This window comes from Pseudomonas sp. St316 (assembly GCF_018325905.1).
Taxonomy (GTDB): domain Bacteria; phylum Pseudomonadota; class Gammaproteobacteria; order Pseudomonadales; family Pseudomonadaceae; genus Aquipseudomonas.
On sequence record NZ_AP021901.1, the window covers coordinates 4,800,221 to 5,030,906 of the forward strand.

At 60.5% G+C, this 230,686-nt stretch carries 205 protein-coding genes and 4 pseudogenes (2 of these 209 cut by a window edge); 51 read left to right on the forward strand and 158 right to left on the reverse strand.

Features of this window, described 5'->3' with window-relative positions; all coding sequences use genetic code 11:
* Positions 1-558: the 5' portion of a spermidine synthase gene (locus KI237_RS21325; protein WP_212796937.1), read on the reverse strand. The gene continues 198 nt to the left of window position 1, outside the view; 558 of the gene's 756 nt are visible here — the first part of the coding sequence; the start codon lies at positions 556-558; the stop codon falls past the left edge of the window.
* Between the two features lie 142 nt (positions 559-700).
* Here KI237_RS21325 and KI237_RS21330 point away from each other — a divergent pair, with 142 nt between their 5' ends.
* Positions 701-2,047 carry a class II 3-deoxy-7-phosphoheptulonate synthase gene (locus KI237_RS21330; RefSeq protein ID WP_212796938.1) on the forward strand — a complete coding sequence of 449 codons (1,347 nt, stop codon included), beginning with the start codon at positions 701-703 and terminating at the stop codon, positions 2,045-2,047.
* Between the two features lie 133 nt (positions 2,048-2,180).
* Here the strand turns inward: KI237_RS21330 and KI237_RS21335 are convergent, their stop codons facing one another.
* Both KI237_RS21335 and KI237_RS21340 read right to left on the reverse strand, forming a co-directional pair.
* Complete coding sequence (locus tag KI237_RS21335) at positions 2,181-3,410, reverse strand: winged helix-turn-helix domain-containing protein (protein WP_212796939.1); 1,230 nt, start codon at positions 3,408-3,410, stop codon at positions 2,181-2,183.
* Positions 3,411-3,474: 64 nt separating this feature from the next.
* Positions 3,475-3,693 carry a DUF1127 domain-containing protein gene (locus KI237_RS21340; protein ID WP_003199394.1) on the reverse strand — a complete coding sequence of 73 codons (219 nt, stop codon included), beginning with the start codon at positions 3,691-3,693 and terminating at the stop codon, positions 3,475-3,477.
* A 97-nt stretch (positions 3,694-3,790) separates the two neighbouring features.
* Here KI237_RS21340 and KI237_RS21345 point away from each other — a divergent pair, with 97 nt between their 5' ends.
* Positions 3,791-4,645: a LysR substrate-binding domain-containing protein gene (locus tag KI237_RS21345; RefSeq protein WP_018603125.1), complete on the forward strand. Its 855-nt coding sequence runs from the start codon at positions 3,791-3,793 to the stop codon at positions 4,643-4,645.
* Here the strand turns inward: KI237_RS21345 and KI237_RS21350 are convergent.
* A complete protein-coding gene (locus KI237_RS21350; RefSeq protein ID WP_212796940.1) occupies positions 4,635-5,384 on the reverse strand; it encodes a sulfite exporter TauE/SafE family protein in 750 nt (249 codons plus the stop codon). The genes KI237_RS21345 and KI237_RS21350 overlap by 11 nt on opposite strands.
* Positions 5,385-5,530: 146 nt before the next feature.
* On the opposite strand from KI237_RS21350, the gene KI237_RS21355 reads away from it, so the two are divergent.
* From KI237_RS21355 to KI237_RS21365, 3 genes are all read left to right on the forward strand, one after another.
* Positions 5,531-5,992 (forward strand): MarR family winged helix-turn-helix transcriptional regulator, encoded by a 462-nt coding sequence (locus tag KI237_RS21355; RefSeq protein WP_212796941.1) that lies wholly within the window; start codon positions 5,531-5,533, stop codon positions 5,990-5,992.
* A gap of 511 nt (positions 5,993-6,503) precedes the next feature.
* On the forward strand, positions 6,504-6,923 hold the full coding sequence (locus tag KI237_RS21360; protein ID WP_212796942.1) for an organic hydroperoxide resistance protein: 420 nt from the start codon (positions 6,504-6,506) through the stop codon (positions 6,921-6,923).
* A 35-nt stretch (positions 6,924-6,958) separates the two neighbouring features.
* Entirely contained in the window at positions 6,959-7,972 is a 1,014-nt protein-coding gene (locus KI237_RS21365; RefSeq protein WP_212796943.1) for an alpha/beta hydrolase, read from the forward strand.
* 207 nt (positions 7,973-8,179) lie between these two features.
* On the opposite strand, the gene KI237_RS21370 is transcribed toward KI237_RS21365, so the two are convergent.
* Together KI237_RS21370 and earP are read right to left on the reverse strand one after the other, a co-directional pair.
* Positions 8,180-8,749 carry an elongation factor P gene (locus KI237_RS21370; protein ID WP_003199385.1) on the reverse strand — a complete coding sequence of 190 codons (570 nt, stop codon included), beginning with the start codon at positions 8,747-8,749 and terminating at the stop codon, positions 8,180-8,182.
* A gap of 48 nt (positions 8,750-8,797) precedes the next feature.
* Positions 8,798-9,931 carry an elongation factor P maturation arginine rhamnosyltransferase EarP gene (earP, locus tag KI237_RS21375; protein WP_212796944.1) on the reverse strand — a complete coding sequence of 378 codons (1,134 nt, stop codon included), beginning with the start codon at positions 9,929-9,931 and terminating at the stop codon, positions 8,798-8,800.
* Positions 9,932-10,052: 121 nt separating this feature from the next.
* On the opposite strand from earP, the gene KI237_RS21380 reads away from it, so the two are divergent.
* Together KI237_RS21380 and KI237_RS21385 are read left to right on the forward strand one after the other, a co-directional pair.
* Entirely contained in the window at positions 10,053-10,439 is a 387-nt protein-coding gene (locus KI237_RS21380) for a hypothetical protein (RefSeq protein ID WP_212796945.1), read from the forward strand.
* Positions 10,440-10,441: 2 nt separating this feature from the next.
* Positions 10,442-10,924: a GreA/GreB family elongation factor gene (locus KI237_RS21385; RefSeq protein WP_212796946.1), complete on the forward strand. Its 483-nt coding sequence runs from the start codon at positions 10,442-10,444 to the stop codon at positions 10,922-10,924.
* A 53-nt stretch (positions 10,925-10,977) separates the two neighbouring features.
* Here KI237_RS21385 and cysB read toward each other — a convergent pair whose 3' ends face one another.
* From cysB to KI237_RS21405, 4 genes are all read right to left on the reverse strand, one after another.
* A complete protein-coding gene (cysB, locus tag KI237_RS21390) occupies positions 10,978-11,952 on the reverse strand; it encodes an HTH-type transcriptional regulator CysB (protein ID WP_003199376.1) in 975 nt (324 codons plus the stop codon).
* Between the two features lie 110 nt (positions 11,953-12,062).
* Entirely contained in the window at positions 12,063-12,563 is a 501-nt protein-coding gene (locus KI237_RS21395) for a universal stress protein (RefSeq protein WP_212796947.1), read from the reverse strand.
* Positions 12,564-12,659: 96 nt separating this feature from the next.
* On the reverse strand, positions 12,660-13,565 hold the full coding sequence (locus tag KI237_RS21400; RefSeq protein ID WP_212796948.1) for a 5'-nucleotidase: 906 nt from the start codon (positions 13,563-13,565) through the stop codon (positions 12,660-12,662).
* A gap of 21 nt (positions 13,566-13,586) precedes the next feature.
* Entirely contained in the window at positions 13,587-14,540 is a 954-nt protein-coding gene (locus KI237_RS21405; protein ID WP_212796949.1) for a putative 2-dehydropantoate 2-reductase, read from the reverse strand.
* Between the two features lie 267 nt (positions 14,541-14,807).
* Between KI237_RS21405 and KI237_RS21410 the strand changes: the two genes are divergently transcribed.
* Complete coding sequence (locus KI237_RS21410; RefSeq protein ID WP_003183777.1) at positions 14,808-15,884, forward strand: 3-deoxy-7-phosphoheptulonate synthase; 1,077 nt, start codon at positions 14,808-14,810, stop codon at positions 15,882-15,884.
* 86 nt (positions 15,885-15,970) lie between these two features.
* Here KI237_RS21410 and KI237_RS21415 read toward each other — a convergent pair whose 3' ends face one another.
* Positions 15,971-16,252, reverse strand: a complete 282-nt coding sequence (locus KI237_RS21415; RefSeq protein WP_053120470.1) for a GNAT family N-acetyltransferase — start codon at positions 16,250-16,252, stop codon at positions 15,971-15,973.
* Between the two features lie 635 nt (positions 16,253-16,887).
* Here KI237_RS21415 and oprI point away from each other — a divergent pair.
* Positions 16,888-17,139 carry an outer membrane lipoprotei OprI gene (oprI, locus tag KI237_RS21420; RefSeq protein WP_003183784.1) on the forward strand — a complete coding sequence of 84 codons (252 nt, stop codon included), beginning with the start codon at positions 16,888-16,890 and terminating at the stop codon, positions 17,137-17,139.
* A 143-nt stretch (positions 17,140-17,282) separates the two neighbouring features.
* Here the strand turns inward: oprI and KI237_RS21425 are convergent, their stop codons facing one another.
* The 3 genes from KI237_RS21425 to KI237_RS21435 all read right to left on the reverse strand — a co-directional run bounded on the left by KI237_RS21425 (position 17,283) and on the right by KI237_RS21435 (position 19,440).
* Positions 17,283-18,254, reverse strand: a complete 972-nt coding sequence (locus KI237_RS21425) for a L,D-transpeptidase family protein (protein ID WP_212796950.1) — start codon at positions 18,252-18,254, stop codon at positions 17,283-17,285.
* Positions 18,255-18,484: 230 nt separating this feature from the next.
* On the reverse strand, positions 18,485-18,778 hold the full coding sequence (locus KI237_RS21430) for a hypothetical protein (protein WP_003199347.1): 294 nt from the start codon (positions 18,776-18,778) through the stop codon (positions 18,485-18,487).
* Positions 18,779-18,834: 56 nt separating this feature from the next.
* Positions 18,835-19,440: an arylesterase gene (locus KI237_RS21435; RefSeq protein ID WP_212796951.1), complete on the reverse strand. Its 606-nt coding sequence runs from the start codon at positions 19,438-19,440 to the stop codon at positions 18,835-18,837.
* A gap of 10 nt (positions 19,441-19,450) precedes the next feature.
* Here KI237_RS21435 and KI237_RS21440 point away from each other — a divergent pair, with 10 nt between their 5' ends.
* The 3 genes from KI237_RS21440 to greB are packed head-to-tail and all read left to right on the forward strand — an operon-like array spanning position 19,451 to position 23,170.
* Positions 19,451-20,134, forward strand: a complete 684-nt coding sequence (locus tag KI237_RS21440) for an ABC transporter ATP-binding protein (RefSeq protein WP_063322323.1) — start codon at positions 19,451-19,453, stop codon at positions 20,132-20,134.
* Positions 20,134-22,638 (forward strand): ABC transporter permease, encoded by a 2,505-nt coding sequence (locus KI237_RS21445; protein WP_212796952.1) that lies wholly within the window; start codon positions 20,134-20,136, stop codon positions 22,636-22,638. Before KI237_RS21440 ends, KI237_RS21445 begins: the two co-directional genes overlap by 1 nt.
* Positions 22,639-22,672: 34 nt before the next feature.
* The gene (greB, locus tag KI237_RS21450; protein WP_212796953.1) at positions 22,673-23,170 is read left to right on the forward strand and encodes a transcription elongation factor GreB; all 498 of its coding nucleotides are present in this window, start codon (positions 22,673-22,675) and stop codon (positions 23,168-23,170) included.
* An 8-nt stretch (positions 23,171-23,178) separates the two neighbouring features.
* Here greB and KI237_RS21455 read toward each other — a convergent pair whose 3' ends face one another.
* The 3 genes from KI237_RS21455 to KI237_RS21465 all read right to left on the reverse strand — a co-directional run bounded on the left by KI237_RS21455 (position 23,179) and on the right by KI237_RS21465 (position 26,563).
* Positions 23,179-23,487 (reverse strand): class I SAM-dependent methyltransferase, encoded by a 309-nt coding sequence (locus tag KI237_RS21455; RefSeq protein ID WP_212796954.1) that lies wholly within the window; start codon positions 23,485-23,487, stop codon positions 23,179-23,181.
* Positions 23,488-24,606: 1,119 nt separating this feature from the next.
* Positions 24,607-25,041 (reverse strand): DoxX family protein, encoded by a 435-nt coding sequence (locus tag KI237_RS21460; RefSeq protein WP_212796955.1) that lies wholly within the window; start codon positions 25,039-25,041, stop codon positions 24,607-24,609.
* A gap of 100 nt (positions 25,042-25,141) precedes the next feature.
* A complete protein-coding gene (locus tag KI237_RS21465) occupies positions 25,142-26,563 on the reverse strand; it encodes an MltF family protein (RefSeq protein WP_212796956.1) in 1,422 nt (473 codons plus the stop codon).
* A gap of 236 nt (positions 26,564-26,799) precedes the next feature.
* Here KI237_RS21465 and KI237_RS21470 point away from each other — a divergent pair, with 236 nt between their 5' ends.
* From KI237_RS21470 to KI237_RS21480, 3 genes are all read left to right on the forward strand, one after another.
* Positions 26,800-27,606 (forward strand): TatD family hydrolase, encoded by an 807-nt coding sequence (locus KI237_RS21470; protein WP_212796957.1) that lies wholly within the window; start codon positions 26,800-26,802, stop codon positions 27,604-27,606.
* A gap of 158 nt (positions 27,607-27,764) precedes the next feature.
* Entirely contained in the window at positions 27,765-29,246 is a 1,482-nt protein-coding gene (locus tag KI237_RS21475; RefSeq protein ID WP_212796958.1) for a methyl-accepting chemotaxis protein, read from the forward strand.
* Between the two features lie 193 nt (positions 29,247-29,439).
* A complete protein-coding gene (locus tag KI237_RS21480) occupies positions 29,440-29,814 on the forward strand; it encodes a DUF962 domain-containing protein (RefSeq protein ID WP_212796959.1) in 375 nt (124 codons plus the stop codon).
* An 11-nt stretch (positions 29,815-29,825) separates the two neighbouring features.
* Here KI237_RS21480 and KI237_RS21485 read toward each other — a convergent pair whose 3' ends face one another.
* The 3 genes from KI237_RS21485 to KI237_RS21495 all read right to left on the reverse strand — a co-directional run bounded on the left by KI237_RS21485 (position 29,826) and on the right by KI237_RS21495 (position 31,996).
* Positions 29,826-30,623: an acyl-CoA thioesterase gene (locus tag KI237_RS21485; RefSeq protein ID WP_212796960.1), complete on the reverse strand. Its 798-nt coding sequence runs from the start codon at positions 30,621-30,623 to the stop codon at positions 29,826-29,828.
* A gap of 229 nt (positions 30,624-30,852) precedes the next feature.
* Positions 30,853-31,614 (reverse strand): CHAD domain-containing protein, encoded by a 762-nt coding sequence (locus tag KI237_RS21490; RefSeq protein ID WP_212796961.1) that lies wholly within the window; start codon positions 31,612-31,614, stop codon positions 30,853-30,855.
* Positions 31,615-31,705: 91 nt separating this feature from the next.
* A complete protein-coding gene (locus KI237_RS21495; RefSeq protein WP_134923365.1) occupies positions 31,706-31,996 on the reverse strand; it encodes a hypothetical protein in 291 nt (96 codons plus the stop codon).
* A 208-nt stretch (positions 31,997-32,204) separates the two neighbouring features.
* Between KI237_RS21495 and KI237_RS21500 the strand changes: the two genes are divergently transcribed.
* Positions 32,205-33,242, forward strand: coding sequence for a patatin-like phospholipase family protein (locus tag KI237_RS21500; protein WP_212796962.1), 1,038 nt, complete (start codon positions 32,205-32,207; stop codon positions 33,240-33,242).
* Positions 33,243-33,359: 117 nt separating this feature from the next.
* On the opposite strand, the gene KI237_RS21505 is transcribed toward KI237_RS21500, so the two are convergent.
* The 6 genes from KI237_RS21505 to kdpF all read right to left on the reverse strand — a co-directional run bounded on the left by KI237_RS21505 (position 33,360) and on the right by kdpF (position 41,595).
* On the reverse strand, positions 33,360-34,058 hold the full coding sequence (locus KI237_RS21505) for a response regulator (RefSeq protein WP_212796963.1): 699 nt from the start codon (positions 34,056-34,058) through the stop codon (positions 33,360-33,362).
* Positions 34,059-34,122: 64 nt separating this feature from the next.
* Complete coding sequence (locus tag KI237_RS21510; protein ID WP_212796964.1) at positions 34,123-36,774, reverse strand: DUF4118 domain-containing protein; 2,652 nt, start codon at positions 36,772-36,774, stop codon at positions 34,123-34,125.
* Between the two features lie 178 nt (positions 36,775-36,952).
* Positions 36,953-37,498, reverse strand: a complete 546-nt coding sequence (gene kdpC, locus KI237_RS21515) for a potassium-transporting ATPase subunit KdpC (RefSeq protein ID WP_212796965.1) — start codon at positions 37,496-37,498, stop codon at positions 36,953-36,955.
* A gap of 239 nt (positions 37,499-37,737) precedes the next feature.
* Positions 37,738-39,792: a potassium-transporting ATPase subunit KdpB gene (gene kdpB, locus KI237_RS21520; RefSeq protein ID WP_212796966.1), complete on the reverse strand. Its 2,055-nt coding sequence runs from the start codon at positions 39,790-39,792 to the stop codon at positions 37,738-37,740.
* A gap of 10 nt (positions 39,793-39,802) precedes the next feature.
* Positions 39,803-41,497 carry a potassium-transporting ATPase subunit KdpA gene (gene kdpA, locus KI237_RS21525; protein WP_212796967.1) on the reverse strand — a complete coding sequence of 565 codons (1,695 nt, stop codon included), beginning with the start codon at positions 41,495-41,497 and terminating at the stop codon, positions 39,803-39,805.
* Between the two features lie 8 nt (positions 41,498-41,505).
* A complete protein-coding gene (gene kdpF / locus KI237_RS21530; RefSeq protein WP_032833236.1) occupies positions 41,506-41,595 on the reverse strand; it encodes a K(+)-transporting ATPase subunit F in 90 nt (29 codons plus the stop codon).
* 395 nt (positions 41,596-41,990) lie between these two features.
* Here kdpF and eat point away from each other — a divergent pair, with 395 nt between their 5' ends.
* Both eat and KI237_RS21540 read left to right on the forward strand, forming a co-directional pair.
* Positions 41,991-43,355, forward strand: a complete 1,365-nt coding sequence (eat, locus tag KI237_RS21535; RefSeq protein ID WP_212796968.1) for an ethanolamine permease — start codon at positions 41,991-41,993, stop codon at positions 43,353-43,355.
* Positions 43,356-43,474: 119 nt separating this feature from the next.
* On the forward strand, positions 43,475-43,642 hold the full coding sequence (locus KI237_RS21540) for a DUF2897 family protein (RefSeq protein ID WP_003183831.1): 168 nt from the start codon (positions 43,475-43,477) through the stop codon (positions 43,640-43,642).
* Positions 43,643-43,814: 172 nt separating this feature from the next.
* On the opposite strand, the gene KI237_RS21545 is transcribed toward KI237_RS21540, so the two are convergent.
* The 39 genes from KI237_RS21545 to mtnA form a co-directional block, all read right to left on the reverse strand.
* On the reverse strand, positions 43,815-44,654 hold the full coding sequence (locus tag KI237_RS21545) for an urea carboxylase-associated family protein (protein ID WP_212796969.1): 840 nt from the start codon (positions 44,652-44,654) through the stop codon (positions 43,815-43,817).
* Positions 44,655-44,669: 15 nt separating this feature from the next.
* Entirely contained in the window at positions 44,670-45,323 is a 654-nt protein-coding gene (locus KI237_RS21550; protein ID WP_212796970.1) for a GntR family transcriptional regulator, read from the reverse strand.
* A 155-nt stretch (positions 45,324-45,478) separates the two neighbouring features.
* Positions 45,479-45,814 carry a ComEA family DNA-binding protein gene (locus KI237_RS21555; protein WP_212796971.1) on the reverse strand — a complete coding sequence of 112 codons (336 nt, stop codon included), beginning with the start codon at positions 45,812-45,814 and terminating at the stop codon, positions 45,479-45,481.
* Positions 45,815-45,928: 114 nt separating this feature from the next.
* Positions 45,929-47,923 carry a polysaccharide biosynthesis protein gene (locus tag KI237_RS21560; protein ID WP_212796972.1) on the reverse strand — a complete coding sequence of 665 codons (1,995 nt, stop codon included), beginning with the start codon at positions 47,921-47,923 and terminating at the stop codon, positions 45,929-45,931.
* A gap of 145 nt (positions 47,924-48,068) precedes the next feature.
* The gene (locus tag KI237_RS21565; protein WP_212796973.1) at positions 48,069-50,078 is read right to left on the reverse strand and encodes a polysaccharide biosynthesis protein; all 2,010 of its coding nucleotides are present in this window, start codon (positions 50,076-50,078) and stop codon (positions 48,069-48,071) included.
* A 96-nt stretch (positions 50,079-50,174) separates the two neighbouring features.
* A complete protein-coding gene (locus tag KI237_RS21570) occupies positions 50,175-51,191 on the reverse strand; it encodes an MraY family glycosyltransferase (protein ID WP_212796974.1) in 1,017 nt (338 codons plus the stop codon).
* The gene (locus KI237_RS21575) at positions 51,188-52,153 is read right to left on the reverse strand and encodes a UDP-glucose 4-epimerase family protein (protein WP_212796975.1); all 966 of its coding nucleotides are present in this window, start codon (positions 52,151-52,153) and stop codon (positions 51,188-51,190) included. Before KI237_RS21575 ends, KI237_RS21570 begins: the two co-directional genes overlap by 4 nt.
* Positions 52,153-53,406, reverse strand: coding sequence for a glycosyltransferase family 4 protein (locus KI237_RS21580; protein ID WP_212796976.1), 1,254 nt, complete (start codon positions 53,404-53,406; stop codon positions 52,153-52,155). Before KI237_RS21580 ends, KI237_RS21575 begins: the two co-directional genes overlap by 1 nt.
* 14 nt (positions 53,407-53,420) lie before the next feature.
* Positions 53,421-54,551, reverse strand: coding sequence for a non-hydrolyzing UDP-N-acetylglucosamine 2-epimerase (gene wecB, locus KI237_RS21585; RefSeq protein WP_212800672.1), 1,131 nt, complete (start codon positions 54,549-54,551; stop codon positions 53,421-53,423).
* A gap of 22 nt (positions 54,552-54,573) precedes the next feature.
* Positions 54,574-55,692 (reverse strand): UDP-2-acetamido-2,6-beta-L-arabino-hexul-4-ose reductase, encoded by a 1,119-nt coding sequence (gene wbjC, locus KI237_RS21590; RefSeq protein WP_212796977.1) that lies wholly within the window; start codon positions 55,690-55,692, stop codon positions 54,574-54,576.
* Positions 55,693-55,697: 5 nt separating this feature from the next.
* Entirely contained in the window at positions 55,698-56,732 is a 1,035-nt protein-coding gene (locus tag KI237_RS21595; protein ID WP_212796978.1) for a polysaccharide biosynthesis protein, read from the reverse strand.
* Between the two features lie 31 nt (positions 56,733-56,763).
* Positions 56,764-57,546: an AglZ/HisF2 family acetamidino modification protein gene (locus tag KI237_RS21600; protein WP_212796979.1), complete on the reverse strand. Its 783-nt coding sequence runs from the start codon at positions 57,544-57,546 to the stop codon at positions 56,764-56,766.
* Position 57,547: 1 nt separating this feature from the next.
* The gene (gene hisH, locus KI237_RS21605; RefSeq protein WP_212796980.1) at positions 57,548-58,162 is read right to left on the reverse strand and encodes an imidazole glycerol phosphate synthase subunit HisH; all 615 of its coding nucleotides are present in this window, start codon (positions 58,160-58,162) and stop codon (positions 57,548-57,550) included.
* A complete protein-coding gene (locus KI237_RS30605) occupies positions 58,159-58,731 on the reverse strand; it encodes an adenine nucleotide alpha hydrolase family protein (protein ID WP_249410655.1) in 573 nt (190 codons plus the stop codon). The genes hisH and KI237_RS30605 overlap by 4 nt, the downstream gene beginning before the upstream one ends.
* The gene (locus KI237_RS30610) at positions 58,698-59,261 is read right to left on the reverse strand and encodes an adenine nucleotide alpha hydrolase family protein (RefSeq protein ID WP_249410656.1); all 564 of its coding nucleotides are present in this window, start codon (positions 59,259-59,261) and stop codon (positions 58,698-58,700) included. Before KI237_RS30610 ends, KI237_RS30605 begins: the two co-directional genes overlap by 34 nt.
* 63 nt (positions 59,262-59,324) lie before the next feature.
* Positions 59,325-60,587, reverse strand: coding sequence for a hypothetical protein (locus tag KI237_RS21615; protein ID WP_212796981.1), 1,263 nt, complete (start codon positions 60,585-60,587; stop codon positions 59,325-59,327).
* Complete coding sequence (locus KI237_RS21620) at positions 60,580-61,275, reverse strand: O-antigen ligase family protein (protein ID WP_212796982.1); 696 nt, start codon at positions 61,273-61,275, stop codon at positions 60,580-60,582. The genes KI237_RS21615 and KI237_RS21620 overlap by 8 nt, the downstream gene beginning before the upstream one ends.
* Complete coding sequence (locus tag KI237_RS21625) at positions 61,262-62,533, reverse strand: MATE family efflux transporter (RefSeq protein WP_212796983.1); 1,272 nt, start codon at positions 62,531-62,533, stop codon at positions 61,262-61,264. The genes KI237_RS21620 and KI237_RS21625 overlap by 14 nt, the downstream gene beginning before the upstream one ends.
* 127 nt (positions 62,534-62,660) lie before the next feature.
* Complete coding sequence (locus KI237_RS21630) at positions 62,661-63,362, reverse strand: acylneuraminate cytidylyltransferase family protein (protein ID WP_212796984.1); 702 nt, start codon at positions 63,360-63,362, stop codon at positions 62,661-62,663.
* 52 nt (positions 63,363-63,414) lie between these two features.
* On the reverse strand, positions 63,415-64,461 hold the full coding sequence (locus tag KI237_RS21635; RefSeq protein WP_212796985.1) for a nucleotidyltransferase family protein: 1,047 nt from the start codon (positions 64,459-64,461) through the stop codon (positions 63,415-63,417).
* 9 nt (positions 64,462-64,470) lie between these two features.
* Positions 64,471-65,136: an acetyltransferase gene (locus tag KI237_RS21640; RefSeq protein WP_212796986.1), complete on the reverse strand. Its 666-nt coding sequence runs from the start codon at positions 65,134-65,136 to the stop codon at positions 64,471-64,473.
* Positions 65,133-66,218, reverse strand: a complete 1,086-nt coding sequence (gene neuB, locus KI237_RS21645; RefSeq protein ID WP_212796987.1) for an N-acetylneuraminate synthase — start codon at positions 66,216-66,218, stop codon at positions 65,133-65,135. Before neuB ends, KI237_RS21640 begins: the two co-directional genes overlap by 4 nt.
* A complete protein-coding gene (neuC, locus tag KI237_RS21650) occupies positions 66,215-67,375 on the reverse strand; it encodes a UDP-N-acetylglucosamine 2-epimerase (protein ID WP_212796988.1) in 1,161 nt (386 codons plus the stop codon). The genes neuB and neuC overlap by 4 nt, the downstream gene beginning before the upstream one ends.
* On the reverse strand, positions 67,365-68,522 hold the full coding sequence (locus KI237_RS21655; protein ID WP_212796989.1) for a LegC family aminotransferase: 1,158 nt from the start codon (positions 68,520-68,522) through the stop codon (positions 67,365-67,367). Before KI237_RS21655 ends, neuC begins: the two co-directional genes overlap by 11 nt.
* A gap of 9 nt (positions 68,523-68,531) precedes the next feature.
* Positions 68,532-69,512: an NAD-dependent 4,6-dehydratase LegB gene (locus KI237_RS21660; RefSeq protein ID WP_212796990.1), complete on the reverse strand. Its 981-nt coding sequence runs from the start codon at positions 69,510-69,512 to the stop codon at positions 68,532-68,534.
* Between the two features lie 83 nt (positions 69,513-69,595).
* Complete coding sequence (locus tag KI237_RS21665; protein WP_212796991.1) at positions 69,596-69,778, reverse strand: hypothetical protein; 183 nt, start codon at positions 69,776-69,778, stop codon at positions 69,596-69,598.
* 549 nt (positions 69,779-70,327) lie between these two features.
* On the reverse strand, positions 70,328-70,525 hold the full coding sequence (locus tag KI237_RS30830) for a GNVR domain-containing protein (protein ID WP_349305804.1): 198 nt from the start codon (positions 70,523-70,525) through the stop codon (positions 70,328-70,330).
* Positions 70,526-71,171: 646 nt separating this feature from the next.
* Positions 71,172-71,360 (reverse strand): Wzz/FepE/Etk N-terminal domain-containing protein, encoded by a 189-nt coding sequence (locus KI237_RS30615; protein ID WP_249410657.1) that lies wholly within the window; start codon positions 71,358-71,360, stop codon positions 71,172-71,174.
* A 186-nt stretch (positions 71,361-71,546) separates the two neighbouring features.
* The gene (locus KI237_RS21675; protein ID WP_212796992.1) at positions 71,547-71,771 is read right to left on the reverse strand and encodes a lipopolysaccharide assembly protein LapA domain-containing protein; all 225 of its coding nucleotides are present in this window, start codon (positions 71,769-71,771) and stop codon (positions 71,547-71,549) included.
* Between the two features lie 20 nt (positions 71,772-71,791).
* Positions 71,792-72,088 (reverse strand): integration host factor subunit beta, encoded by a 297-nt coding sequence (gene ihfB, locus KI237_RS21680; RefSeq protein WP_011335356.1) that lies wholly within the window; start codon positions 72,086-72,088, stop codon positions 71,792-71,794.
* Positions 72,089-72,233: 145 nt separating this feature from the next.
* On the reverse strand, positions 72,234-72,512 hold the full coding sequence (locus tag KI237_RS21685; RefSeq protein WP_212796993.1) for a hypothetical protein: 279 nt from the start codon (positions 72,510-72,512) through the stop codon (positions 72,234-72,236).
* Positions 72,513-72,711: 199 nt separating this feature from the next.
* The gene (gene rpsA, locus KI237_RS21690; protein ID WP_058543229.1) at positions 72,712-74,403 is read right to left on the reverse strand and encodes a 30S ribosomal protein S1; all 1,692 of its coding nucleotides are present in this window, start codon (positions 74,401-74,403) and stop codon (positions 72,712-72,714) included.
* Between the two features lie 119 nt (positions 74,404-74,522).
* The gene (gene cmk / locus KI237_RS21695; RefSeq protein WP_003183882.1) at positions 74,523-75,212 is read right to left on the reverse strand and encodes a (d)CMP kinase; all 690 of its coding nucleotides are present in this window, start codon (positions 75,210-75,212) and stop codon (positions 74,523-74,525) included.
* On the reverse strand, positions 75,209-77,416 hold the full coding sequence (locus KI237_RS21700) for a bifunctional prephenate dehydrogenase/3-phosphoshikimate 1-carboxyvinyltransferase (protein ID WP_212800673.1): 2,208 nt from the start codon (positions 77,414-77,416) through the stop codon (positions 75,209-75,211). The genes cmk and KI237_RS21700 overlap by 4 nt, the downstream gene beginning before the upstream one ends.
* Before the next feature lie 28 nt (positions 77,417-77,444).
* Positions 77,445-78,557, reverse strand: a complete 1,113-nt coding sequence (gene hisC / locus KI237_RS21705; RefSeq protein WP_212796994.1) for a histidinol-phosphate transaminase — start codon at positions 78,555-78,557, stop codon at positions 77,445-77,447.
* A gap of 13 nt (positions 78,558-78,570) precedes the next feature.
* Positions 78,571-79,665: a prephenate dehydratase gene (gene pheA / locus KI237_RS21710; RefSeq protein WP_003199233.1), complete on the reverse strand. Its 1,095-nt coding sequence runs from the start codon at positions 79,663-79,665 to the stop codon at positions 78,571-78,573.
* Complete coding sequence (serC, locus tag KI237_RS21715; RefSeq protein WP_212796995.1) at positions 79,665-80,750, reverse strand: 3-phosphoserine/phosphohydroxythreonine transaminase; 1,086 nt, start codon at positions 80,748-80,750, stop codon at positions 79,665-79,667. The genes pheA and serC overlap by 1 nt, the downstream gene beginning before the upstream one ends.
* Positions 80,751-80,929: 179 nt before the next feature.
* A complete protein-coding gene (gene gyrA, locus KI237_RS21720; protein WP_212796996.1) occupies positions 80,930-83,596 on the reverse strand; it encodes a DNA gyrase subunit A in 2,667 nt (888 codons plus the stop codon).
* A gap of 446 nt (positions 83,597-84,042) precedes the next feature.
* Complete coding sequence (mtnA, locus tag KI237_RS21725) at positions 84,043-85,119, reverse strand: S-methyl-5-thioribose-1-phosphate isomerase (protein ID WP_212796997.1); 1,077 nt, start codon at positions 85,117-85,119, stop codon at positions 84,043-84,045.
* 106 nt (positions 85,120-85,225) lie between these two features.
* On the opposite strand from mtnA, the gene KI237_RS21730 reads away from it, so the two are divergent.
* The 5 genes and pseudogenes from KI237_RS21730 (at position 85,226) to KI237_RS21750 (ending at position 90,205) form a co-directional block, all read left to right on the forward strand.
* Positions 85,226-86,557, forward strand: a complete 1,332-nt coding sequence (locus KI237_RS21730; RefSeq protein WP_212796998.1) for a TRZ/ATZ family hydrolase — start codon at positions 85,226-85,228, stop codon at positions 86,555-86,557.
* A gap of 61 nt (positions 86,558-86,618) precedes the next feature.
* Complete coding sequence (ubiG, locus tag KI237_RS21735; RefSeq protein ID WP_212796999.1) at positions 86,619-87,317, forward strand: bifunctional 2-polyprenyl-6-hydroxyphenol methylase/3-demethylubiquinol 3-O-methyltransferase UbiG; 699 nt, start codon at positions 86,619-86,621, stop codon at positions 87,315-87,317.
* Positions 87,318-87,321: 4 nt separating this feature from the next.
* Positions 87,322-87,992, forward strand: a pseudogene (gene mupP, locus KI237_RS21740) (N-acetylmuramic acid 6-phosphate phosphatase MupP).
* Positions 87,993-88,183: 191 nt separating this feature from the next.
* The gene (locus KI237_RS21745) at positions 88,184-88,924 is read left to right on the forward strand and encodes a YciK family oxidoreductase (RefSeq protein ID WP_212797000.1); all 741 of its coding nucleotides are present in this window, start codon (positions 88,184-88,186) and stop codon (positions 88,922-88,924) included.
* A gap of 354 nt (positions 88,925-89,278) precedes the next feature.
* Positions 89,279-90,205 carry a GGDEF domain-containing protein gene (locus KI237_RS21750; protein ID WP_212797001.1) on the forward strand — a complete coding sequence of 309 codons (927 nt, stop codon included), beginning with the start codon at positions 89,279-89,281 and terminating at the stop codon, positions 90,203-90,205.
* Between the two features lie 655 nt (positions 90,206-90,860).
* Here the strand turns inward: KI237_RS21750 and KI237_RS21755 are convergent.
* The 7 genes from KI237_RS21755 to KI237_RS21785 form a co-directional block, all read right to left on the reverse strand.
* A complete protein-coding gene (locus KI237_RS21755) occupies positions 90,861-91,631 on the reverse strand; it encodes an iron-containing redox enzyme family protein (RefSeq protein WP_502937135.1) in 771 nt (256 codons plus the stop codon).
* Between the two features lie 78 nt (positions 91,632-91,709).
* A complete protein-coding gene (locus KI237_RS21760; protein WP_212797003.1) occupies positions 91,710-94,169 on the reverse strand; it encodes an EAL domain-containing protein in 2,460 nt (819 codons plus the stop codon).
* 189 nt (positions 94,170-94,358) lie between these two features.
* Positions 94,359-96,185, reverse strand: a complete 1,827-nt coding sequence (locus KI237_RS21765; protein WP_212797004.1) for an ABC transporter ATP-binding protein — start codon at positions 96,183-96,185, stop codon at positions 94,359-94,361.
* Complete coding sequence (locus tag KI237_RS21770; protein ID WP_212800674.1) at positions 96,178-96,780, reverse strand: DsbA family protein; 603 nt, start codon at positions 96,778-96,780, stop codon at positions 96,178-96,180. Before KI237_RS21770 ends, KI237_RS21765 begins: the two co-directional genes overlap by 8 nt.
* Before the next feature lie 36 nt (positions 96,781-96,816).
* Complete coding sequence (trhO, locus tag KI237_RS21775) at positions 96,817-97,758, reverse strand: oxygen-dependent tRNA uridine(34) hydroxylase TrhO (RefSeq protein ID WP_212797005.1); 942 nt, start codon at positions 97,756-97,758, stop codon at positions 96,817-96,819.
* A gap of 245 nt (positions 97,759-98,003) precedes the next feature.
* Positions 98,004-98,303, reverse strand: coding sequence for a BolA family protein (locus tag KI237_RS21780; RefSeq protein WP_212797006.1), 300 nt, complete (start codon positions 98,301-98,303; stop codon positions 98,004-98,006).
* Positions 98,304-98,315: 12 nt separating this feature from the next.
* The gene (locus KI237_RS21785) at positions 98,316-98,837 is read right to left on the reverse strand and encodes a DUF2059 domain-containing protein (RefSeq protein WP_212797007.1); all 522 of its coding nucleotides are present in this window, start codon (positions 98,835-98,837) and stop codon (positions 98,316-98,318) included.
* A 202-nt stretch (positions 98,838-99,039) separates the two neighbouring features.
* Between KI237_RS21785 and KI237_RS21790 the strand changes: the two genes are divergently transcribed.
* Positions 99,040-100,434: a class II fumarate hydratase gene (locus KI237_RS21790; RefSeq protein ID WP_212797008.1), complete on the forward strand. Its 1,395-nt coding sequence runs from the start codon at positions 99,040-99,042 to the stop codon at positions 100,432-100,434.
* A gap of 132 nt (positions 100,435-100,566) precedes the next feature.
* On the opposite strand, the gene KI237_RS21795 is transcribed toward KI237_RS21790, so the two are convergent.
* Positions 100,567-101,532, reverse strand: coding sequence for a DMT family transporter (locus KI237_RS21795; RefSeq protein ID WP_212797009.1), 966 nt, complete (start codon positions 101,530-101,532; stop codon positions 100,567-100,569).
* Between the two features lie 187 nt (positions 101,533-101,719).
* Between KI237_RS21795 and KI237_RS21800 the strand changes: the two genes are divergently transcribed.
* A complete protein-coding gene (locus tag KI237_RS21800; protein ID WP_212797010.1) occupies positions 101,720-101,920 on the forward strand; it encodes a DUF6316 family protein in 201 nt (66 codons plus the stop codon).
* Positions 101,921-102,080: 160 nt separating this feature from the next.
* Here the strand turns inward: KI237_RS21800 and KI237_RS21805 are convergent.
* A pseudogene (locus KI237_RS21805) lies at positions 102,081-103,264 on the reverse strand (thiolase family protein).
* A 103-nt stretch (positions 103,265-103,367) separates the two neighbouring features.
* On the reverse strand, positions 103,368-104,882 hold the full coding sequence (pap, locus tag KI237_RS21810) for a polyphosphate:AMP phosphotransferase (RefSeq protein WP_212797011.1): 1,515 nt from the start codon (positions 104,880-104,882) through the stop codon (positions 103,368-103,370).
* A gap of 119 nt (positions 104,883-105,001) precedes the next feature.
* Here pap and mnmC point away from each other — a divergent pair, with 119 nt between their 5' ends.
* From mnmC to KI237_RS21835, 5 genes and pseudogenes are all read left to right on the forward strand, one after another.
* Positions 105,002-106,984, forward strand: coding sequence for a bifunctional tRNA (5-methylaminomethyl-2-thiouridine)(34)-methyltransferase MnmC2/FAD-dependent 5-carboxymethylaminomethyl-2-thiouridine(34) oxidoreductase MnmC1 (gene mnmC, locus KI237_RS21815; protein ID WP_212797012.1), 1,983 nt, complete (start codon positions 105,002-105,004; stop codon positions 106,982-106,984).
* Positions 106,985-107,260: 276 nt separating this feature from the next.
* The gene (locus KI237_RS21820) at positions 107,261-109,033 is read left to right on the forward strand and encodes an N-acetylglutaminylglutamine amidotransferase (protein ID WP_212797013.1); all 1,773 of its coding nucleotides are present in this window, start codon (positions 107,261-107,263) and stop codon (positions 109,031-109,033) included.
* A 3-nt stretch (positions 109,034-109,036) separates the two neighbouring features.
* Positions 109,037-110,785, forward strand: a complete 1,749-nt coding sequence (gene ngg, locus KI237_RS21825) for an N-acetylglutaminylglutamine synthetase (protein WP_212797014.1) — start codon at positions 109,037-109,039, stop codon at positions 110,783-110,785.
* A 198-nt stretch (positions 110,786-110,983) separates the two neighbouring features.
* Positions 110,984-112,173, forward strand: a pseudogene (locus KI237_RS21830) (osmoprotectant NAGGN system M42 family peptidase).
* Positions 112,174-112,364: 191 nt separating this feature from the next.
* Positions 112,365-112,592, forward strand: a complete 228-nt coding sequence (locus KI237_RS21835; protein WP_003199186.1) for a YheU family protein — start codon at positions 112,365-112,367, stop codon at positions 112,590-112,592.
* Here the strand turns inward: KI237_RS21835 and csrA are convergent.
* The 3 genes from csrA to KI237_RS21850 all read right to left on the reverse strand — a co-directional run bounded on the left by csrA (position 112,581) and on the right by KI237_RS21850 (position 114,137).
* Positions 112,581-112,781: a carbon storage regulator CsrA gene (csrA, locus tag KI237_RS21840; RefSeq protein ID WP_212797015.1), complete on the reverse strand. Its 201-nt coding sequence runs from the start codon at positions 112,779-112,781 to the stop codon at positions 112,581-112,583. The genes KI237_RS21835 and csrA overlap by 12 nt on opposite strands.
* Before the next feature lie 150 nt (positions 112,782-112,931).
* Positions 112,932-113,264, reverse strand: a complete 333-nt coding sequence (locus KI237_RS21845; RefSeq protein ID WP_058545031.1) for a YnfA family protein — start codon at positions 113,262-113,264, stop codon at positions 112,932-112,934.
* A 57-nt stretch (positions 113,265-113,321) separates the two neighbouring features.
* Positions 113,322-114,137 (reverse strand): SDR family oxidoreductase, encoded by an 816-nt coding sequence (locus KI237_RS21850; protein ID WP_212797016.1) that lies wholly within the window; start codon positions 114,135-114,137, stop codon positions 113,322-113,324.
* A 229-nt stretch (positions 114,138-114,366) separates the two neighbouring features.
* Here KI237_RS21850 and KI237_RS21855 point away from each other — a divergent pair, with 229 nt between their 5' ends.
* Positions 114,367-114,519 (forward strand): DUF3309 family protein, encoded by a 153-nt coding sequence (locus KI237_RS21855; protein ID WP_003183939.1) that lies wholly within the window; start codon positions 114,367-114,369, stop codon positions 114,517-114,519.
* Between the two features lie 63 nt (positions 114,520-114,582).
* Here KI237_RS21855 and KI237_RS21860 read toward each other — a convergent pair whose 3' ends face one another.
* The 11 genes from KI237_RS21860 to ccmA form a co-directional block, all read right to left on the reverse strand.
* Complete coding sequence (locus KI237_RS21860) at positions 114,583-116,676, reverse strand: LTA synthase family protein (protein ID WP_212797017.1); 2,094 nt, start codon at positions 116,674-116,676, stop codon at positions 114,583-114,585.
* A 277-nt stretch (positions 116,677-116,953) separates the two neighbouring features.
* On the reverse strand, positions 116,954-117,361 hold the full coding sequence (locus KI237_RS21865; protein ID WP_212797018.1) for a hypothetical protein: 408 nt from the start codon (positions 117,359-117,361) through the stop codon (positions 116,954-116,956).
* 14 nt (positions 117,362-117,375) lie between these two features.
* On the reverse strand, positions 117,376-118,578 hold the full coding sequence (gene ccmI / locus KI237_RS21870) for a c-type cytochrome biogenesis protein CcmI (protein WP_212797019.1): 1,203 nt from the start codon (positions 118,576-118,578) through the stop codon (positions 117,376-117,378).
* Entirely contained in the window at positions 118,571-119,044 is a 474-nt protein-coding gene (locus KI237_RS21875; protein WP_212797020.1) for a cytochrome c-type biogenesis protein, read from the reverse strand. Before KI237_RS21875 ends, ccmI begins: the two co-directional genes overlap by 8 nt.
* Positions 119,041-119,577 carry a DsbE family thiol:disulfide interchange protein gene (locus KI237_RS21880; protein WP_212797021.1) on the reverse strand — a complete coding sequence of 179 codons (537 nt, stop codon included), beginning with the start codon at positions 119,575-119,577 and terminating at the stop codon, positions 119,041-119,043. Before KI237_RS21880 ends, KI237_RS21875 begins: the two co-directional genes overlap by 4 nt.
* Positions 119,574-121,562, reverse strand: a complete 1,989-nt coding sequence (locus tag KI237_RS21885; protein ID WP_212797022.1) for a heme lyase CcmF/NrfE family subunit — start codon at positions 121,560-121,562, stop codon at positions 119,574-119,576. Before KI237_RS21885 ends, KI237_RS21880 begins: the two co-directional genes overlap by 4 nt.
* 3 nt (positions 121,563-121,565) lie before the next feature.
* Positions 121,566-122,021 carry a cytochrome c maturation protein CcmE gene (gene ccmE, locus KI237_RS21890; RefSeq protein ID WP_212797023.1) on the reverse strand — a complete coding sequence of 152 codons (456 nt, stop codon included), beginning with the start codon at positions 122,019-122,021 and terminating at the stop codon, positions 121,566-121,568.
* The gene (ccmD, locus tag KI237_RS21895) at positions 122,018-122,194 is read right to left on the reverse strand and encodes a heme exporter protein CcmD (protein ID WP_003199159.1); all 177 of its coding nucleotides are present in this window, start codon (positions 122,192-122,194) and stop codon (positions 122,018-122,020) included. The genes ccmE and ccmD overlap by 4 nt, the downstream gene beginning before the upstream one ends.
* Positions 122,191-122,946, reverse strand: coding sequence for a heme ABC transporter permease (locus tag KI237_RS21900; protein WP_003199153.1), 756 nt, complete (start codon positions 122,944-122,946; stop codon positions 122,191-122,193). Before KI237_RS21900 ends, ccmD begins: the two co-directional genes overlap by 4 nt.
* A gap of 94 nt (positions 122,947-123,040) precedes the next feature.
* On the reverse strand, positions 123,041-123,709 hold the full coding sequence (gene ccmB, locus KI237_RS21905) for a heme exporter protein CcmB (protein ID WP_003199151.1): 669 nt from the start codon (positions 123,707-123,709) through the stop codon (positions 123,041-123,043).
* Entirely contained in the window at positions 123,706-124,341 is a 636-nt protein-coding gene (gene ccmA, locus KI237_RS21910; RefSeq protein ID WP_109751365.1) for a cytochrome c biogenesis heme-transporting ATPase CcmA, read from the reverse strand. The genes ccmB and ccmA overlap by 4 nt, the downstream gene beginning before the upstream one ends.
* Before the next feature lie 198 nt (positions 124,342-124,539).
* Between ccmA and fliK the strand changes: the two genes are divergently transcribed.
* Positions 124,540-126,111 carry a flagellar hook-length control protein FliK gene (fliK, locus tag KI237_RS21915; RefSeq protein WP_212797024.1) on the forward strand — a complete coding sequence of 524 codons (1,572 nt, stop codon included), beginning with the start codon at positions 124,540-124,542 and terminating at the stop codon, positions 126,109-126,111.
* Positions 126,108-126,437, forward strand: a complete 330-nt coding sequence (locus tag KI237_RS21920) for an EscU/YscU/HrcU family type III secretion system export apparatus switch protein (protein WP_212797025.1) — start codon at positions 126,108-126,110, stop codon at positions 126,435-126,437. The genes fliK and KI237_RS21920 overlap by 4 nt, the downstream gene beginning before the upstream one ends.
* A gap of 165 nt (positions 126,438-126,602) precedes the next feature.
* Here the strand turns inward: KI237_RS21920 and KI237_RS21925 are convergent, their stop codons facing one another.
* From KI237_RS21925 to KI237_RS22210, 58 genes are all read right to left on the reverse strand, one after another.
* Positions 126,603-126,998: a DUF2802 domain-containing protein gene (locus tag KI237_RS21925; RefSeq protein WP_212797026.1), complete on the reverse strand. Its 396-nt coding sequence runs from the start codon at positions 126,996-126,998 to the stop codon at positions 126,603-126,605.
* Positions 126,999-127,484: a chemotaxis protein CheW gene (locus KI237_RS21930; RefSeq protein WP_003199144.1), complete on the reverse strand. Its 486-nt coding sequence runs from the start codon at positions 127,482-127,484 to the stop codon at positions 126,999-127,001.
* A 72-nt stretch (positions 127,485-127,556) separates the two neighbouring features.
* Positions 127,557-128,432: a CheW domain-containing protein gene (locus KI237_RS21935; protein WP_212797027.1), complete on the reverse strand. Its 876-nt coding sequence runs from the start codon at positions 128,430-128,432 to the stop codon at positions 127,557-127,559.
* Positions 128,433-128,528: 96 nt separating this feature from the next.
* On the reverse strand, positions 128,529-129,320 hold the full coding sequence (locus tag KI237_RS21940; protein ID WP_212797028.1) for a ParA family protein: 792 nt from the start codon (positions 129,318-129,320) through the stop codon (positions 128,529-128,531).
* 49 nt (positions 129,321-129,369) lie between these two features.
* Complete coding sequence (gene motD, locus KI237_RS21945; RefSeq protein WP_212797029.1) at positions 129,370-130,254, reverse strand: flagellar motor protein MotD; 885 nt, start codon at positions 130,252-130,254, stop codon at positions 129,370-129,372.
* A 15-nt stretch (positions 130,255-130,269) separates the two neighbouring features.
* Positions 130,270-131,010 (reverse strand): flagellar motor protein, encoded by a 741-nt coding sequence (locus KI237_RS21950; protein ID WP_063322393.1) that lies wholly within the window; start codon positions 131,008-131,010, stop codon positions 130,270-130,272.
* A complete protein-coding gene (locus tag KI237_RS21955) occupies positions 131,010-132,146 on the reverse strand; it encodes a protein-glutamate methylesterase/protein-glutamine glutaminase (protein WP_212797030.1) in 1,137 nt (378 codons plus the stop codon). The genes KI237_RS21950 and KI237_RS21955 overlap by 1 nt, the downstream gene beginning before the upstream one ends.
* 48 nt (positions 132,147-132,194) lie before the next feature.
* Positions 132,195-134,453 carry a chemotaxis protein CheA gene (locus KI237_RS21960; RefSeq protein WP_212797031.1) on the reverse strand — a complete coding sequence of 753 codons (2,259 nt, stop codon included), beginning with the start codon at positions 134,451-134,453 and terminating at the stop codon, positions 132,195-132,197.
* A 31-nt stretch (positions 134,454-134,484) separates the two neighbouring features.
* Positions 134,485-135,270, reverse strand: coding sequence for a protein phosphatase CheZ (locus tag KI237_RS21965; protein ID WP_212797032.1), 786 nt, complete (start codon positions 135,268-135,270; stop codon positions 134,485-134,487).
* Between the two features lie 18 nt (positions 135,271-135,288).
* Positions 135,289-135,660 carry a chemotaxis response regulator CheY gene (locus KI237_RS21970; protein ID WP_003199125.1) on the reverse strand — a complete coding sequence of 124 codons (372 nt, stop codon included), beginning with the start codon at positions 135,658-135,660 and terminating at the stop codon, positions 135,289-135,291.
* A 167-nt stretch (positions 135,661-135,827) separates the two neighbouring features.
* Positions 135,828-136,571, reverse strand: coding sequence for an RNA polymerase sigma factor FliA (gene fliA, locus KI237_RS21975; RefSeq protein WP_014337177.1), 744 nt, complete (start codon positions 136,569-136,571; stop codon positions 135,828-135,830).
* The gene (gene fleN, locus KI237_RS21980; RefSeq protein ID WP_003184001.1) at positions 136,568-137,398 is read right to left on the reverse strand and encodes a flagellar synthesis regulator FleN; all 831 of its coding nucleotides are present in this window, start codon (positions 137,396-137,398) and stop codon (positions 136,568-136,570) included. Before fleN ends, fliA begins: the two co-directional genes overlap by 4 nt.
* Positions 137,399-137,514: 116 nt before the next feature.
* Positions 137,515-138,864 carry a flagellar biosynthesis GTPase FlhF gene (flhF, locus tag KI237_RS21985; protein WP_212797033.1) on the reverse strand — a complete coding sequence of 450 codons (1,350 nt, stop codon included), beginning with the start codon at positions 138,862-138,864 and terminating at the stop codon, positions 137,515-137,517.
* An 11-nt stretch (positions 138,865-138,875) separates the two neighbouring features.
* On the reverse strand, positions 138,876-141,005 hold the full coding sequence (gene flhA, locus KI237_RS21990) for a flagellar biosynthesis protein FlhA (protein WP_212797034.1): 2,130 nt from the start codon (positions 141,003-141,005) through the stop codon (positions 138,876-138,878).
* A 263-nt stretch (positions 141,006-141,268) separates the two neighbouring features.
* Entirely contained in the window at positions 141,269-142,405 is a 1,137-nt protein-coding gene (gene flhB / locus KI237_RS21995; RefSeq protein WP_212797035.1) for a flagellar biosynthesis protein FlhB, read from the reverse strand.
* A gap of 3 nt (positions 142,406-142,408) precedes the next feature.
* Positions 142,409-143,191, reverse strand: a complete 783-nt coding sequence (gene fliR, locus KI237_RS22000; protein ID WP_212797036.1) for a flagellar biosynthetic protein FliR — start codon at positions 143,189-143,191, stop codon at positions 142,409-142,411.
* Between the two features lie 4 nt (positions 143,192-143,195).
* A complete protein-coding gene (fliQ, locus tag KI237_RS22005; protein ID WP_212797037.1) occupies positions 143,196-143,465 on the reverse strand; it encodes a flagellar biosynthesis protein FliQ in 270 nt (89 codons plus the stop codon).
* A 23-nt stretch (positions 143,466-143,488) separates the two neighbouring features.
* A complete protein-coding gene (gene fliP / locus KI237_RS22010; protein WP_212797038.1) occupies positions 143,489-144,238 on the reverse strand; it encodes a flagellar type III secretion system pore protein FliP in 750 nt (249 codons plus the stop codon).
* Positions 144,238-144,648, reverse strand: a complete 411-nt coding sequence (gene fliO, locus KI237_RS22015; RefSeq protein WP_072341704.1) for a flagellar biosynthetic protein FliO — start codon at positions 144,646-144,648, stop codon at positions 144,238-144,240. The genes fliP and fliO overlap by 1 nt, the downstream gene beginning before the upstream one ends.
* A 27-nt stretch (positions 144,649-144,675) precedes the next feature.
* Positions 144,676-145,134, reverse strand: coding sequence for a flagellar motor switch protein FliN (gene fliN / locus KI237_RS22020; RefSeq protein WP_003199107.1), 459 nt, complete (start codon positions 145,132-145,134; stop codon positions 144,676-144,678).
* A 72-nt stretch (positions 145,135-145,206) separates the two neighbouring features.
* On the reverse strand, positions 145,207-146,175 hold the full coding sequence (gene fliM / locus KI237_RS22025) for a flagellar motor switch protein FliM (RefSeq protein WP_212797039.1): 969 nt from the start codon (positions 146,173-146,175) through the stop codon (positions 145,207-145,209).
* A gap of 9 nt (positions 146,176-146,184) precedes the next feature.
* The gene (fliL, locus tag KI237_RS22030; protein WP_212797040.1) at positions 146,185-146,688 is read right to left on the reverse strand and encodes a flagellar basal body-associated protein FliL; all 504 of its coding nucleotides are present in this window, start codon (positions 146,686-146,688) and stop codon (positions 146,185-146,187) included.
* Between the two features lie 228 nt (positions 146,689-146,916).
* Positions 146,917-148,290, reverse strand: coding sequence for a flagellar hook-length control protein FliK (locus KI237_RS22035; RefSeq protein ID WP_212797041.1), 1,374 nt, complete (start codon positions 148,288-148,290; stop codon positions 146,917-146,919).
* An 88-nt stretch (positions 148,291-148,378) separates the two neighbouring features.
* Positions 148,379-148,723 (reverse strand): Hpt domain-containing protein, encoded by a 345-nt coding sequence (locus KI237_RS22040; protein ID WP_212797042.1) that lies wholly within the window; start codon positions 148,721-148,723, stop codon positions 148,379-148,381.
* Positions 148,724-148,754: 31 nt separating this feature from the next.
* Positions 148,755-150,461, reverse strand: a complete 1,707-nt coding sequence (locus tag KI237_RS22045; RefSeq protein ID WP_212797043.1) for an ATP-binding SpoIIE family protein phosphatase — start codon at positions 150,459-150,461, stop codon at positions 148,755-148,757.
* Positions 150,462-150,466: 5 nt separating this feature from the next.
* Positions 150,467-150,772: an STAS domain-containing protein gene (locus tag KI237_RS22050; protein WP_212797044.1), complete on the reverse strand. Its 306-nt coding sequence runs from the start codon at positions 150,770-150,772 to the stop codon at positions 150,467-150,469.
* A 102-nt stretch (positions 150,773-150,874) separates the two neighbouring features.
* Positions 150,875-151,324, reverse strand: a complete 450-nt coding sequence (gene fliJ / locus KI237_RS22055) for a flagellar export protein FliJ (protein WP_003199091.1) — start codon at positions 151,322-151,324, stop codon at positions 150,875-150,877.
* A 6-nt stretch (positions 151,325-151,330) separates the two neighbouring features.
* Complete coding sequence (fliI, locus tag KI237_RS22060; protein WP_212797045.1) at positions 151,331-152,689, reverse strand: flagellar protein export ATPase FliI; 1,359 nt, start codon at positions 152,687-152,689, stop codon at positions 151,331-151,333.
* Positions 152,679-153,524, reverse strand: coding sequence for a flagellar assembly protein FliH (gene fliH / locus KI237_RS22065; RefSeq protein WP_212797046.1), 846 nt, complete (start codon positions 153,522-153,524; stop codon positions 152,679-152,681). The genes fliI and fliH overlap by 11 nt, the downstream gene beginning before the upstream one ends.
* Positions 153,525-153,531: 7 nt before the next feature.
* A complete protein-coding gene (gene fliG, locus KI237_RS22070) occupies positions 153,532-154,551 on the reverse strand; it encodes a flagellar motor switch protein FliG (protein WP_003199086.1) in 1,020 nt (339 codons plus the stop codon).
* Complete coding sequence (gene fliF, locus KI237_RS22075) at positions 154,544-156,328, reverse strand: flagellar basal-body MS-ring/collar protein FliF (protein WP_212797047.1); 1,785 nt, start codon at positions 156,326-156,328, stop codon at positions 154,544-154,546. Before fliF ends, fliG begins: the two co-directional genes overlap by 8 nt.
* Positions 156,329-156,343: 15 nt before the next feature.
* Positions 156,344-156,670 (reverse strand): flagellar hook-basal body complex protein FliE, encoded by a 327-nt coding sequence (gene fliE, locus KI237_RS22080; RefSeq protein WP_003184044.1) that lies wholly within the window; start codon positions 156,668-156,670, stop codon positions 156,344-156,346.
* 223 nt (positions 156,671-156,893) lie between these two features.
* The gene (gene fleR, locus KI237_RS22085) at positions 156,894-158,288 is read right to left on the reverse strand and encodes a sigma-54-dependent response regulator transcription factor FleR (protein ID WP_212797048.1); all 1,395 of its coding nucleotides are present in this window, start codon (positions 158,286-158,288) and stop codon (positions 156,894-156,896) included.
* A gap of 5 nt (positions 158,289-158,293) precedes the next feature.
* Entirely contained in the window at positions 158,294-159,502 is a 1,209-nt protein-coding gene (locus KI237_RS22090; RefSeq protein WP_502937069.1) for a sensor histidine kinase, read from the reverse strand.
* 110 nt (positions 159,503-159,612) lie between these two features.
* Positions 159,613-161,088 (reverse strand): sigma-54 dependent transcriptional regulator, encoded by a 1,476-nt coding sequence (locus tag KI237_RS22095; protein ID WP_212797049.1) that lies wholly within the window; start codon positions 161,086-161,088, stop codon positions 159,613-159,615.
* Positions 161,089-161,257: 169 nt separating this feature from the next.
* Positions 161,258-161,554, reverse strand: a complete 297-nt coding sequence (fliT, locus tag KI237_RS22100; protein WP_212797050.1) for a flagellar protein FliT — start codon at positions 161,552-161,554, stop codon at positions 161,258-161,260.
* A gap of 11 nt (positions 161,555-161,565) precedes the next feature.
* Positions 161,566-161,961 carry a flagellar export chaperone FliS gene (gene fliS / locus KI237_RS22105; protein WP_212797051.1) on the reverse strand — a complete coding sequence of 132 codons (396 nt, stop codon included), beginning with the start codon at positions 161,959-161,961 and terminating at the stop codon, positions 161,566-161,568.
* Positions 161,962-162,092: 131 nt separating this feature from the next.
* Positions 162,093-163,523, reverse strand: a complete 1,431-nt coding sequence (gene fliD / locus KI237_RS22110; RefSeq protein ID WP_212797052.1) for a flagellar filament capping protein FliD — start codon at positions 163,521-163,523, stop codon at positions 162,093-162,095.
* 82 nt (positions 163,524-163,605) lie between these two features.
* Positions 163,606-163,971: a flagellar protein FlaG gene (locus KI237_RS22115; RefSeq protein ID WP_212797053.1), complete on the reverse strand. Its 366-nt coding sequence runs from the start codon at positions 163,969-163,971 to the stop codon at positions 163,606-163,608.
* Positions 163,972-164,043: 72 nt separating this feature from the next.
* Positions 164,044-164,892: a flagellin domain-containing protein gene (locus KI237_RS22120; protein WP_212797054.1), complete on the reverse strand. Its 849-nt coding sequence runs from the start codon at positions 164,890-164,892 to the stop codon at positions 164,044-164,046.
* A 277-nt stretch (positions 164,893-165,169) separates the two neighbouring features.
* Entirely contained in the window at positions 165,170-166,096 is a 927-nt protein-coding gene (locus KI237_RS22125; RefSeq protein WP_212800676.1) for a ketoacyl-ACP synthase III, read from the reverse strand.
* A gap of 330 nt (positions 166,097-166,426) precedes the next feature.
* Positions 166,427-169,321: a glycosyltransferase family 2 protein gene (locus tag KI237_RS22130; protein WP_212797055.1), complete on the reverse strand. Its 2,895-nt coding sequence runs from the start codon at positions 169,319-169,321 to the stop codon at positions 166,427-166,429.
* Positions 169,322-169,384: 63 nt separating this feature from the next.
* Positions 169,385-172,966 (reverse strand): glycosyltransferase, encoded by a 3,582-nt coding sequence (locus tag KI237_RS22135; protein WP_212797056.1) that lies wholly within the window; start codon positions 172,964-172,966, stop codon positions 169,385-169,387.
* Positions 172,967-173,076: 110 nt separating this feature from the next.
* On the reverse strand, positions 173,077-174,642 hold the full coding sequence (locus tag KI237_RS22140) for a flagellar hook-associated protein 3 (RefSeq protein ID WP_212797057.1): 1,566 nt from the start codon (positions 174,640-174,642) through the stop codon (positions 173,077-173,079).
* A 13-nt stretch (positions 174,643-174,655) separates the two neighbouring features.
* Positions 174,656-176,722, reverse strand: a complete 2,067-nt coding sequence (gene flgK, locus KI237_RS22145; protein ID WP_212797058.1) for a flagellar hook-associated protein FlgK — start codon at positions 176,720-176,722, stop codon at positions 174,656-174,658.
* A 10-nt stretch (positions 176,723-176,732) separates the two neighbouring features.
* Complete coding sequence (gene flgJ / locus KI237_RS22150) at positions 176,733-178,037, reverse strand: flagellar assembly peptidoglycan hydrolase FlgJ (protein ID WP_212797059.1); 1,305 nt, start codon at positions 178,035-178,037, stop codon at positions 176,733-176,735.
* A gap of 10 nt (positions 178,038-178,047) precedes the next feature.
* Entirely contained in the window at positions 178,048-179,118 is a 1,071-nt protein-coding gene (locus tag KI237_RS22155; RefSeq protein WP_212800677.1) for a flagellar basal body P-ring protein FlgI, read from the reverse strand.
* A gap of 45 nt (positions 179,119-179,163) precedes the next feature.
* Positions 179,164-179,859: a flagellar basal body L-ring protein FlgH gene (gene flgH, locus KI237_RS22160; RefSeq protein ID WP_212797060.1), complete on the reverse strand. Its 696-nt coding sequence runs from the start codon at positions 179,857-179,859 to the stop codon at positions 179,164-179,166.
* Between the two features lie 52 nt (positions 179,860-179,911).
* On the reverse strand, positions 179,912-180,697 hold the full coding sequence (flgG, locus tag KI237_RS22165; RefSeq protein WP_212797061.1) for a flagellar basal-body rod protein FlgG: 786 nt from the start codon (positions 180,695-180,697) through the stop codon (positions 179,912-179,914).
* 49 nt (positions 180,698-180,746) lie between these two features.
* Positions 180,747-181,484, reverse strand: coding sequence for a flagellar basal body rod protein FlgF (locus KI237_RS22170; RefSeq protein WP_060738660.1), 738 nt, complete (start codon positions 181,482-181,484; stop codon positions 180,747-180,749).
* Between the two features lie 175 nt (positions 181,485-181,659).
* Positions 181,660-182,811, reverse strand: a complete 1,152-nt coding sequence (rffA, locus tag KI237_RS22175; RefSeq protein ID WP_212797062.1) for a dTDP-4-amino-4,6-dideoxygalactose transaminase — start codon at positions 182,809-182,811, stop codon at positions 181,660-181,662.
* Positions 182,812-182,862: 51 nt separating this feature from the next.
* Positions 182,863-183,540: a metallophosphoesterase family protein gene (locus tag KI237_RS22180; protein ID WP_212797063.1), complete on the reverse strand. Its 678-nt coding sequence runs from the start codon at positions 183,538-183,540 to the stop codon at positions 182,863-182,865.
* Positions 183,521-184,222 carry an ATP-grasp domain-containing protein gene (locus KI237_RS22185; RefSeq protein ID WP_249410659.1) on the reverse strand — a complete coding sequence of 234 codons (702 nt, stop codon included), beginning with the start codon at positions 184,220-184,222 and terminating at the stop codon, positions 183,521-183,523. The genes KI237_RS22180 and KI237_RS22185 overlap by 20 nt, the downstream gene beginning before the upstream one ends.
* Positions 184,223-184,493: 271 nt before the next feature.
* A complete protein-coding gene (locus KI237_RS22190; protein WP_212797064.1) occupies positions 184,494-185,342 on the reverse strand; it encodes an NAD-dependent epimerase/dehydratase family protein in 849 nt (282 codons plus the stop codon).
* Positions 185,227-186,066: a class I SAM-dependent methyltransferase gene (locus KI237_RS22195; RefSeq protein WP_212797065.1), complete on the reverse strand. Its 840-nt coding sequence runs from the start codon at positions 186,064-186,066 to the stop codon at positions 185,227-185,229. The genes KI237_RS22190 and KI237_RS22195 overlap by 116 nt, the downstream gene beginning before the upstream one ends.
* A 45-nt stretch (positions 186,067-186,111) precedes the next feature.
* On the reverse strand, positions 186,112-189,654 hold the full coding sequence (locus KI237_RS22200) for a glycosyltransferase (protein WP_212797066.1): 3,543 nt from the start codon (positions 189,652-189,654) through the stop codon (positions 186,112-186,114).
* Positions 189,655-189,705: 51 nt separating this feature from the next.
* Positions 189,706-190,407 carry a WbqC family protein gene (locus KI237_RS22205; protein WP_212797067.1) on the reverse strand — a complete coding sequence of 234 codons (702 nt, stop codon included), beginning with the start codon at positions 190,405-190,407 and terminating at the stop codon, positions 189,706-189,708.
* Between the two features lie 125 nt (positions 190,408-190,532).
* Positions 190,533-192,092 carry a sigma-54-dependent transcriptional regulator gene (locus KI237_RS22210; RefSeq protein WP_212797068.1) on the reverse strand — a complete coding sequence of 520 codons (1,560 nt, stop codon included), beginning with the start codon at positions 192,090-192,092 and terminating at the stop codon, positions 190,533-190,535.
* A gap of 300 nt (positions 192,093-192,392) precedes the next feature.
* On the opposite strand from KI237_RS22210, the gene phhA reads away from it, so the two are divergent.
* The 3 genes from phhA to KI237_RS22225 all read left to right on the forward strand — a co-directional run bounded on the left by phhA (position 192,393) and on the right by KI237_RS22225 (position 194,826).
* The gene (phhA, locus tag KI237_RS22215; protein WP_212797069.1) at positions 192,393-193,178 is read left to right on the forward strand and encodes a phenylalanine 4-monooxygenase; all 786 of its coding nucleotides are present in this window, start codon (positions 192,393-192,395) and stop codon (positions 193,176-193,178) included.
* Positions 193,179-193,276: 98 nt separating this feature from the next.
* The gene (locus tag KI237_RS22220; RefSeq protein WP_212797070.1) at positions 193,277-193,633 is read left to right on the forward strand and encodes a 4a-hydroxytetrahydrobiopterin dehydratase; all 357 of its coding nucleotides are present in this window, start codon (positions 193,277-193,279) and stop codon (positions 193,631-193,633) included.
* Positions 193,633-194,826 carry an amino acid aminotransferase gene (locus KI237_RS22225; protein ID WP_212797071.1) on the forward strand — a complete coding sequence of 398 codons (1,194 nt, stop codon included), beginning with the start codon at positions 193,633-193,635 and terminating at the stop codon, positions 194,824-194,826. The genes KI237_RS22220 and KI237_RS22225 overlap by 1 nt, the downstream gene beginning before the upstream one ends.
* 109 nt (positions 194,827-194,935) lie before the next feature.
* Here KI237_RS22225 and KI237_RS22230 read toward each other — a convergent pair whose 3' ends face one another.
* Positions 194,936-195,499 (reverse strand): NAD(P)H nitroreductase, encoded by a 564-nt coding sequence (locus tag KI237_RS22230; RefSeq protein ID WP_212797072.1) that lies wholly within the window; start codon positions 195,497-195,499, stop codon positions 194,936-194,938.
* Positions 195,500-195,659: 160 nt separating this feature from the next.
* Between KI237_RS22230 and KI237_RS22235 the strand changes: the two genes are divergently transcribed.
* Positions 195,660-197,114 (forward strand): TrkH family potassium uptake protein, encoded by a 1,455-nt coding sequence (locus KI237_RS22235; RefSeq protein ID WP_212797073.1) that lies wholly within the window; start codon positions 195,660-195,662, stop codon positions 197,112-197,114.
* Here KI237_RS22235 and KI237_RS22240 read toward each other — a convergent pair.
* Positions 197,071-198,131 (reverse strand): annotated as a pseudogene (locus KI237_RS22240) (AraC family transcriptional regulator). The gene KI237_RS22235 and the pseudogene KI237_RS22240 overlap by 44 nt on opposite strands.
* Positions 198,132-198,290: 159 nt before the next feature.
* On the opposite strand from KI237_RS22240, the gene KI237_RS22245 reads away from it, so the two are divergent.
* The gene (locus KI237_RS22245; RefSeq protein WP_212797074.1) at positions 198,291-198,602 is read left to right on the forward strand and encodes an Mpo1-like protein; all 312 of its coding nucleotides are present in this window, start codon (positions 198,291-198,293) and stop codon (positions 198,600-198,602) included.
* 14 nt (positions 198,603-198,616) lie between these two features.
* Entirely contained in the window at positions 198,617-199,207 is a 591-nt protein-coding gene (locus KI237_RS22250) for an HD domain-containing protein (protein ID WP_212797075.1), read from the forward strand.
* A 57-nt stretch (positions 199,208-199,264) separates the two neighbouring features.
* On the opposite strand, the gene KI237_RS22255 is transcribed toward KI237_RS22250, so the two are convergent.
* Both KI237_RS22255 and KI237_RS22260 read right to left on the reverse strand, forming a co-directional pair.
* Positions 199,265-199,531: a hypothetical protein gene (locus KI237_RS22255; RefSeq protein ID WP_212797076.1), complete on the reverse strand. Its 267-nt coding sequence runs from the start codon at positions 199,529-199,531 to the stop codon at positions 199,265-199,267.
* 85 nt (positions 199,532-199,616) lie between these two features.
* Positions 199,617-200,435 (reverse strand): UDP-2,3-diacylglucosamine diphosphatase, encoded by an 819-nt coding sequence (locus tag KI237_RS22260; protein WP_212797077.1) that lies wholly within the window; start codon positions 200,433-200,435, stop codon positions 199,617-199,619.
* A 135-nt stretch (positions 200,436-200,570) separates the two neighbouring features.
* Here KI237_RS22260 and KI237_RS22265 point away from each other — a divergent pair, with 135 nt between their 5' ends.
* On the forward strand, positions 200,571-201,320 hold the full coding sequence (locus KI237_RS22265; RefSeq protein ID WP_212797078.1) for a helix-turn-helix transcriptional regulator: 750 nt from the start codon (positions 200,571-200,573) through the stop codon (positions 201,318-201,320).
* A gap of 92 nt (positions 201,321-201,412) precedes the next feature.
* Positions 201,413-202,303, forward strand: coding sequence for a DMT family transporter (locus KI237_RS22270; RefSeq protein WP_212797079.1), 891 nt, complete (start codon positions 201,413-201,415; stop codon positions 202,301-202,303).
* On the opposite strand, the gene KI237_RS22275 is transcribed toward KI237_RS22270, so the two are convergent.
* A complete protein-coding gene (locus KI237_RS22275; protein ID WP_212797080.1) occupies positions 202,297-202,584 on the reverse strand; it encodes an Rdx family protein in 288 nt (95 codons plus the stop codon). The two genes, KI237_RS22270 and KI237_RS22275, sit on opposite strands and share 7 nt — an antisense overlap.
* 71 nt (positions 202,585-202,655) lie before the next feature.
* On the opposite strand from KI237_RS22275, the gene KI237_RS22280 reads away from it, so the two are divergent.
* Positions 202,656-204,857, forward strand: coding sequence for a patatin-like phospholipase family protein (locus tag KI237_RS22280; RefSeq protein WP_212797081.1), 2,202 nt, complete (start codon positions 202,656-202,658; stop codon positions 204,855-204,857).
* Between the two features lie 168 nt (positions 204,858-205,025).
* On the opposite strand, the gene KI237_RS22285 is transcribed toward KI237_RS22280, so the two are convergent.
* The 3 genes from KI237_RS22285 to recQ form a co-directional block, all read right to left on the reverse strand.
* Positions 205,026-206,996, reverse strand: coding sequence for a FimV/HubP family polar landmark protein (locus tag KI237_RS22285; protein ID WP_212797082.1), 1,971 nt, complete (start codon positions 206,994-206,996; stop codon positions 205,026-205,028).
* 113 nt (positions 206,997-207,109) lie between these two features.
* Positions 207,110-207,544, reverse strand: coding sequence for a MarR family transcriptional regulator (locus KI237_RS22290; protein ID WP_212797083.1), 435 nt, complete (start codon positions 207,542-207,544; stop codon positions 207,110-207,112).
* 117 nt (positions 207,545-207,661) lie between these two features.
* Complete coding sequence (gene recQ / locus KI237_RS22295) at positions 207,662-209,788, reverse strand: DNA helicase RecQ (protein WP_212797084.1); 2,127 nt, start codon at positions 209,786-209,788, stop codon at positions 207,662-207,664.
* Between the two features lie 433 nt (positions 209,789-210,221).
* Here recQ and KI237_RS22300 point away from each other — a divergent pair, with 433 nt between their 5' ends.
* A complete protein-coding gene (locus KI237_RS22300; protein WP_212797085.1) occupies positions 210,222-210,809 on the forward strand; it encodes a UPF0149 family protein in 588 nt (195 codons plus the stop codon).
* 8 nt (positions 210,810-210,817) lie between these two features.
* Entirely contained in the window at positions 210,818-211,213 is a 396-nt protein-coding gene (locus KI237_RS22305; RefSeq protein ID WP_212797086.1) for a YbaN family protein, read from the forward strand.
* A 278-nt stretch (positions 211,214-211,491) separates the two neighbouring features.
* Here the strand turns inward: KI237_RS22305 and KI237_RS22310 are convergent, their stop codons facing one another.
* Positions 211,492-219,336: a retention module-containing protein gene (locus KI237_RS22310; RefSeq protein WP_212797087.1), complete on the reverse strand. Its 7,845-nt coding sequence runs from the start codon at positions 219,334-219,336 to the stop codon at positions 211,492-211,494.
* 454 nt (positions 219,337-219,790) lie between these two features.
* On the opposite strand from KI237_RS22310, the gene KI237_RS22315 reads away from it, so the two are divergent.
* From KI237_RS22315 to KI237_RS22325, 3 genes are all read left to right on the forward strand, one after another.
* Positions 219,791-221,149 carry a TolC family outer membrane protein gene (locus KI237_RS22315; protein ID WP_212797088.1) on the forward strand — a complete coding sequence of 453 codons (1,359 nt, stop codon included), beginning with the start codon at positions 219,791-219,793 and terminating at the stop codon, positions 221,147-221,149.
* A gap of 31 nt (positions 221,150-221,180) precedes the next feature.
* Positions 221,181-223,340: a type I secretion system permease/ATPase gene (locus tag KI237_RS22320; protein WP_212797089.1), complete on the forward strand. Its 2,160-nt coding sequence runs from the start codon at positions 221,181-221,183 to the stop codon at positions 223,338-223,340.
* 177 nt (positions 223,341-223,517) lie between these two features.
* The gene (locus tag KI237_RS22325; RefSeq protein ID WP_212797090.1) at positions 223,518-224,882 is read left to right on the forward strand and encodes an HlyD family type I secretion periplasmic adaptor subunit; all 1,365 of its coding nucleotides are present in this window, start codon (positions 223,518-223,520) and stop codon (positions 224,880-224,882) included.
* Between the two features lie 145 nt (positions 224,883-225,027).
* On the opposite strand, the gene KI237_RS22330 is transcribed toward KI237_RS22325, so the two are convergent.
* The gene (locus KI237_RS22330; protein WP_212797091.1) at positions 225,028-225,624 is read right to left on the reverse strand and encodes a tRNA-uridine aminocarboxypropyltransferase; all 597 of its coding nucleotides are present in this window, start codon (positions 225,622-225,624) and stop codon (positions 225,028-225,030) included.
* A 2-nt stretch (positions 225,625-225,626) separates the two neighbouring features.
* Positions 225,627-226,520 carry a LysR family transcriptional regulator gene (locus tag KI237_RS22335; RefSeq protein WP_212797092.1) on the reverse strand — a complete coding sequence of 298 codons (894 nt, stop codon included), beginning with the start codon at positions 226,518-226,520 and terminating at the stop codon, positions 225,627-225,629.
* Positions 226,521-226,844: 324 nt separating this feature from the next.
* Between KI237_RS22335 and speB the strand changes: the two genes are divergently transcribed.
* The 4 genes from speB to KI237_RS22355 form a co-directional block, all read left to right on the forward strand.
* Positions 226,845-227,795, forward strand: a complete 951-nt coding sequence (speB, locus tag KI237_RS22340; protein WP_212797093.1) for an agmatinase — start codon at positions 226,845-226,847, stop codon at positions 227,793-227,795.
* A gap of 9 nt (positions 227,796-227,804) precedes the next feature.
* Complete coding sequence (locus KI237_RS22345; RefSeq protein WP_212797094.1) at positions 227,805-228,212, forward strand: YybH family protein; 408 nt, start codon at positions 227,805-227,807, stop codon at positions 228,210-228,212.
* A 49-nt stretch (positions 228,213-228,261) separates the two neighbouring features.
* Positions 228,262-229,776: a purine-cytosine permease family protein gene (locus KI237_RS22350; RefSeq protein WP_249410763.1), complete on the forward strand. Its 1,515-nt coding sequence runs from the start codon at positions 228,262-228,264 to the stop codon at positions 229,774-229,776.
* Positions 229,777-229,973: 197 nt separating this feature from the next.
* A protein-coding gene (locus tag KI237_RS22355; protein WP_212797096.1) for a sodium:solute symporter family protein crosses the window boundary here: on the forward strand, positions 229,974-230,686 show its 5' portion. It continues 676 nt past the right edge of the window; the window shows 713 of its 1,389 coding nt (coding positions 1-713); the start codon lies at positions 229,974-229,976; the stop codon falls past the right edge of the window.

A 230,686-nucleotide genomic window follows, 5' to 3' on the forward strand; every position in this document is an offset into this window, starting at 1 on the left:
CCCCAGTGGCTTGCCGTCATCCGTGGCCCACTGGTTGATCACCAGCCAGCCGCCCGGGTTGAGGCGTTTCTGGCAGTTTTCCAGGAAGCCCCAGGCCAGGTGCCCGACGCCAGGACCGACATCGGTATAAAGGTCGACGAAAATCAGATCCGCCGACTCTGCGCTTTCAAGCAGTTCCAGTGCATCGCCGACGCGGATGTACAGTCGCGGATCGTCATCCAGCCCCAGGTATTCGATGGCCAGGCGCGGCACATCGGGGCGCAATTCGATGGCCTCGACATCTTCCAAGGGCAGGAACTTGAGGCAGGCCTGGGTCAACGTACCAGCGCCCAGGCCCAGGAACAGCGCACTTTCCGGCTGCTCGTGACACAACGCGCCGATAAGCATGGCGCGGGTATAGTCATATTCGAGCCAGCTCGGATCGGCTGTGAACACGCAACTCTGCTCGATGGCATCGCCAAACTCGAGAAACCGGTAATCGGCCACCTCGAATACGCGAATCATGCCGAACTCGTCGTGCACCTCGGCGAGCAAATGCTCGACGCGCTCCTCTGTCATTTCATCTCCTGATGGTGACCGTGCCGGCTTGAGCCTGCGTATACGGGACAAAGGCGCAATTGTCCGCGAAGCAACCGGAGCAGGTCACGCACTAATTTGCTGATAACATGGCCGCCCGAGCGTAAATCACCTAGAGATCATGATGAGCCAACCCTGGAGCCCTGACAGCTGGCGCGCCCTGCCGATCCAGCAACAACCCCGCTACCCCGACGCCGCGCACCTGTTGCAGGTGGAGCAGACCCTGGCCAGCTATCCGCCCCTGGTGTTTGCCGGCGAAGCCCGGGAGTTGCGCCGTCAGTTCGCCGAGGTGACCCAGGGCCGGGCATTCCTGCTGCAAGGCGGCGACTGCGCCGAAAGCTTTGCCGAGTTTTCGGCGGCGAAGATCCGCGACACCTTCAAGGTGCTCCTGCAGATGGCGATCGTCATGACCTTTGCCGCCGGCTGCCCGGTGGTCAAGGTTGGGCGCATGGCCGGGCAGTTCGCCAAGCCGCGCTCGGCCAACGATGAAACCATCAATGGCGTGACCCTGCCGGCCTACCGGGGCGATATCGTCAACGGCATCGGCTTCGACGAAAAAAGCCGCGTACCGGACCCGGAGCGGCTGTTGCAGTCCTACCACCAGTCCACCGCCACCTTGAACCTGCTGCGGGCCTTCGCCCAAGGCGGATTCGCCGACCTGCACCAGGTGCACAAGTGGAACCTGGACTTCATCGCCAATTCGGCCCTGGCGGAAAAGTACAGCCACCTGGCCGACCGCATCGACGAAACCCTGGCGTTCATGCGCGCTTGCGGCATGGACAGTTCGCCGCAACTGCGCGAAACCAGTTTCTTCACGGCCCACGAAGCGTTGCTGCTCAATTACGAAGAAGCCTTCGTGCGCCGTGACAGCCTGACCAACGACTATTACGACTGCTCGGCCCACATGCTATGGATCGGCGACCGCACCCGTCAGTTGGACGGCGCCCATGTCGAATTCCTGCGCGGGGTGAACAACCCGATCGGGGTCAAGGTCGGCCCGAGCATGGACCCGGACGATCTGATACGCCTGATCGACGTGCTCAACCCGCAGAACGACCCCGGCCGACTGAACCTGATCGCCCGAATGGGTGCGAACAAGGTCGGTGAACACTTACCGCCGCTGTTGCGCGCCGTGCAGCGTGAAGGCAAGCAAGTGCTGTGGAGCTCAGACCCGATGCACGGCAACACCATCAAGGCCAGCAGCGGCTACAAGACCCGGGACTTTGCGCAGATCCTCGGTGAAGTGAAGCAGTTCTTCCAGGTCCACGAAGCCGAAGGCACCTATGCCGGCGGGATTCACATCGAAATGACCGGGCAAAACGTCACCGAATGCATCGGCGGCGCACGCCCGATTACCGAGGACGGGCTGTCGGACCGCTACCACACCCACTGCGACCCGCGGATGAATGCCGATCAGTCGCTGGAGCTGGCGTTTTTGATTGCCGAGACGTTGAAGCAGGTTCGGCGGTGAGTCAGTAGGTTCTTCATCGCCAGTTAAATTGTCATCGCGAGCAGGCTCGCTCCCACATTGATTGAGTCGTTCACAAATATTGTGTTCACCAGAGATCAACTGTGGGAGCGAGCTTGCTCGCGATGGCGATGCCTCAATCACCATCGATCTGGGCCAATGCCACCGCCAACCGAACCCCACCCACCCGCTGGCAATTGAGCTGGACCCGCTCCAACCCCAGCCACCGGGCCATGCGCCTCAGGTTCAGCGCCAGGGCGTGCATGCCCTCCTCGTCCAGGCCCGACGCATCCTCGTGCACGGCATGCACGGCCAACTGCCCCAAGGCCCGCTCTGCCCGCAGGTCCACCCGCGCCGCGATGCGCTCGTGGTGCAGGAACGGCAACACGTAATAGCCGTACACCCGCTTGTGGACAGGCGTGTAGATCTCCAACCGGTAGCGAAAGTCGAACAAACGCTCGGTACGACCGCGCTCCCAGATCAGCGAGTCGAACGGCGACAGCAAGGCACTGGTGGCGACTTTGCGAGGAATTTTCGCCGCGGGTCGGCACCAGGCCGGTTGTTTCCAGCCCTGCACCTGACAGCGCAGCAGCTCTCCAGCCTCCTCCAACTCAGCCAGCCGCCCGCGGCTGTCGGCCGGAGCGAGGCGAAAGTAGTCGCGCAGGTCTTTCTCGGTCGCAATGCCCAAGGCGTCGGCGGCATGTAGCAGCAAGGCGCGTTGGGCCTGGGCCTCGTCCGGCAACGGTTGTTGCAGGATCGAGGCCGGCAGCACCCGTTCGGGCAAGTCGTAGAGCCGCTCGAACCCGCGCCGCCCCGCCACCGTGACTTCGCCCGCCGCGAACAGCCACTCCAGTGCATGTTTCTCCGCACTCCAGTCCCACCAAGGCCCGGCCTTCTCCTGACGCGTAGACAAGCTGCCAGCCCCCAGGGCGCCCTGTTCCTGGACCGACGCCAGGACGCGGCGGATGACATCCTGGCGTTCTTGGCCGAAACGCGCCAACTGCTGATAAATCCCTTCGCCACCCGACGCCCGATTCATGCGCCAGCGCATCAGCGGATACATCGACATCGGCAGCAGCGACGCTTCATGCCCCCAGTATTCGAACAGCGTACGACGTCGGCCCTGGCTCCAGGCTGCTTGATCAAGCAAATCGCGATTGTAGTGACCGAGGCGGGAGAACAGCGGGAGGTAATGCGAGCGCACCAGCGCATTGACTGAGTCGATCTGCAGGACGCCGAGGCGTTCGATCAGGCGGTTGAGGTGTGAGGGTTGCACCGAAGCTGGCGGTGAACGCCCATCGAATCCTTGGGCGGCCAACGCCAGACGCCGGGCCTGTTTGAGGGTAAAGGACAGAGTCGCGGGCATGGAGATCTCCTTCTCTGCTCGCAACCTACCTCACCAATAAGGAGTTTGTGTAGGTAAGGATGGATCATTTGTGCATTGGGTCGTCCCAGAATGGCCGAACCACTTCCTGCTCCACGTCGGCACGACTCACACCAATATCCTTGAGCGCCTCGTCGCTCATTCCGGCCAGCAGTTCGCGCTCGTGGTGCAATTCGTACCAGCGGCTAAACTTGTGCAGCAGGGCGCTGACGGAAAAGCCGTGGGAGAGTTTGTCTATCAGTAGATAACCTTTTTGACCTTTCATCGTGATGTCCTCCGTTGGGGATGGATCAAGTCTCGCGCTAACGATAAGATCAATCCAACGAATGTTTCTTATGCAATACATCTCGGAGATTGATCAATTGTCGAGTTACCCGAGCATCGATACGGAAGTGCTGCGTACCTTTGTCGCCATCGCCGACCAAGGCGGTTTCACCCGGGCCGGGGAATTGGTCAATCGCACCCAGTCTGCCGTCAGCATGCAGATGAAGCGGCTGGAAGAAGACGTATTGCAAAGGCGGTTGTTCGAGCGTGACGGACGCCAGGTCAAGCTCACCGCTGAAGGCCAGGTACTGCTGGGTTACGCGCGGCGGATCCTCAAGCTGCACAGCGAGGTGTTCAATACCCTGCGTGAACCGCACATGGTCGGCACGGTGCGCATCGGCACGCCGGACGATTACGTGATGCGCTTCCTGCCAGGCATCCTGCAACGCTTCGCCCAGTTCTACCCGCTGATCGAAATTGAAGTGCACTGCGAATCGTCCAAGCAGTTGCTGCTGCGCCAGGACCTGGACCTGTCCATCGTCACCCGCAAACCGGGGGACGAAATCGGCCAGCTGCTGCGCAAGGAACGCTTTGTCTGGGCCGAAGCCGCCTGCTTCAACGTCCACGAACAAACACCGCTGCCGCTGGCGATGTTCAACAGTGACTGTTTCTGCCGGCAATGGGCCTGCAATGCGCTGGATGCCATGGGCCGCGATTATCGCGTGGCGTACAACAGCTCGAGCCTGTCGGCGCTCATGGCGGTGGTGGGCGCCGGCCTGGCAATCACGGCGCAACTGGAAAGCCTGCTGACCCCGGACATGCGCGTACTGGGCGAGGCTGAGGACCTGCCGGAACTGCCCGAGGCCAGCATCATGCTGATCCGCAACCTGCATAACCCATCGCCGATCACCGAGTGCCTGGCCGAGCACATCATCGAAGGCTTCAAACTTTAAAGGCGAGCAGCACCGCGCAGAGCACCAGGAAACCGCAGAACAGCCCGCGCAACAGCCGCTCCGGCAAGGCGTGGGCGACTTTCACCCCCCAACTGATGCTCAGCAGACCACCGACGGCCAGCGGCAGGCCGATTCTCCAGTCCACCTCGTGGTGAAACGCATAAGTGGCGAGCGTCACGCCGGTACTGGGCAAGGCCAGCGCCAGGGATAACCCTTGGGCGACCACCTGGCTGGTGCCAAAAATGCTGGTCAGGATCGGCGTCGCGACCACGGCCCCGCCGACGCCGAACAGACCGCCCATGGTGCCGGATGCCGCCCCCAGCACGCCGAGCCATGGCCAGCCATAACGCATCTGCGCCGAAGCCGGTGCGTTGGCGGCGAACATGCGGGCCAGATTGTAGAGGGTCAGCGCGATCAGGAACGCGACGAAGCCGATCCGCATGCTGTTCGCGTCGATCCCCACGGCCCAGATCGAACCAAGCCAGGCAAAGCAGAAACCCATGGAAGCCAACGGCAGGACATGGCGCAATTCGAGACGATTGCGCTGGTGATAGCGCCACAATGCGAGCATCACGTTGGGCACTACCATGACCAGTGCGGTGCCTTGGGCCAACTGCTGGTCGAGGCCGAACCAGACGCCCAGCACCGGAATGGCAATCAGGCCGCCACCGATCCCGAACAATCCCCCCAGGGTGCCCAATGCGGCACCGAACACCAAAAACAACACAAATTCGAACAAGACGATTCCCCTTTCCTCAAGGCCCTTATCCTACGCAGTCGGCGCTAGCTGGGGAACGTAACATCTGATCAGAACGTCAAAATTATCTGGCGCATTAAAGGTTCGCCCGCTAGATTTATCACGATCATTGATTGAAGGTTTTTGCCATGAGCACCCCGCGCGACACCCCCGAAGCCTGCGAAGCCCTGTTGCTCGACAACCAGGTCTGTTTCGCCCTGCACTCCACGTCGCTGCTGATGACCAAAGTCTATAAGCCGCTGCTGCAGGCCCTGGGCCTGACGTATCCGCAATACCTGGCGATGATGGTGCTGTGGGAAAAAGACGGCTTGACCGTCGGTGAAATCAGCACCCGCCTGCTCACCGATCCCGGTTCGCTGACCCCACTGCTCAAGCGCCTGGAAGCTGAAGGCCTGTTGAGCCGCACCCGCAGCCGGGAAGACGAACGCGTGGTGATTGTCGAACTCACCGCGCAAGGACGAGCCCTGCAGCAAAAGGCCCTCGACATCCCCCAATGCATCCTCGCCGCCAGCGGCCAGACCCTGGAGCAGTTGAAGAAGCTGCAACTTGACCTGCAGGCACTGCGCGGGCATTTGCAAGACAGCCTTTGACTTACCTGCAACTGACCCACCGCTATCGCGAGCAAGCTCGCTCCCACACTTGATGCTCAGCGGCTATAAATCTGCGTTCGATGCGAATCCAGTGTGGGAGCGAGCTTGCTCGCGATGGCGGCACTTCCCCACACTTGATGCTCAGCGGCTATAAATCCGCGTTCGATGCGAATCCAATGTGGGAGCGAGCTTGCTCGCGATGGCGGCACTTCCCCACACTTGATGCTCAGCGGCTATAAATCTGCGTTCGATGCGAATCCAATGTGGGAGCGAGCTTGCTCGCGATGGCGGCTTCCTTCCGCTCCCTGATCTGTACTTGCCCATCTAAAATTTTTTTGCTGCGCTAAAACGCTCTAGATCAAGGGTTACACGCCCTTTCAGTGGCGCAAATTCAGCTCGTCTCGAAAATTTATCTTGCGCGCAAAATATTAGCGCTATACATTCATCTCGCACCTACTTAGCGCGCAAACATTTAGCGCAACAAAACCAACCCAGGAACGAGGCTCTCATCATGCAAACTCTCTACACCGCAATCGCAACCTCCACCGGCGGCCGTGATGGTCGTGCGATCTCCAGTGACAACATCCTCGACGTCAAACTCGCCACACCCAAGGAACTCGGCGGTGCAGGTGGTGCGGCGACCAACCCTGAGCAACTGTTCGCCGCCGGCTATTCGGCCTGCTTCATCGGCGCACTGAAATTCGTGGCCAGCCAGAGCAAACGCAAGATCCCGGACGACGCCTCGATTACCGCCCATGTCGGCATCGGCCAGATCCCCGGCGGTTTCGGCCTCGACATCGACCTGCACATCAGCCTGCCAGGGCTGGAACAGGCCGACGCGCAAAGCCTGGTGGACGCGGCTCACCAAGTCTGCCCGTACTCCAACGCCACCCGCGGCAACGTTGATGTGCGCCTGCACGTCACCGTCTGACCACCGACCCTGGACCCGAACCTAAGGAGATGCACATGAACACGCTCAGCAAAGCCCTGACCGGCACCCTTCTCGCGCTCAGCGTCAGCAGCGCCTTCGCCGACGGCATCGTCGAACACAACACCCAGGCGTTTCTCGACGCGCTGAATGCCGGCACCGGCAAGCCATTGGAGCAGCTGTCGCCCAAGGACGCCCGCGCCATCCTGGTCGGCGCCCAGGCAGGTGTGAAACTGACCTTGCCCAAGGCTGACGTCAGCGAGAAAACCATCCAGGTCGATGGCCAGCCGATCAGCCTGACCATCGTCCGGCCGGCCGGAATCAAGGGTGAGCTGCCCGTGTTCATGTTTTTCCACGGCGGCGGTTGGGTCCTGGGAGACTTCCCGACCCATGAACGGCTGGTTCGGGATCTGGTGGCGGGTTCGGGCGCCGTCGCGGTGTTCGTCAACTACACGCCCTCACCCGAGGCGCACTATCCGGTGGCGATCAACCAGGCTTATGCGGCGACGAAATGGGTGGCCGAACACGGCAAGCAAATCAACGTCGATGGCAAACGCCTGGCCGTGGTGGGCAACAGCGTCGGCGGCAACATGGCGGCCGTCGTGGCGCTGATGGCCAAGGACAAGGGCACTCCGGCGATCCGTTTCCAGGCCCTGTTGTGGCCGGTAACCGATGCCAGCTTCGAGACGGCGTCCTACAACCAGTTCGCCGAAGGACACTTCCTCAGTAAAAACATGATGAAGTGGTTCTGGGACAACTACACCACCGATGCCGGGCAACGCAGCGAGATCTATGCCTCGCCGTTACGCGCCAGCACCGCACAACTCAAGGGCCTGCCTCCCGCGCTGGTACAGACCGCCGAGGCCGATGTGTTGCGCGATGAGGGTGAAGCCTATGCCCGCAAACTGGACGCCGCCGGAGTGCCCGTCACCGCCGTGCGCTACAACGGCATGATCCACGACTATGGCTTGCTCAACGTGGTGAGCCAGGTGCCAGCGGTGCGTTCGGCGATGTTGCAGGCGTCCGAAGAGCTCAAACAGCACTTGAAATAACTGGGCTCCGGAGCCTTTGTGGCAAGGGCTGTGGGAGCAAGGCTTGCCCGCGATGAAAGCAGCGCGGTGTCTCTGGAACCGAGGTCTCTGTATCGCGAGCAAGCTTTGCTCCCACACAAGCTCCCGCGGTCCCCGGTCTAAACAGGAGACAGCGGACACAAAAAAGCCCGACTCAATGGTCGGGCTTTTTCATACACAAGGCTTCGCTTATTTAGCGCGGCCTTTGTAGGAACCGCCTTCGCGGGTATCGATCTCGATCATGTCGCCGATTTCGATGAAGTCAGCTACCGACAGCTCGGTACCGTTCTTCAGTTTGGCAGGCTTCATCACCTTGCCGGAAGTGTCACCGCGAGCGGAGCCTTCGGTGTAGTCAACCTGACGCACGATGGTGGTCGGCAGTTCTACGGAAACCAGGCGCTCTTCGAAGAACACGGCTTCGCAGACGTCGGTCATGCCTTCTTCGATGAACGGCAGAACGCTTTCGATGTCTTCGGCGTTCAGCTCGTACATGGTGTAGTCAGTGGTGTCCATGAACGTGTAGGTGTCGCCGCTGATGAAGGACAGCGTCGCTTCTTTGCGGTCGAGGATCACGTCGTCCAGTTTGTCGTCGGCGCTGTAGACGATCTCGGTCTTGTAACCGGTCAGCAGGTTCTTCAGCTTGGTCTTCATGATCGCGCTGTTACGACCCGACTTGGTGAACTCAGCTTTCTGAACCAGCCAAGGATCGTTTTCGAGACGGATCACGGTCCCGGGTTTCAGTTCTTTACCAGTTTTCATTACGAATATCCGAATTTGGATGGGATTGACAAAAATCTAGGCCGCGTATCATATCCAATTTCCATAAAACTTCACCAGCGCCGCGGCAAGATCGGCTCGCGAGGCCTGTTCCAGACACCATGCCTGGGCATGTTCGGCCAGTTCCTGCTGGTGTTCACGGGTCGATTTCCAGTGTTCGGCCATGTCCTGGCCGGCATTCCAGGCGCGCCACAGACCGCTGATCGCTTTTTGCGCCGCGGGCGAAAGCCCCTGGGTGTAAAGCCTGAGGAACGCCTCGAGTTTTTCCAGGTGGACGTCTTCTTCCTGCTGATAGATGTGCCAGAGCAGCGGCCGTCCCGACCATTGGGCACGCACGAAGGAGTCTTCGCCACGCACGGCGTTGAAATCGCAACACCAGAGCAGTTGATCGTACTGGTCCTGTCGGACGAACGGCAGCACCTGTACCGTCAAAGCCCCGCGTCGATGCAACGCCCCCACCTTCAGGCCATCGATCCCGAGCCAGCGCTCGACATCCCCCAGCACCCGCCCCTCGGGAACCAGCACATGAAACGCCTGGGTATCGCTTGCCATGGCGTCGAACCAGCTCGCCAACCCGACGTTCTCGTAGGCAAACAGCGAGATCAGGCAGGTCTGCGGCGCCCGCTCGACGCCCAGCCCTTGCAGGAACATTCGTTGCGCCTCGGTATCCTGCTGAAATTGCCGGCGGCGCTCCAGAAGCCCCGCCTCACGCAGCAGGCCACCTGTTCCTTCCTGGAAGCCCGGGAAAAAGAAATATTTCTGCACGTGTTTGTATTTGACCGACGGCAGGCCGTGGCAACCGATCACCCAGTCCTCGGCGCTCAAATAATCAAGGTTCATCCACAGGGGCGTCGTCTGGCGCGCGGCCATCGCATCCATGTAGGCGCTCGGCAACTGGCAGGCAAACGCAGCGATCACCACGTCGGCGGCTTCGGTGGCCGCCCACTCCCCGGGCCAGTGACGCACTTGCACGCCCTGCTGCCATTGCTCGGACAGGGTGATGTCGATTTCCGGGCAAATTCGTTCGAAGGCACGCAGGTCGTCGACCCATAGCCGCACCGCACATCGATGCTCGGCCACCAACTGCCGAGCCAGGCGCCAAGTGACACCAATGTCGCCAAAGTTATCGACGACGGTGCAAAAAATATCCCAACGCACGGTCATTCCCGACTCCCTGTGGCAAAGGCCTGATTGTCCCGAATAAACCGATCACGCAGAAGAGCCGACGGCGATTAATCTTCATGCGACAATCACCGCCTGCCCATGACCCTGCCAGGAAGCAGCCATGCCCGATCACTCGACACCCTCGCGCCTCACCGCTTTGCAATTGACCTTTAGCATCGCCCTGGGCCTGTGGCTGGGGTTTCTCGCCATCGTGTTGACGGGCTGGCTGCTGTCCAGATTCCTGTTCAACGAACAACTGGCACCCGTGGCCGCCGCCGTCCATCAATTGGCGCAACCACCGGCGGTGCAACCACCCCCGGAGCCACCTACACCGATGTTCGAGCAGTACCAGCAGAACCTGCAGAAGAACGAGCAGCGCCAAGCGCTCGATCAGGCCCGCAACAATCCGCGCAACCTGTCCAACCCCAAGTGCCAGTTCTGGCTGCAACAGGACCAGAATGCACCCAGTGAAAAAAGCCGCGCCAACGTTCTGCAATTCTGCGAATGACCATGAACAAACAGACCGTCCACCAGTTGATTCTCGACAAGCTCAAGATTGATCTCGACATCGCCGAACGCGCCGCGCAGACCGCCTACGAAACAGCGACCCACGAAGAAAACATCGCCGAGAACAAGTACGACACCCTGGGCCTTGAGGCGTCCTACCTCGCCGCCGGACAAGCCAGGCGCGTGGAAGAAATCCGCCAGGCCCTCACCCTCTGCCAGAACCTGGCGCTAAGGCCTTACGACGAGCAGCGCGGTATTCAGGTCGGCACCTTGATCGGGCTGGAAGATGAGGATGGCCGCCAGCAATGGCTCTTCCTGGGGCCGGATGCGGCGGGCTTGAAGGTCTCGCTGGTGGGCCAGCCGATCACCGTCATCACTCCTCGCTCACCGCTGGGCCGCAATCTTTTGGGCAAGTTCGAAGGGGATGAAGTAGAGATCGTGGTAGCGGGCGCCCGGCAACAGTTCGCTGTCACCGAGGCGATCTAGTGGCCTGTACGGTTAATTTGAGTGCACGAATTAGCCACACAGGCCACTAGGCCTTAATGCACTGGTAGTTCGACGCCGTCGAACAACTCTTCGAGTTCTTGCTTGTTGTGGCACTGGATGGCCTTGGCCATGACTTCCCGGGTCAGGTGCGGTGCGAATTTCTCGATGAAATCGCACATGAAACCCCGCAGGAAAGTGCCACGACGGAAGCCGATCTTGGTCACGCTGGATTCGAACAACTCGCTGGCATCCAGTACCACCAGATCGCTGTCGAGCTTGGTATCGACGGCCATCTTCGCGACAATGCCCACGCCCAGGCCCAGGCGCACGTAGGTCTTGATCACGTCGGCGTCGGCGGCGGTGAACACCACTTTCGGCGTCAGGCCACGATGGCTGAAGGCTTCGTCAAGCTTGGAACGACCCGTGAAACCGAATACGTAGGTCACGATCGGGTATTCGGCCAGGGCTTCGAGGGTCAGCTTCGGCAGCTTGGTCAACGGATGGCCCTGGGGCACGACCACGCAGCGGTTCCAGCGATAGCAAGGCATCATCACCAGGTCACCGAACAATTCCAGGGCCTCGGTGGCAATGGCGAAATCCACCGTGCCGTCGGCTGCCATCTCGGCGATCTGCATCGGCGAGCCTTGATGCATGTGCAACGCCACGTCGGGGTATTGCTTGATGAAGTTGCTGATCACCGGCGGCAACGCATAGCGGGCCTGGGTGTGGGTGGTGGCGATCGACAAGGTGCCTTTTTTCTCGTTGGAGAACTCCTGGGCGATCTGCTTGATGCTTTCGACCTTGCGCAGGATCTCGCCAGCGGTGGTGATGATGCGCTCGCCAGCCGGCGTCACGCGGGTCAGGTGTTTGCCACTGCGGGCGAAGACTTCGACGCCCAGTTCATCTTCCAACAGGCGGATCTGCTTGCTGATGCCAGGTTGCGATGTGTAGAGGCTTTGGGCAGTAGCGGAAACGTTGAGGTCGTGGTGCGCCACTTCCCAGATGTAGCGCAGTTGTTGAAGCTTCATATGTATCCCTCAAAGCAGTTGGACGCCACGGGCATCAGCGACGGTATATAACTATATGAAAGGTTTAGACAATAAATCTAGAACTTTTTATAAAAAGCCATCATTTAGCCTCAGCCCTCTCCCTGGCGTCGGCGCTGTACCAGCGGTACCAGGTAGACCGGTACCCGGGATAACTGCAATACCCGTGCAGCGGTTCTGCCCAAGGGGATCTCACCGCTTGCCCCTTGGCAATGACTGCCTACGATCAGCAAATCGACGGAGAGTTTCGCAGCCTGCTCCAGGATGACCTGGGAAGGATCGCCCTGGTATACCCTGACCGACTTGATCAGTTTCAAATCCTGCTGCCCTTCCCCCAACTCCTCGCGAAAACTGTCGAGCACCCGCTGTTCGATATTGGCCATCACCGTATTCAGACCTTGGCGGTGGAATTCGTTCAGCGCCTGCTCGTCGAGATAGCTTTGCAACACCGACTCGGCGAACAACCCCATCGGTTCTACCGCATGCACCACATACAACTCGGCTTCAAACGTCCGTGCCAACGCCAAGGCATGCTGCATCACATAAGGGGCGTACAAGCCCAGGTCTGTGGCGTACAGCATCGAACGAATCATGTGACCTCCTCGCGTGCCAAAATGGCGGAGATTGATTCAGCTTAGCAGCGCCTTGGAGACTGCGACGTGCGGCTTGACGTCCCGGACCAAGGGCAGTCAGGGCTTCATTTCGTTACTGATACCGTGGGGCACGTGACCGGTGGCGACCACCTCCCGGGCCAGTTCGCAATGACCGGTCTGGTCATCGAAAAAAACATCGGCGGCGAACGCTTCGAGGAAAGCCGATTTGGTCAGGCCGCCCAGGAACAACGACTCGTCCAGGCGAATATCCCACTCACGCAAGGTCCGGATGACCCGCTCGTGGGCCGGTGCCGAACGGGCCGTCACCAGCGCCGTGCGAATGGGACAAGCGTCCTCGGGAAACTCGCGCTGCAGAGCATTGAGCGCCGCCAGGAATCCCTTGAACGGCCCGCCTCGCAGTGGCTCGCGGGCGGCCTGTCGCTCGCTGGCCTGGAAGGCTTCCAACCCATCGGCCTGATAGACGCGCTCCGATTCATCGGAAAACAGCACGGCATCGCCGTCGAAGGCAATGCGCAGTTCTTCGCTGGCCGCGCGACTGGCACCACCCGACAGGATGGTCGCGGCGGCAAACCCGGCGTCCAGGGCACTGCGCACGTCTTCAGCGTGGGTGGACAAGAAGAGATCACAGCCGAACGCCTTGAGGTACGGATACGGACTGCGACCGCCCACGAAAGCCGCGCGCGAGATCGCCAGCCCATAATGATGGATCGAGTTGAACACTCGAAGGCCGGTGTCGGCACTGTTGCGCGAAACCAGGATAACCTCCACCCGGGCACGCCCCAGGCGTTCGTTGAGGTTCAGCAGCTTTTGCACCAGGGCGAAGGCGTCGCCGGGTGCCAGGACTTCGTCTTCATGCTCGATCTGGTATTGCCGATAGGCTTCGACACCACTGGACAAGTACACCTTGTGGCTTTCCCGCAGGTCGAACAACGCCCGCGACGAAATCGCCAGCACCAGTTTGTCGTCGATGTTGTTTGCCATACCGCTCCCCTTCTCGCCCGCTCAGCGGTTATATCGGTCCACGAACGCCAACGCCTGGTACAAGGCTTCGATTTTCGGCAGCTCACAGCCTGCCGCTTTCGCTGCCGCCAACGGCCGGCCATAGATCGCGTTCAGCTCCAGCGCGCGCTTGTGGGAATAATCGTGGTACATGCTCGGCCAGTAGTCGGGCATCTTCTCGGTCATCGTGAACAGATACTCGGCATAACCCGGGGCGATATGATGCCCGCAGGCTTGCGCACCGCGGACCACTTCCCCCATCAGTGCCTGGATCAATTCGCGGCTATGATCGTTGGCCATCAACGGCGTGGTACTGGCGCCCAACAGGACCGAAAGACCGTTGTACGGCACATTCCACACCAGCTTCTGCCAGCGGGCCTGTTGCAGGCCCGGCATGGCCTGGGCGTCGATGCCGGCGCTGCGGAACAACGTCGCCGCCTCTTCGACGATCACCATGCGTTGTGCCTGATCGGCGCAAGGCCCACTGTGATAACCGACGTTGACCGTGCCAAGGGCCTGGTGGGTGACAACACCCGGGCCGACGCGATGCACGCAGATCAGGCACAGGCCACCCAACAGGTGCAACGAATCGGGCAACAACGGTCGAAGGTCGTCTTCGACATCCAGGCCGTTCTGCAGCAACAGGACTTTTGCACCGTCGGCGGCAGCCTGGGTAATGGCCGGGGCCAGCTCGGCATTGCTGGTGGTCTTGGCGCCGACCAGCAGCCAGTCGCAGGGCGGCATGTCGGCTGCCGAGCGATACGCCTGGACGGGGTTGAGGGCCAGCGTACCGTGAACCGCGCTGTCGATCCGCAAGCCGGCTTCGGCCACGGCAGCAAATTCGCTGCGCAGCAAAAAGTGCACGTCAAAACCGGCACGCGCCAGCATCACGCCGTAGAACCCACCGATCGCCCCGGTGCCGATCATTCCGATCCGCGGTTTCACGCCTGCCTGCATCTTCGCAACTCTCCAAGTAAAAGTCCCTGCACACTATCAGCGCGAGCGGCATGGCATGCAATCATCATTACATCTGCTCACGAATCTGTTGCAGGGCCATCTCCAAGGCCTTTTCCCCAGCCTATAGGGCATTAAACCCGTGCCAGCCCATTGTCGAGCCACCTCGTAACGCGATAAGGTTCGGCTCCCCGACGCGCTTAAAATCCGCTGTGCACCGCCGCGCGGGGATCGCTGGCGGCCGGCACCCGTGACCTGACGAGTAACACGATGGCTGATTTACCGATCAACGACCTTAACGTCGCCTCCAACGAGACCCTCATCACGCCTGACCAGCTCAAGCGCGATATCCCCCTGAGCGACGCTGCCCTGCGCACCGTGACCAAGGGCCGGGAAGTCATCCGCAACATCCTGGACGGCACCGATCATCGCCTGTTCGTGGTCATCGGGCCCTGCTCGATCCATGACATCAAGGCCGCCCACGAATACGCCGAGCGCCTGAAGGTGCTGGCTGCGGAAGTCTCCGACACCTTGTACCTGGTCATGCGGGTGTATTTCGAGAAGCCTCGGACCACTGTCGGCTGGAAAGGCCTGATCAACGACCCGTACCTGGATGACTCCTTCAAGATTCAGGACGGCCTGCATATCGGTCGTCAATTGCTGCTGGACCTGGCGGAAATGGGCCTGCCCACGGCGACCGAAGCCCTGGACCCGATCTCGCCGCAATACTTGCAGGACCTGATCAGCTGGTCGGCCATCGGCGCGCGCACCACAGAATCCCAGACCCACCGCGAAATGGCCTCCGGCCTGTCGTCGGCGGTGGGCTTCAAGAACGGCACCGACGGTGGCCTCACCGTGGCGATCAACGCCTTGCAGTCGGTTTCCAGCCCACACCGCTTCCTAGGCATCAACCAGGAAGGTGGCGTGTCGATCGTCACCACCAAGGGCAACGCCTACGGTCACGTGGTACTGCGCGGTGGCAACGGCAAGCCGAACTATGATTCGGTCAGCGTCGCGCTGTGCGAGCAGGCGCTGAACAAAGCCAAGATCAAGCCGAACATCATGGTCGACTGCAGCCACGCCAACTCCAACAAGGACCCGGCACTGCAACCGCTGGTGATGGAGAACGTGGCCAACCAGATCCTGGAAGGCAACCAGTCGATTATCGGCCTGATGGTCGAAAGCCACTTGAACTGGGGCTGCCAGGCCATCCCGAAAGACCTCGCCGACTTGCAATACGGCGTCTCCATCACCGATGCCTGCATCGACTGGAGCGCGACCGAGAACACCCTGCGCAGCATGCACGCCAAACTCAAGGACGTGCTGCCAAAGCGTCAACGCAGCTGATCGGCCCGCTTCAACGCATAAAAAGCAACGCATAAAAAAACGCCGGGCTTTTCAGTCCGGCGTTTTTTATTGGGGAATCCGTTTTCTCAGAGTTTCGCCGCGTGCCGCTGGTGACGCTCCATGTAACGCTCCACGTAGGAGCAGGATGGGATCACCGTGTAGCCCATTTCTTCGGCGTACTGCAGCGCCCTTTCGGTCAACGCCGCCGCGATGCCCCGACCGCGCAAGGCGTTGGGCACGAAGGTGCGATAGATATCCAGGGTCTGCTTGCCCAGGTCCATATAGGTCAGATAGGCACGATGACCGTCCACATTGGTCTCGAACTGATGACCAGCCTGGTCATGGTGGATGGTAACCGCCTCGCTCATCACTACTCCTCGCGGGTCTGAATGCCGACCCCTACCTTACCGATGTTTTTCCGGCGAAGGAACATCTACGCCACCCCGTGCCTTCCTGGTCACCGAGCGCCAAAACCGATCCGCTCAAACCCGAGCACGTCGTGAATAGTAGGCACCAATGACGCAAATGCTCAAGGCACGCCTGTCATCGAAGGGGTAAACCTCGTCGGGTTTATCGATTGAGCGCCATCGTCGCGCTGTAGTCGATCACGGTGCAATAGCTGAACATCGCCAGTTGTTGAGTCTTGAGACGAGCGTGCGCAGTTAAAGTCACCGCCAATACCAATAAAGATGCCTGGGGCTTTGCACAAAAAATGTACAAAAGTGTAGATGAATCAATAAACAACGACGTTAGCGAGGGCTGCTGGAGTTCTGCGCCGCTACGGAACTTTTTTTCGTTGACGTGCTCCAGCCAAGGGCTTCGGGCTGTATATTTTTTAAACACCCCTTAGAAAAGTTGCTCGAAAAAGAATCACCGCCTACAATTTTTTTGCTTCTTGCGCTACGTCAGTTTACTTACTACAAGTAATGGGTAGTATGTACGCCGGCTAACTCCTCAGTCTGGGGAGACAGTCACTAATAGAATGTCCTTGAAGGGGAACACGATGAACAACGTTCTGAAATTCTCTGCTCTGGCCCTGGCCGCAGTTCTGGCTACCGGTTGCAGCAGCGCATCGAAAGAAACCGAAGCACGTCTGACTGCTACCGAAGACGCAGCAGCTCGCTCCCAGGCTCGTGCAGACGAAGCTTACCGTAAAGCTGATGAAGCTCTGGCTGCTGCTCAAAAAGCACAACAGACTGCTGACGAAGCTAACGAGCGTGCTCTGCGCATGCTGGAAAAAGCTAGCCGCAAGTAATAGTCCTTCGGGATTGTTATCGAGCCGACCCATTTTTGGGTCGGCTTTTTTTTTGGGGATTCGAGCGCTGTTGCCCGATGTTTTCCCAAGCAATAAAAAACCCGCCGACATCGCGAAACGTCGGCGGGTTGTTGTCGAGTCTTTTACTGCTGCAAGTCGATCGGCGCGCTCGTGACCATCGGTGCCGAGGTATTCGGAACAGCGATTTCCACCGGCATGCCATCTTCGGCCGCCACCACGTCCCGCACCACGTCCCAGTTCATGCGCAAGTTGCTGGTGATGTCTTCACGCTTGAGCATCGCGTTGATCACTGAGGTGTGCTTGTCCACCACCGACGGGTTGCCCTTGTCGTCCAACGGTGTGTGAGCTTCCAAGTACACCTTGCCACCGCTCAAGCCCAGCTTGTAGGGGTCGTTGATGATCCGCACCGATGTACCCACCGGCACCATGCCGGCCATTTCCAGCACGTTATTGTTGAACATCCGGAAGCAGCCGTGACTGGTCCGCATGCCGATGCCGAACTTCTTGTTCGAACCATGGATCAGGTAGCCCGGGGTGCCCAGGGTGAACTTGAAGGGGCCCAGCGGGTTATCAGGGCCGGCGGGCACGACATTCGGCAGCGGGTCGCCGTCAGCGGCGTGTTCGGCCTTGATCGATGCCGGCGGAGTCCAGGTCGGGTTCGGCGTCTTGGCGATGATGCTGGTGTGGGCGATCGGCGATCCCCAACCCTCGCGCCCAATCCCCAGTGGGAAGGTGTAGACCACGTTCCGCCCCTTGGGGAAATAGTAAAGACGGTACTCGGCCAGGTTGATCACGATGCCTTCGCGCGGGCCCGGCGGCAGGATGAAGCGAGTCGGCAGCACGATCTCGGTGCCGGTGCCCGGCAACCAGGGGTCGACCCCCGGGTTGGCGGCGACCATCTCGCTGTAGCCCAGGTCATAGGTGGTGCCCAGGTCGGCGAAGGTGTCTTCGTATTTGGCCTTGATAACCTGCACCTGGCCAACGATGTCTTCACCCGGCGGTGGCAGAGGCAGTTCCAGGGCGGCAACGGGCCCCGCCATACACAGGGCGGCAAGAGACAGGCAGCGGGCGACGGCAGGCAAGCGCGGCAACATCCGGGAAATCCTTCGCAGATCGAACAAGGGGTATGAAAACAGCGATTGTACACTGCCACCCGTTATTTCGGGGAGAGCGGTACAGCGGCGTCCGATGCGCAACATGTCTGGAGGCTTAGATGAAACCCTGTGGGAACGAGCTTGCTCGCGATAGCGGTGGGCCTGCTTGCCTTGTTTTGAAGGTGCCGGCCCTATCGCGAGCAAGCTCGCTCCCACCCCGGTTGCCCTGACTACAACTCGAACCGCAGCTCCGGCCAGATCGGCGAAGTACCGCGCTTTTGCGACTCCAGGATCGCCCGGCATAACGAGCACAGACGATGATCCTGGAAAATCTTGCGATCGACGCTCGACCAGCGCGGCTGGGCCGGTAGCAGGCTGCCGCAGAGGGTCCGGTCGGCCGAGCCACCCAGCTCCAACTGCCGGGTCACCAGGTGCACCCGCACTTCCTGGCAGGCGAACAGATCCAACTGCTCGTCAGGCTCGATCAGTTGGTAGGCAAACAAGGACCAGGCGGGACGCGGCATCGGGGGCTCCAAATCGGGGGCGCCACATTAGCCGAAAGCCCGCCGGTAGAAAAGCGTCAAAGCAGCGGTTTCAGTGTCGGCCAGACATTTTCCAGCAACTTGCCCTGGGCCGCGACGGACGGGTGTAATCCATCGTCTTGCATCATGGTCGGGATACCACCGACGTCCTTGAGGAAAAACGGCACCAGCGGGACTTTTTTCTCCTCGGCCAGGGTGCTGTAGACCCGGGCAAAGGCATCGGTGTAGCGCCGTCCGTAATTGGGTGGCAGTTGCATGCCCAGTAAAAGCACCTGGGCACCGCTGCCGCGAGCGCTGTCGATCATCGCTGCAAGGTTTTGTTGCAATTGTGTTGGCGGCTGTCCGCGCAGGCCATCGTTGCCACCCAGTTCCAGGATCACCAGGTCCGGCTTATGGGCTGCAAGCAGCGCCGGCAGCCGCGCCTGGCCTCCGGCGCTGGTGTCGCCACTGATGGAAGCATTGACCACTTTATCGTCAAAACCCTCGGCCTTGAGCCGTTGTTCGAGCAACGACACCCACCCTTGCCGGGTATCCAGGCCGAAAGCCGCGCTGATACTATCGCCAACGATCAGGACTGTACCCGCCGCTGCGTTCTGGGCCATGCACATCAAGGCCAGGCCGGCACTCAAAAACCACACACGCATCGGATTCTCCATGGGCTCAAGCATTCTCACCGCGACGGACCTTAGCAAAGTGGTCTCCAGCGCGGAAGGTGAACTGACCATCCTGCACGAACTCAGCCTGGAACTGAACAAAGGCGATAGCCTGGCCATCGTCGGCGCGTCCGGTTCCGGCAAATCCACCCTCCTGGGCCTGCTGGCCGGCCTCGACCTGCCCAGCAGCGGCGAGGTGACGCTCGCCGGCCGAGCCCTCAGCACCCTGGATGAAGACCAACGTGCGCGGATCCGCGCCGAGCATGTCGGTTTCGTCTTCCAGTCGTTCCAGTTGCTCGACAGCCTCAATGCTCTGGAAAACGTCATGCTGCCGCTGGAACTGGACGGACGCAAGGACGCCCGCGAACGCGCCACGCAACTGTTGCAGCGCGTCGGCCTGGGCCAGCGCCTGACGCACTCGCCGCGCCAGCTCTCCGGCGGCGAGCAGCAACGCGTGGCGATTGCCCGCGCCTTTGCCGCCGAACCCGATGTGCTGTTTGCCGACGAACCCACCGGCAACCTCGACAGCCACACCGGCGAGCGCATCAGCGACCTGCTGTTCGAATTGAACAAGGAACGCGGCACGACCCTGGTGCTGGTGACCCATGATGAACGCCTGGCCCATCGCTGCCGGCGCCTGATCCGACTTGAAGCCGGCGAGATGGTCGCCCCTCTGGAGCCTTGATGGCACGCTTGCCGCTGTTGCGCCTGTTCAGTCTCGCTGTCCGTCAATTGCTTCGCGATGCCCGCGCCGGTGAGTTGCGGGTGTTGTTCTTCGCCCTGCTCGTGGCGGTGGCGGCAAGTACCGCCATCGGTTACTTCGGTGCCCGCCTCAACGGCGCGATGATGATGCGCGCCACCGAGTTCCTCGGTGCCGACCTGCTGCTTGAAGGCAGCTCTCCCGCTCGTTCGGAGCAGATCCGCAGCGGCACCGAACTGGGCCTGGAACACGCCCGGGTCGTGGAGTTCTCCAGTGTCGTGGCCACCGACAATGGCATCCAGCTGTCCAGCGTCAAGGCGGCCGATGACAGCTACCCCCTGCGCGGCGAGCTGAAAAGCACCCCAACCCCGTTCGCCCCGGAAGAAATCGGTGGACGCCCGAACCCTGGCGAGGCCTGGGTCGAAGCACGGCTGCTGACGGCACTGGACCTGAAGATCGGCGACAGCATCGACGTTGGCAACCAGACCTTGCGCCTGAGCCGCGTGCTGACTTATGAGCCGGATCGCGCCGGCAATTTCTACAGCCTCACTCCACGGGTGCTGATCAACCTCAAGGACCTGGAAGCCACCGGCGTCGTTCAACCGGGCAGCCGTGTCAGCTATCGCGACCTGTGGCGCGGCCCGGCATCGGCGCTGCAAACCTACCGCGACCTGGTCAAGCCTGGCCTTGAAGCCAACCAGCGCCTGCAGGATGCCCGCGATGGCAACCGGCAGATCGGTGGTGCCCTGGGCAAGGCCGAACGCTACCTGAACATGGCCAGCCTGGTGGCGGTGTTGCTGTCCGGTGTCGCCGTCGCGCTCTCGGCCAACCGCTTTGCCACCCGACGTTTCGATGCCAGCGCGCTGCTGCGCTGCCTGGGCCTGTCACGCCGGGAAACCATGGTGCTGTTCAGCCTGCAATTGGCGGTGCTGGGCCTGCTCGCCAGCATCAGTGGCGCCCTGCTCGGCTGGATCGCCCAACTGGGCCTGTTCGCCCTGCTGCATGATCTGCTGCCCACCGCAGTGCCTCCGGGCGGGTTGTTGCCGGCAGTCGCCGGGATCGGTACAGGGTTGGTGGCGCTGGCGGGGTTCGCCCTGCCGCCACTGGCTGCGCTGGGCCGGGTACCACCGTTGCGCGTGCTGCGTCGGGACATGCTGCCGATCCCCTCAAGCTCCTGGGTGATCTACGGTGCCGCATTGGGTGCCCTGGGCCTGATCATGTGGCGCCTGAGCCTGGACCTGGTCCTCACCTTCGCCCTGCTGGGCGGTGGCGTCGTGGCCGCACTGGTGCTTGGCGGCTTGTTGTTGCTGCTGCTCCAGAGCCTGCGTCGCCTGCTGGCCCGCGCTTCCCTGCCCTGGCGGCTAGGTCTGGGCCAATTGCTGCGTCATCCCTTGGCGGCAGCCGGCCAGGCCTTGGCGTTCGGCCTGATCCTGCTGTCCATGGCATTGATCGCGTTGTTACGCGGCGAATTGCTGGACACCTGGCAAAACCAGTTGCCAAAAAATGCCCCGAACTATTTCGCCCTGAACATCCTGCCCAACGACAAACAGGCGTTCACCGACAAGCTGCTGGCATTGTCGGCGCAATCGGCCCCGCTCTACCCCGTGGTCCCCGGGCGCCTGATCAGCATCAATGGCGAACCGGCCACGGAGTTCGTCACCAAGGACTCGGCGGGTGACCGGGCGCTGCAACGCGACCTGAGCCTGACCTGGGCCGCGGACCTGCCGGCGGGCAACATCGTCACCGCAGGGACCTGGTGGCCGCAGCAGCCACCGGACGAGATCCCGGGGGTTTCGGTGGAAGGCAAAGTGGCCGAGAACCTCAAGATCAAGCTGGGCGACCGCCTGGTGTTCAGCGTGGGCGGCGTCAACCGTGAAGCGAAGGTCACCAGCCTGCGGGAGATCAACTGGGACAATTTCCAGCCCAACTTCTTCATGATCTTCCAGCCCGGCACATTGAAGGATCTGCCAGCGACCTATCTCACCAGTTTCTACCTGGCGTCGGGCCACGACCAACAGATCGTCGACCTGTCCCGGGCCTTTCCGGCAGTGACGATCCTGCAAGTCGAGGCCCTGCTCGAGCAACTGCGCAGCATCCTGGCCCAGGTGACCCTGGCGGTGGAATATGTGTTGCTGTTTGTGCTGGCAGCGGGGATGGCGGTGTTGTTTTCCGGCCTGCAGGCGACCCTCGACGAGCGCATTCGCCAAGGCGCGCTATTGCGCGCACTGGGCGCCGAACGGCCCCTGTTGGTCAAGGCCCGGCGTATCGAGTTCGGCCTGCTGGGCGCCGTCAGCGGCCTGCTCGCGGCCCTGGGTTCGGAGCTGGTGAGCCTGGTGCTTTACCGGTACGCCTTCGACCTGCCCTGGCATCCGCATCCATGGCTGTTGGCATTGCCGCTGCTGGGGGCCTTGTTGATCGGCGCGGCCGGGGTGTTTGGCACCCGTCGAGCGCTCAATGCCAGCCCGCTGACAGTATTGCGCGAGGGTTGATAGACTCCCGACTTCGCTATCACAAGAAGTTGCCATGAGCCGTTATCGCCCACCCCGCACCGCCGGCACCGCGCTGATCACCCCCGAGGGTGAAGCGCGGATGCGCGCTGAATTCCATGAGCTGTGGCATGTGCGCCGTCCCCAGGTGACCCAGGCGGTCAGCGAGGCGGCGGCACAGGGTGATCGTTCGGAAAACGCCGAATACACCTACGGCAAGAAAATGCTGCGGGAAATCGACAGTCGCGTGCGCTTCCTCACCAAGCGCCTCGAGGCGCTCAAAGTGGTCAGTGAAAAACCCAGCGATCCGAACAAGGTGTACTTCGGCGCCTGGGTGACGGTGGAAGATGAGGATGGCAAGCAATCACGCTATCGCATCGTCGGCCCGGACGAGTTGGACCTGAAGCAGAACCTGATCAGTATCGACTCACCGTTGGCACGGGCCCTGATCGGCAAGGCCCTGGACGCCGAGGTCAGCGTACAGACGCCTACCGGCGAGAAACGGGTCTACATCGTGGACATCGCGTATCCGTAATCCTCGCCTCAGCGGCGCGTGATCAATCCCTGCCGGGCGACACGGGTCAACTGCCGGATCATTTCAGGAGCGTCCGCCGCACAGGGGGACTGGATGACGGCCAGGTCGAAACTGTCATTGGCGAACCGCGCCAGTGACTCGCCGTCTTCGACAAACTGGATCAGGAAAGCAGCGGGCCCATGGTTACGACGCGGCCAGCCGTCGAGATAGCGCAGGAGCGTTGGCTGGTGGGTGCCGCCCAGGAGAATTTTCGGGTTGCGTTGCACAAGGTTCGCCGTGATCGGCGCAAGACGTACTAGGGGGCTGGGTGCGTTCATCGTGTCGTGTCTCTGCCTCAAAAGTCTGCATGGCAGGTGAGAGGCAACACCGAACCAGCGCTTTAGCGGTATTTCGAAGCCCTGTCTTCGGCTTCTATCGGCAACTGGATGAGTCACCTGGCGCCCCGCAAGTAGCTGTTTAAATCGGCGCATGAGCGGCATCCTAGAGAAGCTGACCGACCAGTGTCAAGAATCACGCCCCATAAAAAGACCCGTACAAGACGGTAATGCTGTTTTCTGATTATCTGTTCCGAGAGGCGTGGGTTGGTGTGTATATCCGTTGCTGCGGTAACGGCTGCTGGCGGTTCCGCTCTTACAGCGGGTCACTTTTGGAAGAGCGCCAAAAGTAACCAAAAGCGCTCTGCCCCACCACTCGGCACCTCGCTTAGGCTCGGTGTGCCCCAGATCAACGTCCACCGCGAGGCGGCCTGACAGCCGACCTGGCTCTCCCGTTCGTACTCCGATCCCATTGTGGGAGCGAGCCTGCTCGCGAAAACGGCGGCACATCCAGCGCTGATGCAAGCTGATCCACCGCTATCGCGAGCAAGCTTTGCTCCCACAGGGATTTGCAGTGGCCGCAAATCTGTAGATCGTCACCGACCAGTGTGGGAGCGAGCTTGCTCGCGATGGCGATGGCACAGTCGATGAATAGGTTGAATGCTCCGGCCTCTTCGCGAGCAAGCTCGCTCCCACAGGAGAAATGCGGTCCCCATCAAGAGCCAGGTCGGCTATCAGGCCGCCTCGCGGTGGACGTTGGTCTCGGCGCCCCGTTAACCACGCTGGCCGAACGCAGGCATTGTGGAGTGGGCCCACGGAGCAATGCCGGAGTGAGGGCATGCCGAGCCTAAGCGAGGCACCGAGTGGTGGGGCAGAAGCGCTTTGGTTACTTTTGACTGGGCCGGCTTCCGGGCTTTTCAAAAGTGACCCGCCGTAAGGGCGGAACCCTAAGCCGCCGTTACCGCAGCAACGGATACACACACGATCCATCCGGAAAAAGGCGAGTAGATTTTTCCAAAAAAAGACCCCAAAAAAACGGCGCTTCCCATTTCTGGAAGAAGCGCCGTTTTCCTAAGTGACCAGCATTACGTACAAGACGAGCCTCGAATTCAAATCGAGCAATCAACCCGCGATGGCGCGATCGACCGACAGCTTGCCCGCACCCTCGACCAGCACGGCAAGACTGCCCGCCAGCAACGCCAGGGCAAACTCATAACCGTTGTTGGCCATGAACAAGCCGTTACCGATGTGCACGGAGAAAATCGCCACCAGCGACAGGAAGGCCAGGCCCAGTGCCGCAGGACGCGCCAGCAGGCCGATGATCAGCGCCAGGCCGGCGAAAAACTCCGTACCGCCCGCCAGTGTCGCCATCACGTAGCCCGGGGTCAGGCCGATGCTTTCCATCCACTGCGCCGTGCCTGCCAGGCCATAGCCACCGAACAAGCCGAAGAGTTTCTGCGAGCCGTGGGCAGCGAATATGACACCAACGGCGATGCGCAGGACAGTCAGGCCGTAGCCTGCGCGGGTAGACAAGACTTTATTGATCAACGAGCTCATGCGGGTTCATCCCTAGGTGTGTGGTTGTTGGTCGCTATATTAATCAAAAAAACTTGTACCTAAAGCGCAAAAAATGCGAGATATAAATCGAATTTATCGATTATTTTCGCTGGACAACCTTTTGATCTCCAGGTTCCAGCGACTCTCGCTCCCGATCAAACGCCAAATAGTACTTATTGACACTATTAACGTAGCTGACGGCGCCCATTCCTACCTGCTCCATGGCAATACGCTCGACTTGGAAAAACCACTGGTTGGGGTTCAGTCCCCGCCGCCGAGCCTCGGCTCGCATGCCTTGGACCCGCTCGGGCCCCATGTTGTAGGCAGCCAGGACGAAGGCCATGCGCTCACGCTCGTTGAGCTTGGGGCTGGCAAAGAACTTGCGACGGATGAGGGCCAGGTACTTGGCGCCGGCCTGCACATTGGCATCCAGGTTCTGGATGTTATCGACCCCGACTCGCTGGGCCGCCGACGGGGTGATCTGCATCAGGCCGGTGGGGCCACCGCCATTGCGGGCATTGGGTTGCAGGGCTGACTCCTTGAAGGCCAGGGCCGCCAGGTTGAGCCAGTCCATGCCTTGGGCATCGGCATGCTTTTGCAGTACCGGGCGCAGTTTCTCCAGGCGTTGGCGATCAGCCCGGGCCAACGGATAGTGGACCTGGTACAAACGACGGTAAATGCGCAGGAATGCCGCGTCCTCGTTGGCGGGCACCTTGTAGGTCGCCAGGAATCGGTCGATGCTCGCCCGCAGCATGGCGGCGTCACGACGAACGAACCAATACTCGTCACCCGGCTCGCCGATCAGCACCTGACGGTCGAAGCGCAACTTGGGCAGGATCTTGCTCCAGCGCTCGGCGATGGGCTGCTCGACGATGGTCAAATGGAAAATCCCACCTTGGACCATTTCCAGGACATCCTCCACAGCCAAGGTGGGATCAACCCATTCGACCTTCACCGGCGGCAGCTTGAGCAGCGCCAGCTTCTGGTTGATCTGGCTCACCGCGTCCCCCGCCGCGCTGCCGTTGGGCAGGGCCAGGGTCTTGCCGGAAAGTTGCTCCACACGGGTGTAGCGCTTCTCGCCCTTGATACCCACCAGCAGTAACGGCACGTTGGTACGGATCGGATCGCTGGTGCTGACTGCATGGCCGGCCTGCGGCTCGAGCAACTCACCCGGCGCCACGAGATCGCCCTCCCCGCGCTGCAAAGCGCCGAGCAACTGGTCCTTGGCCATGGGGATGATCTTGAGGGTGATGTCCTGGCCATCCCGGGCGTGGCCGTTGAGGTATTGCTCGAAGGCTCGCAGCCGATGGTATTCGACGCCAATGGGTTGGCCCTGGACTTCACCGGAGCTGTTGCGGCTCTGGTTGACCAAAACCTTCAACACACGGCTACTGCGGATTTGCGCCAGGTCGCGCACCGTGCCCGGCGCCACCGCCTGCACTGGCCCAGGCAGCCGCGCTTCGGCCGGCATTGGCAACAACAGCGAACAACACAACAGTAGCAATACCTGGGGACGTGTCATCCACTCTCCGGAAGGGATACTGCGGACCGCCTCCCTTGGAAATCGAGGCTGGGTCGACAGAAACAGAGCGCCTGGGGCGCTGAAAAAGTGCGGAAGACTGGCACAGTGATGGCTTTTATACCAACCCAATGTGTCTCGCGGCCTTAACAGACAGCCTCAACTTGTTGTAGTTCTTGGCTTTTCTTATAAATCCACAGCTCTGATATGCTTTCCGGCCTTTGGGCCGAGGTAGCACCATGCAACTCATCGATATCGGCGTCAACCTGACCAACCCCAGTTTCGCCGACAAACATCAAGCGGTGCTCGAACGCGCCTATGCATCCGGGGTCTGCCAACTGGTCTTGACCGGCACCAGTATCGAGGGCAGCGAACAGGCTCTGGAGCTGTGCCAACGCCTCGACGACACGGGCGAGAGACTGTTTTCCACCGCTGGCATTCACCCTCACAGCGCCAGCGACTGGACCGCCGACAGCGCCCGGCACCTCAAGGATCTGTTGATGCACAGCCGCGTGCGCGCGGTGGGCGAATGCGGGCTGGACTTCAACCGGGACTTCTCTCCCCGACCACAACAGGAAAAGGTCCTGGAAGAACACCTCGCCTTGGCGGTCCAATTGCAATTGCCGGTGTTCCTGCATGAACGCGATGCCGATCAGCGCTTGCTGGACATCCTCCGGGATTTTCGCGATCAATTGCCGGCGGCCGTGGTGCACTGCTTTACCGGTGAAAAAAAGGCGCTGTTCAGCTACCTCGACCTGGACCTGCACATTGGCATCACTGGCTGGATCTGTGACGAACGCAGGGGTACGCACCTGCACCCGTTGGTGCGCGAGATACCCCGCGGTCGGCTGATGCTCGAAAGTGACGCACCGTACCTGCTGCCCCGCACGCTGCGGCCCAAACCCAAGAATGGCCGCAACGAACCGGCCTACCTGAGCGAAGTCCTGCGCGAAGTGGCCTTGCACCGGGGCGAAACCCAGGAAGACCTGGCTGCCCACAGCACCGCCTGCGCCCGGGCGTTCTTCGGGTTGCCGACTCTCTCCTGACCTCTACAGGTCCCACAAGGGATCTGGTTGTCTGTGGGCCCACAACAAAACCCAGGCTTCGTGTTGTCTGTTGACCCACATCAAAATCCCGTCACCTGAGTAGCGGCAAAATAATGGCACCTTGCCAATGCTGTTTCCGCTATCAGAGAAGACCTTCCATGGGTGCCTGGCTTAGCAATATCTCGCTGAAATACAAATTCTGGGCGGTCAATGCGGTCGCCTTTGTCACGACCTTGCTGCTGGTGCTCTACGCGGTGCACCTCGAACAGCAGGCGCGCAACCACGCGGCCCAGGCGAATGCCCAGGCCCAGGCACACCTGCTGGATGCCTGGCCTGCCGGAGCGCCCTTGCCCAAGGTCGACTATCTCCTGGCATTCCAGCGCGACCAGGTCCCCGTTCTCAACAAACAACCGTTGCCTTCGCTGGCCCAAGCCAATGGCTGGGTCGAACTCGACACCGCGCTGCTGTTTGGCGATGACCCGCTGCTGGGCGCCCAAGTGATCCATCGAGGTGACGGCCAACAACTCGCCGTGCTGGCCCAAGGTGTGAGCCTGGGCCAAGTGTTCGGTGAACACTTCAGCCAATACGCCGTGGCAGTGTTCGTGTTGATGTTGGCGATGCTGGGCGCGTCGCAGCTGTTGATCCGTTTTTTGCTCAGCCAGCTCAATACGCTCAAAGACGTGATGCTGCACGTGGAAAAAACCGGTGACCTGTCCGCCCGCGTGCCCCTGGCCTGCAAGGATGAAGTGGGCCAGATGGCGGCGGCGTTCAACGCCATGCAGGCCGGTTATCAACGGGTGGTCGACACCGTTGCCAGCACCGCCCGACAATTGGACAGTGGCGCAGCGCGCCTGGCGTCGAGCATGAACGATGTTCGCCACGGCATGCTCGGCCAGCAAAGCGAAACCGATCAGGCGGCCACGGCGATCAACGAAATGTCCGCCACGGTTTATCACATCGCCCAGCATGCCGGCGCCACCCGCGACCTGTCGAAAACCGCTGACACCCTGGCGGGCAATGGCCACGAAGTGGTCGGCCGGGTGCAACAGTCGATCACCGGGTTGTCTTCGGGTGTGCAGCAGACCGCCGAAATGATCCAGCGCCTGGCCGAAGACAGCCAGAAGATCAACAGCGTGGTCAGTGTGATCCACAGCATCGCCGAACAAACCAATCTGCTGGCCCTGAACGCGGCCATCGAAGCCGCGCGGGCCGGGGACATGGGCCGCGGTTTTGCCGTGGTGGCCGACGAGGTGCGCAACCTGGCCAAGCGGGTGCAGACCTCCACGGATGAAATCACCACCATGATTGCGGCGCTGCAAGCCGGGACCCGGGACGCGGTGGACTTTATGCAGGAGAGTTCGCTCAAGGCTGACGATTGCGTGCAACAGGCCCGCGAGGCCGGCGATGCGTTGGCACAAATCACCGCAGCGGTAGCGCAAATGCGCGAGAGCAACACCCAGATCGCGGTCGCGGCCGAGCAGCAAAGCCATGTCGCCGAGGAAATGAACCGGGCGGTGGTGAGTATTCGCGACGTAACCGAGAATACCGTGCGCCAAACCGTCGATTCAGCCACCACCAGCCATGAACTGGCGACATTGGCGGGCGAGTTGAGCAAGGCGATTGGGCAGTTGAAGCTTTAGAGCGTTGGCTTGCCCTAGTCCTGCTGTGGTGAGGGGTTTCTCTCTGTGGGAGCAAGGCTTGCTCCCACAGATAAGTCCCTCGCCATAACAGCAAAACTGTATGGCCGCCTATCGCTTCGATAGCCAACCGCGATTCGCCGCCCTGTTCGGCCAGGCCTATTCTTGGGTTATTCAGAACTCAAGGAACAGCATCATGGGCAAACGTCACCCCAATCTTGCGGCCTGGCAATGGCGCGCCTACCCAGACAATCATCGGCACCCCACCAACCTGGTGTTGCACCTGATTGCCGTGCCGCTGTTCATCATCGCTTTGCTGCTGATTGTGTCGGGGGTGTTCAGCTTGAGCCTGGGCGATGTCGCCATCGGCATCATCGGCCTGCTCGCGGCACTCGGCTTGCAGCGTCACGGACACAGCCTGGAGGCCCAGGCCTCCGAGCCGTTCAGCGATCGCAAGGATGCCGTGTCACGCCTGCTGGTGGAACAGTTCCTGACGTTTCCACGGTTCTTTCTCAGCGGTGGCTGGTGGCGAGCCTGGCGGGAGCGCCACCGTCACAACCGCAAGCCTTGACCGGAGCAGCCTTACCCAAAGATCGTGACCGTCTGCCGACTCAGGGCGATCAAGCGGCCCTCGGCGCTCCAGAACTTCGCGGCGACATGGCCGTAGCCGTCCTGGGCGTGTTCGATCTCGGCCAGGTACTTGCACCAGTCCAGCGTCGTGAGCTCCAGCAGCGGCTGGACGAACTCGATGGTCCACGTGAGCGTGCTGCCCGGGGCCATTTGCGAAAGGTGAGGCAACAAGGCCGGCGGCCAGGCGTCCACCAAGGCCAGGATATGGCTTTCGTTCAGCGGCTCCTCCTGCACATCGCCGCGCAAGCGCACCCAGCCGCCCATGCTCCGGGATTTATTGCCGCTGAACGGCAAGCCGCCCACACTCCAGCGCAGCGCCAGGTGCCGCATGAATTCCGGCGTAGCGCCCTTGACGTAAGGCAACTCCTGGCATTGCTCCACGCTTTTGAATTCTGGCGCGGGGTCGGCCTGCACCGCCACCACGGATGAGCGCGATGCGCCGAAACTGCCTTGCACCACGGTCACTACTTGGCCGTTCTGCACTGCGCGCCCCAACACCTGGCTCACTGCCTTGCCTTCACGCAACACGTCGACTTCGAAACTGACAGGCACCTCGGGTTCGACCGGGCCGACAAAGGTGATCGCCAGCGAGCGCACCGGACGATCCGCCGGCACTTGGGCACGCATCGCCTCATATTGCAGCGCGGCCACCAATCCGCCAAAACTGGCCCGACCCTGGCCCCATTCAGGCGGGATGCTCACAGCACCTGGCTGCCGGCGCACGGCATCGATCAAATCGGAAAAGCGCATGACGACCTCGAAAACAGGGAAAAGGATGAAGGGATATTAACCAGCCCAGGCTGGCGGCACAGGGCTCATTCCAGCCAAAGAGACTGACAGATAAGCCGCAGTCTTTGAATTCCCCCACCTACTGTGGGAGCGAGCTTGCTCGCGATGGCGGCGGGTCAGTTGGCACATGAACTGACTGATATACCGCTATCGCGAGCAAGCTAGCTCCCACAGGGGGTATGGGCTGGGCTCAGGATTTTTCGAAGCAACTGACAATCAGCTTGTCGAGCACCTTGTCGGACTTGGCCTCGGCTTTTTCCATAGTGGCATGCCAAGTGGCCACACACGATTGCAGATCGGTTTCTTCCTTGGCCCTGGCCAGCCATTGCCAGCAATCGTGCCAGTCGCCCAGCGCGGCCTGGGCGGATTTGAGCCGGGGCATGGCCGCCTCAGGCAGGCGGTCAAGTTCAGGGTAGGCTTCGATGGCATAACGCACGCGCTTGATCAGCAGGCGTAATCGATGGCGGTCATGGGCCGGATCACGCAGGGCTTCGCCGAGTTTCTTCCACTGTTTGTCCAGGCGCTTTTCGATGCGTTTGCGCAAGCCCTTCAGCAACCCCTCGCGCTGGGACGCACGAACGAAGCGCGGGAAGGCATCGAGGATCATCAGCAACTGCGCCAGTTCAACACTCGCGGCCACGGCGGGATAAGCCTCGGCCATTTGCACCTGGCGTCGCCGAGCCGCCTCGGCCTGACCATGCTGCTCCAGGTAGGCGGCCAACACTTCCCGGTCGCGCAAGGGCGTGGTCAGGGTGCCGACCGCAGAAGCCGCCGTTTCCAGCTGTTCGACGCCGGGCAACCCACGCAATGGACGAAGCAGGCTGCGCAAACGGCGAACCGTGGTCCGCAGGTCATGCAGCGCCTCGCTGTCGGTATGGGCATTCAAACGGGCCTGACAGGCCAATAGGCGGACTTCCAGGCCCAGTATCCGGGCCACCAGCCGATCGATCATGGAACGCACTCCGTACGCAGCTTCGAGCTTTAAGCTTCAAGTGGGGGGTGCGTCTCTCTCTTGCCGCTTGAAGCTTGCAGCTGCTTTTATCTTATCGTCCCGCGCGGGACTCGCGGATGTAGAAACGCGCCTTCTCGGCTTTCTTGGTACAGCCTTCGAACGCTTCGAATTGCTGCTGGGTCTTGGCGCCCGTCAGCAGGGACAGGGCCTTGGAATAGCTGACGGTGCCGGCAAAACCTTCGGCCTTGGCCAGGTCCAGTTCATGCCAGGCGCTGTCGAGTTGGCTGCCGCAGCTGTCACGGTAAGCGGTTTTGCCTGCGCAACCGGCCAGGGCCAGAACCATCAGGGATGCCACCAGGGGCAGGCAGATCCGGGCTTTCATCGATTACACCTCAAGTCAGGGAAAACAGTCGTGCTGGTAAGACGGTTGCGCCGGCAAAAAGTGCCAAGGCCCGACCGTGTAAATTCAGTGTGGATGAGAATACGCAAATGCCACGCCAGCGTGTCAAAAAACGACGCCTGTGCCACAACGATTGAGCCAAGCTGTCGATAAGTGCATTGTTGGAGCCTGTTCGACAAGAGGCCAGGTCATGACAAAACGTGTCGCATTGGTATTGGGCTCGGGCGGCGCCCGGGGCTACGCCCATATCGGGGTGATCGAAGAGATCGAACGGCGTGGCTACGACATCGCCTGCATCGCCGGTTGCTCCATGGGCGCAGTCGTGGGCGGGATCTACGCTGCGGGCAAGCTCGAGGATTACCGCAACTGGATCGAAAGCCTGGACTATCTGGATGTCTTGCGGTTGGTGGACGTCAGCTTTCGCCTCGGGGCGATTCGCGGCGAGAAAGTTTTCGGACAGATCCGCAAGATTGTCGGCGAACTCAATATTGAAGATTTGCGCATTCCCTATACCGCCGTGGCTACCGACCTGACCAACCAGCAGGAAATCTGGTTCCAGGAAGGTTGCCTGCATCAGGCAATGCGCGCCTCGGCAGCGATTCCCAGCCTGTTCACGCCGGTGATGCAAGGCAACCGCATGTTGGTGGATGGCGGCCTGCTCAACCCGTTGCCGATCGTGCCGGTGGTGTCGAGCCACTGCGACCTGATCATCGCGGTCAACCTCAACGCCACCAATCAGAAACAGTATCGATTACCGGTGATCCCGCGCCCCGCCGCGTTCCGGCGGCGCTTCGACACCCTGGTCAACTCCCTGGGGTCGCGCCTGCCGTTTCGCCGCAAGCAGGCCGAGCAACTGTTGCTGCTGGAGCAGGAAGCCTTGAAGGCCGAGGCCGCTGACATCAACCCGTGGATCGACTCGGCCGAGCCTGAAGGCCAACAACCGGCTGCCGCGCCTGAGAACGAAGGCGCACCGAAATCCGCCACCGGTTCGTTCATCATCGACAACGTCGGCCCGGCGTCGTTGCTGGATCTGATCAACCAGAGCTTCGAAGTGATGCAGACCTCGTTGGCCCAGTACAAGATCGCCGGTTACCCGCCGGATGTGCTGATCAACGTGCCGAAACGGGTGTGCCGGTTCTTCGAGTTCTACAAGGCGCCGGAGCTGATCGCGTTGGGGCGGGAGATTGCCAGCGATACGTTGGATCGGTATGAGAGTGACCAGAGCTGAGAGATCTCGAGCGGCTGTTCGGGCCTCTTCGCGAGCAAGCTCGCTCCCACATTGGTCTGCGGTGAACCCTGTGGGAGCGAGCCTGCTCGCGATGGCGGCAGGCCGGACAACACAGCACTAAAGCCCACCCTCCCCCAACAACCGATACCCCACCCCCGCCTCGGTCGCAATGAATCGCGGTCGGGTCGGGTCGTCGGCCAGTTTCTGGCGCAGGTGACCGACCACGATCCGCAGGTAGTGAGTGTCGTCGGTGTGGGTCGGGCCCCAGATGTCCTTGAGCAGTTGCTGCTGGGTAATGACCCGCCCCGGGTGTCGCGCCAGTTGCGCCAGCACGGCGTACTCCTTTCGAGTCAGGGCCACTTCGCTGCCGTCCAGCAGCACCCGTCGATACGCCAGGTCCACCGTCAGCGGACCGAACTTCAGCGCGGCTTCCTGTGGCTCGCCTGCCGGGGCCTGGCGCAACAACGCGCGGATGCGGGCGAGAAATTCCTGGATGCCGAACGGCTTGGTCACGTAATCATTGGCGCCGTTGTCCAGCGCCTCGACCTTCTGCGCTTCGCTGGCCCGTACCGAGAGCACCAGCACCGGCACCGTCGACCATTGGCGAAACTCGCGCAACACCTGTTGGCCATCCATGTCCGGCAGGCCCAGGTCGAGCACCAGCAGATCGGGTTTGTTCAGCGCCGCCTGGGCAAGCCCTTCAGCGCCGGTGCCGGCTTCCAGCACCTTGTAACCTTGGGAACTCAGGCTGATGCGCAGGAACTTGCGGATCTGCGGCTCGTCATCAATGACCAAAAGGGTCGCGGTCTGGCTCATGGGGTTCGTTCGTTGCAATCAGGTGAAAAGGCAAGCAAGTAGGACGAGAGTAACCCAGCGCCGCTCAAGCTTCATCGTCCATGCCCGGTTGTGCCTGCAAGGGCAGGTGCAACGTGATGCAGGTGCCGCGACCCTCGAGGCCATCGGCCACGCTGATTCGCCCACCATGGGCCCCGACCATGCCCTGGCAGATGGCCAATCCCAACCCCGTGCCCTGCCCGCCCCGGTCACCGCGGGCGGCGGTATAGAACATGTCGAAGATTTTCTCTCGCTCTTGTTCAGGGATCCCGGGGCCCTCGTCAGCCACGGCAAAAAACACTTCGCTGTCGGTCGCCCCGGCGCTCAGCAGCAGCCGCCCTTGGGCCGGCGAGAATCGCGCGGCGTTCTCCAGCACGTTCACCAGGGCCTGTTCGATCAACGCCGCATGGACGTAAAGCAAGGGCAATTCAGCGGGCACCTCGACATTGAGCGCCAGCGGTACCAACACCGTCCGCAGGCGGTTCAGCGCGCTGCCGACGATATCGGCTGGCGACACCCAGTCTCGCGCCAGCTTCAGGGCCCCGTGGCCAAGACGGGTCATGTCCAGCAGGTTCTGGATATAGCGATCCAGCCGCTCAGCCTCATCGCGGGTGCCTTCAAGCAGTTCACGGCGATCGGCCAGTGGGATCGCCTCCCCCAGCGCCAGCAGGCTGTCGATGCTGCCGCGCATCGCGGTCAGCGGTGTGCGCAGATCGTGGGACACTGAAGCCAGCAAGGCGCTGCGCAGTTGTTCGGTTTCACCGTGCAGGCGCGCAGCTTCCAGGTCCTGGGCCAGTTGCGCCCGGGCCAGCGCCTGGGCCAAGGGTTGACTGAGGGCCGCCAGCAAACGCCGGCGCTGGCCACTCAGCGGCTTGCCTTCTTTCGGGCATACGCCCAACAGGGCCAACGGCCCGCCCTCCGCCGACAATGGCCACCACCACCAACGTCCGGACGGCAGTGTTCCGGTACCCGCGCCAGCCGGCTGATCGTGCTGCCAGGACCAATCGGCCGCGGCGCGCTCGGCCTCGGTGAACGTCAACGGCTCACCGCTCTCGATTTTCCAACCGCCCTGGCTGTCGCGGTTGAGCAGGCACAGTTGCAAGTCGTGCCACCCGTTGAGGTGCTGCGCGGCGGCGCTGATTACCGCCTGGCGGTCGGTGGCGGCCGTGAGTTTGCGAGACAGGTCGAGCAGTTCGCCGGTTTCCTGTTGGGTGTCGCGCAGGGCCTGCAACTGACGACGCTGGCGCGCGGCAAGGTTGCCAGTCAGGGCGGCCATGAGCAGGAAAAACACCAGCGTCAGCACGTCTTCTTCGCGCTGGATGGTGAAGGAAAAATTCGGCGGGATGAACAGGAAGTCATAGGCCAGGAACGACAGCGCCGCGCAGGCCAGCGCCGGGCCGAGGCTGCTGCGTACCGCCACCAGCAACACCGCCATCAGGAACACCAGGGAGATATTGGGCAACGCCAGCCACCCTGAAATACCCCAGGCCAACGCGCTGGCCGCCACAGTCGCCGTCAGCGCCAGCACATAATCGAACCCAGTCTGGACGGCGTTCGAACGCACGCGGGCGGGACGGGGCTGTTCATCGCTGTCCAGCACGTTGATTTCCAGGCCCCGGGCATCGCGCAGCAGGCGCGACGCGAGGCCGCCGCCAAACAGCCGTCGGCGCAGGCGTGGTCGAGACTGGCCCACCAGCACCAGGGTAGCGCGCCGTTCGCTGGCATGCTGAATCAGCGTCCTGGCCACTTCACCGGCCCGCAGCAGCACCACTTCGCCACCGAGGCGTTCGGCCAGTTGCTGGGCATTCTGCAGGCGCTGGCGCGAGGGCTCGTCACGGGCACGGCCGTTGTCCACATGCACCAGGCTCCACGGCAGATGCCGACGCTGTGCAACGCGGCTGGCATGGCGCACCAGGCGTTCGGCCTGCACGTCACCGTCCACCCCCACCAGCAAGCGTCCGCGCACTGCCGGCGCGGCCTGGCCCAATTGTCGATAACCCTGGGCCAAATCGTTGTCCACCTGGGCGGCGGCGGTCTGCATGGCCAGCTCACGCAACGCGGTCAGGTTGGTCTGGGTGAAAAACGCATCGATCGCCGCCCGGGCCTGCTCCGGCACGTAGACCTTGCCATCGCGCAGGCGCTCCAACAGCTCACGGGGAGGCAGGTCGATCAGCAGCAGTTCATCGGCCTCCTGCAGGACCCAATCGGGCAACGTCTCGCGCACCTGCACACCGGTGATACCACGCACTTGATCGTTGAGGCTTTCCAGATGCTGGACATTGACGGTGGTGTAGACGTCGATACCTGCCGCGAGCAGCTCTTGAATGTCCTGCCAGCGCTTTGCATGACGACTGCCGGGGGCGTTGCTGTGGGCCAGTTCGTCCACCAGGACCAGGGGCGGCCGGGCGGCGAGCAAGCCGTCGAGGTCCATTTCCTCAAGCATCACACCGCGATACTCCGAGCGCACCAAAGGTTGCTGCGCCAGGCCGCCGAGCAGTGCTTCGGTTTCGGTACGACCGTGAGTTTCCACCACCCCGGCGACGACGTTCACGCCTTGGCGTACTTGAGTGTGGGCCGCTTGCAGCATGGCGTAGGTCTTGCCGACACCGGGCGCCGCACCCAGGAAGACCTTGAGCCGGCCACGGTCGTTGCGGGGCAGATTGGCTAACAGTGCGTCGGCGCGGCCGGAGTCGCTCATGGCGTGGAAATCTCTTTCAAATATTGATCAAACACCCTGTGGGGAACCGGACCTGTGGGAGCAAAGCTTGCTCGCGATCAAGGCGACACGGTTCAACTGATGAACCGCGTTATCGTTCATCGCGAGCAAGCTTTGCTCCCACAGGCTTTGCTGCAGCAGGCTTTGCACCCTCAGGGGTCTACAGTTTTTCCAGGGCCAGGTTCAGCGCCAGCACATTCACCACTGGCGGGCCCACCCAGGGTCGCTCGGTGTTGTCATTGAGCAGTTGCTGCAGGGTCGAGACCGGCAGGTTGCGCGCCGCGGCGACACGCGCCAGTTGATAGGCAATCGCCGCCGGAGGCAAGTGCGGATCCAGCCCACTGCCGGAGGTGGTCAGCAACGCCAGCGGCACCGGGCCCTGGCTTTTGACCTGGAGAGACTGGGCCGCCTCGATCACCCGCGTCGCCAGGGCCGGATTGCTCGGGGAAAGATTGCTGGCGCCGCTGGCAACCGTGGCGAAGGCACCGGCCGACGGCCGTGGATGAAACCAGGCATCACCGGTGAAATCCTGGGCGATCAGCGTCGAGCCACGGACCTTGCCAGCGGCATCGACGATCAGGCTGCCATTGGCCTGGACGGGAAAGGCGACTTGCGCCACGCCGGTGACCACCAGCGGGTACGCGACACCGGTGAGCAGGGTCATCAGCAATAACAGGCTCAAGGCCGGGCGAATCAGAGTGGACATTTGAAAATCCTCGAATAAGAAACAGCTAAACTTCCGGGCAAGGAACTTGCTCGCGCTGGGCTCTGTAGGAGCTGGCGAAGCCTGCGATCTTTTGATCTTGATCTTGATCTTTCGCTTGGGATTCAAGTGTCTGGGGGAAGATCGCAGCCTCGTTGCACTCGACAGCTCCTACAGAGCTCCTACACAGCCCGGCGGGAGCAATCTTCCTGCAACAAAAATTGGCTCACCGCACGTCAGGCTCAAACCAGGTGCAACGCCGTCAGCAACATATCGATCGCCTTGATCCCCACGAACGGCACCACGATCCCGCCCAGGCCATAAATAAGCAGATTGCGTCGCAACAGCGCCGCCGCGCTTGCCGCTTGCACGCGCACACCGCGCAGGGCCAGGGGGATCAGCACGACGATGATCAGGGCGTTGAAGACAATGGCCGACACAATCGCGCTCTGCGGGCTGCTCAGGTGCATCACGTTCAACACGCCGAGCTGTGGATAAATCGAGGCGAACAGCGCCGGCAGGATCGCGAAGTACTTGGCGATGTCATTGGCGATGGAAAAGGTGGTCAGCGCCCCACGGGTCACCAGCAGTTCCTTGCCGATCTGCACCACATCCAGCAGTTTGGTCGGGTCGCTGTCGAGGTCGACCATGTTGGCCGCTTCCCGCGCGGCCTGGGTGCCGTCATTCATCGCCATGCCGACATCGGCCTGAGCCAGGGCCGGGGCGTCGTTGGCGCCGTCGCCGCACATGGCCACCAGCCGACCGTCATTTTGCTCATGACGGATACGCGCGAGTTTTTTCTCCGGCGTGGCCTCCGCCAGCACGTCATCGACACCGGCCTCGGCGGCAATCGCCGCGGCGGTCAACGGGTTGTCGCCGGTGACCATCACCGTGCGGATCCCCAGCTTGCGCAGCTCAGCAAAGCGCTCACGGATGCCGGGCTTGACCACGTCCTTGAGATGGATAGCGCCGAGCAGCTTACCGTCCACGCACACCAGCAACGGCGTGCCACCACTCTGGGCAATCTTGTCGACCTCCCGCGCCAGTGCTGAAGGCCACTCGGTTTTCGCCAGACCGATAAAGCTCAGCAACGAATCCACGGCGCCCTTGCGATAAACGCGCCCTTGATAATCGACGCCAGATAACCGGGTTTCTGCACTGAACGGCACCGCGGTCAACGCGTCGAGGCTGGGTTCGGGTTGCGCATGCAAACCTCGCAGGTACTCGACGATAGACTTACCCTCAGCCGTGTCATCGGCCAACGAAGCGAACAGCGCGCCTTCGGCCAGCTCTTGGGTGCTAACCCCTGGAGCGGCATAGACCGCTGTACAGCGACGATTGCCAAAGGTGATGGTGCCGGTCTTGTCCAGCATCAGCACATGCACGTCCCCCGCCGCTTCGACCGCACGGCCGGATTTGGCGATCACGTTCAGGCGCACCAACCGGTCCATCCCGGCGATGCCAATGGCCGACAGCAGCCCGCCGATGGTGGTGGGAATCAAGGTGACCAGCAGCGCCACCAGAAACACCAGCGGCAGCTTGGCGTTGGCGAAATGGGCGAACGGTTGCAGCGTCACCACCACCAACAGGAAGATCAGCGTCAGGCCGATCAACAGGATGTCCAGCGCCACCTCGTTCGGGGTTTTCTGGCGCTTGGCACCTTCGACCAAGGCGATCATGCGGTCCAGGGTAGACTCGCCGGGATTGCTGGTGATGCGTATCAGCAGCCAGTCGGAGACCAGCCGCGTATTGCCGGTGACGGCCGAGCGATCGCCGCCGGACTCGCGGATGACCGGCGCCGATTCGCCAGTGATCGCCGCCTCGTTGACCGCAGCAATGCCGTCGATCACTTCACCGTCGCCGGGGATCATGTCGCCGGCCTCGACGCGCACCACATCGCCTTTGCGCAGACGGGTGGCGGGGACGATTTCAAAGCCGGTGGCGGTCTGGCGACGTGCGTTGAGGCCTTCGCTGCCAGCCTTGAGGCTGTCGGCCCGGGCCTTGCCGCGGCCTTCGGCCAATGCTTCGGCGAAGTTGGCGAACAGCACGGTGAACCACAGCCACAGGGCAATTTGCGCGGCCACGAACGTCGGCACGGCACTGTCGGGGATGAAGCACAACACGGTAGTGAGGATCGCGGTCAGCTCCACCACCAGCATCACTGGCGCGCGGTACAACTGGCGTGGATCAAGCTTGACGAAGGCCTGCACCAGCGCCGGCCGCCAGAGGGCCGACAGGTGGGTCTTCGGTTGTTCCGGCGCCTTGGCGGCGACGGTTTTGCTCATCGGCATATTCATCATCAGGTCCTCAGAAGCCCATGCTCAGGTGTTCGGCAATCGGCCCCAGTGCCAGGGTCGGCAGGAAGGTCAAGCCGCCCACCAGCAAAATGGTCACGGTCAACAGGGTCACGAACAGCGGGCCGTGGGTGGGAAAGCTGTTCTGGCCAATCGGCGCGGTCTTCTTCAAGGCGAGGCTGCCGGCCAACGCCAGCACCGGCAGGATGTAGCCGAACCGGCCGATCAACATGCCCAGGCCCAACATCAGGTTGTGGAAAGGCGTGTTGGCGCCGAACCCGGCGAATGCCGAACCGTTGTTCGCGCCCGCCGAGGTGTAGGCGTACAACAACTGGCTGAAACCGTGGGCACCCGGGTTGCTCACCGCAGCGGCCGGGCCGGGCAGGCTCGCGGCGACGGCACCCAGCACCAGCACGCTCACGGGCATCACCAGCAGGGTTGCCACCAACAGTTGCACCTCCCGGGCGCCGAGCTTCTTGCCCAGGTATTCCGGGGTGCGACCGATCATCAAGCCGGCCAGGAACACCGCGATCAGCACGTTCAACAGCATGCCGTAGAGCCCGGCCCCGACGCCGCCGAAGATCACTTCGCCGACCATCATGTTCACCAGCGACACCATGCCACTGAGCGGGTTGAGGCTGTCGTGCATGGCGTTGACCGAGCCGTTGGAGGCCGCCGTGGTGGTCACTGACCACAGCACCGTGGCGGTGGTGCCGAAGCGTGCTTCCTTGCCTTCCAGCGGCGCAGTTTGCTCGACGGCCGCGTTGGTCAGGGCCGGGTTCGGTTGGTATTCGGCCCACAGTGACGTCGCGCCGCCGATCAGGAACAAGGCCAGCATGCAGGCGATGATCGCCCGGCTCTGGCGCAGGTCCTTGACGTAATGACCGAAGGTGAACACCAGCGCGGCGGGAATCAGGATGATCGAAGCGAGTTCAAACAGGTTGCTCCAGGCCGTCGGGTTCTCGAACGGGTGCGCCGAGTTGACGCCGAAGAAACCACCGCCGTTGGTGCCCAGTTGCTTGATCGCGATCTGGCTGGCGGCCGGCCCCAGTGGGATGACTTGGTCGACGCCCTGCAGCGTGACCCCGTGCACGTAATGCGCGAAGGTCTGCGGCACGCCCTGCCAGACCAGCAACAACGCCAGCAGCAGGCACAGCGGCAACAGCCCATAGAGGGTGGCGCGGGTCATGTCGACCCAGAAATTACCCAGCGTCGCGGCGGACTTGCGCCCGATGCCGCGACACAGCGCCACGAGCACGGCCAGGCCGGTGGCGGCGCTGACAAAGTTCTGCACGGTCAGGCCGACCATCTGGCTCAGGTAGCTCAGGGACGCTTCACCGCTGTAGGACTGCCAGTTGGTGTTGGTCATGAAACTCACGGCCGTGTTGAAAGCCTGCGTCCACTCCATGCCGGGCAGTTGCTCGGTATTGAGCGGCAGGTGTCCCTGCAGCAGGAGAATGGCGAACAGCAAGAAAAAACCCGCCAGGTTGAAGGCGAGCAAGGCCAGGGTGTATTTCTGCCAGCTCTGCTCGGCAGTGGAATCGACACCGGCCAGGCGATAGCAACCGCGCTCCACCGGGCCGAGGATCGGTGAAAGCCAAGTGCGCTGGCCTTCCATCACCCGGTAGTAAAAACGCCCCAGAAACGGTGCCGGAATCAGCACCAGGGCAAAAAAGCCGAGGATCAGCCCATAGTCATAACCGTGCATAGCCGCTCCTAGTTCCGATCGGCGCGCAACAGCGCAACCAGCAGATAAATGAACAGCGCCCCTGCCAGCAGCAGCGACACCCCGTCCAGAACACTCATGGGATTTCTCCGTGGTACGGCGTCGTGCCGTGTGTGGAGTGATTGTCGGCAGGGAGGCTGTAAAGGAACGAGATCGAGAGCGGGGCTGAGGGATAAAGAATTCGTAAAAAGTGTTGGCTGGACTGGCCTTATCGCGAGCAAGCTCGCTCCCAGATTGGATTTGCTGCGAATAAAGAATTTGCGCCCATTGAAGATTCCCTGTGGGAGCGAGCTTGCTCGCGATAAGGCCACACCAGGCACCAATGCTCTGAACTGGGGCATAAAACCAAGCCATCCGGTGGCGAACATCCCCGATACGACACGATTTCACCCATTACGACGGCTGTCACGACAATGGCACGCCCACTGCACTGCCCCTCCCCAGCGCTTTTGCTATGGATCGAGGGGAGCCACCGATGAACACACAACTCAAACCAACCCTGGGCACCCTGCATTTATGGGGCATTGCCGTCGGCCTGGTGATTTCCGGCGAGTATTTCGGCTGGAGCTACGGCTGGGGCGTGGCCGGAACACTGGGCTTTTTGGTGACGTCCTTCATGGTGGCGGCCATGTACACCTGCTTCATTTTCAGCTTCACCGAACTGACCACCGCCATTCCCCATGCCGGCGGGCCGTTTGCCTATAGCCGTCGGGCCTTTGGTGAGAAAGGCGGATTGATCGCCGGGCTGGCAACGCTGATCGAATTCGTCTTCGCCCCGCCGGCCATTGCCCTGGCCATCGGCGCCTACCTGAACGTGCAGTTCCCGGCCCTGGACCCGAAACACGCAGCAGTCGGCGCCTATATCGTGTTCATGGGGCTGAACATCCTCGGGGTCAAGCTGGCCGCGACGTTCGAGCTGATTGTCTGCGTACTGGCGGTGGTCGAACTGCTGGTGTTCATGGGCGTCGTGGCCCCGGCGTTCAGCTTCAGCAGCTTTGCCCTGAACGGCTGGGCGGGCTCCGATGTATTTGGCGCACCGGCCATTGCCGGGATGTTCGCCGCGATTCCCTTCGCCATCTGGTTCTTCCTGGCCATCGAAGGCGCGGCCATGGCCGCCGAAGAGGCCAAGGATCCGAAACGCACGATTCCCAAAGCCTACATCAGCGGCATCTTGACCCTGGTAGTCCTGGCGATGGGCGTGATGTTCTTTGCCGGCGGCGTCGGCGACTGGCGCACCCTGTCGAACATCAACGACCCCCTGCCCCAAGCCATGAAAACCGTGGTTGGTGAAAGCTCCGGCTGGCTGCACATGCTGGTGTGGATCGGCCTGTTCGGCCTGGTGGCGAGTTTCCACGGCATTATCCTCGGCTACTCGCGGCAGTTCTTCGCACTGGCCCGCGCCGGCTACCTGCCCGCCTCCCTGGCCAAACTGTCACGTTTCCAGACGCCGCACCGGGCCATCATCGCCGGTGGGCTGATCGGCATCGCGGCGATCTACAGCGACGGCCTGATCAACCTGGGCGGCATGACCCTGACGGCGGCGATGATCACCATGGCGGTGTTCGGCGCCATCGTCATGTACATCATGAGCATGCTCAGCCTGTTCAAATTGCGTAAAACCGAACCCAACCTGGAACGTACTTTCCGCGCACCGGGCTATCCGATCGTGCCAGGCATAGCCCTGGTACTGGCAGTGGTATGCCTGGTGGCGATGGCCTGGTTCAACGCGCTGATCGGGCTGATCTTCCTCGGCTTCATGGCGGTGGGTTTCGTCTACTTCATCCTCACCGCACAACTGCGCGCAGACGCTCCCGCCGATGCGATGCTGACCGGGCTTTGAGGTGAAGCGGACCGAACGGGCGTAGTATTGAACCACTGCGAGCAACCTTCGCTCATAAGTGGTAGGGGCAATGGATCGGCGAAATGTTCGCCCGTCCATGCCCCCTCAAGGAGAGCCCTATGCCCTGGTATGCCTGGTTAATCCTGATCGTCGCCATCGGCTCGATCGTGGGTGGTCTGATGATGCTGCGCGACACCGCCAACAAGGTCGAGTTGACCGATGAGCAACGCAAGCGTGTTGCCGAGCGCAATGCGGAAATGGATGCGAAGGAGGCCAAGGATCGCTGATTGCTGCCCGGCCTAACACTTTTGTGGCGAGGGGATTTATCCCCGCTGGGCTGCGCAGCAACCCCAAAACCTGCCACCCGGTGTGTCTGATCAACTGGGTGGGCTTTTGAAAGGGGCCGCTGCGCGCCCCAGCAGGGATAAATCCCCTCGCCACAAAAAGCCAGCACCTGCATCACTTTTCCCAATCCGCCTTGGCGATGTGCAAGCCATGCAACCCGTTGTAGGCCGCCCGCTCAGGTTGGCTCCACCCCTGCAGCAATGAATCCTCCAACCGATAGATCTCCACACCCAACGGGCGACAGACGCTAAGGGGATCCTGCGCATCGGGCCCCCACATCGCCAGCGACAGGTCACCACCCGGGCAGGTGGACAAGGCGCACAACAGATCGATCTCGGCAAAGAACTCCAGGTAATCGCCCTTCTGCGCCGGACAGGCCTTCATGAAATACATGTCGTCATGATTAAGTCCGGTGCATTGGAAAATATTCAGCACGTCATGCACATCGAACTCTGTCAGGCCGTGGGGCAACACCGCACGGGTCAGGTTCGAGTGGCAGTGATGATGGAAATCCTCCCCGGTCAGCATCTTGTTCACGTACGGATCACAACGCGTCCCCAGCAGGTCGTGCAGCCGTCCACCGTGCTCATCGATGCCGTAGCCGGCCAGGCTGTCATCGGTGATGGTCACCAAGGGCCGCAGAAATGGCAGGTTCGACCACAACCGATCATGGGTGCTGACGTGAGCGCCCTGAAGCTGACGCGTGCGCGCCGCCCACAGCCGCTCCCGCGGGTCATGGGCGTTCCAGACATTGAAGTCCCCTACCTGCGGACCCACCGGGGTCGTGACGCGGAACACGTGACCAGCGGGTACGTGCCAGGCGCGGCCGGTGCGGATGGGGACTTCGAACTGCTCGATCAGGGTGCGTTTGTCCTGCTGCGCGCGGATACGGTCGTAGAAGGGTTTGTCCGAGCCTTTGCTGACCTGGTAGGCGGCTGGGTAGTCTTTGTACATGGCGCGGGTCCTTGATCAGTGGTGATGGGTGGGTGTTAGCAGTTGCACAAGCAACTGCTCGGAATCGTCGAGGTAAAGACTCATCGCGTCGTGGGCCGCCAGCTTGTTGCCGTCGGCCAGGCAATCGTGGATATAACGGTCACGCGCTAGCCACGGCGCTTGGAAACGCGCCTCATCGGGCGCGGAGCTAAATACCAGGCGCAGTTGTGCAACCACATTGGTGAAAAAGTCATCAAGTAATGGACTGCGCATCAATCCGACGATGTGCTGATGGAACGCCAGGCCATGGGTACCAACCGAACGCCAGTCTTCACGCTCCCCAGCCAGACCCGCAGCCTCGAGGGCTTCGAGCATCCGATCGGACTGATACTCGCGCAATGGCTGGCTGCCCAAGATGGCTTGAAGCTCCAAGGTGCGACGGACCTTGAACAGATCTCGCACATCCTCGACACCTAACCTGCGGACCATCACGCCTTTGTTACGCACGTAACAGGTCAACCCTTCCTGGCCCAGGCGGTGTAACGCTTCGCGGATGGTGTTGCGCGAAGCGTTGTAGGCCGAGACCAGGTTATTCTCCACCAGCGCCATGCCTGGCAGCAGGCGCCCGCTGATGATGTCGGCGCGTAGCTCCAGGGTGATCTGGTCGGCTAGGCAGAGCGTGTTAGTCATGGAGGGAGGGCCTTGGATTGTTGAACAATCGGTTGGCTGTAGGTAATCATTATTTGTGCCAATGGTGGATACATTTCCAGGAGCTCGTCCAAAATTTGCACCCACCAGATAGCAAAAAGGCCAGTCAATTCGACCGGCCTCCTTCAATCAAAAACTCAATTCACTTCCAGCTTGTCACGATTCCTGTCGAGAATCGCCTTGCCAATCCCCTTGACCTCCAGCAGCTCTTCCACCGAAGAGAACGGCCCATTGCTCTCCCGATACGCAACAATCGCCTCGGCCTTGCCCTTCCCTATCCCTGACAGCTCGCGCTGCAGCGTGGCAGCATCCGCCCCGTTTAAATCCACTTTGGCGCTCTGCGTTTTGGTTGGCTGTTCCACGGCCTGCGGCGTAGCGACGGACTCGGGCTTGACCGTTGGGGCGGCGATAACAGCAATCGAGGCGCTGGTCAGAAAGGCAAAGATCAAAGAGTAGAAATAGCCTGTACGCATAAGTGACGCTCCATGACATCGTTAAGAGAGAAGCAGCTTTTCCGAAGCTGCCTCTCAAACTTAGGCGATGAGGTGTCGCTGTCAAAAATGTGTACGTTACAACGTATGTAACAATCAGGGTTCGAGACGACGTTGCTGGTAGATCCAGTCGACAATCTCGCCGTCCGGGGCGTAACCGCTGACAGTGTCCCTAAGTAGCTGGCGGACCCTGGCGTAATCATCCTGCTCAATGGCGGACAGCAACTCAGCCAACTTGGCCTTGAGCGTGTCCCAAGGAAGGTGGTCCTCGTTTGCACTCATGATCATCGGGTGCTGGGTGGCGACGACGTTGTCGCCAATCAGCAACTCCTCGTACAGCTTCTCGCCAGGGCGCAGGCCCGTGAACTCGATTGAAATATCGCCATGGGGGTTCTTTTCCGAACGCACGCTCAAGCCAGACAAGTGGATCATCTTTTCCGCCAGCTCGACAATCTTCACCGGCTCCCCCATGTCCAGCACGAAGACATCTCCACCCAAGCCCATGGAGCCCGCCTGGATCACCAGTTGGGCCGCTTCGGGGATGGTCATGAAATAGCGCGTGATCTTGGGATGGGTGACGGTCAATGGACCGCCGGACTTGATCTGCTTGTGGAACAGCGGAATGACCGAACCGGACGAGCCGAGTACGTTGCCAAACCTGACCATGGTGAAGCGGGTCTTGTTGACGCGTGAAACATTGGCCTGGTCGCCGAACAACACCGGTGCCAGTTCGCGGCTGAGGGCCTGCAAGGTCAACTCCGCAAGTCGCTTGGTACTGCCCATCACATTGGTTGGTCGCACGGCCTTGTCCGTCGAGATCAGCACGAAGTTCGACACGCCCGCCTGCAACGCGGCCTGCGCGGTGTTCAACGTACCTATCACATTGTTGAGGACGCCCTCAGCGATATTGTGCTCGACCATCGGCACATGCTTATAGGCAGCGGCGTGATAGACCGTGTCGACGCTCCACGTCTTCATCACATCCAGCAGCTTGTCCTGGTCTCGTACCGACCCGAGGATAGGCAACAGGCGAACGGACAGGGACTCTCGGGCAATCCGGGGCTCCAGCTCGGACAGGATGCTGTAGAGATTGAACTCGCTGTGCTCGAAAAGCAGCAGCGTCGTCGGCTTCAACGCCAGGATCTGCCGGCACAGTTCTGAACCGATCGAGCCGCCCGCCCCGGTCACGAGTACCGATTGGCCCGCGATGCAATGTTCAAGCAAATCAGCTTGCGCGGGCACCGAGTCACGTCCCAGCAAGTCCGCGATATCCACCTCCTGAATATCATCGACCTTGACCCGGCCGCTGGCCAGGTCCATGAAGCCGGGGACGCTGCGCACATGCAGCGGAAAACCCTCGAGCAACGTCAATATTTCCCGGCGTCGCCCCCGGGATGATGACGGGATAGCCAGCAGAATCTCCTGGGCACCGGTTGCATCGATTATCTTCTGGATATTACTCGGCTCGTAGACCTGCAATCCGGCGATCACCCGGTCGGCAATGCTGCTGTCATCGTCGATGAAAGCTACTGGTCGCATGACCCGCCCCATGCGCAAGGCGGCCACAAGTTGGTTGCCGGCGGCCCCGGCACCATAGATCGCGACCCTGGGCAAGCCATCGTCGCGGCTCGTAAAGGGTACATGCTGCGCCGCAGCGAACCAATCGCCCAGGAAATACTGCCGCATCATCAGGCGCAGGCCGCCAATCATGATCAGGCTGAGCCACCAGTAATTGAAAATGATGGAGCGCGGTACGACGGTCTTGTGGTTGCTGTACCAATACACCACCAAGGCCAGCAACAATGCCGAAAGGCTGACCGCCTTGCAGATCGTGATCAGGGCATCGTTACCGAAATAACGCATGACGGCGCGATACATGCCAAAGCGAATGAAGATCGGTATGGCAACCAGCGGTGCTGAACCAAATAGCCACAGGTGCGTTTCAATCGGGCTCGCCAATGCCTCGACACCGAGCCGAACGACGAACGCAAGCCACAGGGCGAACCAGACAAGGACGATATCTGTCGCCACCTGGATCGCCCGCTTGTGGCGTCTTGGTAATCCGAGCAAAGCTATTCTTAGCTTATCCATGAACCCTTTACGCACCTTGGGCCACTCCCGTCGCGAATCCGCTCCTATCGAACGTATAGGCGCCGCGCATCCTCGATAAAACGGTCATCAGAAACGCACCCGTATCAATACTTGAGAATAGACCCGATCCAGCGTCATGGTTTGTTCAACGGTCCTTAAGTTTGGGGACCATGCGTCGTTGCTGAAATATCCAATCGACAATTTCTCCCTCCGGGGTATAACCGCAGACCACTTCGCGCAACTGCATGCGCACCCGTGAATATTCATCCTTGCCAACGGCCGACATCAATTCATCCAGTTTGACCTTGAGTCCCTCCCAGGGCAGATGATCCTCATTGGCGCTCATGATCATCGGGTGCGGGGTCGCGACCACATTGTCCCCGATCAGCAGTTCTTCATAGAGTTTTTCACCTGGCCGCAGTCCGGTAAATTCGATCGCGATATCACCGTGCAGGTTTTTCTCGGATCGCACGCTCAAGCCTGACAGAAGGACCATCTTCTCTGCCAACTCGGCAATCTTCACCGGCTCACCCATGTCCAGCACGAAGACGTCCCCTCCGCGTCCCATCGAACCCGCCTGGATCACCAACTGGGCGGCCTCTGGAATGGTCATGAAGTAACGGGTGATATTGGGATGGGTGACGGTGATGGGGCCGCCGGACTTGATCTGTTGCCGGAAGCGCGGGATAACCGAGCCGGACGATCCCAGCACGTTACCAAAGCGCACCATGACGAAACGGGTCTTGTTGACCCGGGCGACATTCCCGCTGTCTGCGTACAGCACCGGGGCGACCTCTTGGCTCAGGGCCTGCAGCACCATTTCCGCCAGACGCTTGGTACTGCCCATGATGTTGGTCGGGCGCACGGCCTTGTCGGTGGAAATGAGCACGAAATTTTCGACCTGGGCCTTCAGCGCCGCTTGTGCGGTGTTCAATGTACCGATGACATTGTTGAGCATGCCTTCGGAGATGTTGTGCTCGACCAGGGGCACATGCTTGTAGGCGGCGGCGTGATACACCGTCTCGACCTTCCAGGAGGCCATGGTGTCGAACAGTTTATTCGCGTTGCGTACGGATCCCAGGATCGGCAATACATTGACCGGAATCGATTGCCGGGTGATGGTCTCTTCCAGTTCGCTCAAGATGCTGTAGAGGTTGAACTCACTGTGATCGAACAGCAGCAATGTGGTCGGCTGCAGGGCGAGAATCTGGCGGCAGAGCTCGGAACCGATCGAGCCGCCCGCTCCCGTGACCAGTACCACCTTGCCCTGGATGCAGCGCGACAGCAGCGCAGGTTGTGCAGGCACCGCATCGCGCCCCAACAAGTCGGCGATATCCACCTCCTGGATGTCGTCAACCTTCACCCGACCGCTGGCCAGGTCCATGAAACCCGGAACGCTGCGTACGTGCAGTGGATAACCTTCGAGATACCCCAGGATTTCACGTCGACGCGCCCGGCTCGCCGACGGAACGGCCAACAACACTTCCTGGGCCCCGGTGAGTTCGATCATCTTCTGGATGTGTTTGGGCTTGAACACCTTTAGGCCGGAAATCATGCGGTTCGCGATACTGACATCGTCATCGATGAACGCCACCGGCTGCATGTCTCGACCAATGCGCAAGGCCGCCACCAACTGATTGCCGGCGGCACCGGCGCCATAGATCGCTACCTTGGTGAGCCCCGTGGTGCGGTTCACGAAAGGCACGTGGTGGGCCGGGATGAACCAATCGCCCATGAAGTACTGGCGCATGAGCAGTCGCAGACCGCCGATCATCACCAAACTGAGCCACCAATAGTTGAAAATGACGGAGCGTGGCACGGGGGCCATGTCGGCGACGCCCCAATACACCACGAGCGCCAATACCAGCGCACTCAGGCTGACCGCCTTGATGATCGCGATGAGGGCGTCGTTCCCCAGGTAGCGCATGACCGCACGATACATCCCGAATCGGATGAACATGGGGATGGCTATCAACGAAGCGCTGAACATCAGCCATGGATGATGGATGAACGGGTTGACCATATCGTCCAAGCCAAGGCGCACCACGAATGCCAGCCACAAGGCGAGCCAGACCAACAGTACATCGGTCATGACCTGAAGCAGGCGTTTCTGCCGACGAGGCAAACCTAGCAGTGCGACGCGAAGTCTATCCATGAATGTTTCCAACACCTTATCGCTCCTACCATTCTCGTGAAGGCTGTACGGCCACCTCCTTCCCTTGCCACCCACCTGCTCTCTTTACCCGTCTGCTCAGGCGCTCTCCAATTGCCCCGCCTTGAACTTGAAGGCCAACACCACCAGCGGCACGTACGCCAGTAACAGGCCTGTCAGCCCATCGAGCTTCAACATCACGACGCACCACGCCATGGGGAACAACCACAGCACATTGATTGCAGCCACCGTCAGCGTGACCGGGCGATGGCGACCGTAACGACGCGAGGCAAACTGATATGCATGGCTGCGGTGCGCCTCGTAGACTTTGTCACCCCGCAGGAATCGACGGATCAGCGTGACTGTCGCATCGACGATAAATACCCCCAACAGGATCAACCAGGCCCAGAACAAGGCTGGAGAAGCCCAGGCCGCTTGCAACGACATGATTCCCAGCGCGATCCCCAGGAAACCACTGCCCGCATCCCCCATGAAAATCTTCGCCGGTGGGAAATTCCAGAACAGAAAGCCCAGCACCGCAGCAGCCAGTATCAACGGCGGCCAGATCAGGCCGGTGAAACCCGACAAGACGTAGAGCACGCTTGCTCCGACGCAGGCTAGCACCGCCTCTACACTGGCGATACCGTCAATGCCGTCCATGAAGTTATACAGGTTGAGGAGCCAGACAAGATAAACAGCGGCCAAAGCATGCCCAACCCAGGAGAGGTCGAAGCTGAAGCCAAACAGGTTCAGGGGCGCCAGGCCATCAAGCCACACCAGCGCCCAGATAGCCGCACTGAAGTGTCCGAGCAATCGCCACCGCGCGGCAATATGACCATGATCATCCATGAACCCTACAATGGCGACCAGCGCACCAGCCCCCCCCAAAGCCACCAGATAATCGAGCGGCACCAACCCCAGTTGGCCCAGCAACGGCAGTGTCACCAGGAACGCAACCACGATTGCCACGCCCCCTCCCCGGGGTGTCGGGATGCTGTGCGAGCTACGTGCGTTCGGAATATCGATGATGCTGCGTGCCAAGGCATAGCGACGAAGGCCTGCCGTCATGAGCAGCGAAGCCATCGCGACAGAGAAAAGCAACCAGAAGTACATCATTTCGCTTGATTCATCCTGAAATTCCGGGCGGTCCTGGCCAAGGAGTCATCGACACTCACGGGCGGGGTCCAGCCCAATAGTGTCCGGTTTTTTTCGATATCGACTTGCAGCGAACCGCACAAGCGCTGGGACAGTGCTTTCTTACCCAACAAGCTGGCACCCCGCTCGAGCATCCAGCTGGGGACCGGTATCATTCGGGCCGGCTTGCCCAGCGCATGGGCCATCCGGCTGAGCAAGGCCGTGGTCGACAGATCTTCCCCGTCACTGACCAGGAACGTCTGGTTCGCGGCTGCCGGATGGTCGATGCACGTGACAATCAGGTCGACCAGGTTATCGATACTCACCAGGCTGCGACGGTTATCAATGGCGCCGAATGGCAACGGCACGCCTTTATCCAGCCAACGCATCATGCTCAGGAAGTTCGCCTTCACCCCCGGGCCGTACACCAGGACAGGCCGGATGATGACCACGTCCATGCCTGTCGCTTGCGCGAGCTGGCGCAGGCCTTCCTCGGCCTCATGCTTGGACACACCATACGGATCGGCCGGTGCAGGCAGATCGTCCGCGCGGTAAGGACGGCCAGGCGAAGTGCCTTCCCCATTGACCTTGATGGAACTGATGAAAATGAAGCGACGCACCCCGGCTTCAGCCGCCTGCCGCGCAAAGTTGAGCGTGCCCTCCACGTTGACCTGCCGAAAAGCGGCCAGTGGATCCGCTTCCGTATCATTCATCACGTGCACGCGCGCGGCGCAATGAATCACCGTATCCACATTGGCCAGGTGCGGTTGCCATTGGGTCTGTGGGGAAAATGCCTCGACCCGTACCGTGTTTGCCGGCGCCGGTAACGGCCTGTCGTCACGAACCACCGCAGTCACCGACGTCCCAGCCTGCGCGTGCAGGCGCTCAAGCAATGCACCACCGACAAACCCGCTCGCTCCGGTCATGAGAATACTGTGCTGCATCAGCGGTCTACCTTCCGTAGCGTGGCGTTTCTGAAGATGTCTTCCAAGCGTGCCAGCAAACGCTGCTTGGAGTAGTGCTGGAGGTAATAGTTGCGACCGCTGTCACCCATCACCTTGAGTTCAGGGGCCGCCGTCTCGGCCAGGGCCTGGGTGATGCGTGCCAGCCCTTGGGCATCACCGGATGCGCACGTGAAACCGGCACCCGACTCATCGATGACACGCGCGGCCTCACCATTGATCATGCCCAGCAGGGGCCTGCCCGAAGCCAGGTAGGCCTGGACCTTGCCGGGAATGGTTTTTTCAAATACATCGTTGGTTTTCAATGAGACCAGCAGCGCATCGGCGTTGGCGAACAACGCCGGCATGGCTTCCAACGGATGCCGGCCCAGCAGCAATACGTTATCCAGTCCACGCGCGCTGACCTGCTGCCCCAGCCACTCACTCATCCGGCCGTCACCCACGATGGCCCAGCGCACGGCCACTTTGCCACGCAGTTGTTCAGCCGCGTCGAGCACGGCAGGGAAATCCTGGGCCTCGCCCAGGTTCCCGGCAAAAACTACGGTAAAGACCGACTCGTCGCGGGCCAGTATCGAGGTCGAAGGGTCCACTGCCGTCGAAAAATCGTCTTCAGCCCAACTGGGGAAATAGACCAGGCGCTCCGCTTCCATGGGCCGCGTACAGTAGCCCTTGACGTTCTCAAGGAAGCCGTTGGATTGCAGCAGCAGATAGTCCGCGCGGTTGTAGATCCACGACACCATCCGCCCTACCAGGGCCAACAACGCCGGCTTTTTCAATACGCCGACCGCCCTGAGCGTTTCCGGCCACAGGTCCAGGACCCAGATGAACACGGGCGCTTTCTTCAGGCGACCGATGACCAAGGCAGGGATCGCCGCCATGATGGGGGACACGGCGTAGACGAATACGGCATCGAAGCGACGGCCCCGCAACGCATAGGCACCGAGGGTCGAGGCGCTGGTAAAAAAGCTCAGGTAGTTGAGGATCAACTGGAGACTGCGTTTTCCACGCGTAATCATGGGAACTCTGACAACGCTCGCACCCTGGTAGTCGGCAAACTGGTGCGGTGCGCACTTGTAGGATTCGAACACATTTCCTTCCGGATAATTGGGCACCCCGGTGAGCACCGTGACCGAATGTCCTTTTTCGGTGAAATCACGCACCAGATCATTGATCCGCATGTTTTCCGGCCAGAAATACTGCGTGACCACCAAAATATTCAGCTTGCTCTCAGGCATATTCACAACTCGACTCAATACCGCTTCCAGACGACACGGTTCACGTAGTCGGTATAGCTGTGCACGATCCTGGCAACCTTTTCGGAAACGTTGGGCATGCTGTAGTCCGCTACCAGGCGCAGGCTGCGCTCGGTGCCCGACAGTTGCCCTTGGAGGATATTCAACCCCTGCAGGACGCGCTCGACTTCCAGGCCGACCATCATCACTGCCGCTTCCTCCATTCCTTCAGGCCGCTCATGAGCTTCGCGCAGGTTCAAGGCCGGGAAATTGAGGATGGAAGATTCTTCGTTGATGGTGCCACTGTCGGAAAGGACGGCACGGGATTCGAGTTGCAGCTTGTTGTAGTCCATAAAGCCCAGGGGCTTGAGCAAACGAACGTTCTCATGGAAGACGATGCCCATCGCATCCACGCGTTTCTGGGTACGCGGATGGGTGGAGACGATCACGGGCTGGCCGAACGTACTGGCGACGGTGTTGAGCACCTCGACCATCTTGAGGAAGTTCTTGTCCGAGTCGACGTTCTCTTCCCGGTGTGCGCTGACCACGAAGAACTTGCCAGCTTCCAGGCCAAGCCGTTCAAGGACGTCCGACGCCACGATGCTGTCGCGGTAGTGGTTGAGCACTTCGAACATCGGGCTGCCCGTCTTGATCACACGATCGGCAGGCAACCCCTCGCCCAGCAGGTAATCACGGGCGATGGTGCTGTAGGTCAGGTTGATGTCTGCCGTGTGATCGACGATGCGTCGATTGATCTCTTCGGGGACGCGCATGTCAAAACAGCGGTTCCCGGCTTCCATATGGAACGTAGGAATCTTGCGGCGCTTGGCTGGAATGACCGCCATGCAACTGTTGGTATCGCCCAGGACCAGCAAGGCCTCCGGCTGAATGGTCGCCAATACCCGGTCCACCGCGATGATCACGTTACCAATGGTTTCGGCACCGGTGCTTCCGGCGGCGTTCAGGAAGTGGTCAGGCTTGCGAATGCCCAGGTCCTGGAAAAAAATCTCATTCAATTCGTAATCGTAGTTCTGCCCGGTATGCACCAATATGTGCTCGCAGTACTTATCCAGCGCAGCCATCACCCGGGACAGGCGAATGATTTCCGGACGCGTTCCGACGACGGTGACGATTTTCAGCTTTTTCAGTGCGGTGTTCATTACTAATCCTTCAGGCCTGGGTGCCAACTGCCATGGTGTAGGTGTCTGGCCGTTCACGGTCGAAAATCTCGTTGGCCCACAGCATCACGATCATTTCGGTATCGCCGGTATTGGTAATGTCATGGGTCCAACCCGGTACCGTTTCGACCACTTGCGGGGTGTCGCCGCCCGTGTGGAGCTCATAGAACTCACCGCTGACGATATGCCGGAAACGGAAGCAGGCCTGCCCCTTGATGACCAGGAACTTCTCGGTCTTGCTGTGATGGTAATGCCCTCCCCGCGTGATACCGGGATGGGCAGTGAAGTAGGAGAACTGACCCGCGTCCGGGGTCTTGAGCATTTCGACGAAGACGCCCCGCGAATCACCATGCTTGGGCAATTCGTAGGTAAATACTTCAGGGGGGAAATAGCTTAGATAAGTCGAATACAGCGCGCGGACCAAACCGGTTCCGACCCGTTCGGTCACCATGGTTTCCCGGCTGCGCTTGAACGCCTGCAATTGATCCGCCAGCGCCCCGACCGTAGTGTCGTAGACCGGCTGGACGTCCTGGTAGGGGCCAGGCGCGGCATTGCCATCCATCACGTCGATGAAGCTTTTGACCACATCATCGATATACACCAACTGCAATGGAGCAGCCGGGTTATTGAGGGTGATCGGCAAGTCACGAACGATGTTATGGCAGAACGTTGCCACAGCCGAGTTATAGTCCGGCCGGGCCCATTTCCCGAAAACGTTGGGCAAGCGATAGAGATAGACCGGTGAGCCTTGCTGTTCTGAAAGCTCCAGGAGTGCGCGTTCCGCGCCCCGCTTGCTCGTTCCATAAGGGTTGTCCACCTCGGCCTGTATGGACGAGGTGTAGATCACGGGAATTGACCGACCGGTGGCCTTGATGGCGGCGCACAACGTCGCGGTCAGGCCGCTATTACCTTCGCTGAATTCTTCCACACGCTGCGGGCGATTGACGCCGGCCAGGTGAAATACGAAGTCCACACCCTCCAGGTTCGACAACAAGTCGCAAGCGGCCTGTTCACGACCGAATCGGACCACTTGGACGTCTCGGCGCTCCTGCAGGTGTGCAACAAGGTTTTTGCCGACGAAGCCGTTGGCGCCGGTAACAAGGACTTTCATAGGCCTCACTCCTCTGGAGTGGCATGCTCGCCACGCTGGATGGCCCGCATGAATTCCAACTTCAATAGCAACTTCTGCATGCCTTCGACGTCCAGGCGCTCAGTGTTATGCGAGTTGTAATCCTCGGTGTGGGAAATTTTCTCCTCGCCTTGCTCGACGAACTTGCTGTAGTTCAAGTCGCGCAAGTCCGGCGGAACACGGAAATAGTCGCCCATGTCTTGCGCACAGGCCATTTCCTCGCGGCTGAGCAACGCCTCGTAAAGCTTCTCGCCGTGGCGCGTGCCGATGATCTGGATAGGGTGGTCGGGCAGTCCGAGCATCGCCGTCAGCGCTTGCGCCAGGGTTTCCACAGTAGCTGCAGGCGCTTTCTGGACAAAGAGATCGCCGTTGTTGCCATGTTCGAAGGCATAGAGCACCAGGTCCACGGCGTCGGACAGGGTCATCATGAACCGGGTCATGTTCGGGTCGGTGATCGACAGCGACTTGCCTTCACGAATCTGCTCGACGAACAGCGGAATGACCGAACCTCGGGAAGCCATGACGTTGCCATAGCGTGTACCGCAGATAACCGTCTTGCTCTCGTCGACGTTACGCGACTTGGCGACCATGACCTTTTCCATCATGGCCTTGGAAATACCCATGGCATTGATGGGGTACACAGCCTTGTCGGTACTCAGGCAAACCACCCGCCGGACACCGTTCTGGATAGCCGCCTCTAGCACGTTATCGGTGCCGATAACGTTGGTTTTCACCGCTTCCATGGGATGGAATTCGCAGGACGGAACCTGCTTGAGGGCCGCGGCATGGAAAATATAGTCAACACCGCGGGTGGCGTTCAGCACGCTTTGGTAATCACGCACATCACCGATGTAAAACTTCAGCTTGGCGTTACTGTAACGCTTGCGCATGTCGTCCTGTTTTTTCTCATCACGGCTGAAAATGCGTATCTCAGCGATGTCGGTATCCAGGAACCGTTTGAGCACTGCATTACCGAAAGAACCAGTACCGCCGGTAATAAGAAGTTTTTTGCCGTTGAACATAGGATCTGACCCTTGCCGCGAACCCGCAGAATTAACGGGCTCGTAGAGCTGAATAAATAATGTCGTCTTTCTGCTGGGGACTCGGGTAGCTGATCAACACGGCCCGGTATGCACCCTTGAACACAAAGAAGCTGCCTGCCGCCACACCGACTACGCCACAAGCCATCACGACGCCGCGCATGTCCTCAAGCGAACCGCCGCCGCCCAGGATGGTAATGGGGATGCGCACGGCCTCCCGAAGCTTGACGGCCAACTCGATATTGTAGCCTTTCATCCTGCCGTCGTTTTCAATGGAATTGAGCACGATTTCTCCGGCTCCGAGCCTTTCAAACTCTTGAGCCGCTTCCAGGACGCTGCGCTTGGTGTTTCGCGTGCCGTTGTGCGTCCAGACCTCCTGCTGTTTACTCAACAGGCGGGTTTTATGGTCCAGGACAACGACAACGCTCTGGCTGCCGATTTCTTCAGCGATCTGACTGATCAACTGAGGGGTCTCGAAAGCTGCCGAACTGATGGCTACCTTCTCGACACCCAGCGCAATAATATCCTTGGCTTGCTGTGCGGTACGAATGCCCCCGCCATAGCACAAAGGCATGCGACACTCCGCAGCCAGTTTGGCAATCTGAGCGTAATTGGGTTCGACAGCATTCACCGTGGCGTCGATGTCGATCACGATCAATTCGTCGGCTTCTTTCTCGTTGAAAATCTTCACCGCATTGATCGGGTCCCCGACGTACTTGGGGTCCTTGAACTTCACTGTCTTCACCAGCCCGCCGTCTTGAATCAGCAAGCAAGGAATGATCCTGGGTCTCAACATGTCATAGTTCCGCGAAGTTTTTCAGCAATCCGACGCCGAAATGGTGGCTTTTTTCAGGGTGAAACTGGACGCCATACACATTCTCAGCGTGCACGGCACAGCTGAACGCCAAGCCGTAGGAGGATGTTGCATCGCTGTGCCGGCCCTCTTCGCATTCAAAGAAAAACGAATGCAGGAAGTAAAAGCGCGCATCGTTCTCAAAGCCCTTGAACAACGCGGAATTCTCAGCCGGACTGACATCGTTCCAGCCCATGTGTGGCAAGGGTAACTCAGTCAGGCTTGGAACAGATTTGAAAGACCGAACGCAACCGGGTACCCAGCCAAGCCCAGGCATAGAGCCTTCGTCGCTGCGATTTGCCAGTATTTGCATGCCCACGCACACACCCAGCACCGGGACCTTGTGCCCCAGAACCAATTCTTCCAGGGTGGGACGCATGCCCGAGGCATCAAGCCGCTGAACGGCATGGTCGAACGCACCGACCCCAGGAAGGATCAACTTGGTCGCACCGTCCAATTGCGCAGCCGTTTGAGCGACTGCAACCGGGATGTGCAAACGTCGATAAACGTTCACGAAAGCCTGGATATTCCCCAGGCCATAATCAATGATGGTAATCATCTGAACAGTCGTCTTTCCAATCCGATTGCACTGAGTATCCGGGCACCTATTCCGATCAGGAAATGCTTGTTCTTGTAATCACGGAAGGTCTTATTTTCGCCATCGAAAATGCTCTGAAGCTCAGGCACAGTCAAGTCCAACTTGTGCGCGACATACTCAAACTCGGACTTCAGGAAATTCTCATCCAACTCGGGCTTGGCGATACGTTCAATGGCGGCTTCACGGGTCATCTGCCCGGTCATGATAAGGCTGGAGAAATGAGCCCGGCGCTTCTCATAGCCAAACTTGCGCGGCATCCAATAATCTTCGTAGAAGCGCGTAAACCTGGACTCATGATGCTTGTGTTGAAAACGTTTCCAGCCAAACAAACGTTCCAATGTATCTTCCGCATCGCTCTTTATATAAGGCAACAGGTTCAACGGTCGTACAACCTGCATACCCAAGACGTAGCGATAGTAAATCTTGTAGGACAATATATCGATCAGCGGGAACGTCTTGAGTTTGCGCGAGCCGAATTTGCCGTGAATGTCATTGATCAGTATTTTATCGATTCCCGGGTAGGCCCCCATTCCTCCGGCTCACGGCAGCACTCCGTAGAGTAGTTAGCGCCCGTCAGCACATACTTTATCTTGTTGGCCTTTGCAAACCGATAAAGCCCCGAAAAAAATGCAGCATCTTGTGGAATGTCCTGATCTGGAATTTGCGCTTTCAGAAAAGCCACTTGCAAACTCTTCATTTCCTCCCAGTTGACCACGTCGGTATATAGCTCCAAGCCAAGACCATCAACCAGCTTTTCGATATTACCGACGGCCTGGTCGGTATTCCAACCGGCATCGACATGAAACAGGAGCGGTCGCAAGCCCATGATTTCTTTAGCGACATAGCACAGATAGGAGCTGTCAAGACCGCCGCTGATGCCAATGATGCAGTCAAAATCGCGCCCCACGCCGTCAGCTTTAATCTTGTCAGCCAGCGCTTTTAGCTCAGCCTGGCCACGCCCATCGGTGTTCCAACTGGGCTTGATAACCTTCTCGAAATTATTGCAATACTCGCAAACACCCTGCTCGTCAAAGCTTAGATTAGGATCACTCGTATCCATAATACATCTTGAGCAGATAGTGTATTTCCCAGCGATCCTCATCTTCCCCCTCCCATTAAACCGTCACTTCGCTGACTGCAGCTTATTAATTATCTTCGACAAAACCGCTTCGTACTCTTCAGGCTTAATGGCCAAAGGGTGCAAAATCGCCCCTATACCGCTCCCCTCATACTCGGCAACCAGGGTAGATGGGTAGGATATTAACAAATCGACCTTGGGAAAGAAATCAGCCTGCTCGATCAGATACCACCCCCTCGCCCGGACCTCCCTACTCGGAGACACCGTCGGGTGCGGCTTGTAAAAAAAGTCGATGGTGGAATTCGACACCATTTGGTCATACAGAAACAAGTGAAAGTTTTCACATATCGCATGCCCCACTATCAATACGCTGAAATCCGACGACACAGGGGATAGCGAAATTCCCGGCTTGAAACACTCAACTTCAAGACCCCGCCTTAGGCTGCCACAAGACAGAATGTGTTTGCGAAACACCTCGGCAGCTCCTTCATTATAAACATACAGCTTACTCACACTTCCCAGCCGCGTAGGAATCTTTACGGAAAAAGTAGCTTCCATACTTGTCGAAGATAGCCCGACGAGCGAACCATGCTGAACAATTGTGAGGCTTGATTGCGCTTTTTTCTTCTCAGCAACTAAGCGATCAACAAGCACCGCCCATCGATCATAATGGTCAGTTATGACAAACTTATGGGAGGGCATTTTTTCGATAGCCAAATAAAATGCAATCCATTTGAACGCAGTATAACTTTGCAACCGCCAAATCTTAAAAGCGGATTTATGCCTCATTCGACCAGAAATGATAAAAGAAAGTCTTAACGCTTCAGTGCAGTCCCGCCAGGTCAAAAGGGACGAATAATTCAATACCGTCACTTCAGGACTCACTACCAGCCTCTCGCTGCCTGGGCCTCTAACCAGACAACTGGAATGGCTCAATGCATTAACCGACTCAAGAACGCCCAAGGCCCGTGGAGAAAAAGAAAGTGCCACTGGCATTTCCGAAGGTAATGCCAAAAAGCCGGCATCAAATTTTTCCTTGCCAATCAACAACCTTAGAAAATCAAACAAAAACCAACACTTATCAAGCCCCATGCGCCACAGCAAGCTTACAAACTTGATAACAACGCGAGCCGGGACCAAACCTGACCCAATGACACTCCATAGTTTTGCAGGACGCGGTGCATATGCAAGTTGGGAAGGATCACAGGCACACAGTGAGTAAACACTCTGGTCGACTGCAATTTCATTTTTCGTGGCGGCGAGGTAATGAGCAATCAACCTCAGCTGCCTGCGCGCTTTATTATCCACGCTTCTTATTCTCCCTTGACTCCCTAAATACAAAAAACACCCCCATCGAAACAAGAGACAACTGATTATTTGGGAAAGAATTCAGAGTATTTTTGAAAAACGCACAAACAAGGCAATACAAAAAAACCATTTTGAAAGACGTATCGATCTCGCTATCCAAGCGAGCTTTAAAAATAAAAACCAGGAACACCAGGAAACACATGAAACCAAGAAGGCCCATTGAATTCATCAGGGTGAAGTAGGCACTTTCGCTTACCAGCCCCAGCCTTGCACCATCGGAATCCGCTAGGAAATAGGTTAAATCAGAACCTTGCACAAACTCAAAATAGCGCTCAAACCTTATGAGTGCGCTGTCGAAATTCAGCATCCTTTCGGGGGCATAGAACTCCCCCATCACCATAAAATACATGCCGCCACAGAACAGCAGGAAAAGTCCCACCCCGAGGCCTGCAATAAGTTCTAGATCAACGCTTCTTATTTCAGTCAGACAATAAAAACCGAGGACCATCACCAGTGCCATCCACACGGTTCGCGACCCGCTCATGCAGAAGCCGTAGAAAATCGGAACAAAAAAGACTGCTCGCAACGTTATCGACGCTTTGTAACCCGCAAATAAAACCAGCGTAATAAAAAAAAATGACAGCCTTGCATTGCCTGTGTCCTGTAGTGCTCGGTTAGGCTTTAGCATCACCACCGTCCTTCTTAATCAAGCGAAAGCCAAAAACATAAGCCAAGGATTTCCATATGAATATCATTGCAAAAGCATTACACATCCCCCAGAGCACAGCCGACACCCCATCGAGGTCCGCCATGCGCATTGCAAAATAAGACACAAGAAAAACTATCAACCCGCCGACCTGACTAAAAAATATGTGCGAGTCCTTATGAAGTGCGTACAGCCCTACATGGGGAATCATGCTGAGGGAATACAGGGCTATTGCTAAAATCAACCACTTCAAAATATAGAAGTATTCCACGTAGACAGCCTTCTCCAACCATAACGCCATGCCCCAGCCAAACAAGTAGCAGGCAGCAGACAAAAACACGGTAAACCCAATGACATTAAAATTAAGTCCGCGCATATTGACTGAGAACTGGTGATAATCCTTGGCCTTGGCGGAGAGAATCAGCTTTGGATAATAAAATACTATTACCGCCGCATCCAAAAACGAAAGCACGGCCGTCGCCATACCTATGTACAGCACATACGCCCCCAAGACATCCAGACCGGCCACTCGCTCTACCCAGTACCGGTCGATGGTAAAGATCCCACGCATACAAAGACTGGCAATCAGCAGTGGCCAAACCAGTCTCAGGCCCTTTTTTATCCATAACCAATTCACCGGCTTAAAAAAAGAACTCCCATTGTACGACCTCAACCCCCAAAGACCTATAAATAGCGCCAACAGGCATCCCAAAAACCAGAGCGCAAAGACGAAGTTCAGATTGCGTGTGGTGGGTGATAAAAACATGATCAATATGACGAGTAGACACCAAATACCACTACGGACGAACAGGACTACACTGGCCAGCATCTGCTGCGAAACAGCGACCAGGACTCTATTGAGCTCTTGCGCCAAATGCTCGACGACCAGAAGAAAACCGAACCAATAGATATATTCAAATGCGATAAATCCACTCGAAAAAAATATCACCACCACGGGAAAGACAAATAGGTAAGCCAGTGCATAAAGCACTAGTTGATCCTTAAGATAGCCATATAGCAGGTCTGGATCAGAGCCGATGATCTCTCGCGTGGAATAGTTGTAAAATTCAAACCCAACCAGATAAATTGCATACCCAATAGTAGCCGCTACCAGGCCGTAGATGCCTACATCCTTAGCATCAAGATATTTAGCCATAAAAAAAATAAGAGCGAACTTACTAACCAGCGTAGCCGCCCTTATATTTAAATTGATGAGCCGCTTGATTTTTTCGCGCCCCACCAAAGTCCACATTCTATTTAACAACCGAATCAACGCTCCCAAGCAATAACGGCGACGCTACTTTTACACAGCATCAATCGCAAACGATGTATAGCCCATTTATGATGGCAACACATCCGCCTCGACATTAAGCGTCCAATTCCTTGTTCAGATTTTCATCATGGACAAACATCTCAGCCATTTTAAAATCGTAGATATCATCCACATCAACAGCACGCATGCGTGGAATCACAACGGACTTCAATCGTCCACCAAACAACCCTGTTGATGCCTTGATGTAGGACGGCCGCGTCACATAAGCAACCCCTGTCATATCATAGGCAGCCGGAGCATCCTGACGGCGCGTAATGGTGCCGTCTCCGCACACAAGCTTACTGAACCCAGCGTCATCCCGAATCAACATTGCAAAATATGGGTTTGTTGCCGCCGGAGTCACCGTCACGACAACATCGGCGTCCTCAATTGAATCCAGACATTTGCGCACGTCACTGGCATTTCGCAATGGACTGGTAGCGGGAAGGCTCAAGAAAATATCAAATCGATCACCGCGCTGTTCCAACGTTTCGATCGCATGCTGCCAGGATTTCCACTCTGCTGATGTGTCCGCCGCCAAGTGCTCTGGCCGCTCAATCACTTCTGCGCCGTATTGCTTCGCAACGGCCGCTATCTGGGAACAATCTGTTGAAACAAATACTTTTTCTATGCGGTCCACCTGCTTGGCCACTTTTATTGAATAGGCCAGTAAAGGTTGACCCGCCAGGTCCCTGATATTCTTACCAGGCAGGCCTTTGGAACCGCCTCTGGCAAATATAAAAGCATACGTTTTCATGAAATTGGTTCCCAACGATCAGAAGTTCAAAAAAAATCAAAAATGCAGAAATTTACAAAGTTAGAAACTCGCTTTGCGCCCGTTGGAAATCTTCCATGCGACCTATGTCAAGCCAATATTCATGCACAGGAAACATATTTACATTTCGATTCAGCTCGATTTCTCTCTCCAGTAGCGTAGGCATATCTATGCGCTCACCCGCCGGAACGCTCTTCACCAGTTCGGGTGATAACAAATAAATACCGGCGTTGATGAAGAAGTGCTGAACCGGCTTCTCGACCATCGAGACTATCCTGTGACCTTCGCTTTGAATAACGCCATAGGGGACCCGATACTCGAACTCCCTTACGCACATTGTGGCGGCGCCGTTGTGCGTTTCATGAAACTCTAGGAGATTCTGAAAATTCAACGTGGTCAACAGATCACCGTTCATCATGAACAACGGCATATCTATCTCATCATGAGGAAGCAAGCCGAGTGCCCCCCCTGTCCCAAGAGGTACTTCTTCATGAATATAGGTAATGCTAACGTCCCATTGGCTTCCATTGCCAAAGTAATCTCGGATCATCTCTGGCATGTAATGAGTAGAGATGTAGAACCGATGAAAGCCAGAACTTATGAAACGCTCCAAAATCAGTTCTAAAATCGGCTTATCCCCAACCTTGAGCAAGGGTTTTGGGCAATTATGGGTCAGTGGCCTCAACCGTGTTCCGAAACCGCCGGCCATCAGAAATACAGGATTGTCACGACGTGGCGTATCGAGCAGATCGTGCAAGGTTTCAAGGCCAATCACTTTGCCCTGATCGTCCAATACCGGAAGTTGCAGAAGCTTGTACTGTTCCATTATGGAAAGGATACGCGCCTTTGTCCAACCCAGCCGGGCCGTTTTCGGCGACAAGCACATGATGTCCTTGATTGGGCCATTAAGCGGCAGCTTTTTCAGTAGTGCCCGCCTGATATCTCCGTCGGTCACGGTACCTAAGAGATTCTGTTGGTCATCTACCACCAATACAATACGCATCGCCACGCGATCTAGCGTAGCGATAGCTTCTTCCATAGCGATGTCTGGACTAACAAGCGTTAACTGCCACTGTTTCATTCTTGCCTCTTAATTCTTTAGTCGTTGGGTAATATGAGGTTTGGTACCTAACGATATACGATCAGCTGGTAACGAACTCACCAGTACCGAACCGGCTCCAACCACGGAATTCTCTCCCACGGTCAACGACTGGATGATGGTAGCACCGGCACCAACGAAAACACCTTCACAAAGGGTCGAATCCCCGCAAACCACCGCACCGGGTGCAACGTGCACGTTGGCGTGGACATGACAGTCGTGATCAATACTTGCACGGGTATTGATGATTGTATTCTCACCGATGTCACAGTCAGCCTGTATGACAGCACCCGCCATGACCTGTACGCCTTGGCCAAGGCTCGCAGTGGAATCGATTGAAGCACTGGGGTGAATCAGCACGGGAAAATAAAATCCCCTGTCTCGGTAGCGCCTGAAAATCGTTTTTCGAATACTGTTGTGGATGACTTGGCCAATCCCGTTTATGAGACCTACCTCCCCGGGATCTAACTGCTCAATGAAACTATCGTCACCCAGTATGTCGACGCCTCGCCACGTCTTTACTTCTCTTGATTTGAATTCAGGAGCGCATACACCAATGACATTAAAACCAGCGGACGTCGCTAGCGACAAAAGAACCTTGGCATGCCCTCCCGCACCGATCATCACTACTGATTTTACAGTCGATGCGACGTTCACTTCTCTAAAGCCTCGCCCATGGCATATTCGCGCGGGCTGACTTTACCGATCAAACCCCACAGTTCAACAGCCGGCAAGCCGCCGCCACTGCGTGCCGTGGTAAGGTCTTCACGTGACAAGACCGTCCCTTTTGCTATTGGACGATTTGCCACGACCTGCTGTCGGGCGGCCTTGCGCGTATCCCACTCGCTAGCTTGCGGAGCTTTGCAGGCACTGCCGATAGCCTGCTCCAAAGCCCGGATGTCATCGATCATGTCTTTGAGCTCATTCGGCTCAAGGGATGCCTTGTGATCAGGCCCTGGCAGGGTCCGATCAAGCGTAAAATGCTTTTCAATGACTTTGGCTCCCCTTGCAACAGCGGCAATGGAGACCAACGCACCTTCTGTATGATCCGAATATCCAACCTCAAGGCCAAACGCATTCGCGAGCGTATCCATCGCTCTTAAATTGACCTCGGCCCAAGGGGTGGGGTATTGCGATGTGCAGTGGAGCAGGGTTACGTGTCCAAGCAATCCACGCCTGTTTTGCGCAACACTCCAGGAACGCCAGACCTCATCCATGCTCTCTGGCTCACGTTCATGCACCATGGCATGGCTCACAATGGCCAAACCCTGTTCGACCTCGCTGAGCGTAGCCATTCCGGTCGACAGGACCAGGGGCTTTTGTGTCCGCGCAAATTGCCAAAGCAATGGACCATTGGTCAATTCGCCGGAGGGCACCTTGAAAAATGGCATTCCCAAGTGGCTTAGAAAATCCAGACTCTCCGTATCGAACGCGGTTGAAAGAAACTCGATTCCGAGTTGTCGAGCATGCCGTTGGATATCCTGGTGCCACTCCTTCGGCAACTCGAGCTTCTTCAACATCGCCAACTGAGACTCAGCATCATCAGTATTCGTGACTTGGTAGGCAGCCTTAGGTGCGCTCTTGGAAGCCAGCTTGGCAGCGTCGAACGTCTGGAACTTTACCGCATCAGCACCAGAAGCCGCAGCGGCCTCGACGAGCGCCAGAGCCATGTCCCGTTGACCGTTATGGTTGACACCTGCTTCTGCAATTACGTACACACCTTGCGAGTTACTTTTCATAGTAAATCCAGGTCATAGAATTTTTTTGAGGTGCCGCCGTTAAAGTCTATTAACTGCTGCACGATTTTCTGACTCGCGTCGCCCCGCCCATAAGGATTCTCCGCATGCTTGCACAGGCTGGAAAAATCCTCGGACAATGCGAGGGAAATAGCTTGGCGAATCGCGTCAGTGTCAGGTTCGCAAGGGATAACCGTTTCAGCAGCCAGCCTGCCTTTTTGACGTGAGCCGATATTGACCGTCGGCAAGCCAAAAGAAGGCACCTCGATAATACCGCTTGAAGAGTTACCGACTACGACACTCGCATATTGCAGTGCACTTAAATAGCGCTTAAACCCAAGCGATGGGATGGCAAGCACCCTGCCAGGATGAGCCGCCGCATATTTTTCAATCAGCGATATTATGCTGCGACCGCCATTGTCTGCATTAGGATAAGTGATGACCAACTGGTAATTTGGAAATGAATCCAGCGCTGCCAGCAACGCACAAAAACTCTGCTCAGGATCTTCCTCGGCAAGGGTAACCGGATGATAAGTCACCAACATGAACGGGCCTACGATCTTGAAGTCGAGACTTTGAGACAGCGCTTCGAGGGACAAAAAATCCCCACGTTTCACATGATCCAAGCCAACTGCGCCAACATTAAATACTCGCGCGGGATCTTCACCCATCTGGATGACACGTTGCCTGTAAGGTTCAGCCGCTACAAAATGCAGCATGGACAGCTTGCTTATGGCGTGCCGAATAGCGTCGTCATAGGCCCCTTCCGTTATTTCTCCACCATGGATATGGGCCACCGGAATTTTCATTACAAGTGCGGCTTGGACTACCGCCAGCGCTTCGAACCGGTCTCCGAGTACCACCAGCACATCGGGAGACAGGCGCTCCAAGGCTTCGGCAAATCCTAACAGCCCCAGGCCCATGGATTTGACAACGCCAACTGCCGTATCGGAGGACAATAGCATCTCGACCTTGGCATCAATCTCAAATCCATCATAGACGATCTGCTTCCAAGTCTCGCCAAATTCAGGAGAGAGATGCATACCACTCACGATAACCTGAAGGTTTAATGCGGGAGTGTCCTTTATATCCCTCATCAACCAATACAAAAGGCCATACTCAGCCCTTGTACCGGTGAAAACCGCTATCTTACTGGCCACGCTGAAACTCCGGTAGCACGCTACTCGGCAAATTCACCACTCGCGACTCCAGCCACAGCGAGTTGGTCAAATCCCCCTTCATGCAGTTTTGGTAAAGCGGCAGATGGCACATCAGTTTCCAAATCGGGCGAGTCATCACACCTTTATCGTTAGTCGCTTTAAGAAGAGCATCACGGCGCTCTACAGATTCACAGATAACGGCATTCAGCCAGTAATTTGAACGGCATTCAGGCGGCTCGGTAAAAAACGTCAACTCACTGTTAGCCAGCAACGAGGCGTAGCGAGACGCCAACTCTCGCTTGGCAGAAACAAATAGGTCGAGCTGTTCCAGTTGCGCGCAACCTAAGGCGGCATTCAGGTTGGGCAATCTATAATTAAAACCCAGTTCGTCATGAACGTATTCATAGGGGTGAGGCTGTTTCGCGGTGGTCGTCAGGTGTTTGGCTTTGGCGCCAAGCGTCTCATTTGACAGAATAGCCCCCCCGCCTCCTGTGGTAATGATTTTATTACCATTGAAGCTGAGTACCCCCAAGGCCCCGAACGTTCCAGTGTGCTGCCCTTTATATAAACTCCCGAGCGATTCCGCCGCATCCTCCACCAAGGTAATGTTCCAGAGCTGACACACTTTGACCAAGTGATCGATGTCCACGGGATGTCCAAACGTGTGCATCGGCAGGCAGGCCCGGATGACCTGATGAGTCGCTTTGTGGCGACAAAGTCCCTGGTCATCCAGATGGGCGTGTTCTTGAAGCCACGCACTCATGGCCGACGGGGAAAACCCCAGGGTATTCAAATCAACGTCAATGAAAACCGGCATGGCACCGCAGTAAGCGATTGCATTGCAAGTAGCGACGAAGGTCAACGCCTGGGTCAAGACCAGGTCGCCTTGCTTTACCTCGGCCAAAATAAGCGCCGTGTGAAGAGCTGCCGTGCCGTTCATCGTGGCGGTCGCCCGGGGGCTCGCCGTATAGGAGGCAAGGTCTTTTTCGAATCGATCAACAAAGGCACCCACGCTCGACACAAAGGTAGATTCAATTGTTTCCACTACATAATCACGCTCATGACCTTTAAAGACCGGTGCATGCAGCGGAATAAAATCATTGGTGGCGTATTCGTCACGCACGAATTTAATCAATGAATCGAACATGGCGCCCCCTCAGACGTTATATATATCAGCTTTATACTTAGCCAGATTTTCGGGAATGAGAAGCCACTCGATTGTTTGCTGCAAGCCTTCAGAAATAGAATAACTCGGTACGAAACCGGTCAGTTTATTTATCTTGCTATTGTCACACCACAACCTGAACACTTCCGATTTCTCTGGACGCATGCGCTGATCATCAGTCAAGAACTCAACATCGCTGTTCATCAGCTTCTTTATGAGTTCAAGCGTGTCACGTACAGATATTTCGTAGTTTGAACCAATATTTACCGTTTCACCAATGGCCTCTTGACACCGCGCCAACTGCAGGAAACCCCGGCATGTATCGGCCACGTAGTTGAAGTCTCGCGTTGGGGAGACATCACCCAACTTGATCTGCTTCTGGCCACTTGCAATTTGAGTAATGATGGTAGGGATAACCGCCCTCGCCGACTGCCTAGGTCCATAGGTATTGAACGGCCTGGCAATGGTCAACGGCAAATCGAAGGCATTGAAGAAACTCATGGCCATCGCGTCGGCGCCGATTTTCGAAGCGCTATAGGGCGACTGAGCTTGCAGAGGGTGTTTTTCGTCGATAGGCACATACTGAGCGGTACCATACACTTCACTAGTCGATGTATGGATCACCCGTTTGACATTATTTTCGAGAGCGGCCTGGCAGATATTCAATGTCCCCTTTACATTGGTATCTACATAGCTGTCTGGAGCAACGTACGAATATGGAATGGCGATCAATGCCGCAAGATGGAAAACCATATCAACATCTTTAGTGATATGCTTGCAGAAATGCGGATCCCTGACATCACCGCTAACAACTTCAACTTTATCGAGGCAGTTGATATTCTCCAACCAACCCCAATAATTAAACGAATTATACTGCGACAGTGCTTTTACCTGGTAGCCTTCCTGCACCAACAACTCAACCAAATGGGAGCCAATAAATCCATCGGCACCGGTTACTAAAACTCTATTCACTTTCCACCTCAGTATTGGTTGAGCATTTAAATCAGCCTTGGCAGCTTTACACTCGCCAGCTTTTCAAATGCGTTAGTCCCAGATCAATCCAATGGGAACGTCACGGACCCGAAATTTACATTTGCTCCAAGCAGAAGCTCGCCAAGACGATTTGCATCGCCCGTAACGATGGGAAATTTGACAAGATCAAGCGACTTGGAGGGCAGAGTAAAAACACAGCCCCCTTGTCGACCAAGGAGAGCTGCCCGAATTTTCTCAGTGTTCATGATGCAACTCCCTCCGCCTCATAGCTTATCCGTTGCTTTGAAAAAAAATGTTACCTAATGACCATCCATCCCGGCGATTTCCTCAGCCATCGATGGGTAGGACCCACAAGCTTTCAGCTGACGCAAAAACTCTAACCAGGCCCCTCAGCGCCGGAAACTGTCCCTTGGCAACGATGAACTCCCGGCGCGACATGTGCCCCCTTGAGCCATCAGGGTATGGCATCGCGCCGCCGGCCTAGATAGCCTGTCACTCTTCGCCGCATTACTCGCCGGCAGCCGCAATGATAGCGAGGCCAAGCCATCGGGGAAAATAATTTTTTACCAAGCTGTCGAAGGCGATATTACCAGCGGAGATGATCTAGGCAGCATTTCAACACAATTCAATCTGAGGGCGAAGCTCGAACAGGATCATTAAGCAATGCTGGCGCCAAGCCATCACCAAAGTGAAATGAGTGCCAATTATTGATCCCACGATGATTGAAAAAACCTGTGCACCATCTCCAACAGGCTCTCCCAACAACTGATGCCCAAAACGAAATAAAAAGGCCGTTATGAATTCCGCGCCAGAAAGAAGCGAAGCACCGCTATGAAGCAGCCCAAGATAAGACCCGCGATCGTGCCTAATACCAAGATCAACGCCTTATTTGGCTTGATCGGACTTTCGGGCACCTCTACGCGGCCATCTTGTCGATAAATGGAAATACTTTCAGGGCCAATATTCAATTTCCGATAAAAACCATATCGCATCTGCAACGACCGCAAATCGGATATGAATGCATCATCAGAGGGCCTGGACTCCAACGCTTCGACTCCGCCATCAAGGCCTTACTGCCTCGCTGGCAATCCATCTTATTACCCGTATCCACGGTTATGTCAACGGCAGCTGTAGAGTTGACCGTCGGAGTGGTCAGGCCAATCGCCTTGGCAATCTTCAGTGCCTCACGAAGCTGCTGGATTCTGTCTTCGCGCACCCGCTGTGCTGTTTTGCGCAGGCTGACAATGCGTTGCTCCAGGTTACGAGCTCTTACAGATGCCTCGGAAGTGAAATTTTAAATCAATTCCGACTCAGCGGTTTCACTGGCACGCTGCGAGCCTTTGCCCACGCCGTAGCGCGAGCCGGATCGTCACCTTGGACAGTAATCGAAAAACGCTCCGGCGCATCCTTGCCAGGCCCTCTTATCACCAATTCCCGGGAGAAGCGCTCATACCGACGATCAAGCGGTACTTTACGCTGGGATTCGCCAAGTGAAAGAAGGTAAATCTCATTGAAGAACTTCTGACGAAGTGACTCACCTTGGAGATTCCGAGCGAATACGTCATATACATATTAGATCGATTAGGGTTCCAGCTCAGTGCCTTTCCCACGCCCATAGTTCAACTCAGCATTACCGTTCTAAGTAGGAGGAATGATGAAAAGTTTTACTTCGTAGACAGGTTTGCCAAGAAACGCAAAGGCCGCAGCACTGATAAAAACCAGGAAGGCAACGCCAATAATCAGCCACTTCCGGGCCAACACTCCCCGCACCAGCTCGATCAAGTCAACTTCATCGGCACCCTGCGTATTGATGGAGTTATTTTGCATGCAGGGCCTCGCCCCCTTTTTTTGACGCCCATTCGCAGACGAAACTCTCTAAATGAAAACGCAAGACAGGCAAGGTCCGGCGGATACAGCCCCAAACTGACTTATATTAAATACGAAAAAAAGTACCCAAAGTCAGAAAAACCGTAGACAGTGATCCTAACCAAGACTATCGGGCTCACGCATCCCTTATTTCGACCGTCGACGCACTCCCGTGAACCAGGCGAGCAATGGCCCTAGCGTCATGCCAGCGAGTAGTGCGAGGAGCACGTAAACCGAAACGGGTAGCTGTGGCGCAGACCAGCCCAGGAACAACAGCGTGGCAGGCTGAGCATTTTCCAACACGAACACGACAATCGCCGAGGCCACAAGCAGCGCAGCCACGGCAAGCGTCAAGCGCCTAAAGTTCCGCATTTATTCCCCTCCGCCCCACGTCAAAGCTCACCCTCCTCCTCCTCGTTGACCCGATCCCTGAGCTCCTTGCCCGGCTTGAAATGAGGGACAAATTTACCATCGAGGCTGACCGACTGCCCAGTCTTAGGATTGCGCCCAACCCGCGGCGCGCGATAATGCAGGGAAAAGCTGCCAAAGCCGCGAATTTCAATACGATCTCCGGTAGCCAGGCACTGGGACATTTGTTCAAGCATTGTCTTGATGGCCAGCTCTACATCCTTGGACGAGAGTAGCCCTTGATGGGTGACAATTCGTTCGATCAACTCCGACTTCGTCATATTTTTCCCTTCTTTTTCAAGCAGCTAGGAAAATCGCTTCGAAGGTTTTAGCATGCCCGGAAGAATTTGAACAGCCCGGCTATTGACATATCTTCTGCACGCCGTGAGCGCCCCTTTTCCGTGCAGAGCAAAGAGAATCCGCCGATCAGCGGCACATGACCAGCATTGTGCGAGTTACATAACCCGCCGGATTGAAGCCAAAGGGGTATTGATCCAGATCCTTCGCGTCATCAGACCGGGCTATCACCTTGTAACCCGCGCCCTTGCACTCCTTGGCGGCCCGCCTCTGGCACTTCTCCCATCCGGAGCCCAGCCCCGAGCAATCGATCTCGATGCCACTGACACCACGTACTGCGTGGGTCTTGGAGCTGGTAGCACACCCCGCCAGCATCAAAGCCATCGCGACCAGTAAGAGCTTGTTCATTCAGATCCTTAGATAGGTCGACAGAGCACTTCCCAGGATATATTTGATTTGCCTCATAAAAGAGACAGCACGATGGGTCGGTTGGTTTCGCTACGCCTCGGAAGATTGCAGCCTCAGCCACGTGACGCTTAGTCATGGAGAAATCGCAGCCACAAAAAAGGGCGACCGAAGTCGCCCTTTTTCTATGGTCTGACAGAACTCAGTTCTGTTTTTCCATTTGTGCACGCAGCAGGTCGCCCAGAGTGGTAGGACCAGCAGCAATGTCAGCGGCTGGCTTGTCGCGCAGGCTCTGGATTGCTTCTTTCTCTTCAGCATCGTCTTTCGACTTGATGGAGAGCTGGATTACGCGGCTCTTGCGGTCAACGCTGATGATCTTGGCTTCTACTTCTTCGCCTTCCTTCAGGACGTTGCGCGCGTCTTCAACGCGGTCACGGCTGATTTCGGAGGCTTTCAGAGTTGCTTCGATATCGTCGGCCAGGGTGATGATGGCGCCTTTGGCGTCAACTTCTTTCACGATGCCCTTAACGATTGCGCCTTTGTCGTTCTCTTGAACGTACTCGGAGAACGGATCGCTTTCCAGTTGCTTGATACCCAGGGAGATGCGCTCGCGCTCTGGGTCAACCGACAGGATAACGGTGTCCAGCTCGTCGCCCTTCTTGAAACGGCGTACGGCTTCTTCGCCCACTTCGTTCCAGGAGATGTCGGACAGGTGAACCAGACCGTCGATGCCGCCGTCCAGACCAATGAAGATACCGAAATCGGTGATCGACTTGATGGTGCCGGAGATTTTATCGCCCTTGTTGAACTGGCCAGAGAAGTCTTCCCATGGGTTGGACTTGCACTGCTTGATGCCGAGGGAGATACGACGACGCTCTTCGTCGATGTCCAGAACCATGACTTCCACTTCGTCGCCGACTTGTACGACTTTCGAAGGGTGGATGTTCTTGTTGGTCCAGTCCATTTCGGAAACGTGTACCAGGCCTTCAACGCCTTCTTCCAGCTCAGCGAAGCAGCCGTAGTCGGTGAGGTTGGTAACACGAGCGGTGACGCGGGTGCTTTCTGGGTAACGGGCTTTGATAGCGACCCATGGATCTTCACCCAGTTGCTTGAGGCCCAGGGAAACACGATTGCGCTCGCGATCGTACTTCAGAACCTTGACATCGATCTCGTCGCCAACGTTGACGATTTCCGAAGGATGCTTGATACGCTTCCAGGCCATGTCGGTGATGTGCAGCAGGCCATCGACGCCACCCAGATCGACGAATGCGCCGTAATCGGTGAGGTTCTTGACGATACCTTTGACCTGCTGGCCTTCCTGCAGCGATTCCAGCAGAGCTTCACGCTCGGCGGAGTTCTCGGCTTCCAGGACACTGCGACGGGAAACGACAACGTTGTTGCGCTTCTGGTCCAGCTTGATGACCTTGAATTCCAGCTCTTTGCCTTCCAGGTGCGTGGTGTCGCGCACTGGACGGACGTCAACCAGGGAACCTGGCAGGAACGCACGGATGCCGTTAACGTCGACAGTGAAGCCGCCTTTAACCTTACCGTTGATAACGCCCTTGACCACTTCCTCAGCTGCGAAGGCCGCTTCCAGAACGATCCAGCATTCAGCACGCTTGGCTTTTTCACGGGACAGCTTGGTTTCACCAAAGCCATCTTCAACCGAGTCCAGCGCAACGTGAACTTCGTCACCGACGTTGATGTTCAGTTCGCCAGCGTCGTTGTAGAACTGCTCAAGCGGGATCAGCGCTTCAGACTTCAGACCAGCGTGAACGGTTACCCAGCGAGCCTGGTAATCGATATCAACGATAACGCCGGTGATGATGGAGCCTGCCTGAAGGTTCAGGGTTTTCAAGCTTTCTTCAAAGAGTTCCGCAAAGCTTTCGCTCATTTTAATTCCTGTTGATTAGGGCGAAGTAAACGCCCATCTCCACACCCCAGACGATGTGGGTTAGTTTCATATAAAAGAAACGCCGCAGGACTATGACTGGTCCCCTGCGGAGCTTCCTGTCACCCGGCGATATCGCGAAGCGCGATCTCGCTCATGATGCGTTGCAGCACCTGATCGATGGACAACTCCGTGGAATCCAGCTGTATCGCGTCGGCCGCCGGCTTTAGCGGGGCTACTGCGCGCTGGGTATCACGCTCATCGCGTGCACGGATCTCATCTAGCAGACTCGACAGACTAACATCCTCGCCTTTGCCCTTCAACTGCAAATATCGGCGACGCGCCCGTTCCTCGGCGCTGGCGGTGAGGAAAATCTTCAGCGGCGCATCGGGAAAAACCACCGTGCCCATGTCGCGACCGTCCGCCACCAGCCCCGGCGGCTCCTGGAATGCGCGCTGGCGTTGCAGCAAGGCTTCGCGCACCGCCGGCAGCGCGGCGACCTGGGAGGCCCCGGCACCGACGCTTTCGGTACGAATGACGTCGCTGACTTCGTCACCTTCCAGAATGATGCGCTGGAGCTGACCGTCGGTCGCCGCAATGAATTGCACGTCCAGATGAGCAGCCAGCGCCTTGAGCAATTCTTCATTGGTCAGGTCGACGCCATGGTTGGCGGCAGCGAACGCCAGCAGACGGTACAAGGCACCCGAGTCGAGCAGGTTCCAGCCCAGTTGCCTGGCCAGGATCCCGGCGACGGTGCCCTTGCCCGAACCGCTTGGGCCATCGATGGTGATGACCGGTGCCTTGATGTTCACGACTGTGCCTCTTGCGCTACTCGGATACCAACCTGTGCGCACAGCGCCAGGAAGTTCGGGAACGACGTCGCGACGTTGGCGCAATCATGGATGCGAATCGGCGCGCTGGCGCGCAAAGACGCAACACTGAAGGCCATGGCGATACGGTGGTCACCGTGACCATGGACTTCGCCGCCGCCGATCTGGCCGCCATCGATGATGATGCCGTCCGGCGTTGGCTGGCACTTGACGCCCAGGGCGAGCAAGCCATCAGCCATCACCTGGATGCGATCCGATTCCTTGACCCGCAGCTCTTCGGCGCCCGTCAATACGGTGCGCCCTTCTGCACAGGCGGCCGCCACGAACAGTACCGGGAACTCGTCGATGGCCAGCGGAACCAGCGCCTCCGGAATCTCGATACCCTTGAGTTTAGCTGCTCGTACGCGCAGGTCCGCCACAGGTTCGCCGCCGACTTCACGCTGGTTTTCCAAAGTGATGTCAGCCCCCATCAGGCGCAGGATGTCGATCACGCCGGTACGGGTCGGGTTTATGCCGACGTGCTCGAGCACCAGGTCGGAGCCTTCGGCGATCGAGGCGGCCACCAGGAAGAATGCCGACGACGAGATGTCGCCCGGCACTTCGATGTGGGTCGCGGTCAGCTTGCTGCCAGAATCGACGGACGCCGTGGCGCCATCGACCGTGACCGGGTAGCCGAAGCCGCGCAGCATGCGCTCGGTATGGTCGCGGGTCGGGGCCGGCTCGGTGACGGTGGTCTTGCCTTCGGCGTAGAGACCGGCCAGCAGCAGGCAGGATTTCACCTGGGCACTGGCCATCGGCATGGTGTAGGTCAGGCCCTTGAGCTTGTTGCCACCGCGGATGACCATTGGCGGACGACCTTCGGCGGCCGTCTCGATGACCGCGCCCATTTCCCGCAACGGGTTGGCGACACGGTTCATCGGGCGCTTGGACAGCGACGCGTCACCGGTCAGGGTGCTGTCGAAGTCCTGCGCAGCCAGCAGGCCGGACAACAGGCGCATCGAGGTCCCGGAGTTACCCAGGTAGATTGGCCCCGGGGCAGGCTTGAGGCCGTGCAGGCCAACACCATGGATGGTCACGCGACCGTGGTGCGGACCTTCGATGACCACGCCCATGTCGCGAAACGCTTGCAGCGTCGCCAGGGCGTCTTCGCCCTCGAGGAAGCCTTCCACCTCGGTCACGCCTTCGGCCAGGGAGCCGAGCATGATCGAACGGTGGGAAATCGATTTATCGCCCGGTACACGAATACGCCCGCTCAGGGAGCCACCAGGTTGTGCCAGGAAAATCAGATCATTGGAATTCATAGCGTCCACATAGGCCCGACGGGCCAGGATTTTACTGAAATGCTCGCGGGCCACCCTGGCGCGCGTGAAAACGCCCAGCAATTGGTGCCCGTCCCCTGCATCGACCGCGTCGCGCAAGGCGTCGAGGTCGCTGCGAAATGTATCGAGTGTGCGCAAGACAGCTTCGCGGTTGGCGAGGAAGATGTCGTGCCACATGACCGGGTCGCTTCCAGCGATTCTCGTGAAATCGCGGAAACCGCCGGCAGCGTAACGGAAGATCTCAAGATTTTCATTGCGTTTAGCCAACGAATCCACCAGGCCAAACGCCAACAGGTGTGGCAAGTGGCTGGTGGCAGCCAACACTTCATCGTGACGCTCGACCTGCATGTGCTCGACATCGGCGCCCAATTCGCGCCACAAACGGTCCACCACCGCCAGCGCGGCTGGATCCGTCTGGTCCAGCGGCGTGAGAATCACTTTGTGGCGACGAAACAGCTCGGCGTTGGAGGCTTCCACCCCGCTCTGCTCGGAACCGGCAATCGGATGACCGGGCACGAAACGCGCCGGCATCCCGCCGAAGGCCTCGGTGGCCGCACGTACGACGTTACCCTTGGCGCTGCCGACGTCGGTCAGGATCGCTTGCCCCAGGTTCATGGCCGCCAAACGCGCCAGCAGTTTTTCCATGGCCAGGATCGGCACCGCCAACTGGATCACGTCCGCGCCCTGGCAAGCGATCGCCAGGTCCTCCTCGCAGCGATCGACCACGCCCAACTCCACGGCCAGCTTGCGCGACTGCGGATCCAGGTCGACACCGACCACCTCGCGGCACAGGCCGCTTTCACGCAAGCCCTTGGCAAACGAACCGCCGATCAACCCCAGGCCGACCACCACCAGGCGACCGATCATAGGGACAGCAGGTTGCAGTGAAGTGACATCAACCACGAGCCAGAACCTTGCCCAACGCCTCGAGGAAACGGCTGTTTTCCGCTGGCAGGCCGATGGTGATGCGCAGGTGGTTCGGCATGCCGTAATTGGCTACCGGACGCACGATCACACCTTCGCGCAACAGCCCCTGGTACACCGGCGCGGCGACACGCCCCAGATCGACGCAGATGAAGTTGCCCCTGGATGGAATCCAGCTCAAGCCCAGCTCGCGGAACCCCGCTTCCAACTGCTGCATGCCGGCCGCGTTCAGGCGACGGCTTTCAGCCAGGTAGGCCTCATCCTGCAAGGCGGCACACGCGGCTGCCAGGGCGAAGCTGTTGACGTTGAACGGCTGGCGCACGCGGTTCAGCACATCGGCCACCACGGCGGTGGACAAACCGTAGCCAACCCGCAGCGAGGCCAGGCCGTAGGCTTTGGAGAACGTGCGCGAAACCAGCAGGTTCGGGTAGGCCGCGAGAAAATCCAGGCCATCGGGCAAATCGCTGCCTTCGGCGTATTCGATGTAGGCCTCGTCCAACACCACCAGCACGTGCGCGGGCACGTCTTGCAGGAAGTCGTCCAGGGCCTGGGCATCGAACCAGGTGCCGGTCGGGTTGTTCGGGTTGGCAATGAAGACCACCCGGGTGTTGGCGTCGATGGCAGCCAGCATCGCCGGCAGGTCATGCCCCCAGTCCTTGGCCGGAACCACATGGGCATCCGCGCCTACGGCCTGGGTCGCGATCGGGTAGACCGCAAACGCGTGCTCGCTGAACACGGCATTGAGACCGGGTGCCAGGTACGCGCGCGCCACCAACTCAAGAATGTCGTTGGAGCCGTTGCCCAGCGTCACTTGGTTCAGCTCGACACCACAGCGCTCGGCCAGCAGGCTTTTCAATGCAAACCCATTGCCATCGGGGTAACGGGTCAGCTCGGCCAGTTCGTCGCGGATCGCCGCCAGTGCCTTGGGGCTCGCGCCCAACGGGTTTTCGTTGCTCGCCAACTTGACGATGCTGGCCGGATCCAGGTCCAGCTCGCGGGCCAGTTCGTCCACGGGCTTGCCCGGAACGTAAGGCGAGAGTTGTTGCACGCCTGGCTGAGCCAGAGCGAGGAAGTTGCCACTCATTTGCTATCCGCCCTTAAAGAACTGCCTTGGGGTAGGAACCCAGCACCTTGAGTGCCACTGCTTCCTGACTGATTTTCTCCAGCACACCTTTTACCAGCGGATCGCGGTGGTGGCCGACGAAATCGATGAAGAACACGTAGGTCCATTTACCGCTGCGCGACGGACGGGTCTCGATCCGCGTCAGGTCGATACCGTTGTCGTGGAACGGCACCAGCAGTTCATGGAGCGCACCGGGCTTGTTGCTCATGGAGACGATGATCGACGTCTTGTCGTCGCCGGTCGGCGGTACTTCCTGGCTGCCGATCATCAAAAACCGCGTGGAGTTGTCCGGGCGATCCTCGATTTTCTCGGCCAGGCGCGTCAGCCCGTAGAGGCCGGCCGCCATGTCGCCAGCAATCGCCGCCGAGTTCCACTCACCCTTGACCCGCTTGGCCGCTTCGGCGTTGCTCGATACCGCGACGCGCTCGACATTCGGGTAATGCGCATCCAGCCACTTGCGGCACTGGGCCAACGACTGGGCGTGGGAATAGATTCGGCTGATGCTGTCGGTCTTGGTGTTCTCGCCGACCAGCAGGTGGTGGTGGATGCGCAGCTCGACTTCGCCACAGATCACCATGTCATGCTCGAGGAAGCTGTCCAGCGTGTGGTTGACCGCACCCTCGGTGGAGTTCTCCACCGGTACCACGCCGAAATTCACCGCGCCGGCCGCTACTTCACGGAAGACTTCGTCGATGGCCGCCATCGGTTTGCTGATCACGGCGTGACCGAAGTGCTTCATGGCGGCAGCCTGGGTGAAGGTGCCTTCCGGGCCCAGATAGGCGACTTTCAGCGGCTGTTCGAGCGCCAGGCACGACGACATGATTTCGCGAAACAACCGCGCCATCTCTTCGTTGCCCAGCGGCCCCTTGTTGCGTTCCATGACGCGCTTGAGCACCTGGGCTTCACGCTCAGGACGATAGAACACCGGCACTTCGCCTTCGGCCAGGGAGGCCATCTTCACCCGGGCGACTTCCTGGGCGCAGCGCGCACGCTCACTGATCAGCTCCAGGACCTTTTCGTCCAGGGCATCGATGCGCAGGCGCAGCGCCTTGAGTTCTTGCTCAGACATCAGCCATGTTCCTTCTCGAACTCTGCCATGTAGGCGATCAGCGCATTGACGGCGTTGATGTCGACGGCGTTGTAGATGGAGGCACGCATGCCACCGACCGAACGGTGGCCCTTGAGGTTCAGCAGCCCACGCTCGTCGGCACCGGCCAGGAACGGCTTGTCCAGACGGTCGTCGGCCAGGCGGAACGGCACGTTCATCCACGAACGATCGGTCTTGTTGATCGGGTTGCTGTAGAGACCGCTGGCGTCGATGAAGTCATACAGCGTGCGCTGCTTTACCTCGTTGAGCTTGCCGATGGCTTCGACACCGCCCTGCTCCTTCAGCCATTCGAACACCAGGCCGGAGAGGTACCAGGCCAAGGTCGGCGGGGTGTTGTACATCGAGCCGTTGTCGGCCGCGACCTTGTAGTTGAGCATCGTCGGGCACAGCGAACGGGCGCGACCCAGCAGGTCTTCACGGATGATGTTGACCAGGATGCCGCTAGGGCCGATGTTTTTCTGGGCGCCGGCGTAGACCATGCCGAAACGGGAGATATCCACAGGGCGCGAGAGAATGTCCGAGGACATGTCGGCCACCAATGGCACGTCGCCGGTTTCCGGGATCCAGTTGAATTCCAGGCCGCCGATGGTTTCGTTCGGCGCGTAGTGAACGTAGGCCGCGTCCTTGGACAGGTTCCATTCGTTCTGGCCGGGAATCGCGAAATAGTCGTAGGGCTTGGCGGTGGCAGCCACGTTGACGTGACCGTAGCGCGAAGCTTCTTCAATGGCTTTCTGCGACCAGATACCGGTGTCGATGTAGTCGGCCTTGCCGCTTTCGGGCAGCAGGTTCAGCGGAATCTGGGCGAACTGCTGGCTGGCGCCGCCCTGCAGGAACAGCACCTTGTAGTTGGACGGGATGTTCAGCAGATCACGCAGGTCCTGCTCGGCCTTGGTGGCAATGGATACGAACTCATCGCTGCGATGACTCATTTCCATGACCGACAGGCCCTTGCCGTGCCAGTCGAGAAGTTCACCCTGGGCACGCTTCAGGACCGCCTCAGGAAGCGCCGCCGGGCCGGCACAGAAGTTATAGGCTCTCTTGCTCACATCCAATCTCGCTCTGATCTGGTGGTCACATACATCTTTGATCTACACACGCCCCATTGTGGGAGCGAGCTTGCTCGCGATGGCGGTATCCGTCATCGCAAGCAAGCTCGCTCCCACAGGGTAATCGTGTTCCTAAACAACAAGGGGGCGAATCTTCATCCGCCCCCTTGCGTGCCCGCTTAGTCCTGCGGTTCTTCTTCGTCTGCAGCAGCGTCGAGCGAGGGTTCGTCACCCGCGAGGTCGTCCGCATCGGCACCCAGGGTCCCGTCGAACGCAACGCCTTCCTCGCCTTCCAGCTCCTCGCCTTCGACTTCCGATGGCTCCTGCACCCGCTCAAGCCCTACCAGCGTTTCGTCGCTGGCCAGCTTGATCAGCGTCACACCCTGGGTATTACGGCCCAGGCTGGAGACTTCGGCGACTCGCGTACGTACCAGGGTGCCCTGGTCGGAGATCAACATGATCTCCTCGCCGTCGAGCACCTGGACCGCGCCAACCAGACGACCGTTACGGTCGTTGCTGACCATGGCGATCACACCCTGGCCGCCACGCTTGTACTCAGGGAACTCGCTGATGGCGGTGCGCTTGCCATAACCACGCGCCGAAGCGGTGAGGATCTGGCTGCCTTCTTCGGGGATCAGCATGGAAATCAGCTTCTGGCCTTCCGGCAGGCGCATGCCGCGCACACCGCGGGCGGTACGGCCCATGGCGCGCACGTCGGACTCCTTGAAGCGAGTGACCTTGCCACCGTCGGAGAACAGCATGACTTCACGCTCGCCGTCGGTGATGGCGGCGGAAATCAGCACGTCGCCTTCGTCCAGTTCCAGGGCGATCAGGCCGACGCTGCGCTGGCGACTGAAGGATTCCAGCGGGGTCTTCTTCACGGTGCCGTTGGCGGTCGCCATGAAGATGTAGTGACCTTCGGTGTATTCCTCCACCGGCAGCATGGTGGTGATGTATTCACCATCGTCCAGCGGCAACAGGTTGACTAGCGGACGACCACGTGCAGCACGGGACGCTTCCGGGATTTCGTAGGTCTTGAGCCAGTACACCTTGCCTTTGCTGGAGAACAGCAGCAGCGTGGTATGGCTGTTGGCGACCAGCAGGTGAGCGATGTAGTCCTCGTCCTTGACGCCAGTCGCCGACTTGCCTTTGCCACCGCGACGCTGGGCCTGGTAGGCGGCCAGCGGCTGGGTCTTGGCGTAGCCGCCGTGGGAAATGGTCACCACGCGCTCTTCTTCCGGGATCATGTCACCCAGGGTCAGGTCCAGGCGCGCATCGAGGATCTCGGTGCGGCGCACGTCGCCGTACTCGGCGCGGATCACTTCCAGCTCTTCGCGGATCACTTCCATCAGGCGCGTGGCGCTGTTGAGGATGCGGATCAGCTCGCCGATCTGGTTGAGGATTTCCTGATACTCGGCCAGCAGCTTCTCGTGCTCCAGGCCGGTCAGGCGGTGCAGGCGCAGCTCCAGGATGGCTTGCGCCTGTTCCGGGGACAGGAAGTACTTGCCTTCGCGCAGGCCATACTGCGGGTCGAGGTTCTCCGGGCGGCACGAGTCGGCGCCAGCGCGCTCGACCATTGCCACCACCGCGGTGGACTCCCAAGGGGTGCTGATCAGCGCTTCCTTGGCTTCCGATGGCGTTGGCGAAGCCTTGATCAAGGCGATCACCGGGTCGATGTTCGACAGGGCAACGGCCTGGCCTTCGAGAATGTGACCACGCTCGCGAGCCTTGCGCAGCTCGAACACGGTACGGCGGGTGACCACTTCGCGACGGTGACGTACGAAGGCTTCCAGCAGGTCCTTGAGGTTCAGGATCCGCGGACGGCCATCGATCAGCGCGACGATGTTGATGCCGAATACAGCTTGCAACTGGGTCTGGGCGTAGAGGTTGTTGAGGATCACCTCAGGCACTTCGCCACGACGCAACTCGATCACGACGCGCATGCCGTCCTTGTCGGACTCGTCGCGCAGCTCGGTGATGCCTTCGAGCTTCTTCTCTTTCACCAGCTCGGCGATCTTCTCGATCAAACGGGCCTTGTTCAGCTGGTAAGGCAGTTCGGTGATGACGATCTGCTGGCGACCACCGACCTTGTCGATGTCTTCGATGGTCGAGCGGGCGCGCATGTAAATGCGACCACGGCCGGTGCGGTAGGCTTCGATGATACCGGCGCGACCGTTGATGATCGCGGCCGTCGGGAAGTCCGGACCAGGGATGTATTGCATCAGCTCATCGACCGTCAGTTCGGGATTGTCGATGAGGGCCAGGCAACCGTCGATGACTTCACCGAGGTTGTGCGGCGGGATGTTGGTCGCCATGCCCACGGCGATACCGCTGGAACCGTTGACCAGCAGGTTCGGGATACGGGTCGGCATGACCGCGGGGATCATTTCGGTGCCGTCGTAGTTCGGCACCCAGTCCACGGTTTCCTTGTGCAAGTCGGCCAGTAGTTCGTGGGCCAGCTTGGTCATGCGCACTTCGGTGTATCGCATGGCCGCGGCGTTGTCGCCGTCCACGGAACCGAAGTTGCCCTGGCCGTCTACCAGCAGGTAGCGCAAGGAGAATGGCTGCGCCATACGAACGATGGTGTCGTACACGGCAGTGTCGCCGTGGGGGTGATACTTACCGATCACGTCGCCGACGACACGGGCAGATTTCTTGTACGGCTTGTTGAAGTCGTTGCCCAGTTCGCTCATCGCGAACAGCACGCGCCGGTGCACGGGCTTCAAGCCATCGCGCGCATCCGGCAGCGCCCGCCCGACGATTACGCTCATTGCGTAGTCGAGGTAGGACTGTTTCAGCTCGTCTTCGATATTGACCGGGAGGATTTCTTTGGCCAGTTCGCCCATGAGAAGCCTGATTCCTTTTTCTGGTGAAACCTCGTCACATCCAGATGGGACGAACGAAGCTCGCCGCTGCAGAACAAGTGCCGTGCAGCGACTTACGACAAATCAACGAGTTATGCCATGGATCTGCGCAGTAAAGGCCACCTCGCGAGGCAGCCTTGGAAACCGCCGGATGTTATCACAAGAGCCGCCACGCACCTATCCCCCAGATGCGCATGGTGCGTAGTTAGTTGACCGGTGACAGGCTGATATGGGACCAGAGGGGCTCAGAAGCGCTACGGATGAAGAATTGAAGGACAAATGCAAGGTATTTGTTGACTATTGGGACTCTATCGCGAGCAGGCTCGCTCCCACAGGGATTTTTGGTATGCCTAAGATTTAGGGCACAACACCGGTCCAATGTGGGAGCGAGCCTGCTCGCGATAGCGATATGCCTGACGACCACCGTCTCAATGCAACCGCTTGCGACACATCAACTGCGCCAGCTTGGCAGTGTCCGGGCGCTCGATGATGCCCTTCTCCGTGACGATGACGTCGATCAAATCCGCCGGAGTGACATCGAACATCGGGTTGAAGGCGTCCACCTCCGCGCCGAGCCCCTTGCCACCGATTTCCAGCAGTTCGCGCCCATCGCGCTCCTCGATCGGGATGTCATCACCGCAGGCCAGGCTCATGTCGATGGTCGAGCTTGGCGCCACGACCATGAAGCGCACGCCATGGTGCATGGCACAGACCGCCAGTTGATAGGTACCGATCTTGTTCGCCACATCGCCATTGGCGGCGATGCAATCGGCACCGACGATCACCCAGGTCACACCTTTCGTCTTCATGATATGGGCAGCGGCGGCATCGGCGTTGAGGGTCACCGGGATGCCTTCACAGGCCAGCTCCCACGCCGTCAGGCGCGAGCCTTGCAGCGATGGACGGGTTTCGTCGGCATAGACGCGCTCCACCATGCCTTCGATATACGCGCCACGGATGACGCCCAGGGCCGTGCCGAAGCCGCCGGTCGCCAAGGCCCCGGTGTTGCCGTGGGTGAGGATGGCCTGGGCGTTGCCCTGATGCTTGCGGATCAGGTCGACACCGAGCTGGGCCATGGTCAGGTTGGCTTCGCGGTCACTTTCATGAATCGCGATGGCTTCGGCCTCAAGTACCGCCAGCGGCTCGGCGTGCTCTTTCAGGCGCCCCAACCGGTCGCGCATCCGATCCAGTGCCCAGAAGAGGTTCGCCGCCGTCGGCCGGGCCTCGGCCAGCAAGGCAAAATCAGACTCCAGCGCCGCTTGCCAGTCACCGCCCTCGGCCATCCTGGCCCGCGCGGCCAGCACGACACCATAAGCCGCGCTGATGCCGATGGCCGGCGCGCCGCGCACCGCCCTTGAGCCGATGGCCTCGGCCACATCGGCGGCTCGGGTGCAGGCGATCCAGTTTTCTTCGAACGGCAAGACACGCAGGTCTCGCAGGTACAGGACGCCATCGCGCCAATCGATGGCCTTCACCTTCTCCGCAGCCAATAGTCGATCGCGCATCCTTCACCCCGTACTCATGAACAAAAGCCGCCGATTATAGCGATCCCTCCGCGAAGACGCTCGGGTATACTTCGCCATCCTTTATACCCCATGGAACCGTTCCACGATGCCCAAGCCTGCCGTTGCGCTCGACTTATTATTGCTGCCGACCTGGTTGGTGCCTGTCGAACCCGCCGGTGTAGTGCTCAAGGATCATGGCCTGGGCATTCGCGACGGCTGCATCGTATTCATCGGCCCACGGGCAGAAGCCCTCAAGTGTGACGCCGCCCAGGTCCGCGAGCTGCCCGGCATGCTGCTCAGCCCCGGCCTGATCAACGCCCATGGCCACGCAGCCATGACCCTGTTCCGCGGCCTGGCCGACGACCTGCCCTTGATGACCTGGCTCGAACAGCATATCTGGCCAGCGGAAGCCAAATGGGTCGATGAAGACTTCGTGCGCGATGGCACCGACCTGGCAATCGCCGAGCAGATCAAGGGCGGCATCACCTGCTTCTCCGACATGTATTTCTACCCCAAGATCGCCAGCGAGTGTGTCCACGACAGCGGCATTCGCGCGCAAATCGCGATTCCGATCCTCGATTTTCCGATCCCCGGCGCCGCCAGCGCCGACGAAGCCATTCGTCAGGGCATCGAGTTGTTTGGCGACCTCAAGCACCACCCACGGATCAAAGTCGCATTCGGTCCGCACGCGCCCTACACCGTGGGCGACGAAAACCTGGAGAAAATCCGTGTGATCGCCGAGGAATTGGACGCGGCCATTCATATGCATGTTCACGAAACCGCCTTCGAAGTGCAGCAGGCTGTGGATAACACCGCTGAGCGGCCAATGGCTCGCCTGGGACGACTTGGCCTGCTGGGGCCACGCTTTCAGGCCGTGCACATGACTCAAATCAGCGACGTAGACCAGGCCTTGCTGGTAGAAAGCAATTGCAGCGTGATTCATTGCCCGGAATCGAACCTGAAGCTGGCCAGCGGTTTCTGCCCGGTGGAGCGCCTTTGGCAGGCCGGCGTCAATGTCGCCCTCGGGACCGACGGCGCGGCGAGCAACAACGACCTGGATCTGCTCGGAGAAACCCGCACCGCCGCCCTGCTGGCCAAGGCCGTCGCCGGTTCGGCCACGGCCCTGGATGCCCATCGGGCGCTGCGCATGGCCACGCTCAACGGCGCCCGGGCGCTGGGCATTGAAGCGACTGTCGGCTCGCTGGAAGTGGGCAAGGCCGCCGACCTGGTGGCCTTCGATCTGTCGGGCCTGGCCCAGCAGCCGATCTACGACCCGGTGTCGCAGCTGATCTATGCCACCGGTCGCGATTGCGTAAAACACCTGTGGGTGGGCGGCAAGCCGTTACTGGAGGATGGCCGGCTGACCCGCATGGACGAATCAACACTGATCGCCACGGCCCAGGCCTGGGGTCGCCGCATCAGCGGCCACAACGAATGACCACGCCCCTTGAGCCACGGCTCGGGGCACCTGATTTTTCAAGCTTTTCGAGGATCTGCACATGAGCAACGTCGACCACGCCGAAATCGCCAAATTCGAAGCCCTGGCCCATCGCTGGTGGGACCGTGAAAGCGAATTCAAACCCCTGCACGACATCAATCCGCTGCGGGTCAACTGGATTGACGAACGGGTCAACCTGGCAGGCAAGAAGGTGCTCGACGTCGGTTGCGGCGGCGGCATCCTCAGCGAAGCCATGGCCCAGCGCGGGGCGACGGTGATGGGCATCGACATGGGCGAAGCGCCACTGGCGGTTGCACAACTGCATCAGCTGGAGTCAGGCGTCAGCGTGGAATACCGGCAGACCACCGCCGAAGCCCTGGCCGAAGAAATGCCCGGGCAATTCGACGTGGTCACCTGCCTGGAAATGCTCGAGCACGTGCCAGACCCGTCATCGGTCATCCGCGCCTGTTTCCGCATGGTCAAGCCCGGCGGCCAGGTGTTCTTCTCCACGATCAACCGCAACCCGAAGGCCTATCTGTTCGCCATCGTCGGCGCCGAATACATCATGAAGCTGCTGCCTCGCGGCACTCACGACTTCAAGAAATTCATCCGCCCCTCCGAGCTGGGCGCCTGGAGCCGTGCGGCCGGGCTGACCGTCAAGGACATCATTGGCCTGACTTACAACCCGCTGACCAAGCACTACAAACTGGCGGCCGACGTTGACGTCAACTACATGATCCAGACCCTGCGCGAGGAGTAAGTCGATGCGTCTCAAAGCGGTTCTCTTCGACATGGACGGCACGCTGCTCGACACCGCGCCGGATTTCATCGCCATCTGCCAGGCCATGCGCGCCGACCGTGGCTTGCCACCGATGAACACGCAGCACATTCGCGACGAGATTTCCGGCGGTGCCCGGGCGATGGTCGCGGTGACCTTTTCCATGGACCCGGAATCGCCGGGGTTCGAGGAGCTGCGCCAGGAATTCCTCGACCGCTACCTCAAGGGTTGCGCGGTCCACAGCCGCTTGTTCGAAGGCATGGCCGAGGTGCTGGCCGATATCGAAGCGGCCAACCTGATCTGGGGCGTGGTCACCAACAAACCGGTGCGCTTCGCCGAACCGATCATGCAGCAACTGGGCCTGGCCGAACGCTCGAAAGTGCTGATCTGCCCTGACCACGTGAAAAACAGCAAGCCAGACCCGGAACCGCTGACCCTGGCGTGCAAGCTGCTCGACCTGGACCCGGCCAGCGTGCTGTTCGTGGGTGATGACCTGCGGGACATCGAGTCCGGTCGCAGCGCCGGCACCAAGACCTGCGCGGTGACCTATGGCTACATCCACCCGGACGACAACCCCGGCACTGGGGCGCGGATGTGGTGATCGATCATCCATCAGCGCTGCGAGCAGTGCTGGATAACGCGTTGTGCAGTTGCTGATTCGACTGTTCTTGTTGTGAAGGGATTTATGTGGGAGCAAGGCTTACCCGCGATGAAGGCAATGCGGTCTTTCAGAATCAAGGTGCCTGTTCGCGAGCAAGCTTTGCTCCCACAGCCGGCTCTGACATAGCAGGGATCAGTTCCCTCGCCACAACCGCTTCTGCCAACAAATTGATTTGTTGAGGTTTTTTATGTTTGATTATTCCGCCCGCCCCGACCTGCTCAATGGCCGGGTGATTCTGGTCACTGGCGCCGGCCGCGGTATCGGTGCCGCTGCGGCGAAAGCCTACGCCGCCCATGGCGCCACCGTGCTGCTGCTGGGCAAGACCGAAGCCAACCTGACCCAGGTCTACGATGAAATCGAAGCGGCCGGTCATCCGCAGCCTGCGGTGATCCCGTTCAACCTCGAAACCGCGCTGCCTCATCAGTACGATGAACTGGCAGCCATGATCGAAACCGAGTTCGGTCATCTGGACGGTCTGCTGCACAACGCCTCGATCATCGGCCCGCGTACCCCCCTGGAACAATTGTCCGGTGAGAACTTCATGCGGGTGATGCACGTCAACGTCAACGCGATGTTCATGCTCACCAGCACCTTGCTGCCGCTGCTCAAGCTGTCCAAGGATGCGTCCGTGGTGTTCACCTCCAGCAGCGTCGGGCGCAAGGGCCGGGCGTACTGGGGCGCCTATGGCGTGTCCAAGTTCGCCACCGAGGGGCTGATGCAGACCTTGGCCGACGAAGTCGACACCGTCGCCGCCGTACGCGCCAACAGCATCAACCCCGGCGCCACCCGCACCAGCATGCGCGCCCAGGCCTATCCGGGGGAAAACCCGCTCAACAATCCGACGCCCGAGGAGATCATGCCGGTCTACCTGTACCTCATGGGCCCGGACAGCACCGGCGTCAACGGCCAGGCGCTCAACGCGCAATAGTGAACCCAGCCCCTGTCGCGACGTTTTACCGTCACGACAGGGGCCTTGGCTCGATGCCCAGCAAGGCGAACCGCCAACTCCACGTCGCCAGGACTGCCGCATCTTTCTGGCAATCCATTGATTTTCAATCGATTTTTATTGAAGTGAACCGAATGGCACGACTTTCGCTCTAAATATCCTCAAACATGCCATGTTCGGCAAGTAATGGACGTTGAGACGAGACTTATGCCTGCCAGGGAAAGCAGACTAAACTCAAATCAGTGTCCTACGGGACTGAAGGACCAGTACGACGTGCAGCCCAAAGCCGCCACACCCAACCTGCCAGGACAGATTTAGCTTAGGTGCTAACGCCATATGAAAACGCCCACCCAGATCAACGCGATTGACTTCGACAGCGCCAAATTGCAGCGTCTGGGCCTTGGCCAGCCATCGCCGCTCGCGGCACGCTCCGTCAGTCTTTCGCAATTGCGCCAGCAACTGAACCAGCAGCTGCAGACCAGCCTGGAGCCACAGCGAATCCTCGGCTTGTTTTTCCGGGAAATCCAGCGGCTGGTGCCCATGGATGCGCTGGCCTACCAGCACAAAGCCAGTGATCTGCGCCTGGAGTTCGGGCAACGCGGACATCACACCCTCAGCTATAACCTCAGCCATGAAGGCGAACACCTGGGTGAACTGATATTCCGTCGTAACCAGCGCTTCACTGAAGCGGAACAGAGCGACCTTGAATCCATCATGTCGACGCTGCTGTATCCACTGCGCAACGCCCTGCTCTATCGCGCCGCCACCCAGAGCGCCCTGCGCGATCCGCTGACCGGTACTGGCAACCGCATTGCCATGGACCAGACGCTGATGCGTGAAATCGACATGGCCAAGCGTCATTCGCAACCCTTATCGGTGCTGATGCTCGACATCGACCATTTCAAGCGCATCAACGATAGCCATGGTCACGGCGTTGGCGATGAAGTGCTCAAGGCCGTGGCTGAGTCGATCAAGAGCCAACTGCGCAACGTGGACATGGTGTTCAGGTTCGGTGGTGAAGAGTTTCTGATCCTGCTGGCCAATACCAGCCGGGATGCTGCGGCCATGGTCGGAGAACGACTGCGTTACGCCGCCCAGGCCCAGGATTACTTCGCCGCAGGCACACGGATCGAGCTGACGGTCAGCCTGGGCTGCGCCACCCTGCTGCCGGGGGAATCCTCGGAAAGCCTGCTGCGCAGGGCCGACAGCGCGCTGTACGTGGCCAAGCGCGAAGGCCGCAATCGCCTGGCGATGGCAGGTTGAAATAATTCCGGGAGCGAACTTGCTCTCGATGACGGCGGCACAGCCGACATCTGCCCAAGCCGGCCCACTGCTATCGCGAGCAGGCTCGCTCCCACATGGGATTGGCGGCGGACCTGGATTTGGCAGTCACCCAAAACAACTGTGGGGAGCTTGCTCGCGATAGCGGTCTGGCAGTCAACCTCCCCGTCGACTATCAGACCTCTTCGCGAGCAAGCTCGCTCCCACATGGGATTGGCGGCGGACCTGGATTTGGCAGTCACCCAAAACAACTGTGGGAGCGAGCTTGCTCGCGATAGCGGTCTGGCAGTCAACCTCCCCGTCGACTATCAGACCTCTTCGCGAGCAGGCTCGCTCCCACATGGGATTGGCGCCGGACCTGGATTGGGCAATCACCCAAAACAACTGTGGGAGCGAGCTTGCTCGCGATAGCGGTCTGGCAGTCAACCTCCCCGTCGACTATCAGACCTCTTCGCGAGCAAGCTCGCTCCCACATGGGGTTGGCGGCGGACCTGGATTTGGCAGTCACCCAAAACAACTGTGGGAGCGAGCTTGCTCGCGATAGCGGTCTGGCAGTCAACCTCCCCGTCGACTATCAGACCTCCTCGCGAGCAGGCTCGCTCCCACAGGGGGGTGTGGCTATCTGTAGCGGTAGAAATCAGCTCCCGGCCAGCGCCAGGCGCTCACGGGTGGAAGAAGATTTGCCCACGGACTCCGACTGTTCCAGCTGCATGCAACGCTCCAGGAACAGGTACATGTAGTCATAGCTCTTGCACACAGCCTGGCGCAGCTCCGTTTGCAGGGCTTTGCTTGGGTTCATCCCCGCCAGCGTACAGATGATTTCCAGGGCTTCCCAAGGATGGGCATCGTCGTACTGGGCATGCATCTTCAGCCATTTCATCGCCCGCTTGCGGTCTTCCTCGGCGAAAGCGGCCGCGTAGACACCGCTGGAACACACCAGCGCCGACCACTCCCCCGTAGCCCCCTCAATGGCATAGTTGGTCGCGGCAATGGCCACGATCAGCGAATCCGAGGAACTGGTGTGCCAGCACCAGTGGCTCAAGGCATGCAGCTCAGGTGGCACCTGCTGGGCTTGCAGGTCTTCCAGGGTCACGCCATGGGCGGCGCTCCAGTTGACCCAGTAGTCGGCATGGTTGAGTTCGACACGAATGTTACGCATCAGCCAGCGACGCGCCATGTCCTCGCCGGGGTGGCGGGCAAAGCGGGTCTTGGTGAGGTTCTGTGCCATGTATAAAGCGAACTGTTCGACGACCGGCCAACCACCAATGAGGTAGTGGCGCATGGTCCTGGCGCTGAGCTTGTTGTCGCGCATGCGCTGATACAGTTCGTGTTCGACAACCCGGCGCTTGCTCTCGCTGCAATCGGTAATGAGCTGCTGTGCCCATTTCGGATAGCTCGTGGCGTCCATGAGCGGGCCTGTTCGGTTGAATGTGTCGATCACTGTCGGGCTCCTTTTGATTGTGATTTTCTTCGATCAACAAGAGGTTCAGCGGAACGTGCCGGGGGCCTTGAATAACAACGGCTGGGGCCGGGCCGGCCGACATTGCAACGTGTCGCAGGTAAACAATTGCGGGCGTTCGATCACATACCCCTGAGCGTAATCCACTCCTATTTCCAGCAATGCCTGCTCGATCTGGGCGGTTTCAACAAACTCGGCAATCGTGCGCTTACCCATGACGTGGCCGATGTGATTGATCACTTCGACCATTGCACGGTTAATCGGGTCGTCCAGCATATCCTTTACGAAACTCCCGTCGATCTTCAGGAAGTCTACAGGTAAATGTTTCAGGTAAGCGAATGAAGACATTCCGGCGCAAAAGTCATCCAGCGAGAAGTAGCATCCCAAACTCTTGAGTTCATTGATAAAGCGGATCGCACTGCCCAAATTCGAAATAGCGCTGGTTTCTGTAATTTCAAAACAAATCATTTCTGGCGGAATCGAGTAGGCCGCAAACTGTTTACGCAGGAAATCGAGGAACGCCTGATCTCCTATAGTGGTGCCTGACAGATTGATCGCACACATCGCCATGGGCCCCTGTCGCGAATCGTTCAGGCACTGGCGGATGATCTTGAAGACATTCTCCACCACCCAACGGTCCAGGGACGTCATCAGGCCATAGCGTTCCGCTGCGGGAATGAAGCTGTCCGGCAGGATCATCCGACCGGCTTCATCATGCAGGCGCAGCAGGATTTCAATGTGCCCGCCACCGTGATCGCCCGGCCCCAGTGCAGCGATTTCCTGGGCATAGAGGCAGAAGCGATTTTCCTCCAGGGCCATGTGCAAGCGCTGGACCCAGGCCATTTCGCCAAAGCGCAGGGACAGCTCCGAGTCGTCGGCATGATAGACCTGGACCCGGTTGCGGCCCTTTTCCTTGGCCATGTAGCAGGCCATGTCGGCAGCCCGCAGGGACGCCTCCAGGGTGGTCGGCGTCTGGGCGATATGCACCAGGCCGATGCTCACGGTAGTCACGAACGGCCGGCCCTTCCAGACAAAGTGCAGGTTCTGCACGGTCTGGCGCAGCACTTCGGCAATCTTTTCCGCCGCTTCCGGCGAACAGTTCTCCAGCAAGATCCCGAACTCATCCCCGCCCAGCCGGGCCAAGGTGTCGTTTTCCCGCAGCCCGGATTGCAGCAAAGCGCAGATATGACGCAACAATTCGTCACCCGCTGCATGACCGCAGGTGTCGTTGACCAGCTTGAACTGATCCAGATCGAGAAACATCAAGGCATGGCGCCCGATCTGGCGAGTGAGGTTGTACAAGGCCTGTTCGAGGCGATACTCGAATTCCCGGCGGTTCGCCAGGCCAGTCAGGGCGTCATGGGTGGCCTGCCACGACAGGTTGGCGATGTATTGGCGTTCCTGGGTCATGTCATGCAACACCAGAACGGCGCCGCTGACCTTGCCCGCATGACGGATTGGCGCGCCCACCAGGGTGACCGACACGGTGCTGCCATCCAGCCGCTGGATCAGTTTGGAATGTTCGCTGGCACCGCTGAGCCGGCCGCTGAGGATGTGCTCGATCAGGGTCAGCCCCTCGGTCTGGGCATTGTCATCGAGCAAATTGAACAACGCGGCCAAGGGCAAGCCCGTGGCGTGTTCGGCTTTCCAATGGGTCATCGCTTCGGCAGCGGGGTTCATGTAGGCGATGGCCCCCTCGACGTCGGTGGTGATGACTCCGTCGCCAATCGATTGCAGGGTGATCTGCGCCCGCTCTTTCTCCATCTGCAGCGCATTGGCGAACACCTGCCGCTGGGCGAGTAGTTTATGGGTCCGCAACAACGCCAGGACGATCAACCCCAGGGCGGTGGCGAAATTGGTCACCAACAAGAGCCGCAGGATGAAACGCGAGCCTTCGCCCAGTGCGTCGCTGAACGCCTTGGCGGCCGGAGTGACGGAATCGTTGATCGCAAAGATCTGGGCCTTCCAGCCGCGGATATCCACCTCCGACGCCTGGCCTGCGGTAATGCTGTTGTGCATCTGCCGGGCGACGTTATCCAGTTCGATCAGGTAGCCGTCGCCCACCGTCCAGAGATCGATGGCTTCTTCCAGGTAACTGAAGTGGCGAAAATTGAGGTACAACCAGATCACGCTGGACACGTCGTCAGGATGGTTGCCACCTTGGAGAATCCCGGACCGTGCGGCTTCGAGATCCGGCGGTTCGCGGTCCAGCGCCACCCGCAGTTCATGGCCGCCCTCGGGTACGGCAATGGCTTGCTGGTATTTGCGGAAAATCGCCTCGTCGCGGCTGTCGGCGTAGAGGTTGAGGTAATAGATGGCGTCTTTCTGACCCTTGGACCAGAGACTCTCCCCCGCCACATAGCCGCGAACGGCGGACAGCACGTAAAGGCTGACGCCGCCAAGCAATGCCTGAAATAGCACGACGGCGATAAAGGGCCAGACGATGCCCAGCAGCCGTGGTGTTCCGAGAGTCTGCTTTCGCTTCATGAGGTCCCTTGCACAGGTATTGCCGGACGAACACCCGCCAGAATTCCGCTCCTGACTCAATAGCCTAGGCTAGTTTTCAACCCTTCGAATGAATGGATGAACAGATCGACAGACTTTGCGTGGAATTCAGAAAAATCAGCGTGTTTGCCTGCTTTTTTCCGATACTAAGCGCAGAAAAGCACTGGAAACTCAAGGCTGCTGAATCTGTTGCAAATGACCATAGAGTCGCGCGTACAGGCCACCTTCGGCAATCAGCTGCAAATGGTCACCGTCTTCGGCGATTTGCCCACCGTCGAACACCAATACTCGATCGGCCTGCTTCACCGCCGAGAGCCGGTGGGCGATGATCAGCGTGGTGCGTGCGCTCAAAAAACGCGCCAATGCCTGGTGAAGGTTGTACTCGGTCGCAGCGTCCAGCGCCGAGGTGGCTTCGTCGAGAATCACCACCCGCGGGTTGGCCAATACCATGCGGGCGATGGCCAGCCGTTGACGCTGGCCGCCCGACAGCCGCACCCCGGAACGCCCTACTACACTCTCCAGACCCTGGGGCAGCGCCCGTACGGTGGCATCGAGCTGGGCGATTTCCAGTGCCCGCCAGCAGTCGTCGTCACTGCACTCACGGCCCATGGCGAGGTTGGCCCGCACCGTGTCGTTGAACAGCGCCGGATGTTGCAACACCACTGCAACATTCTCCCGGATGGTCTCCAGGCCGATCTCCTGTTGCGTGGCGCCACCGAAACGAATGCTGCCCGATTGTGGCGTGTACAGCCCCAGTAATAACTGCACCAGGGTGCTCTTGCCGCCGCCGCTGGCCCCGACGATAGCGACTTTCTCCCCCGGCGAGATGGACAGGTTCAACTGGTTGAGCACCAGTTCTTCACCGTAACCGAAACTCAACCCCTGAATCTCGATGCCCACCGTGTCACGGCCCTTGAATGGATCGACGGTGCCGGTGTACTGGGGCTCGTCGGCCCGGGCCAGCAGTTCATTGATCCGGTTCAAGGCACCGCCGGCGGCGTAATAGGCGTACTGCAAGTTCAACAGTTGCTCGACCGGACCGATCATGAACCAGAGGTAGCTGAACACCGCCAACATCTGGCCGATGGACAGGTCGGAAAACACCACGGTGAGCATGGCCGCTGCGCGAAAAATATCGATGCCGAACTGGAACAGCAAACCACTGGCGCGGTTCGAGGCATCGGTTTTCCACTGCGAACTCACGGCGTAATCGCGGACCTCCTTGGCGCGCATCCCCAAGCGACCGAGGAAATAGCCCTGGCGGTTACCGGCGCGCACTTCCTGGATGGCGTCCAGGGTTTCGGTCAAGGCCTGGGTGAAGCGCGAGGTGCTGTCATTCTCCAGCTTCTTGAGGTGCTTGACCCGCTTGCCCAGCTGCACCGTGGCGTAGATCACCAGCGGATTGAACAGCAGGATCAGCAGCGCCAGCTCCCAGTGCATCCACACCAGGATCCCGGCAGTGCCCACCAGGGTCAGCATCGCCACCAGGAAACGACTGAGGGTCTCGCCGATGAACTTGTCCAGGGTGTCCAGGTCGGTGACCAGATGGGCCGCCACGGTGCCGCTACCCAGGCTTTCGTATTCGCCCAGGGAAATTCGCTTGAGACGCTCGATCAAGCGGATGCGAATGCGATAGACGATGTCTTTGGCCAAGCGGGCGAACAAGCGGGCCTGCACCACGTTGAACAGCAATGCGCCACAGCGCAGGGTCAGGGTCACCAGCAACATCAGCCCGATGTAGCCGGCCGCGCGCTGCCAGCCCATGGGCAACGCCTGGTTCATGACTTTCAGAGCCGCATCGCCATGCCCCAGCAGAACTTCATCCACCAGCAACGGCAATAGCAACGGGATCGGTACGCTGCACAGCGTCGCCAGCACGGCCACGCCGTTGGCGATCCACAGGGCTTTTTTGTGCTTGAGGGCCAGGCGACGGATTTCCGCCCAACTCAACCGGTCGATGCGCCTTGAGGCCGACGCGTCTTGCGGCCGGTCAGACACAGGCCGCGCGCTCCAGCCAGCGGCCAAGCAAAGGCGACAGCTGGTTCAGGGGCTGGTAACCGTTGGTCAGCAAGGCCAACTGGCCATCACGCTCGGCCAACAGTGTGGGGAACCCGGCAATACCCAAGTCCTGTACCCAGGTGAAATCCGCAGCGGTGGCCGCATGTTGGTCGGCGCGGTCGAAGGCCGCGGCGAATTCGATGCGTGGCAGCCCGGCCTGTTCGGCCAGCTCCACCAGCACGCTGGCGTGGGTCACGTCGCGACCTTGCACATAAAAAGCCTGCTGGATCAGCTTCACCAACTTCCAGGCCAGGTCCGGGGCCAGGCTGCGGGCCGTCACCAGTGCCCGGCAGGCAGGCTCGGTGTCGTAGACGAAACCGTCCGGCAACGCGCCTTCAAGCTTGAAGGGCTGGCCGGTGGCCTGGGTGACCGCCTGCCAGTGTTCAAGGATGTAGCGCCGGGTGGTCGGCTCCAGCGCCGAACCACTGCCGGTACGCAAGCCGCCCACCACCAGGTGCAGCTCCACCCCCGCGGCATGCGCCTGCTCTACCAACGCCTCGGCCACCGGGGCAAAGCCCCAGCACCAGGAGCACATCGGGTCCATCACATAGAGCAGGCGTGACGCCATGGTTCAGGCCTCGGAAGGTGTCTGCTTATAGTTGTAGCCGATCGGATGCGGCATGTTGCGAGCCTTGGCCAACTCGATCTGCTTCTGCCGGTCAATGGCGCTGCGACGGGTCTTCTCGCTCAGTTTATCCCAGCAGTGCGGGCAACTGATGCCAGGCACATAGTGCTCCGAGGCGCGGTCTTCTACGCTTACCGGAGTACGACAAGCGTGGCATTGATCGTAGTCGCCTTCGCTGAGGTCGTGGCGAACGGTGACGCGGTTGTCGAACACGAAGCAGTCGCCGCGCCACTTGGTTTCTTCCTGGGGGACCTCTTCGAGGTACTTCAGGATGCCGCCCTTGAGGTGATAGACCTCGTCGAAGCCCTGGCCGAGCATGTAGCTGGAGGCTTTTTCACAACGAATGCCGCCAGTGCAGAACATCGCGACTTTCTTGTGCCTGGCCGGGTCGAAGTTGGCCTTGATGTACTCGGGGAATTCACGAAAGCTGGTGGTCTTGGGGTCGATGGCGCCTTCGAAGGTGCCGATGGACACTTCGTAATCGTTACGAGTGTCGATCAACAACACTTCTGGATCGCTGATCAGCGCGTTCCAATCCTGCGGTTCGACATAGGTGCCGACCTGCTTGTTAGGATCCACGCCTTCAACGCCCAGGGTGACGATTTCTTTTTTGAGCTTGACCTTGGTGCGGTAGAACGGCTGTTCATCGCAGTACGACTCTTTATGGTCGATGTCGATCATGCGCGGATCGTTCTTGAGCCAGGCCATCAGGCCGTCGATGCCTTCACGAGTGCCGGAGACCGTGCCGTTGATGCCTTCTTCGGCGATCAGCAACGTGCCTTTGATGCCGTTGTCGAGCATGGCCTTGAGCAAGGGCTCACGCAGCTCGACATAATCTTCAAGGGTGACGAACTTATACAGTGCCGCCACGACAATGGGTTGTGTCATGGGTGTTTCTCCAGGTGGCTACCCTCGTAAAGGGTGAACCGGATGCGAAAAAAAAACGCGCCGGGTGAGCGGCGCGTTGCGGATTCTAACAAAAACAAGGGGGTTGCAGACAGCGATTGCTGTAGGCAACAGTGCTGTGAGGGTCACTTGGTCAGGGGCAAAGCCTGAATCTGTGGGAGCAAAGCTTTGCTCCCACAGCACCTTGCTCCCACAGGCTCAAGGTTTTGCCATCCACAGCAGCCCAATCAGTGCTTGCTGCCACCGGCACAGGTCGGCGAAGCCGGGGCCGCGTCGATCTGCGCCCATTCTTCGGGGGTGTAGGTGTGCAGCGCCAACGCATGGAACTCACCCATCAGCTCGCCCAGCGTGCCGTAGACCTTCTGGTGGCGCTTGACGCGATTGAGCCCTTCGAACTGCTGGCTGACCACTATGGCCTTGAAGTGGGTCTGCAGGCCACGGCTGTGCATGTGGCTTTCATCCAGCACTTGCAAGTGCTCGGGCTGCAAGAGCCCGAGTGTCGATTCGATGCGTTGTTGCATGCTCATTCCGGGCTCCGCTTACGGCTTTTTCTTGGCAGGGGCAGCGGCTTTTGGCTCGAGCTCGGTCGTCATGTCCGCCAGCAGCTTGTTGACCACCGGGACCGCGCTTTCAAGCTTGGCCTGGGTCAGTTGGGCCGATTGCTGGGTCAATTGCGGCATTTTTTCCAGGACTTTCTTGCCCAATGGCGACTGGTAGAACGCGACCAGGTCCTTGAGCTCCGATTCGCTGAAGTTGCTGGTGTAGAGCTTGACCATGTCCGGCTTGAGCTTGTTCCAGCCGATAGCCTGGTCCAGCGCGGCGTTGGCCTTGGCCTGGTAGGTTTCCAGGGTGGCTTTTTTCGACTCAGGGGCCTTGGTCTGCTCAAAGCGCTGGGCAAACATCTGCTGCACTTGCATGTATACCGGAGTGCCCAGTTTGTCAGCGTGCGCCAGGGTCAGGAACGCTTCGGCGCTGGCGTTGTGGCTGGCGGTATCGGCGAAAACAGGGCCGCTGGCACACACCAGAGCAACTGCGGTACAGATGGCACGAAGACGGGTCATCGAGTTTCCTTTCATTACAGGCGAGGTAAAACCCCAAGGGCGACCATTCTGCGCCTAAAAAACGCCAGGCCTCAACCCCGATGCTTGCCAGGTCCGATTGACGGGCCGAACCCGCTGCTTCTGGATTGAGGGATCATTGAGGGAACCGGTGCCGCCCATCTGGGCCTAAACTGCGCATTCAGCCCTTAAGGAGTTTGACCCGATGAGCCGTATCGAAACCGACAGTCTTGGCCAGGTTGAAGTCCCGGACGACGCCTACTGGGGCGCCCAGACGCAGCGTTCCATGATCAACTTCGCCATTGGCGACGAACGCATGCCGCTGTCGGTATTGCACGCCCTGGCACTGATCAAGAAAGCCGCCGCGCGGGTCAATGATCGCAATGGCGACCTGCCCGCCGACATCGCCCGCCTGATCGAACAGGCCGCCGACGAAGTGCTGGCCGGCCAGCATGACGACCAGTTTCCATTGATGGTCTGGCAGACCGGCAGCGGCACCCAGAGCAACATGAACGTCAACGAGGTGATTGCCGGGCGCGCCAACGAACTGGCCGGCAACCCCCGCGGCGGCAAGAGCCCCGTACACCCCAACGACCACGTCAACCGCTCGCAGAGTTCCAACGACTGCTTCCCCACCGCGATGCACATTGCCGCCGCCCAGGCCGTCCACCAGCAATTGCTCCCGGCCATCAGCGAGCTGTCCGGCGGCCTGGCGGAACTGGCGGCACGCTACATGAAGCTGGTCAAGACCGGCCGTACCCACATGATGGATGCCACGCCAATCACCTTTGGCCAGGAACTGTCGGCATTCATTGCCCAACTCGATTACGCCGAACGGGCGATCCGCGCCACGCTACCGGCGGTCTGCGAACTGGCCCAGGGCGGCACCGCGGTCGGCACCGGGCTCAATTCACCCCATGGTTTCGGCGAAGCGGTTGCCGCTGAATTGGCGGCGCTGTCGGGCCTGCCGTTCGTCACCGCGCCGAACAAGTTTGCCGCGCTGGCCGGCCATGAACCCCTGACGTCCCTGTCCGGCGCCCTGAAAACCCTCGCCGTGACCTTGATGAAAATTGCCAACGACCTGCGCCTGCTGGGCTCCGGACCACGGGCCGGGTTCGCCGAGGTGAAACTGCCGGCCAACGAACCGGGCAGTTCCATCATGCCCGGCAAGGTCAACCCGACCCAGTGCGAAGCCTTATCGATGCTGGCCTGCCAGGTCATGGGCAACGACGTGACCATCGGTTTTGCCGCCAGCCAGGGGCATTTGCAGTTGAACGTGTTCAAACCGGTGATCATCCACAACCTGCTGCAATCGATTCGCCTGCTGGCCGACGGCTGCAGCAACTTCCAGCAGCACTGCATCGCCGGGCTCGAGCCAGATGCCGAGCAGATGGCCGCGCACCTGGAGCGTGGGTTGATGCTGGTGACTGCGTTGAACCCGCACATCGGCTACGACAAGTCAGCCGAAATCGCCAAGAAAGCCTACGGCGAAGGGTTGACCCTGCGTGAGGCGGCGCTGCAACTGGGGTACCTGACCGATGAAGAGTTCGATGCCTGGGTAAGGCCGGAGAATATGCTGGAGGCCGGTAGCCAGGGCTGAGTTTGCATCCCATGGAGATCAAATGTGGGAGCGAGCGTGCTCGCGATGGCGGTGTATCAGTCAACTCTTCATCGACTGTCAGGCCGCCATCGCGAGCAAGCTCGCTCCCACAATGGTTTGTGGCGTTCTGCTCTAAGGTCGTCCGACAGCCAAACGCTCGCGCCGGGCCCTGAGCCCGGCGATCAGCGACGGGCCCAGGGCAACCAGCGCCGACCCCAGCACCACCAGCACCGCCCCGCCATACCCCAGCAGATTGATCTGCTCGGCATGGACATAATCAGGCCACCACCAAGCCGCCATCGCCACTGCGGCGAACGTCACCAGTGGCGTGATCGCCAGGGTGGCGCTGACCCGCGACGCCTCCCAATGGGCCAAGGCTTCGGCAAACGCGCCATAGGCAATCAGCGTGTTGAGGCAGCAGGCGAGCAACAGCCAGCCTTGCAACGGACTCAATTGCAGCGCCTCCAACGGATGCACCCAGGGCGTGAGCAGCAACGCGCAGAACAGGTAGATCACCATCATCACCTGCAACGAATTCCACACCGTCAACAATTGCTTCTGGCCCAGGGCATAAAACGTCCAGACCGTCGACGCCAGCAACACCATCAGCACCCCGGCGGTGTAGTCGCTCAGGGACGTCAGCAACTCGACCAGGCGCTGGTTGAAAAACAGCGCAAAACCGATCAGCAACACCAGCAGGCCGATGCCCTGCCCCACGCTGAAGCGCTCCTTGAATACGAACAGGCTGGCGACCAGCAACATGATCGGCCCCATCTGCACCACCAATTGCGCGGTGCCGGGGCTCAGGCGATTCAGGCCCATCAGGTACAACACGTAGTTGCCCACCAGCCCGAGCACCGCCATCGCCACCAGCCAGCCGCCGCGTGGGCCAAGGACCTTATGACTGGGCAGGCGCCGGGTGGCGGCCAGATAGATGAACAGCAAACTGCCGGACACCAGCAAGCGAAACCAGGTCACGGTGACCGGGTCCATCACTTGCAGCACTTGCTTGAGCTTGATCGGCAGGATTCCCCAGAGCAGGGCAGTCAGCAGGGCGAGGAACAGGCCGTAAACCCAGCGACCGGACGATATGTGCATGCAACCCTCGGAGCCAAGACGTGAACGCGCATTCTAGGCCTGGATCGATCGATGACACAGGGACAGTTAAACATTCGCCGTTGATGGGATTGTATGGGTCGCAGCCGTCGATCGGCTCGATAGGCGCAAATCAACGACACCACATATGCTCAACTGAAACGACCACGCAGCATCATGGAGACCCGAAATGCCAGGAACGCGCGCCCAAGACACAGACGCTCCCAAGACGATTTTCCGCAGTGACCGGATCTGCCGGGTAAACGGCGAGTTTTACTTCAATACGCGCGAAGGCACCCAGGAAGGTCCGTTCAAGAGCCGGGATGCTGCGGAGCGGGAAATAGCGGCGTATATCCAGCGAATGCTGCATCTTACTCAGGTTGCCAGCTAGTACGCCCACGGCTGGCGCAACACTCTTGTGTGTGGCGAGGGAGCTTGCTCCCGCGGGGTCGCGAAGCGGCCCCCCTCCCCATCGATAAACCGCCTCGACAGATTGACGACTGCTTCGCAGCCGAGCGGGAGCAACGCCCTCGCCACAAGAGCTCTTGCGGTTATCTCACCGCCTCGAACAACCCCGTAGCCCCATCCCCCCGCCCACGCACATGGTCACGACACCGTAGCGCAGGTTGCGTCGTTGAAGCTCGCGCACCAGATGCCCCACTTGCCGCGAGCCGGTCATGCCGAACGGATGGCCGATGGAGATCGAGCCGCCGTTGACGTTGTATTTCTCGGGATCGATTTCCAGCCGGTTGCGGCTGTACAGGCACTGGGAAGCAAAGGCCTCATTGAGTTCCCACAGGTCGATATCGGCGATCTGCAAGCCCTTGGCCTTGAGCAGCTTGGGCACTGAAAACACCGGGCCGATGCCCATCTCGTCCGGCTCGCAACCGGCCACGGTGAAACCGCGGAAAAACGCCTTGGGCTTGAGCCCCAGCGCCAGGGCTTTTTCCAGGCTCATCACCAAGGTCATCGAAGCCCCGTCGGACAACTGCGAGGAGTTGCCCGCCGTCACCGAACCGTCTTCGGCGAACACCGGTTTCAGGCCCGCCAGGCTTTCGTAGGTGGTGTCCGGGCGATTGCAATCGTCGCGATCGACCACACCGTCTAGGATCTGCACAGCGCCGGTGCTCTTGTCCTCGACCCGGTACTTGACCGCCATCGGGATGATTTCGTCATCGAACAACCCGGCCGCCTGGGCCTTGGCGGTGCGTTGCTGGCTCTGCAAGGCGTAGCGGTCCTGCTCCTGGCGACTGACCTGGTAACGGCGGGCGACGATCTCGGCCGTCTGCCCCATGGGGAAGTAGATCCCGGGCACCTGCTCCTTGAGCAGCGGGTTGATCAGGTTGTCGGTGTTGACGCTTTTCATCGTCAGGCTGATGGATTCCACGCCGCCCGCCACGATGATGTCGCTGCAACCGGAAGCGATCTGGTTGGCGGCGATGGCAATGGCTTGCAGGCCCGAGGAACAGAAGCGGTTGAGGGTCATGCCGGCGGTGCCGATGCCCAATCGCGAGAGCACCGCCACGTTGCGCCCGATGTTGTAGCCCTGGGCGCCTTCGTTGGACCCGGCCCCGACGATGCAGTCCTCGACACTGGCCGGGTTGATGTCGTTGCGCGCCAGCAAGGCATCGACACAATGGGCCGCCATGTCGTCCGGACGGGTCATGTTGAACTTGCCGCGAAAAGACTTGGCCAGGCCGGTCCGTACGCTGTCGACGATCACCACTTCACGCATGGCTGTACCTCATTGTTGTAGTCGGTTGAGAGTGAATCGAGCATAGATCCACTGCATAACCGACCGCGACAATCATTCACCCCGCGTATGCGCGCCCATCGCCCTAGCGCTTCTTCTTGCGAGCCTGCCTTGCGCTCCGTTCGAAAGCCGCTTCCAGCGCCTGGTTGAGGGTGCGCAACACCTTGACCCGCGCCCAGCGCTTGTCGTTGGCTTCCACCAAGGTCCAAGGGGAAATCTCGGTGCTGGTGCGGTCCACCATGTCGCACACGGCAGCGCGGTAAGCGTCCCACTTGTCGCGGTTGCGCCAGTCATCCTCGGTGATCTTGAAGCGCTTGAACGGAATGTCCTCGCGCTCCTGGAAACGCTCCAACTGGGTTTCCTTGTCGATGGCCAGCCAGAACTTGACCACCACCACGCCAGCATCGGCGACCTGCTCCTCGAAGTCGTTGATTTCTCCGTAGGCTCGCAGCCAGTCGGCCTGGCTGCAAAACCCTTCGACCCGCTCCACCAGCACCCGGCCGTACCAGGAGCGGTCGAACATGGTGAACTTGCCCCGCGCGGGAATATGCCGCCAGAACCGCCACATGTAGGGGTGGGCGCGCTCTTCTTCAGTGGGCGCGGCAATCGGCACGATGCTGTACTGGCGTGGGTCCAGGGCTGCCGCGACCCGCCGGATCGCCCCACCCTTGCCCGCTGCGTCATTGCCTTCGAACACCGCCACCAAGGCATGCTGGCGCATGCGTTTGTCCCGCAGCAGACCGGCGAACCGCGCCTGTTCGGTGATCAACTGCTCTTCGTAGTCAGCCTTGTCCAAGCGACGGGTCATGTCCAGGCTGTCGAGCAGCGTGATCTGCCCGTCCAGCTCGGGCAGGGGCGCCAAGCTGACCTCTTGCGGCTTGGCCTTCGAACGGTCCAGGGCCTGGCGCAAGCCGTCGAGCAGGATCCGCCCGACGGTGAGGCTGCGATAACAGCTGTCCATGCCTTCGATCACATGCCACGGCGCGTAATCGCGACTGGTGCGGCGCAACACGCGCTCGCCGTATTTGACGAACTTGTCGTAGGTCTGGGACTGCTGCCAGTCCAGCGGGCTGATGCGCCAGCTGTGCAGCGGGTCATCCTTGAGCCCCTTGAGTCGGGCCTTCATCTGCTTCTTGGACAGGTGGAACCAGAACTTGAAGATCAGCGTGCCTTCATCGCAAAGCATTTTTTCCAGGCGCTCGGCACCGGCAATCGCCTGGTCGAGCCGTGGGTCCTTGAACTCGCCATGGACCCGGCCTTGCAGCATCTGGCTGTACCAGTTGCCGAAGAAAATCCCCATGCGTCCCTTGGCCGGCAGCATCCGCCAGTAGCGCCATGCCGGAGGCCGCGCCAGCTCCTCGTCGGTCTGTTGGTCGAAGGTGCGCACTTCGATCAGCCGCGGGTCCATCCACTCGTTGAGCAACTTCACCGTCTCGCCCTTGCCCGCGCCTTCGATGCCGTTGATCAGCACGATGACCGCAAACTGGCCCTGCTGTTGCAGCTCGAACTGCGCCTCCAGCAGCGCTTCACGCAGGGCCGGCACTTCGGCCTCAAAGGTGTCTTTATCGATGGCGTGACCGATTTCAGCGGATTCAAACATGGGCAGCTCCTTCCGGGGATGGACCAAGACTAGCGGATTGGATGCGGTCCGTGCGCATGCACCGAAGCAATCGGCAATCGATCGGCTAGAATGGCCGCTCAGTTTTGACCGAGCCAGCCATGACGCCCATCCAGCAACACGCCCAACTCGACTGGGATGATCAGGGTCGCCCGCGTTCGCGGGTGTTCGACGATGTGTATTTTTCCGACCAATCGGGGCTGGAAGAAACCCGTTATGTGTTCCTTGAGCAGAACAACCTGGCCGAGCGTTTCGCGGCCCTGGCCGATAACGGGCGGCTGGTGATCGGCGAAACCGGATTTGGCACCGGCTTGAATTTCCTCTGCGCCTGGCAGTTGTTCGAGCAGTGCGCACCGACCGGGGCGCGGCTGCATTTCGTCAGTGTCGAAAAATATCCCTTGAGCCCCCAAGACCTGCGCCGGGCACTGGAACTGTGGCCGCAACTCAAACATCAAGCAGAGCAATTGCTTGAGCAGTACGTCGCGATTCACCAGGGTTTCCAGCGTCTGACTTTGGCCGGTGGGCGAGTGACACTGACGCTGTTGATCGGCGATGCCCTAGAGCAATTGCCACAGCTGGACGGACAGATTGACGCCTGGTTCCTCGACGGTTTTGCGCCGGCCAGGAACCCCGAGATGTGGACCGCCGAGCTGTTCGCCGAACTGGCCCGGCTGGCCGCACCCGACGCCACCCTCAGCACCTTCACCAGCACTGGTTGGGTGCGGCGATTGCTGAACGCGGCGGGCTTCAAGATGAAGCGCACGCCGGGCATTGGTCACAAGTGGGAAATCCTGCGCGGCGTGTTTCTTGGCTGGCCGGAGCAGACACCGGCGCCATCCCCGGCAAAACCCTGGTACGCCCGCCCCGCCGCGCTGACCGGCGAACGCCGGGCACTGGTGATCGGCGGCGGCCTGGCCGGTTGTGCCAGCGCCGCCAGCCTTGCCGCGCGTGGCTGGCAGGTGACGCTGCTGGAGCGTCATGCCGGGTTGGCCGAGGAAGCGTCCGGCAACCCCCAAGGCGTGCTGTACCTCAAGCTGTCGGCCCACGGCACGGCGTTGTCGCAGATGATCCTCAGCGGCTTCGGCTACACCCGGCGCGTGCTGGAGCAACTGCAACGTGGCGTTGACTGGGACGCCTGCGGGGTCTTGCAACTGGCCTTCAACAGCAAGGAAGCCGAGCGTCAGGCGCAGCTGGCGGAGGCGTTCCCAAGGGATTTGCTGCACCCCCTCGATCAGTCCGAGGCGCAGGTGCGGTCTGGCATCGGCCTGGCCTGTGGTGGTCTGTTTTATCCCGAGGGCGGTTGGGTGCATCCGCCGGCGCTGTGTCACTGGCAGGCCTCAGGGCCGGCGATTGACGTGCAGCCCCATCATGAAGTGTTGTCACTGCGTCGCGTAGACGGCCAGTGGCAGGCATGGGATGGCGAACGATGCCTGGCCAGTGCGCCGGTGGCGATCCTCGCCAGCGCCGCCGAAATCAAACGTTTCGAACCGGCCGCCGACTTGCCGCTCAAGCGTATTCGCGGGCAAATCACCCGGTTGCCGCAAACCACCGGCAGTCAGAGCCTGGCGACCGTGGTGTGCGCCGAAGGCTATGTGGCCCCGCCGCGGCTGGGCGAGCACACCCTGGGCGCCAGTTTCGATTTCAACAGCGACGACCTGACGCCCACGGCCGCCGAGCACGCCGGCAACCTGCTGATGCTCGAAGAAATCTCCCAAGACCTGGTGGATCGCCTGGACGCTGGCAGCCTGGACCCGCAACACCTCGAAGGCCGTGCGGCGTTCCGTTGCACCAGTCCGGATTACCTGCCGATTGTCGGCCCACTGGCCGACCGCCAGGCCTTTACCGAGGCCTATGCGGCCCTCGGCAAGGACGCCCGCCAGGTGCCAGACACTCCCTGCCCGTGGCTCGATGGCCTGTATATCAACAGCGGCCACGGCTCCCGCGGCCTGATCACCGCCCCGCTGTCGGGCGAACTGATCGCCGCCTGGCTGGACAACGAACCCCTGCCACTGCCCCGCAGCGTGGCCGAAGCCTGCCATCCGAACCGGTTTGTGTTGCGGGCATTGATTCGGGGCAAGGCCTGACACGCCTTTAATGGTCTACCCCAATCCCTGTGGGAGCGAGCTTGCTCGCGATAGCGTTGGGTCAGTGGGTATCTAAGGTGACTGACACGGCGCCATCGCGAGCAAGCTCGCTCCCACAGATTCTTCTTATTCCTGAGTCGTACGACAGCTCCAACCCCGCCGGCTTATAACGCATCGATCTAAAACTCACAGCAATCCCTCCGGTCAGTTTCAGGGTACCCGCCCTTTCAGCGGGTGCGCTTGACCCCTCCCCAACGGAAAAACCGGTAAGGACTTATGTGCGGATTAGCTGGAGAGTTACGTTTCGATCAACAACCTGCGGACCTTGCGGCCGTAGAGCGAATCACCCATCACCTGGCCCCTCGCGGCCCTGACGCCTGGGGCTTTCATAGCCAGGGGCCCATTGCCTTGGGCCATCGGCGCCTGAAAATCATGGACCTATCGGACGGCTCGGCCCAGCCGATGATCGACAATCAGCTGGGCCTGTCCCTGGCCTTCAACGGCGCGATCTACAACTACCCGGAACTGCGCGGCGAGCTCGAAGGCCTGGGCTATAGCTTCTATTCAGGTGGCGACACCGAAGTGCTGCTCAAGGGTTACCACGCCTGGGGCGAAGCGCTGCTGCCCAAGCTCAACGGCATGTTCGCCTTCGCCATCTGGGAGCGCGATGCCAAACGCCTGTTCATCGCCCGCGACCGCCTCGGCGTCAAGCCGCTGTACCTGTCGCGCACCGGCCAACGGCTACGTTTCGCCTCGGCGTTGCCGGCGCTGCTCAAGGGCGGCGATATCAACCCGATGCTCGACCCGGTGGCCCTCAATCACTACCTGAATTTCCACGCGGTGGTCCCGGCGCCCCGCACCTTGCTGGCGGGTGTTGAAAAACTGCCGCCCGCCACCTGGATGCGCATCGAAGCCGACGGCAGCACCGAGCAGAAAACCTGGTGGACCCTGCCCTACGGACCACGGGCCGACGAACAGCACCTGAACCTGGAAGACTGGATCGAGCGCGTGCTCGACAGCACCCGTGAAGCGGTCGCCATTCGCCAACGCGCCGCCGTGGATGTCGGTGTGCTGCTGTCCGGTGGCGTGGATTCGAGCATGCTCGTGGGCCTGCTGCGGGAAGTCGGCGTAGAAGACCTGTCGACCTTCTCTATCGGTTTCCAGGATGCCGGCGGCGAGCGCGGTGATGAGTTCCAGTATTCGGATCTGATCGCCAAGCACTACGGCACCCGCCACCACCAACTGCGTATCGACGAAAAGGAGATCATCGAGCAACTGCCGGCAGCGTTCCGTGCCATGAGCGAACCGATGGTCAGTCACGACTGCATCGCCTTCTACCTGCTCTCGCGGGAAGTGGCCAAGCACTGCAAAGTGGTGCAAAGCGGCCAGGGCGCCGACGAGTTGTTCGCCGGTTATCACTGGTACCCGCAAGTCGATGGCGCCAGCGATCCATATGCAGCCTATCGCGCCGCGTTCTTCGACCGCAGCTACGAAGAATACGCCGCCACCGTACAGCCCAAATGGCTGACGGCCAACGACGCGGCCGGTGACTTCGTCAAAGAACATTTCGCCCAGCCCGGCGCTGATGCGGCGGTAGACAAGGCCCTGCGCCTGGACAGCACCGTGATGCTGGTGGACGACCCGGTCAAGCGTGTCGACAACATGACCATGGCCTGGGGCCTGGAAGCGCGCACGCCCTTCCTCGACTATCGCCTGGTGGAGCTGTCGGCCCGGGTCCCGGCGAAGTTCAAGCTGCCCGATGGCGGCAAGCAGGTGCTCAAGGAAGCCGCCCGACGGGTGATCCCCGGCGAGGTGATCGACCGCAAGAAAGGCTATTTCCCGGTGCCAGGACTCAAGCACCTGGAAGGCAACACCCTGGCCTGGGTTCGCGAGCTGCTGCTGGACCCGAGCCAGGACCGCGGCCTGTTCAACCCGGCCATGCTCGACCGCCTGCTGACCGACCCCAACGGCCAGCTCACGCCATTGCGCGGCTCGCGACTGTGGCAACTGGCGGCGCTGAACCTGTGGCTCAGCGAGCAAGGAATCTGATCGATGAAACCTCATGCAACGGTTCACAACCAACGCCTCTTGCGCGGCCAGGCGCCCTCCTACGAACGCCTGCAGGCGCGCCTGGCCGAAGACGGCAGCGAATTGGGCGCCGACCCGATCGCGGTGCATTGCGGCTGGGGCCGACTTTTGATCGGCCACACCTTCCCGGACCCGGCAAGCCTGGCCCAGGAACTGCTCAACGAACAACCCGGCGAACGCGACATTGCCTTGTACGTGGCTGCGCCCCAGCAAGTGCTGGGGTTGGAACCGGCACAACTGTTCCTCGACCCGTCCGACACCTTGCGCTTGTGGTTCAGCGACTATCGCCAGGCCACCCGAGTGTTTCGTGGGTTCCGCATTCGTCGCGCCCAAAGCGAGACCGACTGGCAGGCCATCAACCAGCTCTACCAGGCCCGGGGCATGCTGCCCATCGACCCGCTGCGACTGACCCCACGGCATGAAGGCGGCCCGGTCTACTGGCTGGCCGAAGACGACGACACCGGCGCGGTGATCGGCAGCGTCATGGGCCTGAATCATCAGAAAGCCTTCAACGACCCGGAAAACGGCAGCAGCCTCTGGTGCCTGGCCGTCGACCCGCAATGCCCGCGGCCCGGTGTTGGCGAGGTGCTGGTGCGTCACCTCATCGAACACTTCATGAGCCGTGGCTTGAGTTACCTGGACCTGTCGGTGCTACACGACAATCGCCTGGCGAAAAATCTCTACGCCAAACTCGGCTTTCGCAATCTCTCGACCTTCGCCATCAAACGCAAGAACGGCATCAACCAGCCGTTGTTCCTGGGGCCAGGCCCCGAGGCGCAGTTCAATCCTTATGCGCGAATCATTGTCGAGGAAGCTCATCGTCGCGGCATCGAGGTCCAGGTAGACGACGCCGAGGCCGGCTTGTTCACCCTGGTCCATGGCAGCCGCCGCGTCCGATGCCGCGAATCCTTGAGCGACCTGACCAGCGCCATCAGCATGACCCTGTGCCAGAACAAAAGCCTGACCCACAAGGTGCTGAAGAACGCCGGCCTGAACCTGCCGGCCCAACAGTTGGTGGGCAATGCCGATGACAACCTGGCGTTTCTCGACGAGCACGAGCGGGTGGTGGTCAAGCCGCTTGACGGTGAACAGGGCCAAGGCGTGGCGGTGGACCTGCGCACCATCGAGGAGGTGCAGAGCGCCATCGAAGCGGCTCGGCAGTTCGATAGCCAGGTCTTGCTGGAAAGTTTCCACGAGGGGTTGGACCTGCGCATCCTGGTGATCGGCTTTGAAGTGGTGGCGGCGGCGATCCGGCGCCCGGCGGAGGTGATCGGCGACGGCCGGCACACCATCGGCGCGTTGATCGAAGCCCAGAGCCGCCGACGGCAAGCGGCCACGGGCGGCGAAAGTAAAATCCCGATGGATGCCGAGACCCTGCGCACGCTCAGCGCGGCGGGGTTCGACTACGACAGCGTGCTACCCGCTGGAGAACACCTGTTCGTACGGCGTACGGCGAACCTTCATACCGGCGGCGTGCTGGAGGATGTCACCGCCATCCTGCATCCGACCCTTGTCGATGCGGCGGTGCGCGCCGCACGGGCGCTGGACATCCCCATGGTCGGCCTCGACCTGCTGGTGCCGGCGGCCGATCAACCCGAGTACGTGTTCATCGAAGCCAACGAACGCGCAGGCCTGGCCAACCACGAACCACAACCCACCGCCGAGCGCTTTGTGGATTTGTTGTTTCCCCATAGCCAGGCGGTGGCCTCGTAGAGCTGTAGTGCCTGATCTGGCCCCATCGCGAGCAAGCTCGCTCCCACATGGGGTTTCTGCGGTTTACACATTCTGTGTTCACCGTAAGACCTCTGTGGGAGCGAGCTTGCTCGCGATGGGGCCAGTTCAGGCACCGCTATTCAACCGTCGGACACACTCATCGAAACCATCGATGCGCTCAACCCATCAGGAGTTTCCATGATCAGCAAAATTCCCGAACCGAATCTCGAATACCTGCAAAAAGTCCTGCTGGAGATGCTCGCCATTCCCAGCCCTACCGGCTTCACCGACACCATCGTGCGCTACGTCGCCGAGCGGCTCGAAGAGTTGGGCATCCCGTTTGAAATGACCCGCCGCGGCACCATCCGCGCCACCCTCAAGGGGCGCAAGAACAGCCCCGACCGGGCCGTGTCGGCGCACCTGGATACCATCGGCGCCTCGGTGCGGGCCATCAAGGACAACGGCCGCCTGACCCTGGCACCGGTGGGTTGCTGGTCCAGTCGGTTTGCCGAAGGCAGCCGGGTCAGCCTGTTTACCGACACCGGCGTGATTCGGGGCAGCGTGCTGCCCTTGATGGCATCCGGGCACGCGTTCAATACCGCCGTCGATGAACTGCCCATCAGTTGGGACCACATTGAGCTGCGCCTGGACGCCTACTGCGCCACCCGCGCCGATTGCGAAACCCTGGGGGTGGGCATCGGCGATTACGTTGCCTTCGACCCCCTGCCGGAATTCACTGAAAGCGGCCACATCAGCGCCCGGCACCTGGACGACAAGGCCGGGGTCGCGGCGCTGCTGGCGGCGCTCAAGGCGATTGTCGACAGCGGCGAAGAACTGCTGATCGATTGTCACCCACTGTTCACCATCACCGAGGAAACCGGCAGTGGTGCGGCGGCGGCACTGCCCTGGGATGTCAGCGAATTCGTCGGCATCGACATCGCACCCGTCGCCCCAGGCCAGCACTCAAGCGAACATTCGGTCAGCGTGGCCATGCAGGACTCCGGGGGCCCTACGACTATCACCTGTCGCGGCATTTGCTGAAACTGGCCAAGGAGAACGAGGTACCGGCACGCCGCGACCTGTTCCGCTACTACTTCAGCGACGCTCATTCGGCCATCACCGCCGGCCACGATATCCGCACCGCCCTGCTCGCCTTCGGCTGCGACGCCACCCATGGCTACGAACGCACCCACATCGACAGCCTGGCCGCCCTCAGCCGCCTGCTCGGCGCCTACATCCTCAGCCCGCCGGTGTTCGCCAGCGACGCGCAACCAGCCCAAGGCTCACTGGACCGCTTCAGTCATCAGATCGAACACGATACCCAGATGGAAAGTGATACCCGGGTGCCGTCGGTGGATAGCCTGGTGGGGCAGCGCTCCGATAGCTGATCCAACATTTCACTGCCTGGGCTATTGCCATCGCGAGCAGGCTCGCCCCCACATTGCTACTCCGTGCGACCCAAACCCTTGTGGGAGCGAGCCTGCTCGCGATGAGGCCAGAACAGCCCCCACAAAACCCAAGGCTAGCCGCAACAGCCCATAGGCCGTAGCATCGCCCTATTGTCTAGCCGAGGTACCCCATGCTCATCCCCCACGATCAACTCGAAGTCGACACGCTCACCCGCCTGATCGAGGATTTCGTGACCCGCGACGGCACCGACAATGGTGACGACACGCCCCTGGAAACACGGGTTCTACGGGTCAGGCAGGCCCTGACCAAAGGCCAGGCCTTGATCGTCTTCGACCCCGAAAGCGAACAGTGCCAACTGATGCTCAAGCACGACGTGCCCAAGCACCTATTCGACTGAACAGGCCTTGCGAATGGCATGGGCCTTTTTCTTCTGGATCTTGTCGTAGATTTCGGAGCGATGGACATCGACGTGCCGTGGCGCTTCCACGCCAAAACGCACGGTGCCGCCGCTGACCGACAGCACACGGACGGAAATATCGTCACCGATGGAAATCAATTCACCTACAGCGCGGCTTAATACGAGCATGGTTCTTGTCCTTAAGAGTGTCTGGACCCTGACCATGCCCGGCCTGTTTCCCGTTCTCAAGACACCCGCGAGAATTCAGTAAGGCCCTACAAGCAAAGCGCTTGTGCCTGACGGAAACTTCCTGCAAAACCCTGTCGGATTGCAGATATTTCAGGGTGCCGAGAGCCGCGGGCCGAATAGAATCACACTCGCCCCCAACACGCAGAGCGCCACGCCAATCCAGTCGGACCCCAGTGGCCGCACTCGCTCAACCACCGCCAGCCAGCCGATCGAGGCAATGATATAGAGGCCGCCATAGGCAGCGTAGGCACGCCCGGCGTACGTCGCTTCGACGCGAGTCAGCAACAGGGCGAACAATGTGAGGCTGAGCAACGCCGGGGCGATCCACCAGGCGCTCTTGCCCTGGCGCAACCACATCCAAAAGGCGTAGCAGCCCGCGATCTCAAACAGCGCGGCAAGAAAAAACCACAGGTAATTGAGCATGCAGATGTCCATCAGGAAGACCGAATGGCGCCATCCTGAGGACATCGGGCATCCAGGTCAATTGGGGTTTTGCCGGGCCTTGGCGCGCATCTTGTCGGCCATGACGGTCATTTCGTCGTACAGCAATTGTGGGTTCTTCTGCTTGAGGGCCCACGCCATGCGTCCCTGTTCGTGGGGCAGGATCATGAACTGGCCCTGGGCGACCTGCTGGTAGATGTAGTCGGCAATATCCGTGGCGCTGATCGGTGAACTTTCCAGCAACTTGCCGACCTGGGCTTTCATGGCCGGGGTCGGGCCACGGAAGGAGTCCAGCAGATTGGTCTGGAAGAATGACGGGCACACCACGTGTACGCCAACTTCCTGTTGCGCCAGTTCCACCAGCAGGCTTTCCGACAGCGCCACGACACCCGCCTTGGCCACGTTGTAGTTACTCATGGCCGGGCCCTGCATCAGGGCTGCCATGGAGGCAATGTTGATGATCTTGCCACGGCTTTTTTCCAGCAGCGGCAGGAACGCCTTGCAGCCCTTGACCACGCCCATGAGATTGATCGCGATCTGCCAGTCCCAATCCTCCAGGGAGAGCTCACTGAAGAACCCGCCCGAGGCAACGCCGGCATTGTTGACGATGATATCGATGCCGCCGAGCTTTTCTTCGCAAGCCTGGGCGAACGCGGTCAATTGGCTATAGTCGCGCACATCACAGCGCTGGATGAAGCCGTCACCACCGGCACCACGCACTCGCTTGAGGGTTTCCACGAGGCCCGGTTCGCTGACATCCGATAAGGCCAGATGCCAGCCCTCGCGGGCCCAGCGCAGCGCGATTTCGCGACCCAGGCCGGAGCCGGCGCCAGTGATCATCATGCGATTTTGCATAGCAAACAGCCTTGTTCCGGGAGAGATAGGCCGAGTGTAGCGAAGGCGTACAGCGGACCCACGCTCCATCAGATTGCTGAATGGCGAGGGCAAACCGTAGGCGCTATAAAAACTTTGAATTTTTTACAGAGCGTTACGGTCGGACTTATTAAGCCGCCCGGATTTAACGCATGCGCGCTGGCAGTTGAAAGTTGTATCACCCCAGAACTGACCAATAAGGAAACCTACAATGGGCACAATTCTTATCATTATCCTGATCCTGCTGCTGATCGGTGGTCTTCCGGTCTTCCCGCACTCCAGAAGTTGGGGTTATGGGCCCTCCGGTATCATTGGTGTAGTGTTGGTGGTGCTGTTAGTCCTGCTATTACTGGGCAAGATATAAACCACTCAGTAAGCGCAAAAAAAAAGAGGCCTTAGCAGGCCTCTTTTTTATATGCGCCGGTTATCAGTCCGGCTTGCCGTCAACGACGCCAGCGGTGTTATCCAGCAGGCTCTTGGTGGCGGTTTGCAGGAACGATTCGAGCTTGAGTTTCATCTGCGCAGTGTCCGCTGCATCCGGGATGATTTCCGCACTCGGATTGGCACCCAGCTCATAGCGATACATCTTCGGCGCCATTTCCTTTTCCTTCGGCAGTACCAGGATCTGATCGTCGCGGATGATCGCCGTGGTCTGTTCGCTGCCCGACGGCTTGATCACACCAAAACCGGGATCGCCTTGCGGCAGGTTCAACAGGTCACGGCCCCAGCACTGGTTGCGCACTTGCCCACCGATCCGGCCCATGATGGTCGGTACGATGTCGACTTGGGTGCCCACGGTGTGGTTACGCTGGCCGAACTTTTCCTGGACGCCCGGGCCGATCAGCAGCATCGGCACGTTGAAACGGCCCAGGTCCATCTCGGTGATCTGGCGTTCGTTGCCAAAACCATGGTCGCCGACCACCACGAACAGGGTTTCCTTGAAGTACGGCTCCTTGCGGGCCTTCTCGAAGAACTGACCCAGTGCCCAGTCGGCGTAGCGCATGGCGGTCAAGTGTTCGTTCAGGCTACCGCGGTCGGTGACCCGCTCCACTGGCAACGGTGTCGGCAGGGCATACGGCGTGTGGTTGGACAGGGTTTGCAGCAAGGCATAGAACGGCTTGCCGTTTTCCCGTGCCTTGAGCTCGATCAGGCCACGGTCGAACATGTCCTGGTCAGACACGCCCCAGGTCGGGTCGGAGAACACCGGGTTCACGAAGTCGTTACGCCCAATGAAATTCGTCATGCCCTGGCTGCTGAAGAACCCCGACTGGTTGTCCCAGGCGAAATCACCGTTGTAGACATACACGTCGTCGTAGTCACGGGCGCTGAGCAACTGCGGCAGGCCTGACAGCTTATGGCTGCCTTCCGGCGTCTGCATCAGGTATTCGAAACCCGGCAGGTTCGGGAAGCACGCCATGGTGGCGAACATGCCCTGGTGGGTATGGGTACCGTTGGAGAAGAAACGGTCGAACAGCAGGCCTTCCTTGGACAGCTTGTCCAGGTAAGGCGTGATGTTGCCCGGCGCGCCCAGGGCGCCCACCGAGTGACCGGCCATGCTTTCCATGAGGATCACGACCACGTTCTTGATCGGCAGGGTCTTGTCCGCCGGCGGCGTGTAGTCGCGGCGCACGGCGGCGGTCTCGGCGTCCACCAGCTTGTCGTCGGGCATGACCAGCATGTCGCGCACGGTCTGCTGTGCCAGCGGTTGCTCAAGGGTGGCTTTCCAGATGTTGTCGCGGTCTTCGGACATCCGGCTCTTGGCCGCGGCCACCAGCGACAAGGTGCCGTTGAGGCCCAGCTGGTTGGCGAAGTTGGAGTCGGTGGTGTAGACGTCGCCCCAACGCAGGGGCGGGCCCTGGCGCAGGGTGCCACGGGCGGCGACCACGGCCACCAGCAGGCAGACGATGAACACCGCCACGCGTCCGTACCACGGCGCGACCTGGCGTGTGCCGATGCTGCCGCCACTGAACGGCCCACGGGGACGGGTTGCCCGGTCGGCGCCCTTGAACGCCAAGGCCAGAATGACGGTGCCGACGGCCCAGGCCAGCAGGTAGCGCACCACTGGGAAACCGTACCAGAGCATGCTCATCACGGTTTTCGGGTCTTCCTTTACATACTGGAAGACCAGGCCGTTGAGGCGCTGGTGGAATTCACGGTAGAAATCCATCTCCATCAAGCCCAGGAACAACGCGATGCTGGAAGTGACGGTCAGCCAGAAACGAAAGAACCCACGGGCCGCCATGGCCCTTGCGCTGAACAACGCCAGCAACAGCGGGACGCAGAGGTAGACCACCAGGCGCAAGTCGAAACGCAGGCCGTTGACGAAGGCTTCAACGAAGGTCGAGGCCGGCGTGTCGAGGATCATTTCGCGGTTATAGACCAGCAGCGCCACGCGCAGCAGGCTGAACATGACCATCATCACCAGGGCACAAAGCAACGTGTAGGCCAGGTGCGATTTGACGGTCGGTTGCAGCAGGCGATGCGTAGTACGCTGCTGACTCAGGGCGTCCGGGATTGCCATGTCGTTTAAGGACCCTATTGGAGTTTGAGTGACAAAAAGAAACAACGGCGCGCCCTCTGTTGACCAAAGCCTGGCCTCGGGGCTTGCGCGAGTGCGCAAATGTTGCACGAACGGCTATGGCATTGCCATTAAATAACCGACGGCGATATGAGCGCGGGGGATTGTCCGCAAGATTTTGTGAAAATTTCGTTCAAAGAATATCCAGAAACACAAAAAGCCCAGCCGGTGGCAAGGGATTTATCTGTGGATGCCCCCCTGGCTCCAGGGGGCCGGTGCTTTAGTGGAATTGACGCCCAAGCCCCGCCGGCACGCCTTCGATGGTGGTGTCTTCCCAGGGCCCATTCGGGCTGACGGAACGGCTCCAACCGTTGCTCCAGCGGTAATAGGTCCGCTGGCGATAGAACGTGTTCGTCTGGTTGTCCAGCACATAGACCCCCAACTTGGCGTCCCAATGGCTGTTGCCGCCCGGCGGTGGGGCGAAGCTGGCGGAAGTACGCGGCAGCGGTTTGGCCGGTTTGTTCGGGATGACAGGCTTGCCCGGCGCTGTGGACGGGACCGGTTTGCTGGTCGGGGTCGACGATGGGATCGGTGGCAGCGGCGCCGAGGGCTCCGACGGACGCTGGACCGCACAAGCGCTCAGGCCCATGACGAGCGTGAGCAGGGTGATACGAGCGATGGCGGTCATGGTGCGAATTCCTGTTATTTGTCCGGGCTGTCGATAGTCAGTTGTTGCGGCGCCGTGGTGCTGCTCGCCAGGGGCTGGCTGCGGCCGATCCACTCACCGGCGGTCGGCTGGCCGGCACGGGAGATGCGCGCCACCAGTTGGACTTCGGGGAAGTTCGACAGTTTCAACTGCGGCATCATTGCGTCCGCGTCACCCAGCTCGACCGTGACCGGCAGATCGGCGACCGTCAGGCGCTTGGCGGCCAGCGGAGCGGGAGGGCCGGAAACGGCGCGGGCGAAGATGAACACACTGTCGCCCGGCTGCACCTTGGCCTTGAGTGCCGGCGCCAGGTCGACGCGCACCTTGAGCAGTGCCGCAGCCTTGGCCACAGGAACCTGGGCGACCTTGCCGCCACTGGCTTGCAGCTTCTCGGTGGCACGGGTAATGCCGCCCTGCAGCGCTTCACGGGATTTGTCGCCTTCGGGCAGTTCCACCAGCAGTCGCCCCCAGTAATCGATCGCGTCCTGATAGCGTTCGCCCTCAAAAGCGGCGATGCCCAACAGGCCGAGGCTGGTGACTTCCTTCGGATCGAGCTTCAGCGCTTCGTCGGTCAGGGCCTGGAGCTTGTCCGACCATTTCTTGCCGTCGGCAAAATACTGCGCCTGGGCCCATTGGCCCAGCAGTTCGGGTTGGCGGCCGGCCACCGCCACAGTGCGCTCGAAGACCTTCGCCGCGTCCGCGGGCCGATCCTGCGCCATGTAGGTACGCCCGAGAAAATACAGGCCCTCGGCGTTATCCGGTTGCGCCGCCACCGCACGTTCCAGGCGCAGGGTCATCTCTTCCATCGACTGCGGCGCTTGGGCGAACTCACGGGTCAGCTCGACCTTGTCGCTGGCGCCGAAATGCAGGTACAGCGCCAGGCCCAACACTGGCACCAGCACGGCGGCGAGCAACGGCAACGGCTTGCCCAACCGGGATTCGCGCGGCGTATCGGCGCCCTCGGTGTCAGCGAGCAGTTCACGGGCGGCTTCAGCGCGACCGGTGTCCAGTTGCGCCGCGTTAAGCACACCCTCCTCCCGCTCAACCTGCAACTCGGCGACGCGTTCCTGATACAGCGCCACGTTGAGCGCGGTACGGTCTTCCTCGCGTTGAGCGCGACGACCACGCAGTACAGGGATCAACAGAAAACTCAGGGCAACCAGAAGAAGCAGACCTGCGGCGAGCCAGAAATCAATCATGCTTGGTTTTATCCAACAGTTGGTCGAGGCGCTGGCGCTCATCGACAGAAAGCGTGTCCGGGGCGGCCGTGCGCTGGACCCGGCGGCGGCGCACGATCACTGCAATGACGACGAAACCACCGAACAACAGCCCGGCGGGGCCGAACCAGAGCAGCGCCGTCTTGGAGGACAGGGCGGGGTTGTAGCGCACGAACTCACCGTAGCGATCGACCATGAAATCGATGATCTGCTGGTTGTCCTTGCCCTCGCCGAGCATGCGGAAGATTTCCTTGCGCAGGTCGGCGGCAATCGGCGCGTTGGAGTCGGCGATGTCCTGGTTCTGGCACTTGGGGCAACGCAGTTCCTTGGTCAGTTCGCGAAACCGCTCGCGCTCGCCGTCGTTGGCGAATTCGTAGGCATCAATGGCGGCGTGGGCCACACCGGCCAGGCTCAGGCCGAGGATGGCGGCCGCTAACCAGCGCTTCATGGCTTGGCCTCGTCCACCAGTGCCTGATACTTGGCGGCCAGTTTCTCGCGCCAGACCTGCTCGTCGATCACGCCGACGAACTTGTCGCGGATAACGCCCTTGGCATCGATGAAGAACGTTTCCGGCGCGCCGTAGACACCCAGGTTCAGGCCCAGGGAGCCGTCTTCGTCACGAATGTCCAGTTGATACGGATTGTGGAACTCGGTCAGCCACTTCAGCGCGTCGGCTTTGACGTCCTTGTAATTGACGCCGTAGATCACCACGCCGTTCTGGGCCAGCTTGTTCAACACCGGATGCTCGACCCGGCAGGAGATGCACCAGGTGCCCCATACGTTGACCAGCGCCGGCTTGCCCAGCAGGTCGGCACGGGTCAGGGTCTTGTCACCTTGCACCGAGGGCAGGGAAAACTCCGGGAACGGCTTGCCGATCATCGCCGAGGGCAACTCGGTCGGATTCAGGTACAGCCCTCGGTACAAAAACACCGCCATCAGCAGGAACAGCGCCAACGGCACCAACATCAACCAACGCTTCATGCCGTGGCTCCCGTCACGCCCAGGGCTTCACGCACCCGGGTTTTCACTTTGACTCGATAACGCCGATCCAGCGCCGCCAGCACCCCACCCAGGCCAGTGAGCAAGCCACCGAACCAGATCCAGCGCACGAACGGCTTGACATGGACCCGCACCGCCCACGCGCCGTCGCCCAGGGACTCGCCCAGCGCCACATAGAGATCGCGGGTGAAACCGGCATCGATGCCGGCTTCGGTCATGACCGAGTTCTGCACGGTATAGAGACGTTTTTCCGGGTGCAGCACGGTGATTTCCTGGCCGTCGCGAATGACTCGTACGGTGCCTTTGTCGGACGTGAAGTTCGGGCCCTCGAAATGTTTGGCGCCCTCGAAAACGAACTGATACCCGGCCAGCTCCATGGACTCACCCGGCGCCAGGCGCAGGTCGCGCTCGGCGCTGTTCTGGCTGGACAGCACCACGCCCAGGGCGCAGACGGCGATGCCCAGGTGGGCGACCTGCATACCCCAGTAACTGCGGGTCAGGGTCGGCAGGCCTTTGATCAGGCCTTTGTGTCGGGTCTTGTCGAAAATGTCGCGTACCCCCGCCAGTAACACCCAGGCCGCCAGCACGAACGTCGCCAGTACCGCCCAGTTGAAGTCGCCATACGCCACGCCGGCCACCACGGCCAGGGCCGCCGTACCCAGCAGCACCGGGGTCAACATGCCCAGCAGCCACTTGACCGGAGTGTCTTTCCAGCGCACCAGCATGCCGATGGCCATCACCACCATCAGGATCGCCATCAGCGGGATGAACAACGCGTTGAAGTACGGCGGGCCGACCGACAGCTTGGCGCCGGACAACGCATCGAGCACCAGTGGGTACAACGTCCCCAGCAGGATCATCGACGCGGCCACCACCAGCACCAGGTTATTGCCCAGCAACAGGGTTTCCCGCGACCAGAGGTTGAAGCCGACCTGGCTCTTGACCACCGGCGCACGCAGGGCGAACAGCGTCAGCGAACCACCGACCACGAACAACAGGAACATCAGGATGAACACGCCTCGCTCAGGGTCCGAGGCGAAGGCATGCACCGAGGTCAACACGCCGGAGCGCACCAGGAACGTCCCCAGCAGGCTCAGCGAGAACGCCGCGATGGCCAGCAGCACGGTCCAACTCTTGAACACACCGCGTTTTTCCGTGACGGCCAGGGAGTGGATCAGCGCCGTGCCCACCAACCAGGGCATGAACGAGGCGTTTTCCACCGGATCCCAGAACCACCAGCCGCCCCAGCCGAGCTCGTAGTAGGCCCACCACGAGCCGAGGGTGATGCCGATGCCGAGGAAGGCCCAGGCAACGATGGTCCACGGACGCGACCAGCGTGCCCACGCAGCATCGAGGCGTCCACCGAGCAAAGCGGCGATGGCGAAGGAGAAGGCGACGGAGAAGCCGACGTAGCCCATGTAGAGCATCGGCGGATGAACGATCAGGCCGATGTCTTGCAACAACGGGTTGAGGTCGCGGCCATCCGTCGGCATCTGTGGCAGGATGCGCTCGAACGGGTTGGAGGTGACGATCAAAAACAGCAGGAAACCGGTGCTGATCATGCCCATCACCGCCAGCACCCGGGCCAGCATCACCTGGGGCAACTGCCGGGAGAACACCGAGACGGCGAAAGTCCAGCCGGCAAGGATCAACGCCCAGAGCAACAGCGATCCCTCATGGGCGCCCCACACCGCGCTGAACTTGTAGTACCAGGGCAAGGCGCTGTTGGAGTTGCTGGCGACGTATTCCACGGAGAAATCGTCGGTCATGAACGCATAGGTCAAGCAGCCGAAGGCGAACAGCATAAAAGCAAACTGCCCCCACGCCGCTGGCTGGGCCAGGCTCATCCACAAACGGTCGCCGCGCCAGGCTCCCAGCAACGGCACCACGGCTTGCACCAGGGCAAAGCACAGGGCCAGGATCATCGCCAGGTGGCCCAATTCGGGAATAAAGATGCCGGTAGTCATCGATCAACCCTCCTTCACGGGAGCGGGTGCCGACTGGCCGCTGTCTTTCAGAGCCTTGGTCACTTCCGGCGGCATGTATTTTTCGTCGTGCTTGGCCAGCACTTCATCAGCCACCACCACGCCGTCGGCGTTGATCTTGCCCAGGGCGACGATGCCCTGCCCTTCGCGGAACAGGTCCGGGAGGATGCCGCGATAGGTAATGGTCACGGTCTTGTTGAAGTCGGTGACATTGAACTTCACGTCCAGGGAATCCCCGGAGCGCTCCAGCGAGCCTTTTTCCACCATGCCGCCGGCGCGGATGCGGGTGTCCTTGGGTGCTTCGCCGCTGGCGATCTGGGTCGGGGTGTAGAACAGGTTGATGTTCTGCTTCAAGGCGCTCAGAGCCAGGGCGACCGCGGCACCGACACCCACCAGGATCGCAAGAATGATGACAAGACGTTTTTTGCGCAGCGGATTCACTGACCGTTCTCCCGGCGCAGACGACGCGCCTCTTGTTGCAGATACCGCTTGCGGGCCAGGATCGGCACCGCCACGTTGAGGGCCAGCACCACCAGGCAGATGCCATAGGCTGACCAGACATACAGGCCATGATGGCCCATGGCGAGGAAATCGCCGAATGAAGCGAAACTCATCGAGCGGCCTCCAGGCTGTTCTGTACTTCGGCCTTGACCCAACTGGCCCGGGACTCGCGCTTGAGCACTTCCAGGCGCATGCGCAGCAACAGGACCGCGCCGAAGAAACAGTAGAAACCCAACACGGTCAGCAACAGCGGCAGCCACATTTCGACGGGCATCGCCGGTTTTTCGGTCAGGGTGAAGGTTGCGCCCTGGTGCAGGGTGTTCCACCACTCCACCGAGTACTTGATGATCGGGATGTTGATCACGCCGACAATCGCCAGTACCGCGCAGGCCTTGGCGGCACTGTCACGATTGCTGATGGCGTTGCCCAGCGCAATAAGACCGAAGTACAGGAACAGCAGGATCAGCATCGACGTCAGTCGTGCATCCCAGACCCACCACGAACCCCAGGTCGGCTTGCCCCAGATGGCCCCGGTGACCAGTGCCACGGCGGTCATCCAGGCACCGATGGGCGCGGCGCATTGCAGGGCCACGTCGGCCAGCTTCATCTTCCACACCAGCCCGACCACACCGCACACCGCCAGCATCACGTAGACGGACTGGGCCAGCATCGCCGTGGGCACGTGGATGTAGATGATGCGGAAGCTGTTGCCTTGCTGATAGTCCGGCGGCGCGAAGGCCAGGCCCCAGACCACGCCAGAACCAATCAGCAACAGCGCCGCGATGCTCAACCATGGGAGCAGTTTGCCACTGATGCCGTAGAACCACTTGGGTGAGCCGAGCTTGTGAAACCAGGTCCAGTTCATTGCTGTTTCCATCACGGTTGCGGCTCGCCGTCACGAACCGCCGGGGCAGCCTTTACTTCCAAAGAAGTGGTCAGTTTTTGACCAGGCCTCGTTATTATTCGCCGACGCTGATCTTCAGGCCAGCGGCTATTGCAAAGGGTGTCAGGGTTATCGCCAGGGCGGTCAGGCTCCCAAGCCACAGCAGATAACCGGTCGCGGGCATGCCTTGCAACGCCGCTTGCAAGGCACCACTGCCCAGGATCAGGACCGGGATATACAACGGCAGGATCAGCAGCGCCAGCAACAGGCCGCCGCGCTTCAACCCAACCGTCAACGCCGCGCCCACCGCACCGAGCAGGCTCAGCACCGGCGTGCCCAGCAGCAGCGATACCAATAGCACCGGCATGCATGCACCGGGCAGCCCCAGCATCATCGCCAGCAGTGGCGAGAGCAATACCAGTGCCAGCCCGGAAAAAACCCAGTGTGCCAGTACCTTGGCCAAAACCAGAAGGGCCAGGGGGTGCGACGAAAGGACCCACTGTTCCAGTGAACCGTCTTCGAAATCACTGCGGAAAAGCCCGTCCAGCGAGAGCAGGACCGATAAAAGCGCGGCGACCCAGACCAGCCCCGGAGACAAGGTTTGCAACAATTGAGTCTCCGGCCCGACCGCCAACGGGAACAATGCAATGACAATGGCGAAGAACACCAGTGGATTGGCCAATTCGGCCGGACGACGGAACAGCAAGCGCGCCTCGCGGGCAAGCAACAGGCCAAACACACTCATACGGCCCAGTTCCCCAGATCAATGTTGCGATAACCGGCCGGCATCCGCGCCAGCGTATGGTGGGTGGTCAAGAGCACCATGCCGCCGTTTTCACAGTGCCGGGCCAGATGCTCCTCGAGCTGCGCGACGCCCTGCTTGTCCAGGGCGGTGAACGGCTCATCGAGAATCCACAACGGGGGGCTGTCCAGGTACAGCCGGGCCAGGGCCACTCGGCGTTGTTGACCGGCAGACAAGGTGTGGCTCGGCACGTCTTCGAAACCGCGCAACCCTACCGCCGCCAACGCCTGCCAGATCGCCTCGCGCCCTACCGGCGTATGCAATGCGCAGAGCCAACTGAGGTTCTCTTCGGGGGTCAGCAAATCCTTGATGCCGGCGGCATGGCCGATCCAGAGCAGGTTGCGAGCCAGTTCGCTGCGCTGGCTGTGCAAGGGCTGACCATTGAGCAAAACCTGGCCTGCGGTGGGTTGCATCAACCCGGCCAGCAGGCGCAGCAGGCTGGTCTTGCCGCTGCCGTTGGGACCACTGATTTGCACCATATCGCCACGCGAGAGTCTCAATTCGAGATTTTCGAAAAGCAGTCGCAAGTCTCGCTCACAGGCGAGGCCGACGGTTTGCAGGAGAGGACTGGTCAAGGGATCGCGGGCCTTATACGGTTCAAGTCGGCGGTGCAGTGGCCGTTAAAGAGGTGCAGCATAGATGCTTTGACGGCCTGTTCCACAGAGCTGCGTCAAACAATTGCGAGGTTTTCGCCACGCCCTGAAAGACGGCCGGCATTATACATGCCCTAACCTACTCTCAAGAGCGCTTATTTCCCCAAGGTAAGACCGCAAATGACAGGCGACATGAACATCCTGCCGCTGCCCCAGGCCACGGCAACGACGCGTACGCCGGTGGTCAATGGCGAGCTGCTCAAACTGCTGGTGCCGACCGAAGGCCTGATCAGCTCGGGCCAGACCGCCCGGGCCGAAGTGCTGTCGCTCAAGCAGGCCGACCAGACTTTCCAACTGCTGCTCAAGGTCACCCTGGAGAGCGGCCGCCAGACCACCGTGCAGGCCACCAGCACCCAGCCACTCCCCCAGGGCACCAGCCTGGCCGTGACCCAGCCGTCCGCCAGCAATCTGGCGATTGCCGTGCAGCAGGCCGTGGCCTCCAGCGTCGCCACCTTGACGCGCATCGACACGGCGCAGATGCCGGTCGGCACGTTGCTGCAAGGCAAAGTGCTGACCAGCCAGGCGTTGCCATCATTGCCCGGGCAGCCGGCGGTCTATCGGTCGCTGGTGAGCCTGCTCAACACCGCCCAGGCTGGCAGTACCCTGGACATCGACAGCCCCCAACCGCTGCGTATCGGCACGCTCTTGAGCGCCCAGGTGCAAGATACCCAGACGCTGAAATTCGTTCCGCTGAGCAACCGCCAGGAGCAACTGGCGGTGAGCCAGCAACTGGTCACCCAAGTGAGTCGCCAGGGCTCGCTGGACAGCCTGATCACCGCCCTGCAAAACCTGCCGGCCACTGACGACACCGGCACCGAGCTGCGCGCCGCGGTGACTCGCTTGCTGGCTGGCCTGCCGGATGTCCAGCAACTGAGCACACCCAAGGGGTTGGCCCAAGCCATGGTCGCCAGCGGGGTATTCCTGGAAAGCAAGTTGCTCGCCGGGCAACCACCGGGCCTGACGCCGGACATGAAAGGCGACCTGCTGAAACTGATCGCCCAACTGACACCGGCCCTGCCCGCCTCCACCAACCTCAGCGCCATCATTGCCGCCAATACGTTGGCCCAAGTCCTGCCGAGCTTCGTACGCAGCGCCCTGGGGATGCTCGGCCAGGTCAGCGCCAAGCCGCAACCCACCAGCTTCCCCCTGCCCTCGCGCCAGATGAAAGGCCAGGACGAAGAAGGCGACCTCGAACACCTGCTGCGCCTGGCCGCTGCCGCCGTGTCACGCCTGCAAAGCCATCAATTGTCGAGTCTGGAGCAGACCGGCCTGACCGATGACGGTCGGTTGATGAGCACTTGGCAATTGGAAATCCCGATGCGCAACCTGCAGGACATCGTGCCGTTGCAGGTCAAGTTCCAGCGCGAGGAAACCCCGCCCCGGGAGGAACCAAACGAGCGCCGGGAAGAACGCGAGCCAAAACAGCAGCTCTGGCGGGTGGAATTGGCGTTCGACATGGAGCCGCTCGGCCCACTGCAGGTTCAGGCGCAGTTGCTCAGCGGCAGCCTGTCCAGCCAGTTGTGGGCAGAACGGCCTTACACCGCGAGCCTGATTGAAAGCAACCTGACAGCATTGCGTGAACGCCTGGTGACCTGTGGCCTGAACGTCGGCGAACTGGACTGCCACCTCGGCACCCCGCCCCAAGGCCCCAAGACTCGCTTGGAACAACGCTGGGTGGACGAAACCGCATGACAACCCACACCGAACCCCGCCAGGCCATCGCCCTCAAATACGACGGCCACCACGCCCCGACCCTCACCGCCAAGGGCGACGAAGCCCTGGCCGAGGAAATCCTGCGGATCGCCCGGGACAGCGAAGTACCGATCTATGAAAATGCCGAGCTGGTGAAGCTCCTGGCGCGGATGGAGTTGGGAGACAGCATCCCGGAAGAGCTGTACCGCACGATTGCCGAGATCATCGCGTTTGCCTGGAACCTCAAGGGCAAATTCCCCCAGGGCTACGACCCGAATGCGCCGAGTGTCGAAAAGGATGTGACCGAGCGCGGCGATGACTACTGATCAACGCGGCGGTGCCCGGGCTGGAACGACCAATCTGTGAGCGCCAGAAAAACCTGTGGGAGCGAGCTTGCTCGCGATGACGGATTCACATTCAACATCGCTATTGACTGTCACACCGCTATCGCGAGCACGCTCACTCCCACATTGGATTGGGGGTGAAGACGATCAGTTGCCCTTATGCAACTTGCTCATCAACTCCGCCTCGGCCTGGGTCAGGCCGCAGGCTTGGGTCAGTTCGTCGATGCTGGCCCCCATGCCCACCAGGCGGGCGGCCTGGGCGAAGGACAGGCTGGAGGGGTCGCGCTGTTCCAGTTGGGCGAGCTTGTCCGGCAACGGCGCGACCACGGCACGCAGCTCATGGAGCGCTTCGCCCATGCGCACGGTGCCGTTCTGGTAATCGTCGACCCGCTTGGCCAGGTCCTTGATGCGCTGGTCGCGCAGCGCATCGCCCTGGGCCTGCTGAGCGGCGATCTGCCGCTGGCCACGTATGTACGACAAGAACATCGCCAGCGTGCCTGCCCAGAAAAGGAACAGGACAATGACTGCTACCTCAAGAATCAATCAGATACTCTCCAGTTCCGACCACTCTTCTTCGCTCATCATCTTGTCCAGTTCAACCAGAATCAACAACTCGTTGTTCTTGTTGCACACGCCCTGAATGAACTTGGCGGACTCTTCGTTACCCACGTTCGGCGCCGTCTCGATTTCCGACTGGCGCAGGTAAACCACTTCGGCGACGCTGTCGACCATGATGCCAACCACTTGCTTGTCGGCTTCGATGATGACGATCCGGGTGTTGTCGCTGATCTCGGCATTCATCAGGCCGAAGCGCTGGCGGGTATCGATCACCGTGACCACGTTGCCACGCAGGTTGATGATGCCCAGCACGTAGCTCGGTGCACCCGGTACCGGGGCGATCTCGGTATAGCGCAGCACTTCCTGAACGCGCATCACGTTGATGCCGTAGGTTTCGTTATCGAGCTTGAAGGTTACCCATTGCAGAATCGGATCTTCAGAACCCTTTTGAGACGACGCCTTATCATTCATACCCTGACCCCTCGAAAAACCGCCTGTGGCGGCGTGTATTCTGTCCGGCGACGCTGCGCGCCACCGGTTGTCTTATTTCGGTTTCTGGACCGGCTTCTTGCTGCCGCCCAGGTGTTTTGCCCCGCCGCTGGCGATCAGCTCCGCCAGCTCGGAAACGTCCAGCAAGGCGCACATATGCTCGATCACCGTACCGGCCAGCCATGGCCGTTGCCCTCGATGGCTGCGCCACTTGATCTCGTTCGGGTCCAGGCGCAGCGAACGGCTGACCTGATGCACCGCCAAACCCCACTCGTAACCCTGCACTGAAATCACGTACTGCAAGCCTTGGCGAAAGTCATCGCGATAACGGTCTGGCATGACCCAGCGCGCCGTATCCAGTACCTTCAGGTTGCCGGCCTGGCTCGGCAGGATCCCGAGGAACCATTCCGGCTGGCCAAACAACGGCGTCAATTCCTGCCCGGCCAGGGAATAAATCGATCCCAGGCATACCAGCGGCACCGCCAGGGTCAACCCGGCCACATCGAACAACAAACACTCGAACGGCTCGGCAGCCCAAGCCGGACGGTCGTCGCCCGGCACCGGTGGCGGCGGGTTGCTCGGCGGCAGGTGGATTTCCACCACCGGCGTCACCAGGCCCTGCAGCAACGGGGCAACGGTCGAGACCGGCGCCAGGATCGGCGCAGGCGCGTCCATGACCGCAACCTGGGGCTTGATAAACGGAGCCTCGACCGCTGCAGCCATTACTGATTGCTGTGCATCACGGGCCTGCTCCTCGAGCACGGCCGCCTGAAATTCATCCAGCACACCCTTGGCTTCGACAGGCTCGGGCAACGCCTCGATCACGCTTGGCTCTGGTGGCAATTCTTCGGTCGCTTCCTGCAACAGCCCATCCAGATAGGATTGCAGGGCCATTTGCGGACGCGAGGTTGTCTTTATCGGGCGGCTCATAGGAACAGTGCGCCACTTGAAGAGGTTATCGGCATGAATGCGGTAGGACTTGAGCGTTCGCAAGCGAACACAATGCCAGTGGAAAGCCTCGTCACCTTAAGCCACCTGCTGTGGAACGAGCTGCTGGGCCAGCAGATGCTTGAGCAGCGCCCGATACGCCAGCACGCCACGACTCTTGCCATCGAACTGCGAAGGGGTCACGCCGGCACGGCTGGCGTCCCGCAGGCGGGTATCGACGGGGATATAGCCCTGCCAGATGTCATCCGGGTACATGTCCCGCAACACGCGCAGGGTCCCCAAGGACGCCTGGGTGCGACGATCGAACAAGGTCGGCACGATGTTGAAAGCCAGCGACTGCTTACGCGAGCGGTTGACCATCGCCAGTGTATTGACCATCCGCTCCAGGCCCTTGACGGCCAAGTGTTCGGTCTGCACCGGGATCACCAACTGCTGGCTGGCGGCCAAGGCATTGACCATCAGCAACCCCAACAATGGCGGGCTATCGATGATCGCGTAATCGAAATCCTGCCACAGCTGCGCCAGACTCTTGGCGATCACCAGGCCTAACCCGCTCTGCCCCGGCGACTGTCGCTCCAGGGTGGCAAGGGCGGTGCTCGATGGCAGCAGGGAAATCCGCTCGTCGCTGGTGGACAACAGCAACTGCCCCGGCAGGCCCTCGGGCACCACGCCCTTGTGCAGGAACAGGTCGTAGTTGCTGTGCTCCAGGCTGTCCGGATCGTAACCGAAATAGCTGGTCATCGAGCCATGGGGGTCCAGGTCGACGATGACCACGCGCTTGCCCGCCTCGGCCAGCAACCCGGCTAAAGCGATGGAAGATGTGGTCTTGCCCACACCACCTTTTTGATTGGCGACTGCCCAGACTCTCATTCGGATCGTTCCTCCCGGCCGAAACAGGCTCGACCGAGAAATAGCTCGGTTATAAAGCGGGTGACGGAGAATTGACGGCACTCTGTCTTCCCGGCGACTTGACCGGAGCCGGTGCAGTTTGTGTGCCAGCCCGCTTCAATGCCGCATCCGGCGTTGCATTGGCCGTACCGGTACCGGTCAGGCTGCGACGCACATCGAGGTTGCGCGACACCACCAGCACCACCCGGCGGTTGCGCGCACGCCCCTCGGCCGTGGCGTTGTTGGCGACAGGCTGGAACTCGCCGTAGCCCACCGAGGCCAGGCGACCGGGGTTCACACCCTGCATCGCCAGCATGCGCACGATGCTCGCCGAACGGGCCGAGGACAGTTCCCAGTTGGTCGGGTATTGCGCAGTGCGGATCGGCTGGTCGTCGGTGAAGCCTTCGACATGGATAGGATTGTCAAAGGGCCTCAGGATCGCCGCCACCTTGTCGATGATATTGAAGGCCATGTCGCTGGGCATCGCATCGCCGCTGCCGAACAGCAGGCTGGAATTGAGCTCGATCTCGACCCACAACTCGTTGCCGCGCACGGTCATCTGGTTGGAGCTGATCAAGTCACCGAACGCGGCGCTGATGTCGTTGGCGATGCTTTTCAACGGGTCGTTGCCGCCGGCGATACCGGCATCGACCTGTTCGCTGTCCTTGATCAAGGGTTTGGCTGGCGTAGTGGTCTTGGGCCGCTCATCACCGATAGGGATCGGCTTGAGGGCGCGGTCGGAATCGGTAAAGACACCGATCAAGGCCTCGGAAATGACTTTGTACTTGCCTTCGTTGACCGACGAAATCGAATACATGACCACGAAAAAAGCGAACAGCAGCGTGATGAAGTCGGCGTAGGAAACCAGCCAGCGTTCATGGTTGACGTGTTCTTCACGATGCCTGCGACGTGCCATCTTCCATATCTCCCATCAGTCCATGAAGCCCTGGAGCTTCAACTCAATGGAGCGCGGGTTTTCACCTTCGGCGATCGACAGGATCCCTTCCAGCAGCATTTCACGATAGCGCGACTGGCGCAACGCGATGGACTTGAGCTTGGCCGCGATCGGCAGCAGCACCAGGTTGGCACTCGCCACGCCGTAGATCGTGGCGACGAACGCCACGGCGATGCCGCTGCCCAGTTGCGATGGATCGGCCAGGTTGCCCATCACATGGATCAGGCCCATCACCGCACCGATGATGCCGATGGTCGGTGCATAGCCGCCCATGCTTTCGAATACCTTGGCCGCTTCGATGTCGCGGCTTTCCTGGGTGTAGAAATCCACTTCCAGGATGCTGCGGATGGCTTCCGGCTCGGCGCCGTCCACCAGCAATTGCAGGCCTTTGCGTGAGTAGCTGTCGGGCTCGGCATCGGCCACCCCTTCCAGCCCCAGCAGGCCTTCCTTGCGAGCGGTCAGGCTCCAGTTCACCACTCGATCGATACCACCGGCGAGGTCGACACGGGGCGGGAACAGAATCCAGATCAGCACTTGCATGGCGCGTTTGAACGCGCTCATGGGCGACTGCAACAGCGCCGCGCCAATGGTGCCACCGAGCACGATCAACGCCGCCGGGCCGTTGGCCAGCGCGCCCAGATGACCGCCTTCCAGATAGTTGCCGCCAATGATGGCGACGAACGCCATGACGATGCCGATCAGGCTGAGCACATCCATTACATGCAGGCCTCGACCAGGTGTCTACCAATGTCGTCCAATCCGTACACCGCGTCGGCAAGATCAGCCTTTACGATGGCCATTGGCATGCCATAGATCACACAGCTCGCTTCGTCCTGGGCCCAGATGGCGCTGCCGCCCTGCTTGAGCAGGCGCGCGCCCTCACGACCGTCGGCGCCCATGCCGGTGAGCACCACCGCCAGAACTTTGTCACCGTAGGACTTGGCCGCGGAACCGAAGGTAATGTCCACGCAAGGCTTGTAGTTCAGACGCTCGTCGCCCGGCAGGATTTTCACCGCGCCGCGGCCATCGATCATCATCTGCTTGCCACCTGGCGCCAACAACGCCAGGCCTGGACGCAGGATGTCGCCATCCTCGGCTTCCTTGACGCTGATGTTGCACAGCTTGTCCAAGCGCTCGGCAAACGCCTTGGTGAACGCTGCGGGCATGTGCTGGATCAGCACAATGGGGGCCGGGAAGTTGGCCGGCAACTGGGTCAGGACCCGTTGCAGCGCCACCGGGCCACCCGTGGACGTACCGATAGCGACCAGCTTGTAGGCTTTGCGCTTGGGCGCCGGCGACGATGCGTTGGCGGCGGGCGCCGGACGAGCAGGAGCCGGTGCCGGAGCACTGCGTACCGGTGCCGGATTGAAGCTGCTCGACGACGTCGGCGCCGGGCTTGGCGCCACGACTGGAGCGGGTGCAGGTGCGGGTGCGCTGTAGGCACCGACACGCCGGTTGCTGCGGGAAATACTGTGGACCTTTTCGCACAGCAACTGCCGGACCTTGTCCGGGTTGCGCGAAATGTCTTCGAAATTCTTCGGCAGGAAATCCACCGCCCCGGCGTCCAACGCATCGAGGGTCACCCGGGCGCCTTCATGGGTCAGGGACGAGAACATCAATACTGGCGTCGGGCAGCGCTGCATGATATGCCGCACCGCCGTGATGCCATCCATCATCGGCATCTCGTAGTCCATGGTGATCACGTCCGGCTTGAGTGCCAGGGCCTGATCGATCGCCTCTTTGCCATTGGTCGCTGTACCGACGACCTGAATACTCGTGTCCGCCGAAAGAATTTCCGAGACGCGGCGGCGGAAAAACCCCGAATCGTCCACCACCAGGACTTTAACTACCATAAACACTCCGTTAGACGAGGCGCGGCCCTTGGCCACGCCCCTCCAGAATCAAATACGCCGGGCGGCGTAACGCTTGAGCATGCTTGGCACATCGAGAATCAACGCGATGCGGCCGTCGCCGGTGATGGTGGCGCCGGACATGCCCGGGGTGCCCTGGAGCATCTTGCCCAACGGCTTGATGACCACTTCTTCCTGGCCCACCAACTGGTCGACGACGAAACCAATCCGCTGGGTGCCCACCGAAAGGATCACCACATGGCCCTCGCCCTGCTCTACGTGAGCGGCGGAGCTGACCAGCCAGCGCTTGAGGTAGAACAGTGGCAGTGCCTTGTCCCGTACGATCACCACTTCCTGGCCGTCCACCACGTTGGTGCGCGACAGGTCGAGGTGGAAGATCTCGTTGACGTTGACCAGCGGGAAGGCGAAGGCCTGGTTGCCCAGCATCACCATCAGGGTCGGCATGATCGCCAGGGTCAATGGGACCTTGATGACAATCTTCGAGCCCTGGCCCTTGGTCGAGTAGATATTGATCGAACCGTTGAGCTGGGAAATCTTGGTTTTCACCACGTCCATGCCCACGCCACGGCCCGACACGTCGGAAATCTCGGTCTTGGTCGAGAAACCCGGGGCGAAGATCAGGTTGTAGCACTCGGTGTCGCTCAGGCGGTCGGCGGCATCCTTGTCCATCACACCGCGCTTCACCGCGATGGAACGCAACACGTTCGGATCCATGCCTTTGCCGTCGTCGGAGATCGACAGCAAGATGTGGTCGCCCTCTTGCTCGGCGGCCAGGATCACCTTGCCGCCGCGGACCTTGCCTGAAGCTTCGCGCTCTTCCGGCGACTCGATGCCGTGGTCGACCGCGTTGCGCACCAAGTGGACCAGCGGGTCGGCCAGGGCCTCGACAAGGTTCTTGTCGAGGTCGGTCTCTTCACCCACCAGTTCCAGGTTGATTTCTTTCTTGAGCTGACGAGCCAGGTCGCGAACCAGACGCGGGAAGCGCCCGAAGACTTTCTTGATCGGCTGCATGCGGGTCTTCATGACCGCGGTCTGCAGGTCCGCCGTGACCACGTCCAGGTTCGACACGGCCTTGGACATGGCTTCGTCCTGGCTGTTGAGGCCCAGGCGCACCAGACGGTTACGCACCAGCACCAGTTCGCCGACCATGTTCATGATCTCGTCCAGGCGTGCGGTATCGACCCGGACGGTGGTCTCGGCTTCGCTGGCCGGTTTTTCCGCAGGCGCAGCCGCGGCCGCGCGGGCTGGTGCCGGCGCCGCAGCAGCGGCAGGCTTGGCGGGTTCGGCCTTGGGTTCCGGTGCCTTGGCAGCGGGTTTGGGCACTGCCTTGGCCGCCGGTGCAGCCGCCGTGGCGGTGGCAGGCGCAGCAGAAGCGGTACCCACTTCGCTGAACTTGCCCTTGCCATGCAGCTCGTCGAGCAGTGATTCGAATTCGTTGTCGCTGATCAAGTCGCCACCTGCGACAGCGGCAGCGGGCTTGGCCGGTGTCGGCGCCGAAGCGATGGCTGAATCCAGCGCGTCAACGGCAAAGGTGCCCTTGCCATGCAACTGATCGAGCAAGGCTTCGAATTCGTCGTCGGTGATGTCCGAGCTGTCGCCCGCCGCTTTCGGGGCGGCCGGGGCCGCCGGCGGGACCGCGGCATCAGGCGCGAACTGGCCCTTGCCATGGAGCTGGTCGAGCAGTGACTCGAACTCGGCATCGGTGATTTCATCGCTGGCAGCCCCAACGGCGGCCGGCGCAGCGGGTGCAGCCGGAGCGACCGGTGCCTCGGCCTGAGCCTTGACGGTATTGAGGGAGTCCAGCAGTTGTTCGAATTCATTATCAGTGATGTCGCCCGATGCCTCGGCGACCGGCTCTTCAACCGCAGCCTCGGCAACCGGAGCCGCTTCATCAGCCGATTGCGGCTCGGCCAGACGCGACAGCGCAGCGAGCAGCTCGGGGGTGGCGGCGGTGATCGGCGAGCGCTCGCGCACTTCACTGAACATGCTGTTGACCGCATCCAGCGCTTCAAGCACCACGTCCATCAACTCCGAATCAACGCGACGCTCACCCTTGCGCAGGATGTCGAACACGTTTTCGGCAATGTGACAGCACTCCACCAGCTCGTTGAGCTGGAGGAAGCCGGCGCCTCCTTTTACAGTGTGGAAACCGCGAAAGATTGCGTTGAGCAGATCCGCATCATCCGGCCGGCTTTCCAGCTCGACCAATTGCTCGGACAGTTGCTCAAGAATCTCGCCAGCCTCAACCAGGAAATCCTGAAGGATCTCTTCATCGGCGCCGAAGCTCATTAATGGGGTGCTCCTAAAACAGGGCTAAAACTCAGAATCCAAGGCTGGACAGCAAATCGTCCACATCGTCCTGACCGGACACAACGTCTTCTCTTTTATCGGCATGAATTTGCGGACCTTCACCCTGAGAGAGATGTTTTTGTGGATCTTTTTCAGCAAGCATCGCTTCACGGTCGTGTTCGATGCCCGCAAAGCGGTCGACCTGGCTGGCCATCAACACCAGTTTGAGCAAATTGCTTTCCACTTCGGTGACCAGCTGGGTCACGCGCTTGATCACCTGGCCGGTCAGGTCCTGATAGTCCTGGGCAAGCAAGATGTCGTTGAGGTTGCTGGCGACGGCGCGGTTCTCGGTGCTGCTGCGTGTCAGGAAACCGTCGACCCGGCGGGCCAGCTCCCGAAACTCTTCGGCGCCGACTTCGCGCCGCATGAACCGACCCCAGTCGGTGCTCAAGGCCTGGGCTTCTTCGCTCAGGCCATTGACCAGCGGCGTTGCGCTTTCCACCAGGTCCATGGTGCGGTTGGCCGCAGCCTCGGTCAGCTTGACCACATAACCCAGACGCTCGGTGGCATCGGTGATCTGCGAGACTTCCTCGGCCTGCGGCATATGCGGGTCGATCTGGAAATTGACAATCGCGCTGTGCAATTCACGCGTGAGCTTGCCCACTTCCTGATACAGACCGCGATCACGGGTCTGGTTGAGCTCATGGATCATTTGAACCGCATCGCCAAAGCGACCTTTTTCAAGGCTGTCGACCAGTTCGCGGGCATGTTTTTTCAGGGTCGATTCGAAATCGCCCATTGAAGATTCGTTGTCCATAGCTCCCCCGTGGCGCCGTTAACCGATGCGTTCGAAGATTTTTTCGATCTTCTCTTTCAACGCCTGGGCCGTGAAGGGTTTGACCACATAGCCGTTTACACCGGCCTGGGCCGCTTCGATGATCTGCTCGCGCTTGGCTTCGGCGGTCACCATCAGCACCGGAAGGTGCTTGAGTTTTTCGTCGGCACGCACCTGGCGCAACAGGTCGATACCGGTCATGCCCGGCATGTTCCAGTCGGTGACCAGAAAATCGAAGTTGCCACTGTGCAACATCGGAAGCGCAGTGGTTCCGTCATCTGCTTCGGCCGTGTTGGTGAACCCAAGGTCACGCAACAGGTTTTTTATGATCCGCCGCATCGTTGAGAAGTCATCAACGATGAGGATTTTCATGTTCTTGTCCAATTCGACCTCCAAGCAGTCTTAAACGCGCCCAGCACCTGGACGCGCCATTTCAATCAATCCGGCACAACACTCGACAACGGTCTGGAGCACAACGGATGGAGACTGGCGCAGTACCTGCCAGGCCAGCCTCGTTCGCAGTGTCCCCACACTGCCTGTCAACGCGCTCGCCACTCCCCCAAACGCCCCCGCAAACGGGCCGCGCACTGGCTGTGTAACTGGCTGACCCGCGATTCGCTGACCCCCAGGACCTCACCGATTTCCTTGAGGTTCAGCTCTTCGTCGTAGTACAGCGCCAAGACCAGCCGCTCACGCTCCGGCAAATTGGCAATCGCATCCGCCAGCGCGCTCTGGAAACGTTCATCTTCCAGATCACGCGACGGCTCCATGTGAGCACTCGCGTTATCCTCGTGCAGCCCTTCATGTTCGCCGTCCTGCAACAGGTCGTCGAAACTGAACAGGCGGCTGCCCAAGGTATCGTTCAAAATCCCGTAATAATCGTCGAGACTCAATTGGAGTTCGGCCGCAACCTCGTGATCTTTAGCGTCACGCCCGGTTTTAGCTTCAATTGCCCGAATTGCATCACTGACCATGCGGGTATTGCGGTGTACCGAACGTGGCGCCCAATCGCCCTTGCGGACTTCATCGAGCATGGCTCCGCGAATGCGAATACCGGCATACGTCTCGAAACTCGCGCCCTTGCTCGCGTCGTATTTGTTCGACACTTCGAGCAGGCCGATCATGCCCGCCTGGATCAAGTCTTCGACCTGGACACTGGCCGGCAACCGCGCCAGCAAGTGATAGGCGATACGCTTGACCAGTGGCGCGTAACGCTCGATCAATTCGTATTGGGCGTCCCGTGCCGATTTTTTGTAGAGATGGTTGTAACCGCTGGCTGTCATAGCACGGGCCCTGCTGTTTGTTGCACAAGACGCTCGACGAAAAATTCCAGATGCCCGCGCGGGTTTGCCGGCAACGGCCAGGTATCGACCTTCTGGGCGATCGCCTTGAACGCCAGCGCGCATTTGGAACGTGGAAAGGCTTCATAAACGGCACGTTGCTTCTGGACAGCCTTGCGTACGCTTTCGTCGTAGGGCACGGCGCCGACGTATTGCAGGGCAACATCCAGGAAGCGATCCGTGACCTTTGTCAACTTGGCGAACAGGTTGCGTCCTTCCTGGGGGCTCTGGGCCATATTGGCCAGGACGCGGAAGCGGTTCATGCCATAGTCGCGGTTAAGCAGCTTGATCAAGGCATAGGCGTCGGTGATGGACGTCGGTTCGTCGCAGACCACCAGCAGCACTTCCTGGGCAGCGCGTACGAAACTGACGACCGAGTCGCCTATACCGGCCGCGGTGTCGATCACCAGCACATCGAGGTTGTCGCCGATGTCGCTGAAAGCCTGGATCAGGCCGGCGTGTTGGGCCGGCGTCAGGTGGACCATGCTCTGGGTGCCGGAGGCGGCCGGCACGATACGAATCCCGCCCGGCCCCTGTAACAGCACGTCGCGCAGTTCGCAGCGGCCTTCGATCACGTCCGCCAGGGTGCGTTTGGGTGTAAGCCCCAGTAGCACGTCGACGTTCGCCAGGCCCAGGTCGGCGTCCAGCAGCATGACCCGTCGGCCAAGCTCTGCCAGAGCCAGGGACAAGTTCACTGACACGTTAGTCTTCCCGACGCCACCTTTGCCGCCGGTCACCGCGATCACCTGTACGGGATGCATGCTGCCCATGTTCGTTCTTTACCTTGTCTTACTTAGACGGAGGCCACATTACTGGCTGCGCGTTCGCATACGGAACAATGCCTGGCAGACCATCGATGTAGGTACAAAAAATATTCATGATTACCTCAGCCGACCTGCTTGGTCGGGCTGTGGTAGATATCAGCGAACATATCAGCCATGGCTTCTTCGCTGGGTTCTTCCTGCATTTGCACACTCACGGCACGACTGACCAGTTGATGACGACGCGGCAGATGCAAATCATCCGGGATCCGCGGCCCGTCAGTCAGGTAGGCCACCGGTAATTCATGACCGATCGCCAGGCTCAACACCTCGCCCAGGCTTGCCGTTTCGTCCAGCTTAGTCAGGATGCAGCCGGCCAGCCCGCAGCGTTTATAGCTGTGGTATGCGGCGGTTAGAACCTGTTTCTGGCTGGTGGTTGCCAACACTAGATAATTTTTTGACTTGATGCCGCGTCCGGCCAGGCTTTCGAGCTGCATGCGCAGGGCCGGATCGCTGGCTTGCAGGCCGGCGGTATCGATCAGTACGACGCGCTTGCGCAGCAACGGTTCCAATGCCTGGGCCAGGGACTGGCCCGGATCCACATGGGTCACCGACACATTGAGGATCCGTCCCAGGGTCTTGAGTTGCTCCTGGGCACCGATGCGGAAACTGTCCATGCTCACCAGGGCGATGCTCTGGGCGCCGTACTTGAGTACGTAGCGGGCGGCGAGCTTGGCCAGGGTGGTGGTCTTGCCCATGCCGGCAGGACCGACCATGGCAATCACCCCACCCTCTTCCAGTGGCTCGACTTCCGGCGTGGCGATCATCCGCGCCAGGTGCGCCAGCAACATGCGCCAGGCCTGGCGAGGCTCTTCGATACCATTGATCAGCGCCAGCAGGTCCCGGGACAACGGGCCGGACAGGCCGATGCGTTGCAGGCGACGCCACAGGTTGGCCTGGGCCGGACGGCTGCCTTGCAGCTGATTCCAGGCCAGGGAGCCGAGCTGGACTTCCATCAGCTCGCGCAGGCTGTTGAGTTCAAAGCGCATCGAGTCCAGGGCGCGCGGATCGATACCCCGGGCAGGCGCTGCGGGCGCCGGCTCAGGACGACGCGGTTCGGCGTGGGCCTGCTCGATCAGCGGTTCGGCGGCGGTCAACGGCAGGCCGGCCGTCAGCGGCTGACCAGCGAACAATTGACGATTGGTGCCTGCCGCGCCCTCGCCTTCGCTGCTGCGCAGGCTCAGTTCGGCCTGGGCGCTGGCGATGCGCGATTGGGTCTTGCGCAGCTCGTCTTCGAGTTCCATGTTCGGAACCCGTGGAGCCAGCGCCGACAACTTGTAATCCAGAGCGGCGGTCAGTTCGACACCGCCAGCGATCCGGCGATTACCGATGATGGCCGCTTCAGCGCCCAGCTCGTCACGAACCAGCTTCATGGCCTGACGCATATCGGCGGCGAAAAAACGCTTCACTTGCATAAACCACTACCTCAGCCGTTGGGCCCTACTGTCGCAACGATGGTCACTTGCTTGTTGTCCGGTATTTCCTGGTACGCCAGCACATGCAGCCCCGGGACCGCGAGGCGACCGAATCGCGAGAGCATCGCGCGAATCGGACCGGCCACCAGCAGGATCACCGGTTGGCCTTGCATCTCTTGCCGCTGGGCTGCTTCGATCAGCGAACGCTGCAGCTTCTCGGCCATGCTTGGCTCCAGCAGAACACCCTCTTCCGAGCCTTGTCCTGCCTTCTGCAGACTATTGAGCAATATCTGTTCCAACCTTGGCTCCAAGGTGATCACAGGCAGCTCAGACTCAGTGCCTACAATGCTTTGGACGATTGCGCGGGACACGCCGACCCGAACCGCAGCCACCAGGGCGGCGGTATCTTGACTCTTGGAAGCGTTGTTGGCGATAGCCTCGGCAATACTGCGTATGTCGCGCACGGGCACCTGTTCGGCCAACAGCGCCTGCAGCACCTTTAGCAACTGCGACAACGAAACCACGCCCGGCACCAGCTCTTCAGCCAGCTTCGGCGAGCCTTTGGCCAGTACTTGCAGGAGTTGCTGGACTTCTTCGTGGCCGATCAGCTCGCTGGAGTGCTTGTACAGGATCTGGTTCAAGTGGGTCGCCACCACCGTACTGGCGTCCACCACGGTATAACCGAGGGACTGGGCCTGGGCCCGTTGGCTGATTTCGATCCACACCGCTTCCAGGCCAAAAGCCGGATCCTTGGCGGTGATGCCGTTGAGGCTCCCGTAGACCTGGCCGGGGTTGATCGCCAATTCGCGGTCGGGATAGATCTCGGCTTCGGCCAGGATCACCCCCATCAACGTCAGGCGATAGGCGCTCGGCGCCAGGTCGAGGTTGTCGCGAATGTGCACGGTGGGCATCAGGAAGCCCAGGTCCTGGGAAAGCTTCTTGCGCACCCCCTTGATCCGCGCCAGCAATTGACCACCCTGGTTGCGGTCGACCAACGGAATCAGGCGGTAGCCGACTTCCAGGCCAATCATGTCGATCGGGGTCACGTCGTCCCAGCCCAGCTCCTTGGTTTCCATGGCGCGGGCCGGAGACGGCAGCAGTTCCTGCTGGCGCTTGACCTCTTGCAAGGCCTGGACTTTCTGCACGTTCTGCTTCTTCCAGAACAGGTAGGCACCGCCTGCCGCCATGGCCGCCATGCTCAGGAAGGAAATGTGCGGCATCCCCGGCACCAGGCCCATCACCGCCATCAGGCCAGCAGCCACGGCCAGCGCCTTGGGCGAGGCGAACATTTGCCGGCCGATCTGCTTGCCCATGTCTTCGGAGCCCGAAGCGCGGGTCACCATGATCGCGGCCGCTGTGGATAACAACAGTGATGGCAATTGCGCCACCAAACCGTCACCAATGGTCAACAAGGCGTAGACCCTGCCGGCGTCGCCAAACGACATGTTGTGCTGGAAGATACCGACGGCCATGCCGCCGATCAGGTTGATGAACAGAATCAGCAAACCGGCGATGGCGTCACCGCGTACGAATTTGCTGGCACCGTCCATGGAACCGTAGAACTCGGCTTCCTGGGCCACTTCCAAGCGACGCAGCTTGGCCTGGCTCTGGTCGATCAGGCCAGCGTTGAGGTCAGCGTCGATCGCCATCTGTTTGCCGGGCATCGCATCGAGGGTGAAACGCGCGCTCACCTCGGAAATCCGCCCGGCACCCTTGGTCACCACGACGAAGTTGATGATCATCAAGATGGCGAAGACCACGATACCGACCACGTAGTTACCGCCAATCACCACCTCACCGAAGGCCTGGATCACCTTGCCGGCGGCGGCGTGACCGTCCTGACCGTGAAGCATGACCACCCGGGTGGACGCCACGTTCAGCGCCAGGCGCAACAGCGTGGCCACCAGCAGGATGGTGGGGAATACGGCGAAATCCAGCGGCCGCAAGGCGTAGACGCACACCAGCAGCACGACGATCGACAGGGCGATGTTGAACGTGAAGAACACGTCCAGCAGGAACGGCGGCACCGGCAGCATCATCATGGCGAGCATGACCAGCAGCAACAGCGGCACGCCCAGATTACCCCGGCTGAGGTCTACGACATTGCTGCGCGCGGTGCTGAGTAACTGAGAGCGATCCACCAATATTCCCCGTTCCTGTGAAGCAAACTTTTGACGCCCAAAGGGGGCGCAGACGGGGTATTGCAAGAAGCCTTCCAACTTTTGTCGAGGGCTGATTTGAGCGGGTTATGGGATTGGTCGACAGCATTCGGGCCAGCCACCGGAACCCGTGGGAGCGAGCTTGCTCGCGATGCGCCGACACATTCAACCTCATCGACCCAGGCAGACCGCTATCGCGAGCAAGCTCGCACACAGGCCCGGTGGTTGGGGGTGTGCACGCTTGCTCAGGAATCGCGGCGCAAATCCGGCGGGATCGGCAAGTCCTTGAGTGGCTCGGGGCGCTTGCCCTTGCCAGCGCGGTGCTGGCGGATCTGGTAGACGTAGGCCAATACCTGGGCCACGGCCAGGTACAGGCCGCCAGGGATCTCCTGATCGAGTTCGGTGGAGTAGTAGATCGATCGCGCCAGGGCCGGGGATTCGAGCAGCATCACCTCATTGGCCACGGCGATCTCACGGATCTTCAGCGCCAGGAAGTCACTGCCCTTGGCCAGCAACACCGGAGCGTTGCCTTTTTCGGGGTCGTACTTGAGCGCCACGGCATAGTGGGTCGGGTTGGTGATGACCACATCGGCGTCGGGGATCGCCGCCATCATCCGCCGCTGGGAGACCTCACGCTGCAACTGACGGATCCGCTGCTTGACCTCCGGCTTGCCCTCCGAGTCCTTGTGCTCGTCGCGCACTTCCTGCTTGGTCATCATCAGCTTCTGCTTGCTCTGGTACAGCTGGATCGGCACGTCGATGGCAGCGATCAGAATCAGGCCGCAAGCCATCCACAAGGTGCTCCAGCTCACCAACTGCACGCTGTGAATAATCGCCTGTTCCAGCGGCTCGTGAGCAATGCGCAGCAGATCGTCGATGTCGGACTGCAACACCGTCAGCGCGACGAACAGAACCAGCAGGAATTTGCCAAACGCCTTGAGCAATTCCATCAGCGCCGTGGTGGAAAACATGCGCTTGATGCCGGCGGCCGGGTTCATCCGGCTGAATTTAGGGGCCAGGCTGCCGGCGGCGAACAACCAACCGCCCAGGGAAATCGGGCCGATCACAGCGGCCAGCAGCAAGCAGATCAGAACCGGCTGCACCGCCAGGATCGCGATCTTGCCCGAGTGCAGTAGATGCTGGGACATGGCGTCCGTGGAGAGCAGCACCTCACGGGGCAAGGAGAAATTCAGGCGCATGATTTCCAGCAAGTCCAGGGCCAACCCGCCGCCATAAACCAGCAACCCGCCCGCCCCCGCCAGCATCACCGCCAGCGTGTTGAGTTCCTTGGAACGGGCAGTCTCACCCTTTTCCCGGGATTCGCGCAGGCGCTTTTCCGTGGGGTCTTCTGTCTTGTCCTGACCACTCTCGCTCTCGGCCATGGTTCAGCGTGCCTGTGCCATGTCGCGTAAAAGCTGCAAGGCCTCGGTGGCCAGCGGCTGGTACTGGTTGAGGATATCCCCCAGGCTGACCCAGAAAATCACCATGCCCAGCACGAGGGTCAGCGGGAAACCAATGGAGAAAATGTTCAATTGCGGCGCCGCGCGGGTCATCACGCCAAAGGCGATGTTGACCACCAGCAACGCGGTGATCGCCGGCAATACCAGCACCATCGCCGCGCCCAGGACCCAGCCGAGCTTCCCGGCTATTTCCCAGAAATGGTTGACCAGCAACGCACTGCCCACCGGCAGGGTGGTAAAGCTTTCGGTCACGACCTCGAACACCACCAGATGCCCGTTCATCCCAAGGAACAACAGCGTGACCAGCATCGTCAGGAACTGACCGATCACCGCCGTCGTCACGCCATTGGTGGGGTCGACCATGGACGCGAAGGCCATGCCCATCTGGATCGAAATGATTTGCCCGGCCACCACGAAGGCCTGGAAGAACAGTTGCAGCGAGAACCCCAGCAAGGCACCGATGAGAATTTGCTCGGCCACCAGCATCAGCGCACTGAGGTCCAGGGCATTGACCGGCGGCATCGGTGGGAGCCCGGGCGCGATGACCACCGTGATCGCCAGGGCGAAATACAAACGCACACGCCGCGGCACCAGGGTCGTGCCGAAGACCGGCATGCTCATCAGCACCGCGGTGACGCGAAACAGCGGCAGGACGAACGATGCCACCCAGGAACTGATCTGGGTGTCCGTCAGCGCGAGCATCGACATGGGGTCAGCCGATCAACTGCGGAATACTGCCGTACAACTGCAGGATGTATTCCATGAAGGTTTGTACCATCCAGGGGCCGGCGACAATCAACGTCACCAGCATCACCAGCAGGCGCGGCAGGAAGCTCAAGGTCTGTTCGTTGATCTGGGTCGCGGCCTGGAACATCGCCACCAGCAACCCTACCAGCAGGCTGGGGATCACCAGGATGGCAACCATCGTGGTCGTCAGCCAGAGCGCTTCACGGAACAGGTCTACCGCTACTTCAGGCGTCATATCGTCCTACCCGCACAAAAGGCCTAAACACCACCGAAACTGCCTGCCAGGGTGCCGATAATTAGCGCCCAGCCATCCACCAGCACAAAAAGCATGATCTTGAACGGCAGGGAAATGATCAGCGGCGAGAGCATCATCATGCCCATGGCCATCAGCACGCTGGCGACCACCAGGTCAATGATCAGGAACGGGATGAAAATCATGAAGCCGATCTGGAAAGCGGTCTTGAGCTCGGACGTCACGAACGCCGGCACCAGGATGGTCAAGGGCGCCTGATCGGCACTGGGGATATCGGTGCGCTTGGACAAGCGCATGAACAACTCCAGGTCGCTGCTGCGCGTCTGCGCCAGCATGAAATCCTTGATCGGCACTTGCGCCTTGGCCACGGCATCCTGGGCGCTGAGTTTTTCCGCCAGGTAAGGTTGCAGCGCATCCTGATTCACCCGGTCGAACACCGGGGCCATGATGAACATGGTCAGGAACAGCGCCATGCCGGTGAGGATCTGGTTCGAGGGCGTCTGTTGCAGGCCCAAGGCCTGGCGCAGGATCGAAAAGACAATGATGATCCGGGTGAAGCTGGTCATCAGCATGACGAACGCCGGGATGAAACTCAGCGCGGTCATGATCAGCAGGATCTGCAGGCTGACCGAGTATTCCTGGGCCCCTTCGGCGTTGGTTCCAAGGGTGATCGCCGGGATCGACAGCGGATCGGCGGCGAACGCCAACGGTGCGGCCAGCATCAGGGCCAATGCCAACAGAATGCGCAACGGCATTACTTTTTATCCTTCTGGTCTTTACCCAACAGTTCCATGAGGCGCTGGGCAAACTCGGGGCTGGCCTGCTCGGCGGAAGGCACCTGCACCGGCTCCTTGAGGACGTGCAAGGCGGTGATAGTGCCCGGGCTCAGGCCCAGCAGGATCTGCTCGTTGCCGACCTGCACCAGCACCAGTCGGTCACGCGGCCCGAGCGCGCGTGAACCGACGATGTCGATGACCTGCCCCTTGCCAGCCGGCCCCGCCTGCTGCACGCGCCGCAACAGCCAGGCGAGAAAGAAGATCAAGCCCAGCACCAGCAGCAAGCCGAGCACCAATTGCGCCAATTGCCCGGCGACACCACTGCCTGCTACCGGCGCGGCGGCGGCCGTGGCAACCGGTTCGGCGGCCAGTACGCTCAATGGCAGCATCGCGGCTGCTGCGAAGAAACCTTTCACTCAGCGCAGCTTCTTGATGCGTTCGCTCGGACTGATCACGTCCGTCAGGCGAATACCGAACTTCTCGTTGACCACCACCACTTCGCCATGGGCAATCAAGGTGCCGTTGACCAGCACATCGAGCGGCTCGCCGGCCAGGCGGTCCAGCTCGATCACCGAGCCCTGGTTGAGCTGCAGCAGGTTGCGGATGTTGATGTCGGTGCTGCCCACTTCCATGGAGATCGACACCGGGATATCGAGGATCACATCCAGGTTCGGGCCATCGAGCGTCACCGGTTCATGACTCTTCGGCACGCTGCCAAATTCTTCCATCTGCAGGCGGCTGGATGCATGGGCGCCAGTGTCAGCCGCCAGCAAGGCGTCGATGTCGGCTTGCCCGGCATCGCCGGTTTCTTCCAGGGCCGCAGCCCATTCGTCGGCCAGCGCCTGGTCATCCTGGGTATTCATATCGTCAGCCATCATTTGTCCTCGGCGGGCAAAAATTCAGTTAGAAGCAAAAATCCGTTACAAACTTAAGGGGTTCGACACCGCTCAGCGGCGTTCGATCGGCTCGATCACCTGCAACGCCAGGTTGCCTTTGTGAGAGCCCATCTTGACCTTGAAGGCCGGCACACCATTGGCACGCATGATCATGTCTTCCGGCATCTCGACGGGGATGATGTCCCCCGGTTGCATGTGCAGGATGTCCCGCAGACGCAGTTGGCGCCGAGCGACTGTCGCGCCGACCGGCACGTCGACATCCAGCACGTCCTGGCGCAAAGCGTTGATCCAGCGCTCGTCCTGATCGTCGAGGTCCGACTGGAAACCGGCGTCGAGCATTTCACGCACCGGCTCGATCATCGAGTACGGCATGGTCACGTGCAGGTCGCCGCCACCGCCATCGAGCTCGATGTGGAAGGTCGAGACCACAATGGCCTCGCTCGGGCCGACGATGTTGGCCATGGCCGGGTTCACTTCCGAGTTGATGTACTCGAAGTTCACTTCCATGATCGCCTGCCAGGCTTCCTTCAAGTCGACGAAGGCCTGCTCCAGCACCATGCGCACCACCCGCAGCTCGGTCGGGGTGAATTCCCGCCCTTCGATCTTGGCGTGACGACCGTCGCCACCGAAGAAGTTGTCCACCAGCTTGAACACCAACTTGGCGTCAAGGATGAACAACGCGGTGCCCCGCAACGGCTTGATCTTCACCAGGTTGAGGCTGGTGGGCACGTACAGCGAGTGCACGTACTCACCAAACTTCATCACCTGCACGCCACCGACGGCCACGTCGGCCGAACGGCGCAGCATGTTGAACATGCTGATGCGGGTGTAGCGGGCGAAACGCTCGTTGATCATTTCCAGGGTCGGCATGCGTCCGCGAACGATGCGATCCTGGCTGGTCAGGTCGTAGCTTTTGACGCTGCCCGGTTCAGCAGCGTTTTCGGTCTGCACCAAGCCGTCGTCGACACCATGCAACAGCGCATCGATTTCGTCCTGGGACAGCAGGTCCTGCACGGCCATGTCGTGTTCCTACTGCAATACGAAGTTAGTGAAGAGCAACTGTTCGATCACCACTTTGCCGAGCTCTTTCTGAGCCACTTCCTGCACGCTGGCCGTGGCTTTCTGGCGCAGCATTTCCTGACCGACGGGCGTGGCCAGGGTGTCGAAATTCTGTCCGGAAAACAGCATCACCAGATTATTGCGGATCAGTGGCATGTGCACCCGCAGTGCTTCCAGGTCAGCCTGGTTGCGACCCAGCAAGGTAATACTGACCTGCATGTAGCGTTGGCGACCATTTTGGGTGTAGTTGGCGACGAAGGCTGGCGCCATCGGTTCGAAAATCGCCGGCTGCTTGCCCACTGGCGCGGCTTCGGCCGCCACCGCCGGCTTGCTTTGAGCGCTGTGCATGAAATACCAGGTCGCCCCCACCGAAACGCCGATCGCCAGGAGCAAACCCACCACGATCACGATGATCAGCTTGAGTTTGCCTTTGGTTGCAGGGTCTTTTACAGCTGCTGCTTCACTCTTCGCCATGCCAATAATCCGTCACTAATCGGGGTTTTCACTGTTGCACGGCAAGGCTGGAGCAAGTGTTATGCCAGAAGTGTCGGTACTCAGGATGACGGACAGATGCGATCTTCGGAACCCCATAAAACAATGTGGGAGTGAGCCTGCTCGCGATAGCGGAGTGTCAGTCACCCAGTCGGGTACTGATCCACAGCTATCGCGAGCAAGCTCGCTCCCACAGAGGGTGTTGAGGCGTCAGGCGTAGTAGTCGACCGCGCTGGAGCCGATGACGCTGGTAGTACTGGCCGCCACTTCAGCAACGCTGGCCGGCAGGTGTTCATCCACCGAGTCCACTCGCCCACCAGACGCCGTCGTGCGCCCGGCCTGGGCTTGTTGCTGGGCCTGCTGACCCTGGTTCTGCGAACCACGGGACTGATCGGATACGCTGACGTCGACCTGGCCCATGCCCTGTTGGGCAAAATTGTCCCGCAGGCGATGCAACTGCCCCTCGAGGGCTTCGCGAACGCCGGGGTGGGCGCTCATGAACGTGACCTGGGTCTGCTGGTCCGGCACCATGTTCACCCGGATATCCAGACGCCCGAGTTCGGCGGGTTGCAACTGGATATCGGCCGCCTTGAGATTGACGCTGGACAGGTACATCACCCGGTTGACCACCTCTTCGGTCCAACCGCTCTGATTCATCGCGATAGGTTGGTTGACCGGCACCGCGTTGGCGGTCTTTGGCGTAGCGGCCTGGGTCAGTGCGGCCAGGCGGTTGGCGAAATCGTCCACGCGAGTGTCACCGGAAGCGGCGCCCAGGTCCTTGAGACCTTCGCTGATCAAGCCACCAAATGCCTTATCACCGCCCTGGCTGCCGGGCTCGGTACTGTTCTGGTCGGCCTGCACGTTGAGCATGCTCGCCATGCCGGCGGCGAAGGTCTGCGCCGAAGTCGGCTCACCGTCGGGCGACGCCGGGGCAGCACTCTTGGGCTGGGCCTGGCTGGTGGCGGAAACATGACCGCCCTGCTCCATCGCCAACCGCAAGGCGGGCAATGCGTCGAGCGGGTCGGCTTCAGGGTCAAAGGTTGAATCGACCTCCGGAACCACCGCAGCCTGGGCCGGCGTGACCAGCGGGGCAACCGGTGCCGCGACGGCCGTGGTGACCTGAACCTCGGTCGTGACCACAGGCGCAGGTTCCGGTGCGATTGTCGCCACCGGCACCGTCATGTCAGGCAGCAATCCTGGATCAAGGCTCGGATCGACGGGTGCGGCATCCGCCACCGGCGTTTCAACCGAGTCGGCGCTGTCGTCACTGGCGGTCTCGTCGTCGGCGCTGGCCGGTTTGTCCGCGGGCAAGGGTTTGCCGCTATCGGCAACCGTCGGCTCCGAGGCGGCAGGCGTTTGGTTGCCGGTGTCTTTTTTGACGGTGTTGTTGGAAGCGTTTTCGCGCGCCGATTTCACCGGCGGCTCAGGGGCCGCAGCTGCCTTGGCAGGCGCCTGCTTGGCGAAGACTTGAGCGAAGCTGGAAGCTCTATCCCCGAGATCCGGAGCCGCTGCCGGTGAATTGACGGCGGCCTTGGGCTTGGCCTGGACAGAGGCCTGAAGCAGTGTATTGGGGGTAACGGGCATAAAAAGGTCTCCGCTGCACTGGAATCATAGGTACAGTCGAGACTAGGCAATGCAAGGCACGGGCCAACGTCTGTCCAACCATCAAATTTCAGCAGTGAAAGCCTTCACGCTCTTGCGTGCAAAGCTTGCGAACATGAGCAAATTCGCTGTCGATTTCGTTGACCAGTTTCTCGATACCACCCAATGACGGCTGCTTGGCACGCTGCTCCAGTTCGCCACACAGCTCGGCCAGGCGGATAGCGCCCATGTTACTGCTGCTGCCCTTGAAGCTGTGGGCCGTGGCGCTCAGTTTTTCAGCGTCCCGTGCCTCATGCAGCACGCGCAAGCGAGCCTCCGAGTCATTGAGAAAAGTATCCAGCAACTCCAGATACCCCTCCTCCATGACTTCCTTCAACGTGCTGAGCACGTCGCGGTCCAGATGAATCTCGTTCACTTGTTCGCTCCCTGATCAAGAATGGCTCCGATTATGCCGGAGCCTCCCAGAAAAACTCCACACGCGCACTACGACCATCGTCTGACCAACTGGCTTGTTGGCTCAACTGACGTACCAGGCTCACGCCGCGCCCCGACAACCGATCACTGTCCACGGGCCGCGCCAGCACCTTGGCGACATCAAAGCCCTCGCCACTGTCCTCGACCTCTATGGCCAGGCGACCACCCTCGCCGCTCGGCGAGACATGCAAGTGCACCCGCACGTAGCCGTCGCTCAGTTCATCCAGGCGCGTATTACGCTCTCTGTAATAGCGGGCAAAACCCGCCGCGTCACGTTTGAGGCTCGAGTCGAGTCCCAGCACCCCGTGATCCAGAGCATTGGAATACAGCTCCGACATGACACTGTAAAGGGCGCCACTTTGCACCCTGAGCCCATGGACCTCAAATAACAATTGCAGCAAGTAGGGCATCGGATTGAAGCGTTTGAGCGTCTGCGCCCGGAACTCGAAGCTCACCGACCAATCCAGCGGGCTGGACTGGCCGCTATCGGAATAGACCGGCGGCGGCGGGTTGAGTTGCGTCGGCGCGACCAACCGTATCTCGACCATACTGAAGTCGTCCCGGGCCTCGCCGCGAAAGTCCCGCAAGGCCTGCTGAATATCTTCGAAAAGAAGATCGGGCTCACGGTTGGCTGCAAACACCTGCTGCAACCCCTCCACGCCAAACGGCCGATCGTGGTCGTCACTGGTTTCGATTACGCCGTCGGACAACAGGAACACCCGGTCCCCCAGCGACATGGCGTGCACTTCGGTGCGGTCATCGAATAGCTGGGGCGAGAGCACACCCAACGGCAGGTGCCGCGCCGGCAACGGCGTGCGCACGCCGCTGAGGCTGTCGTGCAGATAACCTTCGGGCATGCCGCCATTCCAGACTTCCACCGTGCACCGCTGGAAGCTCAGGCACAGCAACGTCGCGCAACAGAACATGTCCACTGGCAGGATGCGTTTGAGCTTGGCATTCATTTCCCGCAGGATCTGCGCCAGGCCGTAGCCCTTGGCGGTCATCCCGTAGAACACCTCCGCCAGCGGCATCGCACCGACCGCCGCCGGTAAACCGTGGCCGGTGAAATCCCCTAGCAGGACGTGCATATCACCGGCCGGATTGAACGCCGCCAGCAGCAGATCACCGTTGAACAAGGCATAAGGCGATTGCAGGTAACGGATGTTCGGCGCGCTCAGGCAGCCGGAGTGGGCGATCTTGTCAAATACAGCCTTGGCGACCCGTTGCTCGTTGAGCAGGTAGTCATGGTGCCGGGCGATCTGGTCGCGCTGCTCCACCACCGTGGCCTGCAACCGACGCAAGCGGTCCATGGCCTTGATCTTGGCCGCCAGGATCACTTGGTTGTAGGGTTTGGCCAGGAAATCGTCGCCGCCCGCCTCCAGGCAACGGGCCAAGGCTTCGCTCTCCGTCAACGAGGTGAGGAAAATGATCGGGACCAACTGGTCCCCGGCCAACTGCTTGATTTTCTGCGCTGCTTCAAAGCCGTCCATCACCGGCATCATCGCGTCCATCAGCACCAGGTGCGGACGCTGCGCCAGATAGACCTCGACCGCTTCGGCGCCATCGGCCGCAGTGAGCACGTGATGCCCCTGGCGGCGGACGATGGTCGACAACAGCAGTCGATCAGCGGCACTGTCTTCGGCAATCAGGACCGTCAGCGGCTCCGACGACGATTGCATGGCGATCAACTGATGTCGAACAGCTTGTCGAAATTGGAGATCGCGAGGATTTTCTTGACGTCATTGCTGCTGTTGACAACGCGGATATCCGAGGCATCGCCACCGGCATGATCGCGCAACAGCAAGAGCATGCCCAAGGCGGAACTGTCGAGATAGGTGGCTTCTTTCAAATCCACCACGATGGAGTCGGGTTTCCTATTGAGCCGTTCATAGGACTCACGAAACTCCTGATGCCGCCCGAAATCGAATCGACCTTTGATCGAGATCGTCAGCTTGTGCCCATCGGGGGATACTTCGGTAACGACTGACATGATCGGCTTCCTTGTCATGGACATACGTGTACAAGGTTTAGCATCTGGTAAAGGTCTGAGCAAGGTTTTGTCTGATTCAGCCGACAAAATCCTGGTTTCGCATCAATAGGGATTTTGTCGCGGCAGGCGCTGGGACAACTCATCGAGCAGTTTCTGTTCGCGCTTGTCTTCCAGTTGCCGCGCCTCATCGATATAGCGCTGCACCAGTTTGCGCAACCCTTCGACCCGGGCAAACGCCTCTTGCCAGCTCTGGCGGGCCTTCTCCAGGTTGTTCTGGTGCCAGACCAGGCTCTGGCGCTGCTGGTCGATAGCGGTACCCAACTGCGCAAGGAACCCTTGGTACCCCAACAACCACTGCCCGGAAACCCCGTGAGCGCCACGGGCGATCCACTGTTCCTGATATTCGAGTCGAAAGTTTTCGAGGTCGGCCAGTTTGCTTTCCGCGACTTTGACCTGGCCCTGGAAATACGCCAGTCGCTGGACGGCCGTCTTCTCAGCCTTTTCCGCCATGTCCACCACGGGCGCCAGGCGTGCCGCACGACTCGTGGCCATGGCCGGTTACGTGCCTGAGACCGGGGCGAAAATAGTCTGCAGGTGCGCTTCGCTGGCGCCCATGCCGATGTTGTCGTTCAGGCCCTGGCGCAGGTAGACGGCCATGGCCGGGTAAAGACTGATGGCGGTGTCGGTCTCGCGGTCACCGCCAGGCACATAGGCGCCGACGCTGATCAGGTCGCGGCTTTGCTGGTAGCGCGACCAGTACTGCTTGAACTGCTGGGCCCGCTTCATATGCTCGGCACTGATCACCGACGGCATGACCCGGCTGATGGACGCCTCGATGTCGATAGCCGGGTAATGCCCTTCTTCGGCCAGGCGCCTGGACAGCACGATGTGCCCGTCGAGTACGCCCCGCGCGGAGTCAGCGATGGGATCCTGCTGGTCATCGCCTTCGGACAGCACGGTATAGAACGCGGTGATCGAACCGCCGCCCTTTTCCGCATTGCCGGCGCGCTCCACCAGTTTCGGCAGCTTGGCGAATACCGAAGGTGGATAACCCTTGGTGGCCGGCGGCTCGCCGATGGCCAGGGCGATTTCCCGCTGGGCCTGGGCGAAACGGGTCAGCGAATCCATCAACAGCAGGACGTTCTTGCCCTTGTCGCGGAAGTATTCGGCGATGCGCGTGCAATACATGGCGGCCCGCAGCCGCATCAACGGCGCATCGTCCGCTGGCGAAGCCACCACCACCGAACGCTTGAGCCCTTCCTCACCGAGGATGTGCTCGATGAACTCCTTCACCTCACGACCCCGCTCGCCGATCAGCCCCACCACAATGATGTCGGCTTCGGTGAAACGGGTCATCATACCCAGCAGCACACTCTTGCCCACCCCGGTACCGGCAAAAAGGCCCAGGCGCTGGCCGCGCCCGACCGTCAATAAACCGTTGATGCAGCGGATGCCCACGTCCAGCGGTACGCTGATGGGGTCGCGTTTGAGCGGGTTGATCGTCGGGCCGTCCATCGGCACCCAGTCTTCAGCCTTCATGCCGCCCTTGCCGTCCAAGGCCCGTCCGGCCCCGTCCAGCACGCGCCCGAGCATGCTCATGCCCATGGGCAGGCGGCCGTTGTCGGCCAGGGGCACCACGCGCGCACCGGGAGCGATGCCGGCGACGCTGCCCACGGGCATCAAGAAAACCTTGCTGCCGGAAAAGCCCATGACCTCGGCTTCGACCTGCACCGGATGATAGCTGTCGTCGTTGATCACCATGCAGCGGCTGCCCATGGCGGCACGCAGGCCTTCGGCCTCAAGGGTCAGGCCGACCATGCGCAACAGGCGCCCTTCCAGGATCGGTTGGCCGGCCAGTTCGCTGGCCTCGGCGTAGCTGCCCAGGCGTTTGCCAAAGCTGGTTCGCTCAAGGCGCATCGCGGCTGTCCAGTGCAGAGGCGTCCAGTTCAGGTACATCCAAGCCGGTATCGGCCGACGCGGCATCGGCACCGGCCCCGGGTTCGTCCGGCAACTCCAGGCTCAGGTCGGCAGCGGCCGGGTGCAGGGCCTGCTCGTGCAACTGGTCGAACAATTTGGCCATGATCTGGCTGATGCGGGTTTCAACGGTTGCGTCGATGCGGCTGTGTTCGGTTTCCACACGGCAACCGCCCGGCAACAGCGCCGCGTCCTCGACGATTCGCCAGGTTTCTTCATGGCGCTCGCGCAGGGCCTTGACCAGCTCGAAGTCCTGGGGATTGATATACAACCGCACGTTACCCACGCCCAAAGGCAACAACTTGAGCGCTTCACGCATGACATGTTCGATCTGGCTCGAATCGATGGCCAGTTCGCGCTGGATCACTTGTTTGGCGATATGTTGCACCAGTCCCACCAGGGACTTCTCGATCTGGGTGTCCTGCTCGGCGATGGGGTCGAACAGGTTGAGCATCAGCGATTCCAACGCACGGAGCTTGGCCGTCAGCGCCACGTCGGCTTCCTGGCGGACCTTGAGCGTGGTGCTGTGGAAGCCTTCCTTTTCACCCACGGCAAAGCCTTCATTGTAGGCTTCCTGACGAATGCTCTCGACTTCCTCGAGGGTCAGTGGCTGGACTTCATCCAGCGGCACTTCCTCCGGCTCCGGCAGTTCTTCCACCGGCTCCGGCTCAGGCTCGGGCACGTGGGGGTCGAAGCTGGGCAGCGACCAGACGTCGAAACCACCGACGTCACGGGCGCGGATCAGGTCGCTGGGTGCTTCATCAATCTTGGCAGACATAACGACCTTAGATCATCTCTTCGCCGCCCTTGCCACCGAGAACGATCTCCCCGGCTTCGGCCATGCGGCGGGCGATGGTGAGGATTTCCTTCTGTGCGGTTTCCACGTCGCTGACGCGCACCGGGCCCTTGGCCTCGAGATCGTCGCGCAACAGTTCGGCCGCCCGTTTGGACATGTTCTTGAAGATCTTTTCCTTGACGCCTTCGTCCGAGCCCTTGAGGGCCAGCACCAGCACGTCGGAGGACACTTCGCGCAACAGCGCCTGGATGCCACGATCGTCGACATCGGACAGGTTGTTGAACACGAACATGAGGTCTTCGATCTGACCGGACAGGTCTTCGTCGAACTCGCGGATCGAGTCCATCAACTGACCTTCGATCGAACTGTCGAGGAAGTTCATGATGTCCGCCGCGCGCTTGATGCCACCCAGGGTGGTGCGCGAGGCATTGGAGTTGCCCGAGAACTGCTTCTCGAGAATCTGGTTCAATTCTTTCAGGGCCGCCGGCTGCACGGTGTTGAGCGAAGACACCCGCAGGATGATGTCCAAGCGCACCTTGTGGTCGAAGTTGCCCAGCACTTCACCGGCCTGATCCGGGTCGAGGTAAGCCACCACGATCGCCTGGATCTGCGGGTGCTCGTAACGGATCACGTCGGCAACCGCCCGCGGCTCCATCCATTTGAGGCTGTCCAGGCCGCTGGTGTTGCCACCCAGCAGGATCCGGTCGATGAGGCCGTTGGCCTTGTCCTCGCCCAGGGCCTGGGTGAGCATCTTGCGCACGTAGTCATCGGAACCAACGCCCAGGCTAGTCTGATCGCCGACGATGTCGACGAACTCGCTCATCACCTGCTCGACCTGCTCACGGTGCACGTTGCCCATCTGGGCCATGGCCACGCCCACGCGCTGGACCTCCTTGGGCCCCATGTGGCGCAGCACTTGGGCAGCATCGGTGGAGCCCAGCGACAGCAGCAGGATCGCGGCTTTGTCGACCCGGGACAGTTTGGCAACAGCGGCTCGATTATCACTCATCTGCGTTAATCCACTCTTTCACGACCTGGGCCACACGACCCGGGTCTTCTGCCACCAGACTCTTGATGGCGTTCAATTGAGCGTCATAGCCTTCGCTCGGGCTTGGCAGCAGGATGCTCTGCGGCCCGCCGAGGCTGACACGATCGTTGGCCAATTCGCCATCCAGGCCGCCCATGCCTCCGAGCTCGACATCACCGAAAGCTGCCAATTGCTTGTTCTTGCCGCCGCCGGTGATGTTGTTGAGCACCGGACGCAGCACGCCAAACACCAGTATCAGGATGAACAGCACGCCCAATACCTGCTTGACCACATCCCAGAACCAGGGTTGCGAATAAAACGGAATATCGGCGACCACTTCACCGCGCTCCAGGGAGAACGGTACGTTGATCACGCTGACGCTGTCGCCGCGGCTGGCGTCGAAACCGACGGCGTCCTGCACCAAGCGAGTGAAGCGCGCCAATTCGTCGGCGCTCCACGGCGCACGACTGGTTTCGCCGCTGGCCGCATTGACCTTGACCTGATCGTCCACCACCACGGCGACCGACAGGCGATTCAAACGACCCTGTTGTTGCTTGGTGTGACTGATGGAGCGGTCAAGCTCGAAGTTCTTGGTCGACTGCTGACGCTTGTCGGCCGGGTACGGCGCCAGCATCGGCTGGCCGGTGGCCGGGTCCATGATCTGCTGGCCGTTGGCATCGATCAGCGGCTGGCCTGGCTGCACCATGCCGGCGGCCGCCGTGGCGCCACCGGTGGTCTGCGGCGCGCTGGCTGGCGACGGCGGCTGGTTGCTCAGGGCACCCGGTACGCCTTGCGGGCCATTGCTGGCGGTACGTTGTTCATTGACCGACTGCTCGCTGCGCAGCGCCGGTTGATCGGGGTTGAACTGCTCGGAAGTGGACTCGACGGCACTGAAGTCGACATCCGCCGACACTTCGGCTTTATAGCGATCGTTACCCAGGATCGGTTGCAGGATGTTGTGGACCCGCTGGGTCAGCATGCCTTCCATGCGACGGCTGTAATCGAATTGCTTGCCGGCCATGGTCAGTTCGGAGTTTTCCGCCTGATCGGACAGCAGGTTGCCTTTCTGGTCGACCACGGTGATCTGCGATTTGCTCAGCTCAGGTACGCTGGTCGCCACCAGATTGATGATGGCAAGGACCTGACCTGGCTCCAGCGAACGGCCCGAATACAGCTCGACCAGCACCGAGGCACTGGGCTTGCGCTCATCGCGCACGAACACCGAGCTTTTCGGAATCGCCAGGTGCACGCGGGCGCCCTTGACGTTGTTCAGGCTGGAAATAGTCCGCGCCAGCTCACCTTCCAGGCCGCGACGATAACGGGTCGCTTCCATGAACTGGCTGGTGCCCAGGCCCTGGTCCTTGTCGAGGATCTCGAAACCGATGTTGCCATCCTTGGGCGCCACGCCGGCAGCGGCCAGCTTGAGACGGGCACGGGCGACGTCATCGGCCTTGACCAGCAAGGCGCCGGAATTGGGTTCTACGGTATAGGTAATGTCAGCGGCAGCCAGGGTCTCCATGACCTGCTTGGCATCCATGCCCTCCAGGCTACCGTACAAAGGACGGTAGTCCGGCTGCTGGGACCACAGCACCACAGCAAACCCGATCGCCACGCTGGCTGCCAGGCCGACCAACAGGCCTACCTGACGCAGCATGGTCATCTCGGAGAGATTTTCCAGGAAGGACAGGCCGAACAACGGCGGTTTGCCGTCTACCGGAGTGGCCTTGGCTGGAACGTTATCAACGGCTGCTTCTGCCATGACTCAATAATTTCCTTAAACCGGCATCTGCATGATGTCTTGGTAGGCTTGAACCAGTTTGTTACGAACCTGGGTCAACGCCTGAAACGAGACACTGGCTTTCTGCGAGGAGATCATTACATCCGTCAGGTCGACACCACTTTTGCCAATCTCGAAAGCACTGGCCAACTGGTTCGATGCCTGCTGGGTATCGTTCACTTTATTGACGGCCTGACCGAGCATGTCGGAAAAGCTGCTGCCACCCACTTGGGGGACCGCGACCGATTTAGGCTGGGCCATGGCGTCCATTTGCATGGACCGCATGTCCAACATCAACCGATTAAATTCAATACCTTGGCTCATGGTCTACTCTCTCTGGCGGCCCGCATTTTTTTGACACTTACTCAGCGGGTACTCAGGTATTAGCAACAAGGGTGCCAGCTCCATGGCGATAGAAAACAAATGCGCGCACAACGCCATTGTGGGAGCGAGCTTGCTCGCGATGCCCCATCACATCTGACCTCGACTCGACTGACCCACCGCTATCGCGAGCAAGCTCGCTCCCACAGGGGTTTTTGGTGCTTATTCAACTGGCGAACAGGTAAGCCTCGACATCCATACCGGCGTCGCGCATCTGCGCCAGCTTGTAGCGCAGGGTGCGCGGACTGATCCCCAGGCGTTCGGCGGCCTCCTTGCGACGACCGCGCTCGGCGCGCAGGGTGTCGATGATCATCTGGAATTCGCGACGACGCAGGTCGTCGCCCAAGGCGCCGGCCGACTCGCCTTCCACCTCCACCGAGGGCGCGAAGGCCGCTGCTGGTACCGGCGACAGTGCAGGCAATGGCGCGCAGGCCACTGGGCCCGCCAGACAGAAATCCTCCGGCTGGATCAAGCCGCCCTGTTGCAGAATCAAGGCCCGCTGGATGGCATTATCGAGCTCTCGGACATTGCCCGGCCACGGGTAGGCGATCAGGCAAGCCCGAGCGTCGGCTGAAAGCCGGGCAGCGGCATGCTTCATTTTATTGACGTGTTTGTTCAGCAGACGCTCGGCCAGCGGCAGGATATCGGCGGTGCGCTCGCGCAACGGACGCCAGGCCAGCGGGAAGACCGACAAGCGGTAATAGAGGTCTTCACGGAAACGCCCCGCCGCCACTTCGCCGGCCAGGTCGCGGTTGGTGGTTGCCACCACGCGGATATCCAGACTGATGGGCTTGCGCCCACCGACCCGCTCCACTTCCCGCTCCTGCAATACCCGCAACAGCTTGGCCTGCAGGCCCAGCGGCATTTCGGAAATTTCATCGAGCAGGATCGTGCCACCGTCGGCTTGCTCGAACTTGCCAGCCTGGGCCGCAATGGCCCCCGTGAACGAGCCCTTCTCATGACCGAACAGTGTCGCCTCGAGCATGTTGTCGGGAATCGCCGCGCAATTGATGGCAATGAACGGTTCGCTGGCGCGCCGGGACTGTTGGTGGATATAACGCGCCAGCACTTCCTTGCCCGTACCGGACTCGCCGGAAATCAACACAGTTGAATCGCTGCGCGCCACCCGCGCGGCCAATTCCAACAGTTGCGCACTGGCCGGCTCGATGGCCACCGGACCTTCGCCCTCGACCGCGAGACTGCCCAAGGCATGGCGCGCGACCAGGTCCAGCAGTGCTTTTGGCTCGAACGGCTTGACCAGGTAATCCGCTGCACCCTGGCGCATGGCATCCACCGCTCGCTCGACGGCGCCGTGGGCGGTCATCAGCAAGACCGGCAGTTGCGGCTGACGTGCGCGCAACAGGCCGAGCAATTGATGACCGTCCATGCCCGGCATATTGACGTCGCTGACCACCAGGCTGAACGCTTCGCGGTCCACGGCAAGCAGCGCCTCTTCCGCCGAACCGACAGCGGCGTAGTCATGCCCAGCCAAGACCAGCGTATCGGCCAGCGCCTCGCGCAGGGCCCGGTCATCCTCAACCAGCAACACCTTGATCGCCATTGCTTTCACTCCACCCCTGGCGCATTGGAAAACAGCGGCAAGCACACCGTCGCACAGGTGCCACGGCCCCGCCGCGAGCGCAGTCGCAATTCTCCCTGATGGGCACGCGCCACAGCCTTGACCACGGTCAGGCCCAGGCCGGTGCCAGTGGTCTTGGTGGTGAAGAATGGCTCGCCCAAGCGCGCCAGCACGACCGGCTCGATACCACTGCCGTTGTCGCTGACACACAGGCGCAAAGTGTGATCACGTGTATATAAATGCACTTTCAGCCGGACGTCGTCGCCGCTGGCCTGGATCGCGTTTTCGATGAGGTTCAATACCGCGCCCACCAACGTGTCACGATTACACAACACCTCACCGACGTGGCTGTCGCACTGCCAGCGGATCGGCAGCTCCTGCACATGGGTCAACGCCGCGGCTTGCAACGATTGCAGCAAGGCCTTGGGGGTGACACGGTCGGTCAACGGCAGCTCGCCGCGCGCGAATACCAGCATGTCGCGCACCTGGTGCTCCAGTTCGTGCAGGCGCTCTTTCAAGCGTCCGGCGAACCGTTGCTGGGTCTCCATCGGCAATTGCTGTTCTGTCAAATGACTGGCATAGAGCAGCGCGGCAGAAAGCGGCGTACGAATCTGATGGGCCAGCGACGCTACCATCCGCCCCAGGGAAGACAGGCGTTCATGGCGAGCCAACTGATCTTGCAGGTGCCGGGTTTCAGTCAGGTCGTTGAGCAACACCAATTGCCCAGGCTCAGCATCCAGCGAGCGCGTCGAGATAGAAAGGCGCCGACCATCCTTGAGGGATACCTCATGACCGTCGTCTTCACGGGGCGCAAAGCAGCGGGCGATGACATGCCGCCACAGCTCACCTTCCAGTGGCAGACCGAGCAACTCGCAAGCCGCCGGGTTGGCTTCGCGCACACGGCCGTGGGCGTCGATGACGATAACGCCACCGGGCAACAGATCGAGGAGGTTTTGCAGACGATTAGCCAGGCGTTCCTTTTCCGCCAGCTCCTGCATGCGCTGGGCGCTGACTACGGCCAGCTCACCCTTGAGCTCGGTGACCCGGGCTTCGAGCAGGCTATAGGAATCAGTCAGTTGGCTGGACACCTGGTTAAACAGCGAAAATGCCTGCTCAAGTCCAAGCCGGCTTGCCTGCTCGACGGACGGCATGTGTCCCGGCTCGGGGACAGGAGACATCTGGGCAGCTTGGGTCATCGGGCTCTCTCGCTTGGCTGACCGTCAGTTAAACGGAACGTTGCGAGGGCTATAGCAATACCCGTGCCGAAAAAAAACCGCCTGAAAATCAGGCGGTTGGAAAACAGGCGTCAATCATCCGCCTGTTCATCTCCTTCGCGACGGCTCATGCCGTACTTGCGCATCTTCTCCACCAGGGTGGTGCGACGGATGCGCAGGCGTTCTGCCGCGCGGGCCACGATACCGTTGGCATCGTCCAGCGCCTGCTGGATCAGCCCTTGCTCCAGGCCTCCCAGGTAATCCTTGAGATCCAGGCCTTCGGGCGGCAACAAGGCATTGGCGGTGAAGTCTGGCGTATGGCCATTGATTGCCACACGCTCCTCCAGGTCGCTGCGCAGGCTGTCGACCATTTGCTCGTCTTCGTCGTCGACGTAGCGGAATTTCTTCGGCAGTTCGTTCACACCGATCACCCCGTACGGGTGCATGATCGCCATGCGCTCCACCAGGTTGGCCAGCTCACGGACGTTGCCCGGCCAGCCATGGCGGCACAGGGACATGATCGCCGCCGAGTTGAAACGGATCGAACCGCGCTTTTCGTGCTCCATGCGCGAAATCAGTTCGTTCATCAACAACGGAATGTCTTCGACGCGCTCACGCAGTGGCGCCATTTCGATCGGGAACACGTTGAGGCGGTAATAGAGGTCTTCGCGGAAACTGCCGACCTCGATCATGCTCTCAAGGTTCTTGTGCGTAGCGGCAATGATTCGCACATCGACACTCTGGGTCTTGTTGCTGCCCACGCGTTCGAAGGTGCGCTCTTGCAGGACCCGCAGCAGCTTGACCTGCATCGGCAGCGGCATGTCGCCGATTTCGTCGAGAAACAGCGTACCGCCATTGGCCAGTTCAAAACGCCCGGCGCGGCTGGTGATCGCGCCAGTAAAGGCACCCTTCTCATGGCCAAACAGCTCGCTCTCCAGCAACTCGGCCGGGATCGCGCCACAGTTGACCGGCACGAACGGCGCTTCGCGGCGCTTGGAGTGGTAATGCAGGTTGCGCGCGACCACTTCCTTGCCGGTGCCCGATTCGCCCAGGATCAGCACGCTGGCGTCGGTATCGGCGACCTGCTGCATCATCTGGCGCACGTGCTGGATCGCCCGGCTGGTGCCGACAAGGCTACGGAAAAGGTTGGGTTCGCGATGCCTGCCGCGCTCACGGGCCTGGTCGTACATCTCGCGATAAACCTGCGCGCGATGCAACGAATCAAGCAGCTTGCTGTAGCTGGGCGGCATTTCGAGCGTGGAAAGTACCCGTCGGCGCTGGTCGTCAGGCAAGTCAAGGGAAGAATTTTCGCCCATTAACAAAACCGGAAGGAACTCATCCCAGGTTGAGAGTGTCTTTAGCAAGCCCAAAAGCGTTGCGGGAGCATTCACGGTCCCGATAAGGACACAAATGACTTCACGACTGGACGACAAAGAGCCGACGGCCTGCTGCCAGTCATGGCTTCCGCAGGGTAAATTTTCTTCGCCAAGAAAATTCAGGATCACCGCCAGGTCGCGGCGGCGGACGCTATCGTCATCGATCAGGAGAATTTTGGTTTCACGCCACATGCAATAGCAACTTCCCTAGTCAACCCAATGCCCGAAATTAGGGGGCAAGCTAGACGCTTGCAGACTTGTCATGCCTGTAGACGCCTTTAATCTGTAAACAGCTACTAGTTAAGTCAAAAAACCGTGCACAGTCAAATTTATGGCGCAACGGGCTCGGATTAACTGAGCATTAACCGAACAGATGGTAAACCTTTGCCGCGTTCTGTGCTTGATGGATCTGTTGCATCTCGTCGACGATCGCCTGACGCTCTCCTGTCGCCGCCTCCAGCAATTGCCGGTACACCCCTAGCAATTCCTCAAGATTTGTCCGCAACGCCGCCTCATCCACCTGGGACTCGCCCAGGACGTCTTCCATGCAGGAACGGCAAGCCAGGTCCAACTGACCAATGGCTTCCCAGTTACGCTCGGCCAAGGCATCGACTAAGGCGTCACGGGTTTGTTCGATTCGCTGCAGGACAAGACTCATGAGAGCACTCCTTAGAATTGCGGACCAGGCGTGGCGATGGCGTCCCAGCCTTCCTTGACCGTGCGAAGCAGATCGGCGACTTCGTCGAGAATCTTCGGATCGGCCTTGACGTTGGCTTCGGCCAACCGTTTCATCATATAAGCGTAAAGAGCATCCAACTCAGCGACCGACTCGGCCTGGTTTTCCAGGTCCAGGCCTTCGCGCAAACCACCGACGATGCCGATGGCCTTGCTGATCAGAATGCCTCTGTTTGCAATATCCTTGCGCTCCATCGCGCCCTTGGCCTGGGCGATACGATCCAGCCCACCTTCCATGAGCATCTGCACAAGACGATGGGGACTTGCTTCGGAGGTTTGCGCCTGGGCGCCAATCTTCTGGTATTGGCGAAGGGCTAACATCGGATTCATGTTCTACCTCATCAAAAAACTTCGGTTCGTATAAACAGCGTATCGACGCTGCGTCAAAAAACTTTAGGTCGAAAAACCGAAAGCCCGGAACGTTGTCAAAACGTTGCCGGGCTTTTTGCATCGGTCGAAGATCAGCTGTTTTTCTGTTGCGCCGCCAATGCTGCGAACATCGAGGTGATGTTGCTGGCGGTAGCCTTCAGCTTGCCGACCAGGGTATCCATGTCGTTGTACTTCTTGGTCAGAGTGGCGGTCAGCGTCTCGACCCGACGATCCAAAGCCTGCTGATCGTTCTTCAGGCGGGTCTGGGTCTTGGTCAGCGTGCTGGTGCGCTGGTCGAGGATGCCGCCGGTCTGGCTATAGGGTTCGATAGCCTTGCCCATGCGTTCCAGCAGGCCATTGGTGCCCGTGAACAACGTCTGGACTTCACCGCTGAGCTTTTTATCGTTCATCGCCGTATTGAACTTGGTGGTATCGAAGTTCAACGCACCGGTCTTCTGATCAGTGGTAATACCCAACTGGGCCAGCGATGTCAGCTTGTCGCCAGCGCCGGTTTCAGACAAGGGCGTTCGAATCGCCGCCAGCAGCGAGCGAGGCAACGCATCACCGGTCAATTTTGCTGACACCGTCAGCTTCCCATCTGCGTCGAGCGACGGCTTGGTCAGGGCGGTGACGCTGTTGGCGATCGCGTTATAGGCATCCACGAACTTCTGGATCGAGGCTTTCAGACCATCATTGTTCGGCGCGACGGTAACGGTTGAAGTAGCACCCACTCCACCGCTAAGCAAATTCAACGTCAGCCCGGAAATCGCCGTGCTGACCGTATTGCTCTTGCTGGTCAATGCCATGCCATCGACGGAAAACTTGGCATCCTGGGCCAGAGCACCGATGGCACCCGCCGAAGTGGCCGTCAGCGCAGCCCCCCCGGCACCCACGACGTTCGTCCCATCGATCTCCAGCCCCGCAATGCCGCTCACCGAGATGTCGGAACCTGCGCCGGTAGTGCTGGAACCCAGCACCAGGCGCGAACCGAAAGAGTCGGTGATAATGTTGGCACTGAAACCCGCAGCCTTGAGCGAAGTGTCGGCATTGATCGCGTCACGAACCGATTGCAGAGTTGCGCCGGACGCCACGTTGAGGTTGTAGTCGACGCCGTTCTGCTTGATGGTCAACGTGCCGCTCGGGATGGCACTGCTAGTGCCACCGGCGAAGGCCGCCGAGGTGACCTTGGAAGCCGTTGCGATATTATCGACCTTGATTGCATAGGTACCGCCCACCGCAGAGTTGCTGGCGGTTGCCGTCAGAACAGTTGGGGTCGAGGATGTTGCAGCAAAACCCGAAAATTGCGGGGTCGTTGTGCTGGACAAGTCCTTCATCGCGGTATTGAAAGCCGCCAACAACGACTTCAGGGTTCCCACCCCGGAGATACTGTTGGTAGTAGTCGTCGTCGCTCGGGTGATCTGACCTTGCTTGGCGGCCTTGTCGGAGTCGACCAGGGCCTTGACGATCGCGGTGGTATCAAGGCCCGAGCCTAGACCCAAGCCAGGTAGAATTGGACTTGCCATGTGGGACTCCCTTCAGTGTGTCGCCGGCCTTTTGACCCATACAACGCCCAAAAGAACATAGCAACAAAATTCGTGCCGGTTGTCAGGCTTCGGCGCTGAACAACAAGCTGTTTGCATCATTCAAACTGTTGGCCAGTTTCAGAACTTCTTCGTTCGGGATCTGGCGAATCACTTCACCGGAACCGCTGGCGATCACTTTGACCACTACTTTGCCTGAAGGCTCATCAATAGAAAACTCCAGGTTGCGCTTGACCGACTGAACGAACTTCTCGATTTCCTGTACGGCCTTCTTGAGTTTGTCCTGCTCGGCGGCAGCGTCTCTAGGTGCTTCCTTGACAGGGGTCACGGTAGCAACCTCGGCTTGAGGCTTCTCCACTGGCTTGTCGACCACCGTGGGTGCCGGCTTCGCCGCTGGATAAGACAAGTTCAGCTTCACGCTCATATCCATGTCCATCACCTCTTGAACGGAAAAAGCGAGAGAGTACGCAAGCGCACTCCCCCGCTAAAACTCATCCGGCTATTACTGAAGCAGCTTCAGTACAGCGGATGGCAGTTGGTTGGCCTGGGCCAGAACCGAGGTAGACGCTTGCTGCAGAGTCTGCTGCTTGGTCAGTTGTGCAGTTTCAGCAGCGAAGTCGGTATCTTGTACGCGACCCAGTGCAGCACTGGCGTTTTCGTTGATGTTCTGCAGGTTGGAGATGGTGCTGTTGAGACGGTTTTGAGCAGCACCGAGGTCGGCACGAGCACTGTTGATGGTGTCGATCGCGCTGGTGATTGCATCCATGGAGGCCGAGAAGGCGGCTTCCGAAGCAGCACTGTCGGAACCAAGGATGGTGATTGCCGAGTCAACACCCAGAGTTGCAGCGTCGAAGCTTGCGCTCAAGGTCAGGGTGATCTGGTTGTCAGAACCATTGTTGGAGCCGACCTGGAAGGTCATGGTGCTGGCGGAGCCGTCAAGCAGGTTCTTGCCGTTCAGGTTGGTGCTGTTGGCAATACGGGTCAGTTCGTCGCTCATCTGCGAGAACTCTTTGTTCAGAGCGATACGGTCGTCTGCGCTGTTGCTATCGTTACGGGACTGGATGGCCAGTTCACGCATACGTTGCAGAATGTTGGTCTGCTCCTGCATCGCGCCTTCAGCGGTCTGCGCCATGGAGATACCGTCGTTGGCGTTTTTGATCGCCATGTTCTGACCGCGGATTTGCGAGGTCATGCGGGTAGCGATCTGCAGGCCGGCGGCGTCGTCTTTGGCGCTGTTGATTTTCAGGCCGGAAGACAGGCGGGTCATCGAAGTGGACAGAGCATCGGAAGCCTTGTTCAGGTTCTTCTGAACGTTCAACGATGTGACGTTAGTGTTTACTGTTAAAGCCATGACGAATTCCTCGTTGGTTGGGTACTGCGGCTTCCGGCCCTGGCAACCGCCGGGTGTGGCCTAGAGAACCTTCGTAATAGTTATCGTCGGATTGGGAACTTGCTTGAGGGCTTTTTTCAAAAAAATTGCTAGCAGACTGCCACCCCTTGCAAAACAAGGGTTTAGGCGCAGGCCAAAGCCCGAAAAATGGCGTCAAGAAACCGCAGAGCAGAGACGCAGGCAAAAAAATAGCGCTACAGGCGAGCCTGAAGCGCTATGAGAAAGAAACGTCATGGGATCAATCGCGATAAAGGATCGCCGATCCCCACGACAGGCCAACACCAAAACCGCTGATCGCCACGCGCTTCCAGTCAGCATTCAGAACGTGCTTTTCCAGCAGCAGCGGAATGCTCGACGACACGGTGTTGCCGGTCTCGACCATGTCCTTGATGAATTTCTCTGGCTCACCCTCGAAACGCCGCGCCACGGCATCGACAATCGCCGCGCTGCCCTGGTGGATGCAGAACGCGTCGATGTCGCTGGCATGCAGTGACGATTCATCCAGCAATTCGTGCAAATGAGCGGGCACTTTCAATAGAGCGAAGTTGAAAACCTGGCGACCGTTCATGAAAAACACTCCGTCGCTGACCTTCAGGTGCGGTGCGCCGGAACCATCAGTGCCGAACTTGGCTTTGCCCAACTGCCAGGTGGCGTCCTCGGCCATCCAGGTGGCCGTGGCGGCATCGCCAAACAACATGGTGGTGTTGCGGTCTTCAGGGTCGACGATTTTCGAATACGGGTCGGCGGTGACCAACAACCCGTTCTTCAACCCAGCGGCCTCCATGAAGCCTTTCAGGGCGTAGATGCCGTACACATAGCCCGAGCAGCCCAGCGATATATCGAACGCCGCCACATGGGTCGGCAGCCCGAGTTTGTCCTGCACGATGGCAGCGGTATGCGGCAGCCCCTCTTCATCACCGTTCTGGGTGACAACGATCAACGCGTCGATCGACTCGCGCGCAAGGCTTGGGTTGTTGGCGAACAATGCATTCACCGCTTCGACACACAGGTCCGAGGTTTCCTGGTCAGCGTCTTTGCGCGGCAGGAACGCCGAACCAATCTTGCCAAGGATGAATTCTTCATCCTTCTCGAATTTGGCACCCTGAGCGTAGTTATCCACACCAGCGGTCGGCACATAACTCGCTATGCTTTTTATGCCAATCATCATGGCTTCCCGATCATGAACTGCGACTAGGTTCACCCCCAAAAGCTCAGGGGCGCTTCAAAAATGGTTGATTTCCAAGGGCGGACGCCTTATCCGGCAAACGAACGGGCCTCCACTCCGGGGAATACAATACAGTGAAGATGCACTTTATGACCTATGCGTCACGCCGTTTTGTCCTGGTGGGGCATTTTTTCATGACAAACGAAGCCGCGTCATTTCCCGCGACGGCATTGGACACGGGACAGCACTCTTGAGGATGGCGGGGCAATCAGGCGAGAGCGCCGGCAGGTTTACCTGCCGGCGTCGATGGAATGCCTCGCAAGGCGGGAGTTACACCAGCAAGTCGGTCCAGCGTACGTTGCGCACCGGTCCCAGGGTGAAACCAGTGCCTTGCAATGCCAGGTTCCCGTTGTAGAAGCGATCCTGGGCGAACGATTCGGACCATTTCTCACGCAGTGCCTCACGAGCCTCTGGCGTGCTTGCCAGGACGCCGGACTGGATAACCTGCACGTGTGGCGTCCATACCGTCAGGTACCCGGCCTGGCCGACCCTGAGGCACAGATCCACGTCACCCAAGGCATCGTCGAACAATCCGCTGTCGATGCCGTCAGCGGCGTTGAACAACTGTTTGGAAATCATCAGGCAGGCAAAAGACACCGCCGAGCAATTCTGCTCGACGACCAACCGGCTCATATAGCCTCTAGCAGTCTTCGGCTCGCCGATGAAGGGCGAGCCCACCTCGTCGTTCAAACCCAGAATCAGGCCAGCCTGGGTGATACGCCCATCGCGCTCGATCAACTTGGCACCGACCACACCGACTTCCGGACGCAAGGCCTGATTGAGCAGCGACTCGATCCAGTTGACGTTGAGCACCTCGCTGTCGGCCGCAAGGGTCACCAGATAGTCGCCCTTGGTCTCCTGGCTGGCAGCGTTGATCAACGACCCCGTCGCGACACCCGGTTCGATCTCCAGCAACCGCACGCGACTGGCCTGGTGCCCCTGGCCACCGAGCCAGTGGCGCAGCGTCGCGTGCTCTGCCGCCGCGAGCGGGACCAATACCTCGTAACGCTGATAACGAGTGCGCTGCAGCACGCTGAGCAAGCAACGCTGCAACGCCGCCAGTTCGGTAACGCCATGGACGATGATCGACACCATGGGGCGATCGGCAAAGCGATAGTCGATCTTATGCGTACCCGGCACCGCCGCACTCACGTCGGCTTGATAACCCCGTACCGCCAGGTGACGCAGCAATGTCTTGCGCTCATCGGCGTTATCTTCCACCGCAGGCGCCTGGCAAATCAGCAGAGGCTCATCCAGATGGGCAAGCCCCTCCAGGCCGTCCTGCTCGATCAAACGCAACAGCAGGTCGAACTCCAATGCGCTCTTGAACTCGCGCGAATAACCGCCAAGTTTTACCAACGTCTCGCGGCGTACCAGCCAATGACGGGCCATCAAGGCCGGGACGCTTTGCAGCAAGTCTAAGTTGAACCCTGGCCGGAAGACATCGGCCAGCGTCCCGTCAGGCTGGCGCTGGAACTCGTCCATTGCCACAGCTTGGCATTGTGGCGCAGCCAGCAATTCCACACCCGCACGGAACAGACCGCCCGGCGTCAATTCATCGCCGGCCTCGGCCATGACCATCCAGTCGCAATCGCTCTGGCTGACAACCTGATTGATTTTGTCGACGTAATTGCTTTCGTTGACTTTGACGAAATGCAGGACGTTCTGTGGCGTGGTCTCGGCCGGCAGGTCACCAGTGGTGAACACAACAATCTTGAACGCCCGGCAATAGCCATTGATCACGCTGTCGAAGGTTGCTTGCATCTTGAAGATGTCGGCGTCCAGATCCAGGATCAAAATGCCAAACGTCGGGCCACCGTTGCGAGCTGCCAGGTATTTGGCCACTTTCTGGGCTTCACTGACGCTCGGCTCACGGGCGTCGAGCCAGCGCAGCAATTGACCGGAGCGCGTGGCGTCGAACAACCTCGCGGTATTTTCAAACGCCGCCGCCTTGAGCCGTTGTTCCCAGGCCTTGAGCATTTGCACGTAGCGCTTGTCACCCTTGGCCTGCATGACATCGAGCAGTTGCTTCACCAGATCCTGGTTGAAGGCATAGCTCAGGAAAGCCCTCGCCAGTTGTTCATCAAGCGGCTCGGCGCTGCTGTTGCGCTGGGGGCGAGCCAGCTCCTTCTGCTTGAGCATGACCGCTTCCAGTTCGTTCAACTGCACACGCCCGCTCGGCGCTGCATGAAGCAGAAATTCCAACGTGGCGAGTACGTCAAAACAAGCTTGGTTATAGAACGGTAACTCAACGTATTGCGTCGGCTCGAAACGACGAACCGGTTCGCCGCGCCGCGAGTCCCAGGTCGACTCGAGCAGTTTTCCGGCCTGCGGCACCGAACGCTCAGCCAGCTTCTTGACGATGGCACGGGCCTGTTCGTGCACCGAAACATCCGAACCGAAGGCGCTGGCCAACGTCGTGGCCAGACGCTCCCGCTCCGCGACTGCATGCAAGTCCTGAGAACCAGCCGCCATCGCAACCGCGCTCTGCGGCTTCACCACATGACTGCGCTCATGCACGCCATGGGGAATGTCCAGCAAGCGGACCTTAGCTTGCGCCACCAACCCATAGGAATGACCGGCCTGTTGCAACCACGAATCAAAACCGGCGGGCAACGAAGCGTAAGTGCGTCTAAGGGTTTCAGTGCGCGTGAGTGCGCTCACGAGTGACGGGCAATCCTCGGCAAACACGGCCAGCCGGGCATCGGCCGATGCTTGGGAATAATCTTCACAGCCCTTGCGATCGAGCAAGTAATAGTCAACACGGTCGGCATGGGCCTCGAACGCCAGGCTATAGCCTTGGCAGGCACCATATTCAGGGTGCGCTTCAAGGAAATTCAACGATTGTTCAAGAGCCTGAGGCAGCAGGAAACTCTCGGCATCGGCAATCGCCAGATAAGGCGTGGCGACTCGCTCGACAGCCTGGCGAACCTTGTCGCCGAAACCAGCAGCCGTAGGTGCGTGCAGGTATTGCACGCCGGGCAACGCTGCCGTGATGTCGCCGCCGGGTTGACTGGATGAGTCGATGACCAATACGGCAAACGAACTGTCGCGGTAGTGGCGCAACGCCCGCCGCAGGGCAGTCGACTGGTCGTGAGCGAACAGCACCAGGGTAAACCGTTCATTCAACGGCGCAGTCGATCCTGTTGGGGCATTGCTTAACATATTCATTCCTTAACAAGTGGGTGGCCGTTTCAGCGACACCGGGAGTTTCGCGGTTGAAACTCATCAATCCGGTAGCCAACCATTGGCCCAGTACTGCAGGTTATCGCCGCGCAAGATAAAGTCGCGCAGCACCACTTCACGTAATTCGTCGCCCATCCGGTAACTGGCAATCGGGTCCGCCAGGTGCATACGGATGGCCTCCAGCCATTCTTCGGTGCTGTTGCTGAGAACCCGGGTGCAAGGCAGATGCCCCCGGTAAGCTTCAGTATCCGAACAAATGACCGGATAACCACACGCACCATACTCCAACAGGCGAAGGTTGCTTTTGCAGTCGTTGAAAATATGAAACTCCAGCGGCGCCAAGGCCAGGTCGAGATTCAGGCTGGCAAGCTTCGCCGGGTAAGTCGACAGGCTCACGCCCGGATGAAACTCATGGATATAGGGCTTGAGCAGATCCGGACACATGCCGAAGAACACCCATTCGACTTCGTCGGCCAGTTCCCGAACGACATCGGCAATAAGCTCCAGGTCGCCACGGTGGCTGGTGCCACCGCCCCAACCGATACGCGGCTTGCTGGAGGTGGCACGCTGGCTTCTGAGCTGGTGCCACAGGCCGGCAGCCAACATGTTGGGCACCACGCGGATATCGTGGTGCATGCTCGACAAAACGTCTGCCAACGGATGGGTGGACACCACGACCCGATCACACAGGCCGATCCCTTGACGCAGCAAGTCTTCGAGGTTGTCCGGCATGTTGCGGCGGTGTTCGTTTTTTTCCGGGACCTTGGCGATGTAGTCATCCAATTCGTAGATGCGCATGGCGTTGGAGTAAGTCTTGACCTGGCCGATGTCCTTGAACTTACCTACGTTATAGCGACCCTGAAGGATGATCACATCCGGCGACTGGCGCTCGATGTCGATGATCGAAGGCGTGTCGTAGGCAACACGCCCCACGATTCGCCCTGCCGCTTCCAGTTCGAACAGCGGCTGGCTGACCCGGTAGTGCCCCACCGCCGAGGTATTGACCGCCATCCCCAGGATCGACGGGACGTTGCGGGTAATCAACGGATTCCAGCCGGTGCGTGGTCCGGGCTCCAGGCTGAAGCTTTTCCCGGTCAGGGTCAGGTTGCGGTTGTAGGCCGGATCATTGGCGATCCTGGGCAACCAGCGCTGATAAAACGCCTCTTGCTCCAGCTCCAGCCGCTGCTTCCACGAAGAGTCGCGACTGGCTTCCACACCGGCGGCCAGCACCACATCACTGTAGGGTGTGGTAACGATCAGGTAACCGTTTTTTCCGACCTGCTGGCATAACTCCAGGGAGTTGATGCGCTGCGTGGTGATCGACTCATCGAACCCACCGGCCTCTTCCAGAACTTGCTTGCGCACCAATAGGCAGTGATCGCCGACAGCGCTCCAGTTCTGCACCGTCTGCAAGCGTTGCATATAGCCGCCAGACGTTACCGATTCGTTGACGAAGGCCCTGCCCGCCAACCCACCCAGGCCCATGATCATGCCGGAATCGATGACCCGGCCCTGCTGGCTGAGTGTGCGAGGCCCCACGATACCGACCTCGGGACGTTGCCCATGATTGAGCAGTTCTTCCAGCCAGGTGGCTTCCAGCACGATGCAATTGGGGTTGAGCAACAACAGGTATTCGCCGCGGGCCTGTTGCGCGGCGAAATTGCGGATCACCGCTTCGCTGTCGCTTCCCGGGTGCAAGAATATGCGCAACGTTTCACTGCCCAACTCGCCCATGGCCCGGAGCCAATGTTGCAGCTCGGCGTTTTCACTGGCGTTATCGACGATGATGATTTCGTAATGCGGATACGCGGTCGTGCTGATCAGGCTGTTGACGCAACGCTCCAGCGCGCTCAGGTCATCCTTGACGCTGATAATGATCGAAATCAGTGGTCGCTCGGCGAACAGGTATTCAATGCGCGGGATCAACGCCAGGAGCGGCCCAGGGTGAAGCCGGTGCGGCACACCGATACGCTGTAGATGAGCTTCGATCAGGCGGGTGTTTTGCTCGATGACCTCAGGTAACGACAGCCACTGGGCAAACGAAAACGTCGACTCGACCTGGACTTCCGGAATGTGACCAATGACCTGCGGCCCATCCGTTTCCACCAGTCGCCAGATCCAGTCATGGGGCGCCAATTCGCCCAGGCTCGGATCGAATCCATCCGAGGCCAGGAATCGGGCACGCTCGAAAGCCAGTGTCCGACCGACGTAGGGATAACCGCGCATCAGGTCGAGATTGAAGTCGGGTTTGAAGATCGGCTCCACCGACTTTTCATCCACCAGCGCACCTTCATCGCTGTAAAGACAGGCAGCAGCCGGCGAGCTGACAATCCGGTCGGCCATGATCAGGAGCGCAGACTCGGTCAAGCGATCGCCGGCACGCAGCAGGTAGAACCAGTCGGCGCCATCCAGTTGAGGCAACAGCCCATTGAGCTGCTGCGCCCAGTCCGCTTGCAGGCCAAGACGCAGGACATGGTTGTCCACAGCCTGGCGCCCATTGGACAACAGCAGCACCGATTCGCAGGCATAGGCTTGGGCCGCGATGCTCTGCAGGGTAATACCCAGCGCATGAGGATCGTCCTGCTCATCAATGATGACGGGAACGATCATCGGCCGATAGGCCCAGCGGGCGATCTGCCGGGACAAGACTTGCTTGCGCAATGGACTGAAACGTCGGCACGTCAACCACTGGGCATAGAGGTCTGCGTAGCTTTCAATGTCAGTGCCGACTTGCGAGCCGATGACGCCCTGGCGAGTCGCAATGACCGAATAGACGTTGATTTCTTCCCACTCGGGCGCTCCTGGCTCCTTGGGCTGCCCCAGCGGCTGGTAACGCACCCAGCCACTGGCGGGCGCCGGCTCGCCACTGCGCTGGGCCAGCATTTCCTTGAGCCATGTCAGCTCCACCGTGGCCGCCTCAAGCATCTTGGCCTGACTGGCCAGGCGCTCCGGATGCAACCGCTGGCCACTTCCCTCGGCGTAAAGCTGGACCATATTACCCCGGCGCAATAGGCAGATGAACAAGGCAAAATCGAGGACAGCTTCGAAGCCTTCACCGGGTCGCGCCAACGCTGGCAGCAAGGCCTCGACATCTGTTCGCCGCATCAATGCGCCACTCAAACCGCCGAGAATATTACGGGTGGTTTTTTCAAAATACGCCAGCATGTCGTTGCCGTTGAACAACGCATCGAACTGCGTGATACCAGTGTTTTCAACGCGGATCGGCAAGGCATAGTTGCCTGCATCGATTAAATGATGTTTGTTGATCACCAGCGATACTTGGGCATGCTCTTGCAGGATGGACGCCTGTTGACTGACGCAGAACGGCAACAACTGATCGTCATCGCACAGGAACTTGATGAACTCGCCACGGGACTCTTCAAGGCAGCGCAACAGATTCTGCTGGAACCCCAGCCGGGCCGGGTTGAGCAGGTAGCGCACCGACACATTGGCGCCGACGCTCAGTTCCTGGACGATCTGCTCGATTTCATCGCTGCGGCAATCGTCGCAGATGACAATCTCCAGGTTCTCGTAGGTCTGCTCGAGCGCGCTTTGCAAGGCGAGGCGGAAAAATCGTGGGTGGTACGCGGGGATGGCAATGCTGACAAGAGGAGCTGATTTCACACGCTTGGCTCTCAACCGGTGGGCGCCAACTCAGGCGAGAGCAGGACGTCCTGAATCGTATAAAGGAACGGGTCAGGGACCGCTTATAACGTCACGGCCCCTGCCCTGGATCACATTTTGTTGAACAGTCCCAATTGAGCGATCTTGCTGAACGCCAACTGCGACGCTTGAAGCATAGTCTGCTGCAAGGTCAGGCGCGTCATCACTTCGGCCGGGTCGGAATCACGAATCGCCGACTGGGTCTGCGAGTTGGCGAGGACAAAGCTCTGATTGGTATCGCTCTGGGTATCGAGCGACTGGCCACGACCACCGACCGAACTCAACGCACTGGTCAAATGGTCAGTGCCGCTGGCCAGGTTACCGATAGCCGAAGCCAGTGACGCATTCAGTTTCTGAATGGCGATGTTGTCGCCATCGGCTGGCGTGTTCAAAGCTGTGCGCAACTGGTTCACGGTGTCCAGGACGTTCTGCGTCTCGTGGGTATTGACCGCGATGCTGAACTGATCGTTGGCGGCCGGGGCGCCATTGAGCGTAAAACTCACGCCGGATGCGGTGGCAACGTTGCCCGCCAGGGTGCCGCTGGACACCGGTTTGCTATCAGCGTTCAAGGGCGCTGCGTACAGGTCGAAATCCGTGGCACTGGTGAACTTCAGCACCGCCGCCCCCGTTGGGAAACTGGCGTGGTAGGCCGTCGGATTGGTGATCGCGCTGCCGGTGATCTGGGTCGCGGTGGTGTTGCCCGGGCTGCGGGCCGGAGTGAACGAGTCGGGCTTAGCAGCCAGGGTGAACGTGTGGCCGGGCAAGATCGTGCCGGCAACGTCGCCCGCATGAAGGTTGACGTTCAAGGTCAGGTCGACGCCGCGAAAGCTCACCGTCTGCCCGATCTGGTTACTAGGCTCGATGACACCGCCCTTGCTGGCTTCGGCGGTCACGTCGTTGCCGCTCGAATCGGTGATTTTCAACTGGGTACCGCTGGCGAATTCCACGGTATACGGTTCGCCACTGCGGAACTGGCTGTTGTAGGTCACGCTGGACGACACCTGGCCGCTGGTCAACACCACGCGACCATCATCCACTGCCGGCGCGGTCATGGTGACCTGGGTGCGACTGGTGTTGACGGATGTTTGGAACACTTCCCAGCCGGTGCTGTTGGTGGCCATCGACATGGTGTCGCCGATCGGCAGGTCCAGGGTCACCTGGTCGCCGTTATAGCTGTAGGTGCCATCGCCGTTGCGGGTGAACGGTACGACGTCGCCTTTGGATCCGGAAAAGATATATTTGCCGTTTTCATCCTTGGTGTTCATCAAGCTCAGCAACTGATCTTCGATCGACCCCAGTTCCGAAGCGACCGCTTTACGGTCCGCATCGGTATAGGCGGCGTTACCAGCACTGACGGCCAATTCCTTGGCGCGCTGCAGCACGTTGCCGATGCTGGTCATGACCGCTTCGGTGGTGCCCAGGGTCGCCTTGATGGTGGTGACGTTGGCTTCATATTGGGACAGCATCGAAGCCTGGTTGCCCAACTGCAGCAGACGCGAAGCACCCACCGGATCATCGGCGGCGGTGTTCACCCGCACCAGGCTGCTGGCCTCTTCGCTAGTTTTGACCACCTTGGCGAAGTTCTTCTGGTAGTTCGCAGCCGTGCTTTCGTAAAACTGAGAAGTGGAAATGCGCATGGGCTACGGCTCCTTAAAGACTGTTGATCAGTGTGCTGAAAATTTGTTGCGCAGCCTTGATGATCTGCGAAGACGCGGTGTAGTACTGCTGGAACTTGACCAGGTTGCCGGTTTCTTCATCCAGGTCCACACCCGACAACGAATCGCGGGCGGTCTTGGCGTTGTTCAGGATCGCGCCAGTGGCGGCACTGTCGAGCTTGCCCTGGGCGGCCTTGGCGCCGACGCCTTCCACCAGCTTGCCGTAGGCATCGTTCAGGGAAATACCCTTGCTGGACGAGCCGGTGTCTACGGTCTTGGCGGTCTGCAAGCCGGCCAGGACCGTACCGTTACGGTTGTCCAGGCTACCGGCCTGGCTGAGGCTGACATTGATCGAGGCTCCGTTGGATGGAGCACCGGCAATGGACATGTCAAACGCGACGGTGCGTTGTACCGGCGGTACGGACGAATCCATGATCGGGTTGCCACTCGCGTCCTTGAGCGGAACACTCAGACTCAGGGTGTTGCTTTCGCCCGGCTTGATCGTGCCATTGCTGATCTGGACACCTTTGGCATCGAGCAACTGATAAGCCTGGCTGGTGCCATCGGCGGACGTCGCGCCGAACACCACCTTGACCGGCATGGAGTTCTTGATGCCGCTCTGGATGATGGTCGTGGTGGCCGCATCGTAGATGTCCAGCTTGGTGGTCATGCTCGGCTGGCCGCTGGCCGGGATGGTCAGCGTACCGCTGCCTCCCGGCACGATGGCGGCGCCCAACGGCGCGGCCATCGCCAGCCGCTTGGAGTCGGTCATCTCGGTCTTGATGTTGGCCGCCTCGTTGCGGGTCGGCGTGAGTTTGAACGTGTCGCCGGCGGCCGCAGTGCCGTTGGCGAAGGTCATCGAGAAACCGTCGATCACCGGCGGCGGCGTGGTCGCGGTGTTGAACGCGCCCATCGAGGTGCCGTCGGGCAGGCGCTGGACGGTGTAGTCCGTGCCGCTGGTGAACGTCACCTTGTAGTCGTTGGTGGTCAGCTTGCCGGAGTCTGTGATGGCGATATTGAAGTTGCCGGAGCCGGCGCTGTTGTTCAAGGAAGCAACGCTGCGCTGGCTGATCTGCGCGGCGCTGTTGATGTTAGTGAACAGGTTGGAACCGAAGGCCCCGTTCATGTCGATGCCCGAGGCCTGGACCTTGTTCATCTGGTCGGCGACCACCAGGGCCACGCGACCCAGCTCGTTCATGGCCGGGTCAAGCACAGTACTGCGGTAGCGCATCAGGCCACCGATTTCGCCACCGGTGAGCACCGACGTCAGGTCCATGGAACTGGAACCGCTGTTGAGCTGGATGCCAATGCGCCCCGGATCGTTCTTGTCCGGCACCGCTTGCAGGGTATTGACGATGTTGCCCATCACCAACGGTTGGCCGGAGCCCAGGTAGATGTCCAGGCTGCTGCCGTTCTCGACAACCTGCGTGCCGGTGAACGTCGAGAGCTGGCGAATGGTTTCGCTGCGGGCATCGAGCAGGTCGTTGGGAGCACCGCCGGCGTTGGAGACTTCGGCGATTTTCTTGTTCAACTGCGCAACGGTGGCCGCCAGATTATTGACCTGCTCGACCATGTTCGACAGGTTGCCATTGATGTTCTGGCTCTGCTCCGTCAGCTGGTTGGCAACCGAATTGAAACGGTTGCTCAGGGCCTGCGCATCGCTGAGCAGCAACTGACGGGATGCATCGTCACCCGGCTTGGCGTTGACGTTCTGCACCGAGGCGAAAAACTTGGTCAGCGCCCCGTTGAGGCCGGTGCCGCTGTCCGACAACAGGGAGTCGAGTGGCGTGATCTGCCCCTGATAGGCCGCCGCGTCGCTGTTGAGCGATGTGGTGGTTTTCAGTTGTGCTTCAAGGAATGAGTTATACACCCGACGCACATCGGCCAGGGTCGTACCGGAACCGATGAACACGTTGCCGTACTGGTTCGACGCCTTGGTGGTCTGCACGGTCTGCTGGCGCGAATAACCGGCGGTATCGACGTTGGCGATGTTGTTACCCGTGGTCACCAACGCAGTCTGGCTTGCTGACAGACCCGACATCCCTATATTGAGCAAACTCATGGTTCAGACCTTATAAAGTCGTGGTGGCGCCTGCCGATGCGTAGTTTTGATAACTCGTCATCTGCCGGGCTATATGCGAAATCTTGCTGGCGTAGTGCGGATCGGTGGCGTAACCGGCTTTCTGCAACTCGCGTACAAACTGTTCCGGGTTATCGGCAGACTTCAACACATCTTGATAGCGACTGTTGCTTTGCAACAGGTTGACCAAGTCGTGGAAGCTGTCGCGATACGAGGCGTAGGAACGGAACTCGGCCGTCTCCTTGACCATCGCGCCATTGCGGAATTCGCTGGTGATCGCTCGCGCCGAATCGCCCTTCCAATTAGCGCTGGCCTTGATACCGAACAAGTTGTGGCTGCTGCTGCCATCGGGCTGGCGCATGACCGATTTGCCCCAACCGGTTTCCAGGGCGGCCTGGGCCACCAGGTAGCGTGGGTCGACGCCGATGCGGTCGGCGGCTTCCTTGGCCATTGGCAGCATGGCGTTGACGAACTCGTCCGCATCGCGGAAGGCTTTACGGGCCGGAGCCAGTGGCGGCTGCGCGACAGCACGGCCATAGACCTGCATATCCGGTTTGGAATCGGCGGCCTTGAGCGCGGCCAGCCAATCGCCGTTGCCCAGTTCGCCAGTCGCTGGCTTGACGGCGGCGACGGCACGATCCGGCAGCAGGTTCTGCGCAGGCACATCGGTATTGGCCGCCGCCGAAGGCACCAGCCCGGCGAGCAGGCGATCGGCCAGTTTCGGCGGCAGGGCCAGGCGGCGCTGGTTGAGCAATTCCATGTCGTTGCGGTGGACGCCTTCGGCCCCTTGCGGCGCACTCACGGCACGCGACGCCCACAACGGGCGCTGGCCATTGGTACGCGACAACGGACCGTCGCCAGGCAGGGTCCCGGCAGCCACCGGTGTCGGCACTGGCGCCTTGGCGACCTTGTCCAAGGCCTCTTGCTGTTTGGCCGCCGACAACGTCGCGGCCTCACCGGGTGCCAGTGGTTTGTTCTTGGACATCTGGCGCAGCAGCACATCGGCCAGGCCGATACCACCGCCTTCGCGGGACATGGAAACGGCCAACTGCTGGTCGTACATTTCCTGGTACTGCTTGGCCTCGGGCGTATTCATGGGGTTGTCCTTGCCCAAGGCCTCTGTGGCCGAACGCATGGACTTGAGCATTTCGCCGAGGAACAGCGACTCGAATTCCTGCGCCACTTTACGCAGGTTGCCGTCGCTGTTCTTGTCGCCAACCTTGAGCTGGTTCAAGCGGTTCAGGTCGGAATAGGAACCCGAATCCCCGCTGGTCAAAGCGCCCTTGCGCATATCCATGGCTCGTCCCTCAAATCACGATCAGGTCGGCTTGCAACGCGCCGGCCTGCTTCAAGGCTTCGAGGATCGCCATCAAGTCGCCTGGTGCAGCGCCGACCTGGTTCACCGCCCGGACGATTTCATCCAGGGTGGTGCCCGGGCCGAACTTGAACATCGGCTTGGCTTCCTGGGCGGCATTGACCCGCGAGCGCGGCACCACGGCGGTCTGGCCGTTGGACAACGGGCCCGGCTGGCTGACGATCGGGTCTTCGGTGATGGTCACGGTCAGGCTGCCGTGGGTCACGGCGGCCGGAGATACCTTGACGTTCTGGCCGATCACGATGGTACCGGTGCGCGAGTTGATGATGACTTTCGCCACCGCCTGGCCCGGGTCGACCTCAAGGTTTTCCAGGATCGACAGGTAGTCGACCCGCTGGCTCGGATCCAGTGGCGCGGTGACGCGGATCGAGCCGCCGTCGAGGGCCTGGGCCACGCCTGGGCCCAGCATGTCGTTGATTTTGTCGACGATGCGCTTGGCGGTGGTGAAGTCGGAACGGTTGAGGTTCAGCGTCAGGCTGTTGCCCTGGTTGAAACCGCTCGGCACCGCACGTTCCACCGACGCACCGCCAGGGATTCGACCGGCCGACGGAACGTTGACGGTGATCTTCGAACCGTCGCGGCCCTCGGCATCGAAACCGCCCACTACCAGGTTGCCCTGGGCGACGGCGTAGACGTTGCCGTCGATACCCTTGAGCGGCGTCAGCAACAAGGTGCCACCGCGCAGGCTCTTGGAGTTACCGATGGACGAGACGGTGATATCCACTTGTTGGCCAGGCTTGGCGAACGCCGGCAGATCGGCACTGATCGACACCGCCGCGACGTTTTTCAACTGGACGTTGCCGGAACCGGCCGGCACCTTGATGCCGAACTGCGACAACATGTTGTTGAAGGTCTGCAGGGTGAACGGGGTCTGGGTGGTCTGGTCACCGGTACCGTTCAGCCCCACGACCAGGCCATAGCCGATCAACTGGTTGGAACGCACGCCGGAAATGCTGGCGATGTCCTTCAAACGCTCGGCCTGAGCGCTAAAGGCCGCGGACATCACCAGGGCACCGATCAACAGCTGCTTAAGATTCAACTGGGCCACCTAGAAAGGGAACTTCGGGCTGAGGAAGAAACGGTCGAACCAACCCGGCTGACTCGCATCGGCAAAGGCACCGGTGCCCGAGTAAGTGATGCGCGCATCGGCCACACGGGTCGAGGAAACGGTGTTGTCGGTGGCGATGTCGTCGGCGCGAACCATGCCGGCGATGCGCACCAGCTCGTCACCGGTGTTGAGCGTCAGCCACTTCTCGCCGCGCACGACGATGATGCCGTTGGGCAACACATCGGCGACGGTCACGGTAATAGAGCCGGTCAGGCTGTTGCTCTGGCCGGACTTGCTGTCACCCTTGGTGGCCCGATCAGAGTTGTACCCGGCGTTGAGGCTCAGGTCGTTGCCACCGATCGGGTTGTTGGTGGTCAGGCTGGAACCGAACAACGACGTCAGGCCGACACTGGTGTTGCTGGTCTTGTCCATTTGCGAGTTGGCGTTCTTGCTGGCCTGGGTCCGCTCATTCAGAGTGATGGTGATGATGTCACCGACCCGGAAGGCCTTGCGGTCGCTGTACAGGTTCTGTTCGAAACCGGCCTGGTAGATCGAGCCATTGTTGGCCGCAGCCGGCAACGGCGTGCGCGGCAACACCGGGGCGTAATACGGGTCATTGGGCCTGGGAGTTGGCCCGACGCAGCCGGCGAGCGCGGTGACTCCACTCAGTGCCAGTACAAATACAAAGCGTTTCATGACCCTACCTCTCGGTGTTGCAGGCGGCTTTGAGGCCGCCCTATAGAAGTGATTACAGATTCTGCGTAACGAACGAAAGCATCTGGTCGGCGGTGGAGATCACCTTGGAGTTCATCTCGTAGGCGCGCTGGGTGGTGATCATGTTGACCATCTCTTCAACCGTGCTCACGTTGGAGGTTTCCAGGGTGTTCTGCAGCGTGGTGCCGAAACCGTTCAGGCCCGGGGTGCCGATCTGCGGCGCGCCGCTGGCAGCGGTCTCCAGGAACAGGTTGTTGCCCACCGCTTGCAGGCCGGCCGGGTTGATGAAGTCGGCGGTCTGCAGGTTGCCGATCACCTGGGCGGCCGGGTTGCCCGCCACGGTGATGGATACGGTGCCGTCACGGCCCACGGTAAAGGTCTGGGCATCGTTCGGGATGATGACGGCCGGCTCCAGGGCGAAACCGCTGGCGTTGACGATCTGGCCGTTGGAGTCGAGGTGGAAGGTACCGTCACGGGTGTAGGACGTGGTGCCGTCCGGCTGCAGGATCTGGAAGAAACCGCGACCGTCGATGGCCATGTCCAGCGGCTGCTCGGTGGTTTGCAGGCTGCCGGCGTTAAAGTTTTTCTGCGTGCCGACAATGCGTACACCGGTACCCACTTGCAGGCCCGACGGCAGTTCGCTGTCCTGGGTCGACTGGGCGCCAGGCTGGCGTTTTATTTGATACAGCAGGTCCTGGAACTCGGCGCGATCACGCTTGAAACCCGTGGTCGAAACGTTCGCCAGGTTGTTGGAAATGGTCGTCAGGTTGGTGTCCTGGGCGGACAGACCTGTTTTGGCAACCCATAGAGCCGGAAGCATTCGATTCTCCTCGTACGCCTGTTTTTCGGCGCGACGCTTTAGTTAATGGTTAGATCTGCAAGACCCGAGCCATGGCCTCGTCGCCTTCTTTGGCGGTGTTCATCATCTTGACGTGAAGCTCGAACTGCTTGGCCAGGGCCAGCACCGAGGTCATCTCATCCACGGCATTGACGTTGCTCGCTTCCTGGAAACCCGACACCAACTGCACGTTGGCGTCGATGGGCGCCGGCTGGCCGTCCTTGGTCCGGATCGAACCGTCCAGGCCCTTGGTCATGTTCTTGAGGTCCGGGTTGACCAGCTTGATGCGGTCCACTTCAGCCATCACCCGCGGGCCTTCGCCCATGGCGCGGATGCTGATGGTGCCGTCCTGGCCGATTTCGATTTTCTGCTCTGGCGGCACGGCGATCGGACCACCATTGCCCATCACCGGCATGCCGTTGCCGGCGCGCAACACGCCCAGGGCGTCGACATTGAGGCTGCCGGTGCGCACGTAGCTTTCACCGCCGTCGGGGTTCTGCACGGCCATCCAGCCCGGCCCGCTCACCGCGACGTCGAGGTCACGACCGGTTTCCACCAGCGCACCCGGAGTGAAATCAGTCGCAGGCCGTTCGGACAGGGCAAAGGCCCGCGCCGGAAAGCTGTCGCCGAACACCGGCATCGAGCGCGCCTGCTCCAGGTCTTTCTGAAAGCCGTTGGTGGAGATGTTCGCCAGGTTGTTGGCATGAGCCCGCTGTGCCAGTGCGTTCTGGCTGGCGCCGGTCATTGCCACATAAAGGTACTTGTCCACTGTCGTTCCTCTGCATGCCGGACGTTTGCCGCCCACTGCTGTGTTGCACAGTCTTAAGCAATTTGCAGACCAACTTTTTTCTGGCGGGCCCAGGCCCGGAAAACAAAGGGCTCTGGGGGGTGCGGAGGCTAATGCGCAATTGTGTCGAAGTCGAAAAACCGGCGGTGTTATGCCGCTAAGTGGCAAGGGCTGCCAAAGCACCGCCGAGCACATCTACCACCCGGTCTTGTTGATCTGCCGATAGACCAAGCCATAGCGGCAAACGCAACAGCCGCTCGGAATAACCATCGGTAATATCCATTGCGCCATGCACACGCCCGTAGCGCGCTCCACCGGGGGATGAATGCAGCGGCACGTAATGGAACACCGCATAGATTGCGTGGCTCTTGAGTGCCTCGAGAACAGCCTGGCGCTCCACGCCCGGGGCTAGGAGCACGTAATACATGTGCGCATTGTGCTGGCAATTTTCAGGAACGATCGGACGACGAAGCAACCCTTGCTGCTCAAGCCCCGCCAAGGCGGCATGGTAATGGTCCCAGATCGCCAGGCGGCGATGGGTGATGGCTTGCGCTTCTTCCAACTGCGCCCAGAGGAACGCTGCAGTCATTTCTCCAGGCAGAAACGAGGAGCCCACCTCTTGCCAGGTGTATTTGTCCACCTCGCCCCTGAAGAATCGACTGCGATCGGTACCTTTTTCCCGGATGATCTCGGCTCGCAGTGCCATTGCAGGGTCATTGGCCAGCAAAGCCCCGCCCTCCCCCGAGATCACGTTCTTGGTTTCATGAAAACTGAATGCCCCAAGGTCCCCGATACTGCCCAAGGCTCGGCCTTTATAGGCTGACATCACCCCTTGCGCGGCGTCTTCAACCACCGCCAGCCCATGCTTGCGTGCAATAGCCAGGATAGTGTCCATCTCGCAGGCCACCCCGGCGTAATGGACAGGCACGATAGCTTTGGTCCGTGCTGTGATCGCCGCCTCGACCAGGCGCTCGTCCAGGTTCAAGGTGTCAGGACGTATATCGACGAAAACCGGCACCGCGCCACGCAACACAAATGCATTGGCCGTGGAGACAAAGGTATAGGAAGGCAGGATGATTTCATCGCCAGGCTGGATGTCCAGCAGCAAGGCGGCCATTTCCAGCGCAGCGGTACAGGAGTGGGTCAGCAATGCCTTGCTGCAACCCGTGTGCGACTCCAGCCAGCGGTGACAACGCTTGGTGAACGGACCATCACCGGCGAGCATGTTGCCGAATTTGGCCTGGGCGATGTAATCCAGCTCTTTGCCGGTCATATACGGGCGATTGAAGAGTATCGTTTCGTTGCTCATAGCAAACTTCCCTGGGTGGGCATGGACATTAGTGGCGCATAGCGCAAAACCTCAAACCGCACTGATCCGCCCACCGATCTGACTACCGGTCTCTAGATTTTCGTAGAAGTACGGGGTAAATCCGGCCCTCTTCATGGCCTGTTGAGTTTCATCAATATCGTATTCAATCCGATGCAGGGCGAAGGTTTCACCGTCCCAGGTCGCGAAAGCGGCCCGAGCGTCACCATCACGCGGCTGACCAACTGAACCGGGGTTGCAATAGACCTTGCCCTCGCCACTCCACAAGTACTGGACATGGGTATGACCTGATGCGAAATAGCGGCCAGGCAACGGCTCGAAATACGTTTGCGAGGGTCGAACATATTCGTCCAGAGGATCGTTCCAGCCGCCATGGACGATGCTTAATTCATGCTGGGTCGAGCGCTCCGGGAGCGATCCCAGCCAGGCCAGATTCTGCGCAGTGATGATGCCTTGTTGATAGTCCAGGCAGGCATTGGCGCTATTGGAACGCGGGCATCGCTCGTTCCTGGCCAGATACCAATCATGATTGCCCATCACAGAGAAGATGTTTCGCTCGCGCAGGGCCTCGCAACACTCATTGACCTGACTGTAATAACCAGCCGTGTCGCCCAGGCAGATAATCTGCGACACACCCAGCTCATCAAGCTTGTCAAGCACTGTCCGCAGGGCGCTGTAATTGCCATGTACGTCAGAAATGATCCCGATCATAGACAATGAAGTCCTCTATATAACGAACAGCGAAACCACTCCGAAGGGTAGGTCGGCCCGGTGCCTTGCCGTCGAGGTAATGATCCAGACACATGGCCGCCTCGTTGTAGCCAAATGCGCGACGTATCGAACTGGTCGAGGATATTCGCGGATTGATCTCGAGCAGGCTCCAGGAGCCGTCGATGCCACGACGGAACTGCAAGTTGGTCGGCCCCACCGGTTTGAAGGCGCGGCACAGCCTGCCAACCACCTGATCCAGCGAATCATCCTGATACACCCAAGCCTTGGCGGTGGAACCGTCTGAGGCCAGCTTGCGCTGGAAGGCGATGATCGGACCGGTGTCGCCGCTGCCATCGCCAAACGCCGCCACGGTGAATTCGTCGGCCGCGCTGCCAATGATAGGTTGCGCCATGAGGTAATCACCGAGCAGTGCCGCGTGAGGCGTAAAGTCGCGCTCCTCACGAACCCAGACCAGCCCTTTGGAGGCGTAGCTTCTACGCGGCTTGAGCAGAAACGGCAGGCCCAAAGCCGCCGTGAGCGAGCGAAAATCCCCCGACAGCAGGCTGGGAATACGGCTGGTATCCCCCAGCGCAACCAGCGCCTGGTCCATTGCCCACTTATCCTTGGAAAGGTCGATCAATTCCTGGTTGTTGAGCACGACCTGACAATCAAATGTCGCCAACAACGCTCGGTTGTCCGACAGCCAATGGACGTCCTGTTCGATCCGGGGATAAGCAGATCAACCTTGTGCCTGGCCAATGTGTCGCCCAGCCACTGGCCGTACTCCGGGACAGCGGTCAATGGGGCCTGTACGAATACATCGCACCAGCCGCGACCGACAGCATCGTCGTAGATATCAGTGCCGACCAGGCGAACAGAGGGGGACGCGGCACGCAACGACTTGAGCAGGCCATAACCCATGATGGCACCTACGCCAGTCACCATGACGGTCTTCATGACAGATGCTCCCGGTGCACTCTCATCAGCTCAAAACCCCGGCGAACATCTATTTGCGGAGTAAAACCTATTCGCTCGTACAGCTCATGCGCACAGTCAAAGGGAGGCAGATCGGGAATATCGTTTTTTTCCGGCAGGAAGCGGACATCCACCGGCGTGCCAAACGCCTCGAATGCGGCCTGGGCAATTTCGGAAAGACGGGGAGACTCGGCATGGCCGCAGTTGTACAAGCCAGCAATGCCCCGCTCTGCCAACCGCGCGCAGACCACGGCAAGGTCACTCAGGTGCAGGTAGTTGCGCCTGGCATCGTTGCTGCCATACAGCTCGACGGCTTGCCCCATCTGCGCCTTGTCGGCGATGGCGTAGAGCAGGGGTTGGTGAGGCCTGCACTGCTCGCCGCTATCGTAGACCTGACTGATGCGCAGGATGCTCAACGCCATGCCGCGCTCTTGGCAATACAGGCTGGCCACTTCCTCGGCATGGCGCTTGGACAGCGAGTAGATGCCGAAGTAAGGATCCGTCTCCTGGTCGCAAGCCGAACGCGACGACAACAAAATAAAATGGCGCGCCCCGCATTGTTCGGCCAGACGGCAGGCAGCCAATGTACCGACGCTGTTGACCAGCTCGGCGCGAACCAGGTCATCGGGCTGACGGCCGCCAAAATCGGCAGCGGCCAGCACGACGATGTCGAAGTGCTCGTCGACCGCGCAAGGCACCGGGCTGCCCAGGTCAAAGACGATATCGGCGGCCCTGCGCCCGGCCAACTTGACTTGGCCATAGCGCGACAACTCCCCGGCGACAGCCTTGCCGATGACCGACGTGCTTCCGATTACCAGGCTTTTCATGGCTGGGGACGGTCGCTTCAAGCATCAGCGCACAACTGAGCTCTGGGTAATCAATGCCCACGGTACACATGCCCTGGATGATGTCCGCATTCAAGTTCAGTTCCTTCAATTGCCCGGTGGTGAATGGCTTGAGGAACACGCCTTCCTTGCGTACCACCTGGAGCCCGGCGGCTTCCAGTTCAGCGGTCAAGGTTTGTAGCGAATAGCTGCGCACATGGCCCAGTTCCAGATCGCCACGCCCCAACGCCATCATGTCGTCCAGCAGTCCGGCAGCATGACCGAACCGCCGATGCAGGGACTCGCCATTGGGCACCAGCACGAAGCAGCGACCACCCGGTGCAAGAAAGCGCTTGAACCTTTGCAGCACGGCCTGTGGGTCTTCGACATGTTCCAGGACAAACCCCATCACGATGAGATCGAAACGTTTGTCGGTGTCGAATGTCTCGAAATAACTTTCGACGATCTCGGCCGTATTGTCCGGGTACTGAGCCTTGAATTGGGCGATCACTGATGCAGAGCCATCGATGACCGTGTGTCCACTGAAGAACTGCGAGAAGCGGTGGGTGCTGAAACCGTGGCCCACACCGAGCTCGAGCAGGCTTTGCGCCTGGGTGCACAGCGCCATGATGCGCTGGGGATACCAATTGAGAATGATGTTGTTGTCATACGCGTAGCCGAAGCTGTCGCTGTAGGCTGCGATGAAGGTATCAAGATCGTTGCTCATGTCACATGCACTCCGCTGCGCGGCCAAGGTAGTCATTCGTACGCATCAATCGGCCAACCAGGCCCGTCGCCAGGCAGCCAGACGCTCGCCTTCAAGCAGCCACTGCGCTCGCACAGTGGACTGCAAGGTATCCCCCAGCGTCGCAGAAGCCTCACGGTCTTCCAGATGCAAGCGAATCGCCCGGATCCAGTCTTGCGCCTCATTACTCACTCGCGACAGCGGCAACACCTCGCCGCCGATGAACCCCGGCACGCGGCTGCAAATGACCGGATGTCCGCAAGCGGCATGCTGCAGGACACGCAAATCACCAGAACAGGCATTACCCAGGGTTTCAGCCATGGGTACCAGCGCAAGATCCAGATTCAATGCGCCCAAGGCCGTTGCCAATTGCTGCTGCGCGACACTTGGGTGCAATTCCTTCAAAAAGGGCTGCAGTGCTGCGGGACAGTCGCCGAGCACCACCCACTCGACTTCGTCAGCCAATGCGGGCAGCACGTCGGCAAGCAGTTCAGCATCCTTCCCACCCAGCCAGCCCAGGCGCGGTTTGGAGCCCATGCGGCGCTTGCTTTGTATACGCCCCCATGCAGCCGGTAGCAGGGTTTCCAGCACGCGGATGTCGTCATGCTGACCCTGTAACAGTTCGGCCAGCGCTGGCGTGGGGACCAGCACCCGATCGGCCTGCAACATCCCGAACCGCAGACGCTCCAGCAGCTCATCGGCAGAGTAATCGCCCTTCAATTCCATCTGCGGCAAGTAACCGTCCAGATCGTAGACGGTAAATGCCTTGGAAAACGCCCTCAGGCGGCTCAGGGTTAGCAGCCCGGCATCATCCAGAGGGCGCTGTAACACGATGGTCGTCGGCGCCAGGCGCTCGATTTCCACCGGCGACAGCAAACTCGAAACAGCCGCGCCTTCGACCTGCCCCGCTTCAAGCAATGTGCTGAACGGCTGAACCAGTCGTGAATAGGCGCCGGCCCGTTGTTCGGTGACAAAGACCAGCACCCTCGGCACGCTGCCTTGCAGCGGATACCAGCACAGGTCCTTGTTTTCCCGGACAAAACCCTCGCCGGCGCGCAGTGAGAAATTGGCATTGTAGACAGGGTCGCGGGCCAACTGTGGCAACCAGCGAGCGAACAAGGCGTCCTCCTGCCCGCTGCTTGCACGGGTCTCTGACACCGCGTCCGTCAACAGACGTGCGTAAGGCGTCCAAACGTTCAGGTATCCCGCCTGCTGCAGTTTCAGACACAGATCAATATGGGTCCAGGGTGCCAGCAGTGGATCGGTCTCGAAGCCATCGGCCTCGAGGAACAGGTCCCGACTCAGCATCAGGCATTCACCGCCCACTGCGGAGCAGTTCTGCTCAAGCCCAAGCCGTCCCATGTAACCCGATGCCTGGGATGGCAGGCCCTCAAACGCCCGACCGACAGTTCCGCCCAGTCCCAGGACAAGACCCGCCTGGCGTATCCGACCTTGGCTATCTTGCAGCTTGCCTCCGACGGCGCCGACTTCCGGGCGCTGGGCGTGATTGAGCAACGCTTGCAACCATCCTGTCTCAAGCACAGCGCTTTGCGCATCGAGCCAGAGCAGATACTCGCCGCGCGCCTCCTGCGCCGCCGCGTTGCACATGGCCGCACGAGACTGTCCCGGCATGAAACGCAACACCTGGAAGCGGCCTTCGCCCATCTGTTCGAGCAGCCCCAGCCACTCCAACAATGCCGGTTCGTCGTTACCCGGTTCAATCAGCAAGACCTCGAAGTCCACAGCGTCGGTCTGCATCAGCAGACTTTCCAGGCAACGCTGGAAATTTTCCAACCGTCCTTCCAAGTAAATCAGAATGCTGACCGAGGCCTGCCGCTCGTGACCGTAATCGATACGATAGCGGCCCGGCTCTTGTTCCTGCGCAATCGCTCGCGCCTGACCGTAGCCACGCGCCTGAAGATGCGCATCAATGACCGCACGTTCATCAGCGCTTCCCGACTGGCGCACCTCGTTGGCGATCAGCAGGGGTTCGCTGACGTGCCCGATACTCGCCATCCCGCACTCGGTGATCAGACGCAGTTGGTAGGCCAATTCAAAGGCGTCACCACAGGCATTACCAAAACCGCTCAAGCGCACCAGCGCCTCACGACGGTACATCCAGTGACGGGAAAGGCTGGCCGGAAACGCCAACAACAAATCCAGGTTCAGATCGGGCCGCAACGAGAGGTCGATCACACCGCCTGTACGCAACGCCTCGTCGGCGTACACCGCCAGGCACCCATCAGGTGCATCAAGCAGGTTCAGAGCCGTCACCAGCAGCCCCGCGGCGATGAACTCCTCCCCTGCCTCGACCAACATGAACCAATCGGTCTGGACACCCTCGAGCAAGCCATTGATCGCTGCCGCTGGCTGCTTCGGATCACACGCCAACCATTGAACGTTGGCACGCCCCGGGTCCGCATCACCCACCACGCACACATGCAGGCGCTGGTACAACTGACGATCCAGGCTGTCCAGGGTGTGAGCCAGCGCCAACTGATTGCCGTCATCACGGACCAGGACAGTGAAGCTGGGCGCCGCCGAGTTCGCCAAGCGCTCATTCATCAGACGCAATTGCTGCGCCGTCGGATAGCGTTGGCGCAACCACTCGAGTGCGCCCAGACGATTGCCGACCGCCTCACGAGCGGCAGTCGCCTGGGTTTTCGCAATGAACACATCCAGTTGCTGCCAGAAAGACGCAGTGCGTTCGACGTAACGATGCAAGGCGTCACCGAGGCTTGCCCGGGCATGTTCCAACGGGTTCGGCTGATCAAGCATGGCAAAGCCGACACTGCCGAAGAAACTGGTGTCGAGCAGTGGCTGGTCGACGCCATGTCCCGGTATGAATATCACCGGGCAGCCACACAGCGCCGCCATTACGCACGTCATCGACCATTCATAGCTGTACATCACCTCGGCATCGCGCAACAGCTTGGCCAGCTCAGGCAGGGCCAGGGGATTGCTCATGCTCAGCAGGCGGATATCCGCAGGCAGTTGCGCGTAGTCGATCTGATCCAGCGGGTGGCGGTTCTGATAGAGATAGCTGCCCTTGCGCACGGCGCCAGCGCCCACGGTCGAGAACATTTCGACGTCGATGGTCGGCAGGCACAACAGGTCGCCGTCAGGGTCGCCACGGTGCTCGGCGAGCCGGGCGGCGTAATAGAAAAACAGGTCGGTGGGCGCGGCGCCCATGCCATTTCCCGTGAGGAACCCCTCGAAATTCAGTAGAAAACGCGCCACGACCGAACAGTTGAGCGGATTGCCGGGGAACACCTCGGGATAAACCGCAATCGGCACCTTGCCCGCTGCCATATGGCGCTGCTTGATAGCGGAATTGATCACCGGGGTCTTGAGTTCTGGATTGACCACTTCGGTACCGCAGATGTATGCCTCACGGCCACTGAGATTGAGCATATGGCAGAGGTAGTGCAGCGAGACGACGCCCGACGACGATTCACGGTATGCAGGCGCCAGGAAGTAGTACGGATGCTCGGGTTTGGCATACATCAGCCGCAAACGCGCCAACGCCTGTTCGAGCGAGTGAGCGTCTAGCTGCGTAAGGTTCGACATCGGGTGCAATCTCCAGAATCAAATCAAAAGGGTGTCACTGGCAAGGCGCGCTCAGGCAGCCCTTTTCTTCAGAAAAGCCGATGCATCCACGCCGGTATTGAACAACAGGTCGATGACGCTGACCGCATGCTGGAAGTCGCCGTACACCTGCGGGTACTCGGGATAGCCGGCATAGCTCATATACGACACCGCGATCCCGTTGGCGGCGAACGCCGCTTCGTCGAGGTAGTGGCTGGCGGCGGGTCCGGAGAGGTATTCGTTGGCCCCAAGGGCCTGGCATAGATGAATCAGGCGTTCATTCTTGCCCTCTACACCACCCAGGTCCTCGGAACGGTAAAGCGGCGTGTGGATCCCCAGCAGGGGACACAACCCGGCAATGAACAGGTGGTTGATATGGGTCAGGTGGGTGAGGTCGGCAGCCTGCTCGTAGAGCGCGCGAATCGGCGCCTCCATCTGGGCGAAGCAAGGTGCGCGGCGGTAGCTTTGCTCAATGGTCTTCCAGTGCGCAGCGGCCCAATCCGGACTGTTGATCTGGACTTCGTTGATCAACTGGCCGAGACGGCCTTTCTTCTTGACTGGAATACTCAGCCAATGCTCACCCTGGGCCGTCTTGATCTTGTTGCGGTTGCGCCAGTCACTGCGGGTGTACTGGACATCGTCATAGAGGATGAACGCATCGACGCTACGGATCAGATCGAAATACCCCTTCCAAGGTATGTAGTTCGACTGCACCACAGCTATTTTCTTTTGCATCCTGAGCCTCACGTACGCAGCCGAAACCGGGCCCCTTGCCCTGTCAAAAAATCGCCACCCTCTATGAATAAGCGGGGGACAGGCCACGATCTAGCAAATCCCATACCAGGGAAAAAACGCCCCCGCTACGGGTCAGTCTTGCCGACCTCATACTCCCGTAACTTATTGGCAATGGTCGTATGGGAAACCCCCAGCCGCTTGCCCAGTTGCCGGCTGCTGGGGTGCTCGGAGTAGAGGCGCTCCAGCACCGCTTTCTCGAAACGGCCGACGATTTCATCGAGCCCGCCCTCAAGGGAGAAATCGCCAAGGGGCTGGCGCACGCCGTAGTCCGGCAGGCGAATGTGCTCGGCCTTGACCTTCCCGCCGTCGCACAGGGAAACCGCCTGGAACAAGACGTTTTCCAGTTGCCGGACATTGCCCGGCCAATGGTAGTGGCTCAGGCGCTCCATCGCTGCCGGCGCCAGTTTTGGCAAGGCACAGCCGATCTGGCGGCTGGCCTGGTCGAGAAAGTGCTCCACCAGCGGCGTCAATCCGTCCAGGCATTCGCGCAGTGGCGGAATATGCAGGGACAGTACGTTCAAGCGGTGGTACAGGTCCTGGCGGAATTCGCCCCGGGCGCAGAGTTCGGACAAGTCCACCTGGGTGGCGCAGATCACCCGGACGTCCAGGTACACCTCTTCATCGCTGCCGACCCGCCGGAAGCAACCGTCCTGCAGGAAGCGCAGCAGTTTCACTTGCAGGCGCGGGCTCATTTCCCCGACCCCATCGAGGAACAGCGTTCCCCCGGCGGTCAGTTCCAGCAGGCCAAGCTTGCCTTCGGCCCGGGCGCCTTCAAAAGCACCGGGGCCGTAGCCGAACAACTCGGTCTCGGCCATGGACTCCGGCAGCCCGGCACAGTTGAGCGCCATCAAGGGCGATTGCCCGCGCGGGCTCGCCAGGTGACAGGCGCGGGCCAGCAGCTCCTTGCCGGTGCCGGTTTCCCCCTCTATCAACAGCGGCGCGTCCAGCGGTGCCATGCGCCGGGCCTCACGAACCACCGCCGCCATGACCTTGGAGCTCTGGAAAATGCTGTCGAAGCCGCGCAATTCCTGTTTGCGCACATTGTAGATGCGCTCACCGACCCGGTCGGCCCGGTGCAGCGTCAGCACCGCACCGGCCATGGCTTCGCTGTCGTCGTGCTCCGATTGCAATGGCGCGATGTCGGCCAGGAACACATCGCCCTTGACCTTGACCCGCAGGCCGTTGATGCGCGACTGGTTGGCCCGCACCAGTTCCGGCAAATCGAAATCCTCGGCATAGCGGGACAGGGGAATCCCCGGCACCTCGTCCACCCGCACCCCGAGCAACTGCGCCGCCGCCCGGTTCGCCGCAACGATGGAGCCGCCCATGTCGATGGACAGCACCGGGAATTCCAAGGCGCCGAGCAAGGCGTTGAGTTCCATGTGCCGACGCTCGCTGGGCATCAGCCCTACACGCTTGACGCCAAATACCCCGGCAATGCCTTCGAATTTCGGACGCAGCGCCTGGAACTGGATGTTGATCAGGTTCGGGCAATGCAGGTAGATCGCGTTGCCATGCTCGCCACCCACCTCCCCTCGGGCGACGTTGATGCCGTACTCCACCAACAGGTTGAGGATGTCCCGCAGGATGCCGATGCGGTTCTGGCAATGGACTTTGATGCGCATGAAAAGGCCCAGGTGCGTGTGAGATAGAAAGACGCGCCCTCGCCACAACGTTTTTCTGCGTGGCAGCGCAAATAGTCGTCAAGATTATGTGACAGTTGTAGGCCGATTCCCACCAGGAAATCCCGACAACATCGTAGCCGGGGTCAATTCGTAACGAAAATTTTACGAATTTGCCTTTCTCTTACCAGCCCTCCCTTTGTCAACGTGCTGCACATGCCGCGACTTCGAGTTATCTCTAATACATCGCTGGACATAACAACAAACACGTATCCCCTCGAGGGAAATCAGCAGGAGAGCAGCATGAAGCAGACGCAGTACGTGGCCCGCGAGCCCGATGCGCAAGGTTTTATCCACTACACCGCCGAAGAACACGCAGTGTGGAACACGCTGATCACCCGCCAGCTGAAAGTCATCGAAGGCCGCGCGTGCCAGGAATACCTGGACGGCATCGACAAGCTTGGCCTGCCCCACGACCGTATCCCGCAACTGGGCGAAATCAACCAAGTGCTGGGTGAGACCACGGGCTGGCAAGTCGCTCGGGTGCCGGCGCTGATCCCCTTCCAGACTTTCTTCGAATTGCTCGCCAGCAAACAGTTTCCGGTGGCGACCTTCATTCGTACCCGGGAAGAGCTGGATTACCTGCAAGAGCCGGACATTTTCCACGAGATCTTCGGCCACTGCCCATTGCTGACCAACCCCTGGTTTGCGGAATTTACCCACACCTACGGCAAACTCGGCCTGCAGGCGTCCAAGGAAGAACGCGTCTACCTGGCGCGCCTGTATTGGATGACCATCGAGTTCGGCCTGGTAGAGACAGCGCAAGGCCGGCGCATCTACGGTGGCGGGATCCTGTCCTCGCCCAAGGAAACCGTGTACTGCCTGTCCGAGGAGCCCGAGCACCAGGCCTTCGATCCACTGGAAGCCATGCGCACGCCGTATCGCATCGACATCCTGCAACCGGTGTATTTCGTGCTGCCCGAGCTCAAGCGCCTGTTCGACCTGGCCCACGAAGACATCATGGGCATGGTAAAGCGCGGTCGGGAACTGGGCTTGCACGCCCCGAAATTTCCACCAAAGGCTGCGTGAACCGCGTCTTTTAATCTCAATTGAGTCTGTTGCACAACGCGGCTTTGCTTTAGCGTGGGTGCATCGACGTTTTCAAGAATTCGATCCAGGAACACACCATGAACACTCTGAACAAAGCCCATTGCGAAGCCTGCCGCGCCGATGCCCCACAAGTCAGCGACGAAGAACTGCCGGTGCTGATCAAGCAGATCCCCGACTGGAACATCGAAGTGCGCGACGGCGTGATGCAACTGGAAAAAGTATTCCTGTTCAAGAACTTCAAGCACGCCCTGGCGTTCACCAACGCTGTCGGTGAAATTTCCGAGGCCGAAGGCCACCATCCTGGCCTGCTCACCGAATGGGGCAAAGTCACCGTGACCTGGTGGAGCCACTCCATCAAGGGCCTGCACCGCAACGACTTCATCATGGCCGCCCGCACCGATGACGTGGCCAAGACGGCCGAGGGCCGCAAGTAATGCATTTCGACGCCATCGGCCGGGTACCCGGTGACCCGATCCTGGGCCTGATGGAGGCCTACGGGGCGGACGCCAACCCGAGCAAGTTCGATCTGGGCGTGGGCGTCTACAAGGATGCCCAAGGCCTGACGCCGATTCTTCAGTCAGTGAAACAGGCTGAACAACGGCTGGTGGATCGCCAGACCACCAAGACCTACATCGGCGGCCATGGCGACGCCGCGTTCGGCCAGTTGATCAATGAACTGGTGCTGGGCACCGACTCGCCGCTGATCAGCGCAAAACGCGCGGGGGCCACCCAGACACCGGGCGGCACCGGCGCCCTGCGCCTGAGCGCCGACTTCATCGCCCAATGCCTGCCGGGCCGTGGCGTCTGGCTGAGCAATCCGACCTGGCCGATCCACGAAACCATCTTCGCCGCGGCTGGGGTCAAGGTCAGTCACTACCCGTACGTGGGCGCTGATAATCGCCTGGATTTCGAAGCAATGCTGGCGGCCCTGAACCAGGCGCCCAAGGGTGATGTGGTGCTGCTGCACGCCTGTTGCCACAACCCCACTGGTTTCGACCTGTCCCATGAGCAATGGCGTCAGGTGTTGGAGGTGGTGCGCAACCGCGACCTGCTGCCACTGATCGACTTCGCCTACCAGGGCTTCGGCGATGGGTTGGAGCAGGACGCCTGGGCAGTCCGGTTATTTGCCCAAGCCCTGCCGGAAGTGCTGGTCACCAGTTCCTGCTCGAAGAACTTCGGCCTCTACCGCGATCGTACAGGTGCGTTGATCGTCTGTGCCCGGGATGCCGAGAAGCTGGTGGACATCCGCAGCCAACTGGCAAACATCGCCCGCAACCTGTGGTCGACACCGCCGGATCATGGTGCGGCCGTGGTGGCGACCATTCTCGGCACCCCGGAGCTCAAGAGCCTGTGGGCCGATGAAGTCCAGGCCATGCGCCTGCGCATCGCGCAATTGCGCAGCGGCTTGCTGGAGGCCCTTGAACCCCATGGTTTGCGCGAGCGCTTCGCCCATATCGGCTTGCAACGCGGGATGTTCTCCTACACCGGCCTGACGCCAGAACAGGTCAAGCACCTGCGCGAGCGCCACAGTGTCTACATGGTCGGCACCGGCCGGGCCAACGTGGCCGGCATCGACGCCACGCGCCTTAACCTGCTGGCCGAGGCAATTGCCGAGGTCTGCAAGTAACCGGAGCACACCCTGTAATTGGAGCTGGCGAAGCCTGTGATCTTTTGATCTTTCACTTGAGACTCAAGTGTCTGGGGAAAGATCGCAGCCTCGCTTCGCTCGACAGCTCCTACGGGCCTGTCCACTCGCTGACAAATTCGGCAGTTTCCACCTGCGGCGCCGTGCGCGCTTCTTTCTGCGGCGTGCCCAGGTAGAGGAAACCGATCACCTCTTCCCCGTCCTCAAGGCCAAGCCCCCTGGCCACATGCGGCGAGTACGCCAGTTCACCGGTGCGCCACACGCCGCCAACCCCTTGGGCATAAGCCGCCAACAAGATGCCATGGGCCGCGCAGCCGGCCGCCAACAGTTGCTCGGACTTGGGGATTTTGAAATGGTCCTGCAGACGGGCGATCACTACCACGACCAGGGGCGCGCGCAATGGGCCGTTGAGGGCCTTTTCCACGACGGCTTCCGGTACCAGCGGGTCATTGAACCGCGCTGCTTCGGCCAGCAGTTCGCCCATGCGATGCCGCGCCTGCCCTTCGACCGTCAGGAAACGCCATGGCCGCAACTGGCCGTGATCCGGCGCCCGCATGGCCGCGGCGAACATGATCTCGCGCTGTTCCGGCGTGGGGGCCGGGTCCACCAGGCGCGGGACGGAAACACGGTTGAGCAAAGCGTCGAGAGCCTGCATCGGCCACCTCCTGAAAAAATGTCCGGCTATTCTAGTGGCTGTGCGGCGAGTTCGTTAGCGCAAATTCTACGGCCCGGCTGCCACTCGGCACCGGGTGCCGGTTTACAGGACGCCGGTCGCGGGTAGAATGGCGCCCTCCCTTTCAGCCTGAGCGGACTTCATGGCGTTGCCGACCCTGCGGATCATTGGTTTCATCATCGGCATCTTCCTGATCACCCTGGCGATCTTCATGGTCGTGCCCATGGCCACGCTGATGATCTTCGAGCGCACCGGCGACCTGCCGTCGTTCCTCTGGTCGAGCATGATCACCTTCCTCGCCGGCCTGGCCCTGGTGCTTCCCGGGCGTCCGGAACACATCCACCTGCGCCCGCGCGACATGTACTTGCTGACCGTCAGCAGTTGGCTGGTGGTGTGTATCTTCGCCGCCCTGCCCTTCCTGCTGACCCAGCACATCAGCTATACCGATTCGTTCTTCGAGAGCATGTCGGGGATCACCGCCACCGGCGCCACCGTGTTGAGCGGGCTGGACACCATGTCCCCGGGCATCCTGATGTGGCGCTCGCTGCTGCACTGGCTCGGCGGTATCGGCTTCATCGGCATGGCGGTGGCGATCCTGCCCCTGCTGCGCATCGGTGGCATGCGGCTGTTCCAGACCGAATCGTCGGACCGCTCGGAAAAAGTCATGCCCCGTTCCCACATGGTGGCGCGGCTGATCGTGGCGTCCTACGTGGGCATCACCATTCTCGGCACCCTCGCGCTGTGGTGGGCCGGGATGAGCCTGTTCGATGCCATCAACCATTCGATGTCAGCGATCTCCACCGGCGGCTTCTCCACCTCGGACCTGTCCCTGGCAAAATGGACCCAGCCGGCGGTGCACTGGGTCGCCATCGTCATCATGATCCTCGGCAGCCTGCCGTTTGCCCTGTATGTCTCGATGCTGCGAGGCAATCGCCGGGCGCTGATCAAGGACCAGCAGGTCCAGGGGCTTATCGGCGTGCTGCTGGTGACCTGGCTGGTACTCGGCACCTGGTATTGGGCGACCACGGACCTGCATTGGCTGGACGCGCTGCGGCACGTGGCGCTGAACGTGACGTCCATCGTCACCACCACCGGTTTCGCCCTGGGCGACTACAGCCTGTGGGGCAACTTTTCGCTGATGCTGTTCTTCTACCTGGGATTCGTCGGCGGTTGTTCGGGCTCGACGGCCGGCGGGATCAAGATCTTCCGCTTCCAGGTCGCCTACATCCTGCTGCGGGCCAACCTCAATCAACTGATCCACCCCCGCGCGGTGATCAAGCAGAAATACAACGGTCATCGCCTCGACGAAGAAATCGTCCGCTCGATCCTTACGTTCTCGTTCTTCTTCGCCATCACCATCTGCGTGATCGCCCTGCTGCTGTCGCTGCTGGGCGTGGAATGGATGACGGCGCTGACCGGTGCCGCCAGTACCGTGTCCGGCGTCGGCCCGGGGTTGGGGGAAACCATCGGGCCAGCCGGCAACTTCGCACCGCTGCCGGACGCGGCCAAGTGGATTCTGTCAGGCGGCATGCTGCTGGGCCGACTGGAGATCATCACGGTGTTCGTGCTGTGTATCCCGGCGTTCTGGCGTCACTGACCGCTTCAGGTTGGCTCGCCAACCGCGCCCGGTATTCGCCAGGCGTGGTGTCGAACCAGCGGCGGAAGGCCCGGAAAAAATTGCTCGGGTCGGCAAACCCCAGCAGATAAGCAATTTCCAGCAGTGTCATGCCCGGTTGCGCCAGGTACTGCTCGGCCAGCTCGCGACGGGTGTCCTCCAGCAAACTCTGGAAACTGGTGCCCTCCTCCTGCAAGCGCCGCTGCAAGGTGCGCTGCGACAGGTGCAGCGTCTGCGCCACCACGTCACGCTTGGGCTCGCCCTGGGGCAACAGTCGGCACAACACTTGTCGCGCCTTGTGGGTCACACGGCTTTCCGAAAACCGCGCGAGGTACTCACCGGCAAACCGGTCATGCAACTGCGCCATGGCTTCGTTGGCCGTAGGTAGCGGCGCCTCCATGTCGGCCCGTTCAAAAATCAGCGCGTCATAAGACGCGCCGAACACCAGCGGCGCGCAGAAGGCTCGCTGATAAGGCACCGGGTCCAGGGGTTCGGCGCCTTGGAACAGCACTTTTACCGGGTGCAAGGTACGTCCGGTCAGCCAGTTGCACAGGGCCAACGCACAGGCCAGGGATGCTTCGGCACTTTGACGAGTGGGGGCAAATGGTCGCCGTGCACCGTCAAGATCAGCCCATAGCCTTCTTCCAACCGGCGAAAACTCAAGTCGGCGCTTTCGGCAATGATCCGCTGGTATCGCACCAGTCGCTGGAAGCCCTCCGCCAGCGTGCGACTGGACATCAAGGCGTAGCCCGCCACATGGAACGAGGCCGGGCGCACCACCCGCCCCATGTTCAAGCCAATGGCCGGGTTACCGGACAATTCCACCGCCCGTTGCCAGAGCCGCGTCATCGAGTCCTGGGGGAACCGCGCATCCGGATCGTCCAGCGCATCAAAGTCCAGCCCCAGTTGCTTGAACAGCACCCGACAATCCAGACCGTCCATTTCCAACGCCTTGACAATACCCATCGCCCAGCTTGAAGAAGTCGTTCGTTCGTTCATGACGTTTTACTTGCATGACGAGCCGCAGGGTACGGCTGGATTTGCGAAGGATACTAAAGTGGCGCTGATTGTCACTGGCCGTTGCTAATGGTGGCTCTAGACTTCAATCAGTTGATAAATGCAAACCCCACCAGAACAATAACCAAAGAGCCTGCAGTCTTGGAAAACGCCAAACGATTCAATACCTTCGCCGAGTTCTACCCGTATTACCTCGGCGAACACAGCAACAGCACGTGCCGACGATTGCATTTCATCGGCACCTCCCTGGTCATCCTGGTGCTCGTGATGGCCGTCGTTGTTGGTAGCGGGTGGCTGTGGCTCGCCCTGCCCGTGGCCGGCTACGGCTTTGCCTGGGTCGGGCACTTCTTCTTCGAAAAAAACCGTCCCGCCACCTTCCAGCATCCGCTCTACAGCCTGCTCGGCGATTTCGTCATGTACCGCGACATGCTGCTGGGCAAGGTGGCGTTCTAGCCAAAGGATTGCCTATGAACACTCATGCACGCTTTACCCACATGCAGGACGGCACCCAGGAAGACTGGGCGATCATCGCAGCCGACTTCAGCGCCTATGCCCGGCAATTGCCGGGGCGGATCCTGGCCCACTTGAAGCTGCTGGACGGCGATTTCGGCGGGTTCCCGGTGGACCGCCTGACCCACTCCCTGCAAACCGCCACCCGTGCCTACCGTGACGGACGGGACGAGGAATACGTGGTCTGCGCCCTGCTCCACGACATCGGCGACACCCTGGGTTCGTATAACCACCCGGACATCGCCGCGGCGATCCTCAAGCCCTTCGTCAGCGCCGAAAACCTGTGGATGGTGGAGAAGCACGGGATTTTCCAGGGCTATTACTTCTTTCATCACCTGGGCATGGACCGGCACCTGCGCGAGCAGTTTCTTGAACATCCGCAGTACCAGGCGACAGTCGACTTTTGTGCGAGATATGACGCGGCGGCGTTCGACCCCGAGTACGACACCCTAGCGCTGAGCTTCTTCGAGCCGATGCTGGAAAGTGTGTTCGCCACGCCGAAGCAGTCGATCTACAAGGCGGCGATGGCGGAGCAGCCTTCTGGCTGACAGATTGCTGGGGACCGCTGCGCGGTCCATCGCGGGCAAGCCTTGCTCCCACAGGTGTTATCGGCGCTCATAGGCGGTGGGTACTTGTGGAAGCAAGCCTTGCTCCCACAGGTGTTGTCGGCGCTCATAGGCGGTGGGTACTTGTGGAAGCAAGCCTTGCTCCCACAGGTGTTGTCGGCGCTCATAGGCGGTGGGTACTTGTGGAAGCAAGCCTTGCTCCCACAGGTGTTGTCGGCGCTCATAGGCGGTGGGTACTTGTGGAAGCAAGCCTTGCTCCCACAGGTGTTGTCGGCGCTCATAGGCGGTGGGTACCTGTGGAAGCAAGCCTTGCTCCCACAGGTGTTGTCGGCGCTCATAGGCGGTGGGTACGTGTGGGAGCAAGGCTTGCCCGCGATGGCGTCATGAAGGCCTACACCGGCTCGGTCACTTTCAACTCAGCCTTGACCAGCGCGTCGCGCGCCTGGGCCTCCGCCAACCGATACAACTCGATCGACCCGTCCCAGTGCTCGATCAGCGCCGTGCAGGATTCGACCCAATCGCCACAATTGAGGTACTCCACCTCGCCCACCATCCGCATCTCGGCATGGTGGATATGCCCACAGACCACACCATGCAGTTCGCGCTTCACACACTCGTGGGCGATGGCTTCTTCGAAGTCGCTGATGAAGCTCACAGCGGTCTTGACCTTGTGCTTGAGGTACGCCGACAACGACCAGTAACCGTAGCCGTAACGGGCCCGCCAATGGTTGAGCCAGCGGTTCAGCGTGAGGGTGAACTCGTAGGCCGAGTCCCCGAGAAACGCCAGCCAACGGTGGTACCGCGTGATGACATCGAACTGGTCGCCATGAATCACCAACAAGTGCCGACCATCGGCAGTGACGTGCACAGCTTCATCCACCAACTGGATATTGCCCAGGATCAGCTTCGAATAGCGCCGCAGGAATTCGTCATGATTGCCAGTGACGTAGATCACTTCGGTGCCGCGCTTGCTCATGGTCAGCAAGCGGCGAATGACGTTGGTGTGGGCCTGGGGCCAATACATGCCACCGCGCAGTTTCCAGCCGTCGATGATGTCCCCCACCAGGTAGATCTTGTCGGCGTGGTAGCCCTTGAGAAACTGCGACAGGTGCTCGGCCTGGCAATCCCGGGTGCCCAGGTGCACATCGGAAATCCACAGGGTGCGAACACGCTGTTTGCGGCTGGGCCTGGCGAGCTCGGCGCTGGTCATTGGGCAACCCTCTGATCGTTTTCGCCACTGTGCACGCCAGCGGTTAATGGCCCATGACAAACGCAAGTCCATTGCATGACAGCGCCGGGCGTTGCGCCCTCGGTGTATGCTGGCGGCCTGACACGGGAGACCGCGATGAGACCGATCCTCACGCTACGCCACTACAGCCACGACTTGATCGTCCACAGCCATGACCATGCCCAATTGGTGTTTGGGCTATCTGGCGCGCTGGATTTCGAGGTTGAAGGCCAGGGCAGCCAGGTGGTGCAACAGAGCTTCGTGGTGATACCGGCCGGTGCGCATCACGCCTGCGGCAGCCCCCACGGCAGCCGTTGCCTGGTGTTGGATGTGCCCAGTGATGATTGGGTCGGCCAATGCCTGGGGGATCACGCCGACGCCAGCCGCCGTTTGCTTGACGACACCGCTCGCCTGCCCCTGGATGCGGGGCAAAGCCAGTTGGTCAGTTGGTTGGCGGGTAGCCCGGTGGATGATCCGGTGATCGCCCAGCAAGGCGCGGTGCTGCTGCTGGCGAGTCTCAATAACGCTCGCCAGGAAACCCTCGGCGGCCGGCGCCTGCCCTACGCCGCACTCAACGCCCACATCGACCAGAACGCCGCCTATCCGCTGCAAGTGGCGGACCTGGCGCGAGTCGCCGGTCTCTCCAACGCCCGCCTGCACGCGCGCTTTGTCGCCGAGTGCGGGCAAACCCCGATGGATTACATCCGCAGCCGCCGCTTGCACAAGGCCGTGGCCTTGTTGCGTGAATCGCAGCTGCCCATCGGCGAGATCGGCCAGCGGGTCGGCTACAGCTCCCAGAGTGCCTTTGCCGCGGCGGTGCTGCGCGAATTCGGCCTCTCGCCGGGCAGGCTGCGGCGTCAGCGCTAGATTCGCGCTAAAAATCGCTAGGATCGCGACAGACAGAAACGGTCCGCAACAGGTTCAATACCCTGACGCTCAACCGTTGGACAAGGATTGAAATGACGCCCCGTACTGCCCTCGGCGCCCTGCACATTGGCGCACTCATGTTTGGCCTGACCGGTGTCTTCGGCAAACTCGCCGCCGCCTCGCCGGCGGTCATTGTGTTCGGTCGCGCCGTCTTCGCCGTGCTCGCCCTGGCACTGTTTGCCCGGTTCGCCAGCAACAGCCGCTGGCAGAAACTGCGGGCCCAGGATGGCCGGCGATTGCTGCTTGGGGGGTTGTTGCTGGCCGGGCATTGGGTGAGTTTCTTCATCGCCGTGAAGGTGGCTGGCGTGGCGATCGCCACGCTGGGGTTCGCCAGTTTCCCGGCCTTCACGGTGTTGCTTGAAGGGCTGATCTTCCGCGAACGGATTCGCGCCAATGAAATCTGCTTGGTGGTGCTGGTGAGCGTCGGCCTGGTGTTGGTCACGCCGAACGTCGACCTGGCCAGCGGCGCTACCACCGGTTTGCTGTGGGCCGTGGCCTCGGGCCTGCTGTTTTCCCTGTTGTCATTGACCAACCGCGCCGGTTCGGCGCACGTCCCGCCGGTGCAAGCCGCGCTGTGCCAGAACGTGGTGGTCGGGTTGTGCCTGCTGCCAATGGCCGCGCCACAATTGAGCGACGTGCGCCCCATCGACTGGTTGTGGATCGGCTTGCTCGGCGTGTTCTGCACCGGCCTGGCCCACAGCCTGTTCGTCGCCAGCCTGGCGGTGATCAAGGCCCGCACGGCGGCGGTGGTGTTCGCCATGGAGCCGGTCTACGGCATCACCATGGCCTGGTGGCTGTTCGACGAGCGCCCGACCCTGCGCATGCTGCTGGGCGGCACGGTGATCATCGCGGCCATCGTGATCTCAAGCCAACTGGGCGGTTCGAAGAAACCGGGGGTTGGCGCCCAAGCCGCGTCTCACTGAACCCGATCGTTGTGGCCCAGGTCCCGCGCCGGGTCGATCCGGTCGCGGACCCGCTGCTTGAGAACCTTGGCTTCGGGAAAACCGCCATCGGCCTTGCGCTCCCAGATCTGCGTGCCGTCGCAACTGATGTGGAACACACCGCCGGTGCCCGGCACCAGGGACACTTTGCCCAAGTCATCGGCGAAGGTGCTGAGCAGTTCCTGGGCCAGCCAGGCAGCGCGCAACAGCCACTGGCACTGGGTGCAATAGGTGATGACGACTTCCGGTTTGTGTTCGGTCATGGCGGGTGGACTCCTGGGTTCGAAGGCGTCGGTATAATACCCGCCTTTGATCGCCCGCCCCGAGATTGACGATGCGCCGCCTCCTGCCCCTCCTGCTTCTGTTGCTGTTGCCCCTGCTCGGCCATGCCAACGAGCCCGCCGTCGAGGCGCCACGCCAGAAAATCGGCCTGGTGCTGTCCGGCGGCGCCGCACGGGGGCTGGCCCACATCGGCGTGCTCAAGGCCCTGGAAGAGCAAGGCATCAAGATCGATGCCATCGCCGGCACCAGCATGGGCGCGGTAATCGGCGGGCTGTATGCCTCGGGCTACAAGATCGACGAACTGGAAAAACTCGCCCTGGGCATCGACTGGCAACAGGCTCTGTCCGATGCGCCGCCACGCAAGGACGTGCCCTTCCGGCGCAAGCAGGATGACCGCGACTTCCTGGTCAAACAGAAACTGAGCTTTCGTGACGACGGCAGCCTCGGCCTGCCCTTGGGGGTCATCCAGGGCCAGAACCTGGCCCTGCTGCTCGAAAGCCTGCTGGCCCACGCCAGCGATACACGGGACTTCGACAAACTGCCGATCCCGTTTCGCGCAGTCGCCACTGACATCGCCACGGGCGAAAAAGTCGTGTTCGGCAAAGGCCACCTGCCCAAGGTCATTCGCGCCAGCATGTCGATCCCGGCGGTGTTCGCCCCGGTGGAACTGGACGGCCGGCTGCTGGTGGACGGCGGCATGTCCGACAACATCCCTTTGGACGTGGCCCGGGAAATGGGTGTGGACGTGGCCATCGTGGTCGATATCGGTACGCCCCTGCGCAACCGCAAGCAACTGGTCACAGTGGTCGATGTGCTGAACCAATCGACCACCCTGATGACCCGGCGCAACTCTGAAGAGCAACTGGCAACGCTGAAGAAAGACGACGTGCTGATCCAGCCGGCGCTGGCGAGCTTCGGCTCTACCGATTTCGGCCGGGCCCAGGACATGATCGACGCCGGTTACCGTGCCACGCGGATACTTGAGGCACGCCTGGCTCCTCTACGCCCGTCCGAGGCGCACGATGCCCAGCTCATGGCCGCACGCACCCCCAGCGAGCGCACGCCGGTCATCACCGCCATTCGTGTGGAGAACGACTCGAAAGTCGGCGATGACGTGATCCGCTATTACGTTCGCCAGAAGATCGGCGAGCCACTGGACCTGGGCCGCTTGCAGACCGACATGGGCACGCTCTATGGCCTGGACTACTTCGAACAGGTGCAATACCGCGTGGCTCGCAAGGGCCCGGATCACACGCTGGTGATCAGCGCCCGGGGAAGACGCACCGGCACCGACTACCTGCGGCTGGGCCTGAGCCTGTCGGACGACATGCGCGGCGACAGCGCTTTCAACCTGGGGGCCAGCTATCGGGTCAACGGCATCAATCGCCTGGGTGCCGAATGGCTGACCCGGGCGCAGATCGGCGACAAGCAGGAGCTGTACAGCGAGTTCTACCAGCCATTGGATGTCGGTTCACGCTACTTCATCGCCCCCTACGGGCAATTCGAATCCCGCAACGTGGAGTCCATCCTGGACAACGATCCGGTGGCCCAGTATCGCGTCGAGCGCTATGGCTTCGGGCTGAACGTAGGCCGCCAGATCGGCAACAACGGCGAAATCCGCTTCGGTGTCGGCCAGGCCTGGGGCAAGGCGGATGTGCGCATTGGCGACCATGACCAACCCAGCGAAAACTTCAATGAAGGTTTCTATGAGCTCAAGTACTCCTTCGATTCATTCGACAACGTGTATTTCCCCCACGAAGGGGAAGACATCGGCCTGAGCTGGCGCCAATACGAACCGGGGCTGGGTTCCGACCAGCGTTACCGGCAGTGGGAGTTCAAGCTGGACAAGGCCCTGAGCAGCGGCCCGAACACCTTTATCCTGGGCGGGCGCTACGGTCGAACACTGGACACTGCTGAGGTCGTGACTTCCAGCTTTGTGCTCGGTGGCGCGCGGCAACTGTCAGGCTTTCGCGAAGACGGGGTATCCGGGCAGAACATCAGCCTGATGCGTACCGTGTATTACCGCCGCCTCACACCCCGGGCCTATCTGCCACTGGACTTCCCGCTGTACATCGGCGGCTCATTGGAACGCGGCCGGGCCTGGAACAACGACAACGAATTCGACAGCGGCTACATCAACGCCGCCAGCATTTTCGTAGGCTTCGATACACCGCTGGGGCCACTGAATTTCAGCTATGGCTTTAACGATGATGATGAACAGGCGGTGTATCTGAACCTGGGGCAGACATTTTGAGGGGATGAGCGTTTGCCTGGACAGGATTGACAGCCTGACAGGCCGCTATCGCGAGCACGCTCGCTTCCACATGGGGTCCGGGGTGTCCGCGCAATGGCTGTCCACCACAAATCCCTGTGGGAGCGAGCCTGCTCGCGATGCGGCCAGCAGCTACAACCTCGATAGCACTTAGCGAATCCCTGCCAGCAACACCCGGGCGGTCTGCTTGAGAGCTTCGTCACCCTCTTCGAGCAGCTCCTCAAGCAGGGAGACGGCGGTTTTCAGGTCCCCATCGTCGATGCAATTCTGGGCCTGTTCCAGCTTGACCGAGTGTTCCGGGGCCTGAGGTTCGAGGGACAGGGTGTCCAGGGAAACAGGTTCAAGGGCCAGCGGCTCAAACTCCAGCGACTGCTCTTCGTCGGCGAAACTATCGAGGAAGGCATCGTCCAGCGACTCGGTTTCCAGAGGCGATTCCCATTGCAGGTCCGGTTCGTCGAAACCTGAAAGCGACAAGCCCTCGGCGGCACGTTGTGAAACAGCCCCTTTACCCGCAGTGTTGTCCTGGGCATCGGCGAGGTCCCAGCTGGTCTCCATGGACAGTGCATCCAGATCCAACTCGAACTCGTCACCCGGTACCGGCTCACGCTCAGGAGCAGGTGTCGGTGCCGGAGCAGCTGCAAGAACCGGTACCTGAGGTTGTACCGACGCCACTGTCGGCGCGGCGATCATGGCAACCTTGGGATAGCGCCCGCGGATTTCCTCCAACGTCCCGGCATCGATACCCTGTGCCAGCAGATGATGTTCCTGGGCCTGGAAACCGATGACATCACCCTGCTTGCCCAGTACTTCCAGCAACTTGAGGCCCAGGTCGGTGCGTTCCGGCTCCGCCAGCAACGCCGCGCGCAACAGCCCTGCGGCCTCGGTGAAACGACCGTAGGTCAAGTAGATCCCGACGCCCTCCAGCACATCACCCTGCGGCGCGTCCCCGTTATTGAACGACGCCGCGGTCTCGGACGGCTCCGTATCGGGAATTGATGCAAAAGCTTCGTCGCCCTCCTCCAGCATCGGCTCGGGACGTCCGCTCATCGGCTCCAACTCGGCCTGCTGCTGCCGACGCCGAACGAACAGTAACAGCGCCAGCAACCCCAACAGCCCCACCAACCCCGCCAACCATGACCAATTGATCCCCTCTGGCTCGGCCACTGGCTCAGTCACGGGCTGTGCGTCCGGTACCGGTTCCGACACCGGGGACGCTGGTTGCGGTTGCGGTTGCGGTTGCGCCGAGGCAACGGGGGCTGGCGCAACTTCGGCCAATCGGGCCTGCAATTCGCTGATCTGCTTGCGCTGGCCGGCGATTTCCTCATCCTGGGCCTGAATCCTGGCCTGCAGCGCCTCGATCGTCTTCTGTTGCTGCTGATTTTGCAGCACGCTGGCGGCCAATTGTTCATCGGACGCGGCGGGGGCCTGGCCGGCAGGGGTTGCAGTAGACGTCGGCAGCACGGCCGAGTCGGGCAGCAACAAGCGCTGGCCGATGGAAAGCCGATCGCTGCCAGGGTTCAAGGCCTGGATGCCTTGCATAAGCTCATTGACCGATGCGTTGCTGCCGGCGTCATGCAGGCGCGTGGCGATGAGCCAGGGGTTGTCCCCCGGCACCACGGTGTAGCGCTTGCCCTGTACCGCCGGGGGTGGCTTGATGGACGGCGGGGCCTCGGAAGGTTCTTCACGGACCGACACGATACCCGCCGTGCCCGGCGGGTCGATCAGCACGGTGTATTCGCGCAGCAGGCGCCCGTTGGGCTGATTGAGCTGCACCAGGAAATTGAGAAACGGTTCCTCCACCGGTTTGCTGGAGGTCACCCGAATGAAGCTGCGCTCACCGCGCAACACCGGCGTGAAGCGCAGGTTGTTGAGAAAGAATGCCCGCTCCACACCCGCCCGGTTGAAATCGTCCAGGCTCGCCAGGCTGGCCGACAGATCGCCCTCGCCGATCCCGGCCACATCGACCAGGGCGATATCGGCGCGCAACGGCTGGTTCAGGGCGGAATGGAGCGTGATGTCCCCCAGCCCCAGCGCCGACGCCAAAGCCGAATACCCCAGGGCACCCACGACGACCGACACGTTGATCCAACCGCGCAACGTGGACTGCAAACTTTCAAGCATGGGTATCCCTTTCGACTACCAGACTGGGCGTAAACGCATCCAATACGATCACTTAGTACTGGTTATAGTTCGCTAATCGCCGAATCTCAAAAGTCTGACGCCAGGGATATGCCTCAGGATCTTTCCAGGTTGGCCAGGATCGTACCGTGGACCCGCATGCACACGCGCATGTCCGCTTCGTCGACCCCTTCGAACAGCTCACGACGCAGTTGCGTGGCAATGGTTTCGATTTGTTCGATCAACGGGAGGGCCGGTGCGCAGAGCACGATTTTCTTGGCCCGGCGGTCCTCCGCCACGGCCTGGCGCTGCACCAGCCCCTGGGATTCCAGGCTATCGAGCAACCGGGCCAGGGTCGGGCCTTCGACGGCGACACTCTGGGCCAGTTCACGCTGGGTCGGCGCCTGTTCGAAACGAGCCAGGTGCAACAGCACCAGCCAACGCGCCTGGGAAAGGCCCAGCCCGGCCAGGCGACGATCCAGTTCGGCACGCCAGCCTCGAGACATTTGCGCCAACTGCATGCCAAAACGGTGTTGATCGGTTAACGGCATAAAAAACTCATCAGATCTGAAATAGAGAAAAACTAATTATTAGTCAGCTAAGCATGAGCTTTGGATTCAAGCAAGGCTCGCCTTGTACTGAATCGTTAAAGGAGCGCAACTCACTGATCAGACTTCAAATTCCGACTGCAACGCAGCCCTGACGCAATACAGCACGCCTTCGGGAACCCGTCCGACAAACAATGCAGCGACTTCAGACACTGGTGGTAACTCGCCTTCGCCATCCAGGAACGCGTCCTGCACCTCACCCATCAGCTCTTCGGGGAGATCCAGTGCCTGTTCCAGTGATAGCTGCTGTTTGCCGATGGCCTCGGCCAGCATCGTGTAGACGTTCTTTTCCGAGCATTGCAATTGCCCGGCGATCTGCAACGGCGTCATGCCGGCCCGAGCCAGGGTGATGAGCTCGTGGCGGACATCGGCCACGGCCTTCGGTGCTTCGGCCTCGCCGCCCAGTACCTGGAGGAAGGCCTCGCCATAGCGTTCCAGCTTGCGCGCGCCCACGCCACTGACCCGGGCCATTTCCGCCAGGGAGGTGGGTTGGCTGCGAAGCATTTCCAGCAGCGTCGAGTCGGGGAAGATGACGTACGGTGGAACGCCGTGCTCCTCGGCCAACTTGCGCCGCAAGGCACGCAAGGCTTCCCATTGATCGCGCTCTTCGCCGCGCACCAGTTGGCTGGCCTGGCTCTTGCTGCTCTTGACCGCCGTTGCCGGCTTGAGGTCGCGGCGCAGTTCCAGGGTGACCTCGCCTTTGAGCAGGGGCCGGCAAGTCGCACTCAGGCGCAGGCCGCCATAGCCTTCCAGGTCGATGTCGGCCAGACCGCGGGCCACCAGTTGTCGGAACAATGAACGCCACTCACTCTCGGTGCGTGCCTTGCCCACACCGAACACCGACAGGTGCTGGTGGCCAAAGCTGCGGACCTTCTCGTTGTCCTTGCCCAGCAACACGTCCACCAGATGCCCGACACCGTAGCGTTGGCCGGTGCGAAAAATCGCCGACAACGCCTGGCGGGCCGGCTCGGTGGCGTCCCAGGTTTCCACGCCATCGACGCAGTTGTCGCAATGCCCGCACGGCTGGGGCATGTCTTCGTCAAAATAGGCCAGCAGGGTCTGGCGACGGCAGCGGGTTTCTTCGCACAGCGAGAGCATCGCGTCGAGCTTGTGCTGCTCCAGGCGCTTGTGCCGCTCATCGCCTTCGGAGTTCTGCAACATCTGCTTGAGCATCACCACGTCTTGCAGGCCGTAGGCCATCCAGGCGTCGGCCGGCAAGCCATCACGGCCGGCACGCCCGGTTTCCTGGTAATACGCCTCGAGGGACTTGGGCAGGTCCAGGTGCGCGACAAACCGCACGTTGGGTTTGTCGATGCCCATACCGAACGCAATGGTGGCCACCATGATCAGACCTTCCTCGTTGAGGAAGCGCTTCTGGTGATAGGCCCGCAGGTCGTTGGGCAGCCCAGCGTGATACGGCAACGCCGGGAACCCTTGTTCACAAAGAAACGCCGCCACTTCATCGACCTTCTTGCGCGACAGGCAATAGACGATGCCGGCATCACTGCGACGCTCGGCAAGAAACGCCAGCAATTGCTTGCGCGGCTGCTCCTTGGGCACGATGCGGTAGAAAATATTGGGACGGTCGAAGCTGGACAGGAACCGTTCGGCATTCTGCAAATGCAGGCGCTCGACGATTTCCTCACGGGTGCGCTTGTCGGCGGTGGCGGTCAGGGCGATGCGCGGCACGTCGGGGAACAGTTCCGCCAACTGCCCCAGTTGCAGGTATTCACGACGGAAATCATGGCCCCACTGGGACACGCAGTGAGCTTCGTCGATGGCGAACAGGGCGATTTCCAGGCTCTGCAGGAACGCCAGCATGCGCGGCTGCACCAGGCGTTCCGGCGCCAGGTACAACATCTTCACCTCGCCGCGCTTGATGCACGTCGCCAGGTCCCGCTGTTGCTCGGCGCTGAGGGTAGAGTTCAGCGAAGCGGCGGCGACACCCAGCTCCTCAAGGGTCGCGACCTGGTCGTCCATCAGGGCGATCAGCGGCGAGACCACCACCGCCAGGCCGTCGCGCAGCAGCGCCGGCACCTGGAAGCACAAGGACTTGCCGCCGCCGGTGGGCATGAGCACCAGGGCATCGCCACCGCTGGCCACGCGCTCAATAATGGCACCCTGGCGGCCACGGAAACTGTCGTAGCCGAAGATGTCCTTGAGGACGCGTTGAGCCTGTTCGAGCATAGAAACTCCAAAAATCACCGAAACATCCCTGCAAGGCTGGTTCAGAATCGCAAACGCTGCACCGGCAAATCGTAAGTGCGCGTTTCGAACCGGCGGGACGCCGCAGGGCATCACAAAACGCGGCAGTATACCCGAGGCCTTCGTTGCGAAGGGCGCTGCTGACAAGAGGTGCTTGGCGCGGGGATGTCCGACACATGGCTTGTGTTGTCACAAGTCCCTGTGGGAGCACTTGCTCGCGATAGCGGTGGGTCATTTTGAGAAAATGTGGAATGTAACGCCCTCATCGCGAGCAAGCTCGCTCCCACATTTGATCTGCAGGCTCCCATTTGTGTCCACCCTCGGACCGTCGAGAGGCAAATACGCCACGCGGCTGGCCTGGGCGCTCAAGAAGGCCTAGAATTCCCGCATTGTTTATTCCCCAAGGTAGCCCGTAATGTCCTTCGCTGAGCAACTGACCCGCCTGCAAGTCTTCCTCGACGCCGATGAGCTGCACGAAGAGGCGCTGGACTACGTGGCCGCTCACGGCTATCTGACCGCCCTGTCCATCTGCGCAGAAACGGTGCCGGACCGAGAGTGGATCGACGCCCTGTTCGCCGAAGAGCCGCATTACAGCGACGAAGCCCAACGCGTCGAAATCGAAGCCACGCTGGTCGGCCTCAAGGCCCACATCGCCCGCCAACTGGCTTCCGACGAAGAATTCGAACTGCCGTGCGACCTGGACCTGGGCGATGACCCGGACGATTCGGAACTGCGTGGATGGTGCATCGGCTTCATGGAAGGCGTGTTCCTGCGCGAAGCCGCCTGGTTCGAAACCGCCGAAGAGGAAGTCAGCGAAATGCTGCTGCCGATCATGGTCGGTTCCGGCCTGTTCGACGAGCAACCGGAATTTTCCGATATCGCCGCCGACGCCAACCTGATGGACGACATGATCGTCCAGATCCCCGAAGCCCTCACGGCCCTGTACCTGCTGTGCAACGCACCGGACGAGAAACCGGCGATCCTCAAGCCTCGCCACCACTGAGTGACCGGGTGCCCTCGCCTGTCGGCAATCGCCCGCTGATCCTGCGTTACGTTCTGTTGGCCATCGGCTGGCTGAGCGTAGCGCTGGGGGTCATCGGCATCTTCGTTCCCGTACTGCCCACCACCCCTTTCCTGCTCCTGGCGGCGGCCTGTTTCGCCCGCAGCTCGCCGCGCTTCTACCAATGGCTGGTCGAACATCCCCGCCTCGGCCCATGGATTAGCGACTACCTCAGCGGCAACGGCATCCCGCTCAAGGGCAAGGTCTATGCCATAGGGCTGATGTGGGCGAGCATCCTCTTTTCCTGCTACCTGGTGCCCCTGCCGTGGGCCCGGGGGTTCATGCTCACCAGTGCGGTGCTGGTGACGGTTTATATCCTCAAGCAGAAGACGTTGCGCAGGCCCTGAGTCTCCACTGTGGCGAGGGGGCTTGGTCCCGCTGGAGCTGTAGGCGCTGGCGAAGCCTGCGATTTTTTGATCTTGATCTTTCGCTCTGGACTCAATCGGTGCTGGAAAGATCGCAGCCTCGTTGCACTCGACAGCTCCTACGCAGCGTCCTACAAAGCTCCTATAAAGCCCCTCCACGGCTCCTACAGCGCAGCCGAGCGGGAGCAAGGTTCCTCGCCACAAAAGCAAAACCCGCCATCTCCAGACCGGAGATGGCGGGTTTTGTCGTTCAGCTCACCTTACACCGTGTCCACCTTCAGCGAATGATCATTCAACATGCCGTTGATTATGGTCGCCGTGTCCGCTCCGCCGATGATTCCCCCCGCGCCCGGCGTAACGCCATAGTGACTGGCGAGGTTGACGCCGGCCAGGTCGATGGTCTGGTTCGGCGTGGCACCGGCAATGGCGCTGACGTCGATGCTGGTGACGACCGCCCCACCGCTGCCGCTCACGCTGAAATGCAGGTAATCGTCCAGTGACGCGGTGCTGCCATTCTCCCCTTGCAACAACTGGGACAGGTCGAGTTTGTCGACGCCGGGCGCGAAGTCCGTAATCACATCGTGGCCACTGTTGCCTGCCTGCCATTGGAAGGTATCGGCACCACTACCGCCGGTCAGGGTGTTGTTGCCCAGACCGCCGATCAGCAGGTCATCGCCGCCACCGCCATTGAGCACGTCATGGCCCAATCCACCGTTGATGCGGTTGCTGGCGCCGTCACCGGTGAGGGTGTCATTGAAGTTCGAGCCGAGGAGGTTTTCAATGCCGGCCAGGGTGTCAGTGCCCGCGCCCAGGGTGTTTTGGGCCGCCAACAGGCCGAGGTTCACCGTGACCGCCGCCGTGGCGTGAGCGTAGCTGGCAGTATCGTTGCCGGTGCCGCCATCGAGCAGGTCATTGCCCGCTCCACTGTAGAGCAAGTCGTCACCCGCCCCGCCATGCAAGGTATTGTTGCCCGAACCGGCGCTGAGGATGTCGTTGCCGTCGCCCGCGTTGAGGGTGTTGTCACCGTTGCCGGCCAACAGCACATCATCGCCACTGGTGCCCGTCAGGGTATGGCCCGCCTGATAGCTGATGCCTACCGACGCACTGTCACTGCCGCCGTGGTTGTCGCTCGCGGTGTAGCTGCCATGGTAATCCGGTGTTTTGTCCTGCGCACCGGCATAGTCGACGGTCAGGGTCAGTTGATAGTTTTCCGCAGCGTTGGAATTACCACCACCGGGATTGGGGATGTTGGTGACGTGGATCTGGTAGTTGCCATCCGCCGCCGCCGTGAACGAGGCGCCGTCACTGATCGCAATGAAAGGCCCACCGTTGAGAGAGTACTCAAGGGTGATATGACCGCCCGCCAGATTATGGTCCAAGGTCAGGGTTTCGCCCTGCTTGAGGCTGATGTTGAGCCGGTCCTCATCGTTGGCGTTGTTGTTGGACACCATCCCCAGTGCACCGCTGACCACCAGCATCGCCGTCATGCTCGCGGTATTGGCGACAAAGGCACTGCGGCTGAGGTTGATCGACTGCACGTTGTTGCCGGTGAAGCTGGCCGTGCCAGTGCTGCCGGTGAAATCCCCGCCTTTGGCGGTCCAACCGGTATTGAAACTGGTGGGTGACGCGGTGAGCGGATCGCCATTGGCGTCGCTGTCGTTACCCAGCAGCAATTCACCTGGGATCACGATGTTGCCCGACAGCACGTTGGTGATGATGTTGTCATCGACGGCGATCGGCGGGCTGTTGGGCACGACGTTGATCACCAGGTTGGAGCCCGCCAGGTCACCGTCATTGTCGCTGATGGTGTAGCCGATGTGCTCGGTGATCAAGGTGCTGGTGGCGGTCTGGGAGGTGTAGCTGAACGCACCGGTATCCAGGTTGACCACCAGGGTACCGTTGTGGCCGGTGGCGATGCTCAGCGTGTTGGTGACGGTATTGAAAGCGCCGTGGTTGGCCCCGCCACTGGCGCTCAGTGCACCCTGGCCACCGTTGGCCGCCGGGTCGTAGCTGTACGTGGTGCCATCGACCACCAGGCTTTTGACAAACCCACCATCTGCGCCGAAGGAACCTCCCTCGCCCAGCAGGTTGCCGGTAACCGGCGCGCCTTGCACCGTGCCGGAAAGCACCGAGTTGAGCTGGTTCAGGTCGGTGACCACCACCGCGTTGGTGTTGGTATGAGCGCTGCCGTCGTAGGCCAGCGGGTCGAGGTAGTCGTTACTGACACCGTCGCCCAAGCCGATGGCGTAGTGCTTGATGCCGTTGGCATCGAGAAAGGCTTTCCACGCTGCCTCGTCCGCCGTGCCGGTTTCCAGGCCAGAGTTGGGCTTACCGTCCGAGAAGAAGTAGCCGATGTTCTGCGCGCCGGTCAGTTGCCCGGACGTGACGAACGCGGTCTTGGCCGCCGCCACCGCCGCGTCATAGTTGGTCCCGCCACCCGCCGACAAGCTGGAGAGAAGCGACTTGGCGGTCGCCACATCAACCCACACCGAAGTCTGGTCGGTGGCACTGTTGCTGAACGTCACGAGCTGGACTTTCACATCCCCCAGGTCATCGTATTTATCGAGCAAGGCGCTGATGGCCTGTTTCGCCAGGTCCAGCCGCGAAAGCCCCGGCACACCGGAGTCATCGGCCATGCTGCCGGACACGTCGAGCACGATCAGCAGGTTCGAATCGATCTCCACCGCTGTAACCGAGCGCTCGGACGCAACGGCCTTTGGCACATCATCGACAATGCTCACCACCAGGTTGCCCGTGGTGCTGTTGCCCAGGGCGTCCGTGGCCTGATAGGTGAAGCTTTCGCTCAGCGCATTCGGGCCATCGTTGGCATGGGGCATGGTCGTGGCGGGCGACGTCAGGGTGTAGGTGTACGAACCGTCCGGGTGGAGCAGCAACTGGCCGTAGGCGCCGCTGGCGTTGCCCACCAGGGTGAAGGTGACGGCGCCCGTGGCACCGCTGATCGATCCTACCAAGGTGCCGCTGGCGGTTTCGCTGGTGGCGCTCGGGTCGCTGCCGGTGACGGTGCCGGGGGCCAGGTCCTGGCCGTCTTGGGTCAGGTCGAGGGCTTTTTCGTAGACCGTAATGTCGTGGTCGGTTTCTGCAATGAGGCAGCTGTTGTGCACGTCTATGGTGAGGGTGGTGGTGCTTTCATCACCATCGGCGTCGCGCACGGTGTAGGTGAACACATCGGTGGCACCCGCCGCACCGACAGCGTCGGGGTTGCTGTGGTAGACGGCGTTGCCATTGGCGTCCAGGGTCAGGTAACCGTAGGTGCCGTTGATCTGGTTGTTGAGTCCACCGACAGCGGAGGTTGAAGTGTCATTGCCGGCGCGCACGCCGATCACCATGCCGCCATCCGCGCCAAGTACGTCGTTGTCCAGCACATTGCCGTTGACCGTGCCGCCCTCCTGCACAGAGGCGAAATCGGCATGGGCGCTTGGCACGTCGTCGACGATGTCGATGACGATGGTGCTGGTGACCGTGTTGCCCAACGAGTCCGTGGCCTGGTAGGTGAAGCTTTCACTCAACACATTCGGGCCATCGTTGGCGTGGGGCGTCGTCGTGGCCGGTGAGGTCAGGGTGTAGGTGTACGAACCGTCCGGGTGGAGCAGCAACTGGCCGTAGGCGCCGCTGGCATTGCCCACCAGCGCGAAGGTCACTGCGCCAACGGCACCGCTGATAGAGCCGACAAGGCTGCCACTGGCGGTCTCGCTGGTGGCGCTCGGGGCGCTGCCGGTGACAGTACCGGGGGCCAGGTCCTGGCCGTCCTGGTTCAGGTCGAGGGCTTTTTCGTAGACGCTGATTTCGTGCTCGGGTGTGGCGACGAGGCAGACATCGTGGACATCGATGGTGATGGTGGTGGTGCTTTCGTCACCGTCGCCATCACGCACGGTGTAGGTGAAAACATCGGTCGCACCCGGGGCGCTGACGGTGTTCGGGTTGCTGTGGTAGACGGCGTTGCCATTGGCATCCAGGGTCAGGTAGCCGTAGCTGCCGTTGATCTGCGTGTTCAAGCCGCCAATCGCCGAAGTCGAGGTGTCGCTGCCTGCACGCACACCGATCACGGCACCGCTCGCAGCCGGTCCGTCGGCACCACCTTCGTCGTTGTTCAGGACGTTGCCACTGACCGTCCCGCCCTCGTCCACCGAGGCGGAGTCGGCATGGGCGGTCGGCAAGTCGTCGACGATGTTCACGTCCAGATTGCCGTTGGCCGTGGTGCCGTTGTCATCGGTGACAACCACGGCAAATTGCTCGCTCAGGCTGTTGGCGCCGTTGGCATTTGGATGGGCTTCATTGTCCAGCAGTGTGTAGCTGTAGCTGACCACGCCCGTGGTGGCGTTGTAGCCGGTGATGGTCAGGGTGTTGCCCAATGCGGTGGTAATCGACTGTGGGAAACCCGCCGCCACACCGCCGGTGACGACGTTGATGCCACCCACGCTCAAGGTCTGCACGCCGTCCAACGCGGTCACGGTGAAGGTGCCGCTTTGAGTCAGCGCCGATGCATCCGGGCTGCTGCCGTCGCTGAGGTTTTTCTCCTGGACCGTCAGCTCACCGCCATCGGCGTCGAGGCCGGTGATGATCACCGGGTCGTCGTTGTTGTGCACTTGCAGCACCAGGTTCGCGGTGCTGGTATCGCCGTCGGCATCGGTCAGGGTGTAGGTGAACGTCTCGCTGCCATTGCCACCACCGTGCAGGCCTTTGAAGTCGGCATCGGCGGTGTTGAGGGTGTAGGTGTAGGAACCGTCGGCGTTGAGCACCAGGGTGCCGTAAATACCGGTGAAGGTGCCGGGGGTGATTGGACCGGATGCCACATGATCGGCACCTTGGGTGTCGTTGGTCAGCACACTGCCGGTCAGGGTCAGGTGGGTTTCCGACGCGGTACTGGCGTTGCTGTCGTCCACGGCTTTCGGCAGGTCGTCGACGATGTTCACGTCCAGATTGCCGTTGGCCGTGGTGCCGTTGTCATCGGTGACAACCACGGCAAATTGTTCGCTCAGGCTGTTGGCGCCGTTGGCATTTGGATGGGCTTCATTGTCCAGCAGTGTGTAGCTGTAGCTGACCACGCCCGTGGTGGCGTTGTAGCCGGTGATGGTCAGGGTGTTGCCCAGCGCGGTGGTAATCGACTGAGGGAAACCCGCCGCCACACCGCCGGTGACGACGTTGATGCCACCCACGCTCAAGGTCTGCACACCGTCCAACGCGGTTACGGTAAAGGTGCCGCTTTGAGTCAGTGCCGATGCATCCGGACTGCTGCCGTCGCTAAGATTTTTCTCCTGGACCGTCAGCTCACCGCCGTCGGTGTCGAGGCCGGTGATGATCACCGGGTCGTCGTTGTTGTGCACTTGCAGCACCAGGTTCGCGGTGCTGGTATCGCCGTCGGCATCGGTCAGCGTGTAGGTGAACGTCTCGCTGCCATTGCCACCACCGTGCAAGCCTTTGAAGTCGGCATCGGCGGTGTTGAGGGTGTAGGTGTAGGAACCGTCGGCGTTGAGCACCAGGGTGCCGTAAATACCGGTGAAGGTGCCGGGGGTGATTGGACCTGAGGCCACATGATCGGCACCCTGGGTGTCGTTGGTCAGCACACTGCCGGTCAGGGTCAGGTGGGTTTCCGAGGCGGTACTGGCGTTGCTGTCGTCCACGGCTTTTGGCAGGTCGTCGACGATATTTACGTCCAGGTTGCCGTTGGCCGTGGTGCCGTTGTCATCGGTGACAACCACGGCAAATTGTTCGCTCAGGCTGTTGGCGCCGTTGGCATTTGGATGGGCTTCATTGTCCAGCAGTGTGTAGCTGTAGCTGACCACGCCCGTGGTGGCGTTGTAGCCGGTGATGGTCAGGGTGTTGCCCAGCGCGGTGGTAATCGACTGAGGAAAACCGGCTGCCACACCGCCGGTGACGACGTTGATGCCGCCCACGCTCAAGGTCTGCACGCCGTCCAACGCGGTCACGGTGAACGTGCCGCTTTGAGTCAGCGCCGACGCGTCCGGGTTGCTGCCGTCGCTGAGGTTTTTCTCCTGGACCGTCAGCTCACCGCCATCGGTGTCGAGGCCGGTGATGATCACCGGGTCGTCGTTGTTGTGCACTTGCAACACCAGGTTCGCGGTGCTGGTATCGCCGTCGGCATCGGTCAGCGTGTAGGTGAAGGTTTCGCTGCCATTGCCACCACCGTGCAGGCCTTTGAAATCGGCATCGGCAGTGTTGAGGGTATAGGTGTAGGAACCGTCGGCGTTGAGCACCAGGGTGCCGTAAATACCGGTGAAGGTGCCGGGGGTGATTGGACCGGATGCCACATGATCGGCACCTTGGGTGTCGTTGGTCAGCACACTGCCGGTCAGGGTCAGGTGGGTTTCCGAGGCGGTACTGGCGTTGCTGTCGTCCACGGCTTTTGGCAAGTCATCAACGATATTTACGTCCAGGTTGCCGTTGGCCGTGGTGCCGTTGTCGTCGGTGACAACCACGGCAAATTGCTCGCTGAGGCTGTTGGCGCCGTTGGCGTTTGGATGGGCTTCGTTATCCAGCAGTGTGTAGCTGTAGCTGACCACGCCTGTGGTGGCGTTGTAGCCGGTGATGGTCAGGGTGTTGCCCAGTGCGGTGGTAATCGACTGTGGGAAACCCGCCGCCACACCGCCGGTGACGACGTTGATGCCACCCACGCTCAAGGTCTGCACGCCGTCCAACGCGGTCACGGTGAACGTGCCGCTTTGAGTCAGTGCCGACGCGTCCGGGCTGCTGCCGTCGCTGAGGTTTTTCTCCTGCAGCGATAGCTCACCGCCTTCGGCATCAAGACCCACTAACACCACCGGATCATCATTGTTATGCACCTGCAACACCAGGTTCGCCGTGCTGGTGTCGCCGTCGGCATCGGTCAGGGTGTAGGTGAAGGTCTCGGTGCCGCTTCCCCCACCGTGCAACGCGACGAATTGCGGGTCGCTGGTGTTCAGGGTGTAGGTGTACGTGCCGTTGGGGTTGAGCACCAGGGTGCCGTAGGTGCCGGTGAACGTCCCGCCGATGATCGGCCCGCTGTCGGGACCGGTGGGGATCCGGTCGGCGCCCTGATGATCGTTGGGCAACACGTTGCCGGTGAGGGTTACCAGGGTTTCCGACGCCGTGCTGGCGTGGCTGTCGTCGATCGCCTGGGGCACGTCATCGGTAATGTTGACGTCCAGGGTGCCGGTGGCCGTGTCGCCGTCGGTGTCGACGGCCACCACCGGGAACTGCTCGGTGATGCTGTTGGCACCGCCACCGGTAGGATGGGTTTCATTGTCCGTCAGGGTGTAGCTGTAGCTGACCACCCCCGTGGCCGGGTCATAGCCGGTGATGGTCAACGTGTTGCCCAGCGCCGAAGTGATGGTTTGGGGGAAACCCGTGGGCACGCCGCCTGTGATCACGTTGAGGCCGCCGATGCTCAGGCTGCTCAGCCCGTCAGGCGCGGAAACCGTGAAGGTACCATTTTGCACCAGCGCCCCCGGATTGCTGGCCGTACCATCGGCCAGATTGGCTTCATTGGTGGTCAGTTCGCCGCCCTCGACATTGACCCCATCGAGGGTCACCGGGTTATCCGGTGTCACCGGCGGCACGGTTGCATTGTCGCCCGTGTTGTCCGGTTCACCGGCCAGGCGCAGCTGTGGAAACTCGGGAATCGCGTTGAACCCGGCGGTCGGAAAACCGATCTGCGGATCGACCTCCCCGCCGACTTCTTCCAGCAGCACAAAACTGTGCCCACCGCCCACGCCACCCGGGTTGCCACCCTCGGGGCCGGCGGCAGTAGCTTCACCGGTCTGGGTCGGGTCGGCACCGGCGGCGATGGCTTGCTGCAGCTTTTGCACATCGGTCAGTTGCGCGTTGCTCGGTGTCGCCGCGTCAGGCGTGTCGACATGAGGCGCATGGTTGGCGAGCAACTGCGGGGTCAGGGTCAAATTGCTTTCGCGGCCCAGGGTCAACGTCTGGCCGTTCTGCATATGAACAGCCACGGCCCCTTCGGTACCGGTGACCAGGTGTTCGCCGGCATAAAGCCGATCGCCTTCGACCAGAGGCCGCCGCAGGCCTGCGGCCGCTTCTGCGAAAACTTGCCCGACCACTTTGCTGACGATACCGATGAGCGCTGCCATGTGCATTTCCTCCGTTGCCGACCGCAATCGGCACCTGTCTGGGTGAAGAATCCGTCCTCAGGTCTGGCGACCAAAAAGCTGGAAAATCTGCCAGCTTTCGTGAAAGCGGAAAGTGCTGGCAATTCGCCGATACGACAAAAAACCGTCACAAAAAACCGCCTCACACATCGCCCTATCGACACTTCTTCACGTTGCTTAAAAATCTGCATGGAACTTTTATTGACGCCTAAAAGCCGTCAGAACCCGCAGATTCAAAGGCTTTCGCTTTGAACAATGTGCCGGTTTTTTTCAGGCACATAAGTTTTTTTCGGCATAAGTCTTATGAGAAATTCTTCTTAGGTTTTGCTCAGGATGTTCTTAGCTGTGTTGTTACAAGGTTGAAACGGTTTTGATCTTAAACACGTCAATATTTTGGCGACAAGCGAAGCACTACAGACCTCAGGAGATGCACCCCATGCGCGTTCTAACCCCCCTCTGCAGCGCGGTTTTGTTGGCCATGGCCTGCTCTTCTCAGGCGCAGGCCATGTCTTTGACCGAAGCGATCCAGAGCACCATTGCCACTCACCCAGAGCTGGCACAACGGGTGGACAGCCGTCTGTCGGCCAATGAAGACGTCAAGGTCGCCCGAGGGGGCTTTTTCCCGTCGGTGGATTTGAATGCCGGTTACGGCCGTGGCTATAGCGACAACACCAACACCCGGGCCTTGGGCAATCACCACACCAATATCCTGACCTACACCCAATCGGAGCTGCGCCTGCGGCAGATGATCTTTGACGGGTTCAACACTGCTAATGAAGTGGAACGTACCCAGGGCGTGGTCAATTCCCGGGCCTATTACGCCCAGGGCACCGCCCAGGATCTGGCGCTGCGCACCATTGAGGTCTACCTGGAAGTGCTCAAGCGTCGCGAGTTGGTGACCCTGGCCAAGAACAACCTGCAGGCGCACCTGCGGGTCAACGACCAGATCGGCCTGCGCACCGAGCGTGGGGTGGGCAGCACCGCTGACTCCGACCAGTCCAATGCCCGTCGGGCCCTGGCGGAAAACAACTACGACACTGCCGAGGTCGACCTGGCCGACGCCGAGGCGAACTTCTACAGCGTGGTTGGGCGCATGCCTGATGAACTGGAAGCGCCGCCCTCGACCAAAGGCGAAATCCCCGCCGACCTGCGCGAAGCCCAGCAAAGCATGGTGGATAACAACCCGTACCTGAAATCGGCCCAGGCCGACATACAGTCCGCCGAGAGCCAGTACGAAGTGGCGAAGTCGCCGTTCTACCCACGCTTCGACGCCGAGGCGGCGGTGGGCGCCAATAACAACATCGGTGGCGAAGAAGGCCACGACAACAACTGGCGGGTCGGCGTGGTGATGAACTACAACCTGTTCCGCGGTGGCAGCGACAAGGCGCGACTGGCGTCCAACGCCCACCAGATCAACCAGGCCATGGACATCCGCAACAATGCCCTGCGCCAGCTCAACGAAGACACGCGCCTGGCCTGGAACGCGATGCTCAACGCGCGCAAACAGACCCCCACCGCCCGGGAATATGCCGAGACCACCGCCCGTGTCCGCGCCGCCTACCAGGATCAGTTCGGTCTCGGCCAGCGCACCCTGCTCGACGTGCTCGACAGCGAAAACGAGCTGTACAACGCCAACCGTCGCTACACCGAGGTGCGTTACACCGAGGAGTACTCGATGTACCGGGTGCTGGCGAACATGGGCCTGCTGCTGCACAAACAACGGGTCGTGCTGCCGGCCGATACGGTCGCGCAGACCGAAGTCAAGAATCAGGCTCGGCTGCCGGAACTGAAGTAGCCCCCTCCAAAAAAAAATGGGAGCGAACACTGTGACCAGCATGGAACCCGCAACCCTTGGCGCCGATCCGCGCCTGAACTTCGATGATCCCTTGCTGGACGGTCTGTTGATCCTCTGCAAACTCCATGGTGCGACGGTCAGCCGCGCCAGCCTCAGCGCCGGGCTTCCTATGGCGCACCAACGCTTGAGCCTGGACCTGCTGCCACGCGCAGCGGCCCGGGCAAGCTTGCAGGCGCGGCTGTTGCGTCGTGACCTGGAGGATATTTCGCCTCTGAACCTGCCGGTGATGCTGATCCTGGCGGGCGGCCGCTGTGCGGTACTCAGGCGCTGGGGCGAGGATGGCAAGGCGCTGATCCTACCCAGCGAAGCCGACGGCGGCGAGCAATGGGTCAGCCGCGAGGAACTGACCCTCGACTACAGTGGCCAGGCCTTGTTCGCCCGGCCGCGCCATGAACTCGAAGACCTGCGCTCGCCCCTGGTGCCGCGGGTCGAGGCGTGGTTTCGCGACACCTTGAAACTGTCGCGCTGGCTTTACAGTGACGCGATCCTGGCGAGTTTCCTGATCAACCTGCTGGGGCTGATGGTGCCGCTGTTTGTCATGCAGACCTACGACCGCGTGGTGCCGAACCAAGCCACATCCACCTTGTGGGTGCTGGCCGTGGGGCTGTTGATCGGCACCGGTTTCGAACTGGTGCTGCGGGTGGTTCGCGCCCATCTGCTGGACACCGCTGGCAAGAAAACCGACGTGATTCTCTCCGCCACCCTGTTCGAGCGCATCACCGGCATGGCGATGAAGGCCAAGCCAGTGACTATCGGCGGCTTCGCCCAGAGCATCCACGACTTCCAGGGCCTGCGCGAATTCCTCACCGCGGTGACCCTCACCAGCCTGATCGACCTGCCCTTCGCCCTGCTGATGCTGGTGGTGATCGGCCTGTTGGGCGGCTGGCTGGTGTTGATTCCGGTGGTGGCGTTTCCGATCACCATTGTCTTCGCGATGATCATCCAGGTGCGCCTGCGCGACACCGTCCAAAAAAGCCTGGCCCTGGGCGCCCAGCGCCAGGCACTGCTGATCGAAACCCTCGGAGGCTTGGAAACCCTCAAGGCCTGTAGCGCCGAAAGCGAGCGCCAGTATCAATGGGAAAGCACCCATGGCGCGCTCACCCGCCTCGACAGCCATGCGCGCAATCTCTCGGCACTGGCGACCAATGGCACGTTGTTCCTGCAACAACTGGCCGGCATGGCGACCATCGTCGCCGGGGTCTACAGCATCATCGCCGGCAACCTCAGTGTCGGCGCGCTGGTGGCGACCTACATGCTCGGCAGCCGGGTGCTCGCCCCGCTCGGGCAGATCGCCGGGCTGATCACCCGTTACCAGCAAGCCCAGCTCACCATGCGCAGCACCGATGCCCTGATGGCCTTGCCCCAGGAGCGTGACGCCAAGCAGCGGCCCTTGGATCGCACCCAACTGCAGGGCGCGCTGGACGTCAACGGCGTGACCTTTCATTACAACGGCCAGAGCACCCCGGCACTGGCCAATATCAGTTTCAGCCTCAAACCCGGCGAACGGGTCGGGATCATCGGCCGCAGTGGCTCGGGCAAGAGCACCCTGGCGCGCCTGGTGATGGGGTTCTATGCGCCGGAGGAAGGCCAATTGCTGCTGGACGGCCTGGACCTGCGGCAACTGGACGTCGCCGACCTGCGCCAACAGATCGGCTACGTCGCCCATGACCTGCCACTGCTGGCCGGCAGCCTGCGGGACAATCTCACCCTGGGCGCCCGCTACATCAGCGACGCGCGCATGCTGGAAGTGGCGGAACTGACCGGTGTCACCGAACTGGCGCGCCAGCACCCCCAAGGCTTCGACCGCCCGGTGGGCGAACGCGGGCAACTGCTGTCCGGCGGGCAGCGCCAGGCCGTGCTGCTGGCCCGGGCCTTGCTGCTCGACCCGCCGATCCTGCTGCTGGACGAACCCACCAGCGCCATGGACAACAGCAGCGAAGACGTCTTGCGGCAGAAGCTGCATACCCATGTACAGGGCAAGACCGTACTGCTGGTCACCCACCGCACCTCGATGCTGAGCCTGGTGGATCGGTTGGTGGTGCTGGATAACGGCCGGATCGTGGCGGACGGGCCGAAGGAAGCCGTGATCGATGCGTTGCGTAAAGGGCGGGTGGGCTCCGCGCCGGTGTAAGCCCCTCTAGCTGTCAACACAACACCTGTGGGAGCAAGGCTTGCCCGCGATGCAGGCGCCTTGGTTCCAGTGAGATCGCGTTAGCTTCATCGCGGGCAAGCCTTGCTCCCACAGATAACCCTCTCAAGCCACAGGTATGTGTTCGGCTTATTTCACTTAACTGACGGGGACCGTCCCATGTCCGCTCAAACACCCGACCCAGCCGCCCGAAGCTACTTCGGCAGCTTCAGCAAAAGCGCCGAAAGCGAATTCATGCCGGAAACCGCTGGCGCCACGCTGCAGGACTCGCCGCGCCGCTCGCGCGTCACCGTATGGCTGGCCGCCGGGTTGATCGTCACTGGGCTGGTCTGGGCCAAACTGGCGGTCTTGCAGGAAGTCACCACGGGCGAAGGCAAGGCGATTCCATCGAGCAAGATCCAGGTGATCCAGAATCTGGAGGGCGGCATCGTCACCGAGATTTTCGTCCGCGAAGGGCAGATGGTGAACAAGGGCGACACCCTGCTGCGCCTGGACGACACGCGCTATCAATCGAACAAGGGCGAGAGCGAGGCCGACCGCTATGCCTTGACCGCCCAGGTCGAACGCCTGTCGGCCGAGGCCGAGGGCCGGCCGTTCAATCTTTCGGCCGAAGTGATCGCCAAGGCCCCGCAAGTGGCCGAGGACGAGCGCTCGTTGTACGAACAACGCCAGCGGCGCCTGGCCAGCGAGCAACGCACCCTGACTGAACAACTGCGGCAAAAGACCCAGGAACTGGCGGAGTTTCGCTCCAAGCAGGGCCAGTTCAGCTCGGCCCTGGCCTTGCTGCAAGAAGAAATGAACATGTCCACCCCGCTGGTGAAGACCGGGGCCGTGTCGCCGGTGGAGATCCTGCGACTCAAACGCAGCGCGGTGGAAATCCGCGGTTCGCTCAACGCCACCACCCTGGCTATTCCCCGGGCAGAATCGGCGATCAACGAGATCAAGAGCAAGATCGACGAGTCGGAACAGACCTTTCGCTCCGAAGCAGCCAAGGACCTCAACGAGAAACGCACTGAACTGTCGAAAATCACCGCCTCGAGCATCGCCATCGACGACCGCGTGACCCGCACCACCGTAGTCTCGCCGGTGCATGGGGTGATCAAGCAACTGAAGGTCAACACCATCGGCGGCGTGGTGCAGCCGGGCAACGACATGGTGGAGATCGTGCCCCTGGAAGACAACCTGCTGATCGAAGCCAAGGTCCGCCCCCAGGACGTGGCGTTCCTGCACCCGGGCCAGAAGGCCATGGTCAAGTTCAGTGCCTACGACTACACCATCTATGGCGGGCTCAGCGCCAAGCTCGAACTGATCGGCGCCGACACCATCACCGACGACAAGGGCAACAGCTTCTACCTGATCCAGGTGCGCACCGACAAAAACCACTTGGGTGGCGACGTGAAGCCGCTGCTGATCATCCCGGGGATGGTGGCGACGGTGGATATCATTACCGGGGAGAAGAGTGTGCTGGATTACTTGCTCAAGCCGGTGTTGAAGGCGCGGACCGAGGCGATGCGCGAGCGGTAGCTTCTAACTGGGATCCTCTCTGAGCATGAGGCCGCCATCGCGAGCAAGCTCCCGCAGTTGATCTTCAGTGCACACAAGATTTGTGATCACCATCAATCCAATGTGGGAGCGAGCTTGCTCGCGATGGCGTCGGCGAGGACGACCATTATTTCTCAGCATGATTGCGCCGAAAGGTCTCCTGCCCCATCGCCGCAATCTGCCCCTCGATCAACGCCTCGAACGGCTTCAGCAACGGCTCGAAGCTGCTCGGCGCTTCCAATGTCTGCAACGCCTGGACAATCGCCTCCACCGTCGACAACGCCCCAGGGCCCGGCGCCTTGCGCAAGCGATAACGCGACACCCCACCTTCGGCCAGGGTCACCCGCGGCAACGCCGCCAGCAGTGGGTTGAGGTGCAGCAGCTTGCGCGCCTTGCGCCAGGTGCCATCGGGCACGACCAACAGCAGCGACTCACCGGACGGGGCATAGGCTTGAAGCGGCTGCGCATCCTCGGCGGGAAACAACAGCCGCGCCTGATAACCCGGTTGGTTGAGCAACCCGGGCAAATCCTCGAACACCTCACCCACGATCAATTCGGCGTTGCGCAGCCCCAACGCCGCCAGCCGGGCCGTGTTCAAGGCGTGGTTCACTTCGCTGGGGTGCTGCAACAGCAAGACGCGGGTGCGGCTGTCGAGACTGGGGATCAACGGGCACAGGCAATGGCTTTGTGGCCTGAGGCAGCGCGGGCATTGAGTTCTGGACATGGTCAGGCCTGGTTCAGTTGAGCTTTGAGCAAATCGCGGAAGGTCTGGATCAGCGGCTCGCGGCTGCGACCACGGCGCACGATCATCGAAAACGGCGCCTGATAGCCGAAGGTCGCCGGCAGCAACACGCGCAAATCGCCCTTGTCGACCCACGCCTGGGCGTAGTGCTCGGGCAGGTAACCGACGTAGGCCCCGGACAACACCAGAATCAACTGCGCCTCCATGCTCTCCACCGTCGCCGCGCTGTGCTTGAAGCCATGACGGGCCAGTTCGGCCTGGCTCCAGTAACCGCGCCCGACCATGCGCTGCTGGGTGATGACTTGCTCGGGGATGCGCCGCTCGTTGAACAACGGGTGACGGTTGCTGCAATACAACCAGTGCTGCTCACGGTACAGCGGCATGTAGACCAGCCCGCTCATGCGCGTGGAAAACGCACCGATGGCCAGGTCCAGGCGGTTGTCCTGCACGCCGAGTTGCAGCTCGTAAGGGCTCATGACCGACAAATGCAAATGCACCGCCGGATGCTCCTGGCTGTAGGCGCCGATGGCTTCGGCGAACGGCAAGGCCTTATCGCTGACGGTGGAGTCGATCACCCCCAGGTTCAACGTGCCGCGCAATTCACCCTTGAGCGCGGCGGCGTACTGTTCGAACCCTTCGAGCTCGCCCAACAGGCGCAGGGTTTCCTGATGGAACAACTCACCTTTGCTGGTCAGGCTGAACCCGCCCCGGCCGCGATGACACAACACCAGGCCCAGGGCCGACTCGAGCTGGCTCATGTAGGTGCTGATGGCCGACGTGGACAGGTTGAGCTCGTGCTGGGCGTTGGCGAACCCCTGGTGCCGGACCACGCTGGTGAAGATACGCAGCAGTTTCAGGTCGGGTAGAGCGTTGGCCATTGGGGGTGTCTCCATACAGGCGGGTTCACCGCACACTTTGTGGCGAGGGGATTTATCTGTGGGAGCAAAGCTTGCTCGCGATACGGGCGCCTCGGTTCCAGGGGAAACCGCATGAACTTCATCGCGGGCAAGCCTTGCTCCCACAAACTTGCTCCTGCCTTGCTGCCACAGCGTCGCTTGCGCAGATTGATCGGGAGTCTATCGCCCCACTCGCCATTAGTTTAGAAAAATCTGAACTAAGTATTTGCCGCCAGCGATTCTTCCCATTCCAGGCTTTTCGCAGAATCGGCCCCTGATAAATAAAACAACGATGAGGCCCTACCCGTGGACAAGATTCTTCACCAGCCACTGGGCGGCAACGAAATGCCGCGCTTCGGCGGCATCGCCACCATGATGCGACTCCCCCATTTGCAAACCGCTGCCGGCCTGGACGCTGCCTTCGTTGGCGTGCCGCTGGACATCGGCACCTCCCTGCGCGCCGGAACCCGATTCGGGCCGCGGGAGATCCGCGCCGAATCGGTGATGATCCGTCCCTACAACATGGCCACCGGTGCCGCGCCGTTCGACTCGCTGTCGGTGGCCGACATCGGTGACGTGCCGATCAACACCTTCAATCTGTTGGACGCGGTGCGGATCATCGAGGAGTCGTACCACAAGATCCTCGAACACGACGTCATCCCCCTGACCCTGGGCGGCGATCACACCATCACCCTGCCGATCCTGCGGGCCATCCACAAGAAACACGGCAAGGTTGGCCTGGTGCACATCGACGCCCACGCCGATGTGAACGACCACATGTTCGGCGAGAAGATTGCCCACGGCACCACCTTCCGCCGCGCCGTGGAAGAAGGCCTGCTCGATTGCGACCGCGTGGTGCAGATCGGCCTGCGGGCCCAGGGCTACACCGCCGATGATTTCAACTGGAGCCGCAACCAGGGTTTTCGCGTGGTCCAGGCCGAAGAATGCTGGCACAAATCCCTGGCCCCGCTGATGGCCGAAGTACGTGAGAAAGTCGGCGGCGGCCCGGTGTACCTGAGCTTTGACATCGATGGTATCGACCCGGCCTGGGCCCCTGGCACCGGCACCCCGGAAATCGGCGGCTTGACCACCATCCAGGCGATCGAAATAGTCCGTGGTTGCCAGGGCCTCGACCTGGTCGGTTGCGATCTGGTAGAAGTCTCGCCGCCGTACGACACCACCGGCAACACCTCGCTGCTGGGCGCCAACCTGCTGTACGAGATGCTCTGCGTACTGCCTGGCGTGGTTCATCGCTGAGGTGCGCCCATGAACCCACAGGCCCAGGTGCTCCAGGCCGCCGCAAACTTGGTGTCGGCCTTCGCCCGCAATGACCGCGACGCCTACTTCGGCGCGTTCACCGACGATGCGAGCTTCGTGTTCTACACACTCCAACAGCCCCTGCTGTCACGCGATGCCTACCAGGTGTTGTGGGATCGCTGGCGGTCCGAGGATGGCTTCGAGGTGCTCAATTGCACCTCGAGCAACGCCTTCGTCAGCCTGCAAGGGGACGTGGCGATTTTCATCCATGACGTGGCCACCGAGCTGCGCATGCAAAGGGAGCTTCACTTTAGCCAGGAGCGCGAAACCATTGTGTTTCGCCAAGAACAACAAGGCCTATGGCTGGCCTGCCACGAACATTTGTCCGCAATGCCGGAAGGGCTGCCAATCCCTTAGCAACAGGTGACGCCCGCACACGACGGGCGCGCCTTTATGATCGGAGCAGATCATGCATAACAATAACGACAACAGCCTTACGCAAATTGAAACCTTCGGGGTCGAACAGATCCCGGACCACGAACGCACCGCTGGCCCAAGCGACCTGTTTCGCCTGATCTTCGGCGGCGCCAATACCTTTGCCACCGCCGTGCTCGGCAGTTTCCCAGTGCTGTTCGGCCTGTCATTCCAGGCCGGGGTCTGGGCCATTGTGCTGGGCGTCCTGGTGGGTTCGATCATCCTCGCGCCCATGGGCCTGTTCGGCCCGCTCAATGGCACCAACAACGCGGTTTCTTCCGGTGCGCACTTCGGCGTGCACGGGCGAATCGTCGGCTCGTTCCTTTCGTTGCTGACCGCCATCGCGTTTTTCTCGCTGTCGGTGTGGAGTTCGGGGGACGCGTTGATCGGCGGCGCCAAGCGGCTGATCGGCGTGCCGGAAACCGACCTGAGCCTGGGCCTGGCCTACGGCCTGTTCGCCCTGCTGGTATTGACGGTGTGCATCTACGGCTTCCGCTTCATGCTGTGGGTCAATCGCATCGCCGTGTGGGCGGCCAGCCTGCTGTTTTTGCTGGGCATTTTCGCCTTCGCACCGACCTTCGACAGCCAGTTCGCCGGCACCGTCAGCCTCGGCCAGCCGGGCTTCTGGGCGGCGTTTATCGGCGCAGCGCTGGTGGCCATGAGCAACCCGATTTCCTTCGGTGCGTTCCTCGGTGACTGGTCGCGCTACATCCCCCGCAACACGCCCAAGCGCCGCATCATGCTGGCCGTGATCGCTGCGCAACTGGCGACATTGATTCCGTTTCTGTTCGGCCTCGCCACCGCCACCATCGTCGCGATCAAGGCGCCGGACTACATCGCGGCCAACAATTACGTGGGTGGGCTGCTGGCGGTTTCGCCGAGCTGGTTCTTCCTGCCGGTGTGCCTGATCGCGGTGATCGGCGGCATGTCCACCGGCACCACGTCGCTGTATGGCACTGGCCTTGACATGTCCAGCGTGTTTCCACGGGTGCTGTCGCGCGTCAAGGCGACGTTGCTGATCGGCGTACTGTCGATTGCCTTCATCTTCATCGGGCGCTTCGCGGCGAATCTGGTGCAGAGCGTCTCGACCTTCGCCGTGCTGATCATCACCTGCACCACGCCATGGATGGTGATCATGATCATCGGCCTGCTGGTGCGCCGTGGCTTCTACTGCCCGGATGACCTGCAAGTGTTCACCCGCGGCGAAACCGGCGGGCGCTACTGGTTCAGCCACGGCTGGAACTGGCGCGGCCTGGGGGCGTGGATCCCCAGCGCGCTGGTGGGGTTGTGCTTCGTCAACCTGCCGGGGCAGTTCGTCGGGCCGCTGGGGGAACTGGCCGGCGGGATCGACATCAGCCTGCCAGTGACCCTGGGCCTGGCCTCGGTGGTGTACCTGGTGCTGCTGGGGGTGTTTCCAGAGCCGGCGGCGGTGTATGGACCGGAGGATCCGCGTAGCGAGGGATCCTCGGAGCCAATCGATAAACCCTCCCTCAGACAGACCGCCTGACCCGAGACAACGAAATACCTGTGGCGAGGGAGCTTGCTCCCGCTGGGCTGCGCAGCGGCCCCAAGCTTTTAGCGGTTGCTGCGCAACCGAGCGGGAGCAAGCTCCCTCGCCACAACAGCGCGTTCGCACTGAGGCTGCAGTGCCAGGGACAGCACCGCCTCGTCCCATAAAAAAAAGACAATCGGAGACACGCCATCATGGCTTTGGACTTAATCGTCGTTCTCATCTACGCCGCCGGCATGATCGCCCTCGGCTGGTACGGCATGCGCCGCGCCAAGACCCGTGACGACTACCTGGTCGCCGGGCGCAACCTCGGCCCGGGCTTTTACCTGGGCACCATGGCCGCCACCGTGCTGGGCGGTGCGTCCACCATTGGCACCGTGCGCCTGGGCTACGTCTACGGCATTTCCGGATTCTGGCTGTGCGGCGCCATCGGCCTGGGCATCGTCGGCCTCAGCCTGTTCCTCGCCAAGCCGTTGCTCAAGCTCAAGATCTACACCGTGACCCAAGTGCTGGAGCGCCGCTACAACCCGACCGCGCGCCAGGCCAGCGCGCTGATCATGCTGGTTTATGCGCTGATGATCGGCGCCACCTCGACCATCGCCATCGGCACCGTGATGCAGGTGCTGTTCGGCTTGCCGTTCTGGGTGTCGATCCTGGTGGGCGGTGGTGTGGTGGTGCTGTATTCCACCATCGGCGGCATGTGGTCGCTGACCCTCACCGACATCGTGCAATTCCTGATCATGACCGTTGGCCTGGTGTTCCTGCTGATGCCAATGTCCATCGTCGATGCCGGCGGCTGGGATGCAATGGTGGCGGCATTGCCGGCCAGCTACTTCGATTTCACCGCGATTGGCTGGGACACCATCCTCACCTACTTCCTGATCTACTTCTTCGGCATTTTCATCGG

What these genes read in the sequence shown, in the direction of transcription:
- KI237_RS21330 (WP_212796938.1), top strand. Translation starts at nt 701, where the DNA reads ATGAGCCAACCCTGGAGCCCTGACAGCTGGCGCGCCCTGCCGATCCAG.
- KI237_RS21335 (WP_212796939.1), bottom strand. Translation starts at nt 3,410, where the DNA reads ATGCCCGCGACTCTGTCCTTTACCCTCAAACAGGCCCGGCGTCTGGCG.
- KI237_RS21340 (WP_003199394.1), bottom strand. Translation starts at nt 3,693, where the DNA reads ATGAAAGGTCAAAAAGGTTATCTACTGATAGACAAACTCTCCCACGGC.
- KI237_RS21355 (WP_212796941.1), top strand. Translation starts at nt 5,531, where the DNA reads ATGAGCACCCCGCGCGACACCCCCGAAGCCTGCGAAGCCCTGTTGCTC.
- KI237_RS21360 (WP_212796942.1), top strand. Translation starts at nt 6,504, where the DNA reads ATGCAAACTCTCTACACCGCAATCGCAACCTCCACCGGCGGCCGTGAT.
- KI237_RS21365 (WP_212796943.1), top strand. Translation starts at nt 6,959, where the DNA reads ATGAACACGCTCAGCAAAGCCCTGACCGGCACCCTTCTCGCGCTCAGC.
- KI237_RS21370 (WP_003199385.1), bottom strand. Translation starts at nt 8,749, where the DNA reads ATGAAAACTGGTAAAGAACTGAAACCCGGGACCGTGATCCGTCTCGAA.
- earP (WP_212796944.1), bottom strand. Translation starts at nt 9,931, where the DNA reads ATGACCGTGCGTTGGGATATTTTTTGCACCGTCGTCGATAACTTTGGC.
- KI237_RS21380 (WP_212796945.1), top strand. Translation starts at nt 10,053, where the DNA reads ATGCCCGATCACTCGACACCCTCGCGCCTCACCGCTTTGCAATTGACC.
- KI237_RS21385 (WP_212796946.1), top strand. Translation starts at nt 10,442, where the DNA reads ATGAACAAACAGACCGTCCACCAGTTGATTCTCGACAAGCTCAAGATT.
- cysB (WP_003199376.1), bottom strand. Translation starts at nt 11,952, where the DNA reads ATGAAGCTTCAACAACTGCGCTACATCTGGGAAGTGGCGCACCACGAC.
- KI237_RS21395 (WP_212796947.1), bottom strand. Translation starts at nt 12,563, where the DNA reads ATGATTCGTTCGATGCTGTACGCCACAGACCTGGGCTTGTACGCCCCT.
- KI237_RS21400 (WP_212796948.1), bottom strand. Translation starts at nt 13,565, where the DNA reads ATGGCAAACAACATCGACGACAAACTGGTGCTGGCGATTTCGTCGCGG.
- KI237_RS21405 (WP_212796949.1), bottom strand. Translation starts at nt 14,540, where the DNA reads ATGCAGGCAGGCGTGAAACCGCGGATCGGAATGATCGGCACCGGGGCG.
- KI237_RS21410 (WP_003183777.1), top strand. Translation starts at nt 14,808, where the DNA reads ATGGCTGATTTACCGATCAACGACCTTAACGTCGCCTCCAACGAGACC.
- KI237_RS21415 (WP_053120470.1), bottom strand. Translation starts at nt 16,252, where the DNA reads ATGAGCGAGGCGGTTACCATCCACCATGACCAGGCTGGTCATCAGTTC.
- oprI (WP_003183784.1), top strand. Translation starts at nt 16,888, where the DNA reads ATGAACAACGTTCTGAAATTCTCTGCTCTGGCCCTGGCCGCAGTTCTG.
- KI237_RS21425 (WP_212796950.1), bottom strand. Translation starts at nt 18,254, where the DNA reads ATGTTGCCGCGCTTGCCTGCCGTCGCCCGCTGCCTGTCTCTTGCCGCC.
- KI237_RS21430 (WP_003199347.1), bottom strand. Translation starts at nt 18,778, where the DNA reads ATGCCGCGTCCCGCCTGGTCCTTGTTTGCCTACCAACTGATCGAGCCT.
- KI237_RS21435 (WP_212796951.1), bottom strand. Translation starts at nt 19,440, where the DNA reads ATGCGTGTGTGGTTTTTGAGTGCCGGCCTGGCCTTGATGTGCATGGCC.
- KI237_RS21440 (WP_063322323.1), top strand. Translation starts at nt 19,451, where the DNA reads ATGGGCTCAAGCATTCTCACCGCGACGGACCTTAGCAAAGTGGTCTCC.
- KI237_RS21445 (WP_212796952.1), top strand. Translation starts at nt 20,134, where the DNA reads ATGGCACGCTTGCCGCTGTTGCGCCTGTTCAGTCTCGCTGTCCGTCAA.
- greB (WP_212796953.1), top strand. Translation starts at nt 22,673, where the DNA reads ATGAGCCGTTATCGCCCACCCCGCACCGCCGGCACCGCGCTGATCACC.
- KI237_RS21455 (WP_212796954.1), bottom strand. Translation starts at nt 23,487, where the DNA reads ATGAACGCACCCAGCCCCCTAGTACGTCTTGCGCCGATCACGGCGAAC.
- KI237_RS21460 (WP_212796955.1), bottom strand. Translation starts at nt 25,041, where the DNA reads ATGAGCTCGTTGATCAATAAAGTCTTGTCTACCCGCGCAGGCTACGGC.
- KI237_RS21465 (WP_212796956.1), bottom strand. Translation starts at nt 26,563, where the DNA reads ATGACACGTCCCCAGGTATTGCTACTGTTGTGTTGTTCGCTGTTGTTG.
- KI237_RS21470 (WP_212796957.1), top strand. Translation starts at nt 26,800, where the DNA reads ATGCAACTCATCGATATCGGCGTCAACCTGACCAACCCCAGTTTCGCC.
- KI237_RS21475 (WP_212796958.1), top strand. Translation starts at nt 27,765, where the DNA reads ATGGGTGCCTGGCTTAGCAATATCTCGCTGAAATACAAATTCTGGGCG.
- KI237_RS21480 (WP_212796959.1), top strand. Translation starts at nt 29,440, where the DNA reads ATGGGCAAACGTCACCCCAATCTTGCGGCCTGGCAATGGCGCGCCTAC.
- KI237_RS21485 (WP_212796960.1), bottom strand. Translation starts at nt 30,623, where the DNA reads ATGCGCTTTTCCGATTTGATCGATGCCGTGCGCCGGCAGCCAGGTGCT.
- KI237_RS21490 (WP_212796961.1), bottom strand. Translation starts at nt 31,614, where the DNA reads ATGATCGATCGGCTGGTGGCCCGGATACTGGGCCTGGAAGTCCGCCTA.
- KI237_RS21495 (WP_134923365.1), bottom strand. Translation starts at nt 31,996, where the DNA reads ATGAAAGCCCGGATCTGCCTGCCCCTGGTGGCATCCCTGATGGTTCTG.
- KI237_RS21500 (WP_212796962.1), top strand. Translation starts at nt 32,205, where the DNA reads ATGACAAAACGTGTCGCATTGGTATTGGGCTCGGGCGGCGCCCGGGGC.
- KI237_RS21505 (WP_212796963.1), bottom strand. Translation starts at nt 34,058, where the DNA reads ATGAGCCAGACCGCGACCCTTTTGGTCATTGATGACGAGCCGCAGATC.
- KI237_RS21510 (WP_212796964.1), bottom strand. Translation starts at nt 36,774, where the DNA reads ATGAGCGACTCCGGCCGCGCCGACGCACTGTTAGCCAATCTGCCCCGC.
- kdpC (WP_212796965.1), bottom strand. Translation starts at nt 37,498, where the DNA reads ATGTCCACTCTGATTCGCCCGGCCTTGAGCCTGTTATTGCTGATGACC.
- kdpB (WP_212796966.1), bottom strand. Translation starts at nt 39,792, where the DNA reads ATGAATATGCCGATGAGCAAAACCGTCGCCGCCAAGGCGCCGGAACAA.
- kdpA (WP_212796967.1), bottom strand. Translation starts at nt 41,497, where the DNA reads ATGCACGGTTATGACTATGGGCTGATCCTCGGCTTTTTTGCCCTGGTG.
- kdpF (WP_032833236.1), bottom strand. Translation starts at nt 41,595, where the DNA reads ATGAGTGTTCTGGACGGGGTGTCGCTGCTGCTGGCAGGGGCGCTGTTC.
- eat (WP_212796968.1), top strand. Translation starts at nt 41,991, where the DNA reads ATGAACACACAACTCAAACCAACCCTGGGCACCCTGCATTTATGGGGC.
- KI237_RS21540 (WP_003183831.1), top strand. Translation starts at nt 43,475, where the DNA reads ATGCCCTGGTATGCCTGGTTAATCCTGATCGTCGCCATCGGCTCGATC.
- KI237_RS21545 (WP_212796969.1), bottom strand. Translation starts at nt 44,654, where the DNA reads ATGTACAAAGACTACCCAGCCGCCTACCAGGTCAGCAAAGGCTCGGAC.
- KI237_RS21550 (WP_212796970.1), bottom strand. Translation starts at nt 45,323, where the DNA reads ATGACTAACACGCTCTGCCTAGCCGACCAGATCACCCTGGAGCTACGC.
- KI237_RS21555 (WP_212796971.1), bottom strand. Translation starts at nt 45,814, where the DNA reads ATGCGTACAGGCTATTTCTACTCTTTGATCTTTGCCTTTCTGACCAGC.
- KI237_RS21560 (WP_212796972.1), bottom strand. Translation starts at nt 47,923, where the DNA reads ATGGATAAGCTAAGAATAGCTTTGCTCGGATTACCAAGACGCCACAAG.
- KI237_RS21565 (WP_212796973.1), bottom strand. Translation starts at nt 50,078, where the DNA reads ATGGATAGACTTCGCGTCGCACTGCTAGGTTTGCCTCGTCGGCAGAAA.
- KI237_RS21570 (WP_212796974.1), bottom strand. Translation starts at nt 51,191, where the DNA reads ATGATGTACTTCTGGTTGCTTTTCTCTGTCGCGATGGCTTCGCTGCTC.
- KI237_RS21575 (WP_212796975.1), bottom strand. Translation starts at nt 52,153, where the DNA reads ATGCAGCACAGTATTCTCATGACCGGAGCGAGCGGGTTTGTCGGTGGT.
- KI237_RS21580 (WP_212796976.1), bottom strand. Translation starts at nt 53,406, where the DNA reads ATGCCTGAGAGCAAGCTGAATATTTTGGTGGTCACGCAGTATTTCTGG.
- wbjC (WP_212796977.1), bottom strand. Translation starts at nt 55,692, where the DNA reads ATGAAAGTCCTTGTTACCGGCGCCAACGGCTTCGTCGGCAAAAACCTT.
- KI237_RS21595 (WP_212796978.1), bottom strand. Translation starts at nt 56,732, where the DNA reads ATGTTCAACGGCAAAAAACTTCTTATTACCGGCGGTACTGGTTCTTTC.
- KI237_RS21600 (WP_212796979.1), bottom strand. Translation starts at nt 57,546, where the DNA reads ATGTTGAGACCCAGGATCATTCCTTGCTTGCTGATTCAAGACGGCGGG.
- hisH (WP_212796980.1), bottom strand. Translation starts at nt 58,162, where the DNA reads ATGATTACCATCATTGATTATGGCCTGGGGAATATCCAGGCTTTCGTG.
- KI237_RS30605 (WP_249410655.1), bottom strand. Translation starts at nt 58,731, where the DNA reads ATGGGGGCCTACCCGGGAATCGATAAAATACTGATCAATGACATTCAC.
- KI237_RS30610 (WP_249410656.1), bottom strand. Translation starts at nt 59,261, where the DNA reads ATGGATACGAGTGATCCTAATCTAAGCTTTGACGAGCAGGGTGTTTGC.
- KI237_RS21620 (WP_212796982.1), bottom strand. Translation starts at nt 61,275, where the DNA reads ATGCTAAAGCCTAACCGAGCACTACAGGACACAGGCAATGCAAGGCTG.
- KI237_RS21630 (WP_212796984.1), bottom strand. Translation starts at nt 63,362, where the DNA reads ATGAAAACGTATGCTTTTATATTTGCCAGAGGCGGTTCCAAAGGCCTG.
- KI237_RS21635 (WP_212796985.1), bottom strand. Translation starts at nt 64,461, where the DNA reads ATGAAACAGTGGCAGTTAACGCTTGTTAGTCCAGACATCGCTATGGAA.
- neuB (WP_212796987.1), bottom strand. Translation starts at nt 66,218, where the DNA reads ATGAAAAGTAACTCGCAAGGTGTGTACGTAATTGCAGAAGCAGGTGTC.
- KI237_RS21655 (WP_212796989.1), bottom strand. Translation starts at nt 68,522, where the DNA reads ATGTTCGATTCATTGATTAAATTCGTGCGTGACGAATACGCCACCAAT.
- KI237_RS21665 (WP_212796991.1), bottom strand. Translation starts at nt 69,778, where the DNA reads ATGAACACTGAGAAAATTCGGGCAGCTCTCCTTGGTCGACAAGGGGGC.
- KI237_RS30830 (WP_349305804.1), bottom strand. Translation starts at nt 70,525, where the DNA reads ATGCGATATGGTTTTTATCGGAAATTGAATATTGGCCCTGAAAGTATT.
- KI237_RS30615 (WP_249410657.1), bottom strand. Translation starts at nt 71,360, where the DNA reads ATGCAAAATAACTCCATCAATACGCAGGGTGCCGATGAAGTTGACTTG.
- KI237_RS21675 (WP_212796992.1), bottom strand. Translation starts at nt 71,771, where the DNA reads ATGCGGAACTTTAGGCGCTTGACGCTTGCCGTGGCTGCGCTGCTTGTG.
- ihfB (WP_011335356.1), bottom strand. Translation starts at nt 72,088, where the DNA reads ATGACGAAGTCGGAGTTGATCGAACGAATTGTCACCCATCAAGGGCTA.
- KI237_RS21685 (WP_212796993.1), bottom strand. Translation starts at nt 72,512, where the DNA reads ATGAACAAGCTCTTACTGGTCGCGATGGCTTTGATGCTGGCGGGGTGT.
- rpsA (WP_058543229.1), bottom strand. Translation starts at nt 74,403, where the DNA reads ATGAGCGAAAGCTTTGCGGAACTCTTTGAAGAAAGCTTGAAAACCCTG.
- KI237_RS21700 (WP_212800673.1), bottom strand. Translation starts at nt 77,416, where the DNA reads ATGATCGGTCGCCTGGTGGTGGTCGGCCTGGGGTTGATCGGCGGTTCG.
- hisC (WP_212796994.1), bottom strand. Translation starts at nt 78,557, where the DNA reads ATGAGTGGCAACTTCCTCGCTCTGGCTCAGCCAGGCGTGCAACAACTC.
- pheA (WP_003199233.1), bottom strand. Translation starts at nt 79,665, where the DNA reads ATGTCTGAGCAAGAACTCAAGGCGCTGCGCCTGCGCATCGATGCCCTG.
- gyrA (WP_212796996.1), bottom strand. Translation starts at nt 83,596, where the DNA reads ATGGGCGAACTGGCCAAAGAAATCCTCCCGGTCAATATCGAAGACGAG.
- mtnA (WP_212796997.1), bottom strand. Translation starts at nt 85,119, where the DNA reads ATGCGCGATCGACTATTGGCTGCGGAGAAGGTGAAGGCCATCGATTGG.
- KI237_RS21730 (WP_212796998.1), top strand. Translation starts at nt 85,226, where the DNA reads ATGCCCAAGCCTGCCGTTGCGCTCGACTTATTATTGCTGCCGACCTGG.
- ubiG (WP_212796999.1), top strand. Translation starts at nt 86,619, where the DNA reads ATGAGCAACGTCGACCACGCCGAAATCGCCAAATTCGAAGCCCTGGCC.
- KI237_RS21745 (WP_212797000.1), top strand. Translation starts at nt 88,184, where the DNA reads ATGTTTGATTATTCCGCCCGCCCCGACCTGCTCAATGGCCGGGTGATT.
- KI237_RS21750 (WP_212797001.1), top strand. Translation starts at nt 89,279, where the DNA reads ATGAAAACGCCCACCCAGATCAACGCGATTGACTTCGACAGCGCCAAA.
- KI237_RS21755 (WP_502937135.1), bottom strand. Translation starts at nt 91,631, where the DNA reads ATGGACGCCACGAGCTATCCGAAATGGGCACAGCAGCTCATTACCGAT.
- KI237_RS21760 (WP_212797003.1), bottom strand. Translation starts at nt 94,169, where the DNA reads ATGAAGCGAAAGCAGACTCTCGGAACACCACGGCTGCTGGGCATCGTC.
- KI237_RS21770 (WP_212800674.1), bottom strand. Translation starts at nt 96,780, where the DNA reads ATGTGCTCCTGGTGCTGGGGCTTTGCCCCGGTGGCCGAGGCGTTGGTA.
- trhO (WP_212797005.1), bottom strand. Translation starts at nt 97,758, where the DNA reads ATGACACAACCCATTGTCGTGGCGGCACTGTATAAGTTCGTCACCCTT.
- KI237_RS21780 (WP_212797006.1), bottom strand. Translation starts at nt 98,303, where the DNA reads ATGAGCATGCAACAACGCATCGAATCGACACTCGGGCTCTTGCAGCCC.
- KI237_RS21785 (WP_212797007.1), bottom strand. Translation starts at nt 98,837, where the DNA reads ATGACCCGTCTTCGTGCCATCTGTACCGCAGTTGCTCTGGTGTGTGCC.
- KI237_RS21790 (WP_212797008.1), top strand. Translation starts at nt 99,040, where the DNA reads ATGAGCCGTATCGAAACCGACAGTCTTGGCCAGGTTGAAGTCCCGGAC.
- KI237_RS21795 (WP_212797009.1), bottom strand. Translation starts at nt 101,532, where the DNA reads ATGCACATATCGTCCGGTCGCTGGGTTTACGGCCTGTTCCTCGCCCTG.
- KI237_RS21800 (WP_212797010.1), top strand. Translation starts at nt 101,720, where the DNA reads ATGCCAGGAACGCGCGCCCAAGACACAGACGCTCCCAAGACGATTTTC.
- pap (WP_212797011.1), bottom strand. Translation starts at nt 104,882, where the DNA reads ATGTTTGAATCCGCTGAAATCGGTCACGCCATCGATAAAGACACCTTT.
- mnmC (WP_212797012.1), top strand. Translation starts at nt 105,002, where the DNA reads ATGACGCCCATCCAGCAACACGCCCAACTCGACTGGGATGATCAGGGT.
- KI237_RS21820 (WP_212797013.1), top strand. Translation starts at nt 107,261, where the DNA reads ATGTGCGGATTAGCTGGAGAGTTACGTTTCGATCAACAACCTGCGGAC.
- ngg (WP_212797014.1), top strand. Translation starts at nt 109,037, where the DNA reads ATGAAACCTCATGCAACGGTTCACAACCAACGCCTCTTGCGCGGCCAG.
- KI237_RS21835 (WP_003199186.1), top strand. Translation starts at nt 112,365, where the DNA reads ATGCTCATCCCCCACGATCAACTCGAAGTCGACACGCTCACCCGCCTG.
- csrA (WP_212797015.1), bottom strand. Translation starts at nt 112,781, where the DNA reads ATGCTCGTATTAAGCCGCGCTGTAGGTGAATTGATTTCCATCGGTGAC.
- KI237_RS21845 (WP_058545031.1), bottom strand. Translation starts at nt 113,264, where the DNA reads ATGCTCAATTACCTGTGGTTTTTTCTTGCCGCGCTGTTTGAGATCGCG.
- KI237_RS21850 (WP_212797016.1), bottom strand. Translation starts at nt 114,137, where the DNA reads ATGCAAAATCGCATGATGATCACTGGCGCCGGCTCCGGCCTGGGTCGC.
- KI237_RS21855 (WP_003183939.1), top strand. Translation starts at nt 114,367, where the DNA reads ATGGGCACAATTCTTATCATTATCCTGATCCTGCTGCTGATCGGTGGT.
- KI237_RS21860 (WP_212797017.1), bottom strand. Translation starts at nt 116,676, where the DNA reads ATGGCAATCCCGGACGCCCTGAGTCAGCAGCGTACTACGCATCGCCTG.
- KI237_RS21865 (WP_212797018.1), bottom strand. Translation starts at nt 117,361, where the DNA reads ATGACCGCCATCGCTCGTATCACCCTGCTCACGCTCGTCATGGGCCTG.
- ccmI (WP_212797019.1), bottom strand. Translation starts at nt 118,578, where the DNA reads ATGATTGATTTCTGGCTCGCCGCAGGTCTGCTTCTTCTGGTTGCCCTG.
- KI237_RS21875 (WP_212797020.1), bottom strand. Translation starts at nt 119,044, where the DNA reads ATGAAGCGCTGGTTAGCGGCCGCCATCCTCGGCCTGAGCCTGGCCGGT.
- KI237_RS21880 (WP_212797021.1), bottom strand. Translation starts at nt 119,577, where the DNA reads ATGAAGCGTTGGTTGATGTTGGTGCCGTTGGCGCTGTTCCTGCTGATG.
- KI237_RS21885 (WP_212797022.1), bottom strand. Translation starts at nt 121,562, where the DNA reads ATGACTACCGGCATCTTTATTCCCGAATTGGGCCACCTGGCGATGATC.
- ccmD (WP_003199159.1), bottom strand. Translation starts at nt 122,194, where the DNA reads ATGAGTTTCGCTTCATTCGGCGATTTCCTCGCCATGGGCCATCATGGC.
- KI237_RS21900 (WP_003199153.1), bottom strand. Translation starts at nt 122,946, where the DNA reads ATGAACTGGACCTGGTTTCACAAGCTCGGCTCACCCAAGTGGTTCTAC.
- ccmB (WP_003199151.1), bottom strand. Translation starts at nt 123,709, where the DNA reads ATGAGTGTGTTTGGCCTGTTGCTTGCCCGCGAGGCGCGCTTGCTGTTC.
- fliK (WP_212797024.1), top strand. Translation starts at nt 124,540, where the DNA reads ATGACAGGCGACATGAACATCCTGCCGCTGCCCCAGGCCACGGCAACG.
- KI237_RS21920 (WP_212797025.1), top strand. Translation starts at nt 126,108, where the DNA reads ATGACAACCCACACCGAACCCCGCCAGGCCATCGCCCTCAAATACGAC.
- KI237_RS21930 (WP_003199144.1), bottom strand. Translation starts at nt 127,484, where the DNA reads ATGAATGATAAGGCGTCGTCTCAAAAGGGTTCTGAAGATCCGATTCTG.
- KI237_RS21935 (WP_212797027.1), bottom strand. Translation starts at nt 128,432, where the DNA reads ATGAGCCGCCCGATAAAGACAACCTCGCGTCCGCAAATGGCCCTGCAA.
- KI237_RS21940 (WP_212797028.1), bottom strand. Translation starts at nt 129,320, where the DNA reads ATGAGAGTCTGGGCAGTCGCCAATCAAAAAGGTGGTGTGGGCAAGACC.
- motD (WP_212797029.1), bottom strand. Translation starts at nt 130,254, where the DNA reads ATGGCACGTCGCAGGCATCGTGAAGAACACGTCAACCATGAACGCTGG.
- KI237_RS21950 (WP_063322393.1), bottom strand. Translation starts at nt 131,010, where the DNA reads ATGGATGTGCTCAGCCTGATCGGCATCGTCATGGCGTTCGTCGCCATC.
- KI237_RS21955 (WP_212797030.1), bottom strand. Translation starts at nt 132,146, where the DNA reads ATGGTAGTTAAAGTCCTGGTGGTGGACGATTCGGGGTTTTTCCGCCGC.
- KI237_RS21960 (WP_212797031.1), bottom strand. Translation starts at nt 134,453, where the DNA reads ATGAGCTTCGGCGCCGATGAAGAGATCCTTCAGGATTTCCTGGTTGAG.
- KI237_RS21965 (WP_212797032.1), bottom strand. Translation starts at nt 135,270, where the DNA reads ATGGACAACGAATCTTCAATGGGCGATTTCGAATCGACCCTGAAAAAA.
- KI237_RS21970 (WP_003199125.1), bottom strand. Translation starts at nt 135,660, where the DNA reads ATGAAAATCCTCATCGTTGATGACTTCTCAACGATGCGGCGGATCATA.
- fliA (WP_014337177.1), bottom strand. Translation starts at nt 136,571, where the DNA reads ATGACAGCCAGCGGTTACAACCATCTCTACAAAAAATCGGCACGGGAC.
- fleN (WP_003184001.1), bottom strand. Translation starts at nt 137,398, where the DNA reads ATGGGCAGCATGCATCCCGTACAGGTGATCGCGGTGACCGGCGGCAAA.
- flhF (WP_212797033.1), bottom strand. Translation starts at nt 138,864, where the DNA reads ATGCAAGTGAAGCGTTTTTTCGCCGCCGATATGCGTCAGGCCATGAAG.
- flhB (WP_212797035.1), bottom strand. Translation starts at nt 142,405, where the DNA reads ATGGCCGAGAGCGAGAGTGGTCAGGACAAGACAGAAGACCCCACGGAA.
- fliR (WP_212797036.1), bottom strand. Translation starts at nt 143,191, where the DNA reads ATGTCGATGCTCGCGCTGACGGACACCCAGATCAGTTCCTGGGTGGCA.
- fliQ (WP_212797037.1), bottom strand. Translation starts at nt 143,465, where the DNA reads ATGACGCCTGAAGTAGCGGTAGACCTGTTCCGTGAAGCGCTCTGGCTG.
- fliP (WP_212797038.1), bottom strand. Translation starts at nt 144,238, where the DNA reads ATGCCGTTGCGCATTCTGTTGGCATTGGCCCTGATGCTGGCCGCACCG.
- fliO (WP_072341704.1), bottom strand. Translation starts at nt 144,648, where the DNA reads ATGCTGCCATTGAGCGTACTGGCCGCCGAACCGGTTGCCACGGCCGCC.
- fliN (WP_003199107.1), bottom strand. Translation starts at nt 145,134, where the DNA reads ATGGCTGACGATATGAATACCCAGGATGACCAGGCGCTGGCCGACGAA.
- fliM (WP_212797039.1), bottom strand. Translation starts at nt 146,175, where the DNA reads ATGGCCGTGCAGGACCTGCTGTCCCAGGACGAAATCGATGCGCTGTTG.
- fliL (WP_212797040.1), bottom strand. Translation starts at nt 146,688, where the DNA reads ATGGCGAAGAGTGAAGCAGCAGCTGTAAAAGACCCTGCAACCAAAGGC.
- KI237_RS22035 (WP_212797041.1), bottom strand. Translation starts at nt 148,290, where the DNA reads ATGCCCGTTACCCCCAATACACTGCTTCAGGCCTCTGTCCAGGCCAAG.
- KI237_RS22045 (WP_212797043.1), bottom strand. Translation starts at nt 150,461, where the DNA reads ATGCAATCGTCGTCGGAGCCGCTGACGGTCCTGATTGCCGAAGACAGT.
- KI237_RS22050 (WP_212797044.1), bottom strand. Translation starts at nt 150,772, where the DNA reads ATGTCAGTCGTTACCGAAGTATCCCCCGATGGGCACAAGCTGACGATC.
- fliJ (WP_003199091.1), bottom strand. Translation starts at nt 151,324, where the DNA reads ATGGCCACGAGTCGTGCGGCACGCCTGGCGCCCGTGGTGGACATGGCG.
- fliI (WP_212797045.1), bottom strand. Translation starts at nt 152,689, where the DNA reads ATGCGCCTTGAGCGAACCAGCTTTGGCAAACGCCTGGGCAGCTACGCC.
- fliH (WP_212797046.1), bottom strand. Translation starts at nt 153,524, where the DNA reads ATGTCTGCCAAGATTGATGAAGCACCCAGCGACCTGATCCGCGCCCGT.
- fliG (WP_003199086.1), bottom strand. Translation starts at nt 154,551, where the DNA reads ATGAGTGATAATCGAGCCGCTGTTGCCAAACTGTCCCGGGTCGACAAA.
- fliF (WP_212797047.1), bottom strand. Translation starts at nt 156,328, where the DNA reads ATGGCAGAAGCAGCCGTTGATAACGTTCCAGCCAAGGCCACTCCGGTA.
- fliE (WP_003184044.1), bottom strand. Translation starts at nt 156,670, where the DNA reads ATGAGCCAAGGTATTGAATTTAATCGGTTGATGTTGGACATGCGGTCC.
- fleR (WP_212797048.1), bottom strand. Translation starts at nt 158,288, where the DNA reads ATGGCGATCAAGGTGTTGCTGGTTGAGGATGACCGGGCCCTGCGCGAG.
- KI237_RS22090 (WP_502937069.1), bottom strand. Translation starts at nt 159,502, where the DNA reads ATGACCCAAGCTGCCCAGATGTCTCCTGTCCCCGAGCCGGGACACATG.
- KI237_RS22095 (WP_212797049.1), bottom strand. Translation starts at nt 161,088, where the DNA reads ATGTGGCGTGAAACCAAAATTCTCCTGATCGATGACGATAGCGTCCGC.
- fliT (WP_212797050.1), bottom strand. Translation starts at nt 161,554, where the DNA reads ATGAGTCTTGTCCTGCAGCGAATCGAACAAACCCGTGACGCCTTAGTC.
- fliS (WP_212797051.1), bottom strand. Translation starts at nt 161,961, where the DNA reads ATGAATCCGATGTTAGCCCTTCGCCAATACCAGAAGATTGGCGCCCAG.
- fliD (WP_212797052.1), bottom strand. Translation starts at nt 163,523, where the DNA reads ATGGCAAGTCCAATTCTACCTGGCTTGGGTCTAGGCTCGGGCCTTGAT.
- KI237_RS22115 (WP_212797053.1), bottom strand. Translation starts at nt 163,971, where the DNA reads ATGGATATGAGCGTGAAGCTGAACTTGTCTTATCCAGCGGCGAAGCCG.
- KI237_RS22120 (WP_212797054.1), bottom strand. Translation starts at nt 164,892, where the DNA reads ATGGCTTTAACAGTAAACACTAACGTCACATCGTTGAACGTTCAGAAG.
- KI237_RS22125 (WP_212800676.1), bottom strand. Translation starts at nt 166,096, where the DNA reads ATGATTGGCATAAAAAGCATAGCGAGTTATGTGCCGACCGCTGGTGTG.
- KI237_RS22130 (WP_212797055.1), bottom strand. Translation starts at nt 169,321, where the DNA reads ATGTTAAGCAATGCCCCAACAGGATCGACTGCGCCGTTGAATGAACGG.
- KI237_RS22140 (WP_212797057.1), bottom strand. Translation starts at nt 174,642, where the DNA reads ATGCGCATTTCCACTTCTCAGTTTTACGAAAGCACGGCTGCGAACTAC.
- flgK (WP_212797058.1), bottom strand. Translation starts at nt 176,722, where the DNA reads ATGAGTTTGCTCAATATAGGGATGTCGGGTCTGTCAGCAAGCCAGACT.
- flgJ (WP_212797059.1), bottom strand. Translation starts at nt 178,037, where the DNA reads ATGGATATGCGCAAGGGCGCTTTGACCAGCGGGGATTCGGGTTCCTAT.
- KI237_RS22155 (WP_212800677.1), bottom strand. Translation starts at nt 179,118, where the DNA reads ATGTCCGCGGCCTTTAGCGCTCAGGCCGAGCGTTTGAAGGACATCGCC.
- flgH (WP_212797060.1), bottom strand. Translation starts at nt 179,859, where the DNA reads ATGAAACGCTTTGTATTTGTACTGGCACTGAGTGGAGTCACCGCGCTC.
- flgG (WP_212797061.1), bottom strand. Translation starts at nt 180,697, where the DNA reads ATGCTTCCGGCTCTATGGGTTGCCAAAACAGGTCTGTCCGCCCAGGAC.
- rffA (WP_212797062.1), bottom strand. Translation starts at nt 182,811, where the DNA reads ATGAGCAACGAAACGATACTCTTCAATCGCCCGTATATGACCGGCAAA.
- KI237_RS22180 (WP_212797063.1), bottom strand. Translation starts at nt 183,540, where the DNA reads ATGATCGGGATCATTTCTGACGTACATGGCAATTACAGCGCCCTGCGG.
- KI237_RS22190 (WP_212797064.1), bottom strand. Translation starts at nt 185,342, where the DNA reads ATGAAAAGCCTGGTAATCGGAAGCACGTCGGTCATCGGCAAGGCTGTC.
- KI237_RS22195 (WP_212797065.1), bottom strand. Translation starts at nt 186,066, where the DNA reads ATGAGCAACGATCTTGATACCTTCATCGCAGCCTACAGCGACAGCTTC.
- KI237_RS22200 (WP_212797066.1), bottom strand. Translation starts at nt 189,654, where the DNA reads ATGTCGAACCTTACGCAGCTAGACGCTCACTCGCTCGAACAGGCGTTG.
- KI237_RS22205 (WP_212797067.1), bottom strand. Translation starts at nt 190,407, where the DNA reads ATGCAAAAGAAAATAGCTGTGGTGCAGTCGAACTACATACCTTGGAAG.
- KI237_RS22210 (WP_212797068.1), bottom strand. Translation starts at nt 192,092, where the DNA reads ATGCGCATCAAAGTCCATTGCCAGAACCGCATCGGCATCCTGCGGGAC.
- phhA (WP_212797069.1), top strand. Translation starts at nt 192,393, where the DNA reads ATGAAGCAGACGCAGTACGTGGCCCGCGAGCCCGATGCGCAAGGTTTT.
- KI237_RS22220 (WP_212797070.1), top strand. Translation starts at nt 193,277, where the DNA reads ATGAACACTCTGAACAAAGCCCATTGCGAAGCCTGCCGCGCCGATGCC.
- KI237_RS22225 (WP_212797071.1), top strand. Translation starts at nt 193,633, where the DNA reads ATGCATTTCGACGCCATCGGCCGGGTACCCGGTGACCCGATCCTGGGC.
- KI237_RS22230 (WP_212797072.1), bottom strand. Translation starts at nt 195,499, where the DNA reads ATGCAGGCTCTCGACGCTTTGCTCAACCGTGTTTCCGTCCCGCGCCTG.
- KI237_RS22235 (WP_212797073.1), top strand. Translation starts at nt 195,660, where the DNA reads ATGGCGTTGCCGACCCTGCGGATCATTGGTTTCATCATCGGCATCTTC.
- KI237_RS22250 (WP_212797075.1), top strand. Translation starts at nt 198,617, where the DNA reads ATGAACACTCATGCACGCTTTACCCACATGCAGGACGGCACCCAGGAA.
- KI237_RS22260 (WP_212797077.1), bottom strand. Translation starts at nt 200,435, where the DNA reads ATGACCAGCGCCGAGCTCGCCAGGCCCAGCCGCAAACAGCGTGTTCGC.
- KI237_RS22265 (WP_212797078.1), top strand. Translation starts at nt 200,571, where the DNA reads ATGAGACCGATCCTCACGCTACGCCACTACAGCCACGACTTGATCGTC.
- KI237_RS22270 (WP_212797079.1), top strand. Translation starts at nt 201,413, where the DNA reads ATGACGCCCCGTACTGCCCTCGGCGCCCTGCACATTGGCGCACTCATG.
- KI237_RS22275 (WP_212797080.1), bottom strand. Translation starts at nt 202,584, where the DNA reads ATGACCGAACACAAACCGGAAGTCGTCATCACCTATTGCACCCAGTGC.
- KI237_RS22280 (WP_212797081.1), top strand. Translation starts at nt 202,656, where the DNA reads ATGCGCCGCCTCCTGCCCCTCCTGCTTCTGTTGCTGTTGCCCCTGCTC.
- KI237_RS22285 (WP_212797082.1), bottom strand. Translation starts at nt 206,996, where the DNA reads ATGCTTGAAAGTTTGCAGTCCACGTTGCGCGGTTGGATCAACGTGTCG.
- KI237_RS22290 (WP_212797083.1), bottom strand. Translation starts at nt 207,544, where the DNA reads ATGCCGTTAACCGATCAACACCGTTTTGGCATGCAGTTGGCGCAAATG.
- recQ (WP_212797084.1), bottom strand. Translation starts at nt 209,788, where the DNA reads ATGCTCGAACAGGCTCAACGCGTCCTCAAGGACATCTTCGGCTACGAC.
- KI237_RS22300 (WP_212797085.1), top strand. Translation starts at nt 210,222, where the DNA reads ATGTCCTTCGCTGAGCAACTGACCCGCCTGCAAGTCTTCCTCGACGCC.
- KI237_RS22310 (WP_212797087.1), bottom strand. Translation starts at nt 219,336, where the DNA reads ATGGCAGCGCTCATCGGTATCGTCAGCAAAGTGGTCGGGCAAGTTTTC.
- KI237_RS22315 (WP_212797088.1), top strand. Translation starts at nt 219,791, where the DNA reads ATGCGCGTTCTAACCCCCCTCTGCAGCGCGGTTTTGTTGGCCATGGCC.
- KI237_RS22325 (WP_212797090.1), top strand. Translation starts at nt 223,518, where the DNA reads ATGTCCGCTCAAACACCCGACCCAGCCGCCCGAAGCTACTTCGGCAGC.
- KI237_RS22330 (WP_212797091.1), bottom strand. Translation starts at nt 225,624, where the DNA reads ATGTCCAGAACTCAATGCCCGCGCTGCCTCAGGCCACAAAGCCATTGC.
- KI237_RS22335 (WP_212797092.1), bottom strand. Translation starts at nt 226,520, where the DNA reads ATGGCCAACGCTCTACCCGACCTGAAACTGCTGCGTATCTTCACCAGC.
- KI237_RS22345 (WP_212797094.1), top strand. Translation starts at nt 227,805, where the DNA reads ATGAACCCACAGGCCCAGGTGCTCCAGGCCGCCGCAAACTTGGTGTCG.